Annotated in this window: 177 protein-coding genes, 2 pseudogenes and 1 riboswitch (2 of these 180 only partly in view); of the genes and pseudogenes, 106 read left to right on the top strand and 73 right to left on the bottom strand. The window is 74.4% G+C overall.

Going from position 1 to position 230,686, the window contains the following annotated elements; genetic code table 11:
• Nucleotides 1-1,842 carry the 5' portion of a PEP/pyruvate-binding domain-containing protein gene (locus V2S66_RS10945; protein ID WP_330794407.1) on the bottom strand. Its footprint begins 1,077 nt before the window's first position, so the window shows 1,842 of its 2,919 coding nt (coding positions 1-1,842); it begins with the start codon at nucleotides 1,840-1,842; its stop codon lies off the left edge, out of view.
• 657 nt (nucleotides 1,843-2,499) lie between these two features.
• Here V2S66_RS10945 and V2S66_RS10940 point away from each other — a divergent pair.
• A complete protein-coding gene (locus V2S66_RS10940; RefSeq protein WP_330794406.1) occupies nucleotides 2,500-2,736 on the top strand; it encodes a DUF6381 family protein in 237 nt (78 codons plus the stop codon).
• Between the two features lie 159 nt (nucleotides 2,737-2,895).
• A complete protein-coding gene (poxB, locus tag V2S66_RS10935; protein WP_330794405.1) occupies nucleotides 2,896-4,632 on the top strand; it encodes a ubiquinone-dependent pyruvate dehydrogenase in 1,737 nt (578 codons plus the stop codon).
• Between the two features lie 76 nt (nucleotides 4,633-4,708).
• Here the strand turns inward: poxB and V2S66_RS10930 are convergent, their stop codons facing one another.
• Nucleotides 4,709-5,848, bottom strand: a complete 1,140-nt coding sequence (locus tag V2S66_RS10930) for a peptidoglycan recognition protein family protein (protein WP_330794404.1) — start codon at nucleotides 5,846-5,848, stop codon at nucleotides 4,709-4,711.
• 385 nt (nucleotides 5,849-6,233) lie between these two features.
• Here V2S66_RS10930 and V2S66_RS10925 point away from each other — a divergent pair, with 385 nt between their 5' ends.
• Both V2S66_RS10925 and V2S66_RS10920 read left to right on the top strand, forming a co-directional pair.
• A complete protein-coding gene (locus V2S66_RS10925) occupies nucleotides 6,234-7,082 on the top strand; it encodes an LLM class F420-dependent oxidoreductase (RefSeq protein WP_330794403.1) in 849 nt (282 codons plus the stop codon).
• Nucleotides 7,079-7,423, top strand: coding sequence for a cupin domain-containing protein (locus V2S66_RS10920; protein WP_330794402.1), 345 nt, complete (start codon nucleotides 7,079-7,081; stop codon nucleotides 7,421-7,423). The genes V2S66_RS10925 and V2S66_RS10920 overlap by 4 nt, the downstream gene beginning before the upstream one ends.
• Before the next feature lie 24 nt (nucleotides 7,424-7,447).
• Here the strand turns inward: V2S66_RS10920 and V2S66_RS10915 are convergent, their stop codons facing one another.
• Together V2S66_RS10915 and V2S66_RS10910 are read right to left on the bottom strand one after the other, a co-directional pair.
• Complete coding sequence (locus V2S66_RS10915) at nucleotides 7,448-7,912, bottom strand: nucleoside deaminase (protein ID WP_330794401.1); 465 nt, start codon at nucleotides 7,910-7,912, stop codon at nucleotides 7,448-7,450.
• Between the two features lie 55 nt (nucleotides 7,913-7,967).
• Nucleotides 7,968-8,498, bottom strand: a complete 531-nt coding sequence (locus V2S66_RS10910; RefSeq protein WP_330794400.1) for a MarR family winged helix-turn-helix transcriptional regulator — start codon at nucleotides 8,496-8,498, stop codon at nucleotides 7,968-7,970.
• 115 nt (nucleotides 8,499-8,613) lie between these two features.
• Here V2S66_RS10910 and V2S66_RS10905 point away from each other — a divergent pair, with 115 nt between their 5' ends.
• Complete coding sequence (locus tag V2S66_RS10905) at nucleotides 8,614-9,489, top strand: haloalkane dehalogenase (protein WP_330794399.1); 876 nt, start codon at nucleotides 8,614-8,616, stop codon at nucleotides 9,487-9,489.
• A 135-nt stretch (nucleotides 9,490-9,624) separates the two neighbouring features.
• Here V2S66_RS10905 and V2S66_RS10900 read toward each other — a convergent pair whose 3' ends face one another.
• From V2S66_RS10900 to V2S66_RS10890, 3 genes are read right to left on the bottom strand one after another with little or no spacing between them, the layout of a single operon-like run.
• Entirely contained in the window at nucleotides 9,625-10,800 is a 1,176-nt protein-coding gene (locus tag V2S66_RS10900; protein ID WP_330794398.1) for an acyl-CoA dehydrogenase family protein, read from the bottom strand.
• A 34-nt stretch (nucleotides 10,801-10,834) separates the two neighbouring features.
• On the bottom strand, nucleotides 10,835-12,064 hold the full coding sequence (locus V2S66_RS10895; RefSeq protein WP_330794397.1) for a cytochrome P450 family protein: 1,230 nt from the start codon (nucleotides 12,062-12,064) through the stop codon (nucleotides 10,835-10,837).
• A gap of 33 nt (nucleotides 12,065-12,097) precedes the next feature.
• Entirely contained in the window at nucleotides 12,098-13,429 is a 1,332-nt protein-coding gene (locus tag V2S66_RS10890) for an FAD-dependent oxidoreductase (protein ID WP_330794396.1), read from the bottom strand.
• A gap of 241 nt (nucleotides 13,430-13,670) precedes the next feature.
• Here V2S66_RS10890 and V2S66_RS10885 point away from each other — a divergent pair, with 241 nt between their 5' ends.
• The 17 genes from V2S66_RS10885 to V2S66_RS10805 all read left to right on the top strand — a co-directional run bounded on the left by V2S66_RS10885 (nucleotide 13,671) and on the right by V2S66_RS10805 (nucleotide 45,387).
• Nucleotides 13,671-14,900, top strand: a complete 1,230-nt coding sequence (locus tag V2S66_RS10885) for an epoxide hydrolase family protein (protein ID WP_330794395.1) — start codon at nucleotides 13,671-13,673, stop codon at nucleotides 14,898-14,900.
• 81 nt (nucleotides 14,901-14,981) lie between these two features.
• The gene (locus V2S66_RS10880; RefSeq protein ID WP_330794394.1) at nucleotides 14,982-16,370 is read left to right on the top strand and encodes a condensation domain-containing protein; all 1,389 of its coding nucleotides are present in this window, start codon (nucleotides 14,982-14,984) and stop codon (nucleotides 16,368-16,370) included.
• A 33-nt stretch (nucleotides 16,371-16,403) separates the two neighbouring features.
• Entirely contained in the window at nucleotides 16,404-17,252 is an 849-nt protein-coding gene (locus V2S66_RS10875) for a TauD/TfdA dioxygenase family protein (RefSeq protein WP_330794393.1), read from the top strand.
• Between the two features lie 232 nt (nucleotides 17,253-17,484).
• Complete coding sequence (locus V2S66_RS10870; protein WP_330794392.1) at nucleotides 17,485-17,820, top strand: YciI family protein; 336 nt, start codon at nucleotides 17,485-17,487, stop codon at nucleotides 17,818-17,820.
• A 103-nt stretch (nucleotides 17,821-17,923) separates the two neighbouring features.
• On the top strand, nucleotides 17,924-18,766 hold the full coding sequence (locus V2S66_RS10865) for a phytanoyl-CoA dioxygenase family protein (protein ID WP_330794391.1): 843 nt from the start codon (nucleotides 17,924-17,926) through the stop codon (nucleotides 18,764-18,766).
• A gap of 224 nt (nucleotides 18,767-18,990) precedes the next feature.
• Nucleotides 18,991-24,867 carry an amino acid adenylation domain-containing protein gene (locus V2S66_RS10860; RefSeq protein ID WP_330794390.1) on the top strand — a complete coding sequence of 1,959 codons (5,877 nt, stop codon included), beginning with the start codon at nucleotides 18,991-18,993 and terminating at the stop codon, nucleotides 24,865-24,867.
• A complete protein-coding gene (locus V2S66_RS10855) occupies nucleotides 24,864-29,318 on the top strand; it encodes a type I polyketide synthase (RefSeq protein ID WP_330794389.1) in 4,455 nt (1,484 codons plus the stop codon). Before V2S66_RS10860 ends, V2S66_RS10855 begins: the two co-directional genes overlap by 4 nt.
• Nucleotides 29,319-29,464: 146 nt before the next feature.
• A complete protein-coding gene (locus tag V2S66_RS10850) occupies nucleotides 29,465-31,807 on the top strand; it encodes a lantibiotic dehydratase (protein WP_330794388.1) in 2,343 nt (780 codons plus the stop codon).
• A 143-nt stretch (nucleotides 31,808-31,950) separates the two neighbouring features.
• Complete coding sequence (locus V2S66_RS10845; protein WP_330794387.1) at nucleotides 31,951-32,349, top strand: VOC family protein; 399 nt, start codon at nucleotides 31,951-31,953, stop codon at nucleotides 32,347-32,349.
• A gap of 67 nt (nucleotides 32,350-32,416) precedes the next feature.
• Nucleotides 32,417-33,796, top strand: coding sequence for a hypothetical protein (locus V2S66_RS10840; protein ID WP_330794386.1), 1,380 nt, complete (start codon nucleotides 32,417-32,419; stop codon nucleotides 33,794-33,796).
• A gap of 59 nt (nucleotides 33,797-33,855) precedes the next feature.
• Nucleotides 33,856-34,830 carry an NADP-dependent oxidoreductase gene (locus V2S66_RS10835; RefSeq protein ID WP_330794385.1) on the top strand — a complete coding sequence of 325 codons (975 nt, stop codon included), beginning with the start codon at nucleotides 33,856-33,858 and terminating at the stop codon, nucleotides 34,828-34,830.
• A 158-nt stretch (nucleotides 34,831-34,988) separates the two neighbouring features.
• Nucleotides 34,989-36,983, top strand: coding sequence for an ABC transporter ATP-binding protein (locus tag V2S66_RS10830; RefSeq protein ID WP_330794384.1), 1,995 nt, complete (start codon nucleotides 34,989-34,991; stop codon nucleotides 36,981-36,983).
• Nucleotides 36,980-38,764: an ABC transporter ATP-binding protein gene (locus V2S66_RS10825; RefSeq protein WP_330794383.1), complete on the top strand. Its 1,785-nt coding sequence runs from the start codon at nucleotides 36,980-36,982 to the stop codon at nucleotides 38,762-38,764. The genes V2S66_RS10830 and V2S66_RS10825 overlap by 4 nt, the downstream gene beginning before the upstream one ends.
• A 173-nt stretch (nucleotides 38,765-38,937) precedes the next feature.
• A complete protein-coding gene (locus tag V2S66_RS10820; RefSeq protein WP_330794382.1) occupies nucleotides 38,938-40,461 on the top strand; it encodes a M28 family peptidase in 1,524 nt (507 codons plus the stop codon).
• Nucleotides 40,462-40,654: 193 nt separating this feature from the next.
• Nucleotides 40,655-40,993, top strand: a complete 339-nt coding sequence (locus V2S66_RS10815) for a YciI family protein (RefSeq protein WP_330794381.1) — start codon at nucleotides 40,655-40,657, stop codon at nucleotides 40,991-40,993.
• Entirely contained in the window at nucleotides 40,990-42,234 is a 1,245-nt protein-coding gene (locus V2S66_RS10810) for an RNA polymerase sigma factor (protein ID WP_330794380.1), read from the top strand. Before V2S66_RS10815 ends, V2S66_RS10810 begins: the two co-directional genes overlap by 4 nt.
• A 342-nt stretch (nucleotides 42,235-42,576) precedes the next feature.
• A complete protein-coding gene (locus V2S66_RS10805) occupies nucleotides 42,577-45,387 on the top strand; it encodes a glycoside hydrolase family 3 C-terminal domain-containing protein (RefSeq protein WP_330794379.1) in 2,811 nt (936 codons plus the stop codon).
• A gap of 130 nt (nucleotides 45,388-45,517) precedes the next feature.
• Here V2S66_RS10805 and V2S66_RS10800 read toward each other — a convergent pair whose 3' ends face one another.
• On the bottom strand, nucleotides 45,518-45,949 hold the full coding sequence (locus V2S66_RS10800) for a hypothetical protein (RefSeq protein ID WP_330794378.1): 432 nt from the start codon (nucleotides 45,947-45,949) through the stop codon (nucleotides 45,518-45,520).
• A gap of 408 nt (nucleotides 45,950-46,357) precedes the next feature.
• Here V2S66_RS10800 and V2S66_RS10795 point away from each other — a divergent pair, with 408 nt between their 5' ends.
• The 5 genes from V2S66_RS10795 (at nucleotide 46,358) to V2S66_RS10775 (ending at nucleotide 54,046) form a co-directional block, all read left to right on the top strand.
• On the top strand, nucleotides 46,358-47,188 hold the full coding sequence (locus V2S66_RS10795) for a helix-turn-helix domain-containing protein (RefSeq protein ID WP_330794377.1): 831 nt from the start codon (nucleotides 46,358-46,360) through the stop codon (nucleotides 47,186-47,188).
• Between the two features lie 60 nt (nucleotides 47,189-47,248).
• Nucleotides 47,249-48,064, top strand: a complete 816-nt coding sequence (locus tag V2S66_RS10790) for an SAM-dependent methyltransferase (RefSeq protein ID WP_330794376.1) — start codon at nucleotides 47,249-47,251, stop codon at nucleotides 48,062-48,064.
• A 169-nt stretch (nucleotides 48,065-48,233) separates the two neighbouring features.
• On the top strand, nucleotides 48,234-51,533 hold the full coding sequence (locus V2S66_RS10785; RefSeq protein ID WP_330794375.1) for a helix-turn-helix transcriptional regulator: 3,300 nt from the start codon (nucleotides 48,234-48,236) through the stop codon (nucleotides 51,531-51,533).
• 100 nt (nucleotides 51,534-51,633) lie between these two features.
• Nucleotides 51,634-53,259 carry a S53 family peptidase gene (locus V2S66_RS10780; RefSeq protein WP_330794374.1) on the top strand — a complete coding sequence of 542 codons (1,626 nt, stop codon included), beginning with the start codon at nucleotides 51,634-51,636 and terminating at the stop codon, nucleotides 53,257-53,259.
• Between the two features lie 190 nt (nucleotides 53,260-53,449).
• Nucleotides 53,450-54,046 carry a GNAT family N-acetyltransferase gene (locus V2S66_RS10775; RefSeq protein WP_330794373.1) on the top strand — a complete coding sequence of 199 codons (597 nt, stop codon included), beginning with the start codon at nucleotides 53,450-53,452 and terminating at the stop codon, nucleotides 54,044-54,046.
• Between the two features lie 53 nt (nucleotides 54,047-54,099).
• On the opposite strand, the gene V2S66_RS10770 is transcribed toward V2S66_RS10775, so the two are convergent.
• Together V2S66_RS10770 and V2S66_RS10765 are read right to left on the bottom strand one after the other, a co-directional pair.
• The gene (locus V2S66_RS10770; protein ID WP_330794372.1) at nucleotides 54,100-54,522 is read right to left on the bottom strand and encodes a TIGR03668 family PPOX class F420-dependent oxidoreductase; all 423 of its coding nucleotides are present in this window, start codon (nucleotides 54,520-54,522) and stop codon (nucleotides 54,100-54,102) included.
• Nucleotides 54,519-54,872: a hypothetical protein gene (locus tag V2S66_RS10765; RefSeq protein ID WP_330794371.1), complete on the bottom strand. Its 354-nt coding sequence runs from the start codon at nucleotides 54,870-54,872 to the stop codon at nucleotides 54,519-54,521. Before V2S66_RS10765 ends, V2S66_RS10770 begins: the two co-directional genes overlap by 4 nt.
• A 443-nt stretch (nucleotides 54,873-55,315) precedes the next feature.
• Here V2S66_RS10765 and V2S66_RS10760 point away from each other — a divergent pair, with 443 nt between their 5' ends.
• Nucleotides 55,316-59,629, top strand: coding sequence for a carboxypeptidase regulatory-like domain-containing protein (locus V2S66_RS10760; RefSeq protein ID WP_330794370.1), 4,314 nt, complete (start codon nucleotides 55,316-55,318; stop codon nucleotides 59,627-59,629).
• Nucleotides 59,630-59,743: 114 nt separating this feature from the next.
• Here V2S66_RS10760 and V2S66_RS10755 read toward each other — a convergent pair whose 3' ends face one another.
• Together V2S66_RS10755 and V2S66_RS10750 are read right to left on the bottom strand one after the other, a co-directional pair.
• Nucleotides 59,744-60,760 carry a helix-turn-helix transcriptional regulator gene (locus V2S66_RS10755; protein ID WP_330794369.1) on the bottom strand — a complete coding sequence of 339 codons (1,017 nt, stop codon included), beginning with the start codon at nucleotides 60,758-60,760 and terminating at the stop codon, nucleotides 59,744-59,746.
• Between the two features lie 157 nt (nucleotides 60,761-60,917).
• Nucleotides 60,918-61,658 carry a TetR/AcrR family transcriptional regulator gene (locus V2S66_RS10750; protein ID WP_330794368.1) on the bottom strand — a complete coding sequence of 247 codons (741 nt, stop codon included), beginning with the start codon at nucleotides 61,656-61,658 and terminating at the stop codon, nucleotides 60,918-60,920.
• Between the two features lie 232 nt (nucleotides 61,659-61,890).
• Between V2S66_RS10750 and V2S66_RS10745 the strand changes: the two genes are divergently transcribed.
• The gene (locus V2S66_RS10745) at nucleotides 61,891-62,742 is read left to right on the top strand and encodes an alpha/beta fold hydrolase (RefSeq protein ID WP_330794367.1); all 852 of its coding nucleotides are present in this window, start codon (nucleotides 61,891-61,893) and stop codon (nucleotides 62,740-62,742) included.
• A gap of 107 nt (nucleotides 62,743-62,849) precedes the next feature.
• On the opposite strand, the gene V2S66_RS10740 is transcribed toward V2S66_RS10745, so the two are convergent.
• Complete coding sequence (locus tag V2S66_RS10740; RefSeq protein WP_330794366.1) at nucleotides 62,850-63,503, bottom strand: GNAT family N-acetyltransferase; 654 nt, start codon at nucleotides 63,501-63,503, stop codon at nucleotides 62,850-62,852.
• Between the two features lie 193 nt (nucleotides 63,504-63,696).
• Between V2S66_RS10740 and V2S66_RS10735 the strand changes: the two genes are divergently transcribed.
• Both V2S66_RS10735 and V2S66_RS10730 read left to right on the top strand, forming a co-directional pair.
• Nucleotides 63,697-64,005 carry a hypothetical protein gene (locus V2S66_RS10735; RefSeq protein ID WP_330794365.1) on the top strand — a complete coding sequence of 103 codons (309 nt, stop codon included), beginning with the start codon at nucleotides 63,697-63,699 and terminating at the stop codon, nucleotides 64,003-64,005.
• 5 nt (nucleotides 64,006-64,010) lie between these two features.
• Nucleotides 64,011-64,181, top strand: coding sequence for a DUF6348 family protein (locus tag V2S66_RS10730; RefSeq protein WP_330794364.1), 171 nt, complete (start codon nucleotides 64,011-64,013; stop codon nucleotides 64,179-64,181).
• A gap of 51 nt (nucleotides 64,182-64,232) precedes the next feature.
• Here the strand turns inward: V2S66_RS10730 and V2S66_RS10725 are convergent, their stop codons facing one another.
• From V2S66_RS10725 to V2S66_RS10715, 3 genes are all read right to left on the bottom strand, one after another.
• Entirely contained in the window at nucleotides 64,233-65,462 is a 1,230-nt protein-coding gene (locus V2S66_RS10725) for an amidohydrolase family protein (protein ID WP_330794363.1), read from the bottom strand.
• Nucleotides 65,459-66,922 (bottom strand): glutamine synthetase family protein, encoded by a 1,464-nt coding sequence (locus V2S66_RS10720; RefSeq protein WP_330794362.1) that lies wholly within the window; start codon nucleotides 66,920-66,922, stop codon nucleotides 65,459-65,461. The genes V2S66_RS10725 and V2S66_RS10720 overlap by 4 nt, the downstream gene beginning before the upstream one ends.
• Nucleotides 66,923-67,009: 87 nt before the next feature.
• Nucleotides 67,010-67,633: a GOLPH3/VPS74 family protein gene (locus V2S66_RS10715; protein WP_330794361.1), complete on the bottom strand. Its 624-nt coding sequence runs from the start codon at nucleotides 67,631-67,633 to the stop codon at nucleotides 67,010-67,012.
• A gap of 201 nt (nucleotides 67,634-67,834) precedes the next feature.
• Here V2S66_RS10715 and V2S66_RS10710 point away from each other — a divergent pair, with 201 nt between their 5' ends.
• The 3 genes from V2S66_RS10710 to V2S66_RS10700 all read left to right on the top strand — a co-directional run bounded on the left by V2S66_RS10710 (nucleotide 67,835) and on the right by V2S66_RS10700 (nucleotide 72,204).
• A complete protein-coding gene (locus V2S66_RS10710; protein ID WP_330794360.1) occupies nucleotides 67,835-68,116 on the top strand; it encodes a Smr/MutS family protein in 282 nt (93 codons plus the stop codon).
• An 80-nt stretch (nucleotides 68,117-68,196) separates the two neighbouring features.
• Nucleotides 68,197-68,901 (top strand): NAD-dependent epimerase/dehydratase family protein, encoded by a 705-nt coding sequence (locus tag V2S66_RS10705; protein ID WP_330794359.1) that lies wholly within the window; start codon nucleotides 68,197-68,199, stop codon nucleotides 68,899-68,901.
• Between the two features lie 744 nt (nucleotides 68,902-69,645).
• Nucleotides 69,646-72,204 (top strand): polysaccharide lyase family 8 super-sandwich domain-containing protein, encoded by a 2,559-nt coding sequence (locus V2S66_RS10700; protein ID WP_330794358.1) that lies wholly within the window; start codon nucleotides 69,646-69,648, stop codon nucleotides 72,202-72,204.
• A 328-nt stretch (nucleotides 72,205-72,532) separates the two neighbouring features.
• On the opposite strand, the gene V2S66_RS10695 is transcribed toward V2S66_RS10700, so the two are convergent.
• Both V2S66_RS10695 and V2S66_RS10690 read right to left on the bottom strand, forming a co-directional pair.
• Nucleotides 72,533-73,099: a universal stress protein gene (locus V2S66_RS10695; RefSeq protein ID WP_330794357.1), complete on the bottom strand. Its 567-nt coding sequence runs from the start codon at nucleotides 73,097-73,099 to the stop codon at nucleotides 72,533-72,535.
• 5 nt (nucleotides 73,100-73,104) lie between these two features.
• The gene (locus V2S66_RS10690; RefSeq protein ID WP_330794356.1) at nucleotides 73,105-74,364 is read right to left on the bottom strand and encodes an SLC13 family permease; all 1,260 of its coding nucleotides are present in this window, start codon (nucleotides 74,362-74,364) and stop codon (nucleotides 73,105-73,107) included.
• 252 nt (nucleotides 74,365-74,616) lie between these two features.
• Between V2S66_RS10690 and V2S66_RS10685 the strand changes: the two genes are divergently transcribed.
• Nucleotides 74,617-75,792: a PP2C family protein-serine/threonine phosphatase gene (locus tag V2S66_RS10685; RefSeq protein ID WP_330794355.1), complete on the top strand. Its 1,176-nt coding sequence runs from the start codon at nucleotides 74,617-74,619 to the stop codon at nucleotides 75,790-75,792.
• A 95-nt stretch (nucleotides 75,793-75,887) separates the two neighbouring features.
• Here V2S66_RS10685 and V2S66_RS10680 read toward each other — a convergent pair whose 3' ends face one another.
• Nucleotides 75,888-77,882 carry an ATP-binding SpoIIE family protein phosphatase gene (locus V2S66_RS10680; RefSeq protein WP_330794354.1) on the bottom strand — a complete coding sequence of 665 codons (1,995 nt, stop codon included), beginning with the start codon at nucleotides 77,880-77,882 and terminating at the stop codon, nucleotides 75,888-75,890.
• A gap of 188 nt (nucleotides 77,883-78,070) precedes the next feature.
• Complete coding sequence (locus V2S66_RS10675) at nucleotides 78,071-78,916, bottom strand: hypothetical protein (protein WP_413966353.1); 846 nt, start codon at nucleotides 78,914-78,916, stop codon at nucleotides 78,071-78,073.
• A 436-nt stretch (nucleotides 78,917-79,352) separates the two neighbouring features.
• On the opposite strand from V2S66_RS10675, the gene V2S66_RS10670 reads away from it, so the two are divergent.
• Complete coding sequence (locus tag V2S66_RS10670) at nucleotides 79,353-83,438, top strand: discoidin domain-containing protein (RefSeq protein WP_330794353.1); 4,086 nt, start codon at nucleotides 79,353-79,355, stop codon at nucleotides 83,436-83,438.
• Nucleotides 83,439-83,483: 45 nt separating this feature from the next.
• Here the strand turns inward: V2S66_RS10670 and V2S66_RS10665 are convergent, their stop codons facing one another.
• Nucleotides 83,484-84,359: a MurR/RpiR family transcriptional regulator gene (locus V2S66_RS10665; protein ID WP_330794352.1), complete on the bottom strand. Its 876-nt coding sequence runs from the start codon at nucleotides 84,357-84,359 to the stop codon at nucleotides 83,484-83,486.
• Between the two features lie 114 nt (nucleotides 84,360-84,473).
• On the opposite strand from V2S66_RS10665, the gene V2S66_RS10660 reads away from it, so the two are divergent.
• Entirely contained in the window at nucleotides 84,474-85,268 is a 795-nt protein-coding gene (locus tag V2S66_RS10660) for a helix-turn-helix domain-containing protein (protein ID WP_330794351.1), read from the top strand.
• 171 nt (nucleotides 85,269-85,439) lie between these two features.
• Here V2S66_RS10660 and V2S66_RS10655 read toward each other — a convergent pair whose 3' ends face one another.
• The gene (locus V2S66_RS10655) at nucleotides 85,440-86,690 is read right to left on the bottom strand and encodes a C39 family peptidase (protein WP_330794350.1); all 1,251 of its coding nucleotides are present in this window, start codon (nucleotides 86,688-86,690) and stop codon (nucleotides 85,440-85,442) included.
• 457 nt (nucleotides 86,691-87,147) lie between these two features.
• Nucleotides 87,148-88,815, bottom strand: a complete 1,668-nt coding sequence (locus V2S66_RS10650) for a glycoside hydrolase family 3 N-terminal domain-containing protein (RefSeq protein ID WP_330794349.1) — start codon at nucleotides 88,813-88,815, stop codon at nucleotides 87,148-87,150.
• 324 nt (nucleotides 88,816-89,139) lie between these two features.
• On the opposite strand from V2S66_RS10650, the gene V2S66_RS10645 reads away from it, so the two are divergent.
• The 4 genes from V2S66_RS10645 (at nucleotide 89,140) to V2S66_RS10630 (ending at nucleotide 94,052) form a co-directional block, all read left to right on the top strand.
• Nucleotides 89,140-90,444 carry an extracellular solute-binding protein gene (locus V2S66_RS10645; protein WP_330794348.1) on the top strand — a complete coding sequence of 435 codons (1,305 nt, stop codon included), beginning with the start codon at nucleotides 89,140-89,142 and terminating at the stop codon, nucleotides 90,442-90,444.
• Between the two features lie 67 nt (nucleotides 90,445-90,511).
• On the top strand, nucleotides 90,512-91,453 hold the full coding sequence (locus tag V2S66_RS10640; RefSeq protein ID WP_330794347.1) for a carbohydrate ABC transporter permease: 942 nt from the start codon (nucleotides 90,512-90,514) through the stop codon (nucleotides 91,451-91,453).
• Nucleotides 91,450-92,316, top strand: coding sequence for a carbohydrate ABC transporter permease (locus V2S66_RS10635; RefSeq protein ID WP_330794346.1), 867 nt, complete (start codon nucleotides 91,450-91,452; stop codon nucleotides 92,314-92,316). Before V2S66_RS10640 ends, V2S66_RS10635 begins: the two co-directional genes overlap by 4 nt.
• A 122-nt stretch (nucleotides 92,317-92,438) precedes the next feature.
• A complete protein-coding gene (locus tag V2S66_RS10630; protein WP_330794345.1) occupies nucleotides 92,439-94,052 on the top strand; it encodes a PucR family transcriptional regulator in 1,614 nt (537 codons plus the stop codon).
• Between the two features lie 102 nt (nucleotides 94,053-94,154).
• Here the strand turns inward: V2S66_RS10630 and V2S66_RS10625 are convergent, their stop codons facing one another.
• Nucleotides 94,155-95,414: a S8 family peptidase gene (locus tag V2S66_RS10625; RefSeq protein ID WP_330794344.1), complete on the bottom strand. Its 1,260-nt coding sequence runs from the start codon at nucleotides 95,412-95,414 to the stop codon at nucleotides 94,155-94,157.
• Between the two features lie 172 nt (nucleotides 95,415-95,586).
• Between V2S66_RS10625 and V2S66_RS10620 the strand changes: the two genes are divergently transcribed.
• Nucleotides 95,587-96,702, top strand: a complete 1,116-nt coding sequence (locus tag V2S66_RS10620) for a PP2C family protein-serine/threonine phosphatase (protein ID WP_330794343.1) — start codon at nucleotides 95,587-95,589, stop codon at nucleotides 96,700-96,702.
• Between the two features lie 9 nt (nucleotides 96,703-96,711).
• Here V2S66_RS10620 and V2S66_RS10615 read toward each other — a convergent pair whose 3' ends face one another.
• The 5 genes from V2S66_RS10615 to V2S66_RS10595 all read right to left on the bottom strand — a co-directional run bounded on the left by V2S66_RS10615 (nucleotide 96,712) and on the right by V2S66_RS10595 (nucleotide 101,136).
• Nucleotides 96,712-97,704, bottom strand: a complete 993-nt coding sequence (locus V2S66_RS10615) for a L,D-transpeptidase (protein ID WP_330794342.1) — start codon at nucleotides 97,702-97,704, stop codon at nucleotides 96,712-96,714.
• A gap of 191 nt (nucleotides 97,705-97,895) precedes the next feature.
• Complete coding sequence (locus V2S66_RS10610; protein ID WP_330794341.1) at nucleotides 97,896-98,729, bottom strand: TylF/MycF/NovP-related O-methyltransferase; 834 nt, start codon at nucleotides 98,727-98,729, stop codon at nucleotides 97,896-97,898.
• Between the two features lie 163 nt (nucleotides 98,730-98,892).
• Nucleotides 98,893-99,699: a hypothetical protein gene (locus V2S66_RS10605; RefSeq protein WP_330794340.1), complete on the bottom strand. Its 807-nt coding sequence runs from the start codon at nucleotides 99,697-99,699 to the stop codon at nucleotides 98,893-98,895.
• Complete coding sequence (locus tag V2S66_RS10600) at nucleotides 99,696-100,250, bottom strand: SigE family RNA polymerase sigma factor (RefSeq protein ID WP_330794339.1); 555 nt, start codon at nucleotides 100,248-100,250, stop codon at nucleotides 99,696-99,698. Before V2S66_RS10600 ends, V2S66_RS10605 begins: the two co-directional genes overlap by 4 nt.
• Before the next feature lie 130 nt (nucleotides 100,251-100,380).
• Complete coding sequence (locus V2S66_RS10595; protein ID WP_330794338.1) at nucleotides 100,381-101,136, bottom strand: hypothetical protein; 756 nt, start codon at nucleotides 101,134-101,136, stop codon at nucleotides 100,381-100,383.
• Between the two features lie 215 nt (nucleotides 101,137-101,351).
• Here V2S66_RS10595 and V2S66_RS10590 point away from each other — a divergent pair, with 215 nt between their 5' ends.
• Entirely contained in the window at nucleotides 101,352-101,933 is a 582-nt protein-coding gene (locus V2S66_RS10590; protein WP_330794337.1) for a DinB family protein, read from the top strand.
• Nucleotides 101,934-101,999: 66 nt separating this feature from the next.
• On the opposite strand, the gene V2S66_RS10585 is transcribed toward V2S66_RS10590, so the two are convergent.
• Nucleotides 102,000-102,866 carry an SDR family oxidoreductase gene (locus tag V2S66_RS10585; RefSeq protein WP_330794336.1) on the bottom strand — a complete coding sequence of 289 codons (867 nt, stop codon included), beginning with the start codon at nucleotides 102,864-102,866 and terminating at the stop codon, nucleotides 102,000-102,002.
• A 250-nt stretch (nucleotides 102,867-103,116) separates the two neighbouring features.
• Here V2S66_RS10585 and V2S66_RS10580 point away from each other — a divergent pair, with 250 nt between their 5' ends.
• The 5 genes from V2S66_RS10580 (at nucleotide 103,117) to V2S66_RS10560 (ending at nucleotide 112,039) form a co-directional block, all read left to right on the top strand.
• A complete protein-coding gene (locus V2S66_RS10580; RefSeq protein ID WP_330794335.1) occupies nucleotides 103,117-103,599 on the top strand; it encodes an inorganic diphosphatase in 483 nt (160 codons plus the stop codon).
• Between the two features lie 269 nt (nucleotides 103,600-103,868).
• The gene (locus V2S66_RS10575) at nucleotides 103,869-105,074 is read left to right on the top strand and encodes an alanine--tRNA ligase-related protein (RefSeq protein WP_330794334.1); all 1,206 of its coding nucleotides are present in this window, start codon (nucleotides 103,869-103,871) and stop codon (nucleotides 105,072-105,074) included.
• Nucleotides 105,075-105,291: 217 nt separating this feature from the next.
• Nucleotides 105,292-108,627: a GH92 family glycosyl hydrolase gene (locus V2S66_RS10570; protein ID WP_330794333.1), complete on the top strand. Its 3,336-nt coding sequence runs from the start codon at nucleotides 105,292-105,294 to the stop codon at nucleotides 108,625-108,627.
• Nucleotides 108,628-108,897: 270 nt separating this feature from the next.
• Entirely contained in the window at nucleotides 108,898-109,683 is a 786-nt protein-coding gene (locus V2S66_RS10565; RefSeq protein ID WP_330794332.1) for a DeoR/GlpR family DNA-binding transcription regulator, read from the top strand.
• A 160-nt stretch (nucleotides 109,684-109,843) separates the two neighbouring features.
• Nucleotides 109,844-112,039, top strand: a complete 2,196-nt coding sequence (locus V2S66_RS10560; protein WP_330794331.1) for an NEW3 domain-containing protein — start codon at nucleotides 109,844-109,846, stop codon at nucleotides 112,037-112,039.
• 44 nt (nucleotides 112,040-112,083) lie between these two features.
• Here the strand turns inward: V2S66_RS10560 and V2S66_RS10555 are convergent, their stop codons facing one another.
• The gene (locus V2S66_RS10555; RefSeq protein ID WP_330794330.1) at nucleotides 112,084-112,467 is read right to left on the bottom strand and encodes a hypothetical protein; all 384 of its coding nucleotides are present in this window, start codon (nucleotides 112,465-112,467) and stop codon (nucleotides 112,084-112,086) included.
• A gap of 499 nt (nucleotides 112,468-112,966) precedes the next feature.
• Here V2S66_RS10555 and V2S66_RS10550 point away from each other — a divergent pair.
• Both V2S66_RS10550 and V2S66_RS10545 read left to right on the top strand, forming a co-directional pair.
• Nucleotides 112,967-115,303: pseudogene (locus V2S66_RS10550) on the top strand (GH92 family glycosyl hydrolase); the annotation flags it as partial.
• 1,438 nt (nucleotides 115,304-116,741) lie between these two features.
• Nucleotides 116,742-118,790: a hypothetical protein gene (locus V2S66_RS10545; RefSeq protein WP_330794329.1), complete on the top strand. Its 2,049-nt coding sequence runs from the start codon at nucleotides 116,742-116,744 to the stop codon at nucleotides 118,788-118,790.
• A gap of 87 nt (nucleotides 118,791-118,877) precedes the next feature.
• Here V2S66_RS10545 and V2S66_RS10540 read toward each other — a convergent pair whose 3' ends face one another.
• The 7 genes from V2S66_RS10540 to V2S66_RS10510 form a co-directional block, all read right to left on the bottom strand.
• Nucleotides 118,878-119,258 carry a UBP-type zinc finger domain-containing protein gene (locus V2S66_RS10540; protein ID WP_330794328.1) on the bottom strand — a complete coding sequence of 127 codons (381 nt, stop codon included), beginning with the start codon at nucleotides 119,256-119,258 and terminating at the stop codon, nucleotides 118,878-118,880.
• Complete coding sequence (locus V2S66_RS10535; protein WP_330794327.1) at nucleotides 119,255-120,706, bottom strand: ATP-binding protein; 1,452 nt, start codon at nucleotides 120,704-120,706, stop codon at nucleotides 119,255-119,257. Before V2S66_RS10535 ends, V2S66_RS10540 begins: the two co-directional genes overlap by 4 nt.
• A complete protein-coding gene (locus tag V2S66_RS10530; RefSeq protein ID WP_330794439.1) occupies nucleotides 120,703-122,379 on the bottom strand; it encodes an NAD(P)/FAD-dependent oxidoreductase in 1,677 nt (558 codons plus the stop codon). Before V2S66_RS10530 ends, V2S66_RS10535 begins: the two co-directional genes overlap by 4 nt.
• 196 nt (nucleotides 122,380-122,575) lie before the next feature.
• A complete protein-coding gene (locus tag V2S66_RS10525) occupies nucleotides 122,576-123,406 on the bottom strand; it encodes a M55 family metallopeptidase (RefSeq protein ID WP_330794326.1) in 831 nt (276 codons plus the stop codon).
• Nucleotides 123,403-124,350, bottom strand: a complete 948-nt coding sequence (locus tag V2S66_RS10520) for a N(4)-(beta-N-acetylglucosaminyl)-L-asparaginase (RefSeq protein ID WP_330794325.1) — start codon at nucleotides 124,348-124,350, stop codon at nucleotides 123,403-123,405. The genes V2S66_RS10525 and V2S66_RS10520 overlap by 4 nt, the downstream gene beginning before the upstream one ends.
• 93 nt (nucleotides 124,351-124,443) lie before the next feature.
• The gene (gene glpK / locus V2S66_RS10515; RefSeq protein ID WP_330794324.1) at nucleotides 124,444-125,961 is read right to left on the bottom strand and encodes a glycerol kinase GlpK; all 1,518 of its coding nucleotides are present in this window, start codon (nucleotides 125,959-125,961) and stop codon (nucleotides 124,444-124,446) included.
• Nucleotides 125,962-126,061: 100 nt separating this feature from the next.
• Entirely contained in the window at nucleotides 126,062-126,922 is an 861-nt protein-coding gene (locus V2S66_RS10510; protein WP_330794323.1) for an MIP/aquaporin family protein, read from the bottom strand.
• Nucleotides 126,923-127,205: 283 nt separating this feature from the next.
• On the opposite strand from V2S66_RS10510, the gene V2S66_RS10505 reads away from it, so the two are divergent.
• On the top strand, nucleotides 127,206-128,000 hold the full coding sequence (locus V2S66_RS10505; RefSeq protein WP_330794322.1) for a ferritin-like domain-containing protein: 795 nt from the start codon (nucleotides 127,206-127,208) through the stop codon (nucleotides 127,998-128,000).
• 70 nt (nucleotides 128,001-128,070) lie between these two features.
• Here the strand turns inward: V2S66_RS10505 and pntB are convergent, their stop codons facing one another.
• From pntB to V2S66_RS10465, 8 genes are all read right to left on the bottom strand, one after another.
• Nucleotides 128,071-129,552 (bottom strand): Re/Si-specific NAD(P)(+) transhydrogenase subunit beta, encoded by a 1,482-nt coding sequence (gene pntB, locus V2S66_RS10500; RefSeq protein WP_330794321.1) that lies wholly within the window; start codon nucleotides 129,550-129,552, stop codon nucleotides 128,071-128,073.
• A 6-nt stretch (nucleotides 129,553-129,558) separates the two neighbouring features.
• A complete protein-coding gene (locus V2S66_RS10495; RefSeq protein ID WP_330794320.1) occupies nucleotides 129,559-131,097 on the bottom strand; it encodes a Re/Si-specific NAD(P)(+) transhydrogenase subunit alpha in 1,539 nt (512 codons plus the stop codon).
• A 265-nt stretch (nucleotides 131,098-131,362) separates the two neighbouring features.
• The gene (locus V2S66_RS10490; RefSeq protein WP_330794319.1) at nucleotides 131,363-132,445 is read right to left on the bottom strand and encodes a sugar ABC transporter substrate-binding protein; all 1,083 of its coding nucleotides are present in this window, start codon (nucleotides 132,443-132,445) and stop codon (nucleotides 131,363-131,365) included.
• A 318-nt stretch (nucleotides 132,446-132,763) separates the two neighbouring features.
• Complete coding sequence (locus V2S66_RS10485; protein WP_330794318.1) at nucleotides 132,764-134,179, bottom strand: FAD-dependent oxidoreductase; 1,416 nt, start codon at nucleotides 134,177-134,179, stop codon at nucleotides 132,764-132,766.
• Between the two features lie 134 nt (nucleotides 134,180-134,313).
• Nucleotides 134,314-135,252: a ketopantoate reductase family protein gene (locus tag V2S66_RS10480; RefSeq protein WP_330794317.1), complete on the bottom strand. Its 939-nt coding sequence runs from the start codon at nucleotides 135,250-135,252 to the stop codon at nucleotides 134,314-134,316.
• 97 nt (nucleotides 135,253-135,349) lie between these two features.
• Entirely contained in the window at nucleotides 135,350-136,180 is an 831-nt protein-coding gene (locus V2S66_RS10475) for an aldo/keto reductase (RefSeq protein ID WP_330794316.1), read from the bottom strand.
• 185 nt (nucleotides 136,181-136,365) lie between these two features.
• Complete coding sequence (locus tag V2S66_RS10470) at nucleotides 136,366-137,526, bottom strand: GDSL-type esterase/lipase family protein (RefSeq protein WP_330794315.1); 1,161 nt, start codon at nucleotides 137,524-137,526, stop codon at nucleotides 136,366-136,368.
• Nucleotides 137,527-138,787: 1,261 nt separating this feature from the next.
• On the bottom strand, nucleotides 138,788-139,030 hold the full coding sequence (locus tag V2S66_RS10465) for a hypothetical protein (protein WP_330794314.1): 243 nt from the start codon (nucleotides 139,028-139,030) through the stop codon (nucleotides 138,788-138,790).
• On the opposite strand from V2S66_RS10465, the gene V2S66_RS10460 reads away from it, so the two are divergent.
• Complete coding sequence (locus V2S66_RS10460) at nucleotides 139,017-139,259, top strand: cellulose binding domain-containing protein (protein WP_330794313.1); 243 nt, start codon at nucleotides 139,017-139,019, stop codon at nucleotides 139,257-139,259. The genes V2S66_RS10465 and V2S66_RS10460 overlap by 14 nt on opposite strands.
• Nucleotides 139,260-139,340: 81 nt before the next feature.
• Here the strand turns inward: V2S66_RS10460 and V2S66_RS10455 are convergent, their stop codons facing one another.
• The 6 genes from V2S66_RS10455 to V2S66_RS10430 all read right to left on the bottom strand — a co-directional run bounded on the left by V2S66_RS10455 (nucleotide 139,341) and on the right by V2S66_RS10430 (nucleotide 145,898).
• The gene (locus tag V2S66_RS10455) at nucleotides 139,341-140,537 is read right to left on the bottom strand and encodes a cellulose-binding domain-containing protein (RefSeq protein WP_413966352.1); all 1,197 of its coding nucleotides are present in this window, start codon (nucleotides 140,535-140,537) and stop codon (nucleotides 139,341-139,343) included.
• 86 nt (nucleotides 140,538-140,623) lie between these two features.
• Nucleotides 140,624-141,100, bottom strand: a complete 477-nt coding sequence (locus V2S66_RS10450) for a GNAT family N-acetyltransferase (RefSeq protein WP_330794312.1) — start codon at nucleotides 141,098-141,100, stop codon at nucleotides 140,624-140,626.
• Nucleotides 141,101-141,204: 104 nt separating this feature from the next.
• Nucleotides 141,205-142,134 (bottom strand): carbohydrate ABC transporter permease, encoded by a 930-nt coding sequence (locus V2S66_RS10445; protein WP_330794311.1) that lies wholly within the window; start codon nucleotides 142,132-142,134, stop codon nucleotides 141,205-141,207.
• Nucleotides 142,131-143,147, bottom strand: coding sequence for a carbohydrate ABC transporter permease (locus V2S66_RS10440; protein WP_413966351.1), 1,017 nt, complete (start codon nucleotides 143,145-143,147; stop codon nucleotides 142,131-142,133). The genes V2S66_RS10445 and V2S66_RS10440 overlap by 4 nt, the downstream gene beginning before the upstream one ends.
• Entirely contained in the window at nucleotides 143,147-144,502 is a 1,356-nt protein-coding gene (locus V2S66_RS10435) for an ABC transporter substrate-binding protein (protein ID WP_330794309.1), read from the bottom strand. The genes V2S66_RS10440 and V2S66_RS10435 overlap by 1 nt, the downstream gene beginning before the upstream one ends.
• Before the next feature lie 835 nt (nucleotides 144,503-145,337).
• Nucleotides 145,338-145,898 carry a hypothetical protein gene (locus tag V2S66_RS10430; RefSeq protein ID WP_330794308.1) on the bottom strand — a complete coding sequence of 187 codons (561 nt, stop codon included), beginning with the start codon at nucleotides 145,896-145,898 and terminating at the stop codon, nucleotides 145,338-145,340.
• A gap of 265 nt (nucleotides 145,899-146,163) precedes the next feature.
• Between V2S66_RS10430 and V2S66_RS10425 the strand changes: the two genes are divergently transcribed.
• On the top strand, nucleotides 146,164-147,159 hold the full coding sequence (locus V2S66_RS10425) for a beta-ketoacyl-ACP synthase III (protein WP_330794307.1): 996 nt from the start codon (nucleotides 146,164-146,166) through the stop codon (nucleotides 147,157-147,159).
• 64 nt (nucleotides 147,160-147,223) lie between these two features.
• Here V2S66_RS10425 and V2S66_RS10420 read toward each other — a convergent pair whose 3' ends face one another.
• Both V2S66_RS10420 and V2S66_RS10415 read right to left on the bottom strand, forming a co-directional pair.
• Entirely contained in the window at nucleotides 147,224-148,237 is a 1,014-nt protein-coding gene (locus V2S66_RS10420) for a phosphotransferase family protein (RefSeq protein ID WP_330794306.1), read from the bottom strand.
• Between the two features lie 89 nt (nucleotides 148,238-148,326).
• Nucleotides 148,327-149,133 (bottom strand): hypothetical protein, encoded by an 807-nt coding sequence (locus V2S66_RS10415; protein WP_330794305.1) that lies wholly within the window; start codon nucleotides 149,131-149,133, stop codon nucleotides 148,327-148,329.
• Nucleotides 149,134-149,476: 343 nt separating this feature from the next.
• Here V2S66_RS10415 and V2S66_RS10410 point away from each other — a divergent pair, with 343 nt between their 5' ends.
• Nucleotides 149,477-150,745, top strand: coding sequence for a phosphodiester glycosidase family protein (locus V2S66_RS10410; protein WP_330794304.1), 1,269 nt, complete (start codon nucleotides 149,477-149,479; stop codon nucleotides 150,743-150,745).
• A gap of 60 nt (nucleotides 150,746-150,805) precedes the next feature.
• Here the strand turns inward: V2S66_RS10410 and V2S66_RS10405 are convergent, their stop codons facing one another.
• Nucleotides 150,806-151,702, bottom strand: a complete 897-nt coding sequence (locus V2S66_RS10405) for a LysR family transcriptional regulator (protein WP_330794303.1) — start codon at nucleotides 151,700-151,702, stop codon at nucleotides 150,806-150,808.
• A gap of 321 nt (nucleotides 151,703-152,023) precedes the next feature.
• On the opposite strand from V2S66_RS10405, the gene V2S66_RS10400 reads away from it, so the two are divergent.
• A complete protein-coding gene (locus V2S66_RS10400; protein WP_330794302.1) occupies nucleotides 152,024-152,782 on the top strand; it encodes an SDR family NAD(P)-dependent oxidoreductase in 759 nt (252 codons plus the stop codon).
• A 364-nt stretch (nucleotides 152,783-153,146) separates the two neighbouring features.
• A complete protein-coding gene (locus tag V2S66_RS10395; protein ID WP_330794301.1) occupies nucleotides 153,147-153,542 on the top strand; it encodes an RNA-binding S4 domain-containing protein in 396 nt (131 codons plus the stop codon).
• A 627-nt stretch (nucleotides 153,543-154,169) separates the two neighbouring features.
• Here V2S66_RS10395 and V2S66_RS10390 read toward each other — a convergent pair.
• Nucleotides 154,170-154,607 carry a VOC family protein gene (locus V2S66_RS10390; RefSeq protein WP_330794300.1) on the bottom strand — a complete coding sequence of 146 codons (438 nt, stop codon included), beginning with the start codon at nucleotides 154,605-154,607 and terminating at the stop codon, nucleotides 154,170-154,172.
• A gap of 104 nt (nucleotides 154,608-154,711) precedes the next feature.
• Between V2S66_RS10390 and V2S66_RS10385 the strand changes: the two genes are divergently transcribed.
• The 4 genes from V2S66_RS10385 to V2S66_RS10370 all read left to right on the top strand — a co-directional run bounded on the left by V2S66_RS10385 (nucleotide 154,712) and on the right by V2S66_RS10370 (nucleotide 158,399).
• Entirely contained in the window at nucleotides 154,712-155,221 is a 510-nt protein-coding gene (locus V2S66_RS10385) for a MarR family winged helix-turn-helix transcriptional regulator (RefSeq protein ID WP_330794299.1), read from the top strand.
• 169 nt (nucleotides 155,222-155,390) lie between these two features.
• Nucleotides 155,391-156,578, top strand: coding sequence for a thiolase family protein (locus V2S66_RS10380; protein WP_330794298.1), 1,188 nt, complete (start codon nucleotides 155,391-155,393; stop codon nucleotides 156,576-156,578).
• A 184-nt stretch (nucleotides 156,579-156,762) separates the two neighbouring features.
• Nucleotides 156,763-157,632 carry a metallophosphoesterase family protein gene (locus tag V2S66_RS10375; protein ID WP_330794297.1) on the top strand — a complete coding sequence of 290 codons (870 nt, stop codon included), beginning with the start codon at nucleotides 156,763-156,765 and terminating at the stop codon, nucleotides 157,630-157,632.
• Nucleotides 157,629-158,399, top strand: coding sequence for a 4'-phosphopantetheinyl transferase family protein (locus tag V2S66_RS10370; protein WP_330794296.1), 771 nt, complete (start codon nucleotides 157,629-157,631; stop codon nucleotides 158,397-158,399). Before V2S66_RS10375 ends, V2S66_RS10370 begins: the two co-directional genes overlap by 4 nt.
• Before the next feature lie 58 nt (nucleotides 158,400-158,457).
• On the opposite strand, the gene V2S66_RS10365 is transcribed toward V2S66_RS10370, so the two are convergent.
• Together V2S66_RS10365 and V2S66_RS10360 are read right to left on the bottom strand one after the other, a co-directional pair.
• Nucleotides 158,458-159,501 (bottom strand): LacI family DNA-binding transcriptional regulator, encoded by a 1,044-nt coding sequence (locus tag V2S66_RS10365; protein WP_330794295.1) that lies wholly within the window; start codon nucleotides 159,499-159,501, stop codon nucleotides 158,458-158,460.
• Between the two features lie 128 nt (nucleotides 159,502-159,629).
• Nucleotides 159,630-162,734 (bottom strand): discoidin domain-containing protein, encoded by a 3,105-nt coding sequence (locus V2S66_RS10360; protein WP_330794294.1) that lies wholly within the window; start codon nucleotides 162,732-162,734, stop codon nucleotides 159,630-159,632.
• A 438-nt stretch (nucleotides 162,735-163,172) separates the two neighbouring features.
• On the opposite strand from V2S66_RS10360, the gene V2S66_RS10355 reads away from it, so the two are divergent.
• From V2S66_RS10355 to V2S66_RS10310, 10 genes and pseudogenes are all read left to right on the top strand, one after another.
• Entirely contained in the window at nucleotides 163,173-165,743 is a 2,571-nt protein-coding gene (locus V2S66_RS10355) for a glycoside hydrolase family 3 C-terminal domain-containing protein (protein ID WP_330794293.1), read from the top strand.
• A 177-nt stretch (nucleotides 165,744-165,920) separates the two neighbouring features.
• Nucleotides 165,921-166,052, top strand: a pseudogene (locus tag V2S66_RS10350) (alpha-L-fucosidase); the annotation flags it as partial.
• Nucleotides 166,053-166,438: 386 nt separating this feature from the next.
• Nucleotides 166,439-167,647 carry an ROK family transcriptional regulator gene (locus V2S66_RS10345; protein ID WP_330794292.1) on the top strand — a complete coding sequence of 403 codons (1,209 nt, stop codon included), beginning with the start codon at nucleotides 166,439-166,441 and terminating at the stop codon, nucleotides 167,645-167,647.
• Nucleotides 167,648-167,947: 300 nt separating this feature from the next.
• Nucleotides 167,948-169,384, top strand: a complete 1,437-nt coding sequence (locus V2S66_RS10340; RefSeq protein ID WP_330794291.1) for an aldehyde dehydrogenase family protein — start codon at nucleotides 167,948-167,950, stop codon at nucleotides 169,382-169,384.
• 9 nt (nucleotides 169,385-169,393) lie between these two features.
• On the top strand, nucleotides 169,394-170,728 hold the full coding sequence (locus tag V2S66_RS10335; RefSeq protein WP_330794290.1) for an ABC transporter substrate-binding protein: 1,335 nt from the start codon (nucleotides 169,394-169,396) through the stop codon (nucleotides 170,726-170,728).
• On the top strand, nucleotides 170,728-171,624 hold the full coding sequence (locus V2S66_RS10330) for a carbohydrate ABC transporter permease (protein ID WP_330794289.1): 897 nt from the start codon (nucleotides 170,728-170,730) through the stop codon (nucleotides 171,622-171,624). The genes V2S66_RS10335 and V2S66_RS10330 overlap by 1 nt, the downstream gene beginning before the upstream one ends.
• Nucleotides 171,621-172,532: a carbohydrate ABC transporter permease gene (locus tag V2S66_RS10325; RefSeq protein WP_330794288.1), complete on the top strand. Its 912-nt coding sequence runs from the start codon at nucleotides 171,621-171,623 to the stop codon at nucleotides 172,530-172,532. Before V2S66_RS10330 ends, V2S66_RS10325 begins: the two co-directional genes overlap by 4 nt.
• A 205-nt stretch (nucleotides 172,533-172,737) precedes the next feature.
• On the top strand, nucleotides 172,738-173,970 hold the full coding sequence (locus tag V2S66_RS10320; RefSeq protein WP_330794287.1) for a glycoside hydrolase family 6 protein: 1,233 nt from the start codon (nucleotides 172,738-172,740) through the stop codon (nucleotides 173,968-173,970).
• 129 nt (nucleotides 173,971-174,099) lie between these two features.
• On the top strand, nucleotides 174,100-174,795 hold the full coding sequence (locus tag V2S66_RS10315) for a hypothetical protein (protein WP_330794286.1): 696 nt from the start codon (nucleotides 174,100-174,102) through the stop codon (nucleotides 174,793-174,795).
• Nucleotides 174,758-175,750 carry a carbohydrate kinase family protein gene (locus V2S66_RS10310; RefSeq protein ID WP_330794285.1) on the top strand — a complete coding sequence of 331 codons (993 nt, stop codon included), beginning with the start codon at nucleotides 174,758-174,760 and terminating at the stop codon, nucleotides 175,748-175,750. The genes V2S66_RS10315 and V2S66_RS10310 overlap by 38 nt, the downstream gene beginning before the upstream one ends.
• A gap of 45 nt (nucleotides 175,751-175,795) precedes the next feature.
• Here V2S66_RS10310 and V2S66_RS10305 read toward each other — a convergent pair whose 3' ends face one another.
• The 4 genes from V2S66_RS10305 to V2S66_RS10290 all read right to left on the bottom strand — a co-directional run bounded on the left by V2S66_RS10305 (nucleotide 175,796) and on the right by V2S66_RS10290 (nucleotide 179,785).
• Complete coding sequence (locus V2S66_RS10305) at nucleotides 175,796-176,701, bottom strand: DUF6227 family protein (RefSeq protein ID WP_330794284.1); 906 nt, start codon at nucleotides 176,699-176,701, stop codon at nucleotides 175,796-175,798.
• Between the two features lie 140 nt (nucleotides 176,702-176,841).
• The gene (locus tag V2S66_RS10300) at nucleotides 176,842-177,783 is read right to left on the bottom strand and encodes a ThuA domain-containing protein (RefSeq protein ID WP_330794283.1); all 942 of its coding nucleotides are present in this window, start codon (nucleotides 177,781-177,783) and stop codon (nucleotides 176,842-176,844) included.
• Nucleotides 177,780-178,898: an AraC family transcriptional regulator ligand-binding domain-containing protein gene (locus V2S66_RS10295; protein ID WP_330794282.1), complete on the bottom strand. Its 1,119-nt coding sequence runs from the start codon at nucleotides 178,896-178,898 to the stop codon at nucleotides 177,780-177,782. The genes V2S66_RS10300 and V2S66_RS10295 overlap by 4 nt, the downstream gene beginning before the upstream one ends.
• Before the next feature lie 260 nt (nucleotides 178,899-179,158).
• Nucleotides 179,159-179,785, bottom strand: a complete 627-nt coding sequence (locus tag V2S66_RS10290) for a TetR family transcriptional regulator (RefSeq protein WP_330794281.1) — start codon at nucleotides 179,783-179,785, stop codon at nucleotides 179,159-179,161.
• Nucleotides 179,786-179,888: 103 nt separating this feature from the next.
• Between V2S66_RS10290 and V2S66_RS10285 the strand changes: the two genes are divergently transcribed.
• On the top strand, nucleotides 179,889-180,041 hold the full coding sequence (locus tag V2S66_RS10285; protein ID WP_330794280.1) for a hypothetical protein: 153 nt from the start codon (nucleotides 179,889-179,891) through the stop codon (nucleotides 180,039-180,041).
• 41 nt (nucleotides 180,042-180,082) lie between these two features.
• Nucleotides 180,083-180,433, top strand: a complete 351-nt coding sequence (locus V2S66_RS10280; RefSeq protein ID WP_330794279.1) for a DUF4190 domain-containing protein — start codon at nucleotides 180,083-180,085, stop codon at nucleotides 180,431-180,433.
• Nucleotides 180,434-180,524: 91 nt separating this feature from the next.
• On the opposite strand, the gene V2S66_RS10275 is transcribed toward V2S66_RS10280, so the two are convergent.
• Nucleotides 180,525-181,976, bottom strand: a complete 1,452-nt coding sequence (locus tag V2S66_RS10275) for a glycine hydroxymethyltransferase (protein WP_330794278.1) — start codon at nucleotides 181,974-181,976, stop codon at nucleotides 180,525-180,527.
• 23 nt (nucleotides 181,977-181,999) lie between these two features.
• Nucleotides 182,000-182,090: riboswitch (ZMP/ZTP riboswitch) on the bottom strand.
• Between the two features lie 172 nt (nucleotides 182,091-182,262).
• Here V2S66_RS10275 and V2S66_RS10270 point away from each other — a divergent pair.
• The 12 genes from V2S66_RS10270 (at nucleotide 182,263) to V2S66_RS10215 (ending at nucleotide 195,972) form a co-directional block, all read left to right on the top strand.
• Nucleotides 182,263-183,282, top strand: a complete 1,020-nt coding sequence (locus V2S66_RS10270; RefSeq protein ID WP_330794277.1) for an enoyl-CoA hydratase/isomerase family protein — start codon at nucleotides 182,263-182,265, stop codon at nucleotides 183,280-183,282.
• Between the two features lie 133 nt (nucleotides 183,283-183,415).
• Nucleotides 183,416-184,156 (top strand): class I SAM-dependent methyltransferase, encoded by a 741-nt coding sequence (locus tag V2S66_RS10265; protein WP_330794276.1) that lies wholly within the window; start codon nucleotides 183,416-183,418, stop codon nucleotides 184,154-184,156.
• Nucleotides 184,157-184,383: 227 nt separating this feature from the next.
• The gene (locus tag V2S66_RS10260) at nucleotides 184,384-185,409 is read left to right on the top strand and encodes a LacI family DNA-binding transcriptional regulator (protein WP_330794275.1); all 1,026 of its coding nucleotides are present in this window, start codon (nucleotides 184,384-184,386) and stop codon (nucleotides 185,407-185,409) included.
• A 1,063-nt stretch (nucleotides 185,410-186,472) separates the two neighbouring features.
• On the top strand, nucleotides 186,473-188,377 hold the full coding sequence (locus V2S66_RS10255) for a ricin-type beta-trefoil lectin domain protein (protein WP_330794274.1): 1,905 nt from the start codon (nucleotides 186,473-186,475) through the stop codon (nucleotides 188,375-188,377).
• Between the two features lie 281 nt (nucleotides 188,378-188,658).
• On the top strand, nucleotides 188,659-189,636 hold the full coding sequence (locus V2S66_RS10250; protein ID WP_330794273.1) for a lysylphosphatidylglycerol synthase transmembrane domain-containing protein: 978 nt from the start codon (nucleotides 188,659-188,661) through the stop codon (nucleotides 189,634-189,636).
• A gap of 175 nt (nucleotides 189,637-189,811) precedes the next feature.
• On the top strand, nucleotides 189,812-191,104 hold the full coding sequence (locus V2S66_RS10245) for a ricin-type beta-trefoil lectin domain protein (RefSeq protein WP_330794272.1): 1,293 nt from the start codon (nucleotides 189,812-189,814) through the stop codon (nucleotides 191,102-191,104).
• Nucleotides 191,104-192,504: a ricin-type beta-trefoil lectin domain protein gene (locus V2S66_RS10240; protein ID WP_330794271.1), complete on the top strand. Its 1,401-nt coding sequence runs from the start codon at nucleotides 191,104-191,106 to the stop codon at nucleotides 192,502-192,504. The genes V2S66_RS10245 and V2S66_RS10240 overlap by 1 nt, the downstream gene beginning before the upstream one ends.
• A gap of 121 nt (nucleotides 192,505-192,625) precedes the next feature.
• Nucleotides 192,626-193,441: a response regulator transcription factor gene (locus tag V2S66_RS10235; RefSeq protein WP_330794270.1), complete on the top strand. Its 816-nt coding sequence runs from the start codon at nucleotides 192,626-192,628 to the stop codon at nucleotides 193,439-193,441.
• Entirely contained in the window at nucleotides 193,438-194,886 is a 1,449-nt protein-coding gene (locus V2S66_RS10230; RefSeq protein WP_330794269.1) for a sensor histidine kinase, read from the top strand. Before V2S66_RS10235 ends, V2S66_RS10230 begins: the two co-directional genes overlap by 4 nt.
• Before the next feature lie 137 nt (nucleotides 194,887-195,023).
• Nucleotides 195,024-195,209, top strand: coding sequence for a hypothetical protein (locus tag V2S66_RS10225; RefSeq protein ID WP_330794268.1), 186 nt, complete (start codon nucleotides 195,024-195,026; stop codon nucleotides 195,207-195,209).
• Between the two features lie 116 nt (nucleotides 195,210-195,325).
• Nucleotides 195,326-195,757: a hypothetical protein gene (locus V2S66_RS10220; protein WP_330794267.1), complete on the top strand. Its 432-nt coding sequence runs from the start codon at nucleotides 195,326-195,328 to the stop codon at nucleotides 195,755-195,757.
• Nucleotides 195,754-195,972 carry a hypothetical protein gene (locus tag V2S66_RS10215; protein WP_330794266.1) on the top strand — a complete coding sequence of 73 codons (219 nt, stop codon included), beginning with the start codon at nucleotides 195,754-195,756 and terminating at the stop codon, nucleotides 195,970-195,972. Before V2S66_RS10220 ends, V2S66_RS10215 begins: the two co-directional genes overlap by 4 nt.
• Nucleotides 195,973-196,033: 61 nt before the next feature.
• Here the strand turns inward: V2S66_RS10215 and V2S66_RS10210 are convergent, their stop codons facing one another.
• Together V2S66_RS10210 and trxA are read right to left on the bottom strand one after the other, a co-directional pair.
• Nucleotides 196,034-197,719, bottom strand: a complete 1,686-nt coding sequence (locus V2S66_RS10210) for a bifunctional 3'-5' exonuclease/DNA polymerase (RefSeq protein WP_330794265.1) — start codon at nucleotides 197,717-197,719, stop codon at nucleotides 196,034-196,036.
• A 153-nt stretch (nucleotides 197,720-197,872) separates the two neighbouring features.
• Nucleotides 197,873-198,241, bottom strand: a complete 369-nt coding sequence (trxA, locus tag V2S66_RS10205; protein WP_330794264.1) for a thioredoxin — start codon at nucleotides 198,239-198,241, stop codon at nucleotides 197,873-197,875.
• A gap of 122 nt (nucleotides 198,242-198,363) precedes the next feature.
• Between trxA and V2S66_RS10200 the strand changes: the two genes are divergently transcribed.
• Nucleotides 198,364-198,582 carry a hypothetical protein gene (locus tag V2S66_RS10200; RefSeq protein WP_330794263.1) on the top strand — a complete coding sequence of 73 codons (219 nt, stop codon included), beginning with the start codon at nucleotides 198,364-198,366 and terminating at the stop codon, nucleotides 198,580-198,582.
• An 82-nt stretch (nucleotides 198,583-198,664) separates the two neighbouring features.
• Here V2S66_RS10200 and V2S66_RS10195 read toward each other — a convergent pair whose 3' ends face one another.
• Entirely contained in the window at nucleotides 198,665-200,095 is a 1,431-nt protein-coding gene (locus tag V2S66_RS10195; RefSeq protein WP_330794262.1) for a citrate/2-methylcitrate synthase, read from the bottom strand.
• Nucleotides 200,096-200,213: 118 nt separating this feature from the next.
• Between V2S66_RS10195 and V2S66_RS10190 the strand changes: the two genes are divergently transcribed.
• The 5 genes from V2S66_RS10190 to V2S66_RS10170 all read left to right on the top strand — a co-directional run bounded on the left by V2S66_RS10190 (nucleotide 200,214) and on the right by V2S66_RS10170 (nucleotide 204,617).
• Entirely contained in the window at nucleotides 200,214-201,392 is a 1,179-nt protein-coding gene (locus V2S66_RS10190; RefSeq protein ID WP_330794261.1) for a citrate synthase/methylcitrate synthase, read from the top strand.
• A 165-nt stretch (nucleotides 201,393-201,557) separates the two neighbouring features.
• Nucleotides 201,558-202,511 carry a quinone oxidoreductase family protein gene (locus V2S66_RS10185; RefSeq protein ID WP_330794260.1) on the top strand — a complete coding sequence of 318 codons (954 nt, stop codon included), beginning with the start codon at nucleotides 201,558-201,560 and terminating at the stop codon, nucleotides 202,509-202,511.
• A gap of 143 nt (nucleotides 202,512-202,654) precedes the next feature.
• On the top strand, nucleotides 202,655-203,557 hold the full coding sequence (htpX, locus tag V2S66_RS10180) for a zinc metalloprotease HtpX (RefSeq protein WP_330794259.1): 903 nt from the start codon (nucleotides 202,655-202,657) through the stop codon (nucleotides 203,555-203,557).
• A complete protein-coding gene (pspAB, locus tag V2S66_RS10175) occupies nucleotides 203,557-204,108 on the top strand; it encodes a PspA-associated protein PspAB (protein ID WP_330794258.1) in 552 nt (183 codons plus the stop codon). Before htpX ends, pspAB begins: the two co-directional genes overlap by 1 nt.
• A gap of 68 nt (nucleotides 204,109-204,176) precedes the next feature.
• Complete coding sequence (locus V2S66_RS10170) at nucleotides 204,177-204,617, top strand: nitroreductase/quinone reductase family protein (RefSeq protein ID WP_330794257.1); 441 nt, start codon at nucleotides 204,177-204,179, stop codon at nucleotides 204,615-204,617.
• A 108-nt stretch (nucleotides 204,618-204,725) separates the two neighbouring features.
• Here V2S66_RS10170 and V2S66_RS10165 read toward each other — a convergent pair whose 3' ends face one another.
• The 3 genes from V2S66_RS10165 to V2S66_RS10155 form a co-directional block, all read right to left on the bottom strand.
• A complete protein-coding gene (locus tag V2S66_RS10165) occupies nucleotides 204,726-204,971 on the bottom strand; it encodes a hypothetical protein (RefSeq protein WP_330794256.1) in 246 nt (81 codons plus the stop codon).
• A 71-nt stretch (nucleotides 204,972-205,042) separates the two neighbouring features.
• Nucleotides 205,043-205,411 carry a nuclear transport factor 2 family protein gene (locus V2S66_RS10160; protein WP_330794255.1) on the bottom strand — a complete coding sequence of 123 codons (369 nt, stop codon included), beginning with the start codon at nucleotides 205,409-205,411 and terminating at the stop codon, nucleotides 205,043-205,045.
• Between the two features lie 237 nt (nucleotides 205,412-205,648).
• Nucleotides 205,649-207,313 (bottom strand): hypothetical protein, encoded by a 1,665-nt coding sequence (locus V2S66_RS10155; protein WP_330794254.1) that lies wholly within the window; start codon nucleotides 207,311-207,313, stop codon nucleotides 205,649-205,651.
• Between the two features lie 254 nt (nucleotides 207,314-207,567).
• Here V2S66_RS10155 and V2S66_RS10150 point away from each other — a divergent pair, with 254 nt between their 5' ends.
• The 6 genes from V2S66_RS10150 to V2S66_RS10125 all read left to right on the top strand — a co-directional run bounded on the left by V2S66_RS10150 (nucleotide 207,568) and on the right by V2S66_RS10125 (nucleotide 216,575).
• On the top strand, nucleotides 207,568-208,560 hold the full coding sequence (locus V2S66_RS10150) for a hypothetical protein (protein ID WP_330794253.1): 993 nt from the start codon (nucleotides 207,568-207,570) through the stop codon (nucleotides 208,558-208,560).
• A 36-nt stretch (nucleotides 208,561-208,596) separates the two neighbouring features.
• A complete protein-coding gene (locus V2S66_RS10145; RefSeq protein WP_330794252.1) occupies nucleotides 208,597-210,165 on the top strand; it encodes an APC family permease in 1,569 nt (522 codons plus the stop codon).
• A 228-nt stretch (nucleotides 210,166-210,393) separates the two neighbouring features.
• A complete protein-coding gene (locus tag V2S66_RS10140) occupies nucleotides 210,394-211,497 on the top strand; it encodes a CaiB/BaiF CoA transferase family protein (protein ID WP_330794437.1) in 1,104 nt (367 codons plus the stop codon).
• Nucleotides 211,498-211,590: 93 nt separating this feature from the next.
• Nucleotides 211,591-212,805, top strand: a complete 1,215-nt coding sequence (locus tag V2S66_RS10135) for an acetyl-CoA C-acetyltransferase (RefSeq protein ID WP_330794251.1) — start codon at nucleotides 211,591-211,593, stop codon at nucleotides 212,803-212,805.
• A gap of 35 nt (nucleotides 212,806-212,840) precedes the next feature.
• A complete protein-coding gene (locus V2S66_RS10130; protein ID WP_330794250.1) occupies nucleotides 212,841-215,009 on the top strand; it encodes a 3-hydroxyacyl-CoA dehydrogenase NAD-binding domain-containing protein in 2,169 nt (722 codons plus the stop codon).
• Nucleotides 215,010-215,147: 138 nt separating this feature from the next.
• Nucleotides 215,148-216,575: a M1 family metallopeptidase gene (locus V2S66_RS10125; protein WP_330794249.1), complete on the top strand. Its 1,428-nt coding sequence runs from the start codon at nucleotides 215,148-215,150 to the stop codon at nucleotides 216,573-216,575.
• 47 nt (nucleotides 216,576-216,622) lie between these two features.
• Here V2S66_RS10125 and V2S66_RS10120 read toward each other — a convergent pair whose 3' ends face one another.
• Nucleotides 216,623-217,705 (bottom strand): fatty acid desaturase family protein, encoded by a 1,083-nt coding sequence (locus V2S66_RS10120; RefSeq protein WP_330794248.1) that lies wholly within the window; start codon nucleotides 217,703-217,705, stop codon nucleotides 216,623-216,625.
• Nucleotides 217,706-217,869: 164 nt separating this feature from the next.
• On the opposite strand from V2S66_RS10120, the gene V2S66_RS10115 reads away from it, so the two are divergent.
• From V2S66_RS10115 to V2S66_RS10085, 7 genes are all read left to right on the top strand, one after another.
• Nucleotides 217,870-218,385 carry a GNAT family N-acetyltransferase gene (locus V2S66_RS10115; RefSeq protein ID WP_413966350.1) on the top strand — a complete coding sequence of 172 codons (516 nt, stop codon included), beginning with the start codon at nucleotides 217,870-217,872 and terminating at the stop codon, nucleotides 218,383-218,385.
• 100 nt (nucleotides 218,386-218,485) lie between these two features.
• Nucleotides 218,486-220,912, top strand: a complete 2,427-nt coding sequence (locus tag V2S66_RS10110; RefSeq protein WP_330794246.1) for a Tex family protein — start codon at nucleotides 218,486-218,488, stop codon at nucleotides 220,910-220,912.
• A 179-nt stretch (nucleotides 220,913-221,091) separates the two neighbouring features.
• Nucleotides 221,092-223,083, top strand: a complete 1,992-nt coding sequence (locus V2S66_RS10105; protein ID WP_330794245.1) for a Xaa-Pro dipeptidyl-peptidase — start codon at nucleotides 221,092-221,094, stop codon at nucleotides 223,081-223,083.
• A gap of 108 nt (nucleotides 223,084-223,191) precedes the next feature.
• Nucleotides 223,192-223,374: a hypothetical protein gene (locus tag V2S66_RS10100; RefSeq protein WP_330794244.1), complete on the top strand. Its 183-nt coding sequence runs from the start codon at nucleotides 223,192-223,194 to the stop codon at nucleotides 223,372-223,374.
• A 64-nt stretch (nucleotides 223,375-223,438) separates the two neighbouring features.
• Nucleotides 223,439-223,984, top strand: a complete 546-nt coding sequence (locus V2S66_RS10095) for an MOSC domain-containing protein (RefSeq protein ID WP_330794243.1) — start codon at nucleotides 223,439-223,441, stop codon at nucleotides 223,982-223,984.
• A gap of 5 nt (nucleotides 223,985-223,989) precedes the next feature.
• A complete protein-coding gene (locus V2S66_RS10090; RefSeq protein WP_330794242.1) occupies nucleotides 223,990-224,742 on the top strand; it encodes an NADAR family protein in 753 nt (250 codons plus the stop codon).
• Between the two features lie 58 nt (nucleotides 224,743-224,800).
• Nucleotides 224,801-226,180, top strand: a complete 1,380-nt coding sequence (locus V2S66_RS10085; RefSeq protein WP_330794241.1) for an FAD-dependent oxidoreductase — start codon at nucleotides 224,801-224,803, stop codon at nucleotides 226,178-226,180.
• A gap of 108 nt (nucleotides 226,181-226,288) precedes the next feature.
• Here the strand turns inward: V2S66_RS10085 and V2S66_RS10080 are convergent, their stop codons facing one another.
• Together V2S66_RS10080 and V2S66_RS10075 are read right to left on the bottom strand one after the other, a co-directional pair.
• Entirely contained in the window at nucleotides 226,289-227,158 is an 870-nt protein-coding gene (locus V2S66_RS10080) for a hypothetical protein (RefSeq protein WP_330794240.1), read from the bottom strand.
• Between the two features lie 200 nt (nucleotides 227,159-227,358).
• Nucleotides 227,359-227,967, bottom strand: coding sequence for a class I SAM-dependent methyltransferase (locus tag V2S66_RS10075; RefSeq protein WP_330794239.1), 609 nt, complete (start codon nucleotides 227,965-227,967; stop codon nucleotides 227,359-227,361).
• A gap of 13 nt (nucleotides 227,968-227,980) precedes the next feature.
• On the opposite strand from V2S66_RS10075, the gene V2S66_RS10070 reads away from it, so the two are divergent.
• The 3 genes from V2S66_RS10070 (at nucleotide 227,981) to V2S66_RS10060 (ending at nucleotide 230,193) form a co-directional block, all read left to right on the top strand.
• Nucleotides 227,981-228,316: a YnfA family protein gene (locus tag V2S66_RS10070; RefSeq protein ID WP_330794238.1), complete on the top strand. Its 336-nt coding sequence runs from the start codon at nucleotides 227,981-227,983 to the stop codon at nucleotides 228,314-228,316.
• Between the two features lie 118 nt (nucleotides 228,317-228,434).
• Complete coding sequence (locus tag V2S66_RS10065) at nucleotides 228,435-228,836, top strand: roadblock/LC7 domain-containing protein (RefSeq protein WP_330794237.1); 402 nt, start codon at nucleotides 228,435-228,437, stop codon at nucleotides 228,834-228,836.
• A gap of 169 nt (nucleotides 228,837-229,005) precedes the next feature.
• A complete protein-coding gene (locus tag V2S66_RS10060) occupies nucleotides 229,006-230,193 on the top strand; it encodes a DUF6397 family protein (protein ID WP_330794236.1) in 1,188 nt (395 codons plus the stop codon).
• Here the strand turns inward: V2S66_RS10060 and V2S66_RS10055 are convergent.
• Nucleotides 230,100-230,686 carry the end of a DEAD/DEAH box helicase gene (locus V2S66_RS10055; RefSeq protein WP_330794235.1) on the bottom strand. It continues 1,927 nt past the right edge of the window, so the window shows 587 of its 2,514 coding nt (coding positions 1,928-2,514); the start codon falls outside the window, past its right edge; the stop codon is at nucleotides 230,100-230,102. The two genes, V2S66_RS10060 and V2S66_RS10055, sit on opposite strands and share 94 nt — an antisense overlap.

Here is a 230,686-nt window from a genome sequence, read left to right as displayed (position 1 = left end):
GGCCGGCTGCGGCGGCGCGGCGCCGGGGGCGGCCATCAGGTCGTCCCAGAGCTGCCGGGCCGGAGTGTCACCGAGGACCGCCTCGCGCAGCTCGGGGGAGGACCCGCAGGTCTCGGCGGCGGCGATCAGCGAGTGGAGCGCGGCGGCCGAGCGGTTGTCCGGACCGCCGACCAGCATGCCGTTGAGCAGACCGCGGTCGGCGTCGGGGACCCAGCGCTTGAGCAGCCGGTTGGTGACCAGGGTCGCGGTGAACAGGAACACGCCGTTCACCAGCGTCACGCCCCACCGCCTGGCGACCTCCTGCCACAGGGCGCGGTACGCGGCCACCGCCTCGTCCGGCGCGAGCCGGTCCACGTCGGCGAACCGTTCGTGGTAGCCGTCCCACCAGCGCAGGAACGCCCGCACCCGTAAGGGGTGCACGGCGAGGCGGCCGGCGATCTCGGCGACGTGCAGCGCGTCCGCGGCCCGCAGCCCCTCCTTGCGGCCGGGGTCGCGCCCGGCCAGCCCCAGCGACTGCTCCCACGTCGACCACAGCGGCCGGAAGCAGCGCATCTGGGCGTGCAGCCGGTACCAGGAGTCGAGCCGGTAGTAGACCCGGCCGTCGAGGTGGCCGATCATCTGGGCCAGCAGTGACTGGTTGCGGCGCAGGGTGCGGGCCGGCACGCCCATCCGCCGGTAGAGGTCGCCGAAGCCCACCTCGTACAGCCGGTGCGCGACCGAGAAGGTCAGCGCCGAACTGACGCCGGGGAAACTCTCGGTGACGTTGTTGTTGTCCCAGATGGTGGTGGCCGTGGCCGCCGTCCCGGTCCCTGCGCCCGGGGCCGTCGCTGCCGTCGTCGTCCCGGGCCGCGGCTGCGGCCGCGGGTCGGGCGGGGCGCTCTGGGCGGTGGCCGGGCGGGCCTGCACCAGGTGCACGGCGCCGTCCGCGGTGAGGGCGCCCTCGATGTCCTGCGGGCCGCCGAAGTGCTCCTCGACGCGCAGCGCCAGGTCGGTGATCTCCTTCACCTCGGCCTCGGTGAGCACCGGCAGCGCGGCGAGCCGCTCGGGCACGGGTAACGGCACCGGGCCGTCGGCGGGCCGCAGCGGGTCGAAGCCGACCGCGCGCGTCTTCACGACGATCTCGGACTCGATGCCGCCGGACGCCCGGTCGACGAAGAAGTGGTCGACGTCCGCCCGCTCCTGGACGACGCCCTCGCCGATGCCGTGCGCCGCCGCGACGACGCAGCGCGCCGCGCCGTCCCGCGGGTCGCGGGTGAAGGCCACGAACGAGCGCGTCCCCATGGCCATCCGCTGCACGCCGACCGCCACCCGCGCGGTCAGCGGGTCCAGGCCCCGCCGGACGCGGTAGGCGACCGCCTCGGGGTTGAACGCGGACGCCCAGCACTGGGCGATGCGCGCCGCCAACTGGTCGCGCGCCACATAGAGATAGCTGTCGCTGAGCCCCGCGAAGGGGTCCTGCTCGCCGTCCTCGCCGCCCGAGGGGTCGCCGGGGCGCGGTACGACACACGCCCGCACGGCGACCAGGCCCCGCGGACCGGCGAGGTCGTCGAAGCCCGCGGTGAGGGCGGCCGCCAGCGTGGCCGGCAGGGGGAGCCGCGGTATCCGCTCGCGCAGCCGCGCGGCCAGTTCGGGAACCGGAGCCTGCGCCTCGGCCACGGCGGCCGCGACCTCGGGTCCGACCACCGCGTCGTAGACGCCGGCTGGCACGCAGACCAGCGGCGGCACGGGGAAGCCCGCGGCCGAGAGCACGACCTGCCGGGCGAACTTGTGCCCGACCTGTTCCGGATCGGTCAGCTCGGGCCCGCTCGCGACGAGGGTCGTGTCACTGTGCCCGGTCGTCATGGGTGCCTCTCCTGGTGGGTTCCGGGCCGGCCGCAGGACAGGGGAGCACGGCCGGCCACCCGCCTCGCGACGCCGTATCCGGGATATGTGTGGCGCGGACGGACTGCGTCAGTGGAATTGCACAAATGGCCTGGCCCCCTCGGGTCCGCAGCATGTGCGGACAGTGATGAAAAACCGCGCCCTGGAACTCATGTATCTTTCGCCGCGCCGACCGCTGCGGACTTCTTCCAACTTGCTGTCTGCCTCACGGCCACCGGCGTCCCTATAGGAGTTCAGGGGTCCGTCACCCTGAATAGCCGCACATGCGAGGTATGATCACTTTGCGCCGCAAGTGTGCTCACCTGCGGCGGACCTACGGACATGGGACCGCGACCAGGCACAGGGCCGGCAGCTGAATTCCGCCGTGCATCGTTGCGGAATGCGCGGGTAATCGGCTAGGTGACGAAGTGGGCGAGGTCTGCGGCGCTCGGAAGTCGGGGCCAATACCACATGCGGAAAGTGTGCGCTCACTTTCCGCGGCGTCACCGGAACGTCATGCCGGGGAAACGCATTTCAGCGGGTGTCCGGGGCGGTCGGCGCGGCCCTGGGTGGCAGGGAGCGGCCGGGGCTGTTTGGCTGGAGGGGACAGCCTTCCGCGTACGGAGCGAGGCCCGGGTCATGGACGAGACAGGCGCGACAGACACCTCAGGCGGGATCGACGAGACCGGCGGCACGGGCGAGGCCCTCCGCCACGTCAGGAAGATGCGCGCGCGTGCGCAGTCGCTGGAGGCGGACGCCGAACGCTCCGCCGACCCCGACGAGCGCAGGCGGCTGCAGGGCGAGGTCGAGCGGCTCGAGTTCGACTGCGAGCAGGAAAGCATGATGGCCGCGGGGGACATCTACCCCACCCGGTGACCGTACCACCGCGGAGTGTGACGCCGAGGCCGGAGATCCGGTGCTTGGAGTGTCCGGGGCTCAGAGCGTCCGGGGCTCGGGGCTCGGGGTCCGGGGTCCGGGTCCGGGGGCCGGAGTACCGGTGGAGGGTCCAGGTCGAGTCGAGGTCGAGGAGTGCGGATGGCAGGCACCGTCGCGGACGTCATGATCGGCACGCTCAAGGCATCCGGGGTGCGGCGCGTCTACGGGCTGCCGGGCGACTCCCTCAACGGGTTCACCGACGCGGTCCGCCGCGACGGAGACCTGCGCTGGGAGCACGTGCGGCACGAGGAGGCGGCCGCCTTCGCCGCGGCCGGTGAGGCCGGCACCACCGGGCGCCTCGCGGTGGCCGTCGGCAGCTGCGGTCCCGGCAACCTGCACCTGGTCAACGGGCTCTTCGACGCCCAGCGCAGCCGCGTCCCGGTGCTGGCGATCGCCGCGCACATCCCGCGGGTGGAGATCGGCGGCGGGTACTTCCAGGAGACCCATCCGCAGGAGCTGTTCCGCGAGTGCAGCGTCTACTGCGAGATGGCCGCCGTCCCCGAGGAGGTGCCGCGGCTGCTGGAGATCGCGATGCGCTCGGCGGTGGAGCGCGGCGGCGTCGCGGTCCTGGTGGTCCCCGGCGAGCTGTTCCTGGCGCCCGCGCCGGAGGGCGCCGCCGCCCACCGGGTGGTCAGGGCGGCCGCCCACGTCACGCCGGACGAGGCCGCGCTGCGGCAGGCCGCCTCGGTGCTCGACGGGGCGGAGGCCGTCACGATCCTGGCCGGCGCGGGCTGCGAGGGCGCCCACGACGAGGTGCTCGCCCTGGCCGGGGCGCTCAAGGCGCCCGTGGTCCACTCGCTGCGGGGCAAGGAGTTCCTCGGCTACGACAACCCCTACGACGTCGGTCTGACCGGGCTGATCGGCTACAGCTCCGGCTACCGCGCGATGGAGCACTGCGACGCCCTGCTCATGCTCGGCACCGACTTCCCCTACCGGCAGTTCTACCCGCAGAAGGCGCCCGTCGTGCAGGTGGACGTGCGCGGCGAGCAGATCGGCCGGCGGGTGCCGGTGGACGTGCCGCTCGTGGGCACCGTCGGCGACACCGCGCGGGCGCTGCTGCCGCTGCTGCGGCCGAAGTCCGACGCCTCGCATCTGGACCGGATGACCGCGCACTACGCGCGGGTCCGCGCCCGGCTGGACCGGCTCGCCGAGTCCAAGCCCGCGGACTCGCCGGTGCACCCGCAGTACGTGGCCGCCGCGGTCGACCGGCTGGCCTCGGCCGACGCCGCGTTCACCGCCGACGTGGGCACGCCGACCGTGTGGGCGGCCCGCTACCTGACGATGAACGGCCGCCGCCGGCTGACCGGTTCGTTCAACCACGGCAGCATGGCCAACGCGCTGCCGCACGCGATGGGCATCCAGGCCGCGCACCCCGACCGCCAGGTGGTCGCGCTGTGCGGGGACGGCGGCCTGGCCATGCTGCTGGGCGAGCTGCTCACCCTGCGCCAGCTCCGACTGCCGGTCAAACTCGTGGTGTTCGACAACGCCTCGCTGTCGTTCGTCGAGTTGGAGATGAAGGCGGCCGGGTTCGTCAACTACGGCACCGGCCTCGACAACCCGGATCTGAGCGGAGTGGCGCGCGCCGCCGGGCTGTTCGGTGTCCGGGTGGAGCGGGCCGCGGAGCTGGAGGACGCGCTGACGGCCGCCTTCGCGCACAACGGGCCCGCGCTGGTCGACGTGCGCACCGCGCGGCACGAGCTGTCGATGCCGCCGAAGATCACGTACGAGCAGCTCAAGGGCTTCACGCTCTACGCCACCCGCACCATCCTGTCCGGCCGCGCCGACGAGATCGTCGAGCTGGCCAGGACCAACCTGCGCGAACTCGGCCGCGAGTAGCCGGCCAGCGGTCCGCGAGCGGCCCGCTGGCCCGGCCGGCGGCAGGCCCGCCGCCGGCCGGACCAGCACGCCTGCGTCAGAGGCGGAACGCCTCGCGGACCGAGCCGCCCACGACCGCGCACCAGGTGCTGAGATCGACCTTGCCGTCGGGGTGCAGGCCGTGCAGGCGCTGCATGTCCTGGACGGCCTTCATGGTGGCGTGGTCGTACTCGCCGGTGATGCCGACGGTGCCGGCGTAGCCCTTGATGGCCAGCATGTACTGGACGGCCTCCACCGGGAGCCCGGTGGCGTTCTTGTCCAGGACCGGCGCGAGGGCCTCCCAGGTGGCGGTGTCGAAGGTGGCGTCCGCGGTGACCGGGATGCCGTGGGCGGTCTGGAAGTCCGCGACCATCGGGTTCATGTCGGTGCCGAAGACCCCGTCGACGGCCAGGTCGGTGTAGCCGGCGTTCACCAGCAGGTACTGCGCGACCTGCACCACCTGGCTGTCCACGAACCGCCAGATGTCCGGCCACCGCCGCGCGGGCGCGGCTGACGGGGAGACGCCCAGGCCCTTGAGCACGCGGGTGCGGATCTGCGGGAACTCGGCGTAGAAGGCGATGCCCGGACAGTCGGTGCCCAGCCGGAAGTCCCAGTGGCCGAAGATGTCCCAGGCGTTCAGGCGGAACTGCCGGCAGACCGCCACGCACAGCTCGACCAGGGAGTCGACGAGCGCCTGCGGCGGCGTCTCGGTGATGTAGGTGCCCTCGTTCTCGATGCCGATGGCGTTGCCGTTCTCGCCCGGGCAGTGCGCCGAGACCACCTGGTGCTGCCCGGCGTCCAGCGTCTCCAGGCTGCGGTGGCGCCCCTCCAGCACGTATCCGCCGCGGCTGACGGTGAAGTGCTGGCCTGTGTCCGCCCAGCCGTTGGTGTCCATGTGCAGGTCCTGGCAGTCCTTCGCCAGCTGGACGGCGTGGTCACGGGAGTAGTCCGTGACGTTGGGGAACGCCATGTGGTGCAGGATGATCTTGTTGGTGGTGTTCCCGGTGATCTGGATCGGGCTCGACGGCGGCCGCGCGCCCCAGGTGTCGCAGTCGATGATCCAGGGGAACTGCGGCGACGGAGTCGCGTCGGCCGCGCCGGGAAAGGCCAGTTCGGTCCCGACGACCGCGGCGACCGCGGTCCCGAGGCCGGCTCTGAACAGGGTGCGTCGGTCGACCTCGTGCTCATGGATGGCCATGCATGCTCCGGAGGGGGACGAGGCAGCCTCTTCTGACTGCCCGTGATCCCTGGAATATATTCTCAGAGTTGACGGTGGGCCAGAAAGTTTTCACCATCGGCCGCGCCGCCGCCGGGCATAGCGGGACAACTGCGCCCGGCCTGCCGGGAGACGCCCGCAGGGGCGGCCGGGGGACGGTGATCGCCCCGGTCCCCGGCAGCCCCTCGCAGCGGGGCGGCTTGACAGCGGCCCCCGGCGAGCATGTGATGGGGGCGACCACCTGTGGACATGCGGTCCTGGCCCCCGCCGAGTGGTCGAGCAGCCGGTGGCTGCCGCACCGGTACGGCCGGACCGCGTCGGGAAGGGTATCCCCGCGATCATGCAACTCGGCCTTCACCTCGCAGACATGACGTTCCCCGGCGGAGCGCCGACGCTCGGCCGCGACCTGGCCGCCGCGGCCAAGGCAGCGGAGGACGCGGGCTTCAGCCGCGTGTCCGTCATGGACCACCTGTGGCAGATCGAGGGCGTGGGCCCGCCGGAGCACGCCATGCTGGAGGCGTACACCGCGCTCGCCTACCTCGCCGCCGCCACCGAACGGGTCGAGCTGCTGGCCTGGGTGACCGCGGCCGGCTACCGCCACCCGGGCATGCTCGCCAAGGTCGTCACCTCGCTGGACGTGCTGTCCGGGGGGCGGGCGGCGCTCGGTGTCGGCGCCGGCTGGTTCGAGGCGGAGGCGGTCGGCCTGGGACTGCCGTTCCCGGGCGTCGCCGAGCGCTTCGAGGTGCTGGAGGAGACGCTGCAGATCTGCCTCCAGATGTGGGACGACGACAACGACGGCCCCTACCAGGGCAAGCACTACCAGCTCGCCCGCACCCTCAACTCCCCGCAGTCGCTGCGCCGTCCGCACCCGCCGATCCTGATCGGCGGCGGCGGCGAGAAGAAGACGCTGCGGATGGTCGCCCAGTACGCGCAGGCGTGCAACCTCTTCCCCGGCCCCGAGCTGCCGCACAAGCTCGACGTGCTGCGCGAGCACTGCGGCGCGCTCGGCCGGGACTACGACGAGATCGAGAAGACGGTCATGACGGTCCTCGACCCGGGCGACGGCGGCGAGCACGCCGACGCCGTCCTGGAGCAGCTGGGCGCGCTGGCCGCGCTGGGCGTCACCCACGTGCAGGCGATGGTCCCGGACGTCACGAAGCCGGGACGCCTGGAGGTGTTCGCCGAACGGATCGTCCCCGAGGCGTCCCGCCTGTGAAGGACGAGCACGAGTTCTTCGACGTCCGGGCGCTGGACTGGACGCCGGCGGACGGATCGCCCGGCGTGACCGAGCGGGTGCTGGCGGCCGGGCCCGACCCGGCCGCCGACCTCACCCGGCTGGCGCGCTGGGCGGCCGGCCTGGACACCTCGGCGGCGGGCGTGATCCGGCACCCGTACCAGGAGGAGGTCTACCTGCTGGAGGGCGAGTTGGAGGACCTCACGCTGGGCAGGACGTTCGGTCCCGGCTGGTACGCGTCCCGCCCGCCGGGGATGCCGCACGGGCCGTACCGGACCGCGACGGGCTGCGTGATGCTGGAGATCCGCTCGCCGCGCTCCTGAGGCGCGTCCGGTGCGGCGGCGCGGTCAGAGCGCCTCCTGGCGGCCGATGTCCTCGAACCACAGCTCGGGGCGGGCGGCGATGAAGTCCCGCATCAGGTCGTAGCACTCGGGGTCGTTCAGCAGGGTGATCCGCACGCCGTGCTCGGCCAGCCAGTCGTGGCCGCCGTGGAAGGTGCGGGCCTCGCCGATCACCACGTGGCCGATGCCGAACTGGCGCACCAGGCCCGAGCAGTACCAGCACGGCGAGAGCGTGGTGACCATCGTGGTGCCGGCGTAACCGCGCAGCCGGCCCGCGGCGCGGAAGGCGGAGGTCTCGCCGTGCGCGGAGGGGTCGCCGTCCTGCACCCGGCGGTTGCGGCCGCGGCCGAGCAGCTCGCCGTCCGCCCCGAAGAGGGCGGCCCCGATCGGGATGCCGCCCTCGGCGAGTCCGGCCCGCGCCTCCCGCAGGGCCACCGCCAGCATCGCCGCCGCGTCCGTCGTCCCCGTCATCCCTCCACTGTCGGGGGCGCGGCGTCCGGCCGCAAACGTACGCGGGCCCGCGCCGTCAGGTGGCGGGTCCGCGGCCCGCGGCGGGGCGGCGGCCCTGCGGGCGGGCGGCGTGGTGGTCGAGCAGCCGCGCCAGCAGGCCGCTGAGCTGCTCGCGCTCGCCGGGTCCCAGCGGGGCGAGCAGCTCCTCCTGGGCGGCGGCGACGAGACCGTCGAGCCGTTCCAGGTGCCGCCGGCCCCGCGCGGTGAGCGAGATGACGTTGCGGCGCCGGTCGGCGGGGTCCGGTGCGCGCTCGACGTGTCCCGCCGCGGCCAGCTCGTTGACCACCGCGACCATGTCGCTGCGGTAGATGCCGGTGCGCCCGCTCAGCTCGGACTGGCTCGCCGGGCCCTTGTCCTGGAGGGCGACCAGCGCCGCGTAGTGCCACTTGCGGGCGCCCGCGCCCGCCAGCTCCTCGTTCACCAGCCGCTCCGCGTGCATCGCGGCGTGCGCGATCATCCGGCTCGGCAGCGAGCGCAGCCGGGCGGGCGGCTCCCAGGCGGCGGTGGCGGGGCCGGGCGCGGCGTCGGTCTCATCGGCCTTGGTCATGGCGGCCATCCTACCGTTGCGTTAGAGCGACTAACGAGGTAGCTTCGGTAGTGGCGCTAACGTTCATCGCACTAACAAGTCTTCGAGAGTCCGCTCCGGTGAGAAGAGGCAGCTCATGCCCGTCGTCGACGTCCTCGACTCGACCCTGCACTACGAAGAGGTCCGCTCCGGTGCGGACCCCGACTCCGGTCCTGCCGTCGTGCTGCTGCACGGCAACCCGGGCTCCTCGCACGTCTGGCGCCATGTGCTGCCCGGCATCGGCCCCGGGCGGCTGCTGGCGCCCGACCTGATCGGCATGGGCCGCTCGGGCAAGCCCGACATCCCCTACGACTTCGCCGACCACGCCCGCTACCTCGACGCCTGGTTCGACACGCTCGGGCTGGACCGGGTGGTGCTGGTCGGCCACGACTGGGGCGGCGCGCTGGCCTTCGACCGGGCCGCCCGGCATCCCGGCCGGGTGGCCGGCATCGCCTTCCTGGAGAGCATCGTCCGGCCCGTCGCCCGCGCCGACCTGTCGCCCCAGGCGCGCCGCCGCTCCGAGATGGTGCTGGCGCCCGGCGCGGAGGAGACGCTGCTCGGCGAGGACGTGCTCGTCCGGATGGCGTTCACCGGCGCCGGGGTGCTGAACCCGGTGTCCGACGAGGACCTCGCGGCCTATCTCGCGCCCTACCGGACCCGCGCGGACCGCCGGCCGCTGCTCGCCTGGGCCCGGCAGATCCCGCTCGACGGCGAACCGGCCGCGGTGGTCGCGCGGATCGAGGCGTTCGGCGCCTGGCTCGCCGCCAGCAGCCAGGTGCCCAAACTGCTGATGACCTTCGAGGGCTCGCCGACGCTGCTTGTCGACAAGGCGACCGCCGACTGGTGCGCGGAGCACGTCGCCGCGCTGGAGACCGTCCCCTGCGGCGAGGCCGCCCACCACGCCCCGGAGGACCAGCCCGCCGCGATCGCCGCGGCGGTGCTGGCCTGGCGCGCCCGCCACGGGCTGCTCTGAGCGCCGCCGCCCCCGTCCGCCCCCCCGTGCCTGCCGCCTGGTGCCTGCGCCTGCCGTACGCGGCGCGGCCGGTCCTCCCGCACCGGGAGGACCGGCCGCCGCCGGTCGCAGGCCGCTCAGAGGATCACGCGGACCTCACAGGTACATCGTGTTCGGCTCCAGCCCGCACAGGATCCGTCCGTACAGCTCGATGTTGGTGGTCGCGTGCATGAGCGCGTGCACGCTCAGCGCGTGCAGGTCGCGGACCGGGCGCTGGATCGCGCTGGAGGTGTAGAGCGACGAGCCGCCGCTCTCGTCGCCGAGCGTCGTGGCCGCGGTGTTGGCCAGCTGGAAGACCCGGCCGAGGTAGGCGCGGGCCTTGACCCGCTCCGCCAGGTCCCAGCGCTCCTCCGCGGCCCCCTTGGCGTCCACCAGCGAGGCCAGCCGGGTCGCGTGCGACTCGGCCTCCTCGATCTGCAGGGCCGCCTCGGCGATCTTCAGGTGCGTGACGGGCGCCTCGCGCCTGCTGGCGTAGTCGGTGTAGGTGATCTTGTGGTCGAGCTGGTCGGTGAACGCCGCCTGGGCGGCCTTCGCCAGCCCGATCGCGGTCCCCGTGAAGGTGGCGCAGCCGGTGACCATCAGCGGCGTGCGGTACACCGGGGAATCGGCGTTGAGCTTGGACGCGGACTGCTCCTGCAACACCGCCACCAGCGGCAGCACCCGGTCCTGCGGCACGAAGAGGTCCTGCGCGATGGTGCTGACGCTGCCGGTGCCGGACAGCCCCGTGGTGTACCAGTCGTCGTCGACGGTCAGGTCCGAGAGCGGGACGACGGCCATCACCGGCCACTGCGACGCCCCGTCGGGGGTCGGCGCCATGGCGAGCACCACCTGCCACTGGCTGTGCTTGGCACCGCTGATGAACTGCCAGCGGCCGTTGATCACCACGCCGTCGTCGGTGGGCACGGCGGAGGCGGTCGGGCTCAGCACCCCGCACACCCGCGAGCCGCCGGCGAACACCTCGTCCTGCACGTGGTCGGGGAACTGGGCCGCCATCCACGCCGAGGTCGACCACGCGGACACGTTCCAGGCCGCCGAGCCGTCGGCGAGGCCGAGCTGGGTGATCACTTCCAGGAAGGTGGCCGCGTCGGTCTCGTAGCCGCCGTAGCGGGTGGGCACCCGCATCTTGAAGACGCCGGCGTCGGCCAGCGCCTCGAGCGACTCGTCGTGCAGCCGCCGGTTCTCCTCGCCCCACTGCGCGTGGGACCTGAGGACCGGGGCCAGTTCGGCGGTACGGCGAACGAGTTCCGTACGCGCAGTGGTGTCCGCGTTCATCGACACTCCTTCGGGGCTCTGGCGCGGATGCGCACTATGCGGCGGGGGTCAGGCGGATGGGCAGCGTGGAGGCGCCGTTGAGCAGGAAGGTGCCCTGCGGCACGACCTGGTCGGCCGGCACGCCGAGCGCCAGGTCGGGGAAGCGCTCGAAGAGCGCGGGCAGCCCGATCGCGGCCTCCATCCGGGCCAGCGGGGCGCCCAGGCAGTGGTGCACGCCGTAGCCGAAGGACAGGTGCTCCTTGTCAGCCCGGGTGATGTCGAAGCGGTCGGCGCCGTCGCCGTGGCGCCTCGGGTCGCGTCCCGAGGCGGCGAAGCCGATCAGCACCGGGTCGCCCTTGGGGATGGTCACCCCGGCGATGTCCACCTCCTCGCTGGTGAAGCGGAACGGCAGCTGCGCGATCGGCGACTCCACCCGCAGCGTCTCCTCGATCACGTCCCGCCACGGCACCCGGCCGTCCAGCACCATGGCCAGCTGGTCGGGGTGCGTGAGGAGCGCGACGACCGCCTTGCTGAGCAGGTTGGTGGTGGTCTCCGAGCCGGCGCCGAGCATCAGGTGCAGTGTGCCGGCCAGTTCGGAGTCGGTCAGCTGGGAGCCGTTGTGCTGCGATTCGATGAGCATGCTCAGCAGGTCGTCGCCCGGAGCCTTCTTCTTCATCGCCACCAGGTCGTACATGGCGTTGTGCCATTCCTCGACGTTGGCCACCGCCTCCTCGTGGTTGATGGTGGTGTCGACGTTGACCTCGCCGCCGCGCATCACATCGGCGCGCATCTCCTCGGGGACGCCGAAGAGTTCGCATATCACCTTGGTCGGCAGCGGATAGGCGTACTCGCCCTTGAGGTCGACCACTTCGCCGGGCCCGGCCTTCGACAGGTCGTCCAGCAGTTCCCGGACGATGCGTTCGACCCGCGGGCGCATGCCCTCGGTCCTGCGCAGCGTGAACGCCTTCGCCGTGAGGGTGCGGAGCCGGGAATGGGCCTCGGCGTCGTTGGTGGTCATGTTGTCCATGAGCACCCAGCCGATGAGCGGGAAGTCGTCGCCGATCTCCCCGTTGATGAACGCCGGCCAGTGCTTGCGCGCGTCCTTGGCGAACCGCTCGTCGTTGAGGACCTGGCGGACGGCGTCGTAGCCGACGACCGACCAGGCGCGGACGCCGCCGGGCAGCTCCACCTGGGCCACCGGGCCCTGGGCGAGCAGCCGGGCGCCCTCGGCGTGGACGTCACGGCCGGTGGGGTCGAGAACAATGGGCTCGGGGTGGTGCGACACGGAGAACCTCCAGCAGATCCTCGAGGGGCGCGTTCAGGACGCCCTCATCTGGCGAAGCACGCGCGAAATCACTGCGGGACGCATGAGAGCCTGGGGCGGGTCCACCAGCCCGGCGGCTCGCAAGAACGCGTCGGAAAGAGCACCGTCATGCGCCGCAGCCGATTGCAGCCGCGGAACATAGAAATTACCCATTCGGACTTTCAAGGTACGGCGTCCCTTTATCCCCGGGAATCCCAAGTCGCCTCCGACGGCCATATCCCACGGCGCGTCGATGACACCGGAAAGATCCCGGAAGAATTCCTGCGGCCGGGGCGGACGGCCTTTCTCCAGGTGTGTGCGGAGTACCAGTGCCTCAATTGCGGCGACCGTCATCCCCTGCGCGTAGATCGGATTGAAGACGCACGCGGCGTCCCCCATCACCAGCAGCCCGTCGGGCAGCCGGCTCATCCGTTCGTAGCGGTGCCGGATGTTCGCGGGGAAGTGCATGGAGACCGGCTCGGTGAGCATCTCGGCGTGTTCGAGGGCCGCGTGGATCTCCGGGACCGGCAGCCTACGCGCGTAGGCGACGAAGCCCTCGCGGTCGGTCGGCGGCCGGTCGCCGAGCAGCCCGTACATCGACAGCGCGTACCGGTCGCGCAGCCTGACCAGGGTCGCGCCGTGCGGATCGGCGGGACTCGCCACGCAGACCAGTCCGGCGCCGTCGCCGATCGGGTCCACCGGCAGCGGCGCGCGCAACTCGACCGAGGTGTAGGTCAGATCGATGCGCACCCGGTCCTGCGGCACCTGCGGATAGCCGAACTCGGTGAGCCAGCGCGGGGTGCGCGAGCTGCGCCCGCTGGCGTCGACGACCAGGTCGGCGGCGAGCACCTCCTCCGGTCCGCCGTCGGCCGGCTGCACCCGCACGCCGGTGATCCGCCCGCGGTCCTCCGACGCGGTCAGCCCGACGATGTCGGTGCGCTCCAGCAGCCGCACGTTGGACAGGGCCCGGATGCGCTCGCGTATCCGGGCCTCCAGCAGCGGCCGCTCGGCCGACACGCAGATCAGGCCGGTCTCCGCCTTCTGGATCATCCGGCCCTTGAAGTACCAGCTCAGGCCGGTGCCGAAGTCGCAGACCGGCACCCCGAGCGCGCTGAGTTCCTTGGTGATGCCGGGGAACAGCTCCTCCAGCACCTGCTGCCCCCGGGCGAGCAGGCCGTGGATGTGCCGGCCCTGCGGCACGGTGCGCCGCGGACCGTCCTCCCCGGTCAGCACGTCCCGGTCCACCACTGTCACGTCACGGTAGGTCTCGGCGAGCAGGCCGGCGGCCAGCAGGCCCGCCACGCTCGCGCCGAGAACGACGGCGCGATCCCCGACATAAGTGCCCACGGGTGTTCCTCTCATTGGCGGGCGCGACAATGATTTCAACGAATCCGGCGCAGACCGCGATCGCGCAGTCGCAACGCCTGCCGGGGAATCCAGCATCGTTGTCCCCGCCATGATTCTCTTCTCTCAGATTGCTCAATCGGAACCTGGTAATCAGGCGTTTTCCCGGTGGGTCTCGCTGGTAGCGTCCCTGCAGGAGCAGGATGTGAGTCGCCGCGTCAGCTCGACAAGTAGGAGGCTTTAGATGCGCCCCTTCCGTATCTCCATTCCCGACGAGGACCTCGAGGACCTCCGGCGGCGGCTGGCCGGTGCCCGCTGGCCGTCCGAGGTCCCCGGCGCCGGCTGGACGCGCGGAGTGCCGGTGGACTACCTCAAGGACCTCGCCGAGTACTGGCGCACCGGTTACGACTGGCGGGCCGCGGAGGCGGCGCTGAACCGCCACCCGCAGTTCGTCACCGAGATCGACGGCGCCAACGTGCACTTCCTGCACGTGCGTTCACCGGAACCCGACGCCCTGCCGCTGATCCTGACGCACGGCTGGCCGGGCTCGGTCGCCGAGTACGTCGACGTCATCGACCGGCTGACCGACCCCCGCAGCCACGGCGGCGACCCCGCGGACGCCTTCCACCTGGTCATCCCCTCGCCCCCCGGGTTCGGGTTCTCCGGACCCGCGCCGGAGGCGGGCTGGAACGTGCCGCGGATCGCCGCCGCCTGGGTCCAGCTGATGCACGGCCTCGGCTACGAGCGGTACGCCGCGCACGGCACCGACCTCGGCGTGTGGATATCGCTCACCGCCGCCGCCATGGACCCGGAGCACCTGATCGGGGCGCACGTCAGCTTCCTGCTGACGCCGCCCTCGGGCGACCCCGCGGAGCTGGCGGACCTCGACGACCAGGACCGCGCCCGGCTGGCCTACCTGGGCTCCTTCGAGGCGGACGGGCGGGCCGGCTACATGCACATCCAGTCCACCAGGCCGCAGACCCTCGCCTACGGGCTCACCGACTCACCCACCGGTCAACTCGCCTGGATCGCCGAGAAGTTCTGGGACTGGACGGAAGGCGACTCGGTCAGCCGCGACCACCTGCTCACCAACGCCTCCATCTACTGGCTGACCGCGTCCGCCGGCCCCTCGGCGCAGCTGTACTTCGAGATGGCCGACCAGCTGCCCACCTCGCCGCACCCGCCGGCCGCGACGCCGCCGCTGCCGGTACCGCTCGCGATCGCCGTCTTCGCGCACGACGCGGCGCTGCCGATCCGCAAGCTGGCCGAGCCGCGGTTCCCGAACATCATCCAGTGGAGCGAGTTCGAGGAGGGCGGGCACTTCCCCGCCCTTGAGGTCCCCGAACTCTTCGCCGCCGACCTGCGGTCGTTCCACCGCGCGCTGCGGTCCGGCGCGGGCGGCGCCCCGGTGCCCGCCCAGCGGCCCGCCGAGGAGCCCTCGCTGGAGGGCGCTCGCGGGAGCGCGGACCGCTGAGGAATTTCCCCGGCCGGACGGTCAATCCGGCGCCCTCCCGTTCGTCGGACTGTCGAACCGCAGACGAGCCGAGGAGATGACGTGCCGTTCACCCAGGACGTGTCACCGGTCCCGCACCAGGAGGGCGGGCGGGACCGGTACCCCCTCTCCAGCCAGCAGCAGCTGTGGTGCGCCGGTGAGGGGGCGGGAGCGTTCGGACCGCGGTTCATCGTGACCAAGACCCTGCGGATCACCGGCTACGTCGACGAGGTGGCCCTGCAGGGCGCCCTGGACGACGTGGCCGCCCGGCACGAGATGCTGCGCACCGTGGTGGTGCGCGACGCCGAGCCGCCGTACCAGGAGGTGCACCCGCCGTCGCCGGTGCCGCTGGTGGTGCGCGACCTGCCGGCCGCCCCCGGCGACGAACGGGACGCGCTCGCACAGCAGTTGCTCACCGAGGCCGAGGAGAGCGGCGTGCCGGTCGACGAACTGCCGCTGCTGCGGGCGGTGCTGGCCCGGTTCGACGACGAGGACTCGGTGCTCAGCCTGGTCACCCACCACACCGCCTGCGACGGCTGGTCGCTCCAGCTCATCCACCGCGACCTGGCCGCCTGCTACGCCCTGCGCACCGGTGAGGACGTGGCGCCGCTGCCGCCGGCCCGGCAGTACCGGGAGTACACCCGGTGGCAGCACGACAGCACCGCCGGGCCTGCCGCCGCGGCGAACATGGCGTACTGGCACCGGCAGCTGGACGGCGCGCCGTTCTTCACACTGCCCACCGACCGGCCGGTGCAGCCGGTGCAGACCCAGCCCTACCTGGCCCGCAACCTGGTGCTGGACGTCGGCGTGGTGGCCGACCTGGCCCGGCTCGCCAGGACCTCGCGCAGCTCCAGCTTCATGGTGATGCTCTCCGCCTTCACCGTGCTCGCCCACCGGATCAGGGGCGACCTCCACCCGGTCGTCAACACGATGATCCACGGGCGCGGCAAGCCGGAGTACCAGGACACGGTCGGGCCGTTCCTCAACTTCCTGCCGCTGCGCACCGACCTGTCCGGCTGCGACTCCTTCCACGACGTGATCCGCGCCACCCGCGCCACCTGCCTGGACGCCTACGCGCACGAAGTGCCGGTCCAGCACCTGGAGGAGGCCATCCCCTCGCTGATGGCCCCGATGGCCGACCCGGCCAACTGCGACTTCATCTTCGGGTTCTTCGAGTCGCCGGTGAGCCCGGGGACCGGGGGACCCGCGGACGACCCGTACCGCATCGGCGACGCCACCGCCGGCGTGCAGAAGATCCAGACGGTGAGCGAGCAGATCCCCGGCGGCGCCGCGTGGAACATGGGCGTCGCCTCCACCGGGGAGATCAGGGGCGCCCTGCAGTTCAACCCCGGCGAGTTCGACGAGAGCACGGCCGCCGGGTGGGTCGCGGACTACTGCCGGATCGTGCTGGCGGCCGTCGCCGAGCCGGACCGCGCCTGGAAAACGCTCTAGAACCCGTTCGTGCCGATGAGTTGGGGAGAGTTCATGACGTCCTACACGCTGGATGCGCTGAACCCGGTGTTCGGCGCCTCGATCCACGGGCTTGACCTGAGGGAACCGGTGGACCGGGCCACCGCGGACAGCCTGATCGAGGATCTGACCCGCCACCGCGTGCTGGTGCTGCGCGACCAGAAGCTGGACCACGCCGACCACGTCCGCTTCAGCCGGCTCTTCGGCCCGCTCGACGTCTACCCGGTCGCCCGGTACGTGGTGCCCGAGCACCCCGAGGTCCTGAAGATCAGCAACATCTTCGAGAACGGCGAGCCGATCGGCCTGTACGACGGCGACGAGCAGGAGGAGTGGCACACCGACTACTCCTGGAAGAAGGTCATGAGCCGCGCCTCGCTGCTGTACTCGGCGGTGGCCCCCGAGGAGGGCGGCGACACCGTCTTCGCCGACGCCACCACCGCGTACGACGACCTGCCCGAGGACGTCAAGGAGCGCATCGAGGACCTGCGCGCGGTGCACTCGATGACCTACCTGGTCGACCAGGAGCTGAAGTCCAACCCGCACAAGAAGCCGCTGACGCCCGAGGAGCGCGAGCGCACCCCCGACGTCGAGCAGCCGCTGGTCAGGCGCCACCCGGTGACCGGCCGCCGGTCGCTGCTGCTGGGCAGCATGATCATCAGCAACATCGTCGGCCTCCCCGCGGACGAGTCGGCCCGCCTGCTGGACGAGCTGCACGCCCACGCCACCGCCGCCCGGTACCTCTACCGGCACCGGTGGAGCGTCGGCGACCTCGTCATCTGGGACAACGACGCCACGATGCACACCCGCACCGCGTGCGACCACCGCCTCCACCACCGGCTGCTCTACCGCACCACGGTGATGTAGGGGCGCGTCGAGCGCCAGGGCGCCCCGAACGTCGGGGCGCCCCGAGCGCCCCTTCCGCACCGCGAGGGCGCCGCGGGCCCCGCCGGCCGGCGGCCCGGCCCGTGGTGCGCAGCGCCTGATGTCCATTCGCAGCCGTCCCGTTCGTCGCACCCCCGGGAGACCGAACAGGCAGCGAACAGCAACCAGCAGCTGCGACGAAGGCGCGAGAAGGCGCGAAGAAGGAGAAGAGACCATGAAGTACCTGTTGTTGATCTGCGCCGACCAGAACGTCGAGGTCACGCCCGAGGACGAGGCGGGCATGGCGGTCGGCACGGCCGGATGGGTGTCGGAGATGGACGGACGCGGCGTGCGGCTGCAGGGCAGCCGGCTGCGGCCGGTCAGCGACGCCACCACGGTGCGGGTCCGCGAGGGCAAGGTGGTCGTCGCGGACGGTCCGCACGCGGAGACCAAGGAGCACATCGCCGGCTACGACATCATCGAGTGCGCCGACCTCGACGAGGCGATCGAGGTGGCCGGCAAGCACCCCGTCGCCCGCTTCGGCACCATCGACGTCCGCCCCTTCTGGTAAAGCGCCAACGCCGGCTCGCGCGGGGGGCGAGCCGGACCGGACCACGAGCCGCGGCGGCCCCAAGGCGGGGCGGTGGCCCCACGACCCAGGGAGGGTCGGATCCATGACACAGACAGCAGCCGGCGCGTCCGGTGAACTCCTGCAGCCGCTCGGACCCGAGCTGATCGAGCAGTACCGGCGGGACGGCTACGTGCTCCTGCCGCCGGACTTCCTGCCCCGCGACGTGCTCGACGTGACCGCCGCCGTGATGCCCGAGGTGCTCGCCGAGGACAGCCCGGCCCGCATCCTGGAGCGCGACGGCAGCACCGTCCGCTCCGTCTACGGCCTGCACCGCAGCCGGCCGGAGATCTCCGCGCTGACCCGGCTGCCGGCGCTGCTCGGCGCGGTCCGCCAGCTGCTCGGCGACGACGTGTACGTGCACCAGTCGAAGGTCAACATCAAGGCGCCGTTCGCCGGCGACCAGTGGGAGTGGCACCAGGACTACGTCTACTGGCTGCAGGGCGACGGCATCCACCGGCCCGACCTGGTCAACGTGGCGGTCTTCCTCGACGAGGTCACCGAGTTCAACGGCCCGCTGACCTTCGTCCCCGGCTCGCACGCCGAGGGACTGCTGGCCGGCGCCGACGTCGACGGGATGCCGCTCGGCTACGAGGACGCGCCGGCCTGGGTGGCCACGCTGACCGCCGACGAGAAGTTCCAGGTCCGCCCGTCCGTCATCGAGGACCTCGCCCGAACCAACGGCCTGGTCAGCCCCAAGGGACCGGCCGGATCGATCCTGCTGTTCCACCCGAACATCCTGCACTCCTCGGCGGCGAACATCTCGCCCTTCCGCCGGGCGATGCTGCTGTTCGTCTACAACAGCGTCAGCAACAGCCCGCAGGGCATCGCCGAGCCGCGACCGGACTTCCTCGCCGATCCCGAGACGGTCGCGCTCCAGCCGCTCTGACCGCACCGCGCACACGGGGACGGTACGCACCACGGGGACGGGCGCGCCGCGCGACGGCGCGACCGGTGGGAGCGCACCGCGGAGACGCAGGACGAGGACGCAGGACGGGAACGCAGGACGGCCGGACGACCAACCGGCCGGCCGACCAGCGGTCGACGACCGGACAGGGGGAAGCCGAACATGCCCGCATTCACGGAACCGGCTCCGGCCGCCCAGGGGGAGGGATGACCGGCGGGGCCGCGCTGCTGCGCGGACCCCGCGTCTCCCACCCCGCACCGCACGGCATTCCCGGGCTGTTCCGCGACCAGCGGCGGCGCACCCCCGGCGCGGTGGCCTGCGCCGACCCCGAGCGCTCCCTCACCTACACCGAACTCGACCGGCTCAGCGACACGGCGGCGGCCGCCGTCCTGCACGCCACCGGCGGCCGCCGCGGCGCGGTCGCGCTACGGATGCCCCGGGGGTGCGACCTGCTCGTCGCCCTGCTGGGCGTGCTCAAGGCGGGCTGCCACTACGTGCCCGTCGCGACCGACGAGCCGGCCGGCCGGGTCGCGGTGATGATGGACGTGGTCCGGCCGCTGTGCACCCTCGTGGCGGCCGGTCAGGAGGGCCTCGCGCCGGCCGGCCCGCCGGCGGTCGTGGTGCCGCGGACCGTACCGTACGGCGACGGCGAACGGGACCCGGCGCCGCTGCGGGCGGTGGCGCCCGACGACCCGGTGTACGCGCTGTTCACGTCGGGCTCCACCGGAGCCCCCAAGGCGGTCCTGGTCGGCGCGGCCGCCCTGAGCAACCGCATCCTGTGGATGGCCGCGGAGTTCGGCGTCGACGCGCACGACCGGGTGCTGCAGAAAACCCCGTACACCTTCGACGTGGCCGGATGGGAGTTCTTCCTGCCGCTGGTCACCGGTGCGGCCTGCGTCTTCGCGCCGGTCGACGCCCACTACGACGCCCGCGCGATCGGCGCGGTCATCGCCCGTGAGGCGGTGACCGTCTGCCACTTCGTACCGACCATGCTGGAGTCGTACCTGCGGCTCGCGCCGGCGGGGCAGGACACCTCGCTGCGGCTGGTCTTCTGCAGCGGGGAGCCGCTGCCGGCCGCGCTCGCCGCCCGCTTCTCGGCCCGGCTCGACGCGCGGCTGCACAACCTCTACGGCCCCACCGAGGCGGCCATCGACGTCACCCACTGGCCGGTGCCGCCGGACATCGCCCCGGACGACGCCGTGTACATCGGCGCTCCCGTCGACAACACCGACCTGCGCGTCCTGGACGCCGGGGGCGCGCCGGTCGCCGACGGCGCACCGGGCGAGCTGTGGATCGGCGGCGTCCAGGTGGCCCTGGGCTACGTCGGGCGCCCCGACCTGACGGATGCGGCGTTCACCGTCAGGGACGGCCTGCGCTGGTACCGCACCGGCGACCTGGTCACCGTCGAGGACGGCCTGATCCGCTACCGGGGCCGTACCGACGCCCAGCTGAAGATCCGCGGGGTGCGCGTCGAGCCGGGCGAGGTCGAGGCGGTGCTTGAGGCCCATCCGGCGGTCGGCCGCGCGGCGGTCGTGCCGGTCGCGTCGCGGGACGGTTCCGGGGCGGAGCTGGTCGCGGTCGCGGTCGCCGCCGCCGGACGGGCGGGTGGCGCCGGGGGCGGCGACGCGGACGACGCCGGGCGCGAGGTGCTCGCGTTCACCGCGGAACGGCTGCCGCGCACCTTCGTCCCGCGAGCGGTGCGCTGGGTCGACCGGCTGCCGCTCACCACCTCGGGCAAGGCCGACCGGCGGCGCATCGCGGAGGAGGCCGAGCAGTGGTGGGCCACCGCGCTCCCGGCCGCCGCGGCGGGCGGCGCCGGGCACCCCGCGGACGCCGGGGACGACCTGGCCCGCGCCTGGTGGGAGGCGCTGCCGACGCCGTCCGGCGCGCGGCGCGACGACCTCGGCTTCCTCACCCTCGGCGGTCATTCGCTGGCCGCGACCACGCTGCTGGCCCGGCTAGCCGCGACCCACGAGGCCGACGTCCCGCTCGCCGCGCTGCTGCGGGACGACATGTCGCTGGCGGGGCTGCGCGAGCTGGTGGCGGGCGCCCCGAACAGCCGTGGTCCGGAGGGGTCTTCGGGTGGCGCGGCCGGTCCCGCCGCGCCCGCTGCCACGCCGCGCGACCGCAGCCCGCTGACGCCCGCGCAGGAGCCGCTCTGGCTGGTCAACCGGGCGCTGGCCGACGACTCCGGCAACAACGTCGTGGGCGCGCTCAGCGTCCCCGCCGAGATCGTCGCGGAGACGCTGCGGACCGCCGTCGGCGACGTGCTCGCGCGGCACGACCTGCTGCGGGCCGCCGTCCGGGTGGAGAGCGGCGTGCCGCACTGGTCCTACGCCCCGCACGCCGACGCCGCGCTCGTCACCAGGCAGGTGACAGGCCCGGTGGACCAGGGGGCGATCGGCGGCTTCGTCGCCGAGATCGCCAAGCGGCCGGTGCCGCTGGACCGGCCGCCGCTGATGACCGTCGGCCTGCTGCGCGGTCCCGCACAGTCGGTCCTCGCCGTCTCGCTCCACCATCTCGTCGCCGACCAGCGCGCCCTCGAACTCGTCGTCGCGGACATCGCCGCCGCCTACTCCGCCAGGACCCGGGGGGCCGCGCCGCACTGGCCGTCCGACGCCCCGAACTTCGCCGACTTCGCGCACCTGCGCGCGGCGAGCGTCGGGTCCCCGTCCTGGCACGCCGATCTCGCCCACTGGGAGCGGCTGTTGGGGGACGCGCCGGTCCGTACGGCGCTGCCGTTCCGGCTGCGCGGACCCTCCGTCCCCACCCTGGACGGCCGTCGGCGCACCGCCGCGTTCGGCGCAGCGGCGAGCGCCACCGTCGACGCCTTCCTGGCGGACAGCGGGCACACCCGCGCGACGTACTTCCTCGCCTGCGTGGCCACGGTGCTCGCCGCCTGGTCGGGCGAGGAGAGCGTCGCCGTGGGCATGCCGGTCAGCCGCCGGGTGCGCCCGCCGGAGGTGGACCTCGTCGGACTCGCCCTCAGCACCGTTCCGTTGTGGCTCGCGGCCGGTGAACAGGCTGACCGCGAAACCCTGTTGCGCCACGTCCGGGACCGCACGCTCGACGCCCTCGACCACGCCACGCCCACCTTCCAGGCGATCGCGCACCGGCTCGGCCTGCCCCCCTCGCCGCGCGACAACCCGCTCTTCCAGGTCTGGTTCAACGACCTGAGCCGGATCGGGCCTGCCCCGGTCCTCGCCGGCGCCCCCGCACACTGGCTGGACGCGGCTCCGCCCGCCGCCCTGTTCGACCTCAACTTCTACCTCCGGTACGGCGAGGACGGCTACCGGCTGGAGCTCATCTGCCGCGACGGCCTCTACGACGACGCGGTCGTCGGCGAACTGCTCCGCCAGGTGGCCGACACCGCCCGACGCTTCGCCGCGATCCCCTCCCCGCCGCCGGCGCCTGAGGCCGGCCCCGACGCTGCGCCCCGGCCCACGCCCGCGCTTGGGCTCGCGCCCGCACCCGTGGCTGCGCCGGGGTCCTGGCCGCCGGCTGCGCCCGGGGATGGGGCTGGGTTCGCGCCTCGGCCCGCGCCTGCGCTTGGGCCCGCGCCCGCTCTCGTGCCTGACCTCGCGCCCTCGCCCGCACCTGCGGCTTCGTCCGAGTCCGTGCCGTCGGCTGCGCCTGCTCTCGTGCCAGCGGCTGCGCCCGAGCCGGCACCCGGACTGGTACCCGAGCCGGCACCCGCACCCGTACCGGAGCCCGTACTCGCTCTCGTGCCCGAGCCGGCATCCGGGGTGGAGCCCGAGCAGGTGTCCGGGGCGGCGTCCGGGCCCGCGGCCGGGCTGGCGCCTGAGCCGGCACCCGGGCTGGAGTCTGTGCCCGCTCCCGTGCCCGAGCCGTCACCCGGGACGGCACCCGCACCCGTACCGGAGCCCGTACTCGCTCTCGTGCCCGAGCCGGCATCCGGGGTGGAGCCCGAGGCCGCCTCCGGGCTGCTGCCCGCACCCGTACCGGCGCCCGTGACCGGGCCGCCGCCTGGGCCGGAGCCCGAGCCCAGCTCCGGCCTGGAGCCCGCGCCGGCGCCCGGGACGGCACCCGCACCCGGACTGGAGCCCGTACTCGCTCTCGTGCCCGAGCCGGCATCCGGGGCGACGCCCGAGGCCGCCTCCGGGCTGCTGCCCGCACCCGTACCGGCGCCCGAGACCGGGCCGCCGCCTGGGCCGGAGCTCGAGCCCAGCTCCGGCCTGGAGCCCGCGCCGGCGCCCGCGGCGCCTGCGCGGTCCGCGCCCGGGGTGCTCGCGCAGATTCGCGCCGCGGCCGCGGCGCGGCCGGATGCCGTTGCGGTGGCGGTCGCCGGGGGCGGGGGCGGCGGCCACGGCGGGAGCCGTACGTACGCGCAGCTCGTGGCCGACTGCGCGCGGGTGGCCGCGGAGGTGCGGGCGGCCGGGGTGGGAGCCGGGGGTGTGGTGGAGCTGCGGGCCGGGCGGACGCCGGATCTACCGGCGGCGCTGCTGGGCGCGTGGGCAGCGGGGGCGGTCGTCGCGGTCGTGGACGCCGGGCTGCCGGACGCGGTGCTCGGCGAGCAGCACACGCTGCTGCGGCCGGCCGCGGTGTGGGCGACGGGGCGCGGCGAGCCGCCGGCGCCTGTGACCGATCCCGCGCCGCGGCCGCTGCCCGGCATCGGGCACGTGCTGTTCACCTCGGGCACCTCGGGCCGCCCGGCGGCGGTCCAGGTGCCGTCGGATTCGCTCGCGGCCACGCTGCACTGGTACGTGCGGGCGTACGGCTTCACCGCGTCCGACCGGGTCGCCATGCTGGGCGGGATCGGGCACGACCCGCTGCTGCGCGACATCCTGGCGCCGCTGACGGTCGGCGGCACGGTCGTCGTGCCGCCGCAGGACGTCTTCGCCGCCCCGGACCGGCTGTTCGCGCTGCTGCGCGAGGAGCGGGTGACCGTCCTGCACGCCACACCGGCGCTGCTGGAGATGATCCTCGCCGCCGCCCACGGCCCGGCCCACGCCGCGCTGGCGGACCTCCGCCTGGTGGTGAGCGCGGGCGCCCCGCTGACCGCGGGCCTGGTCCGCGAGCTGCGCGACGTCACGGCGGCGCCGGTGGTCAACGGGTACGGCGCGACCGAGACGCCGCAGCTCGCGTCGGTCCAGGAGGTGGCCGCCGCGGGCGCACTGCCCCCGGCCGCGCTGCCGGACGAGTCGGTCCTACCCGTCGGCTCGGGCGCGGGCGGCGCCGAACTCCTGGTGCTGAGGCCGGACGGCACGCCCGCCCCGGTGGGCCAGGCCGGCGAGATCGTGGTGCGCTCGCCGCACCTGGCCGCCGGCTACCTGGCCGGGTCCGGCCGGGCCGGCGCCTTCACCGCGGCCGGCGGTCCGGCCTTCCGCGGCGGCGCCGCCTTCCGAACCGGCGACCGGGGCCGGCGCGACCCGTCGGGCGCGGTGGTGCCCGACGGCCGGCTGGACCGCCAGGTCTCGGTGGACGGGCACCGCCTGGACCCCGAACAGGTCGAACGCGTCGCGCTCGGCCACCCCGGCGTGCACCGGGCGCTGGTCCGGCTGCTGCCGACCGCCGCGGGACCCGCGCTGTCCCTGTCGGTCGTCGCCCACCCGGGCGCCGACGCCCCCGTGGTCGCCGAGCTGCGCTCCCACCTGCGCCGCCGGCTGCCGCGCTGGGCGGTCCCCACCGAACTGCGCGTGGTCGACGCCTTCGCCCCCGGCGCGCGGCGCAAGGCAGCGGGCCGGCACGCGGCGATCCCCGCGCCCCGCGCGCCCCGGGACACGCCGGGTGCCGCGTCACTGGCCGAGGAGATCGCACGGCTGCTGCGCGGCATCGTCGGCGCCGACGTGCCGCCCGGCGAGAACTTCTTCGACGCGGGACTGAACTCGATGGCCCTGGTCCGGCTGCACGCGCTGCTGTGCGAACGGCTGGCCGTCGACTTCCCGGTCACCGCGATGTTCGAGCACCCCCATGTGACGGCGCTGGCCCGGTTCCTCGCGGACGGCCCGCGCCCGGTTCCGTTACGGGAGGTCAGGCACCATCCGCGCGACGGCGAAGGGGCCCACCAGCGGCGGCAGTTGCGTCAACGCATCCGACGAGATCTCGATCGAGGGCAGGCATGAGCAATATGGCAGGTCATGAACCCATCGCCGTCATCGGGATGGCGGGCCGCTTCCCGGGAGCCGTCGACCTCGGCCGCTACTGGGCCAATCTGCGCGACGGTGTGGCGTCCATCCGGTTCCCGTCGGACGACGAGCTGCTGGCCGCCGGCGTGCCGGCCGCCTCGCTCACCGCCGCCGACTACGTCAAGGCGCTGGCGACCGCGCCCGACGTCGACGCCTTCGACGCGGAGTTCTTCGGGCTGACGCCCCGCGAGGCACGGATCTGCGACCCGCAGCTCCGGCTGTTCCTCGAATGCGCCCACGCCACCTTGGAGAACGCCGGCTACGACGTCGAAACGCTCGCGGACGTGGGGGTGTTCGGCTCGACCGGCGCCGGCCACTACCTGGACCTGGTGCGGCGCAGCGAGGGGCTCGGCCCGCTCAGCAGGTCCGGTATGTCGCTGACCACCTGGAACTCCACCGACTACCTGACCTCGCTGGTCTCCTACAAGCTGGGCCTGGGCGGGCCGAGCCTGAACGTCGCGACGGCCTGCTCCAGTTCGCTGGTGGCGGTCCACCTGGCGGCGGCGGCGCTGCGCGCGGGCGAGTGCGAACTCGCCCTGGCCGGCGGCGTGGAGGTGGAGCTGCCGCTCGGCCACGGCTACTGGTGGGAGCCCGGCGGCACGCTCAGCCGCGACGGGCACTGCCGCCCCTTCGACAAGTCCGCGTCAGGCACCGTCTACTCCTCCGGTGTCGGCATGGTCGCCCTCAAGCGGCTCTCCGACGCCCTCGCCGACGGCGACCACGTGCGCGCGGTGATCCGCTCCACCGCGGTGAACAACGACGGCGCGGCGAAGGCCGGTTTCGCCGCGCCGAGCGTGACCGGGCAGTCCGCCGCCGTCGCCGAGGCGATGGCGCTGGCCGACGTGGCCCCGCGGGACGTGGGGATGCTGGAGGCGCACGCCACCGGCACGGTGCTCGGCGACCCCATCGAGGTGGCCGCGCTGAAGTCGGCCTACCAGTACCTGGGCGGCGCGGAGACCGGCGGCACCGCGCTCACCTCGGTCAAGGGCAACATCGGCCACACGGTGCACGCCTCGGGCGCGGCCTCCCTGATCAAGGTCGTGCTGTCGCTGGAGAACGAGACCATCCCGCCCAGCGCGGGCTATCAGGACGCCAACCCGGCGCTCGGCATTGACGGTTCGCCGTTCCAGGTGCCCACCGGGGCGGTTCCCTGGCCGCGCACCGACGGGCGCCCGCGCGTCGCCGCCGTCAACTCCTACGGGGTGGGCGGCACCAACGCGCACGCCGTGGTCGAGGAGGCGCCCGCCGCCGCACCCGCCGCCCCGCCGGCCCACGACCGGCCGCGCGTCGTGGTGTGGTCCGCCCGCACCCCGCAGGCCGCCGACCGCTACCGGGACAGCCTGGCCGAGCACTTCGCCGGGCCGGCCGGCGCGGCGTACGCCGGCAGCGTGGCCACCCTGCAGCGCGGCCGGACCCCGTACCCGCACCGCGGCGCGGTCGTCGCGGTCGGCCCGCAGGAGGCCGCCGCGCTGCTCCAGGACCCCAGGTCCGCCGCGCACTTCAGCACGCCGGCCGCCGGGGAGCCCGGCCGGATCACCTTCCTCTTCCCCGGGATGGGCGTGCAGCAGGTCGGGGTGGCCCTCGACCTGTACGAGCGCTCGACCGCCTATGCCGCCGCGTTCGACGAGTGCCTCGACCTGTTCGAGGCGCAGGGCGTGCCGCTGCGCGAGCTGTGGCGTGGCGGCGACGACGAGCGGATCAACGCCCCCGGCGCCTCACAGCCGTTGATCTTCGCCGTCGAGCACTCGCTGGCCAGGGCCTGGCAGGCGTGGGGGATCACGCCGTCCGCGGTGCTCGGCCACAGCCTCGGCGAGATCACCGCGGCGACCGTCGCCGGTGTCTTCACCCTGGAGGACGCCGTCCGCGCGGTGACCGCCCGCTCGCGTGCGCTGCAGGACACCCCGCCCGGCGGCATGCTCGCCGTCGCCGCGTCCCGGGACGACGTGGCACCCTTCCTCACCGGCGGCGTACGGCTCGCGGTGGTCAACGGCCCCCGCCAGGTGGTCGTCGCCGGGCCCGCGGAGGAACTCGTCGAGACCGGGGCGGCGTTGCGGCGTGCCGGACTGGCCAGCCGTGCGCTGCGCACCACCCACGCCTCCCACGCGCCGGTCGCCGCCCCCGCCGTGCCCGCCTTCGCGCAGGCGCTGCGCGGCATGCGCCTGTCCGCGCCCGTCGTCGACTTCTACTCGGCGGCCCGCGGCCGGCCGGCCGGCGCGGAGGAGGTCACCGACCCGGAGTTCTGGTCCCGCCAGCTCGTCGAGCCGGTGAACTTCGCCGACGCCCTGGACGCGCTCACCGCCGCCGAGGGGCGGCAGGTGATGATCGAGGCCGGTCCCGGCCGCGCGCTGACCGCCGTGGTCCGCCAGCACCCCTCGGTCGCCGACGGCCGCCACACGGTGCTGCCGACCCTCGCCCAGCGCAGGACCGACCCGCTGGCGGAGGTGCGGTCCGCGCTGGCCGCCGTCGCCGCCGTGTGGACCGAGGGCCACCCGGTGGACTGGGCCGCGGTGGAGGACCTCGCCGAGGTCGCCAGGACCCCGGTCCCCGGCTACCCGTACGAGCGCGAGCGGCACTGGGTCGACGTGGCGCCCGCCGCCGGCGGCGCGGACGGCGCGGACGCCGCGGGGGACGCCTCCTCGCCGTTCAGCCTGCTCGGCTGGCAGGAGCGGCACCGCCGCCCGGCGCCGGCCTCGGACGGCGCCGCCCTGGCCGTCGCGCTGCTCCCGCAGGACGAGGAGCGGGCGAGGACCGTCACCGCGGCGCTCGCCGAGGCCGGACTCGACGTCGTCGCGCTGCGGCCGGGCGCCGAGTACCAGGCGGCCGGGCGGGAGTTCACCGTGCGCCCCGGCGAACCGTGGGACCTGGCCCGGGTGTTCAGGGCGCTGAAGGAGAGCGGTGACGCGCCCGCGCTGCTCGTCCACGCGGCCACCCTGCTGGTCAGGGCAGGCACCGGCCCCGGCGCGGCGGACGGCGGCGGCGTCAGCGGTCCCGGCGCCGACGGCGGTCGCGGCGGTCTCGGCGGCGGGCTGCAGGACCAGCTCGCCCTGGGGTTCTCCGCCGCGTCGGAACTGGTCCGCCAGGCGTCCCGGGCGTCAGCGGGCGGACCGCGCCCCGACCTCCTGGTGCTGACCGAGCGCGCCGTGGACGTCAGCGGCCACGACCCGCTGCGACCCGCCAACGCCGCGCTCACCGCGCTGGTCAGCACGCTGCCGGGCGAGGACGTGGTGGCGCGCGCCCGGCTCGTGGACCTCGGGGACTCGGTGGCCGCGCACGACCTCGCGGACGAGCTGCGGAACCGCGGCGGCGACCCCCTGGTCGCCCTGCGCGGCGACCGCCGCTGGATCCCGGTGGAGCGCCCGCTCCCGCTCACGCCGAGCCAGGAGCCGCCGCTGCGCGACCGCGGCGTCTACCTCGTCACCGGCGGCACCGGCGGTCTCGGCGGGGTGGTGGCCAGGGAGCTGGCCAGGACCGGGCAGCGCCCGGTGCTGATCCTCACCGGGCGCAAGGCGTCGCCGCGGCCCGAACTCCTCGCCGAACTCGGCGACCTCGGCGCCACCGCCGAGGTCGCCGCCTGCGACGTCACCGACCAGGCGGCGCTGGCCGCCCTGGTCGACGACGTCAGCCGGCGGCACGGCCCGGTCAACGGCGTCTTCCACCTGGCCGGCGTGGCCGGCAGCGGCATGGTCGCCTTCACCTCGACCGCCAAGGCGGCAGCCGCCTTCGACCCCAAGGTGCTGGGCACTCTCGCGCTGGGCCGGGTGTTCGCCGACCGGCCGCCGCTCGACCTGTTCGTCGCCTTCTCCAGCCGCTCGGTCCTGGAGGGGGTGACCGGCGGCGCCGACTACGCCGCCGCGAACGCGGTGCTCGACGCCCTGGTCCGCTCCGGCGTGCCGGCCGCCGGCCGGCTGCTGACCGTCGCCTGGCCGCGCTGGCGGGACATCGGCATGGGCGTGCCGGTCGAGCCGGGCGTGGGGCTGGACCCCGACCGCGGCGGCGCGCTGCTGATGGAGCTGCTCGACGCGAGGACGCCGCGGCAGATCGCCGTCCGGCACTTCGTCGACGGGCGCCCGACCGCGGTGCACCCGGCGGCCCGCGCCCAGGCCGCGGCGCCCCGGCCGGCGCCCGCCGCCGCGGTGTCGGCCGCGCGCGGCCGCGGCGGCCCGCTGACCACCGCGGACCGGCTGGGCGCGCTGTGGACGGCGCTGCTGGGCCGCGGCGAGATCGGGCACGACGCGGACTTCTTCGACCTGGGCGGCAACTCGCTGACCGCGGTGGAGCTGATGACGCGGGTGCGCGGCGAGTTCGGGGTCGACCTCGGCATCGTCGTGCTGTTCGACCACCCCACTCTGGAGGCCCTGGCCGACCAGATCGACCGGCGGGAGGCGTGATGGCCACGCAGCACACGGACGCGCACGCATCGGACGCGCACGCATCGGACGCGCACGCAACGGGCGCGGGCGCACCGGGGCAGCCCGCCCCGGTCCCGCCGGCCCCCGGCCAGCCGGCCCCGGACCGGCCGGCCGGGGACGGACCCGTGCGGCCGCCGCACGACGCCGCACCCGACGGGCACCTGATCCCGTTCACCGGCACCGGCTGGGCCACCTGGCGTGACGTGGTGCTGCGCGGCACCGGCTTCCCCGCCGAGAGCGTGCAGGCGCTGACCGACGCCGCGCTGGCCGCCGCCGCCGACGAGGCGGCCGCCGACCCCGCCCGCCTCGACGCCTACCGGGCGGAGTTCACGGCCGCCGCCGACCGGCTGTCCGCCGCGGTGCGCACCGTCGCGCGGGACCCGCGGTTCCGCGAGGCCGTCGCCTGGCAGAACCCGAAACTCCTCAAACTCTGCCTGGACAAGCTCGCGGCCGGCGAGCCGCGCAACGTCCGCGGCCGCAACCACGAGCTGACGGTGGCCAGTTACCTCCAGCGCTACGGCCTGAAGAACGACACCATCGGCTTCGTCGGACCGGTCGGCTGGGCGCGCTGGACCGACGAGGGCGAGCCGCTCGCGGTACGGGTCGGGGAAGACTTCCTGGCCCGACGCACCGTCTACTTCGAGATCTGGGCGATCGACGCGCTCGCCCGTGCCCTCTCCGCGGACCCGGAGGTGCGGCCGTGGCTGGTGCCCCGGCTGTTCGCCGCGCACCAGCTGGAGGGCTCCACCCTGCACGTGCCCGGCCGGGCGCCGGTGACGCTGACCCCCGCCGAGTCCGAGGTGCTCGCACTGGTCGACGGCGTGCGCAGCGTCCAGGACGTCGCGGCGGAGCTGACCTGGTCGGAGTTCCCCGAACTCGCCGAGCCCGCCGCGCTGCTGGCCGCGTACGACGAGCTGGTCGAGCGCGGACTGCTCCGCCTCGACCTGGTCGGCGCGATCGAGGCGTTCCCCGAACGCACCCTGATCGGGCGGCTGGAGCGGATCAAGGACCCCGAGGTGCGCGAGCGGGCGCTGGCCGTGGTGGGCCGGCTGGTCGACGCCAGGGACCGGGTCGCCGCCGCGGCGGGCGACGACGTGGCGCTCGAAGCGGCGCTCACCGTGCTCGGCGACACCTTCCAGGACATCACCGGCCTGGACGGGGAGCGCCGCGCGGGACTGACCTACGCGGGACGCACCCTGGTGTACGAGGACACCGTCCGCGGCGTCCGCACCACCATGGGCCCCGGCCTGCGCGACGCGCTGTCCCGCCCGCTGTCGCTGCTGCTGGACAGCGCCCGCTGGCTGGTCACCCAGATCGGCGAGGAGTACGACCGGCTGTTCACGGAGCTGTACGAGCGCCGGGTCGCCCAGTCCGGCAGCCCGGTGGTGCCGCTCGCGGCGATCCTCAGCCTGGCCACCCCGCAGCTGTTCTTCAACATGCGGGCGCTGTCCAAGCCGGTGCGGCGCGCCGTCGACGAGTTCCAGCGCCGCTGGGCCGCGGTCCTGCAACTCCCGCAGGACGCCCGCGAGGTGCAGCTGGACAGCGCCGAACTCGCCGGCCGGGTCGCCGAGTCCTTCCCGCCGCGCCCGGTGCCGTGGGTCACCGCCATCCACCACTCGCCCGACTTCATGCTCGCCGCCGCCGACGAGGCCGCCGTCGCCCGCGGCGACTACCTGTTCGTGCTCGGCGAACTCCACCTGTCCTTCAACACCATGGAGAGCAGGGTCTTCGTCCAGCAGCACGACGACCCGCCGACGATGCTCGCGTCCGCCGAGGCCGACCTCGGCGGCCGGCGGATCTACGGCATCCCGTCCCGCGAGGTGCCCGGCGTCAGCTCCCGGGTCTCGCCGCCGTCCGCGCTGCTGTCGCCCGGCTACACGTACTGGACGATGCACCCCGAGTCGGTCCTGCCGCCCGGTCCGATCATGCCGGCCGCCGACCTGGAGGTGCTCCGCGAGGGCGACCGGCTGATCGCCCGGTCCCGCACCGGCTCCTTCCGGGCGCCGCTGTCCAAGATGTTCGGCGAACCGCTGGCGGCCGCCGCGGTCAACGCGTTCAAGCCGGTGTCGCGCGGCGCACACAGCCCGCGGATCACCATCGACCGGCTGGTCATCGCCCGCGAGTCGTGGAGCTTCCCGGCCGCGGACGTCGGCTGGGCGGCGGTGAAGTCCGAGTCCGACCGCTTCCTCGCCGCACGCCGCTGGCGGATCGAGCACGGCCTGCCCGAACGCGCCTTCTACAAGGTGCCGGTGGAGGACAAGCCGACCTTCGTGGACTTCTCCAGCCTGGTCTACGTCAACATCCTCGCCAAGTCGATCCGCAGGTCGGCGGAGGAGGAGAACGGCTCGGTGAGCCTGACCGAGATGCTCCCCGACCGCTCCGAGCTGTGGCTGCGCGACGCCCAAGGCGCCCGCTACACCTCGGAGTTCCGCATCCTGGCGGTCGACCGGGTGGCGGAGGAGGGCTGAGCCGGCGGGGCGCGGTGGCGAGTTGGGATCAGGGTGTCCAGCCCGCTGCCGCCCGTTCGTCGTAGGGGTCGTAGGAGAGAAAGCAAGGCCGGGCCGCCACGGAGCGGCTCGGCGGGCACCGCGAGCACAGCAGAGGAGCGCACGTGATCAAGGCACTGAGCGAGATCGAGGTCATCACCCTGTTCGTGGAGGACATCTCCGCGGCCAAGACCTTCTACACGGAGGTATTCGGCCTGGAGGTCATCTACCAGGACGACGTGTCCGCGGTCGTGAAGCTGAACAACCTGATGATCAACCTGCTGGCGGTCTCGGAGGCGCACGGCCTCATCGCGCCCGCCGGCGTCGCCGGCTCGGGGACCGGTGCGCGCGCGCTCCTCACGATCAACGTGAAGGACGCGAACGCCGTCGCCGCGGAGCTGGAGCAGCACGGCGTGAAGCTGATCAACGGGCCGGTGGACCAGCCCTGGGGCCGGCGCACCGCCGCCTTCGCCGACCCGGCGGGCAACCTCTGGGAGATCGCCCAGGAGATCTCGCAGGACTGACCGCCCCGATCGTCCGACGCAAACCTCCAGCCGCCCGCAGTCTCCCGAGAGATCGAGGACCCCGCAGATGTCTGAAGTTGTCGAGCTCATCGTCCCCAACAGTGCCGAGTACCACCTGCGCAACCCCGCGCTGAACCTCACCGGCGACGAGCGGGAGCGCGTGGTGCGCTTCAGCGGCACCTACGAGTGCGAGCACGCGGTCTTCTGGACCGACAACCCGCGGGTGATGGTCCTGCCGGTCGGCTGGAACGAGCAGTGGTACGCCGACATCCACCGGGAACTGGGCCTGGCGCCCGCCCCGGTGGTGTCGCCGGCCATGCGCACCGGCCTGCTCGTCGAGGACCTGCTGAAGGACGGTGACGCCCAGGGCGAGCTGCGCGGCCACCTGTCCGGCTACGACACCGTGCGGCTGCTGATCGTCGGCCCGACCCCGGAGACGTACCTGCTCGCCGCGATGCTGCGCGGCTGGGGCCTGACCGTGGAGCTCGACCACCTCCCGGAGGACGACTACTGGGCCAGCCTCTACCTGGACTCCAAGGTCAGTGCGCTCGACCTGGCCAGGCAGCTGCCGGACATCCGGGTCGCGCAGGGCATGGTCGTCGGCAACTGGGTCGAACTGCGCGGCGCGCTGCGGTCGATGACCGCGCAGCACGGCAAGGTGATCGCCCGCACCCTGTTCGGCGTCGCCGGCGACGGCTCCGCCGTCGTCTCCGACACGCCGGGCAGCGTCGAGGAGTTCCTCGACAACGCGGCCCGCGACTCCTTCTTCGCCTTCCCCATCCTGATCCAGGAGTTCGTCGCGCACGCCGACGGCATCGGCTGTCCGGCCGCGGACATCCTGATCGGCGAGGACGGCGTGGAGGACGTCGTGCTCTGCACGCTCACCGTCGAGCACGGCTACTCCTTCCGCAGCGTGGACGTCGGCGAGGGCGCGCTCCCCGCGGTGTGGGGCGAGCGGCTCACCCGTACCGCCCACGAACTGGGCGCCGCCGCCCACAAGCTGGGCTACCGCGGCTGGATGTGCTGCGACTGCGTGGCCGGCGCCGACGACCAGCTGTACGTCACCGAGATCAACGCCCGGCGCAGCGGCTCCCTGCACGCCGGCGGCCTGCTGCGGATGTGGGGCGCGGAGAAGGAACTCACCCTGTCCGCGCACTTCATGATGCCCGTCGCGGACGGCACCACGTACGAGGAGCACATCCGGCCGGTCTTCCAGCGGCTGTGGAAGTCCGGGGTGCGCGCGTACCCGACGAGCGTGCGGGCGCTGCCGTGGCCCGACCCGATCATCGCGGTCATCGCGGCGGCCCCGACGGCCGCGGAGGCCCACAAGATCGTCGCGGACATCCGGCAGGGCATCCACGAGCTGGCCGGGCCGCCGTCCGCCGAGCACCCGCTGGCGGCGGAGAGCGCGGACCCGGTGGAGCTGCCGGTGGCCAGCGGCGCCTGACGACCCCGCACGACGATCGACGCACCCGCACCACTCGTCGCCGCTAAGGAGAGGTTGCCGTGAGACGCAGTCGCGAAGTGCACCTGGTGTCGCGCCCGACCGGGCGGCTGCCCGCGCCCGGCGACGTGAAGATGGTCGAGGTGGCGGTGCCCGCGCCGGCCCCCGGCCAGGTCGTCGTCCGCAATCTGTACATGTCCATCGACCCCGGGCTGCTGCTGCGGATGAACGACCTCAGCAAGGTCGACATCCCCGACTTCCAGCCCGGGGAGGCGATGTGGAGCGACGCGATCGGCGAGGTGGTGGAGTCCGAGGACGACCGGCTGTCCGCCGGCGACTTCGTGTGGCACCGCTTCGGCTTCCGCGACTACGTGGTCGAGGACGCCGGCGAGTTCCGCCGGGTCGACCCCGAACGCTACCCCTCGCTCACCCACCACCTGTGCTTCGGGCAGACCGCCTACGTCGGCACGCACGTCGCACAGATCCAGCAGGGCGACACCTTCTGGGTGTCGAGCGCGGCCGGGGGAGTGGGGACCATGGCCGGGCAGATCGCCCGGCTGCGCGGCGCCACCCGGGTGATCGGCTCGGCGGGCACGCCGGAGAAGGCCGCGTACCTGCGCGACACCCTCGGTTTCGACGTGGCCTTCGACTACCACGACGGCTTCCGGCAGCACCTGGACGGCCTCGACGTCTACTACGACAACGTCGGCGGCACCCACCTGGAGGCGGCCATCGACGCGCTGAAGCCGCGCGGCCGGATCGTCATGGGCGGCGGCATGCAGGAGATCAGGACCGGCGTGCCGCAGGGGCCGCGGAACATCCTGGCGGTGATCGGCAAGCGGCTGAGCCTGCTCGGCTACTACACCTTCGACCACACCGACCTGTTCCCCGAGTTCGACGAGCGGTTCCCCCGCTGGGTGCGCTCGGGGGAGATCATCGTCGCCGAGACGATCGTGGACGGCCTGGAGAACGGCGTCACCGCCGCGGTCAACCTGCTCAACGGCGTCTACACCGGAAAGGTCGTGCTGCGCATCTGAGCCGGCATGTCCATCCGGCGGGCTCCGGTTCGTCGACGCAAGCACGAGGTGAGCGATGACCATGACGCTGATGCGAGGCACGGAGGACCGATGACACACGATCTGGAACGCGGCGCGACCGCCCGCGACCGCGCGCGCCGCCGGGAAGGACGTGTGCGGTGACATCCCGCAAGGAACGCGGCGTGCCCGCCGAACTGGCCCTCGCACGCGTCGACATCACCGTGCTCACCCGGCGCGCCGGCGCGCCGCTGATCATCCTCGACGTGCTGGTGAACGTGCTGCTGGGCGCGCTGCCCGTGGTGTTCGTCGTCGCCGCCGCCGTGGTCCTCGGCCGGGTGCCGGCCGCGGTCGACGGCGGCCTGGGCTCGCACGCCTGGGACTCGCTGCTCGACGCCTTCTTCGTCGCCGCCGGTGCCTTCATCGGCCAGCAGATCGTGGCGCCGGTACGGGAGTCCGTCGGCGACCTGGTGGCCCGCCAGGTCGACGGCAAGGTGATCGACGACGTGATGGCCGCGGCCACCAGCACCACCGGCGTGGGACCGCTGGAGGACCCGCGGGTCGTCGAGGACCTGCGCACCGCGGCGCGCGAGCTGGAGACCTGGGTGCAGAGTCCCGGCCAGGCGTGCGCCGGACAGCTCGCGCTGATCGGCCGCTACACCCAGCTCGCCGGGTACGCGGGCGTGGTCGGCGCGGTGTTCTCCTGGCTGGCCGCGGCCGGACTCGTCGTCGCCGTGATGCTCTTCCGCTACGGACTGCGCGGGGGCCTGCGCAAGTACGCCGACGTCCGCTTCGAGCTCGACGGCGCCGAGCTGAAGAACGACTACCTGCGCGCGCTGGCCATCGACGCCGACGCGGCCAAGGAGATCAGGGTCTTCGGCCTCATCGACTGGTTCCGCGAGCTGTGGCGGCAGAGCTACCTGGAGTGGCTGAAGCCGCTGTGGGCGGCCCGGCGGCGGATCTACCTGTGGCCGTTCGTCTGGTTCACCGCCTGGGGGATGGCCGTCACCGCGTCGGTGATGGCGCTCGCCGGCCACACGGCCGCCGACCCCGGCTCCGACCTGAGCCTCACCGACTTCGTCATGGTCATCACCGCCGCGCTCAGCGCGCTGAGCCTCGGCGAGTTCTACCGCGAGTCCGACCTGCCGACCGCGGTCGGCATGCACGCCTACGACGCGGTGCGCCGCTTCTTCTCCGGCCTCGCCGCCGGCGAGCCGGCCGCCCGGGTGCCCGCCGCCCGCGAGTCCGCCGCCGACTCCACCGCCCCCGGGACGCCCGCTGCGGACGCCGCCACGGTGCCCGAGCCGTCCGGCACCATCCGCTTCGACAAGGTGAGCTTCCACTACCCGGGCCAGCAGCGCATGATCCTCGACGAGCTGGACCTCACCCTGCCGATCGGCCGGTGCACCGCCCTGGTCGGGGTGAACGGCGCCGGCAAGACCACGCTGGTGAAGCTGCTCGCCCGGCTGCACGAGCCGACCTCGGGCGCGATCCTGCTGGACGGCGTCGACATCCGCAGCTACCCGGTGGACGCCTGGCGGGCCAAACTCGGCGTGATCTTCCAGGACTTCGCCCGCTACGAGGTCTCCGCCGCCGACAACGTCGCCTTCGGGTCCGTCGCGCACATCGGCGACCGGGCCGGAGTGCGGGCCGTGGTGGAGGCCGTCGGCCTCGCCGACGCGCTCGACGCGCTGCCCCGCGGCATGGACACCCCGCTGGCCCGGCACCTGGAGGGCGGCGCGGACCTGTCCGGCGGGCAGTGGCAGCGGATCGCCCTGGCGCGCGCCCTGTTCGCGCTGCGCAACGGCTCGCCCGTGCTGGTGCTCGACGAGCCCACCGCGAGCCTGGACGTGCGCGCCGAGGCGGGGTTCTTCAAGGAGTTCACCGACCTCGCGCACGGCGCCACCACGCTGCTGATCTCGCACCGGTTCTCCACCGTGCGGCAGGCCGACCTGATCGTGGTGCTGGAGGACGGCCGGGTCACCGAGCACGGCAGCCACGAGGAGCTGCTCGCCGCCGACGGCCGGTACGCGCACCTGTTCCGGCTCCAGGCCGACCGCTTCACCGACTCCGAGGACGCCGGCTCCGAGGACGACCCCGGCGGCGGCAAGGACGCCGCGGCGCCGAGCGAAGAGACCGTGGGGAGGGCGCTGTGAAGGAGACGCTGACCGGTTCCTGGAGGGTCCTCGGGATCGCCTGGAAGGTCGACTGGCGCAAGACCGTCACCGCGATCGTGCTGATGATGGCCGGCGCGGTGGCGGCACCGCTGCTCGCCGCCTTCCTCGGCCTGATGACCAACGCCGTCGTCGACGGCAGGTCCGGCGACGCCGCCTGGTACGGGGTGACGGTGGCGGTGCTCGCCATCGTCACGCTCTCCTTCGGCAACTTCGCCCACGTCGCCTACTTCGAACTCGCCGAACTCGCCGAACTCGACTTCGTCGAGGACCTGATGAGGCTCTCCAACGGCTCGGAGGGCATCGAGCACCACGAGCGCTCCGACTACGCCGACATGCTGACCGTGCTGGGACCGGAGAGCCGGCGCTTCCCCAACGCGCTGCAGGCGCTCTTCAGCACCTTCGGACTGATCCTCGCGGTGATCTTCACCGCGGTGCTGCTGGCCCGGCTGAACCCGCTCCTGCTGCTGCTCCCGGTCGCCGCGGTGCCGCCGCTGCTGGCCGGCCGCAGGGCGGAGAAGATCAACGACCAGGCCAGGACCGACACCGCCGAGTCCACCCGGATCGCGCTCAACCTCTTCCGGCTGGCGTCCTCCGCGCGCTACGCGGGCGAGCTGCGCGTCTTCCAGATGAGCGGCGAACTGCGCCGCCGCCACGCCGAGCTGTGGGCCGCGACCAGCCGCGGGCTGTGGCGGGCGGGCAACAAGGCGGCGCTGGTGCGGGCCGGCGGCCAGATGGTCTTCGGGCTGGCCTACATGGGCGCGATGATCCTGGTGATCCGCGAGGCCATCACCGGCCACCACCGGGTCGGCGACGTCGTGCTGGTGATCTCGCTGGCCACCCAGGTCAACCGGCAGGTCGCCGCCGCGGTGAGCCTGCTCAGCGACCTGCAGCGGATGGCGGGCACGCTGCGCCGGATGGACACCGTGCGCGAGCTGGTGGCGGTGTCGGCGGCGCTGCCGGTGGACCGCACCCCCGAGGAGCGGCTGACCCGCGGCATCGAACTGGAGGGCGTCGACTTCTCCTACCCGGGCACCGACACCCAGGTGCTCAGCGACGTCTCGCTCACCCTGCCGGCAGGCGCCACGGTCGCCATCGTCGGCGAGAACGGCGCGGGCAAGAGCACCCTGGTCAAGCTGCTGTGCGGGCTGTACCGGCCGTCGCAGGGCCGCATCCTGGTCGACGGCACCGACCTGCGGAGGCTGCCCGCCGACCAGTGGCGGCAGCGCATCGCCGCCGGCTTCCAGGACTTCGTACGCTACGAACTGACGGCGGGGCGGACGGTCGGGCTCGGCGACCTGCCGCACCTCGACGACGCGCCGGCCGTGACCGCCGCGCTGGGGAAGGCCCACGCCGACGACGTCATCGCCCAGCTGGAGTCGGGCCTGGACACCCAGCTGGGCACCAGCTACACCGAGGGCGCGGAGCTGTCCGGCGGCCAGTGGCAGAAGCTGGCACTCGGCCGCGCGCTGATGCGCGAGACACCGCTGCTGCTGGTGCTCGACGAGCCGACGTCCGCGCTGGACCCGGAGGCCGAGCACCACCTCTTCGAGCGGTACGCGGCGCAGGCCCGCCAGGTCCGCGAGACCACCGGCGCGATCACCCTCTTCGTCTCGCACCGCTTCTCCACCGTCCGGATGGCCGACCTGATCGTCGTCGTCAAGGACGGCCGGGTGGTGGAGACCGGCGACCACCAGACCCTCATCCAGGGCGGCGGCCTGTACGCGGAGCTCTTCGAGCTGCAGGCGCTCGCCTACAAGTAGACCAGCGGGCCCGGGAGGACCCGCCGCTCCACCGCACCATCCCGCACCACCGGCACCACCGGCAGGACCGCAGGACCGCACCACACGGCGCGCATTCCGCCTCACGGCGGGGTGCGCGCCGTCCGACTGTAAGGCCCCTGTTGCACCAGATGCAGGAAGACGTAGGAGGGATCATGCGAAGACGCTTCGCGATGCTCATCACCATGGCGACCGTCGCCGCGGTCGGTATGACCGCACAGCCGGCCGCCACCGCCGCCACCGCGGGCCGCGGCCAGGACCACGGCGTACCGACGTCCGTCGAGGCCAAGGCCCTGGCGAGGAGCGTCACCAGCCGGGGCATCCTCGCCCACGAACAGGCGCTGGCACGAATAGCCGACCACAACGACGAGATGCGCGCGTCCGGCACGCCCGGCTACGAGGCCGCGGCCCGCTACGTCGCCGGAACGCTGCGCGACGCCGGGTACACGGTCAACGAGCAGCGCTTCACCTTCCCGTTCTACAACGAGCTGGCTCCGCCGGTGGTCGACGAGGTGTCCCCGGCGACCGCCTCCTTCACCACCACGACGTTCGCGTACTCCGGCAGCGGGGACGTGACCGGCCCGCTGGTCCCGACCACCAACGTGATGGTGCCGCCCGCGCCGACACCCTCGTCCAGCTCCGGATGCGATGTCGCGGACTTCCCGCCGGTCGGCCCCGGGGAGCGGCCGATCGCGCTGATCCAGCGCGGCACCTGCGCGTTCGAGACCAAGGTGCTCAACGCCGAGGCGGCGGGCTACGCCGCGGTGGTCATCTTCAACGAGGGGCAGCCGGGCCGTGACCAGGCCGACGGCGGCACCATCGGTGAGAGCGTCGGCATCCCGGTCGTCGGGATGCTCAGCTACGCGGACGGCGCCTCGCTGTACTCCGCGGCCAAGGCGGGGCCGGTCACCGTCCACGTGCGCACCAGCACGCAGAACGACCCGAACGCCACGACCGAGAACATCGTCGCCGAGAGCAAGGGCGGCGACCCGCGGCACGTGCTGCTGGTGCACGCCCCGCTGGACGCGCTGCCCACCGGTCCCGGCATCAACGAGGACGGCAGCGGCGTGGCGACCGCGCTGGAGATCGCCGAGCAGATCCACCGGCTGCACCTGAACCCGACGTACAAGATCCGTTTCGTCTTCTTCGGCGCCGAGGAGACCCGCGCGGTGCGGGACGAGACCGGGGCGATCGGACTGCAGGGTTCCTACCACTACGTGCAGACGCTGAGCCCGGCCCAACTCGGGCGCATCTACGCGGCGATCGACCTGGACTCGATCGGCTCGCCGAACTACGCCAGGTTCGTCTTCAACGGCGACGGGCCGGCCGGCTCGGTGCAGATCCAGCAGCTGTTCGAGAACTGGTTCACCGCGCGTCACCTGGCCACCGAGCCGATCGAGCCGACCACCTTCGACGGCTCCTCGCTCGGCCCGCTGATCGACGCGGGGGTCCCGACCGGCGGCCTGTTCGGCGGCGCCGCGGACCTCAAGACCCCCGAGGAGGCTGCCACTTACGGGGGAACGGCCGGGGTGTCGTATGACGCCTGCTTCCACCAGGCGTGCGACGACATCCACAACCTGAACCCCAAGGCGCTGTCGGAGTTCAGCGGCGCGGCGGCCGACGTCATCTGGCGGCTCGCCGCGCAGGGCCTGCCGCCGGCCGGGGCGGCCACCCCGTAGCACCCCGCGGCAGGCGGTCCGGTGGGATCACCCTTTTCCCGAATGTCCTTTCCCCGGCGACCGGTTCGTCGAGGTGAAGGGGGGATGCGGAACGATTCCCACCGGACCGCCGGGTGTCATCACCGGACGACTGCGGGCGCCGCGCCGTAGGATCAGGTCTGCCGCGCAAGGGCCCGACTGGAGGTACGAACCGATGAAGTTCATGCTCTTCGTCTGCGTAGACAAGGCCGTCTACGACCGCGAGCCCCTGGAGCCGGTCGAACCGGACGAACCGATGCCCTGGGCCGACGAGTTGGACGCCGCCGGGATCCGGCTGCACGGCGACGAGCTGCGCCCGTACCGGGACGCCACCACGGTGCGCGTGCGCGGCGGCGAAGTGCTGCTCGCCGACGGGCCGTTCGCGGAGACCAAGGAGGTCATCGCCGGCTACGACATCATCGACTGCGCCGACGAGAAGGAGGCGATCGAGATCGCCTCCCGCCACCCGGTGGCGCTCACCGGCCGGATCGAGATCCGCCCCTTCCGCGGGTGAACGTCGAGGCGGCCGTCGCGACGACCTTCCGGGCCGAGTGGGCCCGGGTGGTCGCCACGCTGATCCGCACCACCGGCGACTGGGACCTGGCCGAGGAGTGCGCTCAGGACGCGTTCACCCAGGCGCTGGCCAAGTGGCCGAGGGACGGCGTGCCGGCCCGCCCGGGCGCCTGGATCGTCACGACCGCCCGCAACCGGGCGATCGACAAGCTCAGACGGCGCAGCGTCGAGGCGGTCAAACTCCGCCAGATCGCCCTCGACCTGCGCCACGACGAGGAGCGGGCGCCGGACGACCCCGACGACATCGAGGACGACCGGCTGCGGCTGATGTTCACCTGCTGCCACCCCGCGCTGCCGCTGCCCGCCCGGGTGGCGCTGACGCTGCGCACGCTCGCCGGTCTGACCACCGCGGAGACCGCCAGGGCCTGCCTGGTCTCGGAGCAGACCATGGCCAAGCGCCTGGTCCGCGGCAAGGAGAAGATCCGGCACTCCCAGATCCCCTACCGGGTGCCGCCCGCGCACCTGCTGCCGGAGCGGCTGCCGGGCGTGCTGGCGGTGCTGTACCTGCTGTTCAACGAGGGCTACACCGCGACGACCGGCGCCGACCTGCTCCGCCCCGACCTGTGCGCCGAGGCGATCCGGCTGGTCAGGCTGCTGGCCCGGCTGATGCCCGACCAGCCGGAGGTGCTCGGCCTGAACGCGCTGATGCTGCTGCACCACGCCCGGCGCGACGCCCGGGTCAGCGGCGCCGGCGAACTCGTGCCGCTGGCCGAGCAGGACCGCTCCTCCTGGCAGCGCGGCGAGATCGAGGAGGGCATCGCCGTGCTGGAGTCCGCGCTGGACCGCGGGGACGTCGGCCCGTACCAGTTGCAGGCCACCATCGCGGCCTGCCACGCCACCGCCACCTCCGAGGCGGACACCGACTGGGCGGCGATCGCCCACCTCTACCGCAGGCTCGCCGAGGTCATGCCGTCCCCGGTGGTGGAGCTGAACCGGGCGGTGGCCATCGCCATGGCGGAGGGGCCCGCCGCCGGCCTCGCCCTCGTCGACGACCTCTCCGCGGCGTGCAAGCTCGACGGCTACCACCTGCTGCCCGCGGTCCGCGCCGACCTGCTGCGCCGGCTCAGCCGCTGGGACGAGGCGGCGCAGGCGTACCAGAGCGCCCTGCAACTCGCCGCGACCGACACCGAGCGCAAGTACCTCGCCCGCCGGCTGGCCGAGATCGGCGCCGACGCGGGCTGACGCCGGACGTCGCCTCACGGGCCGCCGGGCGGGGCGAGGTCGCCGCCGCGATCACCGGACTGACCTGTTGTTTCCGGTACTTGAAGAAGAAAGCGTTCTCGTGGCGAGGCCGCCGCGTCCTTGTCTTCACTTCCTGAAGGGACGGGCGAGCGCCGCTCCCGGGTCAAGTCCCTGCCGCAATGCTGGTACAGCCCTTGACCGGGTCCCGTCAGGCGAGTTCAATCACATCCGCACCACCGGACGTTCGCCCTCCGCCGGCAAGGGGTGCGTCCATGTTTCGAAACCTTCGGCCTTTCCCCGTACCCACCGGAACACCCCCCTCTGCAGGTGCTTGGAGGCATCGTGCAAACGTTCCGTACCAGCGGGAGGCGGCGTACGCCGTATCTCGCCGCACTCGCCCTGATCGCCGGCGGCACCGGTCTGCTGGGCGCCGTCGCGGCGCCGGGCGCCGATGCCCAGCCGCGGCCGGCCGCCGCCGCGGCCGCCTGCCCCTGGGTGCACTCCACCGCACCGATCCCGCAGCGCGTCTCCCAGGTGATCGCGCAGCTGACCACCGCGCAGAAGGTGTCGCTCGCCACCGGCTCCGGCGGGTCGGGCTACGTCGGGTTCACCCCGGCGATCCCCGCGCTGTGCATCCCGGCGATGAACCTGGAGGACGGCCCGGCCGGCGTCGCCGACGGCATGACCAACGTCACCCAGCTCCCCGCGCCGGTCAGCCTCGCGGCCACCTGGGACACCGCCGCGGAGCAGTCCTACGGCAGGGTGATCGGCGGCGAGGAGGCCGCCAAGGGCAGCACCGTCGACCTCGGCCCGACCATCAACATCGACCGCGACCCGCGCTGGGGCCGGGCGTTCGAGTCGGTGGGCGAGGACCCGTACCTCAACGGGCAGCTCGGCGCCGCGAACATCCGCGGGGTGCAGTCCACCGGAGTGATGGCCCAGGTCAAGCACCTCGCGGTGTACAACCAGGAGACCAACCGCAACACCCCCTCGGACAACGCCGTGGTCAGCACCAAGGCGCTGCAGGAGATCTACCTGCCCGCCTTCCGCGCCTCGGTGCAGCAGGGCGCGGCGTCCTCGGTGATGTGCTCCTACAGCACCGTCAACGGCACCTACGCCTGCCAGAACCCGTACCTGATGAACACCGCGCTGCGCCAGCAGTTCGGCTTCCAGGGGTTCGTCACCTCCGACTGGGGAGCCACCCACGCCACCGCCGCGTCCGCCAACTCCGGCCTGGACCAGGACATGCCGGGCAACGACGGCTTCTACGGCACCGCGCTGACCAACGCGGTCAACTCCGGCTCGGTCAGCCAGGCCACGCTCAACACGATGACCGGCCGCATCCTCACCCAGATGTTCGCCTTCGGGCTCTTCGACCGGGCGCCCAGCGGCTCGCCCGGCCAGACCGCCACCAGCACCGCGAACAGGAACACCGCCACCCAGCTGTCCGCCGAGGGCACCGTGCTGCTGAAGAACAGCGGCGGCGTGCTGCCGTTCGGCACCGGCACCCAGTCCATCGCGGTGATCGGCGCGGACGCCTCCACCAGCCCGCAGACCGCCGGCGGCGGCAGCGCCGCGGTCAACTCCAGCGGCACCGTGACCCCGTTGCAGGGCATCACCTCGCGCGCCGGCAGCGGCGTCAGCGTCCGCTACGACAGCGGCTCCAGCACCTCCTCGGCCGCCTCGCTCGCCGCCTCGTCCAGTGTCGCGGTGGTCTTCGTCAGCGACTTCGAGTCCGAGGGCGGCGACCTCGGCGGCATCGACCTGTCGAGTGCGTCGAACAACCTGATCTCCGCCGTCGCCGCGGCCAACCCCAACACCGTCGTGGTGCTCAACACCGGCTCCGCGGTGACCATGCCGTGGCTCGGCTCGGTCAAGGGCGTACTGGAGGCCTGGTACCCGGGTCAGGGCGACGGCACCGCCATCGCCTCGCTGCTGTTCGGCGACACCAACCCCTCGGGCCACCTGCCGGTGACCTTCCCGGCCTCCCTCTCGCAGGTCCCCGCGCACACCGCCCAGCAGTGGCCGGGCAGCGGCGGGACCGTGCAGTACTCCGAGGGCGTCGACGTCGGCTACCGCTACTACGACGCCAACCACCTCACCCCGCTCTTCCCGTTCGGCTTCGGCCTGTCCTACACCAGCTTCGCCTTCAGCGACCTGCACGTCGGGACGCTGTCCGCGGGCGGCGCGGCCACCGTCACCGCCACGGTCACCAACACCGGGTCGCGGGCCGGCGCCGACATCGCCCAGCTCTACGTCACCCAGCCCGCCGCCTCCGGCGAACCGCCCCGCCAGCTGGAGGGCTTCGCCCGGGTCGACCTCCAGCCCGGGGCCGCCAAGACGGTGTCCTTCCCGCTGACCCAGACCGAGTTGCAGTTCTGGAACGCCACCACGAACGCGTGGGCCACCAGCACCGGCGCGTACGGCGTCTCCGTCGGCGACTCCGACGGAAACCTGCCGCTGACCGGCACGCTGAACGTCACCTCGGCGCAGCTCGGCGCGCCGCTGAAGGTCACCAACCCCGGCGCCCAGGAGGGTCTGACGGGTTCTGCCGTCTCGGTGCAGGTGGCGGCGGCCGACACCACCGCGGGCCAGACGCCCACCTTCACCGCGACCGGCCTGCCGGCCGGCCTGTCCCTCTCGTCCTCCGGCACGATCACCGGCACCCCGACGCAGGCGGGCACCACCACCGTGGACGTCACCGCCCGCGACGCGGCGGGCGCCCAGTCCGGCGTCTCCTTCGTGTGGACGGTGGTGCCCGCGAACTCGGTCCTGTCCGGGCAACTGGTCGGCTACCAGGGGCTGTGCCTCGACGTGGCCGGCGCCAACAGCGCCGACAAGACCAAGGTCGACGTCTACACCTGCAACGGAACCGGCGCCCAGCAGTGGACGCTCGGCGCCGACCAGACCGTCCGTGCGCTCGGCAAGTGCCTCGACGCCACCGCCGCGGGCACCGCGAACGGCACCCTGGTCGACCTCTACACCTGCAACGGGACCGTCGCACAGGTCTGGCAGCACCAGGCCGACGGCTCGCTGCGCAACCCCAACTCCGGCCGGTGCCTGGACGACACCGGCTGGTCCACCACCCCCGGCACGCAGGTCCAGCTCTGGGACTGCACCGGAGGCGCCAACCAGTCGTGGACCGCCTCCTGACCCGCTGCTGAACCCCGCTCCCTCCGGCCTCCGCCGGAAGTCCGTCCGACCCCCATGCGGGAAGGCCCGGCGCACCCGTGCGCCGGGCCTTCCCGTCTGCGGCGCCCAACGCCCCGCGCGCCGCCCGCGGTCAGGACACCGTCAGCGCGGGCCGCACGCCGGCCACGCAGCACACCGCGAAGTAGAGCAGGATCGGGTGGGTGTACGGCGCCCGGTGGCCGGAGGGGTGGACCACCTCCCGGTCGCCCGGCTCACCGCAACCGAGGTCGCGGGAGGGCACGAGGAGGGCGGCGTCCACCAGGTAGCGGGCCGGCTGCGGCCACGCCACGTCGACGTCGGAGCCGGTGGGCACGGCCCAGTACCAGCGGTCGCCGTCGGCCAGCACGCAGCCGGCGCCCGGCAGCCGGCCGAGGACCCGCAGCCCGTGCCGCGCGGAGGTCTCGACGACGTCGCAGCGGGCGCCGGACGGGAAGCCGGGCGGCACCGGGACGCGCAGCCGGCGGCGCACGGCGCCGCCCTCCGCACCGGGTCCACCGGGGAGTTCGGGGGGTTCGGCAGGCAACGCCCGTCCTGTCCGCGGCAACGCAGTCATGGTCGTCGCCTCTCGTCGTGGCCGGGTGCGGGGTCGCGACCGGGCGTGGTGCGCCTCGGCGACGGGCCCTGCGACGGGGCCGGTGTGCATAGGGGGATGGGGTGCCGCCGCGGCCCGTGCCGCACGGGCGCGCGGAGAGGGGATGACCGTCGTCATGACAACGTCGTCATCATCCCGGACCAGCCGGGCCACCGCCCCAACTATCGTGCTGTGTCACTCAACTCGCAAGCTGTAAAGTGCAATTCGCAGTTTGAAAGACAAAGAGACCCGGGGCGCGGCAACGTGGCACACTGCGGCAGCAGGGCATGCACCCGCGGGAGGTGACTTGTGGCGGGCATCGGCAAGGGGTGGGACGGAACCCCTCCGACGGTGCTGCGGATGATCCTCGGCCGCCAGCTGGAAGAACGCAGGACGCGGGCCGGAGTGACCTTCGAGCAGGCCGGCGACGCGATCGGCATGAGCCACTCGACCATCCGCAGGATGGAACAGGCCAAGGTGGCCAGGCTGCGGCTGTCCGACGTCGAGCGGCTGCTGCGCACCTACGGCGTGGACGACCCCTCGGAGATCGAGACCTTCCTCGCGCTGACCCGCGAGGCCAACAAGCACGGCTGGTGGCACACCTACCGGGACGTGATGCCCGACTGGTTCGGCGCCTACCTCAGCCTGGAGCAGGCGGCCCTGCACATCCGCACCTACGAGGCGCAGTTCGTGCCGGGCCTGCTGCAGACCGAGGAGTACGCGCACGCGCTGCTGAGCGCCGGCCACCCGCAGGCCGCGCCCGAGGAGATCGACCGCCGGGTCGCCCTGCGGCTGGCCCGCCAGCGCATCCTGACCCGGCCGCGGCCGCCGCTGCTGTGGACGGTGATGGACGAGACGGTGCTGCGCCGGCCGGTCGGCGGGCCGGACGTGATGCGCGCCCAGATCGACCACCTGCTGGAGATGGGCACGCTGCCCGGCGTCCGGCTGCAGTTCATGCCCTTCGCCCGAGGGCCGCACCCGGCCACCCGGGCGGGCTCCTTCCAGCTCTTCCGGTTCGAGGCGGCGGAACTGCCGGACGTCGTCTACATAGGCGGTCTGGTCGACTCGTCCTACCTCGACAAGCCGGAGGAGGTGTCCGCCTACCGCGAGGCCATGGACCGGCTCGCGGCGCAGGCGGCGCCCGACAAGCAGACCAGGACCCTGCTGCGCGCCCTGCGCGAGGAGATCTGAGCACGGCACGGCAGGCGGCGGCCGCGCGAGCGGCGCCCACCACGAGACCAGGAGGACCGCGTGTCAGAGAACGGCTGGACCGCCGACCGCATCGACACCAGGAACCCGCACCCGGCGCGGGTGTACGACTGCATCCTGGGCGGCAAGGACTACTACCCGCCCGACAAGGAGGCGGCGGACGCCATGGTCGACGTGTGGCCGGCGATCGTGCCGCACATGCGGGAGAACCGGAAGTTCATGCACCGCGTGACCCGCTTCCTCGCGCAGGAGGCGGGCATCCGGCAGTTCCTGGACATCGGCACCGGCATCCCCACCCGCCCCAACGTCCACGAGGTCGCCCAGTCCATCACCCCGCGGTCCCGGGTGGTCTACGTGGACAACGACCCGATCGTCCTCACCCTGTCCGAGGGGCTGTCCTCCAGCACGCCGGAGGGCCGCACCGAGTACATCGAGGCGGACATGCGGGACCCGGCCGCGATCCTGGCGTCCGCGCAGTTCGCCGAGACCATCGACCTGTCGCAGCCGGTCGGCCTGACCATCATCGCGATGGTGCACCTGGTCATGGACGACGCCGACCCGGTGGGCATCGTCCGCCGCCTGCTGGACCCGCTGCCGTCCGGGAGCTACCTGGCGATGTCCATCGGGACGGCCGACTTCGCGCCGGAGGAGGTCGGCCGGGTGGGCCGCGAGTACGCGGCGCGCGGCATGCCGATGCGGCTGCGCACGCTGGCCGAGGCCCGGCCGTACTTCGAGGGCGTGGAACTGGTCGACCCCGGGATCGTCCAGGTGCACCGGTGGCGTCCGGACGGCGACGTCGACCCGGCCGTGACGGACGATCAGATCGCGATGTACGGGGCCGTCGCGCGCAAGCCCTGAACCGGCCCGGGGCCGGGCGGCAGGGGTGTCCTGAACCGGCCGCTCGGCGGGCCACCCCCTGGATGTGCTTGCTCACTCTTGGTTGTCATGACCACGAACGTCGCTCATGATCAAGGAGGTTGCCCGGTCCCGAGGAGCGAGCCGGTCCCGAGGAGAGAGGGGACGCACCGTGCCCGACGGAATCGTGCCTGCGGCCGCGCCGTCCCACCCGGACACCCGGCCGGACGCCCGCGCGGCGGGCCACCGCCGCCGGACGCCCCCCGCGCTGACCGGCCGCGCCGAGCTGCTGGCGGCCGCCCGCGACCGGCTGCGCGAACGCCACGGCCTGCTGCTGCGCGGCCCCGCCGGCATCGGCAAGTCGACACTGCTGGCCGCCGTCGCCGCCGAGGACGTCGCCGCGGGAGCGACCGTGCTGCGCTGCACGCCCGCCCCCGAGGACGCCGCGCTGCCCTACCTCGGCCTGATCGACCTCTTCGCCAGGGTGCCGCACGCGGTGATCGACGCGCTGCCGCCCGCGCCGCGCGCCGCCCTGCGCGGCGCGCTCCTGCACGGGGCCGCGCACGAACCGCGGGAGCGCGGCGCCGATGGCCTGGAGCACCCGGAGGACCCGCACCCGTGGGAGCGGGCGCCGGCGCCGCCAACGGTCCGGGAGTCCGGCGGCGCCCTCGCGGTGCGCGTGGCGGTACTGGAGGCGCTGCGGCCGCTCGCCGCGCGCGGACCGGTGGTGCTCGTGGTGGACGGCCTGCAGTGGCTGGACCGGCCGACCGCGGACGTCCTGGCGTTCGTGGCCCGGCGCATCGACGACGAGGACATCCGGATCGTCGCCGCCGAGCGGCCGCCGGGACCTCCGGCGGCCGCCCGCCCGCTCCCCTCCGAGGCAGCCGGCCCCGGCCCGCGCGCCGAGGGCGTGCGCTGCCTCCCGCCGGACACCGCGGTCCTCGACGTGCCGCCGCTGGCCGACGACGACGTGGCGCTGCTGCTGCTGTCCACCGGCGTCGCACCGCCGCCGCCGGTGCTGCGGGCGGTGCTGCGCACCGCGGCGGGAAACCCGTACTACGCGCTGGAGCTGGCCCGCGGCGCGCCGGCCGGTGAGCTGTCCGCCGACCACGGCGGTCTCCTCCCGGTGCCCGGCGCGCTCCGCGACCGGCTGCTGGCCGGGGTGCGGGCCCTGCCCTACGCCACCCGGCACGCCCTGCTCGTCGCGAGCGTCGCCGCCGCCCCCACCACCGCGCTGCTGCGGGCCGCGGGAGCGACCGGCGCGGGCGCCGCGGCCGCGGCGGGGGAGGGGCTCGGCGTGCTCACCGTCGAGCCGTCGCAGGCCCTGCGCTTCACCCATCCGGTGCTGCGCGCCGCGGTGCACGCCGACGCCTCCCCGGCCGAACGCCGCCTCGCCCACGCCCGGTTGGCCGCCGCCGTCGCCGATCCCGCCGGGCGCGCGCGGCACGCGGCGCTCGCCAGGCCCGAGGCCGACGAGGCCACCGCCGCCGACCTGACCACCGCGGCGCACGCCGCCCGCGGCCGCGGCGCACCCGACGCCGCCGCGGAACTCGCCCTGCTCGCCGCGCGCAGGACACCCCGCGAGAGTCCGGCGGACCGCGACCGGCGGCTGCTGGCCGCCGCCGGCTTCGCCTGCGACGCCGGGCACCGCGAGGAGTCCGAGCAGGCCGCCCGCGAGGTGCTCGCCGGCTCCGCGTCGGCACGCCTGCGCGTCCAGGCCCGCCTGGTGCTGCTGCGCAACGCGGGGCAGGCGCTCCAGGACGCGGCCGGGCTGATCGAGGACGGCCTGCGGGACGCGGCGGGTGCGCCCGACCTGGAGGCCGCCCTCTACCACTGGGCGGCGCTGCGCGGTCTGCTCGGCGGCGCGCTGGAGGAGGCCGCCGAGCACGCGCGGCGCTCCGATCGGTGCGCGGCCGCCGCGGGCGACGCGGACACCCGGATCGCCGCGCTGTCCACACTCGCCCGGGTGCGGTCGCTGGCCGGCGAGCCGGGGGACGCCGAGGAGGCGTTGTCCGCGGCCCTGGCGCTGGTGCTGTGGCCGGAGCGGTTCACCGGCGCGCGGCGCGAGGCGTCGCACCTCGCCCCGAGGGCGGAACCGGGGCCCGAGCCCGAGCCGGATGCCGATGCCGATGCGGAGCCCTCCGAGGGCGCCCGGACGCCGCCGGCCGGGCCGGCCTTTCCGGCCGCGGCGCTGGCCGGCAGCGGCCCGCAGGGCTGGGGCCTGGTCAGGCTGCGGGCGGTGCTCGCGCTGGACGCCGACCGGGTCGGCCAGGCCGCCGGGCAGCTGACCGGCCTGCTCGCCGCCACCGGCGGGGTGGCGGGGGTGGAGCCGACCGTCGCCGCGCTCGTGGCGCTCACCCGGGTGCAGGTGAAGGCGGGGGAGTGCCGGGAGGCCCTGCGCACCGCGGCCCGCTGCACCGCGGTCGTCGCCGACGCGGGCGCGATGTCGGCCCCCGCGCTGTACGCGGCCGCGCTCGCCGAGACCTTCGGCGGCGACGCCGAGCGCGCGCTGCGGCTGGCCGCCCGCGCCGTGCGGGCGTCGGAGGCCGACGGCGACCGGCTGTTCCTGCTGCGCGCCCTGGCGGTGCACGGCCAGGCGGCACTGTTCGCCGGCGACCGGCCGCGGGCCGCCGGGGCGGTGGAGTCACTGCGCCGGGTCGCCGAGATCGGCGCGTCGATGGGCGCGGCCGACCCACCGCTGCTCGGCTGGCACGCCGACCTCGCCGAGGCGCTCGCCATGCTCGGCGAGCACGACGCGGCCGGCGCGGTGCTCCGCGAGGCGCGCCGCAAGGTCACCGGTCGGACCCCGGGCAGCACGCTCGCCGCGCTGGACCGCGCCGCCGGCCTGCGCGCCGCGGCGGCTGGCCGCAGCAAGGACGGCGTCGCGCTGCTGACGGCGGCGGTGGACCGGCTGCGCCCCTCGGCGCTCCCGGTCGACCTGGTCCGCGCGCTGACCGCGCTCGGCACGGTGGAGCGCAGGGCCCGGCACCGCACCGCGGCCAGGGCGGCGCTGACCGAGGCGGCCGCGCTCGCCGGGCACCTCGGCGCGGCGCCGCTCGCCCTGCGTGCCGCGGACGAACTCGCCCGTGTGGACGGCGCGGTGGCCGCGGCCGGTTCCGGCGCCACCCGGCTGACGCCGGCCGAGGCGCGCGTGGCCCGGCTGGTGTCCGGCGGCGCGACGAACCGCGAGGTCGCGGCCGAACTGTTCATCAGCGTCAAGACGGTCGAGGGCACGCTGTCGCGGCTCTACCGCCGGTTCGGCGTGCGCTCGCGGACCGCGCTGGCCCACATGCTGGCCACCGCGCCGCTGTCGCCGCCGCAGTCCGACCCGGCCGCGGCCGCGGACCCGAGCGCCGACGCCGACCGGAGCACGGCCGCCGACCGGAGTACGGACAGGGCGCCGAGCGCCGAAGCCGACGTGGCGCCCGCAAGACCCCTGGAAACACTTTCTTCACAGGAAACGCATTGTTAACAACCGATGCAAGGGTTCCCACGCTTACGTCCCGTCACATCCGTCCCTAGCGTGGAGAGCGGTCCCGTCCCGGGCACCACACCCCACCTGGAGGAGCCTCGTGACACTCCGTAGGAAACTGCTGGCGGCCACCGCGGCCCCGGCCCTGCTGGTCGCGGTCGTCCCCGCCGCCTACGCCGCCACCGCGCACCCGCAGGCCGCCCGCACCGCCCTGGCCGGGAACGTCGTGTCCGGTCTCGGCTCGCAGGCGGTGCGCACCGGCGCCGTCGCCGCGGGCGACCGCATATCCGTGGCGCTCAGCCTGCGGCCGCGCGACGCCGCGGGCCTCGACGCCTTCGTCGGGCAGGTCAGCGACCCGCACTCGGCGAGCTACGGCCACTACCTGACGAAGGCCCAGTTCGCCGCGCGCTACGGGCGCAGCGAGGCCGACGTGCGGAAGGTCACCGACTTCCTGCGCGCGCAGGGCCTCACCGTCGGCGCGGTCCACTCCGGCAACCTGCTGGTCGACGCGAGCGGCACCGCGGCGCAGCTGCAGAAGGCGTTCGGCACCCGCCTGTCCACCTGGAAGGAGGGCGCGACCGGCCGCACCTTCTACGCCAACGACGCCGCGCCCACCGTGCCCGCCGCGGTCGCCTCCCTGGTCAGCGGCGTGTCCGGGCTGAACAACCACGCCAAGCTGCACCACCAGGCGCCGGCCGCCGTCACCCCGCACAACGGTCCGGGCGGCGGCTACACCCCCGCGCAGATCAAGGGCGGCTACAACGTCACCGGCGGCACCGGCAGCGGCCAGCAGGTCGCCCTGCTGGAGTTCGACGGCTTCCAGCAGTCCAACATCACCGCCTACGACAGCCACTACTCCCTCGGCTCCGCCGCCCCCGCGGTGCACAAGGTCGACGGCGGTTCCGGCGCGCTCGGCGGCGGCCAGGTCGAGGTGGAGCTGGACATCGAGGTGCTCAACGCGGTCGCCCCGGCCGCCGCGATCACCGTCTTCGAGGGGCCGAACTCCGACGCGGGCGAGGTCGACACCTACCAGGCGATCGTGGACAGCGGCATCCCGGTGACGTCCATCAGCTGGGGCGCCGCCGAGACGCAGCGCACCTCCGCCAACATCAGCGCGGTCGACGCGGTCTTCCAGCAGGGCGCCGCCGAGGGCCTGAGCTTCTTCGCCGCGTCCGGCGACTCCGGCTCGGACGACGCGGGCACCGGCGGCACCTCCGTCGACTACCCGGCCAGCGACCCGTACGTGACCGGCGTCGGCGGCACCACGCTGACCGTCACCTCGTCCAACGCCTGGAGCCGGGAGACCGCCTGGTCCGGTGGCGGCGGCGGCAAGTCCGGCGTCTTCTCGATCCCCAGCTGGCAGACGCCGGTGCAGAAGTCGCAGGGCGGCGGCAAGCGGCAGGTGCCGGACGTCTCGGCGCTCGCCAACCCCTCGCCCGGCGTGTCGATCTACTCGCAGGGCCGCTGGGGCCAGGTGGGCGGCACCAGCGCGGCCGCCCCGGAGTGGGCCGCGTTCGCCGCGGTCTACAACCAGAAGGCCGCCGCGGCCGGGCACGCCCGTCTCGGCTTCGCCAACCCCTCGCTGTACGCGGCGAAGGGCACCGGCTTCCACGACATCACCAGCGGCAGCAACGGCGCCTACTCCGCCGGGACCGGCTGGGACTTCACCACCGGCTGGGGCTCGTACAACGCGGCGACGCTGACGACGAAGCTGCTCAGCCAGTGAACCCCGGGTGAGCCGTCCGGCGCGCTGACCGCACGCCTCCCGCTCACCCCCGCGGCCCGGCCGGATGCACCCTCCGGCCGGGCCGCGTCGCGTGCCGCAGGCCGTGGCGCCGCTCTTTGCGTACGGTCATGTCATACGATCCGGGCAGGAGCGGTCCCGACAGCGCACGTGCGGAACAGGCGGTGACATCGTGCCCGACAACCAGCAGCCGGTCTCGTTCCAGGGCTCGCGGATCGAGACAGCGCGGCTGACGCTGCGCCCGTGGGAGCCGACCGACACCGACGCCGCGCACGTGATCTACGGCGCCGACGAGGTCACGCACTGGCTGGCGCCCGCCATGCGGCGGCCCGAGGACCTGACGGCCATGCGCGAGCTGATCGACTGCTGGCAGGCGAACGGCGCGGAGCTGGAGCAGCCGGCCGGCCGCTGGGCGCTGGAGCTGCGCGAGAGCGGCGAGCTGGTCGGTGGGGTGGCGCTGCTGCCGCTGCCGCCGTACGGGGTCGACCTGGAGATCGGCTGGCAGCTCGCGCCGTCGGTGTGGGGCCGCGGGCTGGCCGCCGAGGCCGGGAACGCGGTGGCCCACTACGCCTTCGAGCACGGCGTCGACGAACTGTTCGCCGTGGTGCGGCCGCGCAACGAACGCGGAGCAGCGACCGCCCGCCGGATCGGCATGGAGTGGGTCGGCGAGACGGAGAAGTACTACGACCTGCGCCTCCAGGTCTACCGGCTGCGCAGGAGCGACCACGGCGCCGTCGACCCGTTGCAGGCCGCCCGCGACCGCGCCTGACCGCGCGGGCACGGTTCGGTACGTGACATGACGTGACGTGATATGACGCGGCGTCAGTTCGCGTACGCCCAGCCGCTCCAGCGGTGCACGTCGACGGCCACCACCGGGCCCTCCGGCGGCCGCCGCGCGTACTGCGGGTACTTCCCGCTCAGCGACGCGAGCGCGTCCTCCCGCTCTCCGCCGTCCGCGAGCACCCGGGCCAGACCGTCGCCGCGCGACCACCACAGAGCCGACCAGTCGTCGGCGTAGTGGTCGGCGACCAGCGAGACCCGCGGGTTGGCCGCGATGTTCCGCAGCCGCCGCAGGTCGGTGGAGCGCTTGGGCTTGTGGTCGACCGCGAAGTAGAGGGTGTCGGCCGCGCCGACCGCGAAGGTCACCGGCACGACGTGCGGCACGCCCGCGGCGTCCGCGGTGGCCAGCCGCGCCACCCGGGAGGCGGCGAAGCGCTCGCGGGCGACGGCCGCGGTGAGGTTCACCCCCACGACGATAGCCGCCCGCACGCTCCCGTGCCCCTGCGCCGGCCCGTGGCGGCTGCCGCTATGCCCCAGCCGGTCGGCGAGACCGCGGCGGGGGTGACGCCCCTGACCGGCTTGAGGTCGGTGCGGCGCAGGGCGTAGCAGGTGAACTCGCCCTTGCCGGGGGTGGCGCAGGAGGGCTCGAAGAGCTGGTGCCCGCTGGTGGCGGCGGCCGGCGCGGCAGCCACCGGGGTCGTGGCGCCGGCCGGGGCCGGTATGCCCAGCAGGCTCAGCGCGGTGACGCCGAGCACGGCCAGGCCGGCGAGGACGGTTCGCCGGAAGGGTGGTCCGGTTCTCGTGGAAGTGCGCAACGTGTGACTCCATGCGTTCTTGCGGGGGTCGACCCGTACACGGCTCAGGGTGCGACGGCGGTTGCACGTGCAACCACCGCGGCCCATTGGCGAGGCGGGTTCTGCGGCTGTCAACGCACACGCAGCGCGACCGGTGGTGACCGAGCGTCAGTTCCGTCGTCGGATGTCGCGCCTCCGAGCGCGACGCGAGGGGGGTTTTCCGCCCGATTGTGATGTGAACTCCCGGCGGAGAGCCAGCGGTTGACGCTTCAATCGCCGTTCAGGTGCGCGATCGGGCCCATCTGGGCGTGAACACGACACGGCGCCAAACCGCCAGGGGCCCGCATTGACCCGCGGATCGCCCCGGCTGGACCTTTGTGCTGGTCACTCCGCTGGTCACTCCCCCCACACCGCCCCCTGCGACAACGACGCCGCTCCCCTCCGCCCGTCCCCCGGGAGTCCCCATGCACGTCCCACGAACAGCCGACCGAACACCCGCTGGCCGGCCCCGCCCGCGGCCGGCCGCGACGCGGCGGATACCCGCCGCCGCGACCGCCGCGGTCCTCGCCGTCCTCGCTGCCCTCGCGGTGCTGCTCCCGCAGCAGGCCACCGCCGCCCCGACGGGCTCCGGCGGCGCCCCGGTGAGCGTCGAGCCGGCCTGCGGCACGCCCAAGCCCGGCCACTTCAGCTGCTTCGCGCTGCGCCGCACCGACCACACCGCCTCGCTCGGCGTGCAGCGGGGCGCCCCGGCGGGCGACACCTCGGGGGATGCCTCCGGCGCCGCCGCGGCCCCCGACGGCTACGCCCCCGCCGACCTGCGGTCCGCCTACGCGCTGCCCGCCGACGGCGGCGCGGGCACCACCATCGCCGTCGTCGACGCCTACGACGACCCGAACGCCGAGGCCGACCTGGCGGTCTACCGCCAGCAGTACGGGCTCCCCGCCTGCACCGCCGACAGCGGCTGCTTCCGCAAGGCGGACGAGCACGGCGGCGCCGCCTACCCCGCCTCCGACGAGGGCTGGGCCGGCGAGATCTCCCTCGACCTCGACATGGTCTCCGCGGTCGCGCCGCAGGCCCACATCCTGCTCGTCGAGGCGGACTCCTCCCTCTCCGACGACCTGGGCACCGCGGTCGACACCGCGGTCTCGCTCGGCGCGAAGTACGTCTCCAACTCCTGGGGCGGCTACGGCGACAGCACCGACGACCTCGCCTACGACGAGGCGTACTTCAACCACCCCGGCGTCGCCGTGGTGTTCAGCTCCGGCGACGACGGCTACGGCGTCAGCTACCCGGCGTCCTCCCCGTACGTGACCTCCGTCGGCGGCACCTCCCTGGTCCGCGACGGCAGCGCCCGCGGCTGGGACGAGTCGGTCTGGAACGGCGTCACCGAGCACGCCGACGGACCGCACTGGGGCGCCACCGGCTCCGGCTGCTCCGCCGTCGAGCCCAAGCCGGCGTTCCAGTCCGCGGTCGACTGCGCCGGCCGCTCGGTCGCCGACGTCAGCGCCGTGGCCGACCCGGCCACCGGGGTGGCGGTCTACAACTCCTTCTCCGACGCCGGCTGGAACGTCTACGGCGGCACCAGCGCCGCCGCGCCGATCATCGCCGGCGTCTACGCGCTGGCCGGAGACCCGGTGGCGGGCACCTACCCCGCCGCCTACCCGTACCAGCGCTCCGGCGCGCTCAACGACGTGACCCGCGGCGACGACGCCAGCTGCCCCGACAGCTCGCTCTGCGGCTACGGCACGACGCCGGACTGCACGCCCGCCTACACCTGCCAGGCGCAGCCCGGCTACGACGGCCCGACCGGACTCGGCACACCGCAGGGCGTCACCGCCTTCCGGCCCGGCCCGCACGGCACCGTCTCCGGCACGGTCACCGACGCCGCCACCGGGGCTCCGCTGGCCGGAGCCACCGTGGCACTCGGCGCCGACCGCGCCACCACCGACGCCCAGGGCCGCTACCGGCTCGACGTGCCGGCCGGCGGCTACCCCCTCACCGTCAGCGCCTTCGGCTACCAGGACGACGACGCCGGGACCGTCCAGGTCGACGACGGCGCCGCGCTCACCGAGGACGCCGCGCTGACCGCGGTGCCCTCACAGGTCCTGTCCGGCACCGTCAAGGACGGCGGCGGGCACGGCTGGGGGCTCTACGCGAAGATCACCCTCGACGGCGTCCCCGGCGCGGTCTTCACCGACCCCGCCACCGGGCGCTACACCGTGAAGGTCCCGATGAACCGGACCTACACCGTGCACGCCACCGCCCTGTCCGCCGGCTACCGGCCGGCCGAGACCACCGCCGCGGTCGGCTCCGGCCCGCGCACCGCCGACCTGTCCCTGCCGCTGAACACCACGGGAGCGCTCCCGCCCGGCTACGCCATGACCTACCACGGCGGCGAGTCGCAGTCCTTCGCCACCGCCGCCGCCCCCGGCGGCTGGACGGTGCGGAACCACACCCCGGCCGGCGGCTGGCAGTTCGACGACCCGCTCAACCGCGGCAACCAGACAGGCGGCGCCGGGCGGTTCGCCGAGGTCGACGACTACGCCCTCGGCTGGGCCCCGGCCGACACCGAACTGCTCAGCCCCGGCTACGACTTCAGCGCCGAGACCAAGCCGGAGCTGCAGTTCGACACCGCCCTGCCCTCGCTCTACCGGCTCGGCGACCTCACCGCGTCGGTCGACGCCAGCACCGACGGCGGCTCGACCTGGACCACGCTGTGGCAGCACACCGACGTCCTCGGCGGCCCGGCGCACGAGACCGTGCCGCTCGCGGACTACGCCGGCAAGCCGTCGGTGCGGCTGCGCTTCCACTTCACCGGCTCGCTGACCGGCATCTGGCAGATCGACGACGTGGCCGTCGGCACCCCCACCCTGGTCACCCGGCCGGGCGGCCTGCTCGTCGGCCGGGTCGGCGACGCCAACACCGGCGCGGGCGTGCTCGGCGCCACCGTCGGTGAGCCCGCCGCGCCCGCCGACGCCGCACGCACCGTCGCCTCACCCGGCGACCCGGCCGTCGGCGACGGCTGGTACCGGATGTTCTCCGCCGGCACCGGCAGGCAGCAGGTCACCGCGGGACTGCCGGACTTCGGCTATCCGCAGATCACCTCGAAGGTCACCGTCGCCCAGAACGCCGTCACCCGCGCCGACTTCGCGCTGCACCCGGCCCAACTGCGCTACAGCGTCTCCTCGGTCGCGGCGAGCGTGCCGTGGGGCGACAGCAGGACCGTCCAGGTCACGGTGCGGAACACCGGCGGCTCGCCGGCCACCTTCTCGCTCGGCGAGCAGCGCCTCGGCGCCGCCGCCGCACCCGCGGCCGGACCCGCCGTCGACCGCGTGCCGTCGGCGATCACCCCCACCACCCTGGCGGCCGCCGGGGCACGCCGGGCCGCGACCGCAGGGGCCGCGCCGACGACCGCGCCGCCCACCGACCAGGCGTGGCAGCCGCTGGCCGACCTGCCGACCGCGGCCTTCGGCGGCGTGGCCGCCGTCGACCACGGGGTGCTGTACGCCGGACTCGGCGAAGCGCCCGGCGGGCAGTGGAGCCGCGGCTTCGCGGCGTACGACCCGGCCGCCGGCGGCTGGCACGCGCTGACCGCGCCCACCACCGCGCGCTTCAGCCCCGCCTACGGCTTCGTCCGCGACAAGCTGTACGTCACAGGCGGCCGCGACGCCGCGGGCAATCCCGTCTCCGGCGGCGAGGTCTACGACCCGGCCTCCGACACCTGGTCGCAGACCGCCGACGAGCCGCACCCGTACGGCGGTTCCGGCTCGGTGGTCGTGGGCGACAGGCTGTACGTCGTCGGCGGCTGCGACTGGCTCGGCTGCGGCACCAACGACGTGCAGGTCTACGACCCGGCCACCGACACCTGGTCGGCCGGCCCCTCCTACCCCGAGCCCATCTCGTACCCGGTCTGCGGCGCCACCGACGGCGTCGTGTACTGCGCGGGCGGCGCGTACGAGCCCGCGACGGGCTCGCCGACCGACACCGCCCACACCTACGCCCTCGACCCGCGCTCCGGCTCCTGGCGCCGGGTCCACGACGCGCCCTCCGACGTGTGGGGCGCCACCGGCACCACCGCCGGCGGCGACCTGCTGGTCGCGGGCGGCAGCCAGATCAGCGCGGACGCCGTCACCAACCAGGCCGAGCGCTACGATCCGGCCGACGACAGCTGGTCCGCGCTGCCCAGCCTGCCGCAGCCGGTGCTCGAAGCCCAGTCCGCCCCCGGCTGGTACGCCGTCGGCGGGAGCGACGCGTACGGCGTACCGCGGGCCACCGTGCAGCAGTTGGCCGGCTACGACCAGGCGCACGGCGACGTGCCCTGGCTGGCCGAGTCGGCCGCGAAGCTCACGGTCAAGGCGGGCGGCTCCGTCACCGTCGAACTCACCCTGGACGCGAGCGCGATGACCTCGGCGGACGCCGGAAGCCACCGGGCGGCGCTGCTCGTCGACAGCGACACCCCGTACGGCTCACCGGCGCTGCCGGTCACCATGACGGTGGCGCCGCCGTCCGGATGGGGGCTGCTGACCGGCACCGTCACCGGACGTGCGGCCGACGGCACGACCACCCCGCTGGCCGGGGCGGTCGTCGAAGTCGACAGCAGGAACGGCGACTTCACGCTCGCCACCGGCACCGACGGCTCGTACGCGCTGTGGCTGCCCGCCAAGGACAACCCGCTGACGGTCGTCGTCGCCGCCACCGGCTACCGGCCGGCCACTGGCACCGTCCGGATCGTCAAGGAGGGGGCGGTCACCGCGGACTTCGCCCTGCGGGAGCTGTGACACCCGCCTGAGGTCGGGCGGTTCACCGGGCCCGGCGGCGAACAGGCCGCCGGGCCCGGTGCGTTCCCGGGCGCGGGCACGGGCGGGCCAGGGCAGGGGGCCGGACCGGCGGGTTCAGCCGAGGGGGGTGCGCTCGCCGTCGGCGCCCGGGTCGGGCCGCCACCAGCCGCGGGTCGCGGCCAGCACCCCGGCCTGGAAGCGGCTGGCGGCGCCGAGCCGGGTGAGCAGCGCCTGCACCCGCCGCTGCACCGTGCGGTGCCCGATGCCCAGTTGCCTGGCGATCGTCTCGTCCGGCATGCCCATCGCCAGCATCGAGATGATCCGCCGCTCCTCCTCGCTCACGAACTCGTTCCCGCCGGCCGCCCCCGACTGCCCCGGCATGTACGGCTGCGCCTGCGCCCACAGCGACTCGAAGAGCGCGGACAGCGCGTCGAGCAGCGCCGAGGGATGCACCAGGATGCACGAGTCCAGCACCTGGGGGGTGGCCAGCAGGGGGATCAGCGCGGCCTGGTCGTCGGCGATGATCAGCTTCATCGGGGCCTCGGGCAGGAACCGCACCTCCTCGCCGGCCGTGATGTCCAGCTCCACCCGTTCCATCGTGCCGGGCAGGTCCAGGCTGTCGCGCGCGTGGATGAAGCGGCTGCGCACGTTGCGGCCGTCCACCACCGTCGAGGAGTTGACCCGCTCGCCGTCGCTCGCCTCGGCGTAGGGCGGCGCGTCGATGCCGCGGATCTCCTTCTCCGCGCGGTTGAACAGCTGCTGCCCGCAGCGGGCCACGCCGTCCCGGCCGGTGATCACCTGGATCAGCGAGGCCGAGCCGCGGTCGCGCCGCGCGTCGCTGTGGCGCTCCGCGAGCCGCTCGGTCAGCGCCCGCACCCGGTGGATGTCCCGCTCCCTGGCCAGCAGCAGCACTTCGAGCGCGTGCTCGGGCGGCAGCGCGGTGTAGCGGACCGGGCTGCCGGGCAGCCGCGAGATCAGCCCGCCGTCCTCCAGCAGGACCAGCGCGTTCGCCGCCACGTCCGGCTCGATCCCGGTTCTGCGGGCCAACTCCCCGATCGGCAGCGGCAGGTTGTCCACGAGGGCGAAATACAGCGCCTCGGCCGGCTGATCGAGCCCGAGAACCTCCAGCATGGCCACCTCCGATCCGGCCCAGCGGCAGTGCCCGCAAGGTATCTGGTTGAACACGCTACCTTCAGGACCTGCACGTGATCACCGCGCGGGCGGCAGCAGGCGCCGTTCCGGCGGCCGCGCGGCCCGCGTGAGGTGGTCCAGGACGGGCCCGCGGGGGTCACCCGGCGGCCGCCTCCTCCCGTTCCAGCGCGCGGGCCAGAGCCTCCAGCCCTGCGTCGACCCCCGTGGTGTCGCCGCTGGTGAGCCAGTGCACGAGGAAGCCGCGCAGCACCGCGAGGATCATCTCGGCGACCTCCTTCCTGCGCTGCTCCGCCCACTGCGCGGGGCACAGCGACAGCAGCGAGGGCAGGTACTGCTGCGAGGCGTCCCGCACCAGCTCGCCGTAGCGCTCCGGGTCGTACAGCGCCAGGCCGATGGCCTGGTCGAGCACCCGCAGCCCGGACTCCGCGCCCATGAGCACCGGCCAGATCGCCCGCACCCGGTCCGCGAGCGACCGCGCACCGGGTCCGCCGGTCGCCGCCGCCAGCGCGTTGTCGATCCGTCGCGCGCGCAGCCGCAGCGTCGCCTGCCGGAGCAGGTCGTCCGACCCGTCGAAGTGGTAGAGCAGCACCTTGTGCGTGGTGCCCGCGGCTCGCGCGGCGCGGCGCAGCGAGAAGCCGACGAGACCGTGCACGGCGAGGTCCTCGGTGACCCGCTCCAGCAGCTCCCGGCGCCGCGCCTCGCCGCGCCGCGAACCCGTGGAGCGCCGGTAGCCCGCGGGCCGCCGGGCCCCGGGAAGGTCCTCGGGGGCGCCGCGGCCGGCGCCGTCCTCACCGCTCACGCCGTCCGCACCGCTCACGTCGCCCTCAGCACCCACGTCGTCCGTGGCATCCGCGCCGCCCGCCTGGTCCGCGCCCATCGCTCCCGGTCCTCACCGCAGTCGCCGCACCCGTCGTGCCCGCCGGGGCAGATGATGCCAGCTCCGGGCCGCCCCGCGGCCGGCCGCCGCGGCGTGAACACGCCGGGCCGGGGGATTCCCCGCCGGCCGAGTGAGCCACGTGGTTCACTTCTTTCGTGGACGACCTGGGCCCGCGGAGAGGTCGACCCTTTGACGACGCGCGAGCCGCGCGCCGTACCGAGGAGGGCGTTGCATGAACCGGATCGAGCTGTCCGCCGGACCGATCCACTACGAGGACACCGGCGGCGACGGCCCGGCGGTGGTGGCGCTGCACGGGCTGATGATGGACGGCTCGCTGTGGGACGCGCCGGTCGCCGCACTGTCCGGCCGCCACCGCTGCATCGCGCCGACGCTGCCGCTCGGCGCGCACCGGGAGGCGATGCGCCCCGGCGCCGACCTCTCGCTGCCCGGCGTCGCCCGGCTCGTCGCCGAACTCCTCGACCGCCTCGACCTGCACGACGTCACCCTTGTCGGCAACGACACCGGCGGCGCGGTTGTCCAACTGCTGCTCGCCCAGGGCGGCACCGCGCGCGTCGGCCGTGTCGTGCTGGCCTCGTGCGAGGCGTTCGACAACCTCCCGCCGGGACTCACCGGCCGTACCCTCGCCCTCGCCGGCGCGCTGCCGCCCGGCCTGTTCGGGCTGTTCATGCAGCAGATGCGGCTGCGGGCGGTCCGCCGGCTGCCGATCGCCTTCGGCCGGCTGACCCTGCGCGGCGACGCGGCGACGGCCCGGTGGATGCGCCCGGTCCTGGAGCAGCCCGAGATCCGCCGCGACACCGTCCGCATGCTGCGCGCCGCGCTCGGCGACCGGCAGGTGCTGCTGCGCGCGGCCGAGGCGCTGCCCGCCTTCGACCGCCCCGCCCTGGTGGTCTGGGCCTCCGGCGACCGGGTGATGCCGCCCGACCACGGCCGCCGCCTCGCCGAACTCCTGCCGCAGGGACACCTGGTCGAGGTGGCCGACAGCTACACCCTGCTGCCGCTCGACCAGCCCGCCCGACTGGCCGACGCCATCGGGGAGTTCGTGGCACGGACTGTGAAGGCGTAGGGCCCCGGGCGCGGTTCGGTCGCGGGTCGCGGTCGCCGGGCGGGGGCACGCCCGCCCGGCACGCCGTCAGGACGGCGCTCGCGCCGGCTCCCGCTCCTGCCGCGGTGCTACGCGGACGACTCCGCGGTCCGCGCCCCACGCTCCAGGGCGCGGGCCAGGCGCTGTTCGAGGTGGGAGCGGCAGTCCGGCCACTCCTGCGCGACCACGGAGAAGATCGCCGAGTCCCGCAGCCTGCCGTCCTCACCGGGCACCCAGGAGCGCGACCAGTTGCGCAGCACGCCTTCGAAGCGGGCACCGACGGCCTCGATCGCCGCCCGGGAACGGGCGTTGCGGGCGTCGGTCTTCAGATCGACTCTGGCCACCGCCCAGTTCTCGAAGGCGTTGCGGAACAGCAGCAGCTTCGCGTCGGTGTTCAGGCCGGTGCCCTGCGCGGACGGCGCGAGCCAGGTGAAGCCGACCTCGACCGCGCACAGGCCCTCGCCGTCCGGCCAGGGCCGCGGGTCCCAGTACGAGGTGACGCCCACCGCGCGCCCCGTCGCCCGCTCCACCTGCGCGTACGGCGCCAGCCGGCCGGTCGCCGCGCGCCCCCGCTGGGTGTCGACGTAGCCGGCCACCTCGTCGGCGGTGGGCACCCAGGTGAACCCGTACGAACCGCGGTCCTGCGCCACCGCCGCCGCCAGGTCCGGGACATGGCGGCGGTCCAGCGGCTCCAGCCGCACCAGGGTGCCGTCGAGCACCGGGGCCTCCAGCGTGAAACTCATCGATCCCCGTCCCGGGTCGTCGGTGTCTGCGTCGGTGTCCGCCGGGGCGAGATCCTCGCAGACAGGGCCCGCCGTGTCGTGCGGATTACCGGCCGCCGCGGCCCGGCCGCCCCCGGTCGCGCGGCCCCGCCGGGCCGGTCACGGTGTCGCCCCATGACATGGCGATCATGGCGTGGCGGGAGGCGGACGGCCGGTGGCGGGGGCCTGCGTCGCCGGTTTCGGCGGCACGCCGCGCGCGAGCGTGCAATGGGCGGTGGAGATCTGGGCCACCACCTCCGGCGCCGCCGTGCGCGAACTCCTCGACCCAGGCGGCCGGTTCGCCACCCCACTTCGGCCCCGGCGAGGACGGCGGCTTCCCCGGCCGGCACGCCGTCCAGGGCGGCATCACCGGCTGGGGAGGGTCCCCGACCACGACGCCGTCCACCAGTGGACCGCCGACCACGGCGTCCTGCCGGTCATCGCGCCCGCGCTCGCCGGGCGGGCCTCGCGCGGGACCGGCTGATCGGCGTGAAGATCTTCTTCGGCACGTACAAGGGGGCCGACACCGCGGAGGTCAGGGTCAACGGCCGGGTTGGTGAGCCCGCGGGCCAGGCGCTGCTCGCACAGCCCTGGCCGCGTCCGGCCGAGGGGGGCGCCTACGCGCGCACGTACGCCGTCCTGGTCCACCAGGAGCGCTGACCGCGCCGTCCAAGTCCCTTCGGGTGCGGGCGCCGGGGGGCGGCGCGCGCCTCACAGCCCGTAGGCGCTCAGGGCGTTGTCCCGGCCGATCATCGTCAGCACGCGCCGGGCGTCGGGCTCCGACCAGTCGCCCGCGTCGACCCACGACTGCGCGGCGGCGGCCGCCGCGCGACGCCAGAGCGCGGCGCCCAGCACATGCAGTTCTGCCGGGCCCCAGGCGTCCGAGGAGTACAACAGGCGTCCGAAAGGGGCGAGTTCCATCGACTCGGCGACGACGGCGGCCGACCGGGCGCCCAGATGGTTCACGGCGAGACCGACGTCGCAGTAGACGCGGTCGAACGCCTGCGCCAGGTAGCCGGCCTGCCGGTGGTAGGGGTAGCAGTGCAGAAGCATCACCGGCACCGCGGCGACCGCCGGCTGGCGCAGCAGGCCGAGCAGCAGCATCGGATCGGCCCGGTGCAGGTCCAGGTCCCGGTCGCCGAGACCGGTGTGGATCTGCAGCGGCAGGCCCATCTCCACCGCGCAGTGGACGCCGAACCGCAGCAGCACCGGATCGGTCAGCCGCGGCCCTTCCTGCTGCGCTCCTCCGGTCCCTGCTCCCGCCGGCCCTCCGGGCTCCCCGGCCGGTTCCGCCGCGCACCGCGCCAGCCAGCCGCCCGCCGCCCGCCGTACGGCGTCGGGGTCCGGCGCGGACCAGTCCAGGTCGAGCCCCGCCCGGTAGGCGACCACCGTCTTGAGGCCCACCGCGCCGGCGGCCGCCGCCTGCCGCAGCAGGTCCCGGTAGGCGTCCGCGTACCCGCGCCCGCTCGTCGCGCCCTCCGCAGCCATCGACGCGGCCAGCGACTCGGCGAGTGCCTCAAGCCGCACCACCTCGTACGCCGTGCCGCCCGCCGCCCCGGCCAACTCCGCCGGGGACAGCAGCAGATCGCCCCCGTACCCCGTGTCGACGATCCAGCGGTCCACCCCCGCGGCGGGCAACAGCCGCGCGGCGGCCTCCTGTTCGCCGAGCAGGGCGCGCTGCCGCCAGTAGTCGTCCGCCGGCGCGTGCGCGGGCAGCCCGAGCAGCGGCGCGCACCAGCGGCGTACGGCGAACCCCAGTTGGGAGTCGAAGGAGGTCGTGCCGGACGGAACCGGGCCCGTCGAGCCCTCGTTGAGCGACTCCTCGAAGGCCGTCCTGGTCAGCGGCCCGCGGAAGGCGCCGTGCACATGGTGGTCCACCAGACGCAGCCGCGCGGCGAACTCCGCGAGGGACAAGCCGCTCTGCCGCCCGCCGCGGTTCACGAGGACCAGGCGAAGCGGAACCGCTCGGCGAGGTCGTCCACCGGCACTTCCCCGTACGTGCGCTGCTCGTAGCGCCGTACCGCCAGGGTCGCCGCCACGATCGGCTCGCCGAGGATGCCGCGCGCCGTCGCGGAGTCCTCGAACGCGTCCAGCACCGCGCCCTGCGTGGCCGGCAGCCGGACCGCCGACGGATCGGCCGCCGGGTCGACCCGCACCTCGGGCGGCAGCGGCATGTCGCGGGCGACGCCGTCCAACGCCAGGCCGAGCGCCGTCGCCGTGGCCAGGTAGACGTTCGCGGACGGATCGCCGCACTTGACCTCGACGTTGGCGCCGTGCGGGGTGCCGCGACCGGCGGCCGCCAGCCGCACCGCCGCCTCCCGGTTCTCCAGCCCCCAGCAGGCGAAGGCGCCCGACCACCGGCCGGGCGCGAGACGCGCGGGGGAGAGCACGGAACCGCCGAAGACCGCCAGCGTCCCGGGCAGTCCGGCGACGATCCCGCCGAGCGCGGCGGCGCCCTCGGCGGTCAGCCCGCGCGGCCCGTCCCCGCCCGACAGCAGCGGCACACCGTCGCGCTCCCACGACAGGTGCAGGTGGGCGCCGTTGCCCGCGCCGCCGCCGAACGGCAGCGGCGAGAACGACGCGAGCAGCCCGTATCCGCGGGTCACCCGCCCGATCACCAGCCGCGCCAGCACCACCCGGTCGGCCGAGGCCAGCGGGTCCGCGGGGGACAGCGACACCTCGAACTGCCCGCAGCCGAACTCCGCGTGCACCTGCTCGACGCCGACGCCCACCTCCTCCAGCGCGTCGGTCAGGTCCGCGACGAATCCGTCGCGTTCCAGCACCGGCCCGAGCCCGTACGGCTGCCAGCGACGCTCCGGCAGCGCGCCGCCGTCGGCGTCGGTGAGGGTGAACTCCAGCTCGTGGCCCACCTTCGCGGTGAGTCCGGCCGCCGCCGTTTCCGCCAGCACCGCGCGCAGCCGGCCGCGGGCGCACTGCGGCGACGGGTCGCCGTCCTGGCCGAAGAGCTCGGCGGGGGCCCACGCGTAGCCGCCGCCGACGGCGCGGACCGCCTCCAGGTCCGCCCGCAGCCGCAGGTCGCCGACCACGCCGAGCTGCTCGGTGAAGGCGATCGTGTTGTCGATGCAGAAGACGTTCCAGGTGGGGGAGGCCCCCATGCCCGCGCGGTGGAAGTCGCCGGCCCGCCGCACCGGCACCGTCTTGGCCCGCGCCACCCCCGCCATGTCCACGACCGAGCCGATCAGCACGCGCGCGCCGGCCGCGGTCAGCTCCGCGCGGTACTGCGCCAGGTCGGAGTCAGGCAGCACCGGCAGCCGTACGGCCGGCGGGGGCGGCGCCTCGGGCCGGGAGTCGGGTCCGGCGCCGGGCCGGGACTCAGGCCCGGCGCCGGCCGGGGACGCGGGCCGGGACTCGGACCGTGACGGGAACTCGCCGATCGACACGGAGCCTCCAGAGCGGGACGCGGTACGGCAACCGCAACGCTACCCTCGCCGGACCCGGCGGTGCTGTCGCCGGGCGGTGGCGCCGGGTCAGTAGCCGCGTCGCAGCGTCGTCACCCGGGCCTCGTCGCGGCGCCGGGCCCGCCGCAGCCGCTCCTCGGCCAGCTCCGCGAGCGCCTGGTGGAGCAGCGCCAGCACGGTGTCCACACCGCCGCCGAACCGGGCGGGGGCCTCCGCGGGCAGCACGCCGGTGCCGACCGCCGCGGCCAGCGCGACCAGCACCGGTTCGTCGGCCGACCAGCGGTGCGCCGCCCTGCGCCGGTCGGGCGAGTCGACGAGCACCATCCGGCTGGTCCACAGCACGCCCCACTTCCTGCGCCGCTCCCTGGCCAGCCGGCCCTCCGCCTCAAGGGCCGCCAGATACCCCGTGGGCAGCCCGCGGCCCCTGCGCCACAGCCAGTCCTCGACCGTCTCGAACGGCAGCTTGCGCACCAGCGCCTCCGCGGCCTGGGCCAGCAGCGGGTCCGCCACCTCGGGCGCGTCGGGCGCGGCGGCCACCGGCAGGACGCGGTCGGCTGCCAGCTGCACCAGGTCCAGCCGGAGCAGGTCGATCAGCTCGGCGGCGGCCAGGCCCAGGGACAGGTCGCCGCGCCGCACCGACGGCTCCGACGGCAGGTCCATCGTGATCGTCAGCAGATCGCGAGCTGTGGTCATGAAACCGCTCCACGTACGAGGCCACCGCCGGCCGGCCCCCGGCGCCCACCGCCATTATCACTCCCGCCGGCCGCACCCCGGCCTGCGGACCCGCGCACGGCGCGCAGCGCGTACGCTGCGAGGTCGGTGGGACGGCCGCCGCGCGGGCACGGCGGGCGCGGCGGGGGCCCGGGACGCGATGACGGCGGAAGGCGGCCAGCGGTGGCGACGGCGGCGAAGATCACCCTGGACCTGCATCCCCTCTTCCGGAACAACCGGGACATCGACCTGGCGCTGCGGGAAGTGGTCTTCCGCGCCGCGCGGACCGGTGTCGGCGTGGTCGAGATCATCCCGGGCAAGGGCACCGGCCAGCTGAAGAAGCGGGTGCTGGCGTTCCTCGCGCAGAAGCACATCAGGAAGCTGTACACCCGGATCGAGACCGACGCCACGAACACCGGCCGGGTCCTGGTCCACTTCGCCTCCCCCTCGCCGGGCGCGCGCTGAAAGCGGCGCGGCCGGTAGGGTGAGCCCGAGCTAACCGTGCGGTTAGCAATGGGGCGGGGCGGAACGAGAGCGGCAGGCACATGAAGGTGGTCCTCTTCGGAGCGTCCGGCATGGTCGGGCAGGGCGTCCTGCGGGCCTGCGTGCGGGACGAGCAGGTCGAGAGCGTGCTGCTGGTCGGGCGGGCGCCGACGCCGCCGTCGGCCGCGGCCGGCACGCCGCACCCCAAGGTGCGCGAGATCGTGCACGCCGACTTCACCGACTTCACCGCGCTCGAACCCGAACTCGCCGGTCTCGACGCCTGCTTCTTCTGCCTCGGGGTCTCCATGGCCGGCCGCAGCGAGGAGGAGTACCGGCGGATCACCCACGACTACACCCTCGCCGCGGCCCGCGCACTGGGGTCCGCAAGCCCAGGACTGACCTTCGTCTACGTCTCCGGCGAGGGCACCGACAGCTCGGAGCAGGGGCGTTCCGCCTGGGCGCGGATCAAGGGCCGCACCGAGAACGCCCTGTTGGCGATGGACTTCCCCGCCTACATGTTCCGGCCGGGCTTCATCCGCCCCCTGCACGGCGCCCGTTCGCGCACGACCTGGTACCGCGTCATCTACGCCGCCACCTTCTGGCTCGCGCCGCTCGTCGTCCGCCTGCTGCCGCGCCACGCCACCACGACCGACCGCATCGGCCGCGCGATGCTGGCGGTGGCCCGCCGCGGCGGGCAGGGCCCGCACATCCTCCACACCTCCGACATCAACCACCTCGCCCTGCCCGCCACCCCCCACCCCGGCTGACCCGCGCTCACCTCGCCCCGGGCAGGTCCGGCCCCACGCGCGCCTCGGCCGGCCTGAGGCCGGCCGGCTTCCCGACCCCGTGGGTCCACCCCGGCGTCGGGGGAGGCTCGCCCACCGCCTCGGTCGGCTTGCGCCCAGCCGCGGGGTCGCCCGGCGCGTCGGTCGGCCCGAGCCCGGTCGGGGGCGGCCGGGTGTAGGGACCCCGGCTGCTGGCCCTGGTCCGCCGGGGCGAGTGAGCCCGGTCGGGGGCGGCCCGGCGTCGCCGCTTCGGCCGCGCGAGCCGGCCGCCAGGCCGGGCAGGTCCGGCCCCACGCGCGCCTCGGCCGGCCTGAGGCCGGCCGGCTTCCCGACCCCGTGGGTCCACCCCGGCGTCGGGGGAGGCTCGCCCACCGCCTCGGTCGGCTTACGCCCAGCCGCGGGGTCGCCCGGCGCGTCGGTCGGCCCGAGCCCGGTCGGGGGCGGCCCGGCGTCGCCGCTTCGGCCGCGCGAGCCGGCCGCCGGGCCACCCGGCTACGTTCGGGCCGCGCCCGACCGCCACCTGCCCGGCCCCCGGGCCCCCGGGCGCGCTGCCCCGGCCTCGCCGGCCGCGACAACCCCCGGCGGGAGCCGGAGGGCCCGGGGCCCGCCCGATGACCCCGGGCGCGAGCCCGAGACGCGGGTAGTGACACGTGGTGCCACAGTTGCTTGAATGCCGCACAAGCAAGCGCAGCAAGCGCTTACTGCCCTCCTGGTTGGAGCGTCGCCGTGCAGATATCCCGTCGAGCCCTGCTGTCGATGGTCCCGGCCGTCGCGCTGCCCCTGCCCGCGCTGGCGTCGGCGGCGCCGGCGCGGGCCGCCGAGGGCGGGGCGGCCGTGCTGATCGCCAACACGCTCGCGATCTTCGCGGGTACCGAGGAGTCCAACGCCCGACCCGAGGCCGCCGCGAAGCTCGCGGCCATCGCGTCCACCGCGCGCACCCGGCTGGCGGGGATGGACGCGGCGGGGTCCGGCGAGCTGTTCCACGGCGTGGCGCTCGGCGGCAGCGACACCAATCTGACCTCGTCCTTCCAGTACCTCTACGAGATCGCCCTCGCCACGCGCACCCCGGGCGCCGCGACCGCCGGGCTGCGCGACGACCCGGCCGTCCAAGAGCGCGTCGCCGACGGGCTGGTGGCGCTGTACGACGGCTACTACGGGGACCAGGAAGCGGGTTACTACGGCAACTGGTTCAACTGGGAGATCGGCATGTCGACTTATGTCTCCCGCACCCTGCTGCTGCTCCAAGACCTGCTCGCCGACCGCAACCCCGCCCTGACCGCCGCGTACGTCGCCTCGATGGACGCGTATCTGCGCAACGGCAAGGACGGCGACGTCGACCTCGACTCGCGCTTCCACACCGGCGCCAACCTCGCCGACATCACCACCAACCGCATCCTGCAGGGTGCGGTCACGCAGGACGACGCCCGGATCGCCAAGGCGGTCGCCGACCAGCTCACGGTCTACACGACGGTCGACCCGTATGCGCTGCGGCACGGCGTCACCGACGGCTTCTACGCCGACGGCTCGTTCGTCCAGCACGCCTCCGTCGCCTACAGCGGCTCGTACGGCACCGGGCTGCTCAGCCGGGTGGTGCAGACGGTCAAGGTCCTCGACGGCTCGGGCTACGGGCCGGGCGACAGCCTCGTCGGCATCGTCCAGCGCTGGGTGACCGGCGGGTTCGCCCCGCTGATCTTCGAGGGCTGGATGATGGAGCCGGTCAAGGGCCGCGCGGTGTCCAGGACGACGACGGGGTACGCCGACGTGGCGACGGTGGTCGAGGCGGTGGTGGACCTGTCGGGGCACGCCACCGGAGCGGACGCCGCCGCCCTGGCGGGATACGTGAAGTACGTGCGGCAGACCTCGAGGGCCGCGCTCGACCCGGCCTCCTTCGTCTCCCCGGTGAGCGTGGTCCGCTACGCCGAGATCCTCGCCGACCCAGGCGTCCCCGCGCGGGACCTCAACAACCCCGCGCAGCACACCGCGTTCGCCGCGATGGACCGCAGCGTGCACCGCCGTCCCGGCTACGCCTTCGCGCTCGCCCGCAGCTCCACCCGGATCAGCGGATACGAGTACATGAGCGGCGAGAACCTCAGGCCCTGGTTCCAGGGGCAGGGCGCGCACTACCTCTACCTGTCGGGCCAGGACCAGACGCAGGCCTTCGGCGTCGACTACTTCACCGCGGTCCCGCCGTCCGCGCTCGGCGGCGTGACCGCCCCGGTGGAGACCCGGCTGCCGGTGCCCGAGCTGTACGGCACGGCCTGGTACGACAACCCGGCCCTGGGATTCACCTCCTCGTCGGAGTCGCAGAACACCTACGTCTACTTCCCGCGCGCCGCCAACGCCTGGTCCGGCGGCGCGCGGCTCGGCGCGTACGGTGCGGCCGGTCTCGTGCAGTCCAGCGACGCGGCCTACCAGGCGAAGCAGCAGGGCCTGCTCCCCGATGACTTCGTCGCCTACCGCAACGCCGACGCGACCAAGTCGTGGTTCATGTTCGACGACGAGATCGCGGTGCTGGCCGCCGGCCTCGGCGACGGCGCGGGCCGCGCGGTGACCACCACCGTCGACACCCGCATCGCCGCTCCGGCCGACCCCGTCGCGCTCACCGGCCGGCTGCGCGGCGGCGGCCCCTGGTCGGGGACCGGCACCGCGCCGCTGGCCTGGCTGCGCTACGCCGACCCGGCCCAGGCCGTCGCGGTCGGCTACGTGTTCCTGGACGGCGCGGAGCGCCCCGGCGACCGCGACCCGCGCCCGACGGTCGCGCTGGACACCGTCACCCGCAGCCGCAGGTACATCCGCACCGCCAACGCCGACACCCCGGTGACCAAGCAGGTCTTCTCCCTCACGCTGGCCCAACCGGCGGGCGGGCAGGCGGTGTCGGCCGCCTGGGCGCTCGTCCCGCACGCCACCGAGGAGCAGTTGGCGCGCTACGCACGGGGGCCGCTGACCGTACTGGCCAACTCGACCCGGTTGCAGGCGCTGTACCACTCCGGCCTCGGCATCCTGGCGGCCAACGCCTTCGCGGCCGGACCGCACCAGGTGGGGCGCCTCGGCGTGGACGGCCCCGCGTCGGTGATCGTGCGCGAGTCCCGCGACGGCGCGACCTCGATCGCGGTCTGCGACCCGACGACCGAACGGGACACCGTCTCGGTCGTCCTGCGCGGCCACACGCTGCGCCGGCGCGACGCGGACGACGGCGTCCTGGTCCGCCCGGCCCCCGGCGGCACCCGGATCGACGTCACCACCCGCCACGCCTACGGCCGCACCTTCACCGCGACGCTGCGCTGACGCAGCGGGCGGCCGTCGCGGCGGCCGCGCCGGGCCCCGCGCCAGCACGGGCCCCGCGCGCCCCGCCCGCACTCCCGCACGTGACGCGGAGGTAGGCACCCCCGGGCGACGCCCACCGGCAGCCGCACCGGGACCGTCGCCGTCGCCGCGCCGATCACGCTGCCCGCGCTCACCGGGGGTCGGGCTGGACGTACCGGTCACCGGCGGCCAGGTCCTCGTCCTGTCCGTGGGCGGCGACGGCGACGGCGGCAACGTCACGGCAACGACCACGGCGGCGGGGCCGACCGGGTGCTGACCTGCGCGGCCGGCTGACACGCGCACCGGCGTCCTACCCGAGCGGGGGCGGCGGGGGCGGGTGGTCGGGTCCCGGCCCGGGGCCGGGGCCGGGGCCGGGGCCGTGGCGGCCGTGAACCGGGGGCGGCGGCATCGTGTCGGTGCCCGGCGCCTCGCCCGGCCACACCAGCAGTACCGGGCACGGCGCGTGGTCGACGATGAAGCGGCTGTGCGGACCGAGGCTGTGCGGCCCGAGCCGCGTACGGTCGCCGTCGCGGGCCAGCACCAGCAGCCCGGCGCCCTCCGCAGCCGCCACCACCACGCGCTCCACCCGCCCGGTGCGCTGCACCCGGGCGCACGGCCGGCCCAGCCGGCCCGCCGCCTCCGCGAGCAGCCGCTCGCCCTGCTCGGTCGCCTCCCGCTCGACCGGGATGCCCGGGTCGCGCTCGGGCCGCCCGCGTCCCAGCAGCCCGGCGAAGGCGGCGTGCGCCGCGCCCGGCACGTCCGGGTCGGGCACATGCAGCAGGACCACCTCGGCGTCCCGCGGCGCCCGGTCGCGCACCGCGTCCACGGTCGCCGGCCAGGTGCCCTCGACGATCCAGGCGATGACGGTGGTCGTCACGGCGGTCAGCCTCCGATCGCGGTCAGCGACAGCCACAGTGCCACGACCGCGGCGCCCAGCGCGGCAGGCACGGCGAGCAGCCCGAGCCGGGTGAACTCGCCCAGCTCCACGTCTGTTTCGTGCTCCCGCACGATACGCCGCCACAGCAGGGTGGCCAGCGACCCCGCGTAGGTGAGGTTGGGGCCGATGTTCACCCCGAGCAGCACCGCGAGCACCGCGCCCGCGCCCGAGGGGGCGGCCAGCGGCAGCAGGACCAGCACGGCGGGGAGGTTGTTGATCAGGTTCGCGAGCAGCGCCGCCAGCGCGGCGACGCCCAGCAGCGCGGCGAACCCGGTGCCGTCCGGCACCACCCGGCCCAGCGCGTCCGACAGGCCGTTGTCGACCAGCGCCCGCACCACGATGCCCAGGCCCAGCACGAACGCCAGGAAGGGCACCGCTGCGGCCCTGACCAGCGCGACGGGAGTGGTACGGCGGCGGGCCAGCGCCCGTACCGCGAGGACCGCCGCGCCCGCCGCGGCCGCCCACGCCGGGTTCACGCCCGCCACCGACGCCACCACGAACCCGGCCAGCGTGCACCCGACGGTGGCCAGCGCGAACACCGGCACCGCGGGCGGCTCCGCGGTCTCGGTCGCGGGCTGCGCGCCCGCGGCCAGATCGGTGGCGAAGAACCTCCGCAGCACCGCGTACTCGGCGCCGATCGCCGCCAGCCACGGCAGCGCCATCAGCGCAGCGAAGCGGGTGAAGCTCAGCCCGCTCGCCTCGAAGGCGAGGAGGTTCGTGAGGTTGGAGACCGGCAGCAGCAGCGAGGCGGTGTTCGACAGGTGGGTGCACGCGTAGACGTGGGGCCGGGCGCGTGCGCCCAGCCGGGCGGCGGTGGCGAAGACGACCGGGGTCAGCAGCACCACCGTGGCGTCCAGGCTCAGCACCGCGGTGATCACCGAGGCGAGTACGAAGACCTGCACCAGCAGCCGGCCCGGCCCGCCGCCCGCGCCCCGCGCCATCCACGCCCCGCAGGCGCTGAACAGGCCCTCGTCGTCGCACAGTTGCGCCAGCACCAGCACCGCGGCGAGGAACCCGATCACCGGGCCGAGCCGCTGCGCCTCCTGCCGGGCGTGCGCCAGCGGGATCGCCCCGGCGGCGACGACCACGAGCGCGGCGGGCACCGCGACCACCGCCTCAGGAAGCCCCCACGGCCTTACCACCGCGCACCCGAGCACCGCCACCAGCAGTACGGCGCTGAGCGCCTCGGCGAGTGCCGAATCCACCGTCGCCGGCTCCTCTCCCGGAATCCTCCGGCTCTTCCCGTCCGCGCGGACCTCCCGCGGCGGCGGTCGCCGCGGGCCGCACCGGCGCCCGCCGAATGTCCCCGGGCCGGCCGCCGCGCGCCGCCGACCTGGCACGACGTCCTGGCATCCCGCATGCCCCGCAGTCGGTGGAGTCTGTCACGGCGACCCGGTCGGTCCGCGAGTACGGCTCGCGGACAGGCCGTTTCATCCGCAGATCGGTAACTTTGACCTATGGAGCCGACCGGCGCGACGGGGCAGTCGCGGGTGTCGTGGTTGCCGCGATCCCCGGCCGCCCGGCTGGCCGTGCCGATGGCGCTGGTCGCGCTGCTGCTGGGCATCGACGAGGCCGGCGGCCCGCAGCTGCGCATCGGCGGCCTGATGGTCGCCGTCCCGGCGCTCGCCGCCGCCTTCCTGTGGCCGCGCGCGGTCATGGTCCTGGTGCTGTTCACGCTGGCCTGCATCGTCCTGGCCGCGCAGAACAACGACCAGATCGGCACCGAGAGCTTCTACGTCGTGCTGGCCACCGTGGTGCTGATCGGCGCCGGCGCGGTGGCCGCGGCGCGGATCAGACAGCGCCGCGAACGCCAGCTCGCCCAGGTGCGCTGGGTCGCCGCGGTGATCCAGCAGGTGGTGCTGCGGCCGCTGCCCGCGCGGCTGGGCCCGCTCTCGCTCGCCTCGATGTACCTGGCCGCGCAGGAGGAGGCTGCCATCGGCGGCGACCTGTACGGCGTCGCCGCGCTGGACGACGGCGCCGCGCGGCTGATCGTCGGCGACGTGCAGGGCAAGGGCCTCGGCGCGGTCGAGGTGGCGGGGCTGCTGCTCGGCGCGTTCCGCCGGGCCTCGCGGCGGCGCGTGCCGCTGGGCGAACTGCCGCGCTGCCTGGACGCCGACCTGCGCAGCGACCTCTCCGACCTGGCCGGCGCAGCGTCCCCCGCGCCGGGGCGGGAGGCCACCGCGGGCAGCGCCGTCGCCGCGCCGGACCGCGGCCCCACCGCGCTGGAGGGCTTCGTCACCGCGGTGATGGTGGAGGTCCCCGCCGGCGGCAGCCCGCTGCGCCTGGTCAACTGCGGCCATCCACCGCCCCTGCTGCTGCGCCGCGGGAGCGTCCTGGCGCTCGGACCCGCCACCCCCGGGCTGCCCCTGGGCCTGGGCGACCTGGGGCCCGACCCGGAGGCGACCAGCAGCCACGACCTGGAGGTCGGGGACATCGTGCTGCTCTACACCGACGGGGTGATCGAGACGCGCGACGCCTCCGGTGCGTTCTACCCGCTGGCCCTGCGCCTCCCGGAGCTGGCCGCCGACTCGCTGGAGGACCTGCTGTTCGCCGTCCGGGCCGACCTCGAGCGGCACGCCGCCACCCGTCTCGGCGACGACGTGGCGATGGTCGCCTTCCAGCGCATGGTCTGAGGCCGGCCGGCGCCTCGCCCGGCGGCGCGAGGTCCGGCGGCGCGACACCCTACGGCGCGAGGTCCGTCCGTGCGTCGCCCGACGGCGCGGCGGCGTCACAGCGCCGGCGGCTCCGGCGGCGGCTGGTCCTCGTCCAGGCAGAACCACACCGTCTTGCCCTCCGACTCCGGCCGCACGCTCCACTGCCCGGAGAGGATGTCGAGCAGCAGCAGACCGCGGCCCGAGGAGGCCAGCTCGCCCGGCGCCCGCTGGTGCGGCAGCTCGTCGCCGCGGTCGGTGACCTCCACCCGCAGCCGGCGCCGGCCGGGCTCGCCCGACACCGTCGCGGTCAGCGCCGCCGTCTGGTCGGTGTGCACGAGCACGTTGCCGACCAGCTCGGAGGCCAGCAGCACCGCGGTGTCCACCTGGTCGGGCTGCGCCCAGTCGTGCAGCAGCGCCTCCAGTTCGGCGCGCGCCTCGGACAGGCCGTGCGCCTCGTCCTGCCCGATGGTCAGCAGCAGCCGCCGCTCGGACACCGTCTCCTGCTGCACCGGGGTGTCGCGGCGCAGCAGCAGGAGCGCGATGTCGTCCTCGTTGCGCGGCGCCGGCCGGGTCCGCGGCCCCGCCGCCCCGGGCTCGCCGCCGTCGTGCGGGGCCCTGCCCCGGCCGTACAGCTCGTCGGGCACCGCGTCGCGCCCGGCCGCGTCGCCGCCGGCGGCCTCGTCCGCGTCGGCCTGCTCGTAGTCGGCCTGCTCGTAGCGGCCCATCGGCTGGTGGACCGCCCCGATCAGCCGGTCCGCCATGCCCTCCAGGTCCTCCGTGGGCCCCGGCGACATCGCGTCGCGCACCCGCACCCAGCCGGTGAACATGTCGTGGCCGCCGGTCTCGATCAGCCCGTCGGTGCACAGCATCATGATCTCTTCGGGCTGCAGCCGCACGTCGGTGACCGGGTAGTCGTGCTCCTCGGGCATCAGCCCCAGCGGCAGGCCGCCGCCGACGTGCTTGATCATGCAGGTGCCGTCGGCCAGCCGGAGCACCGGGTGCGGATGGCCCGCCCTGGCGATGTGCAGCATGCCGGTGTCCGGCTCCGCCTCGATGTACAGGCAGGTGGCGAACCTGTCCTGGTCCAGCGCGGTCAGGAAACGGGACGTCCGGGTCAGCACCGCGTCCGGTCCGTGGCCCTCGGCGGCATAGGCGTGCACGGCGGTGCGCAGTTGCGCCATCAGGCCGGCCGCGTGCACGTCATGGCCCTGCACGTCGCCGATCACCAGCGCGATCCGGCCGCCCGGCAGGTTGATGATGTCGTACCAGTCGCCGCCGACGACCAGGCCGCCGCCGGTCGGCACGTAGCGGGTCGCGACGCTGATGCCGGGCTCGGCCGGCTCGGCCGAGCCCATGCTGCGGCGCAGCCCGCGCGACAGGGCCAGCTCGGCGGAGCTGGTACGGGTCCGCTCCAGCGCCTGCGCGAGCAGCCGCGCGGTCAGCTCCAGCAGCTCCCGCTGGTCGGCGGTGAACGCGGTCGGCGCGGCGAACGCCATCAGGCAGACACCGGTGATCCGCCCGGACGCGACCAGCGGCAGGAACGCCCACGACTGGCGGCCGTGCCGGGCGATCAGCGCCCAGGTGGCGGCGTACTGCTCGCGGTAGTCGCGAGCCGAGGACAGGTAGACCGGCCGGCCGGTCCTGGCCACCTCGGTGGCCGGGAAGCGCGTGGAGACCGGCATCCGGAAGGCCCGCTCGGTGTGGCTGCGCCGGTAGCCGTGCTGGCCGAGGACGTTCAGGAACTTGTCGGTCACCCCGAACACGACCAGGCCGTCGAGGTCGAGGTCGGGCAGCCGCAGCCGGGCCACGGTGCGCAGCGCGTCCGAGAGCGACTCCGACCAGGCCAGCGCGTGGCCGGTCCCGAGCATCAGCGCGTCGCGCTGCCGGGCGGTGAGGTCCCCGCCGGGCGGCTCGCCCGGCCCCCGCGCGGGCCCGTGCCCGTCCTCGCCGTCGTCGTCGGCCGCCGCGGACGCCCGCCGCGGCTCGATCCGGTTCATGGCGTCGATCTGCCGCAGCTCGGCGGTCTCGGACCGGTCTCCCGGCGACGGACCCTCCGCTTGCTTGCCCATCGGCGCCCTCTCGCCCCTGTGCTCGTCCCGTGGTCGTCCCTGCTCGTCCCGTGGTCGTCACGTCGGTTCCCATGCTCCGACGCGGCGGCGCGGCCCGCACGCGGAAAGCACCCGGCCGGACACGGGTACGGCCCCCTGCGCGCGAGGACACGCGGAGGGGGCCGCAGCGGCGGCCGGTGGCGGGACGGTCAGCCGGTGGTGGGCCGGTAGGCGTACACGGTCGTGGCGACCTCGCAGACGCCGGGCGACACGATCTCCACCCGCAGCGCGTGCGCGTGCGCGTCGTAGTCGATGCCCTCGGTCTCGAAGGTGCCCGAGCAGATGCTGCTGCGCGGCACCTGGAACAGGGTGCTGACCTGCCCGGTGACGGCGCCGCCGTCCAGCGGGTGCTGCAGGTCCACCTGGAGGACGTCCTTCGCGGCGTCGTCCGACACGCACACCAGGCGGGTGCCGGAGACGAAGTCGCAGCCCTGGATGTCGGACACGGCGCGGTCCAGGGTGATCTGCCCGGCCTGCGGCAGGGCGCCGCCGGTCGCAGGGGTGGCCGGGTTGGTCAGCGGCGCGGGGAAGACCTGGAGCCGGCCCACCGTCCCCCACTCGCCGGCCACCAGCCACTGCGCGTCGGGGGAGACGGTGGCGAAGGAGTTGTTGAGCAGCTCGCCGGCGTCCAGCTGGTGGGTGTAGTCGTAGGTCTTCCCGGCCGGTGTGGTGACCTCGAACATCTTCGAGGTGGCGCTGTCCCCGCCCTGGTAGGCGTCGAAGACGTAGCCGCCCGCGATGTCCGGATCGCCGACGTGGTTCCAGCCCGCGACGCGCAGCCGCAGCGGGATCGAGCCGAGGCCGCGGGTCAGCAGGGAGCCGTCCGCGCGGCTGGCGATCCCCTCGCCCCCGGTGAGCGAGTTGACGGTCGAACTGCCGTTGCCCACCCAGCCGCCGGGGGAGTCGGCGTGCGCGGTGGCGGTGCCCACCGCGGCGAAGGCGGCGGTGGCGAGCAGCGTCGCGACGACACGGCGGCGCGGAACGGTTGCGGTCAACGGAACCCCCAGGGGTGTGGTGGGGCCGCGCCGTACGCCGGCGTCGGCCTCGGACGGGCTAGAACCCTAGCCCCGCCCGCACCACCCGCACCACGGTCGGTCGGCCAACTCGGCCTGAACACCCGGCGCGTGGCCCGCGCGGAGCCCTGCCGGCGCGGACGCGGCGGCCGCCCGCACCGGGCCCGCCCGACGCCCACCGGGAGTCCGCCGGGCCGCCGAACGGCCGCCGTCCCGGGGCCTCCTCGCGTTCGCTCCGCGCCTGTGCCGACGCCGTCCCCTGCCGTCACCGCGCTTTGCCCAACCGACATCCGTCCGACCCTTGACAGAAACACGGGCGGGAGACGAGCCTTTGGCAACGTTGTCATACGGTGTTGGGCCGAAAGCCGCCCACTTTCGTCCTACCACTTCGGGCCGCTCTGGATTGGACCTGCCGCTCATGTCGCACCTGTCGCCTCATCCCTCACGCCGGTCGGTCGTCGCATCCGGTTCGACGCTGCTCGCGGGCCTCGGCCTGGAAATCGCGCTGCCCGGCACCGCCCGCGCGGCCGCGCCCGCCACCGCGCCGGCGCCCGCCGGGGGTCCGGACGCCGCGCCCGGCGAACTCGCCGCGTACCGCCCGGTCGCGGTCTCCTCCACCGACTACGCCCCGACGCCCGCGCAGTTCGCGGTGGACCGGCTCGGCTCGACCGGTGTGCGGGGCAGCGGCTGGCGGGCCGCGGCCGGCGACCCGCAGTGGATCTCGGTGGACCTGCAGGGTGACTGCCGGATCGACTCCGTCCGGCTGACCTTCGAAGCCACCGCCGACGACCCGGTGTTCGTCCCCGCCACCGGCGGTGATCCGTACGACGGCACCACCGGCCAGGAGATCCTGTCCAGTTGCGCGGTCGACTTCGTCGTCGAGACCTCGCGCGACGAGAGGAGCTGGACGACCGTCCACCGGACCGCCTCCGGCACCGGCGGCGTCGTGCGGATCGACCTGGCCGCCCCGGTCACCGCCCGCTGGGTGCGGCTGACCGTGCACAAGCGGTCCAACGCCAACCCGCTGGGGCTCAACGGCTTCGAGGTCTACGGCGCCGCGCCCGGCCACCGGCCCGCGGCGACCGGCTGGACCGACTGGGGCACCCACCACCACGCGGCGCCCACGCTCGCCGTCGCCGCCGACGGCACCGTGGCGCTGGAGTCCGGCTGGACGCTCACCCTGGACGACTGGGCGGGCGCCGAGGGCGCGGACCTGTCCCGCCCCGGGGTGGACACCAGCGGCTGGCTGCCGGCCACGGTGCCCGGCACGGTGCTGACCTCGCTGGTCGACCAGGGGCACCTGCCGGACCCGGTCAGCGGCCTGAACAACCTGCACATCCCCGAGGCGCTGTCGCGCCACTCCTGGTGGTACCGCCGCTCGTTCGCGCTGCCGAAGGGGCTCGCGACCGGCCCGGGACGGCACGTCTGGCTGGAGTTCGACGGCGTCAACCACCAGGCCGACATCTGGCTCAACGGCCGGCAGGCCGGCGACCTGACCTCCCCTTTCGCGCGCTCCGCGCACGACGTCACCGCGCTGCTCGACGCCGGCGGCGAGCAGACCCTCGCGGTGAGGATCACGCCGATGCCGTACCCGGGCAGCCCCGGCGACAAGGGCCCGGAGGGCCTGTCGTTCGTCGACGCCGGCGCGAACATGATGAACCGCAACTCGCCGACGTACCTGGCCTCCTCCGGCTGGGACTGGATGCCCGCGGTGCGTGACCGGGTCTCCGGCATCTGGAACCACGTGCGGCTGCGCTCCACCGGCCACGCCGTCCTCGGCGACCCCCGGGTCGACACCAGGCTGCCCGACCTGCCGGACACCTCGAGCGCCGAGCTGACCATCGTCGTCCCGGTCCGCAACGCCGACACCGCCGCCGCCCGCCGGATCACCGTCACCGCCGCCTTCGACGACATCACGGTCGCCCGCACCGTCACCGTCCCGGCCGGCCGGAGCGCCGACGTCACCTTCGCGCCCGACGCGTACGGGCGGCTGCGGGTGCGCAACCCCAGGCTGTGGTGGCCCAATGGCTACGGCCGCCCCGACCTGCACGAGCTGACCCTGACCGCGACCGTCGACGGGCAGCGCAGCGACCGGCGCACCGCGAGCTTCGGCATCCGCGAGTTCGGCTACGACTACAAGATCACCCTGCCGTTCACGCCGTCCTCCGACGCGTACACCCAGGAGGTGAACGTCGGCGCGCGGCAGGCCCGTTACGTCCGGGTCAGCTGCGGCGGGCGCGCCACCGGCTGGGGGTTCAGCCTGTGGGCGTTCGCGGTCCTGGACAGCGCCCGCCCCGGCGCCGACCTCGCCCTGCACGCGACCGCGACCTCCTCCACCGTCGCCGACGGCACCGATCCCTCGGCCGTCACCGACGGGGACGCGACCACCCGGTGGACCTCGCAGTACGCGGACGACCAGTGGATCGAGGTCGACCTGGGGTCCGTGCAGTCCTTCGACCGGGTCGACCTGACCTGGGAGCAGGCGTACGCGCGGACGTACACCGTGCAGGTCTCCGCCGACGGCGCCGCGTGGACCGACGCCGCCGCCGTGGACAACACCGCGGTGCCGCTGCCCTTCAACAGCGGCGACGCGAGCCTGCAGACCGAGGACTTCACCGCGCACACCGCCCGCTACGTCCGCTTGCAGTGCCATGTGCGGGCCACCAGCTGGGGCAACTCGCTGTGGACGCTGTCCGTCATCGACAGCTCCGCGCCCGGCACCGACCTGGCGCTGCACCGCAGCGTCGCCGCGTCGAGCGAGGACCCCGGCAACCCGGCGAGGAACGCCACCGACGGCGACCCGGGCTCGCGCTGGTCCTCCGACTACGCCGACGACCAGTGGATCCAGGTCGACCTCGGCTCGCCGGTCACCTTCGACCGGATCGTGGTGCTGTGGGAGGCCGCCTACCCGCGCACCTACACCGTCCAGGTCTCCGACGACGGCGAGTCATGGACCGACGTGAAGACCGTCAGCAACGCCCCGGAACCGCTGAAGATCAGCGTCAACGGCGTGCGGGTGTTCTGCCGCGGCGGCAACTGGGGCTGGGACGAACTCCTGCGCCGGATGCCCGCCGAGCGGATGGACACCGCGATGCGGATGCACCGCGACATGAACTTCACGATGATCCGCAACTGGGTCGGCTCCAGCGACCGCGAGGAGTTCTTCGCCGCCGCCGACCGCTACGGACTGCTGGTGTGGAACGACTTCCCCAACGCCTGGGGCATGGACCCGCCGGACCACGACGCGTACAACGCCATCGCCCACGACACGGTGCTGCGCTACCGCCTGCACCCGTGCGTCGTGGTGTGGTGCGGCGCGAACGAGGGCAACCCGCCGCAGGCCGTCGACGACGGCATGCGCAGCGCGGTGGAGAGCCAGGTGCCCGGCGTGCTCTACCAGAGCAACTCCGCCGGCGGCTTCATCACCGGCGGCGGCCCCTACGGCTGGATCGAACCGCAGCGCTACTTCGACCCGGCCACCTACGGCGGCAGCACCTTCGGCTTCCACACCGAGATCGGCATGCCGGTGGTCTCCACCCCGGAGAGCACCCGCGCGATGGTCGGCGACGAGCCCGAGTGGCCGATCGGCGGCGCGTGGTACTACCACGACTGGAGCACCCGCGGGAACCAGGCCCCGCAGAACTACCAGGCGGCCATCGAGGCCAGGCTCGGCGCCGCCACCGGCCTCGACGACTTCGCGACCAAGGCGCAGTTCGTCAACTACGAGAACAGCCGGGCGATGTTCGAGGCGTGGAACGCCCACCTGTGGGACGATGCCACCGGCCTGATGCTGTGGATGTCCCACCCCGCGTGGCACAGCACCGTCTGGCAGACCTACGACTACGACTTCGACGTCAACGGCCTCTACTACGGCTCCCGCAAGGCGTGCGAGGCGCTGCACGTCCAGGCCGACCCGACCAGCGGAGCGGTCCTCGCGGTCAATCACACCCCGCGGGCCGTGCAGGGCGGGGTGGTCACCGCCCGCGCCTACGACCTCGGCGGCCGCCAGCTCGGCGCGACCACGCGCACCACCCTGGACGTGCCCGCGGCCGGCACCGCGCCGGCGTTCACCGCCGCCTTCGGCGACGGCCTGCCCGACCTCCACCTGCTGCGGCTCACCCTCGCCGACGCCCGCGGCCGCACCCTGTCGGAGAACACCTACTGGCGCTATCGCGACGCCGCCGACATGAAGGCCCTCAACACCGCCAGGAAGACGCGGCTTTCGGTCTCCGTCACCGCCGCCACCAGGTCCGGCGCCCGCCGCGGCCTGACCGCCGCCCTCCGCAACACCGGCTCCGCCGTCGCCGCGATGATCCGCCTCTCCCTGCGCGACAGCCGCGGCGACCGCGTGCTGCCCGTCGAGTACAGCGACAACTACCTGTGGCTGCTGCCCGGCGAGTCCCGGACCGTCTCCCTCTCCTGGCCGCAGGACGCGCTCCTGTCCGGCGGTCCGGTGCTGCGGGCCGAGGGCTACAACACGGGCCGCGAGGAGGCCGCGCACTGAGATCCGCCGCGCGTCGCAGCGCGGCCGCGAGCACGCGGTCCGGCCTCAGTCCTCCGCGTAGGAGGACAGCAGCCGGACCGCGTGCTCGCGCCGGGCCAGCCGGCGGGCCGCGGCCTTCGAACGGGCGGCGGTCAGCGTCGCCAGCGCGTGGGCGATCGCGGCCACGGCGGTCGGGGAGTCGGAGTACGACGCGCTGGCGGTGACCGCCGTCAGGCACACGTCGGCGCGGGCGGCGAGCGGTCCCGCCGGATCGTCGGTCACCGCGACGACGGTGGCGCCCAGTTCACCGAACGCCTCGGCCAGCCGCAGCGTCCCGGCGTGGTAGCGGCGCAGCCCGAAGGCCACCAGCACGTCCTGCGGCCCGGCGTCGATCAGCGCCTCGACCTCGTGCGCCGCGGGCCCGCCGACCAGCGCCACCTGCCCGAGCACCACGGACAGGTCGGTGGCCAGCAGGTGCGCGAAGGCGTGGCTGCGGTGGGCGCCGGTCACCCAGCGGCGGCGGGCGGCCAGCAGCGCGTCCACCGCGGCGGCCAGCGCGCCGCTGTCGTCCAGCTCACTGAGCGTGGTCGCCACGTTGTCCGACTCCAGGACCGTCATCCGCGGCAGCAGTCCGGCGCGCGCCGCGGGGTTCAGCCGGGCCTCGAACCGGGCCGCCGGGCTGCGCAGTTGGCCGTTGAGCTTGTCGCTGACCCGGGCCTGGAGTTCGGCGAGGTCGCGGAAGCCGGCCGTCGTCAGCAGCCGGTGCAGATCGCGCCGGGTGGCGCCGCTGCGCTCCAGCAGCACGTCGTGGCGTTGCAGGACGGCCGCCGGATAGCCCGCCGACAGGACGTCGCACAGCGCCTGTTCGCCGGGACCGAGCCCCTGCGCCGCGTCGGCGAGCATCGTCAGCGGATCCGACCACGTCGAGGCGTGGCTGCACACGTCGGACCTCCCGGGCGGTGGGGGAGCGGAGGGCGGTGGCGGCGGCGCGGCGGGATGATCCTGCCCTCTCCAAAAGCGCCACAAACCATGGTAATTAATGATGTTCGCGGCACGATGCCGGTGAGCGAGGGGGTGGTGACCGTGGCCGAGCAGACGGATCGCGGCGGCATGGACCGCGGCGGCGCGGATCGTGCCGCCGCGGTGCGGCGTGCGCCGTCCGTACCGCGGCAGCCGGCGGCCGCCGGACCGGGGACGGCCGCCGGGCCGGCGGTGGGCAGCAGCGTCTCGGCGGTCCGGCTGGGCCGCAGGCTGCGGATGTCGCGCCGGCGGCTCGGCCTCACGCAGGACGCGGTGAGCGGCAGGACCGGCCTGTCCAAGAGCTTCCTCAGCCAGGTGGAGGCGGGCCGCGCCAACCCCACGCTGGAGTCGCTGCACCGGCTGGCCGAGGCGGTCGAGACGCCGCTGTCCGTCCTGCTGGCGGGGCCGGGCCCCGGTGCGGGACCCGCCGCGGGCGGCCCGGGGAGCCCGGCCGGTCCACTCGGTCCGGGCGGCGGTACGCGGCCGCCGTCCGCGCTCGGACTGAGCACCACCTACCGCCCGGCGCGCGACTGCGGCGAGTGGGCCGCGGGCGAGGGCCGCACCTACCCGCTGACCGCGCCCGGCGCCCGCCGCTTCGAGACGGTCCTGGTCGAAGGGACCCCGGCGCACCACGCGTTCACCACCAGCCACCCCGGCGAGGAGCTGTGCCACCTGCTGGCCGGCGGGCTGCGGGCGGACGTCGACGGCGAGCGGTTCGTCCTGGCACCCGGCGACTCGCTGCACTACGACAGCGCGTCGGCGCACCGGCTCACCGCGCTGGCCCCGGGCACCCGCTTCCTGCTCCAGGTCGCGGGCCCGCCCGTCTCCTGACCGCGGCCGCGCGCACCAGGCGCGGACCCCGGGGTGGCAGGGACACGTCGTCATGGCCCCTCACCGTACGCAGCGCCGCCGCACCCGGCGATGGACACGGTGTCGGTCGGCCCCGCGGCGCGTTCGACGAAACGTCGACCGTCGGCGCGTCCCGCGCGGCGGCAACGGCCTTCACCAGCGCGGCGGTTCGCCCGGCGGACGCGGCGGCAGCGGATGCCCCGGCGGATGGACGAGATAGGCCGCGCCCGCGACGCCGCCGGAGAGCCACACGCGGGCGAACGCGTCCCGCGGGTAGACCCGGCGGACCGTGTCGTCGGCGGCCGACAGCGGGTCGTTGACGACCACGTCCCCGGCCCCGGTGAAACCGCACACCACCACGATGTTGCCCGCGGTCGTGTACGAGGGGCCGGGGGCGGTCAGCTCACCGCTGCGGAAGGCGAGCGAGGCCGCGACGGGGATGCCCGCGGCGACGAAACGCTCCAGGTCGGTGAGCGACAGCAGCCGCACCACCATGCCGTGCAGCCCGAACCGGGCCGGATAGGCCGCGTTGAAGGCCCAGTTGCCGCAGCCGCGGTAGGCGTAGTCGTAGACCTGCCGGGCGGCGAAGTCCACCTGCGGCGCCGGGTCCTCGGGGTCCAGCCACGCGCAGTCGGCGGCGGACGGCCCGCGTCCGAAGAACTCCGTCAGCATGGCGGTGCACGCGGGCCCCGCCCACGCCTCGCCGCCGCCGTCCCACTGCGGGCAGTGCCCGGCGTGCACGCCCTGGGACCGGGCCGGTACGTCCAGCACCGTGCCCCAGGCGCCCGCGTGCCGCGCGCCCGGGGGGACGCCCGGGCTGACGGGGCCGCCCGCCGGGGCCCGCGCGGGGCGCGAGGCCACCGCGTGCAGCCGGCTCAGCGCGGGCGCGGCGCCGCCGCCCGGCGGCCCGGCCGCGTCGACGGCGAGGTGGACGGCCAGGCGGTAGGCGCTCACCCCGCCGGGTCCCGCCGTGAACGTGTCGACGTCCACCCGGCCGTGCCGGTCGCCCTGGCCGGGCACGGTGGCGCGGTGCGCCAGCGCGTCGCCCGCGCACCAGTGCGCCATCACGTACCAGCCCGACGCGCCGCCGCGCGCGTCGCGCACCTGGAGCCGTACGGTCAGGCGGGCACCGTCCGGCGCGTCGGCCGTCCACGACGGGATCACGTCCGTGGCCGTGAACGGCAGTTCCACCCAGGGCGAGGTCCACCGCCCGTACTGCCACGTGACGCTCCCGTGGCCGAACGGATCGCCGTAGACCTCCTGCCCCGCGGGCGTCCCGGCGAGCCGCAGCGCGCCCGCCCGCCAGCGCAGCCCGTCGGCGCTGCCGCCGGCGAAGTCGGCCTCCGCGCACCACCGTTGCAGCGTGGCGCGGGCGGCCGGGGGCCGCTGTGCGTTGCCTGTCACGATGTGCCCGCCGCTTCGGTCGTCGCTCGCCGGGGGTCACCGTATCCGCCCTGAGCAGCGGGGACCCTCCCGGGGGCATCCCCGGCCCTCATCGCGGCGTCCACCCGGCCGGTAACGGTCCGCCCGGCCGACCGCGCACCTCGCACGACGCGCCGCCGCTCATCCCCAGCGCCCTCACCCGCGGACCTCCCCTGACGGCTTCCCCGCACGAGCCCGCGGCGGCGGACGGTCGCGACGACGGTAGGTCGGCCACGCGCCGAAAGCGATCACGCGCGCGGGAGTTCACCCCCAGTGCACTCCCGCCTCCGGCGCCCGCCGCACGGCCCCCGCGCGAGCCCGCGCCGGCGGGCGGTCGGCCGTGCTCCCCAGGCGACCACGGTGGGGGAGTTCCCCGTCAGGGCGCCCCCGCCTGCGGCGCGCGCCGCAGCCGGGGGCGCCCTCGGCTGACACCGGGGCGTCAGCGGTCCAGCAGGAGTGAGACGGCCGCGCGGGCGGAGGCGAGGGAGGGGCCGTGGGTGGCGAGGTGCCAGGCGCCGGGGCGGGCGGGGCCGGGGAGGCCCATCTCGATGACGCCGGCGTCGGGGCGGCGGGCGAGGAGGTGGCGGACGGCGTCGCTGATCCAGGTGTGCCGGGAGGCGTCGCGGACGACCAGGAGCAGGGGACGGGCGGGGTGGGCGAGGGCCGCGGCGTAGCCGTCCTCGTCGCAGTCGGGCGGCGTCAGCGTGAGGGTGTCGGTGCCGGGGAGGCGGGCGGCCAGGAGGCCGGCGACGCCCCAGGGGGTGCGGCGGCCCACGGCGACGGTGCGCGGCGGGTCGAAGGTGACGACGACCGGCGGCCGGTCGAAGCGGGGCGCCGGCCCCCGCAGTTCCAGTGCGCGGGCGGCGGCGAGCGCACCCAGCGGGGCCCTGGCGCCTGGCGTGTGGATCTCCGCGGCGTCGCGTCGCCCGGCGCGCACGTCTGCGGCGTTGCCGTCGGTCGACGACAGCTCCCTCGGCCTGGCGGCCGGGGAGGTACCCCCACCGCGTCGCTCTCCTCCTCCGCCTTGCAGCCGCACGCACCGGACCCCGCTCCTTCCCCCACGCAGATCCACACGCCAGGGCCTCGCGGAACCGCCGCCCACGGACGGCGGCGCGGGCGGCGTGGGCACCGCGATCCCGCGGACCCGGTCCGCCGCCGAGACCAGGCGCTCCTCGGCGAGCACACCCGTGCGTACCGCGTCCACCACGGCGTCGCACACCGCGCGGACGGTCGCCTCGCCGGTGCGGCGCGCGCCGAGGCACAGGACGTCGGCGCCCGCCGCCAGCGCCCGTACGGCCAGGGCCGGCAGCGGCTCGCCGGCCGCCACCGCGTCCATCTCCAGGGCGTCGGTGACGATCGCACCGGTGAAGCCGAGCCGGCCGCGGAGCAGCCCGGTCAGCGCCGCCGGGCTGAGACTGGCCGGGCGGTCGGCGTCCAGGCAGGGAACCAGCAGGTGCCCGGCCATCACGGTGCGCACCCCGGCCTGGATCGCGGCCACGAAAGGCGGCAGCTCCCGCCGCCACAGAACCTCCTCGTCGATCCCCAGCACCGGAAGCGCGTGGTGGGAGTCGACGGACGTGTCTCCGTGCCCGGGGAAGTGCTTGGCGCAGGCCGCCACACCGGCGGACTGCAGGCCGCCGACGAAGGCGGCGGTGTGGTCGGCGACCTCCCGCGCGCCGGAGCCGAACGACCGCACGCCGATCACCGGGTTGTCCGGGTCGGAGGTGACGTCGGCGGTGGGGGCGTAGGCCAGGGTGATGCCGACCGCGGCGAGGAACGCCCCCATCTCGGCGGCGACCGCGCCGGTCAGCCGGGGATCGCCGACCCGGCCGAGCACCGCGTTGCCCGGCCAGCTGCTGCCGTGCGCGGACTCCAGCCGGGTGATCGCGCCGCCCTCCTCGTCGCAGGCCACGACCACCTCCGGGTTCGCCTCGCGCAGCGCCGCCGTCAGGTCGGCCGTCTGCTCGGGCCCCGGCGTGTTGCGGGCGAACAGGCAGACGCCGCCCAGGCCCTCGCCGAGCAGCCGGCGCAGCCAGTCCGGCGGCGCGGTCCCCTCGAAACCCGGCTGGATCACGGTCAGCGCACGGCGGCGCAACTCCTGCGGCACGCGTCCTCCTCGGCTCGGCCACGGATACGGGCACGGAACGGCGACGCGCGGCACCGTAACCCTGCCGTGCCGCCCGCACCAAGCGGACGCGCGGCCGCGGCGCCGGCCAAAGGCCCTGCTCAGATCGGCGTGTTCAGTGGCAGTGAACTTTCCCCGAGGCGATTGCCGCCAGCCGCGGACGCCTGTCAGCCTTCGTCCGCCCCCAGCACACCAGCCGCACCAGCGCCACCGGACGCACCGGAGACACCGGCCGTACGGACGGTGCCGGCCGCGCAGGCCGCACAGCCCCGGTCAGACCCCGCACAGAGAGCAGGTACCCCGCACATGCGACGCCACCTCCGTACCCTCGCCGCCCTCGCCGCGCTGCTGTCCGCCGGAGCCGCCGCCTGCGGCTCCGGCGGAGACGACAAGGGCGGCGGCAAGGACCCGGGCCCGTCCGCCTCCGGCACCCTCACCGTGTGGCTCCAGGTGGACGCCCAGACGCTGTGGCCGAAGTCGGTCGCCGCCGCGACCGCCGACTTCAACAAGAAGTACCCGAAGGTCAAGGTGTCGGTGCAGTACCAGGCGTGGGCCGACCACCTCACCAAGTTCGACGCCTCCGCGCAGGCGGGCAAGGAACCCGACGTCATCGAGCTGGGCAACAGCGAGACCGCGCAGTACGTGCAGGCGGGGGCGTTCACGGACCTCACCGCGCAGCGCGCCACCTTCGACGGCAGCGCCAAGTGGCAGAAGGGCCTGCTCGACGCCTGCACGAACGCCGGCAGACTCTTCTGCGTCCCCTACTACGGCGGCACCCGCGCCGTGGTCTACCGCAAGGACCTGTTCGCCGCCGCCGGGATCACCGGGACCCCGAAGACCTGGACGGAGCTGCGGGCCGACATCGCCACGCTGATGGCCGCGCACAAGGACGACAAGGGCTTCTCCGCCTTCTTCATGCCCGGCCAGCACCCCTACGGCGCGCTCCCGTTCGTCTACGACGACGGCGGGAAGATCGCCTCGCAGGGCGCCGACGGCAAGTGGACGTCCGAACTCTCCTCGCCCGCCGACGTGCGGGGCCTGAAGACCTGGAAGTCGCTGGTCGACGCCGGCATGCGCGGCGACCGCACCGGCGACGACCTCGGCGCGGTGCCGGCGCTGGTCGCGGGCAAGGCCGCGATGAGCTACTCCACCAACGGCCAGCTGGTGCAGGTCTACAGCCAGGACAAGGGCGATCCCGCGCTGAAGGGCAAGGTCGGCTCCTTCCCGATGCCCTCGCCGACGAAGCCCGGCTCGTGGACGCCGCCGTACCTGGGCGGTTCGGTGCTCGCGGTGACCGCCAAGAGCAGGCAGCAGGCGCTCGCGCGGGAATGGCTGCGGGACTTCACCTCCACCGCCCGCGAGAAGGAGTTCCTGGCCGGCGGCTTCCTCGCCAACACCCTGGACCTGACCTCCGCCGACCCCGAGCGCGCCGGGTACTTCACCGGTCTCGAGAACAGCTGGAGCGTGCCCGCCGCCAAGAACTGGGCCCAGGTGGAGAAGAACCTCACCGTCAAGCAGATGCTCGCCGACATCGCCACCGGGAGGCTGAGCGTCGAGGCGGCGACGGCCAAGTACGGCAAGCAGATGGAGGACACCCTCAACGCCTCCTGACCCGCCCTCCGGTCCCGCGGCCGCCCCGCCGCCGCGGGACCGGGCCCCTCGCACGGACGGATCACCCATGACGACCATCGCCCCGCCCAGGAGTTCAGGGCCGGCGTCCGACGCGCAAGCGCCGCCGGCCCGCCGCCGCACCGACCCCACCCCCTACCTCCTCATCGCGCCCTCGCTGCTGGTGCTGCTCGGCGTGCTGGCGTACCCGCTGGTGAAGGTGGTGATCCTGTCCACCCAGAAGTGGGGCGTGGCGCAGATCTTCAGCGCCTCGGGCGCGCCGTCGTTCGTGGGCGCGGACAACTACACCGAGCTGCTCGGCGACAGCGAGTTCTGGTCGGTCCTGGAGCGCACGGTGCTGCTCACCGTCGCCATGGTGGGCCTGTCCATGGGCATCGGTTTCGCCGTCGCCCTGCTCATGCGCCGGGTGCCCGCCTGGTGCCGGCGCGGCATGACCTTCGCGCTGGTGATGGCCTGGTCGGTGCCGACCTTCATCTCCACCGAGATCTTCCGGTGGATGACCGAGTACAACTCCGGGGTGGTCAACTGGGCGTTGGGCACCCAGCCGCACAACTGGTACACCGACTCCACGCAGGGACTGGCGGTGGCCACCGCGGTCGTGGTGTGGGGCGCGGTGCCGCTGATCGCGATCACGCTCTACGCCGGGCTGCTGCAGATCCCGGCCGAACTCGTCGAGGCCGCCCGGATGGACGGCGCGGGCGCCTGGGGCGTCTTCCGCCACATCACCCTGCCGGTGCTGCGCTCCCTGCTGCTGATGCTCACCACGCTCTCGGTCATCTGGGACTTCCAGGTGTTCAACCAGATCTGGATCCTGCGCAACGGCGCGCCCTCCTCCGACTACTACACCCTCGGCATCTACGCCTACGTGAAGGCGTACGCCGCCCACGACTACGGGCTCGCCTCGGCGGCCGCGGTGCTCACGGTGGTCGCGCTGCTCGGCGTGATGGTCGTCTACCTGCGGCAGATCGCGAAGATCGGAGAGCTGTCGTGAAGTCGAGCCGCACCGGCGCCGGCCGGTCCGCCCGCGCGGGCCGGTCCGCCGCCACCGGCGGGTGGACGGCGCTGGGCGTGCTGGTCATCCTCGTGTGGATCTTCCCCGTCTACTGGATGGCCACCACCGCCTTCAAGTCCACCGCCGCGATGGCCGCGGACCCGCCGCAACTGTGGCCGCACGCGCCCACGTTGATCCACTTCCGCAAGGTGGTGGACGATCCGCTGTTCTGGGACGCGGTCCGCAACAGCGCGGTGGTCACCGGGATCACCGTCCCCGTCGCGGTGCTGGTCGCCTTCGGCTCCGCGCTGGCCATCGCCCGGTTCCGGTTCCGCGGGCGCGCCGCCTACCTGACCGCGGTGATGCTGGTGCAGATGGTCCCGCACGTCGCCCTGGTGGTGCCGGTCTTCCTCACCCTCAGCGACGTGGGCCTGTCCGACTCGGTGCCCGGACTCGTCGTCACCTACCTGGCGTTCATCCTGCCGTTCGCGGTGTGGACGCTGCGCGGCTTCGTCGCCTCGGTGCCCAAGGAGCTGGAGGAGGCGGCGATGACCGACGGCTGCACCAGGATGGGCGCCTTCCGGCGGATCATCCTGCCGCTGACGCTGCCCGGACTCATCGCGACCTCCGTCTACTCGATGATCCTGGCCTGGAACGAGTACCTCTTCGCGTACTTCATCCTGGCCACGCCGCAGAAGTACACCGTGCCGCTGTGGCTGACCCACTTCGTCACCAGCGAGGGCACCGACTACGGTGCGCTGATGGCCGGTTCGGTCATCGTCTCGCTGCCGGTGGTGGTCTTCTTCATGCTCGTGCAGCGCCATCTCGCGGCCGGGCTGACCGCGGGCGCGGTCAAGGGCTGACGGGACGTCCGCCCGGCTGCCCGCCGCTCCCGGGCGCCACCGCCCCGCGTCGGGCGAGGCCGCTGGGGCCCGCGGGGCGGTCGTGCATCGACAGCGCCGCGGAATTGGTGCAGCATGCGCGCATGCCCCTCACCGTCCGCGACCTGCTGGCCATCCCGTCGCTGCGGCTGGGGCTGGTCGCGGGACGCGCCGGGCTCGGTTCGGTGGTGGAGGCCGCGCACGCCTCGGAGACGCTCGGCCCGGCGGCGTGGCTGGAGGGCGGCGAGGTCGTCATGACCACCGGGCTGCTGCTCGCCGAGCAGGACACGGCCGAGGCGTACACCTCGTACGCCGAGGACGTCGCCCACGGCGGCGCGGCCGCGCTGGTGCTCGGACTCGGCCGCGGCCTGCCGCTCCAGGAGCCGCCCCCGGCGCTCGCGCAGGCCGCGGAACGCCTGGGCCTGCCGCTGCTCACCGCGCCCGAGCGCACCCCTTTCGTCGCCGTCACCAAAGCCGTGTTCGGCGCCCGCGCCGCAGAGGAGCGGCGCCTGCTGGAACGGACCCTGCGCACCCAGCGGCAGCTCACCGCGGTGACCGCCGCGGGCGGCGGACTCGACGCGCTGCTGCGCGCCTGGCAGCAGGCCACCGGCGGCGGCGCCGTGGTCTGCGACGTGCTCGGCCGGCTGCTCGGCGCGGCCGGCGCGGACGGCCCCGCGGCGCTCGCCGACGCCGCCTCGATCCTCGACGTGGTCGCGCTGCGCGGCCTGCGCGGCAGCGCCGACGGCGACCTGCCCTCGGGCCGCGTCCAGGTGCAGCCGCTCGGCGGCGCCCGGCTGCGCGGCTTCCTGCTGCTGCTCGGCGCGGGCAGCGCGGAGTCCCGGCTGCTCGGCAGCGTCCTGGTGTCGCTGCTGTCGGTGGAACTCGAACGCAGGCACCTCGCCGACGAGCCGCAGCGCCGCCGCCGCGCCCACCTGCTCGACCGGCTGCTCTCGCCCGAACTCCCCGCCGCGCAGGCCCGCGCGCTGCTCACCTCGGCGGGCGTGCACTGCGCCTCGGTCCGCGCGCTGGCCGTCGCGGTCGCCGCCGACGACGAGCGGGCCGCGCCGGCCGAGTGGACCGCGCCGACCGCGGCAGCCACGGCGAGCGAGCGGGCCGAACTGGCCGCGGACCTGGCGATGGCCGTCCCCGGCGGCCTGGTACGGGTCAACGGCGGCGCGGCCGAACTGCTCGTCGGCGACGACGTCGACGTGCTGGGCACCCTCGCCCGCTTCGCCCCCGGCCGCCCCGCCGGGATCGGTCCCGCCGTCGGCCCCCGGCACGCCGCCCTGTCCCTGCGGCAGGCCCGCGCGCTGCTGCCGACCAGCCGCGAACTCGGCCGCCCGGTCACCGCCACCGAGGCCGGCTCGGTCCGGCTGCTGCTCCGGCTCGGCAGCCCCGCCCTGCTGTCGGCCTTCGCCGAGACGGTGCTCGCGCCGCTCGGCACCCAGGACGAGACGGACGCCCTCACCGAGACCCTGCGGGTCTGGCTGGAGACCAACGGCTCCTGGGCGGAGACCGCCGCGCTCCTCGGCGTGCACCGGCACACCGTGCAGTCCCGCGTGCGGCGGATCGGCCGGCTCACCGGCCGCAACATGGACAGGACCGAGGACCGCGTCGACCTGTGGCTCGCGCTGCGCGCCCGCGAGGCGGCCTCCGCGGCGGGCGAACACCCCCACCACGGCGAGCACACCCCCCACCCGGGCGGCCGGCCCCGGTGACCGGCGCGTCCCGCCGCGCCCGGCACGGACACGGCCGCCGGCCGCCGGCGGGGAGCCGACAGCCGGCGGCCGGTGCGGGGCAGCGGGCGGGAGCGGGCCGCCCTACAGCCCGTCGGTGAACAGCAGGCGGTTCGGCGAGTCGCCGGTGACCGCGAGGACGTCCTTCGTGGAGTGGTCGTCGACCCAGCCGGCGACGGCCGCCGCGTCGGCGCCCGGGTTCGCCGCCTTGTACAGCAGGGCGACGCCCGCCGCGTGCGGGCTGGCCATGGAGGTGCCGTCGAGCGCGACGCTGCCGCCGCCGAGCTTCGCCGAGACGATCCCCTTGCCCGGCGCGAACACCGACACGCACTTCCCGTAGTTGCTGAAGTCCGTCTCGTGGTCGGTGGTGTCGGTCGCCCCGACGGTCAGCACCCGGTCCGCGCCGGCCGGCGAGACACGGCACGCGTCCTGCGTGTCGTTGCCCGCCGCGACCACCGGCAGCACACCCGCGTCGGACAGCGCGTCGGCCGCCGCGTTGAGCGCGGGGGAGTAGGAGCCGCCGAGCGAGGCGTTGGCCACGGCCGGCTGCTGGGCGTTCTGCGCGACCCAGTCGAGGCCCGCGATGATGCCCGCCAGGGTGCCCCGGCCGCTGCAGTCCAGCACCCGCACGCTCACCAGCCGCGCCTGGCGTGCCACGCCGTACGTCGCGCCGCCGACCGTGCCCGCCACATGCGTGCCGTGGCCCTCGCAGTCCTGGCCGTTCCTGCCGTCGCCGATCGCGTCGTAGCCGGGCACCGCGCGCCCGCCGAACTCCGCGTGCTTGAAGTCGATGCCGGTGTCCAGGATGTACGCGGTGCCGCCCTGGCCGGTGCCGGCGGTGGTGAACGCGTGGTCCAGCGGCAGGTTGTGCTGGTCGATCCGGTCCAGGCCCCACGACGCGGCCGCCGCCCGGCCCAGGCCGCCCGGCCCGCCCTGGGTGCGGTGCGCGGTCGTCGTGCCCGGCACGGCGGCCGTCCCGGCCGGCGCCTCGGCCGCCGACGCGGTGGTGTCCGAGGCGGTGATGGTGGCGTTCTCCTCGACCGCCGCCACGCCCGGCGTCCTGCGGACCGCGTCCAGCTGCGCGGTGCTGAGCACGGACGCGAAGCCGCGCAGCACCCTGCCGTAGGCGAAGAGCGGGGACACGCCGACCGTCCCGGCGAACTTCGCCGGGTCCAGGGTCTTGTCCAGCGTGATGATGTACTGCCCCGTCACCGCCCGGTCCGAGCGGTACAGCGGGGCCAGGTCGGTGCGGGGCGAGGGCGTGGCGGCCGACGCGCCCGGAACGGCGCTCATCGGCGCGAGCAGGAGGGCCGCGGCGGTCAGGCCGCGAGCAAGACGACGCATGCGAGGACTCCGGGATCGGTGAGGGGACGGGACGCGCCCGCACGAGGACGACGCACGGGCGGGAGCCCCCTCACCGTCCGACGCTCCTGCCGCGGCGCCCGCCGGACACGCCGCGCGCCCCGCGGCGCGTCAGCCGATCGGCCGCCGACCCCCCGCGGGTTACCCTCGCCCCATGATCGCGACCAAGCGGGCCCGGTCCCCCGGACGGGGAGCGGACCGGCAGCGGGACATCGCCCGCCTCTCGCCGCTGCTGCTGGCCCTGGCCATCGGCGCGGTCGCGCTCGCCACCCCCGACGACTTCAGGATCAGCCGGATGCTGCCGGTCGCGCCCGCCCTGGCCGCCTCGATGTGGTCGGTCGCCGCCACCATCGCGCTCGGGGCGGGCGTCGCGTTCGTCGTGGTCGTCATCGGCCTGATCTACTCCGACTCGTCCGCCTGGTTCACCGTCGCCGCGGTGACCGCGGTCACCATGGCCGCCGCGTACAGCAGCCACGTGCGGCTGGTGCGGGAACGCACCCTGCGCCAGGTCCGCTCGGTCGCCGAGGCCGCCCAGGCCGTCGTGCTGCGCCCGCTGCCCGAGCGCATCGGACCGCTGTTCGTGGAGACGATGTACCTGGCGGCCGCGGAGGAGGCCAGGGTCGGCGGCGACTTCTACGACGCCGTCGACACCCCGTACGGCGTGCGGCTGGTGATCGGGGACGTCCGCGGCAAGGGCCTGTCCGCGGTGGGCGTGGCGGGCGCGGTCACCAACACCTTCCGCGACGCCGCCTTCAACGAGCCGGACCTGACACGGCTCGCCTGCCGGCTGGACGCGAACCTCGTCCGCTACGGCGCCATGCTGCCCTCGACGGACGCGAGCGAGCGCTTCGCCACCGCGATCCTCGCCCAGATCCCGCCGGACGGCAGCCGCGTCGAACTCCTCAACTGCGGCCACCCGCCCCCGGTGCTGGCCCCCCGTGAGGGCCGGGCGCGCTACGTCGAACCGTCCGCTCCCTCACCGCCGCTGACCCTGCGCGACCTGCTCGACAGCCCCTACGTGACCGACACCGTCGCGCTCCGCCCGGGGGACCGACTGCTGTTCTACACCGACGGCGTCAGCGAGACCCGGGACCGCACCGGCCGGTTCTTCCCGCTGCTGCAGTGGGTACGGGCACAGGACATGGACCAGCCCGGCGCGCTGCTCGCCGGGCTCCACCGCGACCTCGCGCGGTACAGCGCGCTGGGCCTGGACGACGACATCGCCGTCCTCGCGGTCCGCCGCGCCGTCCCCGCCCGGCCGCTGCGCTGACCCGTCCGGTCAGGCGACCGTCGTGGTCAGCTGACCCGAGCCGCTGTCCTGGAGCCACTTCGACCAGCTGACGTTGAAGTCCGCGTAGCCGTTGCTGCCCTCGGCCTTGCCGCGCGGCGACCCCGTGATGGTCACCGGGTCGCCCTGCTTCACCCAGTTGTAGAACCACTTGGCGTCGGCCAGCGACAGGTGCACGCAGCCGTGCGAGCCGTAGCTGCGGCCCGGGTACGGATCGCCGGTCGAATAGTGGATGTACGTACCGGAGTTGGTCAGGTGGACGTCCCACGGCAGCGTCAGGTCGTAGTAGTTGGGGCTGCTCTTGTCGCAGCTGATGCCGACGCTGCACGAGGTCATCCGGACCGACTTCTCCTTGTCGATCACCGCCATCGTGCCGTCCCAGGACGGCCAGTCGGGGCTGCCCGCGTCGATGGGCAGCGTCTTGACGACCGCGCCGTCGTGCTTGACCTGCATGGTGTGGTGGCTCGCGGAGACGAAGACCTCGTCGTCCGAGCCGACGGTGAAGGAGTGGTGGTAGTCGTGCACGCCGTAACGGCCGTTGCCGTTCGGCACGTCGGTCATCTGGGCGTCGACGGTCACCTTGGTGCCGGCCTTCCAGTACGACTGCGGCCGGAAGTCGACGCGGGTGCTGCTGAACCAGTGCCACGCACCGACGGTCGGCACCGACGTCGATATCCTCAGGTGCTTCTCGATGCCGGCGCGGGCCGACTCGGCCACCGGGTTGCTGAAGACCACCGACACCGGCATCGCGACGCCGACCGTGGTCCCGGTCATCGGCGTGATGGTGTCCAGCAGCATCGGCGGGCCCGCGGGCTTGCTGGGCGTCGGCTTGGCGCTCGGCGTCGGCTTCGAGGTCACCGCGGCCTTCGCGTCGTCGGCCGGGCCGGAACCCTTGGGGCTGCCACCGCCGCCGCACGCGGTGGCGGCAGCCACCAGCGCACCGGTCACCAGCGCGATCCCTATGCCGTTCCTGACCCGCCTCATGCACGACTCCGCTCGATGTCACGTCTTCAGACAGTCCTACTGTCGCAGACGTCCACCCGATCACATCGGTTGCATGAAGCACGTAAGGTCGCAGCGCACGTCGCGAGTCGGCGGCCGGGAGCAGGCGGTCCTGGCGTCCGCGGTGACGCATCTCACGGGGTGCGCCTCGGGAGGCGGCGTGCCGGACGGGTTCAGGGCTTGACGGCCACCCGGCCCTCGTCCATCCGCAGCAGCAGCAGCCGGGCCCCGGTCTTCTCCAGGAACTCGTCGACCGCCTCGCGCGAGCCCTGCCACCAGCCGTAGTCGTCGATCAGCAGCACCCCGCCGGGCGCCAGCCGCGGATAGAGGTGCTCCAGCTCGTGCCGGGTCGAGGCGTACCAGTCGGTGTCCAGCCGCAGGATCGCGATCTGTTCGGGAGCGCCGCCGGGGACGGTGTCCTCCACCCGGCCCCGCACGTAGTGCACCCGCTCCTGCGGGTAGGGGACCTGCTCGAAGCCCTGCCGCACGTCCTCCAGGGTGGCCACGGCCCAGATCGGGCGGTCCCTGCCCTGGCGGGCCATCAGGTCGGCGGCGGACTCGCCGTCGCGCCGCCGGTCCCGCTCGGTCGGCGGCGGCATGCCCTCGAAGGTGTCGAAGAGGTAGAGGTCGCGGCCGGTGTCCCCGGCCGACAGCAGGGTCCTGGCGGCCGCCTGCATGCTGCCGCCGCGCCACACCCCGCACTCGACGATCGCGCCGGGTATGCGGTGCCTGGTGACGTACCGGACCGCGAGCACCAGGGCGTTGAGCCGTTCGGGCGAGGTCATGGTCCAGGGCCGGACGGCGCGGATGGTCTCGCGGGCCTCGTCGTCGTAGTCGGCGGGCAGTTTCGGACCGGGATCGGCCGCGGCGGGCGCGGCCGCCGCGGCGACGGCGGACGGCGTGGCGGCGGGACCGCCCGCGGGGCGTGGCGCGCGAGGCACGGCGCGGCGCAGTTCGTAGCCGGTGAACCTGCCGACCGACCTGTTGACGCTGCCTTTCCATCCCATGCAAGGACGCTACCGCCGCCGGTGAACCCGCGCACGGGTGCGGACCGGGCGAATCGCGCGGAGCGCCGCGCGCCGGGCGCAGGACGGCGCCGGGAGGGGCGGAGGGGGCGGGCGTTGCCGGTGCGGCGGGCACGGCGGTCATGGCGGGTCTCGCGGGCGCTGGTCAGCTCCAGTCGGTCTCGTGGCTGAGCCGGTGGTGCCGCGCGTCGTAGGCGTCGACGGAGGCGATGGTCTCGGCGTCCGGGATCGCCACCGCCCAGGACCGGTAGCCGGTGTGCGGGAGGGTCACCGCACGCGCAGTGTGCTGCGTGCCGTCGTCGAAGGTCACCACCGCGTACGACACCTCGGGACCGGGCATCGACACCAGCAGCCGGGAGCCGGTCAGACCCTTGTCCTGCAGGCCCCACAGTCCCTCGTCGCCGGTCGCGTCGGGGTCGTGGACGCCGTTCACCTGCTCGCAGTCCGTCCACGGGCCGCCCTGGTGGTCGACGCGGACCCCGCCGATGACCATCCGCCGGCAGAGCACCGGCACGCGCGGCTGCGCCCGCGGCCCGAGCGCCCCCGCCGGCGCGTCCGGATAGAGCTCCAGCGTCACCGTCCACGGCCTGCCGTCCACCGTGCCGTGACCGGTCACCGCGGTGTACGGCGGCCTGACCGTCACCTCCGTGGTCCTCGTCGCGGTACGGGGGATCGACGCGGGGGCCTGCGCCCGCGATCCGCCGCCCCACCGCGCGAGCGGCACGGCCACGGCCACCGCCACCGCCGCGGCGACCGCCGCCGCGACCGCGGCGCGCCGCCGCCTCCGGCGCGCGCGGCCGGCTGCCACGATCCGGCCGACGGGTGCGGGCGGCGGCGCGTAGCCGCGCGCCGTGCCGGACAGCGCGCGGCGCAGCACCTCGGCCGGATCGGCGCCGCCGGCCGGCCCGGGGGGCGGCGTCGGCTCGGGGGGCGGCGGGGCGGGCGGCGTCATCCGTGACCTCCATGCGCTGCGGCCAGCGGGTGGCCGGCGAGGGCCGGGTGGCCGCGGAGCTTGGCCAGCGCGCGCGACGCCTGGCTCTTCACCGTACCGACCGAGCAGCCGAGCGCCTGCGCGACCTCGTCGAGCGGCAGATCGTCCCAGTACCGCAGCACGACCACGGCGCGCTGGCGGTCGGGGAGATCGGCCAGCGCGTCGAGCAGCACGTCCCGGTCCTCGCCCGCGCGCGAGCCGCCGCCCTGCTCGGCGCCGAGCGCCTCCGGCAGGAAGGGGAGCAGCAGGTGGACGACCCGGCGCTTGCGGTGCCGGCTGCGGCAGGTGTTGACCAGCGCACGCCGCACATAGTGCTCGGCGGTCTCCGGCCGCACCCGGTGCCAGTGCGGGTAGACCCGGGCCAGCGTCGTCTGCACCAGGTCCTCCGCCTCGTGGAAGTCGCCGGTCAGCAGATACGCGGTCCGCGCCAGGGCATGCCAGCGCGCGGCGACGAACCCGCTGAAGTCGGCCGCCGGACCTTCCCCTGCCGTGAGGGTGTCAGGGTGCTGCACGGAGCGCCTGTCCCCGTCCCTTCGTCATGTCGTCCCGCCCGGGTCCGCCGGGTCCGCCCGCTTCCCGCTGCCCGCTGCCGCTCTCGGCTTCCCGTCCGGCGCCGCGGGTTCCGGCGGCGCCGGCGGCAGGTCAGCGCCAGTCGGTCTCGTGGCTGAGGCGGTGGTGCCGGGCGTCGAACGTGTCGACGGTGGCGATGGTCTCCCCGTCGGGGATCGCCACCGCCCAGGCCCGGTACGAGGTGTGCGGAACGGTGGCCGCGCGGCCGGTGGCCCGGGTGCCGTCGGCGAAGGTGAGCACGCTGTACGCCACGTTCGCGGCGGTGTTGCCCACCATCAGCCGGCTGCCGGAGGTGCCCTTGTCGTGCAGGCCCCACAGGCCCTCCTCGCCGGACGCGCTCGGGTCGTGCGCGCCCTGCACCGGACCGCAGTCGCTCCACGGGCCGCCCTGGTGGTCGATCCGCACCCCGCCGATCACCATGCGCTGGCAGAGCAGCCCGGTGGCCTCGGTCATGGGCGCGCCCATGCGCTTGGCGCCGGTGGGGAAGCCCGCGGGCAGGGTCGGGTAGAACTCCAGCGTCACCGACCAGGCCAGCCCGTCGACGCCGCCGTGCCCGACGACACGGGAGATCGGCGCGTCCGCGTCCGCGGCCGCGCGCCGGGCGTCGGGCGACTGCCGCACGGCCGTGGTGTGCTGCGCGGTGGTCATGTGCTGCGCGGTGGTCTTGTGCTGCGCGGTGGTCATGTGCTGCGCGGTGGCCGCCGGACGGCCGGCGGGACGAGCGGAGCCCGGGGTGGACGCGAACGCGGACGCGCTGAGGGCGGTACCGCCGATCGCCGCTGCGGCCGCGCCGGTCGCGACGATCTTCTGGAAGCGGCTGAGAGCCACGGAGACTTCTCCTTCACGGCATGCCCGTCCGGCGCTCGCCGGACGGTGGGGCACGGCCCGGTACGCCGGGCCCGCGTACCGGTCCAGCGGCGGCCGCCCCCGTGAGCGGCCGCCGCACGGACGTCCGCCCGTAGGTACGCCCGCCGGGCCGGGCCGGGTTGCACGGCGCGGAGGAAATCTTGCGCGGGCGGCCCGGCCGCGCCGAGCATGGCCGGATGAGTGCGGACGGCGGCGAGGACGGCAGGGCGGGCGGCCCGCGCAGACGGGCGGAGATCTTCGGCGACGCGGCGGCGGACCGGCGCTTCGACGCTCCCGCCACCGGCGCAGAACGCGAGGTGGTCGGCGGTGTCCTGCGCGCCCAGCGGGCCACCCTGGAGCTGAAGTGCCTCGGCCTCGGAGCGGAGTTGGCCGCCCGCTCGGTGCCGCCGTCGACGCTGTCGCTGCTCGGCCTGGTACGGCACCTCGCCGACGTCGAGCGCCGCTGGTTCCGGCAGGTGCTGGCCGCCCAGGACGCCCCGCTCCGCTTCTCCCGGCCCACCGCCCCCGACGAGGACTTCGACGGCGCCGCCGCCGACCCCGCGCTCGCCGCCGAGGCGTGGCGCGCCTGGCGTGAGGAGGTGGCCTTCGCCGAGGACTTCGCCGCCCGCGCCCCCGACCTCGACGTCACCGGCCACGACACATGGCGCGGCGCCGTCTCGCTGCGCTGGGTGCTGGTCCACATGATCGAGGAGTACGCGCGCCACAACGGTCACGCGGACCTGCTCCGCGAGCGCATCGACGGCGCCGTCGGCCTCTGACCGTGCGATCGGGCTCGTACGGCCCGACCTCGTACGGCCCGACCCCGTACGGCCCGACCCCGCGCGTCAGGCCGCCGTGACCGCCTCGCGGAACTCCTCGGCGTGCCGCGCGCACCAGTCGGCGAACGACCGCGGCGCGCGCCCGGTGACGCGCTCGACGGTGTCCGTGCGCAGACCCGTGGTGTCCGCGCGCATCAGCGCGAAGCCCTCCACCAGGGCGTCCACCAGCGCCGCGGGCGCGCCGGACGGGAAGCGCGAGCGCACCGCCTCGCGGGCGTCGGCGGCCTGACGGGCCGCCATGTCCAGGCCGGTCGCGGCCGCGAGCGCCGCCACCTGCTCGGCGATGGTCAGCAGGTCGGGTCCGGTCAGCGTGTACGCCCGGCCCGCGTGGCCGTCCTCGGTCAGCACCGCGGCGGCCACCGCGGCGATGTCGGCCGGGTCCACCGGGGCGTGGCGGCCGGGGCCGACGGGGTCCGGCACGTAGCCCTCCTCACGCAGGACGGCCGCCCACTCCAGGGCGTTCGACATGAAGCCGGACGGCCGCAGCACGGTCGCGGGTATGCCGCAGGCGCGGACCGCCTCCTCGCGTGCGTGGTGCCAGCGGCCCATCGCGGGCATCGGGTCGCCGAGCACGTTGGTCGACGACAGCAGCACGATGTGCCGCACCCCCGCGGCCTGCGCGGCGGCCACGGCGTGCGCGGCGTACCGGGTGCCGATCCCCGGGGTGAGCAGGAACAGCCGGTCCGCGCCGGCGAAGGCGGCCGCCAGTGTGCCGGGCGTGTCCAGGTCCGCCACCGCGCGTTCGGCCCGCGCCGGCAGGTCCGCGGCGCGGGCGGGGTCCCGTACCAGCGCGCGGACCCGCGCACCGCGCGCGTCGAGTTCGCGGACGAGGGTGCGGCCGATGGTCCCGGTGGCCCCGGTGACAAGGATCATGAGGAGCTTCCTTCGCTGGTCGGTCCTGGTCGGCCGTGGTCCCGCGGCGGTCCCGCCGTGGTCCCGCGGCGGGACCGGAGAGGACGCCGGCGGGATGACGCCGGCGTAAATCGATAGCCGGGCAACGATAGCCGTATAACGATAGCCGGGCCATGGATATTCTCCGCGCGCCGCACTTGCCGTACGGCGCCGCCGCCGCCTTGATGGGTAGGGGACCGGCGGGCAGCCGCCACCGGCCGAGGAGGCACCCATGGAGTTCGACGTGATCGTGGAGATCCCGCAGGGATCCCGGAACAAGTACGAGATGGACCACACCATCCACCGCATCCGGCTCGACCGGATGCTCTTCACCGCCACCCGCTACCCCGCCGACTACGGGTTCGTGGAAGGCACCCTCGGCCGCGACGGCGACCCGCTCGACGCACTCGTCATGGGCGGCGAGCCGACCTACCCCGGCTGCCTGATCGAGTGCCGGGCGATCGGCATGTTCGTGATGAGCGACGAGAAGGGTCCCGACGAGAAGGTCCTGTGCGTGCCCGCGCACGACCCGCGCTACGCCGCCTTCCAGGACATCGCCGACGTCCCCGGCTTCGACCTGCTGGAGATCACCCACTTCTTCGAGGTCTACAAGGACCTCGAGCCCGGCAAGTCCGTCGAAGGCTCCCACTGGGAGGGCAAGGACGCCGCCTACGCGGAGATCACCGCCTCCCGCGAGCGCGCGCAGCCGGCCTGAGGGGCGGGTCGGGCCGGAAATGCGCGGGCGCCCGGCGCCCCGCCTCGTCTACCGTGGGGAGCATGAGGACCAGGCGTACCACCGCGACCGCGCGAGCGACCAGCTCGCCGGTTGCCGCTGCCTGACCCCTTCCCCCGCGAAGAGCCCGGCGGCCGGAGACGGATCGCCGGGTGGTGCGCCGCCCGCTCCCGCCCACCGCGGGCAGCGGCGCGCGGCGCCCGGGGCGACGTCTCCGGCAGCCGCGGCCGAGACCGAAAGGCCCCGCCGCCGTGAACACCGAACAGACCCGCACCGCCTTCACCGACTTCTTCCGCGAGCGCGGCCACCGGATCACCCCCGGCGCCCCGCTGCCGCGCCCTCCGGGCGACCCCGTGCTCTTCACCACCTCCGGGATGCACCCCCTCACCCCCTACCTGGAGGGCCGCCCGCATCCGCTGGGCGACAGGCTCACCGGCGTCCAGCGCTGCCTGCGCACCACCGACCTGGAGGAGGTCGGCGACGCCACCCACCTCACCGTCTTCGAGATGCTCGGCTCCTGGTCGCTCGGCGACTACGGCATGGACCGCACGCTGCGGCTCGGCCACGAACTGCTCACCGGCGTCTACGGCGTTCACCCCGGGCTGCTGCACGCCACCGTCTTCGGCGGCGACGACCAGCTCGGGCCCGACACCGAGTCCCTCGACACCTGGCGCGACCTGGGCGTGCCGGTCGAACTCACCCGGGAGGACAACTGGTGGTCCAACGGCCCCACCGGACCGTGCGGACCGGACTCCGAGATCTTCGTGTGGACCGGCGTCGGGCCGCCGCGGAACACCCCGCAGAGCGACGACCGCTGGGTCGAGGTCTGGAACCACGTCCACATGCGCTACCGCCGGCTGGACGACAACACCCTGCGGCCGCTGCCCCGTCACAGCATCGACACCGGTATGGGCCTGGAACGGCTCGCCATGGTGCTGCGCGGTGACTGCTCGGTCTTCGAGTCCGACCTCTTCGAACCCTGGACGCGCGCCCTGCCCGCCCTGTGGGACCTGGACGGCGCCCGGCTGCGGATCGCCGCCGACCACCTGCGCTCCGCCGTCGTCGTGGCCGGCGACGGCGTCACCCCCTCGGGCACCGGCCGCGGCTACGTGCTGCGCCGGCTGCTGCGCCGCGTCCTGACCCTGCTCCGGCAGGACGACCGCGCCGGCGAGGGTACGGACGGGCGCCCGCGCCGTACGCTCGCCGACCTGCCCGGCGGCCCGATCGAGCACACCCTCGTCCACTTCGGCCTGCCCTGTCCGCCGCGGCGCGCCGATGAGGTGCGCGACCTGCTGGTGGACGAGGAACGCCGCTTCACCGGCATGCTCGACCGCGGCCGCCGGGTGCTGTCCCGCCGGCGCTTCGCCGGACCGCTGGGCGAGGAGGAGTACCACTACCTGCACGACACCCACGGACTGCCGCGCGAACTGGTGGACCTGCTGCGCGGGGTGGGGTGAGGGGGCGGGCCGCGCGGCGGGGCCGGCGGGCCCCCGGCGCGGCCCCGCGCCGAACGGGAGTGACTCCGGGGGCTCTTGACATGCCCGGGGAAGCAGGGGAGAGTCAACGCGATTTAGACAACGTTGTCTTCGTCGCTCCGCCGCCGGTTCCGGCCGGTCGTCGTCGGACGTGGTCACCGTTGTCGAGCAACACGCACGCCTCCGCACGAAGGGCAGAATGGTGTCGCACAGATCCTTGCGGCGGGCAGCCGCCGCCGCGTTGACGGCGCTGGCCACCGCGGCGCTGAGCGCGGGACTGGGGGCCGGGCCCGCGTCCGCGGCCTCGGACTCCGCCGTCAGTGACCCCGTCCCGTACGTCAATCCGCTGATCGGCACGTCGAACGCGGGGAACACCTACCCCGGCGCCGTCGTCCCGTTCGGCATGCTCGCCTGGAGCCCGCAGAACTCGACGGGCAACCAGTTCTCCACGCCCGCCCCCGGCGGCTACCGGTACGACGCCACGAAGATCCGCGGCTTCAGCCTCACCCACCTGAACGGCGTGGGCTGTTCGGGCGCGAACGGCGACATCCCGATCATGCCGTACGTCGGCGACGTGACGTCGTCGCCGAGTGGGGACACCAAGGACGCGCTGTACGCGAGCACGTTCTCGCACACCGACGAGACCGCGCAGGCCGGCTACTACAAGGTCGGCCTGGCCAGCGGCGCGTCGGCCGAGCTGACCACCACCGCCCGTACCGGCACCGGGGAGTTCGGGTTCCCCGCGGACAAGCCGGCGAGCATGCTGCTGCGCACGTCCAACTCCGAGAGCGGCAGCAGCGCGGCCTCCGTCGCGGTGGACGCCGCGACCCGCACGGTGACCGGTTCGGTGAGCGCGGGCAACTTCTGCGGCCCGCAGAGCGCCAACAACCGGCACGACGTCTACACCCTCTACTTCACCGCGCACTTCGACCAGCCCTTCGCCGCGGGCGGCACCTGGACCGACGGCACGCTCACCCCCGGGTCCACCGCGGCGTCCGGCGGCACCGGCTACAGCAGCAGCGGCAACGCGGCGGCGGGCAAGGGCTCCGGCGCGTACGTGACCTTCCCGGCCGGGACGAGCCGCGTGCAGATGAAGGTGGCCCTCTCCTACGTCAGCGCGAAGAACGCCGAGGCGAACCTGAGCGCCGAGAACCCGCCGAGCCGCAGCTTCGCCTCCGTGCGCGCGCAGGCCGCCGCGCAGTGGCGCGCCGCCCTGGGCCGGGTCCAGGTCGGCGGCGGCAGCGACGACCAGCGCAGCACCTTCTACACCGCGCTCTACCACTCGATGCTGGAGCCCACCCTCACCAGTGACGTCAACGGCCAGTACCTGGGCGCCGACCGGGAGGCGCACACCCTGGCCAGGGGCCAGCACGCGCAGTACGGCACCTTCTCCGGGTGGGACCAGTACCGCGCCCAGGTCCAGCTGCTGACGCTGCTGCAGCCGCAGACCGGCAGCGACTACGCGCAGTCCCTCTTCAACTACGCGCGGCAGCGCGGCGGCGAATGGGACCGCTGGCTGCTGGAGAACGGCAAGACCAGCATCATGTCGGGCGACCCCTCCGACGCCGCGCTCGCCGGGATCTACGCCTTCGGCGGTCGCGGCTTCGACGTCAAGGGCGCGCTGAAGTCCCTGGTCGAGGCCGCGACCGTGCCGACCGCCGACGACGCGAGCAGCGCCGGCTGCAACGTCGAGTGCGTGGGCCAGCGGCCCGCCCTCGACCAGTACCTGTCGCTCGGCTACGTGCCGTCGAACGACTGCCACTGCTGGGGCGGCGCGGCCGAGACGCTGGAGGACGCGGCCACCGACTTCGGCATCTCCGAGCTGGCCGGGCAGACCGGCGACCACGCGGACCAGCGGGCGTTCCGCGACCGCGCGGGGAACTGGACGAACGTCTTCGACCCCGGCGCCACCGCGCAGGGCGGCTACATGCGCGACCGCGACGCCGACGGCTCGTGGGCCGGCGCCTCCTTCACCCCCGGCACCGGCAACGGCTTCGTCGAGGGCAGCAGCGCCCGCTACAGCTGGATGGTCTACTCCGACGTGGCGGGCCTGGCGCAGGCGATGGGCGGGAACAAGGCGGCCGTCGACCGCCTGGACGCCTTCTTCCACGCGCCGGACGGCAGCTTCGACTTCTCCGCCGCCGACGCGACCCGCTACGACCCGACCAACGAGCCGGACATCAACGCGCCCTACCTGTACGACTACCTGGGCGCGCCGTACAAGACGCAGCAGACCGTGCGGGCGGAGACCGACGGGCTGTGGACGAACACCCCGGGCGGCATCCCCGGCAACGACGACGCCGGCACGATGTCGAGCTGGTACGTCTTCTCCGCGCTCGGCATGTACCCGCAGGTGCCCAGCCGGGCCGACCTGGTGCTGTCCGCGCCGGTGTTCCCGCACGTGACGATCCGCACCGGGCTGGGAAAGACCATCAGGATCGAGGCGCCCCAGGCGTCCGCCACGAACATCTACGTGCAGGGGCTGCGGGTCGACGGCAGGAAGTCCGGCAAGCCGTGGGTCCCGGCGTCGTTCGCCACGCACGGCGGCACCCTGGAGTACACGCTCGGCAGCACGCCCGACACCGCGTGGGGCAGCTCCGCCAAGGACGCGCCGCCGTCCTTCCGCGACGGTGAGGCGCCGTTCTCCGCCGCCGCCGACCCCGGTTCCGTCAAGGTCGAGCCGGGGCACAGCGCGGACGCGTCGGTGAAGGTCTCCACGATCCAGGACGGCAGGGTGCGGGTGCGCTGGAGCGCCGCCGCCCCGGCCGGCATCACGCTGACGCCGTCGAGCGGCGACGTCACGGTCCGTGCGGGCGCTCCCGCGACCGCCAGGCTGTCGGTCGCCGCGGCCGCGGACGCCAAGGCGGGCGTCTACGCGGTGCCGTTGACCCTCACCTCCGCGGGCGGCGGCACCGAGCCCCGGGCGTGGCTGTCGGTGACGGTCGGGGTGAAGGGCACCGTGACCTGGTACGTGAACAACGAGGGCATCTCCGCGGACGACGCCGCCCCGGCGGCGAACTTCGACGGAGGCGGCTGGAGCTACTCCGCCAAGGCGCTCGCCGCCGCCGGCGCTTCGCCCGGCGGGACGGTGTCCGCCGCGGGCTTCGACTTCTCCTGGCCCCGGGTGACGCCGGGTGCGCCCGACAACATCCAGGTGGGCGGCGGCGACCAGGTCCTCGACGTGTCGGCGACGTCGGCCGGCCACACCGCGCTCAGCCTGCTCGGCAGCGCCAGCGACGGGCCGAGCTCGGGGACGGTCACGCTCACGTACACCGACGGCAGCACCGAGCAGGCCCAGATCGGCTTCAGCGACTGGACCCTCGGCGGGGGCGGCGACCAGCCGTCCTTCGGCAACGTGGTGGCGGTGCACACCACCTACCGCGACGTCATGGGCGACTCGGTCGACCCGGTGGGCACGGAGGTGTTCGCGACCGCGCCGATCGCGCTGCAGGCGGGCAAGCAGCTGGCCCGTGTGACCCTGCCGGCCACCACCAGCGGCGGCGACATGCACGTCTTCGCGGTGGCGACCGCCTGACGCCACCCGACGGGCCACCTGACGAGCCGCCGGGCGGGTCCCGGCCGGCACACGGGTGCGGCGTCCTCCACGGCCTGCGGGCCGGGGCGGGCGCCCACCCGTGCGGCGTGCACGCACGCGGCTGCGCGCCGGTGCGCCGACGAGCGCGAAACTGACTGCTGGACGCCTCTTGCGTCATGAGTGCGCAGTGCCGCTGTGCGCGCGCCGCGCCCGCGGTCGCGCGATACGCTCGGGCCTTCCCGGCAGGCGGACACGGAGAGCGGAGCGGCGATGGGGTCCCACGAGCGGTGGACGAGGTTGCTCGAAGTCCTCGGCGACAAGGGACGGATCGAGGTCGGCGAGGCCGCGGAGCTGCTCGGCGTGTCCACCGCCACCGTGCGCCGCGACATGGAGGAGCTGGCCCGCCAGCAGCTGCTCACCCGCACCCGCGGCGGCGCGGTGCTCAGCGGGGTCGCCTACGACCTGCCGCTGCGGTACAAGGCAGCCCGCCAGGCCGACGAGAAGCACCGCATCGCGCGCGCCGCGGCCGCGCTGATCCCGCCCGGCGCGGTGGTCGGCGTCAACGGCGGCACCACCACCTCGGACGTGGCCCGCGAGCTGGCGATCCGCGCGGACCTCGCCGACCGCGGCGCCGCCACCGCGCTGACCATCGTCACCAACGCCATCAACATCGCCAACGAGCTGGCGGTCCGGCCGTATGTGAAGACCGTGGTCACCGGGGGGGTGGCCCGCCCCAACTCCTACGAGCTGACCGGCCCGCTGGCCACCATGGTGCTGCAGGCCATCTCGCTCGACTACGCGATCCTCGGCGTCAACGCCGTCGACCCGCGGTTCGGCGCGGCCACCCACGACGAGGGCGAGGCCAGCGCCAACCGGGCGATGGCCGAGCGGGCCGAGAAGGTCATCGTGGTCGCCGACGCCACCAAGCTGGGCCGCAGGGCCTTCGCCCAGGTCTGCGACGTCGCGGAGATCTCGGTGCTGATCACCGACCGGGAGGCGCCGGAGGAGATCGTGGAGCGGTTCACCGCGCAGGGCGTGGAGGTCCAGCGCGTCTGAGCACGCGTCAGCCGGCTGCTTCGCGGTGATTGTTCCTGCTTGCACATGCGTGTTTTCGCCCTTCTCTTGTCAACTTTGCGCATCCCTGCCTAGATGGTGCCTGCAACGGTTCTGGATCAGCCGCCCCAGGGCGGCCCGACCGATCAGTGAGGCTGCCCCCGTGACACCATCCCTCGCACGGCGCGTGCGCACCGCCCTGGCAGGCTGCGGCTCGCTCGCCCTCGCGTGCACCGCCCTCCTGCTCACCGCCCCGGGAGCCGCCGCGGGCGCCCCCGCCGCGGCTCCGGCCGCCGCACCCGCGGCCGCCACGGCCCCGTACCCGAACTACGCCCCCACCCCGCCGATGGGCTGGAACGACTGGTCGTACTACCAGTGCGACATCGACGAGCAGACCATCCTCGGCAACGCCCGCGCCCTGGTCACCAGCGGTCTGGCGGCCAAGGGGTACGACACGGTGACCACCGACGACTGCTGGATGGCGCAGTCCAGGGACGCCGCGGGCGACCTGGTCTCCGACCCGGTCAAGTTCCCGCACGGCATGGACTGGGTGGGCGCCCGACTGCACGCCATGGGGCTGAAGTTCGGCATCTACGAGGACGCCGGCACGCAGACCTGCGGCGGCTACCCCGGGTCGCTCGGCCACTGGCAGCAGGACGCCGACCTCTTCGCCCGGTGGGGCGTCGACTACGTCAAGCTCGACGGCTGCAACGTGCCCACCGTGCCGGGCGAGACCGACGAGCAGAGCTACCACGACACGTACGCCGCCTGGAGCCGGGCGATGCTCGCCACCGGGCGGCCGATGGTCTTCTCGGTCTCCGCGCCCGCCTACTTCCAGGGCGGCCCCGACTGGAACCAGGTCATCGGCTGGTCCGCGCAGGTCGGCAACCTGTGGCGGGAAGGCGCGGACATCGCCCTCGGCCAGGCGAGCGGCCACGAGAAGTGGGACTCGCTGACGTACAACTACGACTACAACGTGGGCCTCGCGGACCTGCAGCGCCCCGGCCGCTGGAACGACCCCGACTTCCTGCTCGCCGGCGACTCGGGGCTGACCCGCGACGAGATCCAGAGCCAGATGGCGCTGTGGTCGATGATGGCCGCGCCGCTGATCTCCAGCACCGACCTCACCCACCTGTCCGCCGACGCCCTCGCGGTGCTCGGCAACAAGGACGTCATCGCCGTCGACCAGGACCGGCTCGGCCTGCAGGGCCGCGTCGTGCAGCAGGGCGACGGCTACGACGTGCTGTCCAAGCCGCTGGCCGGCGGCGGACGCGCGGTGGCGCTGTTCAACCGCTCGTCCGCCGCGCGGACCGTCACCACCACCGCGGCCGCGGCGGGCCTCGGCCACGGCTCGTCCTTCGTGCTGGAGGACCTGGTGGGCAAGGGTGTGACGCGCAGCAGCGGCACGATCGCCGCGGACGTGCCGCCGCACGGCACCGTGATCTACCGGGTGACCGCGGGCGGCGGCCACGACATCGCCCCGGCCACCACGCTCACCTGGCGGGACGTCAGCACCGCGGGACACCCCGGCACCTACACCGTCGGGCTGACCGACCTCGGGCCGACCGGCCTGTCGGACGCCTCACTGTCGCTGTCCGCCCCCGCCGGATGGACGGTGAGCCCGGCCCGCGCCCGGCTCGGCGGTGTCCGCCCCGGCGCCACCGCCACCGCCACCGTCCGGCTCACCGCCCCGCAGGCCGCGCCCGGCACCACCGTCTCCACCATCACCGCCAGGGCCTCCTACCGGGCGGGCGCCGCGGGAGCGGCGTCGGTCGCGGGGCCGCTGACCGTCACCAGCGTGGTGCCCTACCCGACGCTCGCCGCCGCCTTCGACAACGTCGGCGTGACCGCGGAGGCCGACACCGCGCCCGGCGACTTCGACGGCGGCGGCGACAGCTACTCCGCCGAGGCGCTCGCCCAGGCGGGCGCGACCCCCGGTGCCACCGTCACCGCCAACGGCCACACCTTCACCTGGCCGGACGCAGCCCCCGGCACCCCCGACAACGTGGCCGCCGCCGGGCAGGCCGTCCAGCTGACCGGACAGGGCAGCACGCTCGCCTTCCTGGGCGCCGAGGCCGGCTTCACCTCCGGCACCGTCACGGTCGCCTACACCGACGGGACCACCAGCACCGGCACCCTCGGCTTCCCCAACTGGTGCTGCTCCACGACCACCGACTACGGCGCGCAGACCGCGCTCACCACCGACCACCGCGACACGCCGGGAGGCCCGGCCAACTTCGGCACCAGCTACCGGGTGTTCACCAACACGGTGCCGCTGACGGCCGGGAAGACCGTCCGCACCGTCACCCTCCCGGACCAGTCCGCGATCCACGTCTTCGCGCTGTCCGTCACCCCCTGACCCCGCCCAGCACCCCGTGGCGGGCCGGACGGGCCGGGCGGTCCCTAGACCGTGCCCGGCCCGTCGGGGTCGTCCGGGTCGCCCGGCCACAGGCTGTCCGCGCGCAGCGCGAGGTCCTGCAGCACCTCGGCCGAGGTGATGTCGGTACGGCCCGCGTCGTGCACCTCGGCCAGCTGAAGGTAGATCAGCGAGAAGGCCCCGGTGAGGCGTTCGATCACCGGACCGAGCTGGAGGCTGAGCGCCTCGCCCAGTTCGGCCGCGGTGGCGTCGGAGGGCAGCGCGATCGTCGGCATCGTCTCGTTGAGCAGCGCCCGGACGTTGTCGCCCGACACGTCCTCCCGGTCGGGGTTCTCCTCCAGCAGGGTCTGCATCTGCTTCGCCTCGGTGAGGACTCCGATCACCCGGCGCACGAAATCGCTGTCTTTCATGCGGGGAGCGTACGCGGCGCGGGCGGTCCTGACGCCGCTGCCCCTGCGGCGTTTCAGGACCCCGGCCGCAGGTTTCACGCCTCCGTGCCGTACGCCGTCACGGGGACCGGCGGTACGACAGCTCCGGGCGGCCGACCTGCCCGTACCGCGGTGCGCGCACCGCGCGGCGGCCGTCCACCAGCTGCTCCGGACGGCGGCGGCCCGGCCCGGGAGACGACGGCCGCCCGCACCGCCTGGTCCGCGGACAGCCCGTCGGGCGCGGCCGCGCGCGGCGCCAGGGCCACCGCCTCCCGGGCCGGGCCGCTCAGCCCCTGGGGGAGCGGGGCGGCGCGCCGCGGTGCGATTGTTCGCGCCGCACCATTGACGCCGGGATGCGGGGAGGACAGGATTCCTGACGTCCCATCGGCATGTCCAGCGTCACCAGCCCCTCGGGCCCCACCTGGTGCACATGTTGTCTGACAACGTTGTCAAAGGAGTAGAGGACAGGATGGCTCCAAGGATGCGAAGCCTGCGGGCTCCGGTCGCGGTGGTGGCCGCCGCGCTGATCGCGGCGGGGGCGACGGCGCTGCCCGCGCAGGCGCGGTCCGGCGCCGCCCCGGCGACCGCCGGCGCCGGCGACCTCACCCACCTGGTCGACGCCTTCATCGGCACCCAGAACGACGGCAACACCTACCCCGGCGCCGCGGTGCCGTTCGGCATGGTGCAGCTGTCGCCCGACACCGGGCACAACACCGGCTACGACTACGACCAGGACCACATCCGCGGCTTCAGCGCGGTGCACCTGTCGGGCGTCGGCTGCGGCCTGGGCGGCGACCTGCCGGTGCTGCCCACCACCGGCGCGGTCACCGCCACCGACGACGCCGCCTACGCGGCCACCTTCAGCCACGCCGACGAGACCGCCTCGCCCGGGTACTACAAGGTGCGGCTCGGCACCGGCATCACCGCCGAGCTGAGCGCCACCGACCGCACCGGCTGGCAGCGCTACACCTTCCCGGCCACCGACCAGGCCAACGTGATGCTCGACGCCGGCCAGGCGCTGCACAAGGTGACGTCGAGCACCGTGACGGTGCTGGACGACCGCACGGTCGTCACCGCCATCACCGGCAGCGGCTTCTGCCAGGACACCAAGCCGTACACCGTGTACACCGAGACCAGGTTCGACCGGCCCTTCGCCTCGTACGGCACCTGGAACGGCGCCGCGGTCAGCGCCGGCAGCCGCACCTCCACCTCGACCGGACTCGGCGGCGCGTACGTGCGCTTCGACGCCACCCAGGACCACTCGGTCACCGCGGTCACCTCGCTGTCCTGGGTCGGCGCGGACGGCGCCGCGAAGAACCTCGCGGCCGAGGGCGCCGGCACCTTCGACGCCACCGCGGCCGCCGCCAAGCAGGCATGGCAGGACCGCCTCGCGCAGATCCGGGTGCACGGCGGCACCGACGAGCAGCAGCGCACCTTCTACTCCTCGCTGTACCGCTCCTTCCTCGCGCCCAACATCGGCAGCGACGTGGACGGCCGCTACACCGGCTGGGACGGCAAGGTGCACGCGGGCGACGGCTCGGTGTACTACCAGAACTGGTCGCTGTGGGACACCTACCGCACCCAGCAGCAACTGCTCTCGCTGCTGGCGCCGCGCGAGTCCCGCGACATGGCGCTGTCGCTGCTGCGCGTCGCCCAGCAGAGCGGCTCGCTGCCGCGCTGGGGCTACGCCACCGCGGAGACCAACATCATGACCGGCGACCCGGTCACCCCCTTCCTCGTCGACGCCTGGCGGCAGGGCCTGCTCAAGGGCCACGAGGAGGAGGCGTACCGGGCGCTGAAGAAGCACGTGGACACCGTCCCGCCGGCCGACTCGCCGTCCGCGGTGCGTCAGGCCGACCAGGAGTACCTGGCGGGCGGCTTCGTGCCCTACGACCCCGCGCACCCCGGCAAGCCCGGCGACAACGACTACCAGCACGGGCCGTCCGCGACCCTCGAATACGCCCTCGCCGACGCCGCGGTGGGCGGCATGGCGCAGACCCTCGGCCACACCGCCGACGCCCGCCGCTACCTGGCCCGCGGCCAGAACTACCGCAACATCCTCGACCCGGCCACCGGCTTCTTCCGGGCCCGCGACACCGACGGCGTCTTCGTCGGCCCGTCCGACCCCGCCTCCAGCGTCGGCTTCCACGAGGGCACCTCGTGGCAGTACATGTGGCTGGTGCCGCAGGACGTGCCCGGCATCGTCGGCCTGATCGGCGGCAACGCGGCGGCCAACGCGCGGCTCGACTCCTTCTTCGCCTACGACCAGTTGCTGAAGGACCCGGCCGGCACCGCGCGCACCGTGTGGGTCAACGGCCCCTACTCCTACTACAACCAGGACAAGTACAACCCGCAGAACGAGCCGGACCTCAGCGCCCCGTACACCTACCTGTCCACCGGGCAGCCGTGGAAGACCACCGACGTGGTGCACGCCGCGCTCACCCTGTTCACCGACGCGCCCAACGGGGTGACCGGCAACGACGACCTCGGCACCATGTCCGCGTGGCAGGTGCTGTCGTCCATCGGCATCTACCCGATGAGCCCCGGCACCGACCTGTGGGGCCTGTCCACGCCCGTCTTCGACCGGGTCGACCTCACGCTCGACCGCGCCTCCTACCCGCACGGCCGGCTCACCGTCACCGCGCCCGGCAGCAGCGACACCACCCGCTACATCCAGTCCGCCACGCTCGGCGGCCGGCAGCTGCGGAACACCTACCTGAGCACCGGTGACATCCGCGCCGGCAAGGACATCGCGCTCACCCTCGGCGCCACCCCGTCCTCGTGGGGCACCTCGGCCGCCGCGGCGCCGCCGGCGCTCGACCGGGTGCCCGACACCCAGCGGCGCACCGCCGCGGGCGTCTCGCCCGCCGCGCCGGGGCTGCTGGCCGGCGGCGCGTCCGCGGACCTGACCGTCTCGGCGGTGCTCACCGCGCCCGGCACGGCCACCGGGTCCGTCGCCGTCAGCGCGCCCTCGCCGCTGACCGCCACCCCGCGGGCCGCGACCCTCCGGGTCCGCTCCGGCAGCGTGCCCGCCACCCAGCAGGTGACGGTCCGCGTCACGGCGCCCGCGGGCACCCCCGACGGCACCTACCCGCTGACCGTGCGGGTGCGGCAGAACGGCGGCCCGCAGGTCACCAGGACGGTGCCGGTCTCGGTGACCGCCGCCACCTGCCAGGGCGCCACCGGCTCCTGCCCCGAGGACCTCTCGGCGCAGTACGACCTGGACGGCGTCGCCGCCGCGGGCGCCACCGCCGGCGGCGACTTCGACGGCACCGGCACCAGCTTCCCCGCCGACCTGCTGCCCGCCCCCGGCACCGGTGTCCTCGCCGGACGCGCCTACGACTTCCCCGACACCACCGGCGGCGCGGCCAACTTCGCCACCGCCCACGGCCAGACGGTGGCGCTCACGCCCCGCGCGTACTCCGCGCTCGACGTGCTGCTCAGCGCCCACCACGGGGACGTCACCGGGACCGCGACCGTGCACTACGCGGACGGGAGCACCGCGCCGGTCGCGCTGAAGTCGACCGACTGGGCGGCTTCCGGGCCGCGGCTCGGCGAGGACACCGCGGTGCGCTGCGACAGCCGCTATGACGGCCACGGCGCGTCCGACGGCGTCGCGGTCAGCCTGTGGCACCTGGCGGTACCGCTGGACCCCACCAGGACGGCGGTCTCGATCACCCTTCCCGACGACACCCGGATGTCGCTCTACGCGCTCAGTGGGCGCAACGCCTGACGGTCCGTCACCGGACCGCTGGGAACGGCGGCCGCGCCCTCGCACGACCGGGCGCGGCCGCCGCGCAGAGCAGCGCCGACAGCGCCCACCGGACGACCCCTGGACACCAGGAGCGGTGGGGTCTTCACCAGCCGTCTGCACACCCCGGCGCCTACGGGTGGTACCGGCTGGTGGTGACCGCCGACGCCGGTGACACCTCCACCTCGCTCGCAGTGGTGGAGATGCTCGGGAGCAGCGGCTGAGCAGGGGGCCGGCAACGCCCGGTACCGAGTGGCAGGTGCGCGAGCCGGCTCGATAAGGTGCGCGTCTTGCTGTTCATGCGCGCCATACGCGCGGACGCCCGCGGGCCGGTGCCCGCGGGCGGACCCCGTGCTGCGCGAGGAGGGGGGAAGCCGCCGTGGAGTGGGACGAGAAGGACGGAGCGGCGCCCGGCGCGGGGGCGCCTGCGGCGCCGGTGAGCCCGGCTGACGCACCGAGCGTGCCCGCGCCGGGGGGCGCGGCGGACGTCGCGGACGCTCCGCCGGTGACGCGGCCGAGCGTGCCCGCGCAGGCGGACGAGGCGTCGAGCCCGTCACCGGCCCGGGGAGCGGTGCGCGTCGCGGACGCGGTGCCGGCCGCGCCGCAGCGCGCGGGCGGTGCGGAGTCCGCCTCCGGCGCGGCGGGGACCGCGGACGCGGTGCCGGCTTCGGCGCCGAGGGCGGGTGGTGCGGTTGAGGCCGCGAGCGTCGCCGCTCCCGCGGAGGCGGTGGGTGCCGCTCCTGCGGATGAGGTGCGCGTCGCGGACGCGGTGCCGGCCGCGCCGCAGCGCGCGGGCGGTGCGGAGTCCGCCTCCGGCGCGGCGGGGACCGCGGACGCGGTGCCGGCCTCGGCGCCGAGCGCGGGTGGTGCGGCTGAGGCCGCGAGCGTCGCCGCTCCCGCGGAGGCGGTGCCGGTCGCGCCGCCGTTGGGCGAGTTCGGAGCACCGCCGGCACCGCCGGCGTACGCACAGTCGCCGTACGCGCCGGGGGCCGGGGGGTACGGCTATCCCGGGCAGCCGCCGTTCCCGGCGCAGCCGCCGCAGCCGCCGGCCGTCCCCAAGGGGCCCGCGGACCCGCTGCGGCCGGTGGCCGTGGGGTTGCTCAACCTCAGCGGCCTCGGGCTCGGTTACGCCCTGACGCGCCGGTGGATCGCCATGCTGGTGTGCTGGGCGGCGACCGTCGTGCTGCTGGTCAACGCGCTGCCGGCCGATCCGGACGGGGTGCCGCGCGGCCTGGTCACCGGCTACCTGGCGGTGCTGGTCCTCGCGGCGGCGCACGGCGCGCTGCGCGCGCTGCGGACCCCGCTGAGCTGGCCGCCGAAGGCGCCGATCGCCGTGCTCCTCGGCCTGGTGCTGCTCGCCGCCCCGATCGGCGGCGTCGCGTCCTACGACAGTGCGCGCGACGAGGCGACGCAGAAGATGCTGCTCGACCGGCTGGCCGCGGCGGACACCCTGGTCCAGGCCGCCAAGGCCAAGCCGTTCGACGCCGCGCAGGGCGACTACAGGACCGCCCTGGCGACCTACCGCGACCTGCACCGCGACCACCCCGGCTCGCGGGCGGCCCAGCGCGTGCCCGACCGGCTGACCGCGTACTACACGGCGATCGGCGCGCCCTACGACCAGCAGAGGTTCTGCGACGCGATAGCGCCGCTGAAGTTCCTCCGGACGGTGCCCGGCAGCTACGGGGCGAAGGACCTCGGCTCGCTGGCCGGCTGGCCGGACGACCGGCTTGCCACCTCGCTCTACGAGTGCGGCGCCGCCGACCTCGCGGGCGGCGGCACCGGCGTCAACGGCGGCGAGGACGACTTCGCCGAACTGCTCACCACCTTCCCCCACTCGGCGCCGGCCGCGAAGGTCGAGCCCGCGGTCGCCGCGGGCATCACCGCCGCGGCCCGGAAGGTCGGCGGCAGCGACCCGTGCGCGGCGTCCGACCGGCTGCAGGCGCTCGGCACCCGCGCCGCCGACCTGCCGGGCGACGCCGCGGGACAGTCCACCGCCCTGACCGCGGACTCCCGGCGGGCCGGCGGTTACGTGGAGTCCGCGACGTACGCGTGCGGGGTGCACCAGTACAGGAGCGGTGACTTCGCAAGCGCGCTCGACACCGTCAACGGCTTCGTGAAGACCTATCCGCACGACCGGCACCGCGCCCTCGCGCAGAAGTTCGCGATCGCCGCGGAGATCGCCAAGGAGAACCCGGCGGCCGGCAAGCACGTGCCGACCCTCGCCTCCGGCGGCGGCATCGACGTGACGGTCAGCAACGACAGCCCGCACCCGATCGTGGTGCTCTACACCGGTACCGTCACCGGCACCTTCACACTGCCCGCCTGCGGTGGGTGCACGACGTACTCCAATGAGACCACCGCCCGCGCGACCGCCTGCGACAACGGCAAGCACTACCCGAAGCGGACCCTCAGCCTGCCGCCGGGCACGGTGTACTTCATGCACAGGTCCGCCGCGCCGGGCGGTTCGAGTTCGTCCGCCGACTCCGAGACGCTGCGGTACGGCTACGTCTACACCGAGTGCGCGTACTCGGTGAAGAGCGAGTTCGGCCTCTGAGCCCCGGCCGCCGAGCCCGGACCATGTGCGCGACGCGCCCCCGGCCGATGGCCGGGGGCGCGTCGCGTCGGGGCGGCGGGCCCGCGCTCAGTGCAGGTGGCTCTGCCAGTCCGGGGGAACCCGGCCCTCGGGACCCGGCACCGGCTGGACCGAGGGGTGGGCGGTCGGCGGCGTGAGGGCCGGGCCGTCCTCCACGTAGGACTCGGTCACGTAGTTCCAGAACCAGTCCTCGCCCGGCTCGTAGCTCTGGATCACCGGGTGCCCGCTGGCCTGCGCGTGGGCGCTCGCGTGCTGCGCGGGCGAGCTGTCGCAGCAGCCGATGTGCCCGCAGTTGGCGCAGCGCCGCAGGTGGAACCACCAGCCGCCGGAGTCGTCGCAGTCGACGCAGCCGGTGCCGCTGGGCTGGGCGGACGGGTCGATGGCGACGGCGCCGCCGGGTGTCTCGTCCGGCGTGTTCAGCGAGGTCATGCGGATGCCTCCTCGGCGTCGGGGTCGGCGGCCGCGGTGAGCGGCAGCCGCACCCGGAAACGGGTGTTTCCCGGCTGGGACTCGACCTCCAGGTCGCCGTGGTGCTTGTTGACCACGATGCGCCAGGAGATGTCCAGGCCGAGACCGGTGCCCTGGCCCACCGGCTTGGTGGTGAAGAAGGGCTCGAAGATCCGGCTGCGGATCTCCGGCGGCACGCCGGGGCCGGTGTCCAGGAAGTCCACCACCAGCCTGCCGTGGTCACCGGAGGTGCGCACGGTGAGCGTCCCCGAGCCGTCCATCGCGGCGACCGCGTTGTCGATCAGGTTCGTCCACACCTGGTTCAGCTCGCCCGGGTAGGCCGGGATCCTGGGCAGCGTGTGGTCGAACTCCCTGACCACCTCCACCCCGGAGCCGAACTTCCCGCCGAGCATCTGCAGCGTGCTCTCCAGCAGTTCGTGCACGTCGACCACCTGGTAGGGGGCCCGGTCCAGCTGCGAGTACTGGCGGGCCGCGTTGACCAGGCCGGAGATGCGGGAGGTGGAGTCCTCGATCTCGTTCATCAGCAGCTCGGTCTCGACCGTGTAGTTCAGCCAGCGCAGGGCGCTCTCCAGCAGCTCCTCCTCGACCGCCGCCGCGACCTGGTCGAGCCACTCCTCGTCGAGCCCCGCCTGCACGAACACCGGCGCCAGCACCCAGCTCTCCCTGATGCCGTGGTCCTCCAGCCAGTCGGAGACCGCGTCCTCCTGGTCGGAGGCGTCCAGCGGGCTCAGCTGCTCCGCCTTCGCCACCCGTTCCGCCGCCCGCTCCTGGATGCCCACCAGGGCGTCCAGGTCGGCCTGCCGGTACGGGCCGCCGGCCAGGATCTTCAGCTTGTGCCGCATCCCCGCGACCCGCTCGCGCAGCGCGGCGGTGGCCCGCAGCGACGCGGCGGCCGGGTTGTTCAGCTCATGCGTCAGCCCCGCGGACAGCGAGCCCAGCGCCAGCAGCCGCTCCCGCTGGCTGACCCGCTGCTGGAACTGCTGGTTGCCGAAGAACAGCCCCTCCAGCAGGTGCACGGCCATCGGGAACCACTCGTGCACGATCCGCGCGAACTCGGCGGCGGTCAGCACGAAGAAGCGCGACGGCTCGGTCACCCGCATCGAGTTGGTGTAGAGCTGCGGCACCCGGTCGCCGAGGTACGCCTGGAACGCGCCGGCGTACACCCCGCGCTGCGAGGTCCTGTTGATCTCCACGTCGTCCGCGCCGACCCGCCGCGAGGTCACCAGGGTGCCCTCCAGCAGGACGTAGAAGCACGTGGCGTCCTCGCCCTCGGCGTACACCGGGCCCGGCTCCACCACCTCCGTCCGCCCGGCCCGGCACAGCTGCGCGAGCTGCTCGGGCTGGAGCTTCTCGAAGAGGAACAGGGTGCGCAGCTCGTCGGGGTCGCACAGCGGCGGTCGGACGGTCACAGCCCCTCCAGGTATCGGTGCACCAGCATCACGGCCATGGCGCCCTCACCGACGGCGGAGGCCACCCGCTTGGCGGACTCCGAGCGCACGTCGCCCGCGGCGAACACGCCGGGCACGCTGGTCTCCAGGTGGTACGGCGGCCGGTCCGGCTCCCAGCCGGCCGGCACCCCGCTCTCCGAGTGCAGGTCGGGACCGGTCAGCACGAAGCCGTGCCGGTCGCGGTGCACCACGCCGTCCAGCCAGTCGGTGCGCGGCGCGGCGCCGATGAAGACGAACATCCGCTGCGCGTCGACCAGTTCGGTGCGGCCGCTGGCCCGCTCCCGCAGCGCCAGGCCCTCCAGGTGGTCGCTGCCGTGCACGGCCGAGACCTCGGTGCCGGTGCGGACCGTGATCTTCGGTATCGCGGCGATCTGCTCGATCAGGTAGTGCGACATGGACGCCTCCAGCGACCCGCCGCGGACGAGCAGCGTCACGGACTTGGCGTTGCGCGAGAGGTAGACGGCCGCCTGGCCCGCGGAGTTGGCCCCGCCGACGATGTAGACGTCCTGGTCCTCGCAGCCCGCGGCCTCGGTCAGCGCCGAGCCGTAGTAGATGCCGCGGCCGGTCAGCTCGTCCACGCCCGGCACGTCCAGCCTGCGGTAGGCGACACCGGTCGTCAGCAGCACGCTCTGCGCGGTGATCGCGGAGCCGTCGGCGAACCGTACGGTCCGCGCGGGGCCGCCCACCTCCAGGCCGGTGACCTCGCACGCGGTGAGGATCTCCGCGCCGAACCTGGTGGCCTGGCGGCGGGCCCGGTCGGTGAGCTGCGCCCCTGACACGCCGTCGGGGAAGCCCAGGTAGTTCTCGATCCGGGCGCTCTGCCCGGCCTGGCCGCCGGTCGCGGTGCGCTCCACCAGCACCGTGCGCAGCCCTTCCGACGCCCCGTACACCGCGGCGCCCAGCCCCGCCGGGCCGCCGCCGATCACCACCAGGTCGTAGAACTCCTCGGCCGCGGTGGTGGACAGGCCCACCCGGGTCGCCAGGTCCTGGTCGGTCGGCTCGACCATCACCTCGCCGCCCGGCGCGATGACCAGCGGCAGCCGCAACCCGTCGCAGCCGGCGGCGGCCAGCAGCCGGGTGCCCTCCGGCTGGTCGGACAGGTACCAGCGGTACGGGATCTGGTTGCGGGCGAGGAACTCGCGGACCCCGGAGGACCGGGCCGACCAGCGATGGCCGACCACCTTGGTCTCCGGCACCGGCCGGTGGTCCGAGGCGAGCCAGCTCTCCAGCAGCGCGTCGACCACCGGATAGAGCTTCTCCTCCGGCGGGTCCCACGGCTTGAGCAGGTAGTGGTCCAGGTCGACCACGTTGATCGCGTCGATGGCCGCGCCGGTGTCGGCGTAGGCGGTGAGCAGGATCCGGCGGGCCCCCGGGTAGACGTCCATGGCCCGTTCCAGGAACTCGATGCCGTTCATGTCCGGCATCCGGTAGTCGGCGAGGATCACCGCCACCAGGTCGCCGCGCAGCTTCATCTGGCGCAGCGCGTCCATGGCGGCGTCGCCGGACTCCGCGCGCACCACGCGGTACCTCTCGCCGTAGCGGCGCCGCAGGTCACGCGCCACCGCCCGGGAGACCCCCGGGTCATCGTCGACGGTGAGGAGCACGGCGCGGCGTGGGCCGTCCGGCGGTGTCATGGGCATCCCCGTCCCGGTTGTCGCCTGAATCCCCGTGTACAGGCACTTCTCCGCTTCAGCCTAGTGTCCGCACCCGGAACCCGCACGGGCGTTCTCCGGCGGCGGAACCCGGCGGCCCCGGTGGGGCGGGGGTTCCGCCGCCCCACACCGCCCCACACCGTCCGGCGGCCGCCGGCGGTCGGCGGTCGCCCGGTCGTCACTCCGCGATGCCCCTGGTGAGCAGCACGACGGTGACGAAGGTGCGGTAGAGCCGGACCGGGTCGTCGTCGGTGATCGTCACCGCCGCGGGATCGGCCGGGTCCGCGACCACCCCGCTGATCCAGGTGGCCATCTCGGCCAGGTCGGGGTTGCGCATCCGCACGCTGAGCGTCGCGGGCAGCGTGATCCGCGGCAGCGCCGCCCCGGGCAGCGCCGCCACCGCCTGCCGGGCCGCGTCCCTGATCACCTCGCGGGCGTCCTCCGGGTGCAGGCTGTCCGCGGCGAACCGCGACACCGACGACTTCACCACCGCCCCCACCACACCGGGGCAGAACGCCTCGGCCTCCGCCGCGGTCGTGTCGTCGCCGGTCACCAGCAGCACCGGCACCCCGTGGCCGAGCGCGACCAGCGCGTTGATCCCGCTCTCCCCGGCGACCACGCCGTTCAGCCGCACCTCGGCGATCGCCGACGGGTTGTACGTATGGGACAGGACGGCGGGCGCGCCCTGCATCGAGCCGTGGTACGACACGAAGAACACGCCGTCGAACGAGCTGTCCAGGCCCTGCATCATGTACAGCGGCTTGTGGCGGCCGGAGAGGTAGCGGGCCCGGCCCGCCAGGGTGTCGGGGCGCAGATTGGCCATCGCCGCGTGCGAGTCGTTGACCAGGAACTCCGTCGCGCCCGCGGCCCTCGCGCCTTCGATGGCCGCGTTGACCTCGTGTTGCAGCAGCGAGCGGTAGTAGCCGTAGTCCTCGTGGCCGGCCCGGCACTGCGACCAGTCGACGACGCCCGCGGTGCCCTCCATGTCGGAGGAGAGGAAGATCTTCACAGCACGATCCTCGGCCGCAGCTCCGGCTCGGCCGAGTCGGCGGTCATCAGCGCGTACACGCTGCCCTCCTGGCCCGCCGCGCCGCCGTGCCGGCCGTCCGGGGTCAGCGCCAGCGCGCGCAGCTCCGAGCGGAAGTCGTCGGGCAGCGTCGCCGCGTCGGCCAGTGCGGTCCGGCACGCCTCGGCCGGATCGCTGCCGGCGCCGATCAGGTCCACGATGGTGCGGGCGGTGCCGCCGCGCATGCTCAACTCGCCGCGGCCGGTGCAGGCGGCGCCGCCGGCCCGCAGGTCGCACCAGTTCCCCGCGCCCGGCAGCGCGGAGTCGCCGACCCGGCCGGGGTACTTGTACGGGTAGCCGGAGGTGGACACCCCAACGCACATCTCGCCCGTGGCGTCCAGCGCGATGATGTTGATGGTGCCCCACGGGCCGTCGTGCGGGGCGAGCCTGCGGATCAGCGCCAGCGCGCTCTCCCGGTACCTGCGGTCACCGTCGGTGGCCGCGGTGTTCTCGCCCTCGACGGCCTCCTGCGAGTCGGCGACCTGCTTGCGCCACTGCGCCCGCGACTCATCGGTGAGCAGGTCGGCGGTGGCGAAGCCGCACTCCCGCGCGAAGAGCGCGGCTCCCTCGCCCACCAGCAGGCTGTGCTGGGGGAGCTTCTCCAGCACCGCCCTGGCCACCGAGATCGGGTGCGGGTAGCCCTGCAACGCGGCCACCGCGGCGAACCTGCGGCCGGAGCCGAGCATCACCGAGGCGTCCAGCTCCACCACGCCCTGCGCGTTCGGCAGCCCCGCGGTGCCGACGTAGTGGTCGGCCGGGTTGTCCTCGCAGCGCTGCATCGCGGCTTCCACCGCGTCCAGCGCGGAGCCGCCGCGACGCAGCACGTCCATCCCGCTCGGCAGCCCGATCTCGCTGCGCTCGCTGCCGATGATCACCGGGTCTGCCATGGGTCTCCTGTCCGGTCGCACGGGGCCGGAAAGGTCGCGGCCCCGTCGGGGCCGCGTATGCCGGCCCTCGGGAGGCCAACATATGCGCCGCGATTATTCGACGTCGACCCAGTCCAGGGTGCGCTCGACCGCCTTCTTCCAGCCGGCGTAGCCGGAGGCGCGCTGCTCCTCGCTCCACTGCGGGTCCCAGCGCTTGGACTCGTTCCAGTGCTCGCGCAGTTCGTCGGTGTCCCGCCAGAACCCGGTGGCCAGGCCCGCGGCGTAGGCCGCACCGAGCGCGGTGGTCTCGGCGACCACCGGACGGCTCACCGGCACGCCGAGGATGTCCGCCTGGGTCTGCATGGCCAGCTCGTTGGCGGTGACGCCGCCGTCGACCTTGAGCACGTCCAGGTGCACCCCGGAGTCCTGCTCCATCGCCTCGACGACGTCGCGGCTCTGGTAGCACATCGACTCCAGCGTGGCCCGGGCCAGGTGCCCGTCGGTGTGGTAGCGGGCCAGGCCGACGATCGCACCGCGGGCGTCGGAGCGCCAGTACGGCGCGAACAGGCCCGAGAAGGCCGGCACGAAGTAGATGCCGTCGCTGCCCTCGACGGTCTTGGCCAGCCGCTCGCTCTCCGGCGCCGCCTTGATGATGTGCAGCTGGTCGCGCAGCCACTGGACGGCCGAGCCGGTGACCGCGATCGAGCCCTCCAGCGCGTAGACGGCCGGCGCGTCGCCGAACTTGTACGCCACCGTCGTGATCAGCCCGTTCTCCGAACGCACCGCCTCGGTACCGGTGTTGAGCAGCAGGAAGTTGCCGGTGCCGTAGGTGTTCTTCGCCTCGCCCGGCGCGAAGCACACCTGCCCGACGGTCGCCGCCTGCTGGTCGCCGAGCACACCGGCGATCGGCACCGGCGAGCCGAGCGGCCGCGAGGCGCGGGTGCTGCCGTACGCCTCGGCGTCCGAGGAGGAGTTGATCTTCGGCAGCATCGCCCGCGGGATGCCGAAGATGCCGAGCAGCTCGTCGTCCCAGTCCAGCGTCTCCAGGTCCATCAGCATGGTGCGGCTGGCGTTGGTGACGTCGGTGGCGTGGATGCCGCCCTTGGGGCCGCCGGTGAGGTTCCACAGCACCCAGGAGTCGGTGGTGCCGAAGATCGCGTGGCCCTGCTCGGCGGCCTCGCGCAGGCCGTCGATGTTCTCCAGCATCCACTTGATCTTGCCGCCGGAGAAGTACGTGGCCGGCGGCAGGCCGGCCCGGCGCCGGATCAGGTCGCCGTGGCCGTCGCGCTCCAGGGCCTTGGCGATGGAGTCGGTGCGGGTGTCCTGCCAGACGATCGCGTTGCCGTACGGGCGGCCGTTGCGCGGGTCCCACACCACCGTCGTCTCGCGCTGGTTGGTGATGCCGATGGCCGCCAGGTCCGACGCCTGCAGACCGGCCGAGCGCACCGCGGTCTGGATCGCGACGTTGGTCCGCTCCCAGATCTCGGTCGGATCGTGCTCGACCCAGCCGGGCTTGGGCAGGTACTGCGTGTGTTCGAGCTGGTGCTTGGCCACCTCGTTGCCCGAGTGGTCGAAGATCATGAAGCGGCTGCTGGTGGTCCCCTGGTCCACCGCGCCGACGAAGTCCGCCATGGATTGCTGCCTCTCGTGCGTGAACCGTGAGCGGTCCGCGGACCGGGCGAGGACGGGCGCGCGTGCGCGCACCCGTCCCGCCCGGCTGTATCGACTGGTTTCAGCTCTCTTCGGGAAGCGGCGTCCGGCCGGCCGGCTCCGGTTCGGCGGTCGGGAGGAAGCGGCCGACGAAGAGCTTGTACACGACGCCGCCGAGCAGACCGCCGGCCAGCGGGCCGATGATGGGGATGTACCAGTAGAAATTGCCCCATTGATCTCGCCACGCGGTGTTGTAGCCGGTGATGTAGCTCGCCAGCCGCGGGCCGAAGTCACGCGCCGGGTTGATGGCGTATCCGGCGTCCGTACCCCACGCCATGCCGATCGCCACCACGATCAGACCCACGATGAACGGGCCGAGGTTGGCCTGCGGCGGGGTGTTGAGCAGGTCGGTGACGGCGAGGATCAGCATCAGCAGGATCGCGGTGCCGATCACCTGGTCCCGGAAGGCGCCCCACTCGTGCACCCCGGCGGCCGGGTTGCCGTTGCCGGGCAGGGTGGAGAACACCGTCTGCGTCTTGATGGTGTGGCCGGGGTCGAAGTGGCCGAGGACCTCGGTGTAGTTCCAGCGCACCAGCAGAGCCGCGACGAAGGCGCCGAGGAACTGGGCCAGCACGTACGGGCCGACCTTCTTCCAGGAGAAGCCCTTGAATGCCGCCAGGGTGACGGTCACCGCCGGGTTGAGGTGCGCGCCGCTGAGACGTGCGGCGACGTACACACCGAAGGTGACGCCCAGTCCCCAGGCCCACGCGATGCTGTCGTGGTTGCCCAGGCCGCCGGGCGGAGTGGTCAGCCCGCCGCCGGCGACCACCTGGGCCACGACGCCGACGCCGAAAAGAATGAGGATCATCGTGCCGGCGAACTCCGCTGAGAGTTCCCCGATCAGGCCCGATCCGCGCCCCGAGCCGCGTTCTCGTTTCGCCATGGATACCTGCTTCCCGCCGGCGTGACGGTCACGTCCGGCTTTCGGCCGGTTCTGCTCCGGCTGCTCCTTTCACACCGAAACACGTGCTGCCGTTTCGGGCGCGGGGCGGTGAGCCGTCCGGGCGACGTCCGCGGCGTTCCGGCACTCGGGCCAGTATGCGCCCGGCGTGCGCCGATCGGACGAGTGCGTGCGCCCCTGGGTTGCGGGGGTCCGCGGGCCGACCTTGACTCGGGGTGGACTTCCCGTCAGCTTCCGGCTGCGGGCCGACCGAAGGAGGCACGCGATGCTCTCGGCGCGCAGCCTGTTCACGGAGATCCTCGACGACGACGAGTCCTTCCGGCTGTTCTGCTCCATCGCCGCCAGCGGTGAGGCCCAGGGCGGCTGGGAGAACGGCAGGATCGCCGCCCTCGTCCCCGAGGCGCAGCGCGAGATGGCGCCGAAGATCGCCCGGCACGGCGCCGACGAGGACAAGCACGGACGCATCTTCACCGCCCTGATGCGCAAGCGCGGGCTCGACGCCGTGCCGGTGCCGTCGGACACCGACTACACGATGCTGCTGGAGCGCCAGGGCATCGGCCTCGCGCACGCCCGGCTGCGGCAGGACCAGCCGCTGACCGAGGCGGACATCGTCACCTATCTGGCGCACAGCAGGGTCACCGAGCAGCGTGCCTCGGAGCAGATGGCGCTGCTGCTCAAGCACTTCGGCGACCACCCCGAGGTGGGCCGCGCGGTGCGGGCGATCTCCCGGGACGAGGACAACCACCTGGCGTACTGCCACGAGGAGCTGCTGCGCCTCGGTGCGCACGGCCACTCCCGCGCCATCCGGCGCATCCTGCGGGAGAGCGCGCTCGCCGAGATCCGCGTCTACCGCGACGTCAGCCTCGCGGTGATGGCCCACATGGGCCGGGTGCTGCACTGGCCGGCCCCCAAGGCCGCGGTGCTGCGGGCCGGCATCCACGCGGTGTACGGCTTCGAACGCGCCGCCGGCTGGCGGCGGATGGTGACCCTGCGGATGCCGGCCCGCCGCGACGCGATGGGCGGCCAGGCGCCGGTCCCGGCGGTGGCGCCGGAGATGTGACGCCGCGCCGCGCACGGCAGGGGCCCCGGCGGTGTGCCGGGGCCCCCTGCCGTGCGCGGCTGGCCGGAGCCTAGGTGGCGGCGCCGGTCGGCTGGCGGCCGTCGCGTGCGCTGCCGCCGCCGGTGGTCGCGGCGCGGCCGGACGTGCTGAGCGCCCGCAGGATGCCCTCGACGCTCTGCTTGGCGTCGCCGAACAGCATCCGGGTGTTCTCGCGGAAGAACAGCGGGTTCTGCACGCCGGCGTAGCCGGAGGCCATGGACCGCTTGAAGACGATGACGTTCTCCGCCTCCCAGACCCGCAGCACCGGCATGCCGGCGATGGGGCTGCTCGGGTCCTCGGTCGCCGCCGGGTTGACGGTGTCGTTGGCCCCGATGACCAGCACCACGCCGGTCGCCGCGAAGTCGTCGTTGATCTCGTCCATCTCCAGCACCACGTCGTACGGCACCCTGGCCTCGGCCAGCAGCACGTTCATGTGGCCGGGGAGCCGGCCGGCGACCGGGTGGACGCCGAAGCGCACCTCCACGCCGCGCTCGCGCAGCGCCCGGGTCAGCTCGGCCACCGGGTGCTGGGCCTGCGCGACCGCCATGCCGTACCCCGGGGTGATGATCACCGAGGACGCGCCCTCCAGGAGTTCGGCCGCCTCCTCCACGCCGGTCTCGCGGTGCTCGCCGGCCTCCTCGTCCGACGGCGCGGCCGCCTCGATGCCGAAGCCGCCGGCGATCACCGAGATGAACGACCGGTTCATCGCCCTGCACATGATGTACGACAGGTAGGCGCCGGAGGAGCCGACCAGCGCGCCGGTCACGATCAGCAGGTTGTTGTTCAGCAGGAAGCCCGCGGCGGCGGCCGCCCAGCCGGAGTAGCTGTTGAGCATCGACACCACGACCGGCATGTCGCCGCCGCCGATCGACACCACGAGGTGCCAGCCGAGCGCCAGCGCCAGCACCGTCACCGCGATCATCAGGCCGAGGCTCGGGCTGACGGCGAACCAGACGGTCAGCGCCGCGAACCCGGCGAGCGCCCCGAGGTTCAGCAGGTTCTTGCCCGGCAGCGTCAGCGGGCGGGACTTGATCCGCGCGGACAGCTTCAGGAACGCGACGATGGAACCGGTGAAGGTGACCGCGCCGATGAAGATGCCGATGAACACCTCGGCGTGGTGGATGCGCAGCAGTTCGTGCGCGATCGCGGTCTGCGCCGAGCCCTTGGCCTCCACCTCCTCGTAGCTGCTCCAGCCGACCAGCACCGCGGCGAGGCCGACGAAGCTGTGCAGCATCGCGATGAGCTCCGGCATGCCGGTCATCGCCACGACCCGGGCCCGCCACAGGCCGACGGCCGCGCCGATCGCCATCGCGACGATCAGCAGCGCGATGCCCCAGCCGGACACGTCCTTCGCGGTGAACCCGATGGTGGCCGCGAGCGCGATGGCCATGCCGCAGGCGCCGAAGACGATGCCGGACCGGGAGGTGCGGTGCTGCGAGAGCCCGGCGAGGCTCAGGATGAACAGGAGGGCGGCGACGACGTCCGCGGCCTGGATTCCCGTACTGGCTTTCATGCGGCCTCAGCCTTTCGAGAACATGCCGAGCATGCGACGGGTGACGGCGAACCCACCGAAGATGTTGATGCTGGTGAGCAGGATCGCCACGAAGGACAGCACGGTCACGACGGTCGAACCGCGGCCGATCTGCAGCAGCGCGCCGATCACGACGATCCCGGAGACCGCGTTGGTGATCGACATCAGCGGCGTGTGCAGGGCGTGGTGGACCTTGCCGATGACGTAGTAGCCGATGACCACGGCCAGCACGAACACCGTGAAGTTCTCGGCCAGTTGGGCGGGGGAAAAGGCGATCAGCAGGAACAGCGCGGCCATCCCGGCGCCGATCAGGCCGAACCTGGCCGCCGCGGACAGCGGCCGCTTCTCCGGCGTGACCGGCGCCGCGGCCGCCGGCTGCTGCTGCGGGGCGGCCGAGACCTGCACCGGGGGCGGCGGCCAGGTCGTCTCGCCGTCCCTGACCACGGTCACCGAGCGCTGCACCACGTCGTCGAAGTCCAGCACCAGCCGGCCGTCCTTCTCCGGCGTGAGCAGCTTCAGCAGGTTGACCAGGTTGGTGCCGTACAACTGCGAAGCCTGCGCGGGCAGTCGGGCCGGCAGGTCGGTGTAGCCGAGGATGGTCACGCCGTTGTCGGTGACGACCGCCTTGCCGGCCACCGTGCCCTCCACGTTGCCGCCCTGCGCCGCAGCCATGTCGACCACGACGCTGCCCGGCTTCATCGCGGCGACGTCCGCCGCGGTGATGAGCCTGGGCGCGGGCCGGCCGGGGATGAGCGCGGTGGTGATGACGATGTCCACCTCGGCGGCCTGCTCGCTGTAGATCTCGGCGGCCCGCCGGTCGTACGCCTCCGAGGTGGCTTTCGCGTAGCCGTCGGTGCTCGCCTCCTGCTCGACCTCGACGGCGAGGTACCGGCCGCCCAGCGACCGCACCTGGTCGGCGACTTCGGGCCGCGGGTCGGTGGCCCTGACCTCCGCGCCGAGGCTCCCCGCGGCGCCGATCGCGGCCAGGCCCGCCACTCCGGCCCCCGCCACCAGCACCTTCGCCGGCGGCACCTTGCCGGCCGCGGTGACCTGTCCGGTGAAGAAGCGGCCGAAGACGTGCGCGGCCTCGATCACCGCGCGGTAGCCGGCGATGTTCGCCATCGAGCTGAGCACGTCGAGCGACTGGGCGCGGGAGATCCGCGGCACCGCGTCCATCGAGAGCGCGGTGAGCGGACGCTGCGAGAGGCGCTCCAGCAGTTCGGGGTTCTGTGCGGGGGCGAGGAGCGCGACCAGCACCGCGCCGTCGCGCAGCCGCGCGGTCTCGTCGGGGGAGGGGGCGTTGATCTTCAGCACGATGTCGGCCTGCCACGCCGCGCCGATCCGGGCGCCCTCCGCGGCGTAGGCGTCGTCGGTGAACCCCGACGCCTCACCCGCGCCGGACTCGACGACGACCTCGTAGCCGAGCTTGAGGAGTTGGCGGACGTTGGCTGGCGTGGCGGCCACGCGGGTTTCCCCCGCGCTGGACTCGGCCGCGACGCCGATCTGCTGTGGCACTGACTCCGGCATCCGTATCCCTTGTCCCTCTCGGCTGAGGTCTCGACGGCAGAAGCGGCAGAAACGGCAGTACAGGGCTTTCACGGTGTGCGTGTGCGGAGCGCACGCGGTAGACACTGGTGGAAGGCGCGCGCCCGGCACAAGCCCGTCGCGGGTGGCGGTGGACACAGCAAGGGGTCCCCCGCGCGGTGCGGGAGACCCCTCGGGGTGACTGCCTACGCCATGCCGTCCGCCCGGATCTCCGGCGGAGACCGCGCGGGACCCTTTCCGCGCCCGGCTATTGGATGCCGGCGTCCTTGCAGGCCTGGACGAAGTCCGCGGTGCAGATCTGCGCGGCGGTGTACAGCCCGCCCTTCACCACGACGTCCTCCACGTCGGCCTTTGTCACCGAGACGGCCGTCAGCAGTTTGGCGGGCACGCTGTCACCCGAGCCGCTCTTGACGGTGGTGTCGGTGACCGAGCTGAACGGCTTGCCGTTCACCAGGTCCACGGCGATCTCGGCGGTGAGGTACGCCTCCGGCTTGGGCGCCTTGTACACCGTCGCGGTCTGCGCGCCCGTCAGGATGCGCTGGACGGCGGCCAGGTCGGCGTCCTGCCCGGTGAGCGGCACGCTGATGCCGGCGCCCTTGAGCGCGGTGGAGATGCCGCCGGCCATGGTGTCGTTGGCGGAGTAGACGCCGACGATGTTCTTCCCGCCGAGCTGGGTGATCGCCGCGGTGACCTTCTGGTTGGCCACGGTGTCCTTCCACAGGCCGCTCTGCTCGTAGGCGATCTTGACCTTGCCGTCCAGCACCCGGTGGGCGCCGGCCTTGAACTGCGCGGCGTTGGGGTCGGCGTCGTCACCGTTGATCATCACGATGTCGGAGGAGGGGGTGGCCTTCGCGCCCAGCGCGTCCAGCAGCGCCCGGCCCTGCAGCTCGCCGACCTTCTCGTTGTCGTAGGAGACGTACGCCGAGACCGGGCCCTGCGCCAGCCGGTCGTAGGCGACGACCTTGATGCCACGGTCGACCGCCTTCTGCACCGAGGACCGGATGCCGACCGCGTCCTGGGCGTCCACGATGAGCACCTTGACGCCCCTGGTGATCATGCTGTTGACCTGCTGCGCCTGCTTGGACGCGTCCCCTGAGGCGTTGTCGTAGGTGAACCGGCAGTCCTTGCACAGCTCGTGGATCTTCGCCTCGATGAGCGGCTTGTCGAACTTCTCGTACCGGGCGGTCACCACGTCCGGCAGCAGCAGGCCGATCGTCCTGCCCTTGCCGGCGCTGTCGGACTTGTCTCCCGTCTTGCCGCAGGCGGCCATGGTGAGCGCCATGGAAACGGCGGCGGTCACGACGACGGCCCGTCGCGTCAACGCGTTCATGGGTGGATGCCTCCCCGGGGCGGGCCGCAACGCCGCGGCCCAAGTGACGGTGAGTCAACTGTGATTACGCCTCACTCGTCAAGAAGTGGGCGCCGATTGGCCTCCTCTGGGCGGTGAATTGCCTGAAGTCGGAGCCGAGCGCACTCCCGCCGGTGCTGGTGTGGCGAGATCGACCGGGTTCCGACATTGCCGGAGCGCGTCCGGCGCGCCGGGCCCCGGGAGCGGTGCACGATCGGCGCGTTCGCTCGCGCCCGGTCCGGCGCGCGCGGGCGGCCGCCCCCTGCCCGGGGTCCGGCCGCCCGGCGCTGCGTACCGCCGTCAGGCGGTCAGCAGCGGCAGCAGGGTCTGCTCGCTGAACTCCCACAGCAGCGCCGAGTCGTGCGCCTGGAAGGCCGCGCCGTGCCAGAACGTGCGCCGCCTGCCCTGCAGCGCGGTCAGGTCGCGGTAGAAGCCGCGGCTGATGTCGGCGGCGCCGACGGTCAGTTCGTACGGGGTGTGGCTGGAGAAGGTGCGGAAGGAGGCACCGGTGACGTCCAGCGTGCCCTGGGCGCGCAGGCGTTTGAGGTCGGCGATGATGTGCCCGCGCACCACGTCGTCCGCGACCGGCGTGGAACTGCCGTACTTCACGTCGTGCAGCCCCGGCACGCTGCTCGGCGAGAACGCGTAGCTCGCGGGCAGCGGCGCCAGGTTGTACGGCGTGTCGGCGGCCACGTTCTGCACGGTCAGGTCGGCGGGGACCCCCGAGAGCTCCAGCAGGGCGGTGGAGTAGTTGCCCTGACGGAACCGGCCGAAGACCGCCCGCTCCCGGGCGTCCAGGGCGAAGGCGGTGAGCTTGGCGGGCAGGGGCGGGACGGTGATCAGCAGCTTCCCCGCCCTGATGGTCCGCGGCCCCTCGGGCGTGTCGACCTGCAACAGCACCCCGCCGCCGGTCCTGTCCCGGTCGGCCGACACCACCCGGCTGTTCAGCAGCACGTCGGTACCGAGGAACGCGCCCGCCTTCTCGTACAGTTCGCTGTTGTCGCGGCGGGCCGTGGTCAGGAAGGAGCCCTGCAGGATGCCGGTGACCACGCCGGTGCCGAAGTACTTGAGCACGTACAGCGCCGGCAGCCGCATGATGTCGTTGAACCCCTGGCCGAAGGCGTACGCCAGCTGGGCGATCGACTCCAGACCGTACGTGGTGACGAAATCGCCCCAGGGCAGCAGCAGTTCGGACGGCACCGGGTCCGGCAGGTCGAAGCCGGTCGCCAGGTACGGGTACTGCTGGAGGATGCCGAAGTAGGTGCCGAGCGCGGTGGGCACCGACGGGGAGTAGCCGTCCACGACCCGCCCGGTGCGGAAGTCGGCATAGGTGGTGCTGCCGCCGCCGAAGCCGGGCATCGTGACCAGGTCGACTCCGAAGCGCCCGAAGTAGCCCCGGACCAGAGGCGTGTCGTGGAAGACGGTGACCCCGATGTCCGTGGTCTGCCCGGTCTGCGGATCGTGGTAGGTCTCGCAGTGGCCGCCCAGCCGGTCCTTGGTCTCCACCACGACGACGCTGCGGCCCTCGTCCCGCAGCCGCACCGCGGTGTACGTGCCCGACGACCCGCCGCCGATCACGGCCACGTCCCGCTCGATCACCCTGCCGTTGCCCCCGACCCCGCCCGCGGCCGCCGCGACCCCGGGCCGCAGCGCCACGGCGGCCGCCACTCCCGTCCCGGCAAGGGCCTTCAGCGCCTGCTTGCGTGTCCACTCCATGGAACCCCCTCAGACGACGTCACGTACGTTGAGAGGATTAGACCGCGTACCGCGCGCGCTCGAACAGAGCGCGCGCACACGGCAGTCGGTGAGCCGCGGTGTTCACCGCAGACGGCGCGTGGCCGCGCTCCCGGTCAACCGGCGGTGGCCGGCGCGCCCTGGACGTACGGGGACAGGATGTCCGCCACGGTGCTGTTGCGCGGTGTCGGGACGCCCAGCTCAGCGCCGAGGCGGGCCACCGCGCCGCTGAGCCACGGGAGTTCCAGGCGGTTGCCGTGCGTGAGGTCGTGGTGCATGGAGGCGGCCATATCGGGCGGCAGGGTGTCGCAGAACGCCAGCCGCTCGTCGGCGAACGACGGGTCGAGGGCGACCCCGCGGGCCCGACCGACCGCCACGGTCTCCCGCATCACGTCCAGCAGCAGCGCCCGGGACCCCGCGTCGCCGCGCACCACGCCGATCGGCTGCCGCACCGCCGTGGTGGCCGCCGACAGCCCGACGAGGAAGACGAACTTCTCCCAGATCATCCGCGTGATGTCGGTGCTCACCTCGGCCTCGGGCCCGGCCCCCGCCCACTGCGCGGCCAGCTCCACCACCCGCTCCGACCGCCGCCCGTCGTACTCGCCGAACACCAGCTTCTGGAAGCCGCCGCGGTGCACCACCACGCCCGGCTGCTCGATCACCGCGGAGACGTAGCAGACGCCGCCCAGCAGGGACTCCTCCGGAAGGTGCCGGCGCAGCGCCTCCCGGGTCTCGACGCCGTTCTGCAGCGAGACCACGGCGGCGCCGCTCTCCGCGAGCGGCCGCAACTGCCGCGCCACGTCCTCGGTGTCCCACAGCTTCACCGCCACCAGGACCACGTCGGCCCGCCCGACCGCGTCGACACTCGGCACCACCGCGCCGGGCGGCACCGTGACGTCGCCGGCCGCACCGCGGATGCTCAGCCCGTTCGCGCGGATCGCCTCAAGGTGGCGGCCTCTGGCGACCAGCATGACGTCGCCTCCGGCTGCCGCCAGCCGCCCCCCGAAGTAGCCCCCGACGCCCCCGGCGCCGACCACGGCGACCCGCATGTCCATCCCGCCTTCCGCCGGCCCCGTCGAGGCCGCATGGGTAACCCTCAGGACGGTCACTGTAACGCCGGCGCACCGCGGGACGCGGAGCGCGGGGCGCCGCTCAGAACTCCTCGTGGTACCGCGGATCGCCGCCCAGGCGGTGCGGGGTGTGCCCGGCGATCGACGCCATCTCCTGGGCGTCGAGGTGCAGGTCGAAGACGTCCAGGTTCTCGCGCTGCCGCCGCGGGTCGGCGGACTTCGGCAACGGCACCGCACCGGACTGCACATGCCAGCGCAGCACCACCTGCGCCGCGGTCCGGCCGTGCGCCAGCGCCACCTTCTTCACCGCGGGGTCGCCCAGCACGTCGCTGCCGCGGCCCAGCGGACTCCAACTCTGCACCGCCACGCCCTTGGCGGCCAGCACCTCGCGCAACTCCGCCTGGGGGAAGAGCGGATGCATCTCGATCTGGTCGACGGACGGCAGCACACCGGTCTCCCGCTCCAGCCGGTCGATGTGCTCCGCGGTGAAGTTGGAGACGCCGATCGAGCGGACCACGCCCGCCTCGCGCAGTTCGATCATCGCCCTCCACGAGTCGACGTACCGGCCGACCCGCGGCAACGGCCAGTGGATCAGGTACAGATCGACGTACTCCAGGCCGAGCCGCTTGAGGGACTCGTCGAAGGACCGCAGCGTCTCGCGGTAACCGTGGTCGCGTCCCGGCAGTTTGGTGGTGACCACGACCTCCTCGCGCGGCACCCCGCTCGCCAGCACGCCGCGGCCGACGCCGGCCTCGTTGCGGTAGTTCGCCGCGCTGTCGACCAGCCGGTAGCCGGCCGCCACGGCCTGCGCCACGGCCCGTTCGGCCTCGGCGTCGTCCATCGGATAGGTACCGAGACCGAGGCCCGGCAGCACCGTCCCGTCGTTGAGCGTCTGGACCGGGGCTGTTGCCATGGATCGGTGTCCCTCACGTCTCTGCCGTACCGCTGCTTTCCGCCTGCCACCCTACGGCCGCCGCGATCCGCGCCCGTCCAACCCGCCGCACCGTCCCGCCCGAACCCACCGCACGGCCCACCGCCGCCCGGCTGCCGCGGGGGGGCCGCGTGCGCCGGGCGCCGGCGGCGCCGCTCCGCTCCGCTTCAGCTCGCGGTGCACACCGGGGCGCCGAGCGCGGTGCCGGGAGCGTTGACGACCAGGCCGAAGGAGGTCGACGCCGAGGGTGCGATAGCACCGTTGTACGGAGCGTTGCGGAAGGTCGAGGGTGGTGACGCCGGGTCGGCGACCGCGTTCCACAGCGAGGGGACGGCCGCCCCGGAGGGCAGCGCGAGCCGCACCGACCAGCCCGTCACCGGCAGGGCGCCGGTGCCGGTGACGGTGACCTGCGCCTGGAAGCCGCCGGGCCAGGCGTTGGTGACCTGCGCGACGGCCGTGCAGGCGGCTCCCGACGGCGGCGAGGTGGGCGGCGGAGTGGTGGGCGGGGTCGTCGTCGGCGGGGGTGTCGTCGGGGGAGCGGTGGGGCCGCCACCGGTCAGCGCCGCGCTCAGCGCGGGGAGCCAGCGGGCGGCGATCTTGGCGTTGCCCGAGTCGTTCGGGTGGACGCCGTCGTAGGTGTCGGCCGCCGTGTCGTACCCGGTCCACTGGTCGACCACGGTGACTGGGGACTGCGCGGTGCCGTGCGCCGCGGCCCACGCCGGGATGCGGGCGTCGAAGTCCACCACGCGCTGCCCGCACGCCGGGCAGTTGGCGGGCGCCATCGGGGTGATCCGGGCGACCAGCAGCGCGATCGACGGGTTCGAGGCGCGCATCTGGTCCAGCATCGTGCTGAAGGCGGCGAGGATCGTGTCGGGGGCGATGCCGTTCCACACGTCGTTGGTGCCCAGATGCATCATCACGATGTCGGGGTGGGTGGCCGACAGCCAGCCCGGCAGCAGGTTCTGCCCGGCGATGCCGGTGGCGAGGATGCCGCCGTGGCCCTCGTTGTCGCCGTCGTAGGGGACACCGCAGCCCTGCGCGGGCAGCGTGCCGACCATGTCGACGTCCGTGTGGCCGGCGGCTTGCAGCTGCTGCCAGAGCAGCGCCCGCCAGCAGCCGGGAGACCCGGTGATCGAGTCGCCCAGCGGCATGACGCGCACCGTCGCCGCCGCGTGCGCGGGACCGCTCGGGACGAGGAGGACGGCGAGCGCGAGGAGCGCCGCCGCCAGGGCGGCGCGGACCGCGGCCGACCGCCGGAGGAAGGAAGCGGCGAGGGGCCGGGAGAGGGGACCGGAAAGGGGGCGCGCGAGGAGACGGGAAAAGGACACCTGTCGACTCCAGGTGGTGAGGGGAGAGGATCCGGAGGGCGTACGGGCCCGCCACGGGCGCGACGCGGCGCCAGGGCGGGCGGGGGTTCGGGGCGGTCCGACGCGACCGGACCGCCGTGCACATCCGAGCTGCTCCCACGGATACGCCGTCACCGTAAGGGCGCGGCGAGCGGGCTGACAAGACGGTGCGTCAGAAAAGACCGGCGCCCGCGCACGCCGGCGGCGGCCCTGGACAGGGGTCGGGAGTGCGAGCAGTATGGGAGCGCTCCCACGCGCATTTCGCACCTCACCCACGCGACGACAACTCCGTCCCCCCACATTCCCGGAGATCTCGATGCGCTCTTCTCCACGCTCCCGAAGGCCGTCCCGCAGACCGTCCCGCACGCCGTCCCGGAGGCTGGCCGCCGCGCTGTCCGCCCTGCTCGGAGCGGCGCTGGTCTGGACGGTGACCATGCTGCCCGCGCCGGCCGCCACACCGCGGCCCGCCGCCGCAGCGGCCACCGCCGCGCAGGCCGACGTGGTCGGCGACGCCACCCACTTCGACGGGCTCGGCCAGCCCTACGGCGGCTGCGGGATGCCCCAGTCCGAGCTGGACTCGCAGGACTTCGTCGCCCTCAACGTGTTCGACACCCCGGGCGACTACACGATGTACCCGCGCCCGGTGCCGCCCGACCAGGCGTCGAGGATCGGCGCCTGGGACAACGGGCACAACTGCGGCCGCTGGGTGCGGGTGACCATCGGGGACTACTGCACCGGGACCAACGACGGCGCGCCGGGGCAGCCGTTCTGCCGGGGCGGCTCGTGGACCTCGGACGCCTACGACGGCGCGACGCTGACCATGCTGGTCGCCGACAGCTGCGCCGACGCCAACGCCTGGTGCCGAGACGACCCGCACCACCTCGACCTGGCCACCTCCTCGCTCGGCCGCTTCACCCGCGCCGGCGTCCCGGTCGGCGGCCTGGCCGACCACTGGAACAACCGCCGCGTCTCGTGGAGTTACGTGCCGGCGCCCGGCTACAGCGGCGACCTCAGGATCGGTTTCCTGCAGGGCGCCCAGCGCTGGTGGCCCGCGATCTCCGTCTCGCACCTGCCCAACGGCGTGCACGGCGTGCAGTACCTGGCCGACGGGACCTGGCACGACGCGCAGATGGACAGCGACATGGGCCAGTCCTTCGTCCTCGCGCCCACCGCCTCCGGCGGCACCGACTTCTCGATCCGGGTCGAGGACGCCTCGGACGCCTACGTCTTCCGGGGGCCGGGTCTACGACTTCTCGCTGCCGGCGTCCTGCGCGTCCACCTGCTCGGCCGCGTACACCGCTGCCGCATACACCACGGAGGGCGGCGCCACGACCACGCCGCCGCCCACCACGCCGCCGCCGACGACCCCGCCGCCCACCACTGCGACGACCCCGACCACCACTCCTTCCGCGCCGGGCTGCACGGCGGCCCTGCACGTCACCCACCAGTGGCCCGGCGGCCTCCAGGCCGAGGTGACGGTGCTCAACACCAGCGCCTCGAAGGCGATCAGCGGATGGTCGGTGCACGTCGCCCTGCCCTCGGGAACCACCCTCGGCACGGTGTGGAACGCGAACCTCGACTCCGCCGGCCCGCCCACGACCCTGCGCAACGCCTCCTACAACGGGACGCTCGCGCCCGCCGCCGCCACGACCTTCGGCATGACCCTCAACGGCACCGGCTCGGGGCTCGCCCAGCCCGCGTGCGCGGTGACGTGACGGGACGGGTGGCCGGAGAGCCCGGCGAATAGGCCCTCCGGCCACCCGCGGTCCGCGGAGTGACGGTCCGTCACATGCCGCTCAGCAGCCGAGGGGAGAGGAGCCGACGGCCACGTCGTCGAACCACAGGGTGTCGTCGCCGGTCGCGTAGCTCTCCCAGCCCAGCCGCAGGGCGGTCGGCCGCGGCGGCGCGGTACGGCTCAGCCACTGCTGGTCGACGTCCTGCGTCGGCGCCCCGTCCACGTGCAGCCCCGGCACCTGCTCGTCGCCCAGCCAGGTGTCGAGGCCGGGCGCCGAGGTGTTGACGGCGAACCGCAGGCACTGCCAACTGCCGGTCGGCAGCGGCCGGCTCATCGACACGCCCACCGGACTCTGCGCGGGGAGCGTCGCGTCGTCGCTCTCCCGGTTCCACTGCAGGGCGCCGTTCTGGCCGCCCACGCGCAGCGCGCGGCCGCCCTGGGAGGCGTCGGGCATCGCGACGAAGGCGACGTGGGACACCGGCAGCGCGGTGGTGTGCCGTACCCACATGCGGACGTACATCACCGGTCCGACCGCGGAGAGGTCCTGGGTGGCGGCGGCGAACGCGTGGTTGCAGTAGCCGGCCCGCCCGTCGACGCGCAGCGACCTGCTGCCGCTGTGCGCGACCGAGGAGTCGACGCTGACGGCGCCGGTGCCCTGGCAGTCCGGTGCGCTGAACTGCCAGGCCCCTGAGGGGGTGGAGCCGGTCTGGTCCTCGAAACCGGAGCAGAGCACGGCGGTCCCGCAGCCGGCCGGCGGCGAGGTGGGCGGTGTTGTCGGTGGCGTTGTCGGCGGGGTGGTGGGGGGCGTGGTCGGCGGGGTGGTCGTTTCGCCACCGCAGGAGACGCCGTTGAGGGTGAAGGCGGTCGGCGCCGGGTCGGCCGACTGCCAGCTGCCCTGCAGCCCGAAGTCCGTCGAAGCGCCGCTCGCGAGGGCGCCGTTGTAGGAGAGGCTGGACGCGGTGACGGCGGCGCCCGACTGGCTGACCGTGGCGTTCCACGCCGACGTGACGTGCTGGTCGCCGCCGTAGGTCCAGCCGAGCTGCCAACCGCTGAGCGGGGCGCCGAGGTTGGTGATCCGGATCTGCGCGGTGTAGCCGCCGGACCACTGGTTGACGGTGTAGCCGACCGAGCAGCCGGCCGTCGCGCCGTCGGCCGGCGCGGCCGCGACCGCCGCGACCGCCGCGGGGACCGCGAGTGCCGCCGTGGCGAGCATCGGCAGCCACCGGCGGCGGGCCGCGCGCAAGAGAAGGTTCCGCATGTGCGCCTCCTGGAACGTGGGGGAGTGGGAGCGCTCCCACGCATGAGAGCGAGACACCGCCCGCGCTGTCAATGCCGGGGGAGGGGTCAGTCCCGCAGGGTGAGGAGAACCTCGTCGGTCTCCGCGCCCCTGCCGTGCGCGAAGCTGCGGTCGCTGCCGGTGACCAGGAACCCGCACGCGTGCAGGACCCGCAGGGAGGCGGTGTTGTCCGCGGCGGCGCGGGCGTGCAGCGGGCGCTCGGGGACGAGGGCGAGCAGCGCCCGCAGCGCGGCGGTGGCCGCTCCCCGGCCCCAGTGCTCGCGCCCGATCCAGTACGTGACCTCGCGCTCGCCGGGCGGCCCGTACGCCGCGACGTGTCCCACCACCGCGCCGCCGGCGTCCACCACGGTGCGCATGACGACCGCGGGGTCCTGCCGGTTCCGCGCCCAGTGCGCGTGGAACCTGGCCGTGTCCGAGGGGTCCTGCGCGGTGAACGCGGCCATCGCGATCGCCTCGGGGTCGTTCGTCTGGGCGTAGAAGACGGCCAGGTCGGCGTCGGCCACCTCGCGCAGCGCGATCTCCATCCGGGTCCCCTTCCGCCGGTGCTGCGAGGGTACCCCCCGCCATGGGCGGGGCCGGGGCGCGCTGCGCTGCCCCGGCCCGTGCCGTCCCCGCCGTGTGCCGCGCCTCAGCCCTTGCTGGAGCCCAGCGAGAGGCCGGCGATGAACTGCTTCTGCAGCAGGACGTAGACCACCAGCGTCGGCACCGCCGCGATCATCGCGGCCGCGGCGATCAGGTTCTGGTTGCTGACGAACTGGCCCTGCAGGTTGGCGAGCGCCGAGGTGACCGGTCGCTTGTCGCCGGACGACATCAGGGTGATGGCCCAGAAGAAGTCGTTGTAGATCCAGGTGGTCAGCAGCGTGGCGAGCGCGGCGAGGGCCGGCCGGCACAGCGGCAGGGTCAGCCGCCAGAACCGCGTCCACAGGGAGGCGCCGTCCACGAGCGCGGCCTCGTACATCTCGCCGGGGATCGACTTCATGTAGTTGCTCAGCACGAAGACGCAGAAGCCCAGCTGGAAGGCCACGTTGATGACGATGAGACCGAAGATCGAGTTGTACATCAGGCCGCTGCTGCTCAGGAAGTGCGGCAGCGTGATCTTCAGGTAGATCCGGTACAGCGGGGTGATGATGACCTGCTGCGGCAGCAGGTTGCCCGCGGTGAACAGGATCAGCAGCGCGACGTTGACCTTCACGTCGACCCGGGTGAGCACGAAGGCCACGCCCGAGGCCAGTCCCAGCACGATGACCACCGCGGGGACGGTGATCAGCACCGAGTTCCAGAAGAAGTGCAGCATGTCCGACTGGGTCCACGCCTGCCGGAAGTTGTCGAACGTGATGTGGTGCGGCATCGACACGTAGCCGTACTTGCGGGTGTCGGAGTACGGCCGGATCGCCACGTACAGCGCGAAGGCGATCGGCAGCAGCCACAGCACCGACGCGGTGATCAGGAAGACCTGGGAGGCGATCTGGCCCCAGGGCTTGCGCTTGGCGCCCGGGCCGCCGGCGCGGTGCGCGGCGGGGGCCTTCAGGCCGGTGCCGGGGAGGGTCTCGGCGCTCATGATGATTCCTCGCGGCGGAAGGTCTGGTACAGGAAGATCGAGATCGGCACCAGGGAGATCACCAGCAGCACCACGCCCAGCGCGGAGCCGAAGCCGACCCGCTGGGTCTCGCCGACGATGTTCGTGGTGACCAGGACCGACAGCAGCTCCAGGCCGTTGATGCCCTTGTTGGTGATGTAGACCAGGTCGAAGGCGCGCAGCGACTCGATGACGGTGACGACCATGATGACGATGTTGATCGGCCGCATCACGGGGAAGATCACCCGCCAGAAGGTCTCCCAGGCGTTGGCGCCGTCCACCAGCGCCGCCTCGCGCAGCGTCGGGTCGACGGCCTTGAGCCCGGCCAGGTAGAGCACCATCACGTAGCCGGCCTGCCGCCACGTCGCCTCGACCAGGACCGCCCACAGGTTCAGATGTGGATTGCCCAGCCAGTCGATGGCGTTGTCGTTGCCGTTGCGCCCGATGACGGTGTTGATCAGGCCGAAGTTCTGGGAGTAGACGAACTCCCAGATGATGCCGACCAGCGCCAGCGACAGCATGACGGGCAGGAACAGGATCGACTGGTACATCCGGCTGCCGCGGATGCCGCGGTCGATGACGACCGCGAAGAGCATGCCCAGCGGCGTGGCGATCACCACGAAGACGGCCAGCCAGATCAGGTTGTGCCGGACCGCGGGCCAGAACTCCGGGTAGATCGTCGCGGCCTGGTGGTAGTTCTGCAGGCCGTAGACGCAGCCGTTGTTCAGGATCGGCGGCAGGTTCGGCACACAGCTCTTGGTGTGCAGGCTGCCGACGCCGTTCCACTTGGTGAACGACAGCAGCACGGTGCCGATCGCCGGGAACCACACGAAGGCCAGGTCGAGCAGGAGCGGAATGCCGAGGAGCAGCGTGACCATGACGCGGTCACGCGTAGTCATCTTGCGCATGCGCCGACGGCGGCGGGCCGGGGCACGGTCCTGGGAGGACCGGCCCGGCGCCGCCGCCGGGTCACGCACCTGGGAGGTGGAACTCATCAGGAGTAGATCGCCTTCGCCTGGGACTCCGCGCTCTTCTGCAGGGATGCGATGTTGCCGGTGCTCGGGTCGTCGATGAACTTCTGGATGATGGAGATCATCGCGTTGGCCATCGCCGGGTCCGAGTCGCGGTCCATGAACTGGGCGACCGACTTGCACTTGGCGATCTCGGCGACCGACTTCTTCTGGATCGCGTTGTACGTCGGCACCTGCAGGCCGTTGACCAGGCCGACGTCCCACTGGTCGGTCTTGAGGTACTCGGACTCGGCCGGGCCGGTGCCGATGTACTCCAGGACCGCCTTGGCGGCGTCGCTGTTCTTCGCCTTCTTGGAGAGCATGAAGCCGTCGGTGGGGGCGTCCATGTAGTCCTGGCCCCACTGCGGGTTGATCGAGGGGAAGGTGAAGAAGTCCAGGTCGTCCAGGTCAGCCTTGTCCGTGACGTACTGCGCGGCGACCTGGTTGGTGCCCTGGAACATCATGCCGGCCTGCTTCTGCTCCAGCGCCTTGCTCGCGTCCTGCCAGATCCGGCCGTTGGCGCCGGTCTGCAGGTACGGCATGATCTCGGCCCAGTGCTGGAAGACCGTGTGCACGCCCTGGTCGGTCCACGGGATCTCGTGCTTCATCAGCTTGATGTGGTAGTCGTACCCGTTGATCCGCATGTTCAGGATGTCGAACGTGCCCAGCGCGGGCCAGCCGTCCTTGTCCGCGAACGCGATCGGGATCAGGCCGTCGGACTTCATCTTCTTGGCGAGCTTCACGTACTCGTCCCACGTGGTGGGAACCGAGTAGTGCCGCTTGGCGAACTCGCTCTTGTTGTAGAAGACGACCCACGGGTAGTTGTAGATCGGCACCAGGTACTGGTGGCCGTCCAGGCCCGTGGACAGCTGCTTGGCGGACGCGCTGAAGTTGCCGCCGATCTTCTCCCAGACGTCGTCGATCGGCTCGACCAGGCCCTGCGCCGCGAAGTACTGCATGCGGTAGCCGGCGAACCAGGTGAAAAGGTCGTCCGGGGTGCCCTGCAGGTAGCTGGTGATGTTCTGCTGGAAGGTGTTGTGGTCAACGGTGTTGACCTTCACCTTCACCTTGGAGCTGGTGGTGGCTGACGCCGTCAGCGCGGAGAACGCCGCCTTCGGCGCGGCGTCGGAGTAGTTGGACCCGAAGGTCACCGTGCTCCCCGCGATCGACGCGGCGTTGCCACCGGTCTTCTTCTTGTCGTCCGAGCTCGAACTACAGGCCGTCAGGAGCCCGCCGGAGACCGCGGCGAGGCCCGCAGCGCCTGCCACCCCCCTGAGTACGTTCCTGCGCGTCGCAAACGGGCTACTGGTCGTGCTGCCCGACGACTCGACGTCCGACATGGTGCCTCCATGTGTGTGTGGGCGTTACTAGGGGGCCGAAGGCGAAATGCTGGCGGATCCGGGAGGTTTCTGGGCGGCTCCAGCACCGATCCGTTTCCAACAGAAGTCACCAAGATGAAACGCCATCGCAACTGCAGGGTAGTTCTACGCCACATGCACATGGTCGTCAACGCCCCGATCGGGATGCGTTGCCGGACCGTGATGTGCGGGGAGTGTTGGAACATGTTCGCTTCCGGTTGGGGCGGCCGCCGCATGGGTGCCGCCACAAACGTACCGGCCGCCGCGGCCCGCCGATCGCAGGGACGCGACAGCCGGCGGCGGCGCGTCAGCGCAAGTCAGGGCGGGGGCGGCGCGGGCCGGGAAGGGGGCGCTCGGGCCGCCGCGGCAGGGCCGCCCGCCCCGCGGCCCCGGCGGCCCCGAGGGGCCGTGAGCTGCGCCGGCAGGGCGGCGTCGGTGCGCGGTCCTGCGCGGTGCTGCGCGGCGGCGCCGTACGGCCGGGTGTTTGCGGGGGTGCGCGGCGGTGGCTGGGAGCCGACCTCGTCGGTGCGGGGCCGGTGGGGCCGGTCCGGTGGGGCTGATCCGGTGGGGGCCGGTCTCGCGGGGGCCGGCCCGGCCGCGGGCGGGGCGGCACGTGGGAGCGGGGGCGTCCCGTAGGAGGGGGGCGATCCGCGCCGTCCGCGTGATCCGTGCCCAGGGGACGCGGCCCCGGGCGCCCGGGGCGTCGGCGGCGCCGCTGGGCCGAGTGATCCGAGGTCTGTGGCGGGTGTGGCGTCGCGGTGGCGTCTGGCGGGGGCGGCCGGACCGGGTCCGGGGGTGCCGCCCCCGCCCGGGGCGGTCAGCCGGCGGCCACCGGGTGGTCGATCAGCAGGGTGGCGCTCGCCCGGCCGAGGAGCACGCCCGACTGGCTGACGGTCACCGTCAGCCGCAGCGCGTCCGCGGTGCAGCCGGCGAACACCAGGTAGCCGGTCGAAGCGGCGGCGCGGGCGTGCGGTGCGAAGGTCGCCTGCCGGGACAGCGGGTCGATGACGGGGCAGCCGGCCGGGATGCCGGTGGTGCTCGCCGAGACCCAGCTCGCCGCCCACGTCTCGCTGACGTTCTGCGGCTGACCGGTGCAGTTCGTCGCCACCAGGGTGGCGGTGGACGACTGCCCGGCCGCGATCTCGGCCGGCGCGAAGGCCAGCGCGTCGATCCTGACGACGCCGGAACAGGTGGTGGGGGGAGGCGTGGCGCCCGGCCCGGCGGCCAGCGCCCGGGCGCCGCCGGCGCCCAGCAGCGCGGCCGTGGCCGCGGCCACCGTCAGGCACGCGGCGGCGAGCCGGGGAGTGCGCCGCGCGTGGACGCCGTGCTGAGGATCGTGCATCGCTCCGGTGAGCACATCGATTCCTTTCCCGTGCACGGGGGTGACTCCCGTGCGAGCCGCTGAGGACGCCACCAAAGTGACGGCAGGAGACGGGAGTTGGCAATGGTCCGGACCGCGGCCGGTGGCGGCCGCCGCGCCGCCCGCGGACACCGGCGGGGACCGGGGGCGGGTCCGGCACGAGCCGCCGGGCGGCCCGGCGTGCCGGACACCGCCACTGACGTGCGCAACTCTGGGAGGGGCGTGCGCGTTGGACGGGGAGCCGGGGGGTGCACCCCGGCTCGCGCCCGTCGGAAAGGTCCCCATGAAAGCTGAGCTCGCCGCACCCGGAGGACACTCCCGCATCCTCGGCGTGGGGGCGTACCGTCCCCGGCGGATCGTCGGCAACGCCGAGTTGTGCCGGCACATCGACTCCTCCGACGAATGGATCCGCAGCAGGACCGGCATCGTGACCCGCCGCTGGGCGGACCCCGACGAGACGCTCGGGGTGATGGCGGAGCAGGCCGCGAGCAAGGCGATCGCCGCCGCCGGCATCGGGCCGCTGGACGTCACCTGCGTCATCGCGGCGACCTTCACCCACCTGATGCAGACCCCGGCGATCGCCACCGAGATCGCCCACCGCCTCGGCGCGACCAGGGCGGCGGGCTTCGACGTCTCCGCGGGGTGCGCCGGCTTCGTGCACGGCGTGGTGCTCGCCTCCGACGCGGTGCGCGCCCGCGGCGGCCACGTGCTGGTGGTCGGCGTCGAGCGGATGTCCGACATCCTCGACCTGACCGACCGCTCGACCGCCTTCATCTTCGGCGACGGGGCGGGCGCGGTCGTCGTCGGCCCCGGCGACGAGCCCGGCATCGGGCCCGCGGTGTGGGGCGCGGACGGCTCGCAGGCCGACGCGATCCGGCAGAGCGTGCCGTGGGACGCGCTCAAGAAGGACCCGGGCCACCCCTTCCCCGCGCTGCGCCAGGACGGGCAGCGCGTGTTCCGGTGGGCGGTCTACGAGATGGCCGCGGTGGGCCGGCGGGCCCTGGACGCGGCCGGGGTCGCCCCGCAGGACCTGGACGCCTTCATCCCGCACCAGGCGAACGAGCGGATCATCGACAGCATGACCAGGTCGATGGGGCTGCCGCCCGGCGTGGCCGTCGCCAAGGACATCGTCACCGCGGGCAACACCTCAGGGGCCTCCGTCCCGCTGGCGATGGACGCGCTGCTGGCCTCGGGAGGCGCCGGCTCCGGGGACACCGCGCTGCTGCTCGGCTACGGCGCCGGCCTGTCGTACGCGGCGGTCGTCGCGACGCTGCCCTGAGCCGAGGGCCGCGCGGGCCACACGCCGCCGGGCCCCGGCCGGCCCCGGCCGGCTCGGGAGGGGCTCAGGACACGCCGGCCACGGCGTCCAGGGCCGCGTCGAGCCGGGGCCCGGTGAACTCGCGGAGCCAGGCGACGTGCTCGCCGCCGTAGCCGCGCGGAACCACCTCGACCAGCATGATCAGGTACAGATAGCACCGGTAGAGCGCGATCCGGCGGGCCGCCGCGGCGTCGAAGACGGTCCGCCCGCCGGCCGCGCCGTATCCGGACAGGAAGGCCGGGTCGCTCTCCGCCTCCGGCATGAACAGCGACAGCGAGGCGAAGTCGGCCAGCGGGTCGCCCCAGAACATCCGCTCGCCGTCGATGAGGCCGCTGATCGTACGGGCGCCGGCCGGCCCGTCCAGCAGCACGTTGCCGGGCCACAGGTCGAAGTGGACCAGCGCCGGCACGGTGACCTCGTCGAGCGCCGGGGCGGCCGCGGCCAGCGCGGCCCGGATCGCGGGCACCGGGCGCGGCAGCCACGGCCGGTGCCGCTCCGCGTCGTCCAGCAGCGCGCCGGCCATGGCGGCGAACGCGGGCGCCCAGCGGCCGGTGAGCCGCCCGGTGCTCTGCGCGGGGTAGCCGAACCCCGGCCCGGTGACGGTGTGCAGCCGGGCCACCATGGCGCCGAGCGAGGCGCGCAGGCGGTCCCGCTCCGGCGCGGCCATGCCCTCGGCGACCTCCCACCAGGTGCGCCCCGGCAGGTGGCTCATCAGCAGGAACGCCCCGCCGGCCGCGGACTCCAGCGGCTGCGCGTGCAGCACCCGCGGCGCGGGCACGCCGACGGCGGCCGCGGACTGGTAGAACAGGGCCTCGCCGTGCAGGAGTTCGGTCTCGTAGCGCAGCCGGGGCGCGTCGGCCGGCGGCGGTGTCTTGAGCACCAGCCGCTCGCCGTCGGCGAGTTCGACGCTGTGCAGGGCGTTGTAGGTGCCGCCGGTCAGCTCGGTGACCCGGGCGGCGGCGCCGCCCGTGGCGCCTGCCGCCGCGCCCATCTGCGACAGGACCGCCAGGACCCGTTCGCCCACGGTGTCCACGCCCATCCGCCGCCGTCCTCCCCGAACCCGCTCCGCCCGTACCCGGGCCCGCGCCGCGGCCCCGTCCCCGCCGCCCCGCGCCGGGCGAGCACACCCTACGCCGTGGCCGCCCCCCAGCCGAGGGCGGCGACGGCCGCGGCCGCGTAGAGCAGCACGCCGGCGAGCACGATCCGGCGCCGGGCGGCCGCGGGCCGTGCGGTGCGCGACAGCAGCCAGGCCAGCACCGGCAGCACCAGCACCGCGTGCAGGCTCACCGCGTGCAGCGGCTTGAGCGCGCCGGTCGAGTGGTAGGCGGCCTGCTGCCGGCCGGTACGGGTGTCGACCACGCCGCGCGCGATCATCGCCGCGCCGGACAGCAGCCCGACGAGCAGCAGCGCGAAGCCGGCCCGCACCGCGAGCGGCATCCCGGCCGGACCGGAGGGACGCCGGCGGAAGGCGGCCACCGCGAAGACGGTGAGCACCACGACCAGCAGGCCGCCGCCGGCCGCCAGCACCATGGCGACCGCGGAGTCAGCCGGCGTCTCCATGTCGAAGTGCGAGGGACGCCGCCGCCACGCCTGCACGGTGATCCCGGCGACCTCCACCGCGCAGTCCGCGGTGAAGAGCGCCAGCAGCAGCGTCCTGGCCCGCGCGCCCATGGCCACGTACGAGGTCACCCAGGTGAGCGCGATCAGCGTCAGTCCGAAGGACACCCCGAAGGTGAAGGGCTTGCGCCAGGACACCGGGCCGTCCCACGGCCCGCCCGCCACCAGGAACACGCCCAGGTGGAACAGCCCGGACGCGGTCAGCGCGGTCCCCACCGCGTACGCGGCCCGTTCGCCCGGGGCGGCCGCGCGGGCGGCGCGGACGACGGCCGCCGCGGCGGCGCGGGCGGCGGCGGGGGCGGGAAGGGCGACGGACATGGGGGCTCCTCGGGGCGGGCGCTGGGCCACCGGGCGGTGCGCGGCGGACGGCGGCCGTGGCGGCGGGGCCACCGGCCGCCGCCACGGTAGGGCGCGCGCCGCCCTCCGGGCGTCGTCGCGGCGGAGGCGCCGCCGCTGCGCCCGGGGAAGTACACGGCGCCCGGCGGGAGCACGACGAGCCCGGCGAGGTGGCTGGGGGCACGAGGTGGGCGGATGCGGGCCAGACGGGCCTCGCCGATACGGCGGCCGGGTGCATTTCGGCGACGCGCGGGCGTGTCCTCTCCTCGGTCGGACATAAAGCAGTTAATCGGATAAATATGGGCCGATCGGAGGAAGGGACACCATGACCCAGGGCGGCCAGATCACCGAGGTGCAGCAGGACCCCGAGGAGGCGGACGGCGGGGCCGGCGGCGCGCAAGGCGGCCCGGGGCGCCGCCGCCGGCGACTGCTGCCCTGGAAGCACCGGCGCGACCTCAGCCCGGCCCAGCGCCGCCGCAGGAGCCTCACCACCCGGGGCGTCCTCGGCGTGCTCGTGGTCTGCACGGGGACGCTCGGCTGGTCGGTCGGCAACGCCCTCACCTACCCGGGCAAGGACAGCACCCAGGCCCGCCTCGCCGAATGGGCCCGCGACCACGAACTCGGCTTCGTCGTCGACCGGCTGGAGGACTGGCAGTACCGGCTCGACCCGCCCGAGGTCGGCGGCCGGCTCTCCGCCGACGCGCTGGCCAGGATGAACGACACCGCCCCCGCCGTCCCGGTGCCCGCGCACGTCGCCGCCTCGCCGCTGGTCCCGCTGCGCGCCCCGATGAAGCCCCCGGTCAGCCCGGCGCTCCCGGGCGAGGGCGTCTACCGCACGCTGGCCACCGCCCACGGCGAGCCCATCGTCCAGGGCACCTATGTGCGCCCGGACGGCGACCACACCTCGTACGAGGCGGCGGTCGCGTGGGTCAGCGGAAGACACGCGCGCTTCCAGCTGCACCCGGGGGCGCGTGAGCCCGGCGGCACCTTCGACGTGCCGCCCACCATCCCCGAGGGGCAGCGCACCGGGCTCGTCGCCACCTGGAACGGCGGCTTCCGGATCACCGACGGCGGTTCGCGCGGCGGCTTCTACCTCGACGGCAAGACCGACGGCGAGCTGCGCGACGGCACCGCCTCCGAGGTCTTCTACCGCGACGGCTCGATCAGGATCGGCGCCTGGGGACGGGACGCCCGCATGACGCCCGAGGTCGTCGGCGTCCGCCAGTGCCTGGAGCTGATGGTGGACGGCGGCCGGGTCGTGCCCGACATCGACGACGACTCCAAGTGGGGCGTCAGCGACCAGAGCCGGATGTTCGTGCCGCGCTCGGGCGTCGGCGTGACCGCCGAGGGCGACGTCGTCATGGTCGTCGGCCAGGCCCTGAACGCCCGGACGCTCGCCGAACTGATGCAGCGGGCGGGCGCGGTCCGCGCCATGCCGCTGGACATGAACCGCGCCTGGCCGTCCTTCATGTCCTACGACGGCACCGCCGACCCGTCCGACCCCAAGCCCACCAACATCCTCGACTTCGAGGACCCGCCGGACCGCTACTACACCACCGCGACCCGCGACTTCGTGGCCGTCTACGGCAGGTGAGCGCGTACCCGGGCGCACCCGCGGCGGCGGCCGCCGCCGAGGCCGGCCGCCGCCCGCGGTTCAGGCGCGCACCGCCCGCGGCGCGGGCGCGGCGGCCTCCGCGAACGCCCGGATGCGCGCGTTCACCCGCGACGCGCGCCACACCGGACCCCAGTCCAGCGGCGGCGTGTCGTGGAACGGCACGAACGTCACGTCGGAGCGCTCGTACGCCCGGGTGGCGTGCGCGCCGACCGGGAAGACGCCGAGACCGGCCCCGACCATCGCCAGGATCTCCGGGAAGGTGGCGGCCGAGCGCCCCGCCTCGATGGCCAGGCCGCCCGGCGTCAGCCGCGGCGACCCCGGCTCCCGCCAGTGGTCGGGCAGCGAGCACGGCGCCTGCAGCACCTCCACCCGCGCCAGGTCCTCCACCGACACCCAGCCGCGCGCGGCGAAGGCGTGCCCGGCCGGCACCGCGAGCATCCGCGGCTCCGACAGCAGCACCGGCCCGTTCGCCAGGTCGGGCCCGGCCAGCGGCAGGCAGGCGATCAGCACGTCGAGCGTGTCGGCCCGCAGCCGGGCCAGCGCCTCGTCCATCGGCGCCTCGCGGACCGCCACCTCGCAGCCCGGGTGGCGCAGCCGGAAGGCGTCGGTGGCCCGGACCATCAACTGCTCCGCGGCCGCCCCGACGAAGCCCACGCGCAGCGTCCCGCTGACCCCGCGCCCGGCCGCTACCGCGGCCGCCAGAGCGGCTTCGAGCCGATCGAACGCGGGCCTGAGGTCGTCGTGCAGCCGCTGCCCGATCGGCGTCAGCGCCACGCTGCGGCTGGTCCGCTCGAACAGCGGCGCCCCGACGCGGCGTTCCAGCTTGCCGATCACCTGGCTGACGCGCGCGGTGGTCACCCGCAGCCGCACCGCGGTCCGGCCGAAGTGCAGCTCGTCGGCCAGCGCCAGGAACGTCTCCATCTCGTATCGCTCCACGCCGGCCTCCGTTCCTCTCCGTACGCGGGCCGGTCCAAGGGGGCCGGTCCGGGGCAGTGTTGCGCAGAATCGTTTGTTCCCGGCATTAAATCCCACTTAACGATCACTGCGCCAACGGCATCGGCGGGCGGCCCGGGAGCCCGCGCGGCAGCCGGGAACACGCGCCGGGTCCGCCCGGGTCCGCCCCACGGCCCCGCGGCGGACCGCCTCTCCCGGCGGCGCGGGGAGATTACGCGCGGTCCGCGCGGTTCGCGTGGTGCGCAAGGGAGTCGGCGTCCCGCAGAAGTCTCGCCGGCGATCATCTGCGCCTACGCTGGCCCGGTGACCGACACCACCACACCACGCAGGATCGTCGTCTCCGGCGGCGGCACGGGCATCGGCAAGGCCACGGCGGCCGCGTTCGCCGCCGACGGCGACCGGGTGACCGTCATCGGCCGCCGCGAGGACGTGCTGCGCGACGCCGTCGCCGAACTGTCCGACTTGTACGGCCCCGGCAGCGCCGACTTCCAGACCGCCGACCTGAGCGAGCCCGACCAGGTGAGGGCCGCCGTCGCACGCCTCGCCCAGGACGGTCCCGTCGACGTCGTGGTCACCAACGCCGGCGGCAACGTGGCCTTCGACGACGACGGCACCCTCGAAGGCATCGCCGACGGATACCGCCGCAACTTCGCCGCGAACGTGCTCACCGCGGTCCTGCTCACCGAGGCGCTGCTGCCCCATCTGCGCCGCCCCGGCGGCCGGATCGTCCACCTGTCCTCGATCGCGGCGGTCCGCGGCCCCGGCTCGTACGGCGGCGCGAAGGCGGCCGTCCACGCCTACACCTACGAACTCGCCCAGCGGCTCGGCGCCGACGGCATCACCGCCAACGCCGTCGCCCCCGGATACGTCGGCGGCACCGAGTTCTTCGGTGACCGCGCCACTCCTCAGTTCGTCGCCACCCGCGTCGCCGGCACCCTGACCGGCAAGCCGGGTCACCCCGACGAGATCGCCGCGGCCATCCGCTACCTCGCGTCTCCGGCCGCCGCCTACGTCACCGGCCAGATCCCCCACATCAACGGCGGCACCGTCCTCGGCCGCTGAACCCTCCGCGCCCAGCCCTGCCGCTGCTCTGCTGTCCCGGCCGGTTCGCCCGTGCCGGGGCGCCGACCTGCGCGCGGCGCCGGCGGGGCACGTCGCGCGTCCGGGTGAACCACCGGACAGGCGGTGACGGCCGAACCTGACGCGACCCGGCGCGTGCGGGAGCCGGCGCGTCGGCCGAAGGCGCGGCGGCAGGTCGGCCAAGGTCCCCCGCCGACGCATCCCGCGCGCGGGATGCGTGCGCGGGGTGCGGTGCTCGCCGTTGCGGCGCTGCCGCCTTCGCACCGGCTCGGTGTCGCGCCGCCCGCCGCGCGGGGAGGCGCCAACCCGTTTCCGCCCCGCAGGCCGCAGGCCATACGCTCGGAGCATGGCTGGAGCCCCGACGGACAAGACCGCCGCCGTCCGCGTCGACGCGTGGATCTGGTGCGTGCGCCTGACCAAGACCCGGTCCCTCGCCGCCACCGCGTGCCGTGCGGGCCACGTACGGGTCAACGGCGAGCGCGTCAAACCCGCGCAGTCCGTGAAGGTCGGCGACGAGGTCCGCCTGCACCACGCGGGACGCGAACGCGTCGTGGTCGTCCAGCGCCTGATCGCCAAGCGTGTCGGCCCTCCCGTCGCCGCGGAGTGCTACGTCGACAACAGCCCGCCGCCGCCCCCGCGCGCCGACGTCCTGGCGCTGGGCGTGCGCGACCGCGGCGCCGGCCGCCCGACCAAGCGCGACCGGCGCGACATGGAGCGCCTGTACGGCCGCCGCGACGGCTGAGCGCGACCGCGCCGTCCGCCGCGCCCGAGGCGGTGTCCGAGGAGCGCCGGCCGGTGCTCCTCGGCCTCGCCTCCCGCCTGCTCGGCAGCATGTGGGACGCCGAGGACGTGGTGCCGGAGGGCGTATCCGCGCTGGACCCGCGCCGGCCGCGAGAAGGTGCACGACCCGCGCGCCTTCCTGGTCACCGTCGCCTCCCGGCTCGCCCTCGACCAGCTGCGCTCGGCGCGCGCGACCCGCGAGGCGTACGTCGGCCCGTGGCTGCCGGAGCCGGTGGACACCCGCGCGGCCGGCCCACTGGACACCGCGGAACCGCGCGACACCCTCTCCTACGCCACGCTGCGCCTGATGGAGCGGCTCACCCCGCCCGAACGGGCGGTGTTCGTGCCGCGCGAGGCGTTCGAACCGCCGTACGAGGAAGCCGCCCGGATCGTCGGCGTCGGCGTCGGCGTCGCGAACCGCCGCCGGCTACACCACCGCGCCGCCGAACGGCCGGCCGGCGCTGCGGACCTCCCTCGACGGGAAGGACCGGCTCACGCTGCCGGACGTCCGCGACAACCGCATCCACACGCTGTCCGCCGTCCTCAACCCCGACAGGCTCACCCGTCTCGCGCCGGAGCCGGCGGCCGGTCAGTAGGACTGGAGCTCCAGCAGGTTGCCCTCCGGGTCGCGGACGTGCGCGGTCCGCAGGGTCGGACCCCACTGCGGCCGCGCGGCCGGCGCCGCCACCGGGGCGGCGCCGTGGCGCAGACACAGCTCGTACGCCGCGGCCACGTCCGGAACCCTGCTCACCAGCATCGCCCGGTCGGCAGGACCGCACGCGCCGTCCGCGCCGCCCGCGTCGTCCGCGTCGTCCGCGCTGCCCCGTCCGGCGCCGAGCACCGCGGCCAGCGCCACCCGGTCGAGCAGCATCACCGCGCCCTGGCCGCCGACGTCCCAGCTCGCGTACGGCCCGGCCTCGTCACCCCTGGTGCGGACGGCGCCGACCAGCGGCGGCAGCACCGCGTCGTAGAAGCGGAAGGCGGCGGCGAAGTCGCCGGTGAGCAGGCGGGGATGGAGCGCGTCCATGGTGGTCCTCCCGGAGCGGCCGAAGGAATCAGCGGCGGGCGATGCGAGGGGTGGAAAAATGGTGGGTGCACACCCATCATGGGGATGACCCTACAATGACGGCCATGAACGATGCGACGCGGGCGCCGGAGGGCGCCGGCCCCCGGGCGGCGCCTCCGACGCTCACCGGACTCACCACCTACCTGCTGTCGCGGACCGGCAAGGCGGCCCGTACCGCCTTCGCCGCCGAACTCGCCGGGCAGGGGATGCGGTTGTGGCATATGGCGGTGCTCGCCGCGCTCGCCGACTTCGGCCCGCACGCCCAGCGCGAACTGTCCGTGCGGCTGGCGATCGACCCCAGCGACGTGGTGAAGGTGGTCGACGAGCTGGCCGCGCCCGGCTGGGTGGAGCGGGCCCGCGACCCCGCGGACCGGCGGCGGGTCGTGATCAGCCTGACGCAGCCGGGCCGCGCTGCCCTGGACGGACTCACCGTGCGTGCGGGTGAGGTCCAGGACGCGGTGCTCGCGCCTCTCGACCCGGCCGAGCGCCGCCAACTGCACGCACTGCTGGCCCGGGTGCACGCCGGCCTGCCGGCCGGGCCCGGCGCGGGGCGGGGGAGACCCTCGCCCCCGTAAACTTGCAGTGCTAGTTTGCCGGGGACGGCCGGCCACCCGCCGGCCGCCACCCGTGCGTGCGGCACCCCGCATGCCGACCCGCACGCTGCCGACGCGCCCGCCCGCCCGCCCGTAAGCCGCCGCGCCGCGTGGCCGCCGCCCGTCCGACCCGCCCCACGAGGAGCCAGCGATGCGCCCAGTCCACTTCGCCGCCGCCCGCCGCACCCCGATCGGCCGGCTCCGGGGAGCGCTCTCCGCGATCCGGCCCGACGACCTGGCCGCCACCGTCCTCGGCGGCCTGCTCGCCGACGTCCCGGCGCTGGACCCGGCCAGGATCGACGACGTCTACTGGGGCGCCGCCAACCAGGCCGGCGAGGACAACCGCAACGTCGCCAGGATGGCCGTGCTCCTGGCCGGCCTCCCCGACTCGGTGCCCGGCGCGACCGTCAACCGGCTCTGCGCGTCCGGCATGGAAGCGGTCACCTCCGCCGCCCGCATGATCGCCGCGGGAGAGGCCGACATCGTGGTCGCCGGCGGCTCGGAGTCGATGAGCCGCGCCCCCTTCGTCCTGGCCAGGCCGGACGAGGCGCTGCCGCGGGCCCTGGAGACGTACGACACCCGGCTCGGCTGGCGGCTGACCAACCCCCGCATGGCCGAACTCCACGGCGTGCTTTCCATGGGCGAGACCGCGGAGGAGGTCGCCGCGCGCCACGCGGTCTCCCGCGCCGACCAGGACGCCTTCGCGCTGCGCTCGCACCGCAACGCGGCCGCCGCCCGCAAGGACGGGCTGTTCGACGCCGAGATCCTGCCCGTCACCCGCCCGGACGGCGTCGTGGTGCACCAGGACGAGTCCATCCGGGAGGACACCACCGCCGAGCGCCTCGCCGCCCTCAAGCCGGTCTTCCGCAAGGACGGCACCGTCACCGCGGGCAACTCCTCACCGATGAACGACGGCGCCGCCGCGCTGCTGCTGGTCGGCGAGGACGCCCTGGCGGAGCTGGGCCTGGAATCGCTCGGCCGCTACGCCGCGGGCGCCAGCGCCGGCGTCCACCCGGACGTGATGGGCCTCGGCCCGGTCCCCGCGACCCGCCGGGTGCTGGACCGGCTCGGCCGCGGCATCGACTCGATCGAGGAGGCCGAGTTCAACGAGGCGTTCGCCGCGCAGGCGCTGGCCTCGGTCCGCGCCCTCGGCATCGACCCGGAGATCGTCAACCCCACCGGCGGCGCCATCGCGCTCGGCCACCCGCTCGGCTGCTCCGGCGCCCGCATCCTCACCACCCTGCTGCACCGGATGCGCCGCACCGGCGCGCGCCGGGGCCTGGCCACCATGTGCGTGGGCGTCGGCCAGGGCTCGGCCGTCCTCGTCGACCGCGCCTGACGCCCCGCCCCGCGGGCCCGCTGACCGCCGCCACCGGCGCCGCGCCCGCCCGCGGGGGCCGGCCCGGCGCCCGCCCACGGAGCCGGACAGGGCAAGAACAGGGGTTGGCCCACCGGGGAGAGCTCTGCGAGGATTCCCCTGTGTCTCATCCCATGATCCGCAACGCGAACCGTACGGACCCGCGATGACCGCCCCCGCCGCCGGGGGAGCGCAGCTCCTCGCGATCAGCGACCTGCACGTCGGCTACGAGGCGAACCGCGCGATCGTCGAGCGCATGCGGCCCGGGACCGACCAGGACTGGCTGATCGTCGCCGGAGACGTGGGAGAGCGCTTCACCGATATCCTCTGGGCGCTGACCACCCTCAAACGCCACTTCGCCGAGGTCCTCTGGCTGCCCGGCAACCACGAGCTGTGGACCCCCCCGAACGACCCGGTCACCCTGCGCGGCAAGCCGCGCTACGACCGCCTGGTCGAGGAGCTGCGCGGGCTCGGCGTGACCACCCCGGAGGACCCCTACCGGATCTGGGAGGGCCCCGACGGCCCGGTCGCCGTCTGCCCGCTGTTCCTGCTCTACGACTACACCTGGCGCGACGGCACCCCCGGCGCCCGCACCAAGGCCCAGGCGCTCGCGCACTCCCGCGAACTCGGCGTGGTGTGCAACGACGAGCACCTGCTGCACCCCGATCCGCTCCCCGGCATCGACGACTGGTGCCGCGCCAGGGTCGCCTCCACCGCCGCCCGCCTGCGGGCCCTGGACCCGGCGCTGCCCACCGTGCTCGCCAACCACTGGCCGCTGCACCGCGAACCCACCGCCGTGCTCCGCTACCGCTCCTTCGCCCTGTGGTGCGGCACCGAGCTGACCGAGGACTGGCACACCCGCTTCCACGCCACCGAGGTCGTCTACGGCCATCTGCACATCCCGCGCACCATCTGGCGCGACGGCGTGCGCTTCACCGAGGTCTCCCTCGGCTACCCGCGCGAGTGGGGCGGCCGCCCGGCGGGGCCGCAGGGCCCCCGGCGGATCCTCGGCGGCCGCCAGGAGGCCCGCGCGTGATCGAGCAGCTGGTGCCCCCGTCCGTGCGCACCCGTGTCGCCTACGGCGACGAACTCGACCGCGCCCCGCTGCACCCCGAGGAGGCGCCCGCCATCGCCAAGGCGGTGCCCAAGCGGCAGGCCGAGTACGCCGCGGGGCGCGCCTGCGCCCGCGCCGCGCTCGCCGACCTGTGCGGCGCGACCGGGCCGATCCTGCGCGACGCCGAACGCGGCGCGCCGGTCTGGCCCGACGGGGTCGTCGGCAGCATCACCCACTGCGACGGCTACCGCGCCGCGGCCGTCGCGCACACCGCCGACGTCCTCACCCTCGGCATCGACGCCGAGCCGCACGGCCCGCTCCCCGAGGGCGTCCTCGACGTCATCGTCTCCACCGAGGAGGAGCGCGCCGCCCTGGCCGCGCTGAGCGGGCGGGCGCCCCATGTGCACTGGGACCGGCTGCTGTTCAGCGCCAAGGAGACCGTCTACAAGGCGTGGTACCCCTACCACCGCCGGATGCTCGGGTTCACCGAGGCCGAACTGCTCTTCACCCACGACGACCCCGGCGGCGACCCCGGCGACCCTGTCGCCGAACCCGGCCCCGCCGCTCCCGGGACGGCCCAACGCGGCACCTACACCGCCCGGTTGCTGATACCCGGCCCGCTGCTCGCCGAGGGCACGGGACCCGACGTGTTCACCGGACGCTGGATCGCCCACGACGGCCTGGTCGTCACCGCCATCGCGGTCCCCCGCGACAGCCGGCCGCCGCAGGACCGCGAACCCGCCCGCTGACCGGCCGTCCGACCGGCCGCCAGCACCAGGCCGATCAGGCCGCTCCCCCCCGCGCCGGTCAGGCCGACTGGCGGACCACCAGCGTCGTCTTGAAGATCACCGACCGGGTCTGCTGCGCCGCATCGTCGATCAGCGCCATCAGCAGCCGCGCCATCTCCGCCGCCATGTCCTCCACCGGCTGGCGCACCGTGGTCAGCAGCGGCCGCGAGGCCGTCGCCGCGCTGCTGTCGTCGAAACCGACCACCGCCACGTCGTCCGGCACCTGGCGGCCCAGGTCCCGCAGCACATGCAACGCCCCCAGCGCCATCAGGTCGTTGGCCACGAACACGCCGTCGGTGTCGGGATGGTCCCGGAGCAGCTCGCGCATCGCGTGCTCGCCGCCCTCCTGGGTGAACCCGCCCTCGGTGCTGGGCACATACGGCTGCCCGTGCTCGGCCATCGCGTTGCGGAACCCCGCCAGCCGGTCCTGGCCGGCGGGCGAGTCGAAGGGCCCCGAGATCGTCGCGATCCGCCGGCAGCCGCGCTCCACCAGCCGGTCCGCCGCCTGCCGGGCGCCGGCCTGCTGGGCGATGTCGACGAAGCTGATCGGCAGCGGCGTGGTCGGCCGGGCGAACAGCACCGTCGGCAGGCCCGCCTCGGTGAGCAGGAACGGCAGCGAGTCACCCGGCGCTATCGACACCAGCACCACCCCGTCGATGTGCTCCTGCCGCAGGTTCGCCACCAGTTCGTGCCGCGCGTCCTCGGAGTCCGCGAGCATCAGCACCGGGTGCACGCCGCGCGGGCGCAGCACGGTCAGCAGGCCGCCGACGATCCTGCCGAAGAACGGGTCGCTGAACACCCTGCCGAGGAAGGGGTCGTTCGCGGTGTGGTGGTCGGGGACCGAGAACACCAGGGCGACCGAGTCGGTGCGGCGGGTCACCAGCGAACGGGCCGCGCGATTGGGCACGTAGCCGGTCGCGGCGACCGCCTCCTGGACGATCCGCTGGATCTCCGGGTCCACGTTCCGGGTCCCGTTCACCACACGGGAGACCGTCGCGCGCGACACCCCCGCGGACCGGGCGACATCTTCCAGGGTCGGCAGGCGTGGCCGGCTGCTCGTCATAGCGCCTTTATACCACGTAGGAGAGCGCTCTCCCGGACAATCCCCTGATGGGGCGGGGTGGCCGACCCCCCACAGGCCGGCCGTACCCCGCCCCACCGGGCGACGCCGAGGAGATCCTCGCGAGGACCCTAGGCGTAGACTCCGAACTCGTACAGCGAGTAGCCGTACGCCGTGCCGCGCTGGGTCATCGTCACCCGCACGTAGCGGCCCGAGGCGTTGACGTCGAGCGTGTCGACGCCGCCGGTGCCGCTCGACGTCGTGTACACGGTCGACCAGGCGTTGCCGTCGTTCGACACCTGCACCTGGTATGCCTTGCCGTACGCCGACTCCCAGCCCAGCTGCACGTGCTTGACCGCGGTCACCTGGCCGAGGTCGACCTGCAGCCACTGCGGGTCGCTCCAGTCGCTCGCCCAGCGGGTGTCCCACCGGCCGTCCACGGTGTTGGACGGCGGATAGGGCGCGCCGTTGCCGGTCTGCTGGTACGACGACGCCGTCACCGGCCGGCCCAGCGCCACGTTCGTGCCGCCCACCGTCGGCGCGACCACCCGGAACGACCGGGTCTCCACCCCGACGTTGCCGTGCCCGTCGAAGGCGTACACGTACACCTTCCACACCCCGAGCGTCTTCGGCGCGGTCGCCGTGAAGGCGCCGTCACCGGTCTGCGTGAAGGTCACCTGCTGCAGGCCCGTACCGCCGTCCACGTACTTCGACGTGTACATCAGCGTGTAGCGCACCAGGTCGCCGTCGGGGTCGGCGGCGGGCGCGTTCACCGTGAAGGTGCCGCCGGCCGGCACCGACGCGGCGTTGCCCACCGTCATCGAACCGATCACCGGAGGCGTGTTCGCCTGCGGGCTGCCGCCGTAGTCCCGCGCCACCGAGTAGTACGTCGGCTGCTTCCAGCCCTCCGGGGTCAGGTTGAACCAGATCCCGCCGAAGTCGTTCTCCTCGCCGTAGTTGAACATCGTGGCGCCCAGCGCCACCCCGGTGTGCCCGGCGATGCAGTTCCACGCGTTGACGTAGCCGTCCCGCTTCTGCGTCTCGGTCGGCTCCGTCGGCACGCCGTTCGCGTCGTTCGGCACCTCCCACTCGCCGGCCTCACCGGACTCCGTGACGATGTACGGCTTGCTGTAACCGCCGTTGATCCAGTCCTGCCTGACGTTGCACACCGCGCCGTAGGAGTTCACCGCGTACAGGTCGAGCGACGGCGTGTACTGCTTGTAGTACGGCCACGCCCCGGTCCACGCGTCGGTCGACGTCACCGGGTGGTTCGGGTCGATCGCGTGGATCGCCTGCGCCACCTGCTCCACGAACTTCGCGTACGCGACGCGCTGCTGCTCGATCTGGGCGCCCGTCCAGTGGTCCTGCGTGGTGAGGATGACCTCGTTGCCGACGTCCCACATGAGCACACCCGGATGGTTCTTGTACGTGGTCACCCAGTTCTTGATGTCGTTGAGCGTGTTGGTCTTGTACGTCGTGTCGTTGACGTAGTCCGCGCCCTGGTTGAGCCAGAAGCCGCTGACCACCTTCATCCCGTACGCGGCGGCCTGGTCGAGCAGCGGCTTGCTGCTCGCGTCGGTGCCCCAGGTGCGCAGGGTGTTGACGCCCATCGCCTTCAGGTCGCGCATGTGCGCGTCGGCCGTCGAGGTCGAGGGACCCCACGTCACGCCCTTGACCTGCCAGGGCCTGCCGTCCACGGTCAGCTGCCAGTTGCCCTGCGAGCCGGTCACGTGCACGTTGCTCGCGCCACTCGGCACCGACGGGTCGGTCAGCGGCGCCGGCGCCGTGCCGGTGGCCTGCGAGACCGTCACGTTGTCGATGCTCAGCACGCCGCCGGAGGACGTGTCGGCGCCGGGCGAGGTGCAGCCGCACACCGCGTTCGGGTACGAACCGCCGATCCGCAGACTGAAGTCCAGGTACACGCCGTGGTGCACGGCGGCGTTCCAGGTCGAGACGCCCACCTGCGACTCGCTGACCTGCCAGATCTGCCGGCCGTCGAGGTACCAGCGGATCTGCTCGTCCGAGGTGCTGCGGTCGATCACCTCGGAGTACGTGTGGTAGCCGCTCTGGCAGCCGGCGCAGGTCGCCAGACCGCTCGTCATGCCGTTGTACTCGCGGCAGTTGCCGTTCGGCGCGCTCCCGCAGTGCAGGGTCGCCGACACCTGGTTGCGGCCGTTGACGTCCTCCATGACGTCGCTCTCGCCCACCGCGGGCCAGGTCGTGGTGTCACCGCGGTAGCCGGCGCCCATCGCGCGGAACGACGGCCAGTAGCCCAGCGCCTTGGCCGGGTCCGGCTGCTTCAGCGTCGCGGAGATCTGCAACTGCCCGCCCGCCGGGGCCGCGAAGTCGCTGCGCCGGGTCTCCACCCGCGCCGAGGTCCACGCCGATCCGGACTTCAGCGCCGTGATGGCCAGGTGCCCGCTGCCGTCCAGGCTCAGGTTCGACGGGGAGCTGGTGGCCGTCTCCACCTCGCCGGTGCCCCACTGCGCGGCGCCGCCCGGGTACGAGGTGCCGGTGTCCGCGGTCCAGTCGGCGCCGTTGGGCGCGGAGCCCGCCGAGCCGTTGAAGTCGTCGCTCCACACCGTGGTCCAGTTGCCGGGCGGCGTGGTGGAACCGCCGGTGGCGCCGCCCGTGGTGCTGCCGCCGGTCGCTCCGCTGGACGTGCCGCTCGACGTTCCGCTGGAGGTGCCGCTGGAGGTGCCGCCGGTGGTGCCCGCGGCGCTGCCGTAGACCTGGAACTCCCACAGGGAGTAGCCGTACCCGTTGACCCGGGTGGTCCCGTACATCCGCACGTAGCGGCCGGTGCCGGTGACGTCGAGCGTCTGGACGCCGCCGGTGCCGGTGGTCGTCGAGTAGACCGGCGTCCAGTGCGAGGCGTCGTCGGAGACCTGGATCTGGTACGCGGTCGCGTAGTTCTCCCAGTTCAGCACGACCTTGGTGAGGGTGTCGGTGGCCCCCAGGTCCACCTGCAGCCACTGCGGGTCGCTCCAGGCGCTGGCCCACCGGGTGGCCGTGCTGCCGTCCACCGCGGCGGACGCCGCGTAGCCGGCGCCCTCGGTGCTGGAGGAGGTCGCCGGCCTGCCCTGCGAGAGCAGGGCGTCGGCGGCGTGCGCCGACGGCGCGGGGGCCGCCAGGGCGTACACCGCGAGGGCCACGGCGATCAGGGTGAGCACGGCGACGCGCAACGGCGGCGGCAGGGCGCCGAAGCGTGCGGCGCGGGCGGGCGAGGCTCTCATACCGGTCTCCTGAGGGGGGAGGGAGGAGCGGGGGAAGGACGGCGGTGAGGCACGGTCAGCAGGACGGTGAGGCGCCGCTCCCGGGTGGAGGCTGGGGGATGGGAGAGCGCTCTCTCAGTCGCCCCGATGGTTGCCGCTCGATTTCCGGGGTGTCAAGAGATCGGACGCGAGAGCCGTGCGGCGAACGGGCATTAGCTGCCAAATAGGGTCAGAGTGACGGGGATTGCGGACGGACGCCCGCCGCCCCGCGGCCCTGCGGGCGGGTCACGGGGTTGACACGGCATCGACCTCGGCCTGAGAGTGAGTCGACTCGGAGAGCGCTCTCCGATCTCGGTTGTCCGCCCCGGATGCCAGGTCCGCGCGCCGCCGGCCGGCGCCCGCCGGTTCCGCACGCCGAGCGCGCAGCCGCTCCCCGCCGAGCCTTCCGAAAGGATGCCCATGACCGACGCCGACGACGCCACGGACGACGCCGCCGACGCCGACCCCGGCGGCCGCGACCGTGGCCCGGCAGGCATCGGCCGCGACCGGCTCGACGCGCTCGTCGCCCGGCTCGACCTGCCCGCCAGGATCAGGCTGCTGTCCGGCGCGGCGACCTTCCGGCTGCCCGCGGAGCCGGCGATCGGGCTGCGGGCCGTCACCTTCTCCGACGGCCCGGCCGGCGTCCGCGGCGAACGCTGGGACGAACGCGCCACCTCGCTCGCCCTGCCCTCGCCGACCGCGCTCGCCGCGAGCTGGGACGAGGAACTGGTGACCGAACTCGGCGGCCTGCTGGCCGCGGAGGCCCGCGCGAAGGGCATCGACGTGCTCCTCGCGCCCACCCTCAACCTGCACCGCAGCCCGGCCGCCGGCCGCCACTTCGAGTGCTACTCCGAGGACCCGCTGCTGACCGCGCGCACCGCCGCCGCGCTGATCCGCGGCGTCCAGGCGGGCGGCGTCGCCGCGACCGCCAAGCACTACGTGGCCAACGACTCCGAGACCGAACGGCTCACCCTCGACGCCCGGGTCGGCGAACGCACCCTGCGCGAGGTGTACATGGCGCCCTTCGAGGAGGCGGTGCGGGCCGGCGTGTGGGCGGTGATGTCGGCCTACAACCGGGTCAACGGCGTCACCATGTCCGAGAGCCCGCTGCTCGACGAGCCGTTGAAGGGAGCGTGGGGCTTCGACGGCGTGGTGGTCTCCGACTGGGGCGCGGTGCGCTCCACCGTGGCGGCCGCCCGCGCCGCGCAGGACCTCGCGATGCCGGGCCCCCACCCGCTGTGGGGCGAACCGCTGCTGGCCGCGGTGCGGGACGGCAGGGTGCCGCAGGAGGCGGTCGACGACAAGGTGCGGCGGCTGCTGCTGCTCGCCGCCCGGGTCGGGGCGCTGGACGCGGCCCCCGGTCCGCGCCCGGTGGCCGCGCCCGCGCCGGCCGACGCCCGCGCGCTGCTGCGCCGCGCGGTCGCCGCAGGGTGCGTCCTGCTGCGCAACGAGGGGGAGTTGCTGCCGCTGCCGGCCCAGGCCCCGCCGGGCAGGGCCGCGTTGAAGGTGGCGGTGATCGGCCCGAACGCCGCCGCCGCCCGCGTCCAGGGCGGCGGCAGCGCGGCGGTCTTCCCGGCCGCGGTCGTCTCGCCGCTCGCGGGCATCAGGGAAGCGCTCTCCCACGGCGGCGCCGAGGTCGTGCACGCCGAGGGCGTGCTGCTCACCACCCGCCCCACGCCGCTGCACCCCGGCAACGCCCGGAACCCGCGCACCGCGGAGCCCGGGGTGCTCGTCCGCTACCTCGACGCGGCCGGCGCCGAGATCCACGCGGAGCACCGGCTCAGCGGCAGCGTGCTGGAGTCGGGCGACGCCCCGGCGCTCGCCGGGAGCGCCGCCGCCGTCGAGGTCAGCGCCCTGGTGACCACCGCCACCGCAGGGGAGTGGCGGTTCTCCGTGGTCGGCCTCGGCGCGGTGACGCTGCGCGCGGACGGCGAGACGCTGGTCGACACCTACGTCGTACCCGAGTCCGAGGACCCGACGTACGTGCACGTGGCCCCGTCGTTCAGCACCGCCGTCCGCAAGGTGGCGGCGGGCGACGAACTGCTGCTGGAGGCGGTGCGCCGCTGGGAGCCGGCGCACGGCCGGGCGGTGGCGCTGGCCGCCGACCCGCCGCGGCCCGACGAGGACGCGCTGCTGGACGCGGCGGTCGCGGCGGCCCGCGGCGCGGACGCGGCGGTCGTCGTGGTCGGGACCACCGGCGAGATCGAGAGCGAGGGCTTCGACCGCACCTCGCTCGCCCTGCCCGGCCGGCAGGACGAACTGGTCGCCGCGGTCGCCGCCGCCAACCCCAGGACCGTCGTGGTGGTCAACTCCGGCGGGCCGGTGGAACTGCCGTGGCGGGAGAGCGTTCCCGCGCTGCTGCTGAGCTGGTTCCCCGGTCAGGAGGCCGGACTCGGCCTGGCCGACGTCCTCTTCGGCAGGGCGGAGCCCGGCGGCCGGCTCCCCACCACCTGGGCGGCTCGGGCCGAGGGCGCGCCGCTCCCCGCCACCACCCCGGTGGCGGGCGTGCTCGACTACGCCGAGGGCCCGTACCTCGGCCACCGCGCCTGGCGGCGCGCGGGAGCCGCGCCCGCCTACTGGTTCGGCCACGGGCTCGGCTACACCACCTGGTCCTACGAGCGGCTGGACGTGCAGCCGGCGGACTCCGGGGCCGCCCCGGGCGGCCCCGCGGCTCACGGCGGCCCCGCCGCCGACGGCGCCGTGGTCGGCGTGCGCGTGCGGAACACCGGGCCGCGGCCGGGCCGGGAGGTGGTGCAGGTCTACCTCACCACCGGGCCCGACGGGTACGACGACGGCGGGCCGCGGCTCGCCGGGTACACGGCCGTCCACGCGGACCCCGGCGCGAGCGCGGTGGCGCGGGTGCGGATCGCGGCGCGCGCCTTCCAGCGCTGGTCGCCCGAGGAGCAGCGGTGGGTGCCGCGCCCGGGCCCGTACACCCTGCACGCCGGTCCCTCCGCCGCCCGGCAACCGCTCTCCCGGCCGCTCGCCTGACCAGGCGGCGGAGGTGCGGCCCAAGAGCCGGCGGCTGCGGGATGCGGCCGCCGCGGGCATTACCCCGGCAGCCGGCGCCTCCCGCGACCTGACCCGCGGGAGGCGCCTCCGAACCCGGGATTGTCGCCCTCCACGGCCGCCCGTAGGGTCAGTGCGAGCCGGTAACACCTCCGATGAACCGGCGGCCTGCACGAGGTGCCCGGGGTGCTGTGGATCGACGCGCCCGCGGCTGCCCACCTCCACCCGCACGCCACGGTGCTCGCGGTGGAGCTGGACGGCGAACTCGACCTCCACCGCGGTGCAGGCCGTGTCCGACGGACTGCCCGGCCGGATACCGCCCGGCCGGATACCGCCCGGCCGGAGACCGCCCGGCCGGAGACCGCCGGGCCGGAGGCAGCCCGGCCCGATGCTGCCGGGTCGGCGGCCCCACCGGGGAGACCGACCCTCGACAGCCATCGGAGGTCTGCTCGGTACGAGCCCGCGCGGCGCTCGGCGCGGCGGCTGGGAGAGCGCTCCCTCACAGAGTCGGGAGCGCCCGCGATCTGGCACTATGTGCCATGTGCTGCGATCTACCGGGGGGTGCCGTGTCTCGTAGCGGCGCCGCAGCCCCTTACCAGGCAGGGGCCGGCGGGCCGCGGCGCGCGGCCCGGCCGGCGCCGTCCGGCATCGAGCCCGAACCCGTGAGGGGGACCCCGGTGAAGCGCGAGGTGGGCCGGACGACCAGGGACCTCCGGCGGCACAACCGCACGTCCGTGCTGACCCGCCTCTACCTGCACGGCCCGGCCAGCCGCTTCGACCTGCTGCGGGCGACCGGCCTCAGCTCCGCCACGGTCAGCAACGTGGTCACCGACCTGGTCGCAGAGGGCCTGGTCGCCGAGGCCGGGCTGCTGGACTCCGACGGCGGCCGCCCCCGCACCCTGCTGGAGGTGCGGCCGGGTTACGCGCAGGTCGTCGGCGTCGACATCGGCGAGACGCACGTCCAGGTCGGCCTCTTCGACTGGACCCTGGCGACGCTGGCCACCGCCACCTACCCGATGGACGAGGGCCGCCCCGACCCCGCGGTGCTGGCCGGTCTGGTGACCGCGGGCATCGAGGAGGTCACCGCGAGGGCGGGCGCCGACCCGGCCGAGCTGCTCGGCGTGGGCGTCGGCGTGCCCGGCACCGTACTGCCCGACGGGCTGGTGCACGCGCCCACCCTGGGCTGGTCGGGGGAGCCCTTCGACGCGTTGCTGCGCCCGCACGTCGCCGCGCCCCTGCACCTGGACAACTGCGCCCGCACGCTGGGCCAGGCCGAGATGTGGCGGGGCGCGGGGCGCGGCGCGCAGCGGGCGATCGTCGCGCTGCTCGCGGTCGGCGTCGGCGCCGCGGTGGCGACCGGCTCGCCGGGTGGCGTGACCAGCACGACCAGCGAGTGGGGGCACACCGTGGTCGCCGCGGGCGGCGCGCCCTGCCGCTGCGGCTCGCACGGCTGCCTGGAGGCGTACGTGGGCGCCGACGCGATCCTGGAGCACTACGAAAGCCTGCCCGGCGCCCAGGAGCTGACCGCGGCCGGCACCGAACGGCGGCTGGCCGAACTGATCGCGGCCGCCGGCGCCCCGGGGCCCGCGGCCGACACCGTGCGCCGGACCGCCGAGTACCTCGGCATCGGCATCGCCAATCTGATCAACCTGCTGAGCCCGGACCGGGTGATCCTCTCCGGCTGGGCCGGCGCCGCGATGGGGCCGGCCATGCTGCCCGCCGTGCGCGACGCGATGCGCCGCCACACGCTGGACTACATGGCGGCGGGCACCGTGCTGGAGATGGGCCGGCTCGGCCCCGAGGCGGTCGCGCTGGGGGCGGCGACCCTGCCGGTGCACGAACTGCTCACCGCGGGCGGCCGCGCCCGAACGGCTTCCGGCACGTAGGCGCGCGGGGCGCGTTCGCCGACCTGTCCGGCCCGTCCGGCCCGTCCGGCCCGTCCGGCCCGTCCGGCCCGTCCGGCCCGTCCGGCCCGTCCGGCCCGTCCGGCGAAGAAATTACCCGCAGGACGATTGACCCCCCATCCATAGCTACTTAGTTTAAGTCGCGTAAAAAGACGTGTCCGCGGCCTCCCGCCGCGGGGGCCGCACGGCCCCGCACGCCGTCCCGCGCCGCCCTGCCCTGTTCCACGCTGCCCTGTTCCGCCGCGTTCCTGCCCCCTGCCGCTGCCTGCCCCTGGAGCCCGTATGCCCTTCCACCCCGGCGACGGCCGGCTGTACATCGACGGCGCGTTCGTGCCCGCCGCCTCCGGCAGGACCGGGGTCGTCGAGGAGAAGGCGACCGGGCGGCCGATCGGGACGTACGCCCGCGGCGGGGCCGAGGACGTCGACCGCGCGGTCGCCGCCGCGCGGGCCGCGCAGCCCGGCTGGGCGGCGCTCTCGGCGCCCGAACGGGCCGGGTACCTGCGGGACTTCTGCGGCTACCTGGAGTCGCACCACGACGAGCTGGTCGAGCAGAGCATGCGCGAGACCGGCGGGGTGCGGGCCAAGGCGGTGGACGAGGTGGGCACCTCCGTCCGCCAGCTCGCGCTGTCCGCCGTCCAGGTCAGCGAGCACGCGGGGGACATCCTGCCGCCGTACAAGGCGGGCAAGCTGTCGCTGTCGCGGGCGGTGCCGCTGGGCGTGCTGGGCCTGATCACCCCGTGGAACTACCCGATGAACCTGGCCATGCGGGCGCTGGCGCCGGGGCTCGCGTTCGGCAACACCGTCGTGCTCAAGCCCGCGGAGCTGACCCCGGTGATCGGCGGGCAGGTGCTCGCCGCCGCCGCGGACCACGCGCGGCTGCCGGCCGGGGTGTTCAACGTCGTCACCGGCGAGGGACCGGAGGCCGGCTGGCCGCTCGCCCGCCACCAGGGCCTGGACATGCTCGACTTCACCGGATCGCGCGAGGTGGGCCTGGCCATCGCCCGCGCCGCGGCGGGGGAGTTGCGGGACATCCGGCTCGAACTCGGCGGCTCCAACGCCTTCGTGGTGCTCGACGACGCCGACATCGAACTCGCCGCGAGCTGCGCGATGGTGGCCTCGCTGGAGTTCCAGGGCCAGACCTGCATCAGCGCCAGCCGTCACATCGTGCAGCGGGCGGTCGCCGACGACTACGTGGCCGCGGTCGCCCGAAGGGCCGCCGCCCTCCGGGTCGGCGACCCCTTCGAGCCGGGCACCGCGCTGGGCCCGCTGATCAGCGCGGCGCAGGTGGACCGGCTGCATCGCACCATCGTGGAGCCGTCGTTGGCGATGGGCGCCCGGCTGGTCACCGGCGGCAGCCACGACGGGCTGTTCTACCGGCCCACCGTGCTCGCGGACGTCACCCCCGGGATGCCGGCCTTCCGCGAGGAGGTCTTCGGCCCGGTCATCCCGGTGACCGCGGTCGACACCGAGGCCGAGGCGGTCGCGCTGACGAACGGCCTGCCGATGCTGATGAACTCGGTGTTCACCCGCGACCTGATGCGCGGCTACGGGGTCGCCGAGCAACTCCAGGCCGGCGAGGTGCACGTCAACGACGCGCACGCCCGGCACGGCGCGGAGAACCAGATGCCCGGCTTCACCCGCCGCCAGTGGATCGGCCTGCAACGCACCCCGCTGGACCTGCCCGACTGGGCCACCGCACCGGCCCCACAAGAGAGTTGAGGGACACCCATGAGCGTGACACCGAGAAGACGGCGGGCCGCGGCGGCCGCCGCCGTGCTGGCCGCGGGACTGCTGCTGACCACCGCGGCCTGCGGCGGCGGGGGCGGCGGCAAGAAGGCCGGCGACGACGCCGCGGGGACCTCCGGCGGCAAGGTGACGCTGACCTTCTGGGACTGGGACCCGAACATGGACAAGGTCGTGGCCAAGTGGAACGCGGGCCACCCCGACATCCAGGTCAGGCTCTCCAACCCCGCGGGCGGCGACCAGCTGGTGGCCAAGATGATCACCGCGCACGAGGCGGGGAAGGGACCCGACCTGGCCAAGGTCGAGTACCAGTCGCTGCCCGCGCTCGTCGCCAAGGGCGTGGTCCGCGACATCACCGGCTACACCGCGGACACCGTCGCCGCGTACGACCGGAACACCCTCAGGAGCACCGTCTTCCAGGGCAAGGTCTACGGCGTCCCCCAGGACGTCGCCCCGCTGATGCTCTTCTACCGCACCGACCTGTTCGCGCGGTACGGCCTGAAGGTCCCCACCACGTGGGACGCGTACGCGGCCACCGCCCGGCAGCTGCGCACCGTGGCGCCCAAGGCGTACCTGACCAACTTCGACGCGGCCGACCCCGGCTGGTTCACCGGCCTGGCCCAGCAGGCGGGCGCCGACTGGTGGGCCGCGGACGGCGACAGCTGGAAGGTCGACATCGACGGGCCGCAGACCCGCAAGGTAGCGGACTACTGGCAGCGACTCGTGACCGCGGGCGACATCGCCAAGAACCCCTCGTTCTCCCCGCAGTGGAACAAGCAGATGAACGACGGCACGCTGCTCACCTGGATCTCCGGCGCGTGGGCGCCGGCCCAGCTGGGCGGCATCGCCCCGGCCACCAAGGGCAAGTGGGCCGTCGCGCCGCTGCCCGCCTGGACCCCGGGAGACACCACCACCGGCATCTGGGGCGGTTCCGCGACCACCGTCACCGCCGACTCCGACCACCCGGCGCAGGCCGCGCGGTTCGCCTCCTGGCTGAACACCGACGACGCCGCGCTGACCGCGCAGGTCCGGCAGATCAACGTCTACCCGGCCGCGGAAGGCGGCCGCGCGCTGCCCGTGCTGCGGGCCGCCCCCGCCTTCTTCCCCAACCAGCCCGACTTCTACGCCGAGGTGGAGAAGGTCGCCCCGAGCGCCCGCAGCTTCCCGATGTGGGGGCCCAACGTCACCGTCACCTTCACCGGGTACACCGACGGCTTCAGCAGGGCCCTGCAGTCCGGCGGCTCCTTCGACGCCGCGCTGAGCGCCATCCAGAGCGCCAGCACGGCGGACATGAAGAAGCAGGGATTCACGGTCGGCTGATGGCGCCCACCCCCGTCCCCGCGCGCAGGACCAGCCGGTTCCCGTACCTCCTGGTCCTGCCCGCCGTGCTGCTCTTCGCCGCCTTCGTGGCGGCCCCCGGCCTGTACGCGCTGGTGCTGAGCCTCCAGCAGCGCAAGGTCAACGGCGGCCTGCTCGGCGGCGGTGCCCACACCGTCTTCGCGGGCCTGGCCAACTACCGTGACGTGCTGGGCGATTCGGCACTGTGGTCCGGCGTGCTGCGGATGCTCGCGCTCGGCGCCGTCACCGTGCCCGCGACCGTTCTGCTCGCGCTGCTCTTCGCCGTGCTGCTGGACTTCGAGCGGGCCCGGCTCCGGCGGATCGCCCGGCTGACGATCTTCCTGCCCTACGCCGTCCCCGGTGTCATCGCCTCGCTGATGTGGGGCTTCCTCTACCTGCCCGCCACCAGCCCGATCGGCGGCGACCGGGTCGACTTCTTCGGCCAGGTCGCGGTGTACTTCTCGGTCAGCAACGTGGTGGTGTGGGGCGCGGTCGGCTTCAACATGATCGTCATCCACACCGCGCTGCGCGCCCTGCCCGCCGAACTCTTCGAGTCCGCACGGCTGGACGGCGCCGGCGAGTGGCAGATCACGCTGCGCATCAAGGTGCCGCTCGTGATGCCGGCAGTGGTGATGTGCACCCTCTTCTCGGTGCTCGCCGCCCTGCAGGTCTTCAACGAGCCCAACACCCTCAAGCCGCTCTCCAACGCCGTCTCCTCCACCTGGGTGCCGCTGATGAAGATCTACGACGACGCCTTCGGCAACTCCGACATCCACGCCGCGGCGGCGACGTCCGTGGTGCTGACCGCAGCCGCCCTGGCGGTCTCCTTCGCCACCGCACGCCTCATCCAGTCACGGGTCCAGCAGGAGGCCCGGTGAGCACCGCGACCGGGGCGCAGGCGCCCGCGCGCGACCGCGCCGCGACGGACGCCGCCACCGCGCCGCCCGCCCGCCGCCCCCGCGTCGCACTGCTGCCCACCGCGGCGCTCGTGCTGGGCGCGCTCTACTGCGTCGTGCCGACGCTGTGGATCCTGATCGCCGCCACCAAGTCCCGTACCAGGCTGTTCTCCACCGACACCTACGTGCCCTCGCTCGACCTCGGCCTGGTGCACAACATCCGTGACCTGTCGGACTACCAGGGCGGCATCTTCTGGCGCTGGATGCTGAACAGCTTCTTCTACGCGGGCGTCGGCGGGGCGCTGGCGTCCTTCGTCTCCGCCGCCACCGGCTACGCGCTGGCCATGTACGCCTTCCGCGGCCGCACCGCGCTGTTCAACACCATCCTCGCCGGCGTGCTGCTGCCGCAGATCGTGCTCGCGGTCCCGCAGTACCTGCTGCTCTCCAAAATGGGCCTGACGGACAGTCTGATCGGCGTGCTGCTGCCGCAGTTGTTCAACCCGTACGGCATCTACCTGTGCCGGATCTACGCCCTGTCCGCGGTCCCTGAGTCGCTGCTGGAGGCCGGGCGGATCGACGGCGCCGGCGAGGGGCGGCTGTTCTTCTCGGTCGGACTGCGGCTGATGGGACCGGGCCTGGTGACCGTGTTCCTGCTGCAGTTCATCGCGATCTGGAACAACTTCCTGCTGCCCTACACGATGCTCACCAGCGACGACAAGTTCCCGCTCACCGTCGGGCTCTACAGCCTGCTGCGGCACGGCGCGGCCGAGGCGTCGCTGTACTCGCTCGTGATCACCGGCACCCTGCTCTCGGTGCTGCCGGTGATCGCGCTGTTCCTGTCGCTCCAGCGGTTCTGGCGGATCGATCTGGTGACAGGAGCCCTCAAGTAGGGGACCGCGGCTCGCGCCTGTGCCCGGCCCCGACCCTGTGCGGGCTTCACGACGCTTCACTTCTTGAAGCCCGCACGGGGGATTGACGGCGGTCCGCGGTGAGGAGTTAATTCCTTGTGCCGCGGGTGGGAGCGCTCCCACTCCGATGCCGGGTGCACCGCCCACCCGCGGCGCCCGTGTCCGCCGTCACCAGGAGCCGACCCTCATGACCGCACGCGCCAGCACCCGCCCCCGTATCCGCACCCGTACGCTGTCCGCCGCCGCCGCCGCGGCCGCGACGGCCCTGGCCGCCATGACCGCGGCCGTCCCCGCGCACGCCGCGGCCCCCGCGCACGACGGCCGCCCCGCGCACGGGGGCGCGGCGCCCACCGGGCTGTTCACCCCGCCCGCCAACGCCGACTCCAAGGCCCAGGTGCTGGACCTGCTGCGGCACGGCAAGCTCAAGGACGCGGCCGGCGTGCTCGCGATGACGCTCACCCCGCAGGCCGTCTGGTTCGACGGCGGCACCTCGCCCGCCGACACCCGCAAGGCAGTGGACGCCACCGTCGGCGCGGCGGCCCGCGCGCACCGCCTGCCGGTCCTCTCGCTCTACAACATCCCCGGCCGCGACTGCGCGCAGTACTCGGCGGGCGGCGCCGCCGACACCGCGCAGTACCAGGCGTGGATCGACGCGGTGCGCGACGGCATCGGCGGCCGGCCCGCGGACGTCGTGCTCGAACCCGACTCGCTGGCCCTGGTGCCCGCCGACTGCGGCATGGACGACGCGCAGGGCAGCAAGACCGCCGAGCGCTACGCCCAGATCCACTACGCCGTCGACGCCCTGGAGCCGCCGGCCGGCACGCACGTCTACCTCGACGCCGGCCACAGCTCCTGGCACAGCGTGAACGACATCGTGCCGCGGCTGATCAGCGGCGGGATCGACGACGCCACCGGCTTCTTCCTCAACATCTCCAACTACCGCTCCGACGCCGAACTCGCCTGGTACGGCGAGCTCGTCTCGTCCTGCCTGAGCTACGTCTCGGCGGGCGGCGACGCCGCCGCGTGCCCCAACCAGTACTGGCCGACCGCCGACGCCCAGAGCTGGCTCGACGCCAACGTGCACGCCGCGCCCTCCGCCATGAAGCACTTCGTCACCGACACCAGCCGCAACGGCCAGGGGCCGTGGACCCCGCCGGCCGGCGTCTACTCCGACCCGCAGGACTGGTGCAACCCGCCCGGCCGCGGCACCGGCGCGCGGCCCACCCTGAACACCGGCGACCCCCTCGAGGACGCCCGGCTGTGGGTGAAGATCCCCGGCGAGTCCGACGGCCAGTGCACCCGCGGCACGGCCGGCCCCGAGGACCCCGAGCGCGGCTACCAGGACCCGGCAGCGGGCGCGTGGTTCCCCCAGCAGGCCCTGGAACTGGTGCACAACGCCGATCCCGCGCTGCTGCCGTAGCGCCTCCGACGGCGGCCGGCAGCCGGACCGGTCGGGTCGCTGTGACTGTTTCGGCGCGATGCGCGCTGTGAGATTGTAGGGCCGCGCGTCCGAGGGCGACGCGCGGTCCTTTCCGGCACAGTGGAGATCATGCTGCCCCACGTCCCGTCTCCGCACGACCCGCACCTGCGCACCATGCGCCGTATGTTCCTCGCGGTCGTGACCGGGAGCTTCCTGTTCCTCATCCCCTGGATCGGCTACCTGTCGACGAGCCTGCCCACCCATCGCGAGGTGGACCAGTGGCGGTTGGCGTGGGTCGGCTTCGACGTCATGCTGATCGTCGCGCTCGGGGTCACCGCGCTGTGCGCCTGGCGGCGGTTGCAGATCTTCATCCCCTGGGCCATCGCGACGGCGGCGCTGCTGGGCTGCGACGCCTGGTTCGACATCGTCCTGGACTGGAACACCGGCGACCTGACAGGCTCCATCCTCACCGCCGTCTTCGCCGAACTCCCGCTCGCCGCGCTGCTGCTGTTCGTGGCGCGGCGGATGATCCGGCTCACCCTGATCGTCGCCTGGTACCACGCGGGCCGCAGCGGACCGGTGCCGCCGCTGTCCCGGCTGTCCCTGCTGGTGCTCACCGCCCAGGAGAAGAGCGCACGGCCGCAGGACGCGCCGGAATGGCAGGAGCCGGAGAAGCTGGAGCAACAGCAGGAGCAATTGCAGGAGCAGCAGGAGCCGCCACGGCAGGGGCCGGAGCGGGAAGGCGAGGACGGCGCCGGCCCGTCCGGCACGGAAACGGAGCAGCACGATGACCAGCGCCGCCACCCCCCGCACCGACGAGGCTGACCAGCCGCAGGGGGACCCGGAACCGCCCGAGTACGACGTGCTGGTGGTGGGCGGCGCGGGCGTCGACACCATCGTCAGGGTCGACGAACTCGCCCTCCCGGTCGGCGACTCCGTCGGGGTGCCGCCGATCCTCGACTACCCGGCGCACACCGGCAACGGGGTCGCCCTCGGCTTCCACGCGCTGGGCCTGGCGACGAAGTTCGTCGATTTCCTCGGCGACGACGTGCAGGGCCGGCTGATCCTGGAGCGGTACGCCGCCGCCGGGCTCGACTTCAGCCACCTGCCCGCGCCGAACGGCACCCCGCGCAGCGTGAACCTCGTCGACCGGGAGGGCCGCCGCTTCTCCTTCCACGACGCCCGGCACCCCCAGGACCTGCGGCTGCCAAGGGACTTCTACCTCCCGCATCTGCGCCGCGCGCGCCACGTGCACGTCTCGCGCTCCGGGCCCGCCCGCGAGGTGTTCGCCGACGCGGCGCGGTGGGGCGTCACCACCTCCACCGATCTGCACGCCTGGGACGGCGAGACCCCCTCGGCGCACCCGTGGGCCCACGGCGCCGACCTGGTCTTCCTCAGTGCGGCGGCCGTCGGTGCTCGCATTCCCGAGGTGATGCGGCGGATCCTCGAGCACGGCCGCGCCCACCTGGTCGTCGCCACCGACGGAGCGGCGGGCTGCCATGTGCTGGAGCGCGGACAGCACGAGCCGCTGCGCTTCCCCGCCGTGACGCCGGAGCGCCCGGTGGTGGACAGCAACGGCGCGGGCGACGCGTTCGTGACGGCGTTCCTGCACACCAGGTTCGGCGGCGGCGACCTGGCGGCGTGCGTGCTCGCCGGAGCGGTCTCCGGCGCCTTCGCCTGCGGCGCGCCCGGCACCCACGAGGAGGTCATCGGAGCGCCGGAGCTGGCAGCGGCCATCGCCCGCGCCCGGCACGCCGGCGACCCCGCGGCGGTCGGCTGACCGGCGGACCGGGTGACCGGCCTGACCGGCCCCCACAGGCCGCCGTCAGCCCGCCTCGATCCTGCGGACCGCCGCGTCCAGCGCGGCGTCCTGCGAACCGTGGACCTCGCACTCCGGGTCGCCGCTCGGGGTGCGGGTGTGGTCGAGCTCCCACAGGCTCAACTCGCCGCCGTCCAGCAGCAGGAAGGCGTGCTCGTACAGCGACCAGGAGACCGGGCGCCCCGCGACGACCGTGCTGCGCCGTGCCACGATGCTGATCCCGTGCGCGATCGCGGTGCGCAGCCGGTCGCGCACGTCGTCACCGGTCGCCTCGGCGTTCGTCGCGCGGCGCAGCAACCGCCGGGCGTGCTCGGGCGAGTCGCCCTCGGTGTACGTGCGGCGCAGCGCCTGCCGCGGACCGGCGGGCGGCAGCTCGCCGAACGGCGGTTCCGGGGAGGGCGGTTCGGCGAACGGAGGCTCGGCGAAAGGGGGTGCGGCGAACGGGCCGGCCTCGGCGGCCCAGGTGTCGGTGAGCCGGCCGAAGTCGTACGTCCCGGCGGCCTGCCAGGGCGGCTGCGCGCCGGGCGGCAGCTCCGGCGGCCCGCCGGAGCCGCCGAACGCCGCGTCCACCTGCCACTCGGCCACCGCCAGGTCCTCGCGGTCGGCGAACACGGCACACGTGGTGGTCCCGTCCGGACCCGTGTCGTGCTCCAGCTCCCACAATACGCGTACGCCGCCGTCCGGCAGAAGGAAGCTGTGCCGGTACGTACGCCGGTTCATCGGACGCGGATCGCCCTTGGCGTGGCGGCACGACTGCAGGGCGCGGTGGTGCATCAGCGGGGCCTTCGCGTCCGGCGCCGACAGGGCCGCCTGCCGGCCGTTCTCCGCGCGCGCCAGCAGCGCGGCCAGTTGCTGTGCAGGTCCGCCGCCGGCCCGTACGGCGTCCTCTGCCCGTGCAGGCTCTGCGTCCATACGGCCTCCCGGCTCCGACGTCGCCACTCCTGCTGGTGGCTCAGGGTAGTAGCGCCGTCGCCGATCGCGCCCGTGAACGACGAGAAATACGGGCGTGCGGCCGGTGTCCACGCGCCCCCCGTGCGGCGTCCGGCGGCGCGTCAGCCCTCGGCGCGTGCGCACCAGGAGAGCGCGCCCAGCAGATGCCGGCGGAAGCAGGGGTCGCTGTAGGCGGAGGCGAGGTGGCCGAGCGCGGTGTAGAGGACACGCCCCTCGCCCGGCTCGCGGCACCACACCAGCGGATGCGGCGCGCCCATCCCGCCGCCCTGGTAGGTGTCCTCGTCGACGGTGGCCAGCACGCGCACGTCGCGGCCGGCCGGCCCCTCGCGGAAGTCGTACCACTCGTCGGTCCACACCCACTCCTCCGGCAGGTGCGCGGTCGCCGGGTGGGCGCGGTCCACCGCGGTGACCGCCGCCCGCTGGATCTCCGGGTGGCCGTCGAAGCGCGCGCCGAGCAACTCGCCGTAGTACGGCCAGCCGTACTCCGCGCAGGCCGCCGCGTGCACGCCGAGGAGACCGCCGCCGCCGGTCACGTAGCCGCGCAGGCTCGCGCGGGCCCCGTCGTCGAGGACGTCGCCGGTGGGGGAGAGGAAGACGACCGCGGCGCAGCCGTCGAGCCGGCCGGGCCGCAGGTCCCGGGGGTCCTCGCTGTGCAGCACCGACAGGCCGCGGGACGCGGCGAGTTCGCGCAGGGCCGCGACCCCGGCGGGAATGGAGTCGTGCCGGTAGCCGGCGGTGGCGGTGAAGACCAGGACGGTCTGCGGTGCCTCCACCGCGGCGGTTCCGGACCCCGGGCGGGGCGCGGTGAGCGCTGTGGCGGCCGGTGCCGCCCGCGCGCCGGCGAAGGCGGCGCCGCAGCGCGCGCAGACCGGGGAGCGCGGGTTCTCGCGGAACGCCCCGCACGCGTCGCAGACGTGGTCGAGCCAGCACACCGGATCGCCGTCCTCGGCGTGCCCGTCGTGCGCGGCGGACTCCGCGGGGCCCGCGGGCGCGGCGGGCTCCTTCGGCTCGCCCGGCCGTCCGGCGCGGCCGTGGCCCGTCACGACGCGTCCACCGCGTGCTCGGCGCCGGCGGGGTGCTCGGCGGCCTCGGCCCGCGGCTCGGCGCGTCCCGCCGGCCGGACCTCGCGGGCGTCCCAGCGGTTCATCGCCCGCCGCAGCGAGCGCGATTCGGCGAAGCCCAGCCGGGCGGCGCGCTGCGCGCTGCCCGCGCCGACGTGCCGCAGCCCCGCCGACTGCTCGCGGCGCACCGCGTCCAGCTCCTCCCGCCAGGTCGTGCCGAACTCGCCGAGCCGGCGCTGCAGCGTCCGCGGGCTGACCGCGAGCCTGCGCGCCGCGTCGGCCAGCGAGGGCCGCCCGTCGGCGAGTTGGGCCCTGATCGCGGAATGCAGGCCGGGCACCGCGGAGTCCGGCGTGTGGCGCGGCGGCGGCACCGCGGCGGCGGCGCGCAGGATGATCCCGGCGAGCGCCGGGTCCGCGGTGGGCAACGGCCGTTCGAGGGCGCCGCGGTGCAGCGTCAGCGCGTCGTGCTCGGCGCCGAACTCGATCTCCGCGGAGCCGAACGCCTCCGCGTACCCCTGGTGCCCGTCGCCCCTGCGGGGCGCCCGGTGGGCGAAGCTGACGCGGACCGGCGAGAACACCGTGCCGGTGGCGTGCCGGAGCTGGGAGGTGACCACGGCGAGCGCGAACTCGGCCACCACCCCGCGCAGTTCGGCGTCGCCGTGGCGCACCCCGTAGGCGACCTCGAACTCGTCGCCCGACTCCCGTGCGGTCAGCACGGAGTTGCTGCTGACGAGGTGGATGTGGGCGGCGGCCCGGGTCAGTCCGTCGCCGACGGTGGGCGCGGTGCGCAGCAGGTAGTCGAAGAGGTCGAGCAGTCCGGGGCGGTAGTGCGTCGCGGCCAGCAGCCCGGCGTCCGCCCTGCCGGTGCGCGCGAGCACCGCGCCCCACAGCCGGTAGGTGTTGGCGGACGGCGTCCGTGCCGTCTCCGGGTCGCGCAGCGCTCCTGGCAGCCCGGCCGCCCGCACCAGCCGCTCCGCTTCGGTCCGGCCCGAGGTGCTGGCCGTGGCGATGAAGCGGGGGATCACCACGCTCTCGGTGAGCGCAGGGACCGCCTGGGGCTGCGGGGAGAGAGGTGGGGACGGTTCTGCGGACGGCATGCCGGGCACCTCCGGCGGGTCGGTGGACAGGGGCAGTTCGCATACCCCCTGCGGGCGGTGTTCTCGCAGCTTACGCGCGAAGTGGCGCGTTCTGTCCGGTGGCTGGCACGTTCTGTCCTCCCTGATACCGGAGTGTCCGGTACATGATCAGGTCAGCGGCGTTCGCGCGCCGCGGCGCCCGCACGGGGGATTCGTGGCGGGGCAGCGGGGGAGAGCCGGTGCGGGGCCGCAAGGCTGCCCGTACCGGCTCCGCCTTGCGTTCAGCCGGGCCAGTGCGCCCTTCCGATGCTGATGATGCGCATGCGCATCCGCGCCGACCGGACGATGGCCTCGTGGGCGGTCGGGTCGTCCGCGGGCGCGTCGAGGAAGGCCGCGGCCGTCATCACCATGTGGTCCACGTAGAGCTGGGCGAGTACCAGCAGTTCGTCCGGCCGCCAGCCGGCCGACGCGGGCTGCGCGGCCAGGCCCGCGGCCACCTCGTCGGCGAAGCGGTCGAGTTCGGCGGCGATGGCGGCGCGGACCGCCTGCACGCCGCCGTAGCGCTCGCGGGCGATGAAGCGCAGGTGCGGCCGCTGCTCCACCGCGTACGACGCGATGATCGCCACCGTCCGGTCGATGATGTCCTCGGAGTCGGTGCTCTCCGCCATCACCGCCCGCACCACCGCGTGCAGGCTGCCGAGCGACTCGCCGACCAGCGCCACGCCGAGGTCCGCCATGCCGGGGAAGTGCCGGTAGAAGGCCGCGGGGGAGACGCCGACCTCGCGGGTCAGCTCGCGCAGGCCCAGGCTGCTGAGGTTCTGGCGCTCCAGCAGCCGCAACCCGGCGTCCAGCAGGGCCTGTCGGGTCTGCTGCTTCTGCGCCTGGCGCACCCCGGACGTGTGACTCATGTCATTCAGTAAACAACCGTTCGCCGACTTTGGCCAGCGTAGGGTGGAGAAGTCAGTGAACAACTGTCATCCGAAACGTCAACTCTCCGGAGATGCAGCAGACATGAGCCTCGTCGTCCTCCTCCTGGGCATGGGCGTCCTGATGGGCGCCGCCGCCCACACCTCGCTCACCGTCTTCACCGTCGCGGCCGCGGCCATCGCCGCCTGGCTGCTGGGATTCGCCGTCCGCGAGCGGGTCGGCCGCCGCCGCGGCTGACCTCCCCCGTCCCGTCCACCACCCTTCCGGGAAGGAACACCGTGAACACCGCAGCGCATCCGGTCGCAGCCGGCCTGTCGGCCGCGCGCGACACCCGTACCGAGGCCGCTCCCGCCGCGGCCGCCGCCGCGCGTGCCGTCCCCGCCGCGGAGCGCGGCCGCCGTGACGCCGACGGCATGGCCGTCGCGGCCTTCCTGCTCGGGCTCCCCGGCCTGCTCGTCATGAACATCGTGCTCGGCCCCGCCGCGATCGCGCTGGCCCTCACCGCCTGCGCGCGCGGGACCCGGCGCCGCGGCCGCGCCCTGCTCGGGCTGCTGCTGGGCGTGGCCGACCTGGTGGTCCTGGTCGCCCTCGCGGTGACCGACCACGGCGTCATCTGGTCCTTCAGCTGACACGCGGCGCCCCAGGAGGCGGCGCCCACCACCGGTGGGCGCCGCCTCCTCTCCGTCCGCCGTCCGCCCCCTCAGGGCAGGGCAGTTCAGGTCAGGTCAGGTCCACGCCCGGGTACAGCGGGAAGCCGGAGAGCAGCTCCGCCGCCTGCGCGGCCACCCGCGCGGCGACCGCCTCGTCGAGGACGTGGTGCGCCTTGGAGAAGCCGCCCTTCGCGGCGGGCGCGGCGCTCGTGGCGCCGAGCACCGTGTCGATCAGCCCGGCGATCTCGTCCATCTCCGCCGTCCCGAGCCCGCGGGTGGTGAGCGCCGGGGTGCCGATCCTGATGCCGGAGGTGTACCAGGCGCCGTTCGGGTCCTGCGGCACCGAGTTGCGGTTGGTGACGATGCCCGCGTCGAGCAGGGCGGTCTCGGCCTGGCGGCCGGTCAGCCCGTAGGAGGAGACGTCGATCAGCACGAGGTGGTTGTCGGTGCCGCCGGTGACGAGCTTCGCCCCGCGCTTGAGCAGGCCCTCGGCCAGCGCCCGGGAGTTGTCGACGATCGCCTGCGCGTACGTGGCGAACTCCGGGCGGCCGGCCTCCGCCAGCGCCACCGCCTTGGCCGCCATCACGTGCGGCAGCGGGCCCCCCAGCACCATCGGGCAGCCGCGGTCGACGTGCTCGGCGAGCGAGTCGTCGCACAGCACCATGCCGCCGCGCGGACCGCGCAGCGACTTGTGCGTGGTGGTGGTGACGATGTTGGCGTGCGGCACCGGGTCGAAGTCGCCGGTCAGCACCTTGCCCGCGACCAGCCCGGCGAAGTGCGCCATGTCCACCATCAGGGTGGCGCCGACCTCGTCGGCGATCTCGCGCATGATGCGGAAGTTGACCAGCCGCGGATAGGCGGAGTAGCCCGCGACGATGATCAGCGGCCGGAACTCGCGGGCGCTCTCGCGCAGCGCGTCGTAGTCGACCAGCCCGGTCTGCGGGTCGGTGCCGTAGCTGCGCTGGTCGAACATCTTGCCGGAGATGTTCGGCCGGAAGCCGTGGGTGAGATGGCCGCCGGCGTCCAGCGCCATGCCGAGCATGCGCTGGTTGCCGAAGTCGGCCCGCAGCTGCGCCCAGTCCTGCTCGGACAGGTCGTTGACCTGCCGTACGCCGGCCTTGGCCAGGGCCGGGCTCTCCACCCGCTGGGAGAGCACCGACCAGAAGGCGACCAGGTTGGCGTCGATGCCGGAGTGCGGCTGCACGTACGCGTGCGCGGCGCCGAAGACGCTCTTCGCGTGCTCGGCGGCCAGCGCCTCGACGGTGTCCACGTTGCGGCAGCCGGCGTAGAAGCGGCGGCCGACAATGCCCTCGGCGTACTTGTCGCTGAACCAGTTGCCCATCGTCAGCAGCACGGCGGGGGAGGCGTAGTTCTCGCTGGCGATCAGTTTGAGCATCTCGCGCTGGTCGGCGATCTCGCTCGCGATGGCGTCCGCGACCCGCGGCTCGACCCCTCGGATGACGTCGAGCGCACTGCGGAAGGCGATCGACTCGGTGCTGTACGCGGTGTCCTGCGCGGCCATGGCGGTCCTCCGGATGGTGGGAAGGGGACGGCCCAGGCGCACGGCACTGTGGTGCTGAACGAGCCGCTCCCCGATGGTTGACCCCATCCCAGCGCGCCAGTCACGGCTCGCCGGGAGCCTACCAACGCGCTCTCGGCCCCGGCGACCTCGACCGCTCCGCGAGACGCGGTCCCACCCGGACGGCCCGCCCGCGCGCGGGCGGCCTGCGGGCCCTGTGCGGGCCATGTGCGGGGGCGGCCGCGGCCCGGGACACGGGGACGCGGCGCCGGGGTGTTTGGATGGAAGCATGGACACGACCGTTCCGACCGCGCCGACCGATCCGAGCGCCCCGCCCGTCCTCACCCGCGTCGACGCGGGCACCGGGGTGATCGAGCTGAACCGGCCCCGCGCGCTCAACGCGCTCGACCTCACCATGGTGCGGCTGATCACCGAGGCGCTGCTGCGCTGGCGGGACGACGACGCGGTGGGCTCGGTGGTGGTGCGCAGCACCTCGCCGAAGGCGTTCTGCGCCGGCGGCGACATCCGGGCGGTGCGCGACGCGGGGGTGCGCGGCGACGAGGAGGCCGTCAGGCGCTACTTCTCCGCCGAGTACGCGCTCGATCTGCTGATCGCGCGCTACCCCAAGCCCTACACCGCGCTCGTCGACGGCTACGCGATGGGCGGCGGCCTCGGCGTGTCGGTGCACGGCTCGGCGATGGCGGTGACCGAGCGGGCGCTGCTGGCGATGCCCGAGAGCGCGATCGGCTTCTTCCCCGACATCGGCGCCAGCTACTTCCTGCCCCGGCTGCCGGGCGCGGTCGGCCGGTGGCTCGCCCTCACCGGCGCCCGGATCTCCGGCGCCGCGGCGCTGGAAGCCGGCCTGGCCACCCACTACGTGCCCGCCGCCGAACTGCCCGCGCTGGAGGCCCTGCTGCTGGAGGGCGCGCCGCCGGCCGCGGCGCTTGACCGGTTCGCCACCACGCCGCCGCCCTCGGAGCTCGCCGGGCGCCGCGCGGCCGTCGACCGCTGCTTCGGCGCCCCCGACCTGGCCGGCGTGCGCGAGCGGCTCGCCGCCCAGGAGGCGGACCGGGAGTGGGCCGAGGAGACGCTGGCGGTACTGGGCGGCGCCTCGCCGATGAGCCTGCGGATCACCTGGGACCTGCTGCTCGCGGGCGCCGGGTCGAGCCTGGAGGACTGCCTGGCCCGCGAACTCGACCTGGCCGTGCGCACCGCCCGCGAACCGGACTTCCACGAGGGTGTACGCGCCCTGCTCATCGACAAGGACCGCAAGCCGGCCTGGTCGGCGGCCAGGTCGGCCACTATGTGAGATGCGGGTGTCATCATGCGGACGGGCAGCGTAGCGTGATCGCCGGGTCTGCGGCCGCGGCACGCCGGCTGCACGCGCAGCCGACCGTGCTCCGGCCGCTCCCCGACGACGACGTCACGACGATTGGAGCGCCATGCCCCGCGAGTGGGACGCCACGACCTACGACTCCCTGCCGCTGCCGCATCTCGGCTGGGGCCGGCGCACCCTCGGCAGGCTGCCGCTGCGCGGCGACGAACGGGTGCTGGACGCGGGCTGCGGCACCGGCCGCGACACCGAAGGACTGCTGGAGCTGCTGCCGCACGGCCGGGTGGTCGCGGTGGACGGCTCCGAGCGGATGCTGGAGCAACTGCGCAGGCGGCTGGACGGACGGCTGGACCGGGTCGAGGTGGTGCACGCCGACCTGACGCGTCCGCTGCCCTTCGAGGGCGAGGTCGACGCGGTGTTCAGCGTCGCGGCCTTCCACTGGGTCGAGGACCACGCGGCGCTCTTCTCCGCGCTCGCCGCCCGGCTGCGCCCCGGCGGCCGCCTGGTGAGCGACTGCGGCGGGCGCGGCAACATCGCCTCCGTCAACGCCGCCGTCGCGGACGTCAGCGGCGCTTCCGCCGGCGGCTGGGAGTTCGCGGGCGTCCAGGACACCGAAGCGCGCCTGGAGGCCGCCGGGTTCACCGACATCGAGGTGCGCCTGCGGCCGGACCCGGCGCGGTTCGCGCCGGGCGGGCAGCTGGAGGCGTTCCTCGCCACCGTCATCCTCGGCGCACAGCTGGACGCGATGGCGCCGCACGACCGCGAACCGTTCGTCGAGGCGGTCGCCGCGCGCCTGGCCGAGCCGGTGGTGGACTACGTGCGCCTGGAGATCTCCGCGGTGCGTGCCTGAGGCCGGGGCGTCCCGCAAGGGCGTCCGGCCGGAGAGGGAGAGCGGCCCGCACCGCTGGGGCGGATGGGTCGCGGGGCGACGCGTAGGGCGTGAGCTGAATCGGTTGAGTCCCGCGCCGCGATCGGCTCCGCCGGGGGCGGTGCCGCCTCCGGTTCAGCGTTGTTAAGGTGTGCGGGCCCGTACTCCCGACCGCCCGCCCGCGCGGGCCCCGCACCGTCCGAGGCCGCATGAGCCCGCTGAAGCGCCCCACCATCGCCGACATCGCCGCTGCCGCGGGCGTCTCCAAGGGCGCGGTCTCCTACGCGCTCAACGGCAAGCCGGGCGTCTCCGAGCAGACCCGCGCGCGCATCCTGGAGATCGCGGCGCGGATGGGGTGGCACCCCAGCAGCGCCGCCCGTGCGCTGTCCGACGGCCGGTCGGGAGCGATCGGCCTGGTGGTGGACCGGCCGGCCTGGGTGCTGGGCATCGAGCCGTTCTTCATGCAGCTGATCTCGGGCGTCGAGTCGGGCCTGGCGGCGACCGGCACCGCGCTGCTGCTCCAGGTCACCGAGGACGCCGACGCCGAGGAGGCCGCGTACCGGCGCTGGTGGGGGGAGCGGCGGGTGGACGGCGTGCTCCTCGTCGACCTGCGCGAGGACGATCCGCGGCTGGCGCTGCTGGCCGAACTCGGCCTGCCCGCCGTGGTGGTGGGGCACGCGGGCGTTCCCGAGGCGCCCTCGGTGTGGATGAACGACGGCGCGGCGGTCCGCGAGGTGCTCGCCTACCTGGCCGCGATGGGCCACCGCAGGATCGCCCGGGTGGCCGGGCCCGCGCACTTCGTGCACACCCGCGAGCGCGGCGAGGACTTCGCCAGGTCCGCGCACGAACTCGGCCTGTCCGGTGTCGACTGCGTCCACACCGACTACTCCGGCGAGGAGGGCGCCCGCGCGACCCGCCGCCTGCTCTCCGGCGCCGCCCGCCCCACCGCGGTGATCTACGACAACGACGTGATGGCGGTCGCCGCGCTCAGCGTCACCCAGGAGATGGGCATTTCGGTTCCCGGCGAGCTGTCGCTCGTCGCCTGGGACGACAGCGAGCTGTGCCGGCTGGTGCATCCCTCGCTCACCGCGGTGAGCCGCAGCGTCCCGGAGTACGGCCGCCGCGCCGCCGCCGCGCTGCTCGCCCTGGTCGGGGGCGAGGCCGTGCCGGACATCCAGCTCGAACCCCCGGTCCTCGTCCCCCGCGGCAGCACCGCCCCCGCCCCCCGCCCTTGACGCTGCCGCTACCTCGCCCCGCCGCCTCGCACGCTCCGGGCCCGCCGCCGGCGGCGACACCGCCCCCGCCCCTCCGGCCCGAGCGGCGCGCCGACGGCCGCTGCCGTCCCGGCAGTTGCGTCCGCCGGCGCGCCGCTCGGGCCCCGGCGCCCACAGGGACGCCCACGTCCGCATGGGCACGCCGCCCCCGGCGGCCTCCGCCGATGCGAGCCGCGCGGACTCCCGTGCCCGGCGGCGACACCGTCCTGCGACGGTCCGTTTCTGCCCGCTACCGGCGGGACTTGGCGTCGGCGCCCTTCCTCCTGCCTGGGACCGGCTGTCGGCGCCGCCCCGGCGGCGGCCTCTCGCCGACCGTCGCGGACACGTCGCTCGGGTCGGGACGCCGGCAGGCCGACGCGCCCGCCCCTCGCGCCTTCCCAGCGCTGCGCCGCGCGTCGGCTCCGGGCCCGGCCGGCGATCCGGCCCGGCGCGGGCTGCGCGCCCGTACCCGCCCGCGCGGCGCTCCGGCCCCGCGCCGGTAGGCGGACCCGCCGGCCTGCGGGCTTGCCAGCGCTACGCCCCGCGTGGCTCCGCGTGGGCGCCGGGCCCGGCCGCCGGTCCGGCCCGTACCGGCCCGCGCGGCGCTCCGGCCCCGCGCCGGTAGGCGGACCCGCCCGCCCCGCGGGGCTTCCCGTCGCTACGCCGCGCGTGGCTCCCCACGGGCTCCGGGCCCGGCCGGCGGTTCGGCGCGGCGCCGGGGTGCGCGCCCCCGGGCGGGGGGAATTAGCCGTCGCGGGCTGCGCGACCGCCCCTTCCGCCCCTTCCCGCGCAGCGCGCGGGTCGGTGCAGGTCACGGCACGCCCACCTCTCGGCGCGCTTGCGCGCCATCGTGTTTCACGTTGTTTCACCACTCCGAACCCTGTCCGATGCCTTGACGTCCTGTGATGCGCGCGAGTTAAATCACGACGCGATATAAGGCGTGAAACAAGTAGTGAAACAAGCGTGCAGACCCCCTCGCTGCACGGTCGTTCCTGCACGGTCGCACGTGTCAGGCCCATGCCATTGCCGAGAAAGGCAACGACCCATGAGCGCAGCCATCCATCACCGCGGCACGCGACGCCGGCCGCGGCGCATCCTCCTGGGGATGCTCACCGCCGCGGCCGCGGCCCTCACCCCGGTCCTGGCGGTCTCCTCCACCGCCCACGCCGCAGGCGAGAACGTCCAGGTCTACCTGACCACCACCAGCGACTCCGGCGGCCGCACCGTGGCCAAGGGCCTGGAGCAGCAGGCGCCGATCGCCTTCAGCTCGGGCACCGGCGGCTCGGGGCAGAACGTCACGGTGGACGAGGGCACGACCTACCAGCAGTTCACCGGCGCGGGCGCCTCGTTCACCGACACGGCCGCCTATCTGCTGAACTCCAGCGGCGCACTGTCCGCGTCCGCCCGCAGCACCGTCATGCAGAAGCTCTTCGACCCGGTGAACGGCATCGGCGTCGACTTCCTGCGCAACCCGATGGGCGCCTCCGACCTGGCCCGGTACAGCTACACGTACGACGACATGCCCTCCGGGCAGACCGACCCGAGCCTGGCGCACTTCTCCATCGCGCACGACCAGACGGACATCGTGCCGCTGACCAAGCAGGCCAAGCAGCTCAATCCCAACCTGAAGGTGATGGCGACCCCCTGGACCCCGCCGCCGTGGATGAAGGACAACGGCAGCTACGTCCAGGGCTGGCTGCAGTCGCAGTACTACGCCGCCTATGCGCAGTACTTCGTGAAGTACATCCAGGCCTACCAGGCCGCCGGCGTGCCCATCGACTACATCTCGGCGCAGAACGAGCCCACCGTCGGCGGCGACTACCCCGGCGCGAACTGGAACGGCTCCGGCCTGGCGTACTTCACCAAGACCAACCTGCTGCCGGCGCTGCACGGTGCGGGCCTGTCCACCAAGGTGCTGGCGCTGGACTGGAACCCTGACTCCTATGCCGGCTTCGCCGCACCCACCGTGGACGACGCCTCGATCCGCAACGACCCCAACTTCGGCGGCATCGCCTGGCACGGCTACGCGGGCAGCGTGAGCACCCAGACCACGATCCACAACCAGTACCCGAACGTGCCCTCCTTCGACACCGAGCACTCCGGCGGCACCTGGATCGGCAACCAGCAGAAGGAGGACATGGAGAACCTGATCGACTACACCCGCAACTGGGGCCAGAGCTGGGTGAAGTGGAGCCTGGCGGTCGATCAGAACATGGGCCCGCACAACGGCGGCTGCGGCACCTGCACCGGCCTGATCACCGTGCACAACGACGGCAGCGGGAAGGTCGACTACACCATCGAGTACTACACGATGGGCCAGCTGACCAAGTTCGTGAAGCCCGGCGCCCACCGGATCAACTCCAACGACAACTCCACGATCCGCAACGTCGCGTGGAAGAACCCGGACGGCTCCAAGGCGCTGGTGGCCTACAACGAGGCGACCTCGCCGCAGCAGCTGCGGGTCAACTGGGGCAACGAGAGCTTCGCCTACACCCTGCCCGCCGGCGCGTCGGCGACCTTCACCTGGGCCGGTACGCCCGGCAGCGGCGGCGGCACCTCGCCCGGCCACACCGGCACCGTCACCGGCTACGGCGGCAAGTGCGTCGACGTGGCCGGCGGGAGCAGCGCCAACGGCGCCGCCGTCCAGCTCTACGACTGCAACGGCACCACCGCGCAGTCCTGGACCGCCTCGGGCACCACGCTGCAGGCGCTCGGCAAGTGCATGGACGTGGCGTCCGCGGGCACCGCCAACGGCAGCCAGGTGCAGTTGTACGACTGCAACGGCACGGCCGCCCAGCAGTGGACCAGAGGTGCGAACAACTCCCTGGTGAACGTCGGCTCGGGCAAGTGCCTGGACGCCACCGGGCCCAGCTCGGCGAACGGCACCCGGCTGCAGATCTGGAGCTGCACCGGAGCGGCCAACCAGCAGTGGACGGCGCCCGCCGCCTGATCCACCGCGCCCATGAACGGCCGCCGGCGGCCCTCTCACCGCCGGCCGGCCGCGCCGAGGGAAGCAGCCGCCGGTCCGCACGCACCACGCGGGCCGGCGGCTGGGTCGCGCCCGGATACCCCCAGGCCGGGCGGTGTGCGGCGGCGAACCGTTTCGTCGGCTGATGTTCGGCTGAACGTTGACCCAAGTGGCCCTGCGCGGGTGGGACCCGCGGGCACGGAACGCCTACGCTGCACATGCCGTCTCGCACGCCGCGCCCGCTCTCGCGACGAGGAGTCCCCGTGTCCATCGCCCGCAGTGAGAGTGCCGTGTGGCAGCGCACGTCGGTGCGGTCGACGGCCATGGCGCTCCCGCTCGCGGCCGTGGCGGCGCTGCTCGCGGTCAAGTGGCCGCTGATCGACTCCAGCGCCGGCCGGCTCGGCTCCGCCGACGGCGAGTGGCTGGCCGCGGCGGTCGCCGCGGCCGTCATGACCTGGGTGTGCTCGGCCACCGCCCAGCAGGGCGCGGTGGTGGAGACGCTGCCGCCGGGCCGCCTGCTGGCCGCGCAGTTCGCGGCCTCCGCCGCCAACCACGTGCTGCCCGCCGGGGTCGGCGGCAACGCGGTCAACCTGCGCTTCCTGGTCCGCCGCGGACTGAGCCCGACCCGCTCGGTGGCCGCGCTCGCGGTCCGCGCCTGCGCCGCGGTGATCGGCCGGATCGTGCTGCTGCTGGTGGTGCTGGCCTCCTTCCCCGGCGCGCTGCACATCCGCCGGGTCACCTCGGGCGGCGCCTCGGTGCCGGACCACCCGCTGGTCGTCAGCGTGGTGGTGGCGGCCGTCCTGACCTGCGGTTACGTGCTGACCCGGTGGGCGCGCAGGCTGCGCGACCGGCTGCGCGCGTTTCTCTCCTCGGTGGCGGCCGACGTGCGGACGCTGCACTGCAGCCGGGCCAGGATCGCCGCGCTGTGGGGCGGTTCGCTGGCCTTCCCGGCGATGCACGCGGCGGTGCTGGTGTCGGTGGTGCGCGCGGTGCACGCTCCGGTGCCGGTGAGCGGCGTGGTGGTGGCGTACCTGTGCGCGAGCACCGCGACCGGCTGGCTGCCGACGCCCGCGGGCCTCGGCTCGCTCGACGCCGCCCTCGGGCTCGCGCTGGTGACGGCCGGCGCCTCGGCCGTCGCGGCGACCTCCGCGGTGCTCGGCTACCGGCTGGTCACGGCCTGGCTGCCGTTGATCCCGGGGGTCGTGGTGCTGGCGGTGCTGGTGCGCTGCAGGGAACTTTAGGTACGGACCTTTGCCGTATCCCTTGACGGGCCACATCCCCGCCATTTAAATCACGTCCTGAACTAAGACGTGATGTAAGTCTCCCTGGGTGTGCGCCGCCTCATGGACTGTCAGGCGCATGACCACTTTCGCCGTTTCGTACGGCCGCCGTTCCCCCCGACCGAGGAGTTCCGGCATGTCGGCATCACCCCCCACCCGACGATTCCGCCCCCGTCCGCTCGTCCTGCTCGCCGCCGCCGCCCTGCTCGTCGGCGGCTGGCTGCAGACCGGCGCCGGGCATACCACCGCGGCCGCCGCCGACGCGGCGCCCGCGGCCGCCACCGCCACCTTCACCGACGACTTCAACGGCGCCGCCGGCAGCGCCGCCGACAGCTCCAAGTGGGGGTACGAGACCGGCGACAACGTCAACAACCACGAGCGGGAGTACTACACCAGCGGCGCCCACAACGCCGCCCTCGACGGCCAGGGCGACCTGGTCATCACCGCCCGCAAGGAGAACCCGGCCAACTACCAGTGCTGGTACGGCAGCTGCCAGTACACCTCGGCCCGGCTGTCCACCCCGCAGAAGTTCACCCAGGCGTACGGCCACTTCGAGACCCGCATGAAGCTGCCCCGCGGCCAGGGCATGTGGCCCGCGTTCTGGCTGCTCGGCGGCAGCAACTGGCCGACCGACGGCGAGATCGACATCATGGAGAACGTCGGCTTCGAGCCCGGCAGCGTGCACGGCACCATCCACGGCCCCGGGTACTCCGGCTCGGCCGGCATCGGCGCCGGATACACCCTGCCGAACGGCCAGAGCTTCTCCGACGCCTTCCACACCTTCGCCGTCGACTGGGCGCCGAACTCCATCAAGTGGTCGGTGGACGGCACCGTCTACGAGACCCGCACCCCCGCCGACCTCGGCGGCAACCGCTGGGTCTTCGACCACCCCTTCTACATCATCCTCAACCTCGCGGTCGGCGGTTACTGGCCCGGCGACCCCGACGGCAGCACCACCTTCCCGCAGCAGCTCGTCGTGGACTACGTGCACGTCACCACCAGCGACAGCGGCAGCACCGGCGGCACGACCGGCGGCACCACCGGCGGCGGTGGCCACGCCATCACCGGCATCGCGGGCAAGTGCGTCGACGTGGCCGCCGCCAACAGCGCCAACGGCACCCCTGTCCAGCTCTACGACTGCAACGGCAGCGCCGCCCAGGCGTGGACCAGCACCGGCGGCACGCTGCGGGCGCTCGGCAAGTGCCTGGACGTGACCGCGGCCGGCACCGCCAACGGCGCGCAGATCCAGCTCTACGACTGCAACGGCACCGCGGCCCAGCAGTGGGTGGTCACCAGCGCCCACGACATCGTCAACCCGGCCGCGAACAAGTGCCTCGACGCCTCGGGCAACAGCTCCGCCAACGGCACCAGGCTCCAGATCTGGACCTGCACCGGTGGCGCCAACCAGAAGTGGACGTACACCGGCTGATGAAGAAGTCCACCAGCATCCTCAGCGCCGCGGCTCTGGCCGCCGGCGCCCTCGGCGCCTTCGGCATCGCCCAGAGCGCCTTCGGCGCCGACCCGGCCGGAGCGATCTCCGGCTACGGCGGCAAGTGCGTCGACGTGGCCGCCGCGAGCAGCGCCAACGGCGCCGCTGTCCAGCTCTACGACTGCAACGGCACCGCCGCGCAGACCTGGACCGTCTCCTCCGACGGCACCCTGCGGGCCCTCGGCAAGTGCATGGACGTCACCTCGGCCGGTACCGCCAACGGCGCGCAGATCCAGCTCTACGACTGCAACGGCACCGCCGCCCAGAAGTGGACCGCGAGCAGCGGCACGCTGGTCAACGCCGGGTCCGGCAAGTGCCTGGACGCCACCGGGCCCAGCTCCGCCAACGGCACCCGGCTGCAGATCTGGACCTGCGCCGGCTCGGCCAACCAGAAGTGGACGCTGCCCACCGGCGGCGGTGGCACCACCACGCCGCCCACCAGCCCGCCGACCGGCACCACGGTGCAGGCCGTCGCGCCCTACCTGTACAACGGCTGGGGCAACCCGCCGGACCCGACCACGATCATGAACGCCACCGGGGTCAAGTGGTTCACGCTGGCCTTCGTGCTCTCCAACGGCACCTGCAACCCGCAGTGGGACGGCGGCCGGCCGCTCACCGGCGGCGTCGACCAGACCACCATCACCAAGGTGCGCGCGGCCGGCGGCGACGTCGTCCCGTCCTTCGGCGGCTACAGCGGCAACAAGCTGGAGCAGTCCTGCACCAGCGCGAGCGCGCTCGCCGGGGCCTACCAGAAGGTGATCAGCGCCTACGGGCTCAAGGCGATCGACATCGACATCGAGGCCGACGCCTACAGCAACGGCACCGTCCAGCAGCGCACCGTCGACGCGCTGAAGACGATCAAGGCCAACAACCCGGGCATCGCGGTCTACGTCACCATCGGCACCGGCCAGTCGGGACCCGACACCGGGCTGATCAACAAGGCGGCGGCCTCCGGCCTGAGCGTCGACGCCTGGACGATCATGCCGTTCGACTTCGGCGGCGCCGGCCAGAACATGGGCAACCTCACCACCAAGGCCGCCGACGGGCTCAAGAACGCCCTGAAGAGCGCCTACGGCTACAGCGACGACACGGCCTACCGGCACAGCGGCATCTCGTCGATGAACGGCATCACCGACGGGGACAACCCGGAGACCGTCACCGTCAACGACTTCCGGACCATCCTCGCCTACGCCCAGGCCCACCACCTGGCCCGGCTGACCTTCTGGTCGGCCAACCGGGACCGGCCGTGCCCCGGCGGCTACCCGGGCGACGACACCTGCTCGGGCGTCTCGCAGAACGCCTGGGACTTCACCCGCACCTTCGCGCAGTACACCGGCTGACGTCCCCGGCACAACGCTCTCCGCTCCCCGGCCGTGCACACATGGTTCCCGCGATGCAACCATGCTGCGGGCCGGGGAGCGGAGGTGCGTCCGGGTGGCGGAGCCGACAGGAAAGACCGGGATGACAGGAACAGTGGGAACAGCGGGAACAGCGGGGGCCGGCGGCGGGGCGACCGGGCGGGTCCTGGTGGTGGACGACGACGCGGCGATCCGCCGCTCGCTGACCCGCGCGCTGCGGCTGCGCGGCTTCGCCGTCAGCGAGGCCGACGGCGGAGCAGCCGCGCTCGACCTGCTCGCCGCCTCCCCGCCCGACGTGCTGGTCCTGGACATCGCGATGCCCGGGGTGGACGGCATCCAGGTCTGCCGCACGCTGCGCGAGGGCGGCAGCGACCTGCCGGTGCTGGTCCTCTCCGCCCGCGACGAGGTGGCCGACCGGGTCGCCGGACTCCAGGCAGGCGCAGACGACTACCTCGTCAAGCCGTTCGCCCTGGAGGAGCTGGTGCTGCGGCTGCACGCCCTGCTGCGCCGCCGCCCGCCGCAGTCCGACGACCGGATACGGGCCTGCGGCGTCGTCCTCGACCCCGCCGCCCGCACCGCAGCCCGCGACGGCGAACCGCTCGACCTCACCCGGCGCGAGTTCGAGCTGCTGGAGGTGCTGGCCCGCAACGCCGGCATCGTGCTGACCAGGGACCAGCTGCTCGACCGCGTCTGGGGCTACGACTTCGAGGTGCGCAGCGACGCCGTCGACACCTTCGTCAGCTACCTGCGCCGCAAGCTGGAGGCCGGCGGCCGCCCCCGGCTGCTGCACACCGTGCGCGGCGTGGGCTTCGTGCTGCGGCCCGCCGACGGCATCGACGCTCACGCCGAAGGCCCCGGCGAGCGGGCCGCCGAACGGGATGCGGCGGACGGCCCCGCGCGGTCGGGCGGCACGGCATGAGGCTGTCGACCAGGATCGCGCTCGCCGTCGGGGTGCTCGTGCCGCTGCTGGTCCTCGCCTCGGGCTGGATCATGGTCCGGCTCGTCGCGGGGGACGTGCACCGGCAGGCCGACGCCCATCTGCGGCAGCGCGCCGCGGACGTGCAGCCGGAGGCCAAAGACCTGCTGCGGGCGATGGCCAACGACCGCCCGGCCGGCGTCGAGGAGGCCCGCAGCCGGCGGCTGTTCACCGCCGCCCTGGACGTCGGCATCCGCGTCACCGGCCCCGGCGGCACGGTGTCCGGCGGCCCGCAGCCCGCCGCCTCCGTCCCGCTGCCGTCGGTGGAGGGCGCGGCCGCGCCGGTCACCGTGCGGGCCGGCCGGCAGAGCTGGCGGGTGCTCGCGGTACCGGTCCGCGGCACCCGGACGGCCGCGCCCGGCACGCTCTGGCTCTTCGCCGGCGACACCGCGGGCCAGGCGCAGATCAGCCAGGTGCGGCGTCGGGTGCTCGGGGTCGCCGTGCTCACCGCGCCGGTGGCCGGCGCGGTCGCCTGGTTCGCCGCGGTGCGGCTGGCCCGGCCGCTGCTGCTGCTGCGCCGCCGCGCGGCCGGACTCGACCCGCGGGTCAGCGCCGCCCGCCTCGATCACGCCGCCAGCGGCGTACCGGAGATCGACGACCTCGCCCGTACCCTGCAGACCGTGCTCGCCCGCTACGACGAGCAGGCCGCACGGACCGGCGAGGCGCTCGCCAGCGCCCGCTCCTTCTCCGCCGCGGCCTCCCACGAGCTGCGTACCCCGCTGATGAGCATGCGCATCAACCTCGACGTGCTGGACGGCGATCCGGCGCCCGGCCCTGCCGAGCGCGCCGAGATCGTCGCCGACCTGCGGGCGGAGCACGAGCGGCTGCTCGGGCTGCTCGTCATGCTGCGCACCCTCGCGCAGGGCGACCTGGTCGAGGCCGACGCGTTCGCGCCTGTCGACCTGGTGGAGCTGGTCGACGCCGCGGTGCGCGACCTGCGGCGCGACCACCCGCGGCTGCCGGTGACCAGCGACGCCGCCGGACCGTGCCCGGTGGTCGCCTGGCCGCCGGGGCTGCGCTCCGCGGTGGACAACCTGCTCACCAACGCCGTGGTGCACGGCTCGGGCACCGTCGAGGTCGCGGTGCGCCCGGTCGGCGCCGCGGGCGCGGTGCGGATCTCCGTCGCCGACCACGGCCCCGGCGTCCCGCCGGACGCCCGGGACGCCGTCTTCCACCGGTTCCACCGCCGCCCCGACAGCGACGGCTCCGGTCTCGGCCTGGCGCTGGTCGCCCAGCAGGCGGCCCTGCACGGCGGCGCCGTCACCGTCACCGCCCGCCCGGACGGCAGGCCGGGCGCCTGCTTCGTCCTGGAGCTGCCACGGGCGACCGCGCCGCCGACGCTGCCGCGCCACCGCGACTGGCTGACCGGATCGAGCACGGGCGGCTGACCCCCAACCGGACGACGCCGGCCACGCCGCGCTGCTCGCGCGGATCACGGCGGAGGTGGGGGTCCGCCCCGCTCTCCGGCCCGCGTCCGAGTTCGCGTCGGGGCCTGCGTCCCGGTCCGCTCGGCGGTGTCGACGCCGTGCGCCGATGGGCGCAGGCGGGCGCGCGGCGCCGGCTGTTCCTGCTCAGCCACACCGACGCGCCGGTGCCGGTGCCCGCGGCCGTACTGGGCGGCGGACACGAGCTGCTGACCGGCCGCCGGCTGGCGCGGGACGAGGACCTGACGCTGCTCGCGGGAGGAGCGGGGGCGCTGCGCCAGGGCTGAACGATTTGGCACCGCGGCCCCGCCGGAGCCACAAGGTTTCCACAAAGAGGGTTCCTACGCTCCGGGACGAGCGGCGCCGCGAAGGTGCGCCGCCGCCGGTCGAAGAGGAGAAACCCATGCAGACCACACGGGCCGCGGTCGCGGCCGCCGCGGCGCTCGCCGCACTGCTCACCGCCGCGGGAACCGCCGCCGCCGACACCGGCAGCACCCCGTCGCCGTCGGCGAAGGCGCACCCCGCCGCGAAGGCGCCCACCGGAGACGGCGCGAAGGCGCTCTGCAAGCGGGTGCCGAAGATCGACGCGCGGATCGACCGCGCCCTGCAGCGGCTCAACGGCAATGACACCGTCCGCGGTTCCGTCGCCCGGCTGCAGAAGCGGGTCGACAACGCGAACGCCAAGGGCGACACGGCCGTGGCGACGTTCCTGAAGGACCGGCTGACCTTCCGGCAGTCCCTGATCCCGACGCTCGACAAGCGCAGCACCGACCTGGACGCCGTCCGCACCTGGTGCGGCACCCAGGGCGACGCGACCAGCGGGAAGGCGAAGTGACGCGCAGGGCAAGGGCACTGGCGGCACTGCCCGCCGCGGCGCTCGCGCTCGCGGTGCTCGCGGGCTGCGGCGGGCACTCCGGGTCGGCCGCGCCGTCGGAGGGGTCGACCTCGCCCGCGCCGTCCGCGTCGGACTTGGCGCACATGCAGAAGCTCGTGGACGACGCCGACTCCGCCGCGGCGGCGGCCGAGTCGGACGCCGCGGGCGACAAGTGACGCGATCGGCGGCGCGCCGGACGGAGCGACAGCGCTGGCGTCAGGTGGGCCGCCGCGCGGGCTACTTCGCGTCCGCGTAGCACTCCACCGCGTGCGTCTCCAGCGGGAAGCGCACCGCGGTGTCGCCGAACACCAGGCGGCGGGCCTCCTCGCCCGCCGCCGTCACCGCTTCGCACACCGCACCGGCCAGCGCCTCGGGAGTGTGCACGATCACCTCGTCGTGCTGGAAGAACACCAGCCGCGGCTCCGGCCCGATGGCGGTGAGCCGCCGCCGGAGCGCGGCGAGCATGGCCAGCGCCCAGTCCGAGGCGCTGGCCTGGATCAGGAAGTTCCGGGTGAAGCGCCCCCAGGAGCGGGCCGCCCTGAGATCGGGTGACGCGCCGTCGGACAGGTCCGCCTCCTCGTCGATCAGGCGCGACGCGGACGGCGTCGGCGAGGTACGGCCCAGCCGGGACCGCACGACCCCGCCCGCCTCGCCGGTGCGGGCCGCGGACTCCACCAGGGCGAGCGCCGCGGGGAAGCGCCGCCGCATCACCGCGAGCAGCTGGCCGGCCGCACCGCTGGTCTGCCCGTACATCGCGGCGAGCAGCGCGATCTTCGCGCGCGACCGGTCGCCCTGGAAGGCGTCCTGGGCCAGCGCCGCGTACAGGTCGCCCGCGGCCGAGGCCCGCGCGAGGCCGGGGTCACCGGACATCGCCGCCAGCACCCGCGGCTCCAGCTGCCCGGCGTCGGCCACCACCAGCCGGTGCCCGGGATCGGCCACCACCGCGGCGCGCAGCAGCCGCGGGATCTGCAGCGCACCGCCCCCGCGGGTCGCCCAGCGGCCGGAGACCACCCCGCCCACCACGTACTCCGCGCGGAACCGGCCGTCGCGCACCCAGCTCTCCCGCCAGGCCCAGCCGTGTGCGGCGTGCATCCTGGACAGTTCCTTGTAGCGCAGCAGCAGCGCCGCCGCGGGGTGGTCGACGGCCCGCAGCGCGTGCGAGCGGGTCGAGTCGAGGAGCACGCCGACCCGGGCGAAGGCCGGCAGCACCTGGGCGGGGGAGTCGGGGTTGACCGGCCGGCCGCCGAGCGCGTCCTGGATCTGCAGGGCCAGCTCGCTGAGCAGCGGGGGTCGGGCCCCGCCGGCGGGGCGGGGCCCCAGCAGGCCGATCAGCAGCTCGTCGTGGACGGTGGCGCTCCACGGCAGGCCGTCGCGTCCCATCTCCACCGCGGCCAGCGCCCCCGCGGACTCCGCGGCGCACAACAGCGCCATCCGGTCGGGGTGTTCACCCGCGCCGGTCCGCCGCCGCTGGTCGGCGTGGACGGCGACGAGCGCCTCCAGCGGATCGGCCTGCGGCGGGAGATGGCGCCGGTCGGCGGCGAACAGCACCGGCTGGTCGTCGGCGCCCGGCTCGGGCGCGTCCCGCGGCTCCGGCAGCCCGTGCAGTCTGGCCCAGGCAGCGCCGAGCGAGCGCGGCCGCCGGTGCCTGCCCTCCTGCCCGAGCAGCAGCGACTCGACGAGCTTCACGTCGTGGCAGCGGGCCGGGCGTGTCCCGGAGCGCTCCAGCAGCCACGGATACACCTCGTCGGTGGCGGCCCACACCCAGCGGGGCGGCCGCGCGGCCTCGCGCCGGGCCACCTCGGCTGCCAGGTCCGGATGGCGCTCCACCGCGCCGGCAGGGACTCCGTCCTCGGTGAGCGCACGCAGCCGCCCGCCGGCACCCACCGGGTCCGGCACCACCGCCACACGCTCTCCACCAGCCACGACTCCTCCCAGCCACCGACCTTAGGCGGCCCCACTGACAACGCGGGCCGACGCAGCGGACGAGGGCAGGGGTCAGCGCGGCGTCACCGGCATGCCGGGCATGCCGGTGACGCTACGCCCGGGGCAGGGCAAGGGGTGGGCGGGGGCGTCCGCTCAGGAGCCCGGCTGGGCCTCGGCTACGGACTTGCGCACCTCTTCCATGTCCACGGCACGGGCCTGGGCGATGACGTCCTCGAGCGCCGGCGCGGGAAGCGCGCCGGGCTGGGCGAAGATCGCCACCTTGTCGCGCACGATCATCAGCGTGGGGATCGACTGGATCTGGAAAGCGGCCGCGAGCTCCGGCTGGGCCTCCGTGTCCACCTTGGCGAAGACCAGGTCGGAGTGCGTGGCCGACGCCTTGTCGTACACCGGCGCGAACATCTTGCACGGTCCGCACCAGTCCGCCCAGAAGTCGATGAGGACGAAGTCGTTGGACGAAACGACCTCGTCGAAGTTCTCCTTGGTCAGCTCCAGAGTGCTCATGCCCCCACAACGGGCCGAGGCAGCCGGAAATTCCTGGCGCCAGGGGTCCGTCGTTCACTCATCCGAGTGGTGCGCACCCGCTGCGTAGTGGCGCGGTCCGGCGTGCGCTCGTTGGTCGGCGTATGGCAGGAACCAAGTGGATCAGGCAAGAGATCGGGCCGGCGGCGGACGGCCAGGGATGGCGTCCGACCCGCGGCGGAACGCTTCTGCACGGCGCCGACGCCCCGCTCTACGCGGCCCTCGCCGACCAGTGGCGGATGGCGGGCCGGATGGTGCCCGGCCAGACGGACGCCGAGTGGGCCCGGATCGTGGGCGCCGTCCCCCGCCTGACCGGCGTCTGACCGGCCTCTGATCCGCCGCGCGGGAGCCGCAGGACCCCGGTCCCGGTCCCGACCCCGGTGCTTCCGAGGGGGGTTCGGGGGGTCACGCCTCCCCGGACCTGGACGCCGGCTCGGAGCCGGGGCCGGGCGCGGGCGCCGGCAGCGGGCGGCCGGGCCGGGGCCCCTCGTAGGCGCCGGAGGGGCGCATGCGCAGCGGACGCTCGTCGTACTCCTCCAGCGCGTGCGCGATCCAGCCGACCGTGCGGGCCACGGCGAACACGGTCTCGCCCGCCTCGGCGGGCATCGCGCGGGACAGCGAGAGCACCGCGAGCGCCAGGTCGACGTTGGCGTACAGCGGGGCGTGCCGGGCCGCGGTGGCCACCAGGTCGCGGGCCGCCTCCAGCGCGGGGGCCGCCCCGGGCGCCCGCGCCAGCAGGTCCAGCAGCATCCGGGCCCTCGGGTCCTCGCCGCGGTAGAGCCGGTGGCCGAGTCCGGGAATCGGCTGTCCTGCCCGCAGGTACGCGGCGACCACCGGCGCCGCGCCGCCGCGCTCCAGCACCTCGGCGAGCATCCGGTGGGCCAGCGCGCTGGTCTGGCCGTGCAGCGGGCCGTCGAGCGCGCCGAGTCCGGCCGACACCACGGCGTACGGGTGCGCGCGGGCCGAGGCGGCGACGCGCGCCGCGAGCGTCGAGGCGGCCAGGTCGTGGTCGACGAGCAGCCCGAGCGCGGTGTCCAGCACCCGCAGCCAGGCGGGGTCCGGCGGTTCCGTGGTCAGCCGCGACCACAGCCGCGCCGGCAGCGGTCCGCCGCCGGGGTCCGCCTCCCCGGCCGGCGGCAGCGCGTCGACCATGGTCGGGATCAGACCGCGCGCGGTGCCGAGCACCGCCTCGGGCGCCAGATCGAAGCGCAGCGGGTCCGCGGCGGCGGCGGCGATCACCGCCACCCGCAGCCGGTCCATCGGACCGCACCCGGCGGGCAGTGAGGCGGCCGCCGCCCGCGCCGCGGCGAGCTGCTCCCGCGGCGCCTCGAAGCGCACGCTGCGCCGCATCGTCCCCGACCACAGCCATGCGGCGATCTCCTCGAAGGAGCAGGCGGCGGCCAGCTCGGTCGCGTCGACCCCGCGGAAGGAGAAGCGGTCGGGTTCGATCAGCGTGATGGCGGTGCGGACCCGGAAGGCGTCACCGGCCGTTCCCGCACCAGCGCCCACACCGGACCCGGCTTCCGTCCCGGCCCTGGTCCCGGCGCCGGTCCCGGCCGGTGCCGCGGCCGCCGGTCCACCGGCGGCGCCGGCCTTGTTGCCGCGCCTGGCCAGCGCCGCGACCTGGCCCGGGTCGAAGGTGCTGCCACGCCCGCCGGCCGCGCGCCTGCTGTCCAGCAGCCCGCGGCTGACGTAGGCGTACAGCGTCTCCGGCTTCACGCCGAGCCTGCGGGCCGCCTCCTGGGTGCCGATCCGCCCGCCGCTGTGCCCGTCGTCCCCGCCGCCTCCGCCGACAGCGCCGTTCCCGTCGCCGTGCCGCGCGGTCTCCTCCGTCATGGGCCACACCGTATCCGCATCGGGGCCACCTTCACTCCGATCCAATCAATGCTTAATCAATGTTGACACCATGATAATCAATCATGGACAGTCAAGTACATACCCCAGGAGGACCACGATGCCGACCACCGAGCACAGCGACCCGACCGCGCCGGGCGCCCCCATCGACGTACCCCGCGGCCTGAAGGGCGTGGTCGTCACCGAGACCTCGCTCGGCGACGTCCGCGGGGCCGAGGGCTTCTACCACTACCGGGAGTTCTCCGCGGTCGAACTGGCGCAGACCAGGACGTTCGAGGACGTCTGGTACCTGATGGTCCACGGCGCGCTGCCCGACGCCGCCCAGCGCGCCGCGTTCGCCGCCCGCACCGCCGCGCTGCGCCGGCTGCCGGCCGACGTGCGGGACGCCCTGCCCGCGGTCGCGCGCTCGACCGCCCTGTCGGGGCCGCTCGCCGGACTGCGCACCGCGCTGTCGCTGGCCGGCGCCTCGGCAGGGTTCCGGCCGCTCTACGACATCGACCCCGAGCGCCGCCAGGCCGACGCGCTGGCCGCCTGCGCGCTGGTGCCGACGCTGCTCACCGCACTGCACCGGCTCGGCCGGGGCCTGGAGCCGGTCGAGCCGCGCGACGACCTGCCGCACGCGGCCAACTACCTCTACATGCTGACCGGCGAGGAGCCCGACCCGGCCCGGGCGCGGGCGGTCGAGCGCTATCTGATCTCGACGGTGGACCACGGCTTCAACGCGTCCACCTTCACCGCGCGGGTGATCGCCTCCACCGGCGCCGACCTCGCGGCCTGCCTGGTCGGCGCGATCGGCGCGCTGTCCGGGCCGCTGCACGGCGGCGCGCCCAGCCGCGCGCTGGACACCCTGGACGCCATCGGCAGCCCCGACCGGATCGACGGCTGGCTGCGCGAACGCGTGCTGGCCGGCGACCGGATCATGGGCTTCGGCCACCCGGTCTACCGCACCGAGGACCCGCGCTCGCGCATGCTCAAGGGCATCGCCCGCTCCTTCGGCGGCGACCTGGTCGACTTCGCGGTGCGGGTCGAGGAGCGCGCCGAGGCGATACTCGCCGAGCTGAAGCCCGGCCGGGACCTGCACATCAACGTGGAGTTCTTCGCCGGCGTGGTGATGGAGCTGTGCGGGCTGCCCCGGGACATGTTCACGCCGACCTTCGCGGCCGCCCGGGTCGTCGGCTGGAGCGCGAACGTGCTGGAGCAGGCCGAGGACAGCAAGATCATCCGCCCGGCCGCCCGGTACGTCGGCCCGCCGCCGGGGCGCCCGGTCCCTGCCGCCTGAGGGCGGCGGCCGGAGCCCGTCGGGTCTGCGCCCGGCGGGCCCGGGCCCGGGCCCGCCGGCCGGCGCCGCGGGGGGCCTCGTGGACCACATACCTACCAGTCGGTAGTCTCTACGGCGCAGGGCCGTACCAGCCGGTAAGGCCATCGCGCCGGCAGAGGAGTGAGCGTGCGCGCCATCCAGATCACCGAGTTCGGCGGCCCCGAGGTGCTGCACGAGACCGAGCTGCCCGACCCGGTGGCGGGCCCCGGGCAGCTGCTGCTCGACGTCTCCGCCGCCGGCGTCAACTACGCCGACACGCACACCGTGGAGAACTCGTACCTCTCGCGCTCCTCGCTGCCCATGGTGCCGGGCGCCGAGGTGGTCGGCCGCACCGCACAGGGACGCCGGGTCGTCGCCCTCACCGACAACGGCGGCTACGCGCAGAAGGCCGCCGTCCAGGAGCACCTCGCGCACGACCTGCCGGACGGGGTCTCCGACGCGCAGGCGCTGGCGCTGGTCGTCCAGGGCCTCACCGCCTGGCACCTGCTGCGCACCTCCGCGCGGCTGGTCCCCGGCGAGAGCGTCGTGGTGCACGCGGCGGCCGGCGGCACCGGCTCGCTCGCCGTCCAGCTCGCCAAGGAGTTCGGCGCGGGCCGGGTGATCGCCACCGCCTCCACCGACGCCAAGCGCGACCTGGCCCTCGAACTCGGCGCGGACGTCGCGGTGGACGGCGCCGCCGAGGGGCTCAAGGAGCGTCTGGTCGAGGCCAACGGCGGCGCCAAGGTGGACATCGTGCTGGAGATGACCGGCGGACCGGTCTTCGACGCCTCGCTCGCCGCCCTCGCCCCGTTCGGCCGCATGGTCGCCTACGGCATGGCGTCGAGGGAGCCCGCGACGCCCGTCGCGCCCGCCCAGCTGATGGGCCGCTCCCGCGCCGTCGTCGGATTCTGGCTGGCGCACTGCCTCGGCCGGCCCGGGATGTACCGCGAACCGATCGCGGAACTCCTCGCGATGACCGTCAAGGGCACGCTGAAGCCCCAGGTCGGAGGCGTCTACCCGCTCTCCGGCGCGGCCCGCGCGCACCAGGACCTGCGCTCCCGTCGCACCCGGGGCAAGCTGGTGCTCGATGTAACCCGTTGAGACGGAACCCGGCGGGCCTTCCTTTTCGTTGCACCGTTGGGTAGAGAGCATGTGAGGAGAGACTTCAGCTCTACCGGAACACAACGGCGTACGCCGGGCCGTGGCCCATGTGACCCGTGCCCAGAAGGATCCCGGGAGGGGCCTTGAACCGGAACCGCTTCGCGGCAGACCGGGGACTGACGACCCGCATGGTCGTCACCATGTTCCTGATCGGACTGCTCTATGTCGTCTTCGTCGGTGCACTGCTCGCGCTGCTGCGCGGCTCGTGGCCGATGATCCTGGTGATCGCCGGACTGCTGTTCGTGGCACAGTTCTGGTTCAGCGACCGCATCGCCGCCTTCAGCATGGGAGCCCGCGAGGTGACCCCCGAGGAGGCACCCGAACTGCACGGCGTGGTGGACCGGATCTGCGCCCTGGCCGACATGCCCAAACCGCGCGTCGCCATCGCCGACTCGGACGTGCCCAACGCGTTCGCGACCGGGCGGAACCAGAAGAACACGCTGGTGTGCGCGACCACCGGCCTGCTGCGCCGGCTGGAGCCCGACGAGCTGGAAGGCGTCATCGCCCACGAGCTGTCCCACGTCGCGCACAAGGACGTGGCCGTGATGACGATCGCGTCCTTCCTCGGCATCCTCGCCGGCGTCATCACCCGGATCGGTCTGTGGGGCGGCTTCCGACGCGGCGGCCGCGACGCCAACGCCGCGATGATCGCGATCCTGGTGCCCCTGGTCAGCGCGGTGGTGTATGCCATCAGCTTCCTGCTCACCCGGATGCTGTCGCGGTACCGCGAGCTGTCCGCGGACCGCAGCGCCGCCCTGCTCACCGGCCGGCCGTCCTCGCTGGCCTCCGCGCTCACCAAGGTCAGCGGGCAGATCGCCCGCATCCCCACCGAAGACCTGCGCAGGTCCCAGCCGTTCAACGCCTTCTACTTCGCGCCGGCCCTCAGCGGCGGCGCCTCCTTCTCCCGACTCCTGTCCACCCACCCCACGCTGGAGGCGCGGCTGGAGCAGCTCGGCCGCATCACCGCGGAACTGGACCGCCGCTGATGGGCCTGCTCGACGTACTCCTCGGCCGCAGCAAGCCGGTCAGGCCCGACCTCGACCAGCTCTTCGGGCTCAGTTCGGCCGCCATCACGCTGCGCGCCGCCAGCGAACTGCGGCCCACCGGCCTGGGCTCGGTCTGCTTCGCCGCGGTCGAGGGCGGCGCCTTCACCGAGATCCAGCAGGACCTGCACACCCTGCTGGCGACCGAGTCCAGCCGCGACTCCTACGGCTACACCTGGCTGCTCTCCCGGCACGATCCGGAGGACATGACCGGACTCGTCACCGACCTGCACGCGATCAACTCCGCACTGGAGCAGCAGGGCTTCGGACCGCAACTCCTCTGCTCCCTGGTCGGCTTCACCGACCCGGAGGGCCGCTCGCTCGCGCTCGTCTACCTCTACAAGCGCGGCAGCTTCTACCCGTTCGCGCCGCAGCCGGGCGAGAAGCGCGACAACTCCCTGGAGTTGCAGGTGAAGGCGCTGGTCCGCGACGACCTGCGGTTGGAGGAGGACCTGTCGCGCTGGTTCCCGGTGTGGGGCGCACCCGGGTTGTGAGCCAGGAGGGGGCCGAGGTGCCTAAGGTGGAGATCGTCAGCTGCGCGCAACACCGTGGAGGCACCGGCATGACCGATTACGACCCCGCCCACGTGACGCTCAACCGCCAGGGGTGGGTGGCCGACCAGGCCAAGGCGTACGAGTCGTCCAACGGCACCGAGTACACCGACAGGGACGGCTACCCCTGCCTGCTGCTGGACTACCTCGGACGCAAGAGCCGCACCTGGCACCGCACGGTGCTGATCTACGGCCGCGACGGCGACGACTACCTGATCGTCGCCTCCAAGGGCGGCGCTCCCGACGACCCGCTGTGGTTCAAGAGCCTGGTGGAGCACCCCGAGGTGCATGTCCGGGTGCTCACCGAGCGGTTCACCGCCCGCGTCGAGGTGCTCCCCCCGCAGGACAAGGCGCGGGTCTGGCCGCACCTGCTGGAGGTCTACCCGCCGTACGCGGAGTACCAGGAGAAGACCGACCGGGACATCCCGGTGGTGCGCCTCAGCCGGATCTGACGCCGGATCTGACCCCGGATCTGACGCCGCGCCGGGAGCCACGCCCCAGGGCGCCCACCGAGGTGGGCGCCCTGGCGGGCGCAGGCGCGCCGCCGGCGCCCCGGCACGTCAGGGCTGCTGCCGGCGGCGGGACGCCACCGCGGTCAGCGCCGCCAGCAGGAGTTCGAGCGCCAGCAGGAAGGCCAGGCACCGGCCCAGGGCGTGGCGGTAGCGGGCCGAGCCGACCACCGCGGCCGGCACGCCGGCGAGCGCGGCGTGGGTGAGCGGCGCGATCACCAGGCCCATGCCGAGGCCGTCCACGAACAGACCCGGCACCCGCTCCCACAGCCCGCCCGTGGTGCCGGAGGCGTGCACCGCCGCCCACGAGCGGACAGTCCCGCCGCGATCACCAGCGCGCCGGCGCCGGCCCGGCGGACGGTCCGCGCTCAGCCCGCCGCGGGGACCTTGTCGAGGAAGCCGAGGACGCTGTGGATCAGGCCGTCCGCACCGGTGACCGCGACGTCGAAGCCGACCACCAGGGCGTCGCCGCCCGCCGGGCCCAGCTCCCAGGTGAAGCGGGCGATCCCGTGGTGCGCGTCGACCGCGCCGCCCAGCGTGAAGACCAGGCCGGGGAACTGCGCCTGCGCCGCGCCCACCACCGCGTCGAAGGCGTCCGCGCCGCGCACGTCGGCCAGCGGGTCGGTGTAGCGGCCGTCGGCGGCGAACACCTCGCCGATCAGACGGCGGCGGGCGGTCGGGTCGGTCTCGTTCCACACGGCCAGGTACTGCTCGACGAGATGACGGACGTCGCTCATGACGGGTTCTCCCTGCCTCGGCCGGCGCCTTGTCGCGCCGTCTCCTTGCAGGTCACGACAGTAGGAGCCGGCGCCGGCCGGCGAATCAGTCACGCTTAGGCAACTGCCGCGCGCCACCCGGCGCGTTATCCGTCATCCCCCCGCGGACGTGCGCCGCCCGGTCGCCGGCCGGGGGCGAGGCGCCGTGGGCGGGGCAGGGCGATGCCGGGGGCTGGGGCCGGGCCGGGTCGCGCCGGCTCAGGGCAGGCGGGAGCGGAGGGCGTCCAGCGCCGCGGTCAGCCGCGGAGTCCCGCAGACACGGGACAGCGCCGCCGCCTCACGGGCGAGCGCACGCGCGCCCTCGGGATCCCCCGTCATGGCCCGGGCCTGCCCGGCGCGCGCCGAGTACACCGCACGGTCCCGGACGAAGGCCGGGTCCTGCACGGCCAGCGCCTGCTCCAGCAGCGGCCTGGCCTCGTACGCCTGCCCGAGGTCGAGCAGCGCCAGCCCGCTCTGCGCGGCGAGTTCGGCCTCGTCGAACCAGTAGAGCCAGGCGGGACCCGGATCGGTCCGCGCCAGGTCCAGCTGGCGCTCGGCCTCCGCAGCCGCCCGCCGGAACGGGCCGAGCACGCCGGCAGCCGCGTGGGCCCGGCCGAGCCGGCTGGCGGCCAGCGCCCTGACCTGCGGGGCGGTACCGCCCGCCGCACGGACCGCCGCCTCAGCCGCGGCCTGTGCGTCCTGCGGGCGGCCGGCGATGACGGCCTGCAGGGCCAGCCCGCCCCACAGCGCGACCGCCAGCGCGCCGTCGCCGCAGCTGTGCGCGAGCCGCAGCCCGGTGAGGTAGTGCCGCTGGGCGGCGCCGTGCCGGCCGGTGTCGGTGGCCGCCCAGCCGCCGAGCTGTGCGAGGTCGGCCGCGACGCGCAGCAGCCGCCGCTCCACCGGCGGGCTGTGCGCCCCGCGCGCCAGCAGGCCGCAGACCAGCCGCAGATCGGCCTCCACCCGGTGCCGTACGGCCGCGCCGCCGAGCCGGTCGTCCAGCCGGCGCAGGCCCAGCACGCCCGCTTCCAGCCACTCCACGACCGGACCGTCGAGTGTCCCGGCGGCCGTCCGGGGGGCCGGTCCGAGCTGCCCGCCGGCGGGCTGCGCCCCCTGCGCGGGCACCCGGCCGCCGATGTCACGGCCACCGGTTTCCCCGCCTCCGACCGGAGGCCGGCCACCGACCGGACGGCCGGTCACCGTCCCGTCGCCGCGCGCCGGTTCGCGCCGGACGGAACCGTCCGGCAGTGCGCCGCCGTACGTCCGCGCCGACATCCCGGGTGCGGCAGCCGTCTGGCTGCCCGTCACCACGCCGCTGGGGCCCGTCGCGACCGGGGCCGCCTCTCCCACTTCCGGCCGGGAGGCGCCCGGCGCGGCCGGGCCGCCGGACACGATTCCGGTCGCGGCCCCGAGGCCCGAGGCGAGCCCCGCCGCCACCGCGACCTGCGCCGCGGCCCCCTCCGCCTCCGCCGCGTCCCAGTCGGCGATCGCGTCGAGCAGCGCGGGCCCGTCGGCGATCGGGAAGCCGCGCGGGTCGGCGGTCGCGTCGTCCACCAGGGCGGACAGCGCGGCGCGGCTGCCCTCGACCGTCCACGGCAGCCCGTCCGGCATGCCGCCGTGCGCCGGCAGCCAGCGCGGCCACGGCCTGGTCTCCAACTCCCTGGCCGGGATGCCGAGCGCCCTGGCCAGCGCCCGCTGGCTGTCGGCCTCCGGGACCACCCCCCAGTGCTCCCAGCGCCACACCTTCTCCCGGCGGGCCGCCATCGGGACGCCGAGCGCCTTGGCGTGGTCCGCGATCACCCGCGCCAGGTCCTGGTAGCTCCAGCCGTGTCTGCGCCGCACATAGGCGAGAGGGTGGGTGGACGCGGCGTCGTCCCCGTGAGCCACGTTGTTGCCGTCCATTCCACCCGGTCCCCCCTGCCGCGTGCCATCACGCCACGATCAGGCTTTCGAATATCAGGTGTTGCGCCGTCCGCGCCAGCCGGGCGGCGTCCGATTCTGTGCGGTTGCGAGTCCCAAACCCCGGCAACCATACGGGACTACACCGAGACAACAGGTGCAGCCTTGTAGCCGGGCCCCGGATACCGATTGGCTGTTCGCGATCACATGACGTAACGCGCGCCGTGGAGGGCTGCCCGCGGATGACCCCACCGCCGCCACCCTTCCGCTTTGCCCGTGGCAAGGACGACGTGGCCTTCGACCCCGCCCTGGGCGATGACGAACTCATCGCTGCCCGGGCCGCGTTGTCCCATGGCCGCTGGACGGACGTACGCGCCCTGCTGGCCCGCACCGGCGCCGACTGGGACAGCCGCGGCCACCGCCTGGTGGTGCTCGGCGAGGGCAAGTCCGCCGCCGCCTGGGCCCACGAGTGGCAGCTCGCCGAGCCGGAGAGCACCGACGCCGCCGCGCTGTCCGCCTCGGCGGCGGTCTTCCGCGCCGCCGCGGGCAAGCAGAGCCCGGAGTCCGCGCGCGAACAGTGCATGCGCGCGGCCAGGATGGCGCCCGGCGACCCCACGCCGTGGCTCGGCCTGCTGATCCTGGCCCGCCGCACCGGCACCGACGACGAGCAGGTGCGCGCCTTCGACCAGGTGCGCGGCCGGCACCGCGGCCACCACCACGCCCACTACCTGATGACGATGTGTCTGGCCGAGCGTCAGAAGACCGACGGCGACGACCCGTTCCACGAGGTGTACGAGTTCGCCGAGTGGGCGGCGGGCGAGGCGGGCGCCGGATCCCCGCTGGCGGTCCTGCCGCTGGTGGCTCTCGTCGAGCGGTTCCGGGTGCTGGCCGAGGCGGGCGCGCTGCCCGGCGACCCGGCCCGGCAGCCGTACTGGACCAGCGCACGGGCCAGGACCAGCCTGCGCTGGGCGTTCGACTGGTGGCTGGACCGCAACGGCGGCTCCAGCGGGAGCGGCGGGGGAGGGGCGCACGGCGGCGACCACCCGCGGCTGGCGCTGGACCTCAACTACCTGGCGTTCGGCAAGTTCCACTCCGGCGACACGGTGGCCGCCGCCGCCCTGTTCAACCGGATCGGCGCCCTCGCCACCCGCGCCCCCTGGTCGTACCGCGACCGCGACCCGAAGAAGGCGTTCCGCACCGCGCGCAACTACGCGCTCGGTTTCGGTTCCTCGTAAGACCCGACACCGCACATCTCAGGAAGGACCGCAGCCATGCTGACGGGCAGTTCAACCGAGATCAGCACGTTCAAGGGCGAGCAACGCGCACTGCGCGCGGACCGGATCGGCGCACCGGCCCTCCTGCTCTCGGTGCTCGCCGCCACCGCCCCGCTGATGGTGGTCGCGGGCGTGGTGCCCACCACCTTCGGCGCCATGGGCATCGTCGGCGTGCCGCTGCTCTTCGTGATCGTCGGCGCGGTGCTCGCCCTGTTCAGCTTCGGCTACGCCGAGATGAGCCGCCACGTGCACAACGCCGGCGCGCTGTACGCCTACATCTCCCGCGGCCTCGGCAGCACCATGGGCGCCGGCGCCTCCTATGTGGCGCTGTTCGCCTACAGCATCATGCAGATCGGCACCTACGGCATCTTCGGCTTCGAGATATCCGGCCAGATCGCCGAGCACTGGCAGCACAACGTCGCCTGGTGGATCCCGGCACTGTGCGGCGTCGCGATCACCGCGGTGTTCGGGGCGCTGAAGATCGACCTGAACGCCCGCACCCTCGGGGTGCTGCTGCTCATCGAGACCGTGCTGACACTGGTCTTCGACTTCAGCTTCGTCACCGACCCGGGCCCGCAGGGCGTGTCCCTGCACGCCTTCAGCCCCGGCACGCTCAGCGGCGCGGGCCTGGGCACCGCCCTGTGCTTCGTCATCGCCGGCTTCGTCGGGTTCGAGCAGGCGCCGGTCTACGCCGAGGAGACCAGCGACCCGCAGCGCGTGGTGTCCAAGGTGATGTTCCTGGCGATCGGCTTCGCGACGGTCTTCTTCGCCTTCAGCTCCTGGGCGATCACCGTGGCGACCGGGCCCGCGCACGTCGTCGGCGACTCGCAGAAGCAGTCCGCCAACCTCATCTTCGCGCTGAACCAGGACCGGCTGGGCAACGGCTTCACCGACGTGCTGAACGTCTTCTTCATCACCGGCATCTTCGCCTCGATGCTCAGCTTCCACAACGTCGTCGCCCGCTACGCCTTCGCCATGGGCCGCGACGGCCTGCTGCCCTCCGCGGTCGGCCGCACCGCCAAGTCCAGCGGCGCCCCCGCGATGGGCTCCTTCCTGCAGTCCGTCGTCTCGCTGGCCGTCGTCATCGTCTTCGCGGTCACCGACGACAAGCCGAACGGCGACCCGACCGCGCCCGTACTGCGGCTGTTCACCTGGGCGGGCAACGTCGGCGCGCTCGGCGTGGTGCTGCTGATGGGCACCGCCGCCGTCGCCGTCATCGCCTTCTTCGTCAAGCGCGGCGCGGCCGGCGTGCAGGCGTGGCGGCTGGTGACCTCCGGGGTCGCGGCCGTCGCGCTCGGGGTCATCTTCGTCTACTCGGTGAAGGACTTCTCGGTGCTCCTCGGCGCCAACCCCGGCCACGGGCTGCGCTGGATCCTGCCCGGGATCATCGCGCTCGCCGCGGTGATCGGCCTGGTCTACGGCCTGGTGCTGCGCGTCAAGCGGCCCGAGGTGCACGCCAGGATCGGGCAGGGCAACGAGGCGTTCCAGCTGGAGAAGGCCGCGGCCGCCGCCTCGGCCGCCGCCGCTCCCGCCGGCCCGGCCGAAGGCTCCGGCACGCCGGCCTGACCGCGCTGCCCGACGGCCCGCCCGCGCTCCCTTGACGGCCCGCCCGCCCCTCGGGGCGCGGCGGGCCGTCCCGCGCCCGGCCGTGCCACCCGGACGGCGGACGCGGCGGCGAGGACGACTGAGCGAGCGCTCAGTCAGTCCTTGCCAAAACTGGAACACGTTCTTAGTATCACTGATGTGACATCAGCAGCGCCGCCTCCGTCACCGCGGTCCGCGACGGCCGGCCCGCTGGCGGGCGTGCGCGTGGTCGAGCTGGCCGGCATCGGTCCCGGCCCCTTCGCCGCGATGCTGCTCGCCGACCTCGGCGCCGACGTCGTACGGGTCGACCGCCCCGGCGGTCCCGGCCTCGGCCTCGACCCCGCGCACGACCTCACCAACCGCAACAAGCGCTCGGTGCTGGTCGACCTCAAGTCCGGCGCGGGGCCCGGCGCCGTGCTCGACCTGGCCGCGCGCGCCGACATCCTCATCGAGGGCTACCGGCCCGGCGTCGCCGAACGCCTCGGCATCGGCCCGCAGCCCTGCCTGGCCCGCAACCCGCGCCTGGTCTACGGCAGGATGACCGGCTGGGGCCAGCAGGGGCCGCTGGCCGCCACCGCCGGCCACGACATCGGATACATCGCGGTCACCGGCGTGCTCGGCATGACCGGCCCCGCGGACGGCCCGCCGGCCGCCCCCGCCAACCTCCTCGGCGACTACGCGGGCGGTTCGCTCTACCTCGTCGCAGGCGTCCTCGCCGCCCTCCACCACGCCCGCGCCCACGGCGAGGGCCAGGTGGTGGACGCCGCCATCGTGGACGGCGTCGCGCACCTGGCGACGATGATCCACGCCATGCGCGCGGCCGGCGCCTGGCACGACCGCCGCGAGGCCAACCTGCTGGACGGCGGCGCGCCCTTCTACGGCGTCTACCGCACCTCCGACGGCGGCCACATGGCGGTCGGAGCGCTGGAGGAGCGGTTCTACGCGCAGTTCGCCGCGACGCTCGGCCTCACCGCGCAGGAGAGCGCGCTGCGCGCCGACCCGGCCCGCTGGCCCGAACTGCGGGCCGCCGTCGCCGCCCGCTTCGGCGCCCGCACCCGCGACGAGTGGACGGCGCTCTTCGACGGCACCGATGCCTGCACCGCGCCCGTCCTGTCCCTCGGCGAGGCGCCGCTGCACCCGCACCTGGCCGCCCGCGGCACCTTCGCCGACGCGGACGGCGCCGTCCAGCCCGCACCCGCCCCCCGGTTCTCCGCCACGCCCACGACGCTGCGCCGGCCACCGGCGCCGCCCGGGGCGCACACCGCGCAGGTGGCGCGCGACTGGGACGTCCCCGCCCTGAACGGCGCCGGCTGAAGCGCCGGCCCCCGGACCGTCCGACAAGACGCCGCTCCGCCGCGGCGCCCCCGGCACCGAGCCCCGCCCGCACCCTCACCGAAAGGCACGACGTTGAGCACCGAGGCCTACGTCTACGACGCCGTACGCACCCCGCGCGGGCGCGGCAAGGCGAACGGATCCCTGCACGGCACCAAGCCGATCGACCTCGTCGTCGGCCTCATCCACGAGCTGCGGCGCCGCTTCCCCGGCCTCGACCCGGCCGCCATCGACGACGTCGTGCTCGGCGTGGTCAGCCCGATCGGCGACCAGGGCTCGGACATCGCCAGGATCGCCGCCATCGCGGCCGGCCTGCCCGACAGCGTCGCCGGGGTCCAGGAGAACCGCTTCTGCGCCTCCGGCCTCGAAGCGGTCAACCTGGCCGCCGCCAAGGTCCGCTCCGGCTGGGAGGACCTGGTGCTGGCCGGCGGCGTCGAGTCGATGTCCCGGGTCGCCATGGGCTCCGACGGCGGCGCCTGGGCGATGGACCCGATGACCTCCTTCGACACCGGCTTCGTCCCGCAGGGCATCGGCGCCGACCTGATCGCCACCATCGGCGGCTGGTCCCGGCACGACGTGGACTCCTACGCCTCGCTGTCGCAGGAGCGCGCCGCGGAGGCGTGGAAGGACGGCCGGTTCGCCCGCTCCGTGGTGCCGGTGCTCGACCGCAACGGGCTGACCGTCCTCGACCACGACGAGCACGTCAGGCCGGGCACCACCCCGCAGACCCTGGCCGGCCTCAAGCCGTCCTTCGCCGGCATCGGCGACCTCGGCGGCTTCGACGCGGTCGCGCTGCAGAAGTACCACTGGGTGGAGCGGATCGACCACGTGCACCACGCGGGCAACTCCTCGGGCATCGTGGACGGCGCCGCGCTGGTCGCCGTCGGCAACCGCGAGGTCGGCGAGCGCTACGGCCTCACCCCGCGCGCCCGGATCGTCTCCGCCGCGGTGTCCGGCTCCGAGCCGACCATCATGCTCACCGGCCCCGCCCCCGCCGCCCGCAAGGCGCTGGCCAAGGCCGGACTGACCGTCGACGACATCGACCTGTTCGAGATGAACGAGGCGTTCGCCGCGGTCGTGCTGCGCTTCGCCGCCGACATGGGCGTCAGCATCGACAAGGTCAACGTCAACGGCGGCGCGATCGCGCTGGGCCATCCGCTCGGCGCCACCGGGGCGATGATCCTCGGCACCCTCATCGACGAACTGGAGCGCCGCGACCAGCGGTACGGGCTCGCCACCCTCTGCGTCGGCGGCGGCATGGGCGTCGCCACCGTCGTCGAGCGCATCTGACCCCTGCCCCACGGACCCAACGGAGCCAGCAGACCATGAGCGAGTCCACCACCATCCGCTGGGAGCAGGACGCCGACGGCGTCGTCACCCTCGTCCTGGACGACCCCAGCCAGTCCGCCAACACCATGAACGCGGCCTTCGCCGACTCCCTCGACGCCGTGCTCGACCGGCTCGAAGCGGAGATCGACGGGATCCGCGGCGTGATCGTCACCTCCGCCAAGAAGACCTTCTTCGCCGGCGGCGACCTGCGCGACCTGATCCGCGCCACCCCGGAGAGCGCCGAGCAGGTCTTCGCCGGGTCGATGCGCATCAAGCGCCGGCTGCGCCGCCTGGAGACCCTCGGCAAGCCCGTGGTGGCCGCCATCAACGGCGCGGCCCTCGGCGGCGGTTTCGAGATCACCCTGGCCTGCCACCACCGCATCGCCCTGGACGCCCCCGGCACCAAGATCGGCTGTCCCGAGGTGACCCTGGGGCTGCTGCCCGGCGGCGGCGGAGTGGTGCGCACCGTCCGGCTGCTCGGCATCGCCGACGCCCTGCTCAAGGTGCTGCTCCAGGGCCGCCAGTACACCCCGCGGCGCGCCCTGGAGGCCGGTCTGATCCACGAGGTCGCCGCCGACCACGAGGCGATGCTCGCGAGCGCCCGCGCCTTCATCGACGCGAACCCCGAGGCCAGGCAGCCCTGGGACGTCCCCGGCTACAAGATCCCCGGCGGCACCCCGAAGAGCCCCGCCTTCGCCGCCAACCTCCCCGCGTTCCCGGCGAACCTGCGCAAGCAGCTGGCCGGCGCCCCCTACCCCGCGCCGCGCGACATCCTCGCCGCCGCCGTCGAGGGCGCCCAGGTCGACATCGACACCGCCTTCACCATCGAGGCCCGCTACTTCACCGAACTGGCCTGCGGCCGCACCTCGAAGAACATGATCCAGGCGTTCTTCTTCGACATGCAGACCGTCAACTCCGGCGCCAGCAGGCCCGCCGGCATCCCGCCCCGCCAGGTCACCAGGGTCGCCGTGCTCGGCGCCGGCATGATGGGCGCCGGCATCGCCTACTCCTGCGCCCGCGCCGGGATCGACGTGGTGCTGAAGGACGTGACGCAGGAGGCGGCCGAGCGCGGCAAGGCGTACTCCGCGGGGCTGCTGGACAAGGCGCTCGCCAAGGGCCGCACCACGCCGGGGCAGCGGGACGCGCTGCTGGCCAGGATCACCCCGACCGCCGACCCCGGCGACCTCGCCGGCTGCGACGCGGTCATCGAGGCGGTCTTCGAGGACGCCTCCTTGAAGCACAAGGTGTTCCAGGAGATCGAGGGCGTCGTCGCGCCCGACGCGCTGCTGTGCTCCAACACCTCCACCCTGCCGATCTCGCAGCTCGCCGAAGGCGTCCAGCGGCAGGGCGACTTCGTCGGCCTGCACTTCTTCTCGCCGGTCGACAAGATGCCGCTGGTGGAGATCATCCGCGGCGAACGCACCGGCGACGAGGCGCTGGCCCGCGCTTTCGACCTGGTCCGGCAGATCCGCAAGACCCCCATCGTGGTCAACGACTCGCGCGGCTTCTTCACCTCCCGGGTGATCGGCCACTTCATCAACGAGGGCGTCGCCATGGTCGGCGAGGGAATCCCCGCCGCCTCGGTCGAGCAGGCGGCCGCCCAGGCCGGCTACCCGGCCAAGGTGCTCTCGCTGCTGGACGAGCTGACGCTCACCCTGCCGCGCAGGATCCGCCGCGAGACGCGCGCCGCGGTCGAGGCGGCCGGCGGCGTCTGGCAGGAGCACCCCGCCGAGCAGGTCGTCGACCGGATGGTCGACGAGTTCCAGCGGCCCGGGCGCAGCGGCGGCGCGGGCTTCTACGACTACGCCGACGGGCGCCGCACCACCCTGTGGCCGGGCCTCGCCGAGCACTTCGGCAAGCCGGGGGCGGAGATCCCCTTCCGCGACATGCAGGAGCGGATGCTCTTCGCCGAGTCGCTCGACACCGTGCGGCTCCTGGAGGAGGGCGTCCTCACCTCCGTCGCCGACGCCAACATCGGCTCGATCCTCGGCATCGGCTTCCCCGCCTGGACCGGCGGTGTGCTCCAGTACGTCAACGGCTACGAGGGCGGTGTCGCCGGATTCACCGCGCGGGCACGGGAACTGGCCGCCGAGTACGGCGAGCGGTTCACCCCGCCGGCGCTCCTGGAGCGGAAGGCCGAGCGCGGGGAGCGCTTCGCGGACTGAGAGCGCCCGGCGCACCCGGGCCGGCCCCGTCCCGCGGCTGCCGCAGCTGCGCGGCCGCCCTCGCGCGGGGCCGGCTCCGCACGGCCGGTACCGCGCGGGGCCGGGTGATCGCCGCGCCGGTCTCGTACGCTGGCCCGCGTGCGTCTTCGACCCCGGGTCCGTCCCCCGCAGCGTGCACTGCCGCGCGCTCTCGCGTCCCTGTTCCTCGCGTGCTGCCTGACGGCGTGCGCCGGTGACGGGGGAAGTCCCGGGGCGGGCGCGCCCGGCGTCGGCGACCCGCTCTTCCCGAACGCCGGCAACGGCGGGTACGACGTGGGCCACTACGGGCTCGACCTGGCCTACGACCCCGCCTCCGGCCGGCTGAGCGGCACCGCCGCCGTCACCGCCACCGCCACCCGCCCGCTGCGCAGCTTCGACCTGGACCTGTCCGGCATGAGGGTCGACGCCGTCACCGTCGCCGGGCAGGGCGCGCAGTTCTCGCGCGCCGGCACCGAACTGGTGGTGCGGCCCGCCGAGCCCCTCGAACGCGGCGAGCGGTTCGACACGGTGATCACCTACCAGGGCGTCCCCGGCGTCATCACCGACCCGGACGGCTCCCAGGAAGGCTGGTTCCGCACCGACGACGGCGCCCTCGCCCTCGGCGAACCGGTCGGCTCGATGGCGTGGTTCCCCGGCGACGACCACCCCTCGGACAAGGCGTCGTACGACATCACCGTCAGCGTGCCGCACGGGCTGACCGTGGTGTCCAACGGCGAACTGGCCGCCGCCGCCGCCCGCGCCGGCGGCCGCACCGCCTTCCACTGGCACGTCGCCCAGCCCATGGCCACCTACCTGGCCACCGTCGCCATCGGGCACTACACCGTCACCAAGGCCACCACCGGCGGCGGGCTGCCCGTCTACACCGCGGTCGACCCCCGGTCGAACGACCCGCAGACGGCGGCCGCGGTCTCCCGCATCCCGGAGATCGTCACCTGGGAGAGCGGGATCTTCGGCCCCTTCCCGTTCTCCTCCACCGGCGCGATCGTGGCCCACCTCGGCGACCGGCAGGGCGGCTACGCGCTGGAGACCCAGAACCGTCCGGTCTTCCCCGGCAACGAGGGCACCCCCGCGATGCCCGTGACCACCCTGGTGCACGAGCTGTCCCACGAGTGGTACGGCGACTCCGTCACCCCGCACAGCTGGCAGGACATCTGGCTGAACGAGGGCTTCGCCACCTACGCCGAGTGGCTCTGGAAGGCGCACGAGGGCGGCCCCACGGAGCAGCAGAGCGCCGCCGCGGCCTTCGCCGCCACCGCCAACTGGGCCTTCGCCCCCGCCTCCCCGACCGCCGCCCAGCTCTTCGCCCCGCCGGTCTACAACCGCGGCGCCCTCGTCCTGCACGAACTGCGCCGCACCATGGGCGACGCCGCCTTCTTCCGGCTGCTGCGCGCCTGGCCCGCCGCCCACCGCCACGGCAACGCCTCCACCGAGGACTTCACCGCCTTCTGCGCCCACTTCACCGCGAAGGACCTCAACCCCCTCTTCACCACCTGGCTGTACGGCCGCGCCAAACCCGCCCACATCTAGGGCCGGTCGCCCGGCCGGGGAACGGGCGGACCCGGCGGACCCGGGGGTCAGCGCAGCGGGGCGCCCACCTCGTGCATGTGGGCGAAGGCCTGCGCGTAGGAGTCGAGGAGGCCGGTCTCGGCGTAGGGGACCCCGAGGCGGGCGCAGTGCGCGCGCACCAGAGGGCGCGCCAGGCGCAGGTGCGGACGGGGGAGGCTGGGCATCAGGTGGTGCTCGATCTGGTAGTTGAGGCCGCCGAGCAGGAAGTCGGTGACCGGGTTGCCCCGCACATTGCGCGAGGTGAGCACCTGGCGCCGCAGGTGACCCCAGCGCGCGCCCTCCTCCGGCATCGCCATGCCCTTGTGGTTCGGCGCGAACGACAGTCCCAGATGCACCCCGAACAGCGCGTGGTGCAGCAGCGCGAAGACCACCGCCTGCCACAGCGGCAACGCGCCCAGCAGCAGCGCCGCGTACCCGGCGACGTGCGCGACCAGCAGGCCGCCTTCGAGCGCCCGCTCCCGCGCCGGCATCCGCCGCAGGTCCCGGAAGCTCGCCACCTTCAGCGCGAGCCCTTCCAGCAGCAGCATCGGCAGGAACAGCCACGCCTGGTGCTTGGTCAGCCAGCGCGCGAAGCCCTCGCGCCGCACCGCCTGGGCCCGCGTCCACACCAGCGCTCCGACCTCGACGTCCGGGTCCTTGCCGACGTGGTTGGGGTGCGCGTGGTGCCGGTTGTGCTTGTCCGACCACCAGCCGGCGCCCATGCCCAGCAGCAGATTGCCGTGCAGCAGCGCGATCGCGCGGTTCGCCCGGCGCCCCGCGGCGATCTGCTGGTGGCCCGCGTCGTGGCCGACGAACCCGGTGCGCGCGGAGAGCACCGCCGCCGGCGGCGCCAGCGCCAGCACCCACCACGTGCCGCTCGCGCCCACCAGCACCACCGCCGCCCACACCGCGGCCACCGCGACCGCGTTCGCCGCGATGAGCCCCGCGTACCAGCCGGGCCTGCGGCGCAGCAGTCCCGCCTGCCTGACCTGCCGCAGCAGCGGCGCGAACTCGCTGCCCGCGGGCCCCGCGTCCGGTGGGGCGCCGCCGGACGCCGTGGGCGGACCGCCCTGCGCGGGAGCGGTGAGTACGGGACCGGCTGCGGCGGACATGGACGCTCCTCGGATACGGCGGGAAGGCGGCAGGCGGCCTGACCCGGCCGCCACCTCGACGCTACGAACCCCCGCCCACCTGCGGCCATGACGCCATCACCCGGCTTCGCCGGGGGCCGACCGGCCGGAAAACCGGGGGATAACCCCACCCGCCGCCTGCCAGGATGGGACCCGTGACGACGTATGACCCGCGCGCGGCCGGCTGGACGGTCGCGGCCCACCCCGTGTCCGACCCGGAGTCGGCGACCCTGCTGCGCCGCTACTACACCGAGCTGATCGTGCGCTACCACGGCCGGCCGACCGACGACGACGAGGTCGACGCGGTGCTCGCGCAGGAGCCCAGCGACGATCTCACCCTGCCCGGCGGGGAGTTCCTGGTCGCGCGGCGCGGGGGAGTGCCCGGCGGCTGCGTGGGCCTGCGGGTGCTCGACCGCGACACGGCCGAGCTGACGCGGATGTTCGTCGCCGGGGAGGCCCGTCGCCAGGGCGTCGCCCGGCTGCTCGTCGGCGCCGCCGAGACCGTCGCCCGGGACATACTGCGCGCCCGCAGAATCCGCCTCGACACCCGCAAGGACCTGGTCGAGGCCCGCGCCCTGTACGCCGGGCACGGCTACCGCGAGATCGCCGCCTACAACGACAGCCCGTACGCCGACCACTGGTTCGAGAAGCCGCTGCGCTGACCGCGGCCCTCCGTCCGCGGACGGCCGCCGCCGTCTACGATGCAGGGAACGCAGCGCGGAGCCCAGGTCGGAGCGAGCGGACGCCGGGCGGAGCACCGAGATGAGGAGCGGGACCATCAGCGGCAACATGTCGGTCGAAGCCAGGATCGCCGGGGAACTGGGCGTACGCGAGGGACAGGTGCGGGCGGCGGTCGACCTGCTCGACGGCGGGGCGACGGTGCCGTTCATCGCCCGCTACCGCAAGGAGGCCACCGGCACCCTCGACGACGAGCAGCTGCGCACCCTCGAGGAGCGGCTGCGCTACCTGCGGGAGCTGGACGAGCGGCGCGCCGCGATCCTGGAGTCCATCGAGGCCCAGGGCAAGCTGGACGAGGAGCTCAGGGCCCGGATCGTCGCCGCCGACTCCAAGGCGCGCCTGGAGGACATCTACCTCCCGTACAAGCCCAAGCGCCGCACCAAGGCGCAGATCGCCCGCGAGGCCGGCCTCGAACCGCTCGCCGACGCCCTGCTCGGCGACCCGGGGCTCGACCCGCAGGCCGCCGCGGCGTCCTACGTCGACGCGGACAAGGGCGTCGAGGACGCCGCCGCGGCGCTCGACGGCGCCCGCGCCGTCCTCACCGAGCGGTTCTCCGAGGACGCCGACCTCGTCGGCGAGCTGCGCACCCGCATGTGGTCCCGCGGCCGGCTGGTCGCCGCGGTGCGCGAGGGCAAGGAGGAGGCCGGCGCGAAGTTCTCCGACTACTTCGACTTCTCCGAGCCCTTCACCAAACTCCCCTCGCACCGCGTCCTGGCCATGCTGCGCGGCGAGAAGGAGGAGATCCTCGACCTCACCATGGAGCCCGAGGAGCCCACCGAGGGGCCGTCGAGCTTCGAGCGCAGCATCGCCCAGCGGTTCGGTGTCGCCGACCGCGGCCGTCCCGGCGACAAGTGGCTGGCGGACACCGTCCGCTGGGCCTGGCGCACCCGCTTCCTGGTCCGGCTCGGCATCGACCTGCGCGTCCAGCTGCGCCAGCAGGCCGAGGACGAGGCGGTCCGGGTCTTCGCCACCAACCTGCGCGACCTGCTGCTCGCCGCCCCGGCGGGCAGCCGCGCCACCATGGGCCTGGACCCGGGCCTGCGCACCGGCGTGAAGGTCGCGGTGGTCGACGGCACCGGCAAGGTCGTGGCCACCGACACGATCTACCCGCACGTGCCCCGCAACCGCTGGGACGAGTCGCTGGCCTCGCTGGCCCGGCTGGCCGCCGCCCACCGCGTCGACCTGATCGCGATCGGCAACGGCACCGCCTCCCGCGAGACCGACAAGCTCGCCGCCGACCTGATCCGGCTGCACCCCGAACTCGGCCTGACCAAGGCCGTGGTCTCCGAGGCCGGCGCCTCCGTCTACTCCGCGTCGGCCTACGCCTCGGCCGAACTCCCCGAACTGGACGTGTCGCTGCGCGGAGCGGTCTCCATCGCGCGACGCCTGCAGGACCCGCTCGCCGAACTGGTGAAGATCGACCCGCGGTCCATCGGCGTCGGCCAGTACCAGCACGACCTGTCCGAGCTGAAGCTCTCCCGCTCGCTGGACGCCGTCGTCGAGGACTGCGTCAACGGCGTGGGCGTGGACGTCAACACCGCCTCGGCGCCGCTGCTGCGCCGCGTCTCCGGCGTCACCGAGGGCCTGGCCGCGAACATCGTCGCGCACCGCGACGCCAACGGCCCCTTCCGCACCCGCAAGGACCTCAAGGACGTCGCCCGGCTCGGCCCCAAGGCGTACGAGCAGTGCGCCGGCTTCCTGCGCATCCAGGGCGGCGACGACCCGCTCGACGCCTCCAGCGTGCACCCCGAGGCGTACCCCGTGGTGCGCAGGATCAGCGCCACCGCCGGCGCCCCCATCCCCTCGCTGATCGGCAACGGCACCGCGCTGCGCGCCCTGCGGCCGGCCGACTTCGTCGACGAGTCCTTCGGTCTGCCGACCGTCACCGACATCCTCGCCGAGCTGGAGAAGCCCGGCCGCGACCCGCGCCCCGCCTTCAAGACGGCGACCTTCAAGGAGGGCGTGGAGGAGATGAAGGACCTCCGGCCCGGGATGCTGCTGGAGGGCGTGGTCACCAACGTCGCGGCGTTCGGCGCGTTCGTGGACGTCGGCGTCCACCAGGACGGTCTGGTGCACGTCTCGGCGCTGTCCGACTCCTACGTCTCCGACCCGCGCGACGTCGTCAAGTCCGGCGACATCGTGCGGGTCAAGGTGATGGACGTGGACCTGCCGCGCAAGCGGATCTCGCTCACGCTCCGCCTCGACGACGAGGCTCGCCCGCAAAGCGGCGAGGACCGGCGCGGCGGCCAGGGCGGCGGCGAGCGGCGCGGCGGCGGCGAGCGCCGCGGCAACCCGCCCCGGCAGGGCGGGAACCGCGGCGGCCAGGGCGGCGGCGGTCAGGGTCAGGGCCAGGGCCAGGGCGGCCGCAGGGGCGGCGCCCAGGACCGCCCCGCGGCCGGCGGCGCGATGGCGGACGCCCTGCGCCGCGCGGGACTGACCGGCGGCAAGTAGCCGGGGCGAAGTCCGCGGGGCCGAGCAGGCGAGACGGCGGCGGGCGGGACTGCGGCGGTCCCGCCCGCGGTGCGGCCGTCGCGCGCCCGCTCGCGCCTGCCCGGCGTCCGTCACCGGCCGCCTCTGCGGCGCCACCCGCACCCTGTTGACGTGGTCTCGTCAGGCGCTAGCCTCCCCGGGTGATCTCAAAGACGCGGACACCCCGCATACCGTGGATCCCCGTGGTGGTGGCGGCCGTACTCGCCGCCCTCGCCGCCGTACTGACCGCCCCGGGCCCCGCGCAGGCGGCCGCCCCGGCGAGCGCCGGCACCGTGCGGCACGGCCTCAGCCAGCCCGACTACTCGTACGCGAACGCCATCCGCGAAGCCGTCTGGGTCGACACCGGGCTCGACGGCGACGGCCGCACCGACCGGGTCGCCGTCGACATCGTCCGGCCCTCGGAACCCGCCGAGGCCGGCCGCAAGGTGCCCGTCATCATGGACGCCAGCCCGTACTACTCCTGCTGCGGCCGCGGCAACGAGAGCCAGATCAAGACCTACGACGCGGCCGGGAACATCGTCCAGGCGCCGCTGTTCTACGACAACTACTTCGTGCCGCGCGGCTACGCGACCGTGCTCGTCGACCTCGCGGGCACCGACCGCTCCGACGGCTGCGTCGACGTCGGCGGCCCCTCCGACGTCCAGTCCGCCAAGGCCGTCGTCGACTGGCTGAACGGCCGCGCCAAGGGGTGGTCCGCCCGCTCCGGCGGCGCCGCCGTCACCGCGGGCTGGACCGACGGCGAGGTCGGCATGATCGGCAAGAGCTGGGACGGCACCATCGCCAACGGCGTCGCCGCGACCGGCGTGCGCGGCCTGAAGACCATCGTGCCGATCAGCTCGATCTCCTCCTGGTACGACTACTACTTCCACCAGGGCGCGCCCCTGCAGGACGGCCCCGAGTGGCTGTCGGACTACGTGGAGAGCGACAGCGCGCACGCGAACTGCGCCGCGGAGCAGCAGAAGATCATCGACGGCTCGCCGCGCACCGGTGACTGGACGCCGTTCTGGACCGCCCGCGACTACGTCAAGGACGCCGGGCGCGTCCGTGCCAGCGTCTTCGCCGTCCAGGGCATGCAGGACCTCAACGTCCGCACCAAGCACTTCGGCCAGTGGTGGACCGCGCTGGCCGCGCACGGCGTGCAGCGCAAGGTGTGGCTCTCCCAGACCGGCCACGTCGACCCCTTCGACTACCGGCGCGGCGCCTGGGTGCCCACCCTCCAGCGCTGGTTCGACCACTACCTGCTCGGCGTGGACAACGGCATCCAGCGCGAGCCGATGGCCGACATCGAGCGCGGCGTCGACCACTGGACCACCGACCCGGTCTGGCCCGCGCCGGGCACCCGGGACACCGCCCTCACCCTCGGCCCGACCGGCACCCCGGGGCTCGGCACCCTCGGCGAGCACGGCAGGCCCGCGGCCGGCGCCACCGAGTCCTTCACCGACGACCCGGACCTGTGGGAGGAGGACTGGGCCGCGGCCGCCGACACCGCCACCCCGGCCAAGACCGCCTTCACCACCGGCGTGCTCGCCAAGGACCTGCGGATATCCGGCGGCGGCACCGTCACGGTGACCGCCACGTCGACCACCGCAAGCGCCCACCTGTCCGCGGTGCTGGTCGACCTCGGCCCCGCCACCATCCGCGACCACCTGGCCGGCGGCGAGGGCATCCTCACCGGCACCACCCGCTCCTGCTACGGCGAGAGCACCGCAGGCGACAGCGCCTGCTTCCTGGACACCTCCGCCGACAAGGAGACCGTGGACCACACGGTCTTCAGCCGCGGCTGGGCCGACCTCGGGCACTACGCCTCGCTCTCCCACGGCGTGCCGCTCACCCCGGGACGGCCGTACACCCTGACGATCCAGCTGGCCGCCACCGACCACGTCGTGCCCGCAGGCCACCGTCTCGCCCTGATCGTCGCCGGGACCGACAACGGCCTGATCCTGCCGCCCGACAGCACGCCGACGGTCTCCGTCGACCTGTCGCGCTCGGTGCTGCGGCTGCCGCTGACCGGCGGCGCGGCGGCGCTGCGCACCACGCCGGGCGCCCCCGCCGCCGGCGCCGTCCGCACCCCGGCCGCCAGGCGCTCCGCCGCGCCCGCGCCGGTCCTCACCCCGGCGGCCGAGCTGGGCTGACCGCCGGGGCCGAACGGACGAAAGGGAACCACGGCGGTCCGCGGCGCGTTCCACTGGGTAGGTACGGTGAGGGCGCGGCGCGGGCCGCCGTGGACAGGAGTCGGGGACATGTCGAATCGCACGAAGATCGCCATCGGCGGAGTGGTCGTCGGACTGATCCTGCTCGCGTGGCTGCCCTTCTGGGCGGTCCTGCTGATCATCGTCGGCATCCCGGTGGCCGCCTACCTCACGCTCGACTCCTCCCAGCGACGCCGGCTGCGCCGTGTCAGCCGCCGGCAAATCCGTCGCTGAGCTGCGAGCCCCCGGATAGGCTGAGGCATCGGTTCACACGTCCGATCGAGGGGACACGTTTCCGATGAGCAGCGGCACGGTCGTGGCGGTCAGCCGCGACGCCACCCACGGGTTCAGCAAGGCCAACCAGAGCACCATCCGGCTGCTCGCCGGGCTCGGGGTGGAGGGCGACGCCCACCTCGGCGTCACCGTCCAGCACCGCTCCCGGGTGGCCCAGGACCCGACCCAGCCCAATCTGCGCCAGGTCCACCTGATCCACGCCGAGCTGTTCGACGAGCTGCACCGCGCCGGATACCAGGTACGCCCCGGTGACCTGGGGGAGAACGTCACCACCAGCGGCCTCGACCTGCTCGGACTGCCGCAGGGGACGATCCTGCGGCTGGGGGAGGAGGCGCGGGTCCAGATCACCGGACTGCGCAACCCCTGCCGCCAGATCGAGGCATTCCGCCCCGGCCTGCTCCAGCAGGTGGTGGGCCGCGACGAGTCCGGGACCCTCGTCCGCAAGGCCGGCATCATGGGCGTCGTGCTCGACCCCGGCGAGATCCACGTCGGCGACCGGGTCGAGGTCACCCTCCCCGCCACCCCGCACCTGCCGCTGGAAAAGGTCTGAGGCCGATGTCGGCCGACACCACCGCCGACGCCACGGGCTCTCCCCGTGCGACCGGAGCCGCTGCCGTGCCCGCACCGGCCGCCGACCCCGCGCCTGCCCACGCGATCCGCTCCGTCGAGGACCTGCTCGCCTTCACCGCGACCGGCGGCCGCACGAAGTACCTGCACTTCTGGGGGCACCGCCCCCAGCGTGACGGCTCCGTCGGGCCCGGCTGCCTCAGCCAGTGGTGGCCCGCCCCCTTCACCGTGGGCGGCGCCACCTACGCCACCGCCGAGCACTGGATGATGGCCGGCAAGGCCCGCCTGTTCTCCGACGGCGACGCCGAGCGGCGCGCCCTGGCCGCGGCCCACCCCCAGCAGGCCAAGAACGCGGGCCGCTCGGTGCGCGGCTTCGACGACGAGACGTGGCGCCGGGAGCGGTTCGCGCTCGTCGTCGAGGGCAGCGCGCACAAGTTCGCCGCCCATCCGGAGCTGCGCGACTACCTTCTCGGCACCGGCCGGCGCGTGCTCGTCGAGGCCAGCCCGCTGGACCGGGTCTGGGGCATCGGCCTGGCCGCCGACGACGACCGGGCCGCCGACCCGGCCACCTGGCGGGGGCTGAACCTCCTCGGCTTCGCGCTGATGGAGGCCCGCTCCCTTCTGGCAGCCGGCGGCTCCGCGCCCTCCTGGCGCCAGCCGTCGCAGGAACCACCGCAAGCGGTCCGGGACGCAGAGGCGGCGCCGAGAGGTCGCACGGAGTCCGCCGAGGGCCGCACGTAGAGTGCCGGAGGGGCCCGCGGCCGCGGACCCGATCGCACACCGGAGAGGTCGACAGGACATGACGGAGCGTCTGGTGGTCATCGGCGGCGACGCGGCGGGCATGTCGGCCGCCTCGCAGGCCCGCCGCCGCAGAGCCGCGGACGACCTGGAGATCATCGCCTTCGAGCGCGGACGGCACACCTCCTACTCCGCCTGCGGCATCCCGTACTGGATCGGCGGCGCCACCACGGGACCGGACGCGCTCGTCGCCAGAACCGCCCAGGAGCACCGCGACCACGGCATCGACCTGCGGCTGGGCACCGAGGTCGTCGCCGTCGACCCCGAGCGCGGCCGGGTGCGCTCCCGCGGCCCCGAGGGCGGCGAGCAGTGGACGGAGTACGACCACCTGGTGATCGCCACCGGCGCGGTGCCGATCCGGCCGCCCGTCCCGGGCATCGACGCGCCAGGCGTGTTCGGCGTGCAGACCCTCGACGACGGCGAGGCGGTGCTGGGCGCGCTGGACCGCGAGGCGGTGCGGCGCGCGGTCGTCGTCGGCGGCGGCTACATCGGCGTCGAGATGGCCGAGGCCATGCTGCGGCACGGCCTGGAGGTGACCCTCGTGGACCGTGCGCCCGAGCCGATGAGCACCCTCGACCCGGACATGGGGATGCTGGTGCGCGACTCCCTCGAAGGACTCGGCGTCCACGTGGTGTCCGGCGCCCCGGTCCGTGAGGTGCTCACCGGGGACGGCGGGTGGGTGCGGGCCGTCGCCACCGACCGCGCGGAGTACCCCGCGGACATCGTGGTGCTCGGCCTGGGGGTCCGCCCCGGCACGGACCTCGCCCGGGACGCGGGCCTGCCGCTGGGCGCCCACGGCGGACTGCTCACCGACCGCGCGATGCGGGTGCGCGGCACCGAGCGGATCTGGGCCGGCGGCGACTGCGTGGAGGTTCTCAACCTGGTCTCCGGCGCGCTCCAGCACATCGCGCTGGGCACCCACGCCAACAAGCAGGGCCGGATCATCGGCACCAACATCGGCGGCGGATACGCCACCTTCCCCGGCGTGGTCGGCACCGCGGTCAGCAAGGTCTGCGACGTCGAGATCGCCCGCACCGGGCTGAAGGAGTCCCAGGCGCGCGCCGCGGGCCTGGACTTCGTCACCGTGGTCATCGAGTCCACCAGCCGGGCCGGCTACTACCCGGACGCCGACACCATGACCGTCAAGATGACCGCGGAACGCGGCACCGGCCGGCTGCTCGGCCTGCAGATCGTCGGCGGTGAGGGCGCCGCCAAGCGCGTCGACGTCGGGGCGGTCGCGCTCACCGCGAAGATGACCGTGCAGCAGATGGTCGACCTCGACCTCGGCTACGCGCCGCCCTTCTCCCCGGTGTGGGACCCGGTCCTGGTCGCGGCGCGCAAGGCGGCGGACGCGGTGGCCGCCGACATCAGGAAGCGCTGACCGCTCCCGCGGCATCGGCGCCCGCCGGGGCCGCGGGAGCCGTTCACCTCCCCGGCCCCGTCGACGCCCCTTTCGCCGTCCGGGTCCGGGTCCACGCCCGGGTCCTGGTCACGCCGCGCCGACCGGCGTGGGCGCCGACGCCAGCCGTCCCAGCGCCTCCATCAGCGGGGGCAGCGCGGGTCCCGGGCGCACCGGAAGCACCTCGCCCGGCACGTCGTCGAGCAGCACGAACGCCATGTCGTCGGCCCGGCCGACCAGGCTCCAGCCGGGGCCGTCGGCGCGCACCGAACCGTAGGCGACGCGGACCCGGCCGGGCGGCGGGGGGCTGCGCAGGTAGCTCTCCGCCGCGTCCAGCACCCGGCGCACGGGGGAGGGGGCGGCGGCCTCCGCGGCCGAGGGGGAGGGGGCCGCCGGCTGCTTCAGTGCGTCGGCGTCGGCGTCGGCGTCGGTGTCCGCATCCGCGTCGGCGTCCGCGCCGGCAGGCGCGTCCTCCTCGTCCATCCGGTCGAACTGGTCGCGCCACTCGCGCCACTTGATCGCGATCTCGTCCGCGCCCAGCCGCCGTTGGGCGGGCCCCCACACGGCGGTGTCCGGCGGGGTCAGCGCGGGGCCGCCGCCGGTCTCCTCGTCGGGGTCGAACGGCTCGGGCAGCCCCGGCACGGAGACCGCCACCGGCACCGGCCAGCCGGGAAGCGACGCCGCCATGCTGTTCTCGTCGGGCGAGAGGTCGTACTCCAGGCCGCAGTCCCAGGCGGCCAGCGCGCAGGCCACCATCCACGCGTCCGTGGTCGCGACCGTCCAGCGCGCGCCCGTACCGTCCTGCCCGAAGACCAGTCCGTAGCCCGCGGCCAGCGGTTCGAGGCCGAGTCCCGCGCACGCCGCCGGATAGTCGTCGCCCAGCACGCCGGGGAACTGGCCCGGCGTCAGCAGCGCCGCGGTCAGCACGAACAGCGCGTCGTCGTCCAGAGTGTCGTCCATCGGCTCATCGGCCGCGCCCATCCGTCGCCTCCCTCTCCTCGGTCCGCGCACCTTAACCAGCGGGTAACGTCCCCGTCGAGGGGGTACGGAGGGGGGACATCCGGTGGGTTCGGTGCATGCCTCTCCGCAGGTCCACCCCCGGGCCTCCTCGCGGCGGCGCGAGGACGGCGGCGGGAGGCGGGATCGGCGGGAGCGGCCGCTCAGCGCACTCTGACCGCGAGGGCGAGATAGCGTTCCTCGGCGTCGTCGAGAAGCGCCAGTTCCCAGCCGGCGTCGTCGAGCGCCCGGCCGAGCCGCGGCTGCGCGCGGATGTCGTCGGGACGCAGCTCGTGGCCGCGGCGGGCGGCGAGGGCGGCGCGCCCGACGGGATGGAAGACGGCGAGCCGGCCGCCGGGCCGGGTGACCCGGGCGAGTTCGCGCAGTCCGGCCGCCGGATCGGGCAGGTGGTGGACCAGCCCGGCGGCGAGCACCGCGTCGAAGACCTCCTCCCGCAGCGGGAGCCGGTCCCCGTACGCCTCGACCAGGGAGCCCGCGGCGTTCCGGCCCAGCGCGACGGCCTCGTCGAGCATCTCCGGGGTCAGGTCCACGCCGACGACCGTGCCCGACGGGCCGACCGCGTCCCGCAGCAGCGGGAGCGCACGCCCGGTCCCGCAGCCCACGTCGAGCGCGCGGTCGCCGTCGCCGAGCCCCAACTCCGCGACGGCCGCCCGGTAGGCGGGGGTGTCGTCCGGGTAGCGCTGCTCCCAGCCGGCCGCTCTGACCGCGAAGAACTCGGTGAGCCGCCGCCGTTCGTGCTCGTTGCCTGCCATGCATCATGGTCGCATGCTCACCCTGCGCTCGATCGCCCTCTTCGTCCTGGCGGCCCTGCTGGAGATCGGCGGCGCCTGGCTGATCTGGCAGGGCGTCCGCGAGCACCGCGGGCCGGCCTGGACGGGCGCGGGCGTGGTCGCCCTAGGGCTCTACGGATTCGTCGCGACCCTGCAACCGGACGCCCAGTTCGGCCGGATCCTCGCGGCCTACGGCGGCGTCTTCGTGGCCGGCTCGCTGGTGTGGGGCGTGGTGGCGGACGGTTACCGGCCGGACCGCTTCGACATCGCCGGGGCGCTCGTCGCCCTGGTCGGTGTGAGCATCATCATGTACGCACCGCGCGGCGGCTGAAACCTGCTGCTTTCGGCCATCGAGGCCCTGGTCGGCCACGACCCCGGCCGGAGGAGGGGTTGCCGGGACCGGCGGTACGTACAAGGCTGCGTACCGCAGCGGAGACCGGAGGTAGGCGATGACGGTGAGCAACAAGCTCGCGTGGCTGCTCGACGACCTGACGCAGCGGGTGCCGCACGTCCAGCACGCGCTCGTCCTGTCGAACGACGGTCTGGTCACGGGAGCGAGCGGCGAACTGGACCGGCCGACCGCCGAGCACCTGGCCGCCGTGTCGTCGGGCTTCCACAGCCTCGCGAAGGGCGCGGGCCGGCAGTTCGGGACCGGCGGGGTGCGCCAGACCATGGTGGAGTTCGACGAGGGATTCCTCTTCGTGACCGCGGCGGGCGACGGCAGCTGCCTGTCCGTCCTGAGCGGGATGGAAGCGGACATCGGGCAGGTCGCCTACGAGATGACGCGCCTGGTCCACCAGGTCGGCGAGCACCTCGGTGTGGCGCCGCGGGGTTCGAACTCCCTCAGCTGAGCCCTCTCCGCGGCGGGCGCCGCCTCGCGGTCCGGGGCGGACCTGCCGACCTGGCGACCTGCCGACCGGCGGGTTCGGGGTTGTCCACAGGCCCATGACGGACCGTCGCCCTTCCTCGCTAGATTTGTCACTGTCGGTGATGGATCCAAGCTGAGGAGTGACGATGACGATGACGACGACTTCGTCCGTGGCCGCGGTGGACGCGGTGCGGCACGTCGAGGAGCTGCTGCCGCTCGATCGCGCGCGGCACGAACTCGGTCTCGACCAGGATGAGTTCGCGGTGGCGCTGCAACTGGGCGAGGTGCGCACGGTGGCGTGCGGGCCGGCGCTCTGGAAGGTGCCGCGCGCGGAGATCGACCGGTGCCTCGCGGGCGGCGCGGACCGTACGGGTGACGCGGGCACGGGCGGTGAGCCGGGCGGACTGCGGGCGCGACTGCGGCTGGTGAGCGGCGAGGGCGCGGCCGAGTTGATGGGCGTGGGCCGGCAGCGTTTCGTCCTCTTCGCCCGCTGCGGGAAGATCCGCCCCGTCCGCTGGTACGTCAACCAGTACCGGGCGGTGGTGTGGCTCTACCCCGCCGGGGAGGTGGCCGGCTTCGCCGGACGGAACCCGGGGCAGCTCAGGGGTCGGATGCCCGCAGAGCTGCGCGCGGCCGCCGAGGACGGTCGTGACGAGCGGGCGCGGGGCTGGCGGGAGCGGCGCGTCGAGCAACTGGTCAGGGATGCCTGGGACGCGTGGGACGAGGCCGCCGTCTGGGCGGCGCTGCTCGGGCCCGAGGCGGCCGCCGAAGCGGGGCCTGCCCCCCGCGAGCGGGCGTATCTGCGCAGGCTCCGTCCGGGCCTGTCACCGGGCAGACCCGGTCGGGCGAGCCTGCAGCGGGTCAGGGACCTCACGACGGCAGACCATCCCGACGAGATCGCCCACGGGCTGCTCGCCCTCGCTGACGCGCTGAGCAGGGCCCGCGCCCAGCGGCCCGCCCCGGGCCCGGACGGCGGCGTGCCCGAGCCGGGCGGTCGGGACGCGACGCGGCTCCCTGCCCCCGAGCCTGTGCGGGCGCGGCCCGTGCCGGTCGGGCCTGCCGTGCCCGCCGCGCAGGTGCTCGCCGGGCCCGTCCGCGCGGAGCCGGTGAGCGCCGCGCCGGTGAGCGCCGCGCCGCCGACCGGGCCGGCGGATCGGCCGGGCGGCGCCGGCCCGGCCCGCGGGCGGCTGCGGGGGTTGCTGTTCAGGCGGCGGGCGGCCGCCGGGCCGCCCGGACGGCGTCCGGGTCAGAGTTCGCCGACGCCCGTCAGCCGGATCACCGCGCGCGCCTCCTCGTCGGAGGCCGCGAGGTCGACCTCGGCCGAAATGCCCCAGCCGTGATCGCCGTTGGGGTCGGCGAAGGTCTGCCGCACCCGCCACAGGCCGTGCTCCGGCTGCTCCTCGATGAGCAGCAGCTTCGGGCCGCGCGCGTCCGGCCCGGTGCCCAGGTCGTCGTACTCGTCCCAGTACGCGTCCATCGCGTCCGCCCAGGTGTCCGCGTCCCAGCCGGACTCCTCGTCCAGCTCGCCGAGCTGCGCGTACTTCTCCAGCGCCGCCAGCTCCACCCGGCGGAAGAGGGCGTTGCGGACCAGCACCCGGAAGGCCCGGGCGTTCGCGGTGACCGGCTTGACCTGGTCGGCCCGCTCGGCGGCCTCCTCGGCGCTCTCCTCCTCGGGGTTGGCGAGCTGCTCCCACTCGTCGAGCAGGCTGGAGTCCACCTGCCGTACCAGCTCGCCGAGCCAGGCGGTCAGATCCTGGAAGTCCTCCGACTTCAGGTCGTCGGGCACGGTGTGCTCCAGCGCCTTGTACGCGCTCGCCAGGTAGCGGAGCACGA

The sequence above is a fragment of the Actinacidiphila polyblastidii genome (assembly GCF_036353415.1).
Classification (GTDB): domain Bacteria; phylum Actinomycetota; class Actinomycetes; order Streptomycetales; family Streptomycetaceae; genus Actinacidiphila; species Actinacidiphila polyblastidii.
This window is presented reverse-complemented; position numbering and strand designations above follow the sequence as displayed.

Coding starts and splice junctions, on each gene's coding strand:
- V2S66_RS10320 (WP_330794287.1), top strand. CDS start 172,738: ATGACCGCACGCGCCAGCACCCGCCCCCGTATCCGCACCCGTACGCTG.
- V2S66_RS10585 (WP_330794336.1), bottom strand. CDS start 102,866: ATGATCCTTGTCACCGGGGCCACCGGGACCATCGGCCGCACCCTCGTC.
- V2S66_RS10420 (WP_330794306.1), bottom strand. CDS start 148,237: ATGGGCGTGGACACCGTGGGCGAACGGGTCCTGGCGGTCCTGTCGCAG.
- V2S66_RS10520 (WP_330794325.1), bottom strand. CDS start 124,350: ATGGCAGACCCGGTGATCATCGGCAGCGAGCGCAGCGAGATCGGGCTG.
- V2S66_RS10115 (WP_413966350.1), top strand. CDS start 217,870: ATGGGACCCGTGACGACGTATGACCCGCGCGCGGCCGGCTGGACGGTC.
- V2S66_RS10645 (WP_330794348.1), top strand. CDS start 89,140: ATGCGACGCCACCTCCGTACCCTCGCCGCCCTCGCCGCGCTGCTGTCC.
- V2S66_RS10160 (WP_330794255.1), bottom strand. CDS start 205,411: ATGAGCGACGTCCGTCATCTCGTCGAGCAGTACCTGGCCGTGTGGAAC.
- V2S66_RS10480 (WP_330794317.1), bottom strand. CDS start 135,252: ATGGACATGCGGGTCGCCGTGGTCGGCGCCGGGGGCGTCGGGGGCTAC.
- V2S66_RS10580 (WP_330794335.1), top strand. CDS start 103,117: ATGGAGTTCGACGTGATCGTGGAGATCCCGCAGGGATCCCGGAACAAG.
- V2S66_RS10230 (WP_330794269.1), top strand. CDS start 193,438: ATGAGGCTGTCGACCAGGATCGCGCTCGCCGTCGGGGTGCTCGTGCCG.
- V2S66_RS10865 (WP_330794391.1), top strand. CDS start 17,924: ATGACACAGACAGCAGCCGGCGCGTCCGGTGAACTCCTGCAGCCGCTC.
- V2S66_RS10290 (WP_330794281.1), bottom strand. CDS start 179,785: ATGAGTCACACGTCCGGGGTGCGCCAGGCGCAGAAGCAGCAGACCCGA.
- V2S66_RS10620 (WP_330794343.1), top strand. CDS start 95,587: ATGATCGCGACCAAGCGGGCCCGGTCCCCCGGACGGGGAGCGGACCGG.
- V2S66_RS10240 (WP_330794271.1), top strand. CDS start 191,104: ATGAAGAAGTCCACCAGCATCCTCAGCGCCGCGGCTCTGGCCGCCGGC.
- V2S66_RS10555 (WP_330794330.1), bottom strand. CDS start 112,467: ATGAAAGACAGCGATTTCGTGCGCCGGGTGATCGGAGTCCTCACCGAG.
- V2S66_RS10605 (WP_330794340.1), bottom strand. CDS start 99,699: ATGACGCCGCCCGCCCCGCCGCCCCCCGAGCCGACGCCGCCCCCCGGG.
- V2S66_RS10795 (WP_330794377.1), top strand. CDS start 46,358: ATGATCCTCGGCCGCCAGCTGGAAGAACGCAGGACGCGGGCCGGAGTG.
- V2S66_RS10150 (WP_330794253.1), top strand. CDS start 207,568: ATGACCCCACCGCCGCCACCCTTCCGCTTTGCCCGTGGCAAGGACGAC.
- V2S66_RS10220 (WP_330794267.1), top strand. CDS start 195,326: ATGCAGACCACACGGGCCGCGGTCGCGGCCGCCGCGGCGCTCGCCGCA.
- V2S66_RS10900 (WP_330794398.1), bottom strand. CDS start 10,800: ATGAACGCGGACACCACTGCGCGTACGGAACTCGTTCGCCGTACCGCC.
- V2S66_RS10540 (WP_330794328.1), bottom strand. CDS start 119,258: ATGACCTCGCTGAACACGCCGGACGAGACACCCGGCGGCGCCGTCGCC.
- V2S66_RS10450 (WP_330794312.1), bottom strand. CDS start 141,100: ATGGAGATCGCGCTGCGCGAGGTGGCCGACGCCGACCTGGCCGTCTTC.
- V2S66_RS10640 (WP_330794347.1), top strand. CDS start 90,512: ATGACGACCATCGCCCCGCCCAGGAGTTCAGGGCCGGCGTCCGACGCG.
- V2S66_RS10570 (WP_330794333.1), top strand. CDS start 105,292: ATGGTGTCGCACAGATCCTTGCGGCGGGCAGCCGCCGCCGCGTTGACG.
- V2S66_RS10760 (WP_330794370.1), top strand. CDS start 55,316: ATGCACGTCCCACGAACAGCCGACCGAACACCCGCTGGCCGGCCCCGC.
- V2S66_RS10670 (WP_330794353.1), top strand. CDS start 79,353: ATGTCGCACCTGTCGCCTCATCCCTCACGCCGGTCGGTCGTCGCATCC.
- V2S66_RS10485 (WP_330794318.1), bottom strand. CDS start 134,179: ATGGAGTGGACACGCAAGCAGGCGCTGAAGGCCCTTGCCGGGACGGGA.
- V2S66_RS10235 (WP_330794270.1), top strand. CDS start 192,626: ATGACAGGAACAGTGGGAACAGCGGGAACAGCGGGGGCCGGCGGCGGG.
- V2S66_RS10875 (WP_330794393.1), top strand. CDS start 16,404: ATGACGTCCTACACGCTGGATGCGCTGAACCCGGTGTTCGGCGCCTCG.
- V2S66_RS10120 (WP_330794248.1), bottom strand. CDS start 217,705: ATGTCCGCCGCAGCCGGTCCCGTACTCACCGCTCCCGCGCAGGGCGGT.
- V2S66_RS10145 (WP_330794252.1), top strand. CDS start 208,597: ATGCTGACGGGCAGTTCAACCGAGATCAGCACGTTCAAGGGCGAGCAA.
- V2S66_RS10365 (WP_330794295.1), bottom strand. CDS start 159,501: ATGACGAGCAGCCGGCCACGCCTGCCGACCCTGGAAGATGTCGCCCGG.
- V2S66_RS10195 (WP_330794262.1), bottom strand. CDS start 200,095: ATGACGGAGGAGACCGCGCGGCACGGCGACGGGAACGGCGCTGTCGGC.
- V2S66_RS10440 (WP_413966351.1), bottom strand. CDS start 143,147: ATGAGTTCCACCTCCCAGGTGCGTGACCCGGCGGCGGCGCCGGGCCGG.
- V2S66_RS10680 (WP_330794354.1), bottom strand. CDS start 77,882: ATGGGCAAGCAAGCGGAGGGTCCGTCGCCGGGAGACCGGTCCGAGACC.
- V2S66_RS10065 (WP_330794237.1), top strand. CDS start 228,435: ATGACGGTGAGCAACAAGCTCGCGTGGCTGCTCGACGACCTGACGCAG.
- V2S66_RS10100 (WP_330794244.1), top strand. CDS start 223,192: ATGTCGAATCGCACGAAGATCGCCATCGGCGGAGTGGTCGTCGGACTG.
- V2S66_RS10335 (WP_330794290.1), top strand. CDS start 169,394: ATGAGCGTGACACCGAGAAGACGGCGGGCCGCGGCGGCCGCCGCCGTG.
- V2S66_RS10870 (WP_330794392.1), top strand. CDS start 17,485: ATGAAGTACCTGTTGTTGATCTGCGCCGACCAGAACGTCGAGGTCACG.
- V2S66_RS10090 (WP_330794242.1), top strand. CDS start 223,990: ATGTCGGCCGACACCACCGCCGACGCCACGGGCTCTCCCCGTGCGACC.
- V2S66_RS10265 (WP_330794276.1), top strand. CDS start 183,416: ATGCCCCGCGAGTGGGACGCCACGACCTACGACTCCCTGCCGCTGCCG.
- V2S66_RS10715 (WP_330794361.1), bottom strand. CDS start 67,633: ATGACCACAGCTCGCGATCTGCTGACGATCACGATGGACCTGCCGTCG.
- V2S66_RS10085 (WP_330794241.1), top strand. CDS start 224,801: ATGACGGAGCGTCTGGTGGTCATCGGCGGCGACGCGGCGGGCATGTCG.
- V2S66_RS10930 (WP_330794404.1), bottom strand. CDS start 5,848: ATGGCCATCCATGAGCACGAGGTCGACCGACGCACCCTGTTCAGAGCC.
- V2S66_RS10745 (WP_330794367.1), top strand. CDS start 61,891: ATGAACCGGATCGAGCTGTCCGCCGGACCGATCCACTACGAGGACACC.
- V2S66_RS10360 (WP_330794294.1), bottom strand. CDS start 162,734: ATGAGAGCCTCGCCCGCCCGCGCCGCACGCTTCGGCGCCCTGCCGCCG.
- V2S66_RS10625 (WP_330794344.1), bottom strand. CDS start 95,414: ATGCGTCGTCTTGCTCGCGGCCTGACCGCCGCGGCCCTCCTGCTCGCG.
- V2S66_RS10905 (WP_330794399.1), top strand. CDS start 8,614: ATGCCCGTCGTCGACGTCCTCGACTCGACCCTGCACTACGAAGAGGTC.
- V2S66_RS10705 (WP_330794359.1), top strand. CDS start 68,197: ATGAAGGTGGTCCTCTTCGGAGCGTCCGGCATGGTCGGGCAGGGCGTC.
- V2S66_RS10925 (WP_330794403.1), top strand. CDS start 6,234: ATGACGTTCCCCGGCGGAGCGCCGACGCTCGGCCGCGACCTGGCCGCC.
- V2S66_RS10495 (WP_330794320.1), bottom strand. CDS start 131,097: ATGCCGGAGTCAGTGCCACAGCAGATCGGCGTCGCGGCCGAGTCCAGC.
- V2S66_RS10285 (WP_330794280.1), top strand. CDS start 179,889: ATGAGCCTCGTCGTCCTCCTCCTGGGCATGGGCGTCCTGATGGGCGCC.
- V2S66_RS10510 (WP_330794323.1), bottom strand. CDS start 126,922: ATGGCGAAACGAGAACGCGGCTCGGGGCGCGGATCGGGCCTGATCGGG.
- V2S66_RS10885 (WP_330794395.1), top strand. CDS start 13,671: ATGCGCCCCTTCCGTATCTCCATTCCCGACGAGGACCTCGAGGACCTC.
- V2S66_RS10385 (WP_330794299.1), top strand. CDS start 154,712: ATGAACGATGCGACGCGGGCGCCGGAGGGCGCCGGCCCCCGGGCGGCG.
- V2S66_RS10435 (WP_330794309.1), bottom strand. CDS start 144,502: ATGTCGGACGTCGAGTCGTCGGGCAGCACGACCAGTAGCCCGTTTGCG.
- V2S66_RS10565 (WP_330794332.1), top strand. CDS start 108,898: ATGGGGTCCCACGAGCGGTGGACGAGGTTGCTCGAAGTCCTCGGCGAC.
- V2S66_RS10755 (WP_330794369.1), bottom strand. CDS start 60,760: ATGCTGGAGGTTCTCGGGCTCGATCAGCCGGCCGAGGCGCTGTATTTC.
- V2S66_RS10660 (WP_330794351.1), top strand. CDS start 84,474: ATGCCGGTGAGCGAGGGGGTGGTGACCGTGGCCGAGCAGACGGATCGC.
- V2S66_RS10445 (WP_330794311.1), bottom strand. CDS start 142,134: ATGAGCGCCGAGACCCTCCCCGGCACCGGCCTGAAGGCCCCCGCCGCG.
- V2S66_RS10415 (WP_330794305.1), bottom strand. CDS start 149,133: ATGTCCGTCGCCCTTCCCGCCCCCGCCGCCGCCCGCGCCGCCGCGGCG.
- V2S66_RS10940 (WP_330794406.1), top strand. CDS start 2,500: ATGGACGAGACAGGCGCGACAGACACCTCAGGCGGGATCGACGAGACC.
- V2S66_RS10110 (WP_330794246.1), top strand. CDS start 218,486: ATGAGGAGCGGGACCATCAGCGGCAACATGTCGGTCGAAGCCAGGATC.
- V2S66_RS10375 (WP_330794297.1), top strand. CDS start 156,763: ATGACCGCCCCCGCCGCCGGGGGAGCGCAGCTCCTCGCGATCAGCGAC.
- V2S66_RS10305 (WP_330794284.1), bottom strand. CDS start 176,701: ATGGACGCAGAGCCTGCACGGGCAGAGGACGCCGTACGGGCCGGCGGC.
- V2S66_RS10615 (WP_330794342.1), bottom strand. CDS start 97,704: ATGAGGCGGGTCAGGAACGGCATAGGGATCGCGCTGGTGACCGGTGCG.
- V2S66_RS10840 (WP_330794386.1), top strand. CDS start 32,417: ATGTCTGAAGTTGTCGAGCTCATCGTCCCCAACAGTGCCGAGTACCAC.
- V2S66_RS10060 (WP_330794236.1), top strand. CDS start 229,006: ATGACGACGACTTCGTCCGTGGCCGCGGTGGACGCGGTGCGGCACGTC.
- V2S66_RS10425 (WP_330794307.1), top strand. CDS start 146,164: ATGAAAGCTGAGCTCGCCGCACCCGGAGGACACTCCCGCATCCTCGGC.
- V2S66_RS10095 (WP_330794243.1), top strand. CDS start 223,439: ATGAGCAGCGGCACGGTCGTGGCGGTCAGCCGCGACGCCACCCACGGG.
- V2S66_RS10340 (WP_330794291.1), top strand. CDS start 167,948: ATGCCCTTCCACCCCGGCGACGGCCGGCTGTACATCGACGGCGCGTTC.
- V2S66_RS10395 (WP_330794301.1), top strand. CDS start 153,147: ATGGCTGGAGCCCCGACGGACAAGACCGCCGCCGTCCGCGTCGACGCG.
- V2S66_RS10750 (WP_330794368.1), bottom strand. CDS start 61,658: ATGGGCGCGGACCAGGCGGGCGGCGCGGATGCCACGGACGACGTGGGT.
- pspAB (WP_330794258.1), top strand. CDS start 203,557: ATGGGCCTGCTCGACGTACTCCTCGGCCGCAGCAAGCCGGTCAGGCCC.
- V2S66_RS10310 (WP_330794285.1), top strand. CDS start 174,758: ATGACCAGCGCCGCCACCCCCCGCACCGACGAGGCTGACCAGCCGCAG.
- V2S66_RS10455 (WP_413966352.1), bottom strand. CDS start 140,537: ATGCGGAACCTTCTCTTGCGCGCGGCCCGCCGCCGGTGGCTGCCGATG.
- trxA (WP_330794264.1), bottom strand. CDS start 198,241: ATGAGCACTCTGGAGCTGACCAAGGAGAACTTCGACGAGGTCGTTTCG.
- V2S66_RS10295 (WP_330794282.1), bottom strand. CDS start 178,898: ATGCCGTCCGCAGAACCGTCCCCACCTCTCTCCCCGCAGCCCCAGGCG.
- V2S66_RS10130 (WP_330794250.1), top strand. CDS start 212,841: ATGAGCGAGTCCACCACCATCCGCTGGGAGCAGGACGCCGACGGCGTC.
- V2S66_RS10915 (WP_330794401.1), bottom strand. CDS start 7,912: ATGACGGGGACGACGGACGCGGCGGCGATGCTGGCGGTGGCCCTGCGG.
- V2S66_RS10530 (WP_330794439.1), bottom strand. CDS start 122,379: ATGACACCGCCGGACGGCCCACGCCGCGCCGTGCTCCTCACCGTCGAC.
- V2S66_RS10190 (WP_330794261.1), top strand. CDS start 200,214: ATGCCGACCACCGAGCACAGCGACCCGACCGCGCCGGGCGCCCCCATC.
- V2S66_RS10270 (WP_330794277.1), top strand. CDS start 182,263: ATGGACACGACCGTTCCGACCGCGCCGACCGATCCGAGCGCCCCGCCC.
- V2S66_RS10590 (WP_330794337.1), top strand. CDS start 101,352: ATGAGTGCGGACGGCGGCGAGGACGGCAGGGCGGGCGGCCCGCGCAGA.
- V2S66_RS10910 (WP_330794400.1), bottom strand. CDS start 8,498: ATGACCAAGGCCGATGAGACCGACGCCGCGCCCGGCCCCGCCACCGCC.
- V2S66_RS10610 (WP_330794341.1), bottom strand. CDS start 98,729: ATGGGATGGAAAGGCAGCGTCAACAGGTCGGTCGGCAGGTTCACCGGC.
- V2S66_RS10475 (WP_330794316.1), bottom strand. CDS start 136,180: ATGGCAACAGCCCCGGTCCAGACGCTCAACGACGGGACGGTGCTGCCG.
- V2S66_RS10380 (WP_330794298.1), top strand. CDS start 155,391: ATGCGCCCAGTCCACTTCGCCGCCGCCCGCCGCACCCCGATCGGCCGG.
- V2S66_RS10170 (WP_330794257.1), top strand. CDS start 204,177: ATGACCGATTACGACCCCGCCCACGTGACGCTCAACCGCCAGGGGTGG.
- V2S66_RS10070 (WP_330794238.1), top strand. CDS start 227,981: ATGCTCACCCTGCGCTCGATCGCCCTCTTCGTCCTGGCGGCCCTGCTG.
- V2S66_RS10330 (WP_330794289.1), top strand. CDS start 170,728: ATGGCGCCCACCCCCGTCCCCGCGCGCAGGACCAGCCGGTTCCCGTAC.
- V2S66_RS10200 (WP_330794263.1), top strand. CDS start 198,364: ATGGCAGGAACCAAGTGGATCAGGCAAGAGATCGGGCCGGCGGCGGAC.
- V2S66_RS10080 (WP_330794240.1), bottom strand. CDS start 227,158: ATGGACGACACTCTGGACGACGACGCGCTGTTCGTGCTGACCGCGGCG.
- V2S66_RS10390 (WP_330794300.1), bottom strand. CDS start 154,607: ATGGACGCGCTCCATCCCCGCCTGCTCACCGGCGACTTCGCCGCCGCC.
- V2S66_RS10275 (WP_330794278.1), bottom strand. CDS start 181,976: ATGGCCGCGCAGGACACCGCGTACAGCACCGAGTCGATCGCCTTCCGC.
- V2S66_RS10820 (WP_330794382.1), top strand. CDS start 38,938: ATGCGAAGACGCTTCGCGATGCTCATCACCATGGCGACCGTCGCCGCG.
- V2S66_RS10355 (WP_330794293.1), top strand. CDS start 163,173: ATGACCGACGCCGACGACGCCACGGACGACGCCGCCGACGCCGACCCC.
- V2S66_RS10855 (WP_330794389.1), top strand. CDS start 24,864: ATGAGCAATATGGCAGGTCATGAACCCATCGCCGTCATCGGGATGGCG.
- V2S66_RS10505 (WP_330794322.1), top strand. CDS start 127,206: ATGCTCTCGGCGCGCAGCCTGTTCACGGAGATCCTCGACGACGACGAG.
- V2S66_RS10815 (WP_330794381.1), top strand. CDS start 40,655: ATGAAGTTCATGCTCTTCGTCTGCGTAGACAAGGCCGTCTACGACCGC.
- pntB (WP_330794321.1), bottom strand. CDS start 129,552: ATGAAAGCCAGTACGGGAATCCAGGCCGCGGACGTCGTCGCCGCCCTC.
- glpK (WP_330794324.1), bottom strand. CDS start 125,961: ATGGCGGACTTCGTCGGCGCGGTGGACCAGGGGACCACCAGCAGCCGC.
- V2S66_RS10630 (WP_330794345.1), top strand. CDS start 92,439: ATGCCCCTCACCGTCCGCGACCTGCTGGCCATCCCGTCGCTGCGGCTG.
- poxB (WP_330794405.1), top strand. CDS start 2,896: ATGGCAGGCACCGTCGCGGACGTCATGATCGGCACGCTCAAGGCATCC.
- V2S66_RS10740 (WP_330794366.1), bottom strand. CDS start 63,503: ATGAGTTTCACGCTGGAGGCCCCGGTGCTCGACGGCACCCTGGTGCGG.
- V2S66_RS10685 (WP_330794355.1), top strand. CDS start 74,617: ATGGAGCCGACCGGCGCGACGGGGCAGTCGCGGGTGTCGTGGTTGCCG.
- V2S66_RS10490 (WP_330794319.1), bottom strand. CDS start 132,445: ATGAACGCGTTGACGCGACGGGCCGTCGTCGTGACCGCCGCCGTTTCC.
- V2S66_RS10315 (WP_330794286.1), top strand. CDS start 174,100: ATGCTGCCCCACGTCCCGTCTCCGCACGACCCGCACCTGCGCACCATG.
- V2S66_RS10860 (WP_330794390.1), top strand. CDS start 18,991: ATGACCGGCGGGGCCGCGCTGCTGCGCGGACCCCGCGTCTCCCACCCC.
- V2S66_RS10410 (WP_330794304.1), top strand. CDS start 149,477: ATGACCCAGGGCGGCCAGATCACCGAGGTGCAGCAGGACCCCGAGGAG.
- V2S66_RS10255 (WP_330794274.1), top strand. CDS start 186,473: ATGAGCGCAGCCATCCATCACCGCGGCACGCGACGCCGGCCGCGGCGC.
- V2S66_RS10245 (WP_330794272.1), top strand. CDS start 189,812: ATGTCGGCATCACCCCCCACCCGACGATTCCGCCCCCGTCCGCTCGTC.
- V2S66_RS10260 (WP_330794275.1), top strand. CDS start 184,384: ATGAGCCCGCTGAAGCGCCCCACCATCGCCGACATCGCCGCTGCCGCG.
- V2S66_RS10075 (WP_330794239.1), bottom strand. CDS start 227,967: ATGGCAGGCAACGAGCACGAACGGCGGCGGCTCACCGAGTTCTTCGCG.